Origin of the sequence: Candidatus Terasakiella magnetica (assembly GCF_900093605.1) — a bacterium.
GTDB lineage: Bacteria > Pseudomonadota > Alphaproteobacteria > Rhodospirillales > Terasakiellaceae > Terasakiella > Terasakiella magnetica.
In genome coordinates this window covers 459,252-689,937 of the sequence record NZ_FLYE01000001.1, presented here as the reverse complement: position 1 = coordinate 689,937, position 230,686 = coordinate 459,252, and the positions used below count along the sequence as shown (strand labels likewise).

The following is a 230,686-nucleotide window of genomic DNA, read 5'->3' as shown; positions in this document are numbered from 1 at the left end:
TTTGGTGAGGCCTTGGACTGTAAGTGGCCCATCAACAGGTTGTCCCCCTGTCATGGCAACCGCAGCATTAAAGAGGATTTTATAGGTGATATTAACATTTGCGCCCAAAGCTTGGCGAATGGCAAGAATGCCGGAATGATAATAGGTGCCATCACCAAGGTTTGCAAAAACGTGGTTTTCTTTGGTGAAATGGCTTTGCCCGACCCAAGGCACGCCTTCGCCGCCCATCTGGGTGAAAGTTTGGGTCTGTTCTGCACGCACCCATGTGGCCATATAATGGCACCCAATGCCTGCCAGTGCGCGTGAGCCCTCAGGCAGTTTGGTTGAGGTGTTATGGGGACAGCCAGAACAAAAGGTCGGCATACGGTGTGTGGTGCGCCGTGGTTTTGCCAGTTCTTCTTCTTTGGCATCTAACCAAGCCAGACGTTCTTCAATGGCGTCATCGGTGAAATATTTTTTGATGCGCGCGGCAATCACGCGGGCAATGCGCGCAGGGGAAAGTTCATTGGCACTGGGTAAAATCCAATCGCCGTCTTCATCAAATTTACCAATCACGCGCGGGCGGTCTTTTTCATTCCAGTTATAAAGTTGCTCTTTAAGCTGGTTTTCAATAACCGCGCGTTTTTCTTCCACCACAAGGATTTCATCTAAGCCTTTGGTGAATTCTTTAATGCCTTCAGGTTCTAGCGGCCACGGCATGGCGACTTTATAAAGGCGCACGCCAAGTGTGCTGGCGCGGTCTTGATCAATGCCTAAATCTTCAAGGGCTTGGAGTACATCTTGATAGGATTTACCGGATGTAACAATGCCTAAACGCGCTTTGTCGCTATCGATCATGACTTTATCAAGCTTATTGGCGCGCGCAAAGGCAAGGGCGGCATAGAGCTTATATTTTTGCAGGCGATATTCTTGTTCAAGCGGTTTGTCAGGCCAGCGGATATGAACGCCATCGTTTGGGAAATCAAAATCAGGATAGAGCGTTTGGATACGGTTTGGGTCTATATAGACCGAGGCTGAGGCATCGACGGTTTCTGAGATGGTTTTCATGGCCACCCAGCAGCCGGAAAAGCGCGACATTTCCCAACCCAGAACGCCGTAATCTAAAAATTCCTGCACATTAGACGGGTTGAGCACAGGGATTTGCGCATCCATAAAGGCATATTCGGACTGGCACGGAATGGTGGAGGATTTACAGTTATGGTCATCCCCAGCCAGTGCCAAGACCCCACCATTGGGCGAGGTGCCCGCATAGTTGGCATGTTTAAACACATCACCGGAGCGATCAATGCCCGGTGTTTTGCCATACCACATGCCATAGACACCGTCATAAAGTGCACCTTCAAACAGGCCAACCTGTTGAGAGCCCCAAACAGAGGTGGCGCCCATTTCTTCATTAATGCCGGGCTCGAACTTAATATGTTGGGCGGCAACAAATTCTTTGGCCTTCCAAAGCTCACGATCCAAATTGCCAAGGGGAGAGCCGCGATAGCCAGAGATAAAACAGGCCGTGTTGAGCCCTTTAAGTTCATCGCGTTGTCGTTGCAACATAGGCAGGCGCACAAGGGCTTGGGTGCCTGTCATATAGGCTTGTCCGCATTCTAAGGCGTATTTATCCGACAAAGTTACATCGCGTTGAATATTCATGGCTCGTCCCTGTAATTTCGTTTTCTTATTATGTAAGTATCAGGGGATGAATTACCAGAATTCAATAGGTAAGTTGGCCTGTCCTAAAAATAGCAAGAATTGTTGCAATAGAAGGGATTACAGGTTTTAAAATTTCAGGCTTTTGTCAAAAAGATGCCTTTATGTTGCGCACAATGCTGCGCAGCATTTTGGGTGCATTTGCGAAGAAAAAGCTCAGCCCATATAGTCTTCAACAAATTCAGCCTGAATGGATTTAATCCGCTCGCTATGGCTGATGAGGGAAGTGACACAGTCCGGGTCTAATTGCTTGCCAGCTTGGCTTTGCAAATACTCAAAGGCGTCTTCGTTTGTCCATGCATTTTTGTATGGGCGTCGGCTGGTGAGCGCATCAAAAACATCTGCCACAGTACAAATGCGGGCTTCTATAGGGATTTCTTCACCTTCAAGCCCATAGGGGTAGCCTTTGCCATTAAGGCATTCATGATGATAAGCCACGATATTATAAAGGGTCTCAAAAAAGTTGAGCGAGTTCAGGCCAAACTCGTTGTTCATCATCGTGATGATTTCAACGCCCTTTGTGACATGATCTTTCATATGCTCAAATTCTTCAGGGCTCAGTTTGCCGGGCTTAAGTAAAATATCATCAGGCACAGCGACTTTGCCCACATCGTGAAGGGGGGAGAACTGGAAAACATATTCCACCCAGTCATCTTCTTTATAATGTTTTGGCGCAAGGTCGCGTGCAATCAGGCGGGCGTATCTGGACATGCGCTCTAGGTGATTACCCGTTTCCTCATCGCGAAAGCGGCTGAATTCACGCGCAGTTTGAACCGCACCTTTAAAGGTGTTTAGAGTTTGAAGCTCATTGATCAATAAAAGGGAGATAACACCTGCATAAGCCTTGATGGTGGCATGGCGCAGATCAGAGAAAAAACCTTTTACGGGGGAGTTGAAAAATAAAAACCCATACAGTTTGCCATTAAACTGTATGGGTTGGGTCATGCTGGACAGATAACCGGATTCAAGTAATTTTTGACTGTGGAAATTATCACCGCTTATTTGGCTAAGGTCATCAATAATGCGGGTTTGGCTTGAATTGGCAAGTTCCTGAAGAGATTTGGCTTCACTAAGGCGGGCTTCATAAAAACTAATGGGGGAACTACCATCTGTTGAATGGGCAAATGTTTTTAAATTGTCTCTTTCTTCATCATAAACGGCAATGGCAACCCGGCAGAGTTCAGGATGAAGCTGGCGGATCTCTTCATGGATTTTGCAGAGCCGTTCTGCGAGAGTTAGCTCACTCTTGCTGAGTAATTGTTGTAACATCGCGGTGCCTGTTAATAAAACTTATTGTATATTATTAACGGGAGTATAAACGTAGAAATTTCAAAAAGCGATTATCTGCTTGTAGTCATACTTAAGGACTTAACCGTAAAGCTGGGAGAGTTGATCGCCATATTGCGCCTTGATGATATGACGCCGGATTTTAAGGGTGGGGGTCATCTGTTCATTCTCAATACTAAAGGCCTGATCGGTTAAAATGAATTTGCGCACTTTTTCAATGTTGGAAAGCTCTTCATTAACCCGCGCGACTGCTTGAGCAATGAGGGTTTTGAAGGCGGCATTTTCAATGATAACGCTGAGGTCTTGTGCAACATCGTTCTCGCTTGCCCATTCAAGGGCGAATTCTTCATCCGGTACAATCAGCCCGACAAGATGGGGGCGCTGGTCGCCATAGATCATGGATTGGGCGATTTCTTTTTGCAAGCATAGGAAACCCTCAACCCGTTGCGGGGAAATATTATCCCCACCAGAATTTACAATAATATCTTTCTTGCGATCGGTGATTTGCAGATAGCTATCCTCATCAATAAAGCCAACATCACCTGTATGAAGCCAGCCATCAATAATGGTTTCTTGTGTGGCTGTGGGGTTGCGCCAATAGCCTTTCATTACCAAATCGCCGCGCACCAAAATTTCCCCATCAGGGGCAATTTTAAGGTCGGTGTTTTCAAGGGCAGGGCCAACGCTTTGCATTTTAATTTTATGGGGGGCATTAACACTAATCACGGGGCCGGATTCAGTCTGTCCGTAACCTTGTAAAATGCGTATGCCAAGGGCTTGAAAGAAGATACCTACATCCGGGTTAAGCGGTCCGCCACCTGAGACCATAGCCTTAAGGCGACCGCCAAATTTTTCGCGCACTTTATTGCGCACAAGTTTTTTAAGCGCCATATTCTGGAGGCTGCCTAAAAAACCCAAAGGCTCACCGAGATATTTTGCCCGGCCCAAATCATGGGCTTTCATGAAGATTTGTTGCTTCTTTTCACTTTGCTTTTCCAGCCCGCGCAGGATTTTACCGCGCATCATTTCATAAAGGCGCGGAACTGATGTCATCAGCGTCGGGTGACATTCTGCCATATTGGCAGCAAGGGTATCGGCGCGTTCAGCATAATAGATTTGCGCGCCCAGATAAATCGGCCACATCAATCCGGCGGTATGTTCATAAGAATGTGAGAGCGGCAAGAAAGAAAGGAAAGTTTCATCCTCAAGCCCGATGGATTTTAAAAGCTTGGTCGCACCTTGGCAGTTATGCAGGATGGAGCGGTGCGCAAGCATTACCCCTTTGGGCGTGCCACCTGTGCCTGAGGTATAGATGATACAAGCAGTATCATCCAAGCTAAGCTCGCTTGCCTGTTGGATAATTTCATCATCAAGCCTCGCGCCTGTTTCAACCATCTCTTGCCAGCTATGCAGAGGGTGGGAGAGTTCTTGTTTGAGCTCAAACCCATCCATGGTGATAACGAATTCAAGCTCAGCTGCGCCATGGGTTGCGGGCAAAAGTGTCTCGCTAAGGCGCTGGTTTGAAACAATGGCGGCTTTAGCTTGGGAGTTATTTAAAATATGACGATGATCATTTACCGTATTGGTCGTATAGGCGGGAACCGTGATGGCCCCTGCTGCCATAATCGCCATATCGGCAATGCCCCATTGTGAACGGTTTTCTGAGACCAGAACAATACGATCGCCTTTTTCAATGCCATGTTTTTTTAAGGCACGTGCCAGATTGACCACTTGATTTGCAGCTTCTGACCAGCTTGTGGAAACATATTGATCATCAACTTTTTGCCAGACAAAAGGCTTATCGCCCTTTGCGTTGGCTTGATCAAAAAACATGGTGACCAGATTGGGCCAGAGATAGTTTGTCATAATTGAATGTCTTGTCCGGTTGACATTATGGGGATAAGCGCCAATTCTAGCCGCAAAACCCTCTCTTCATCAAAGTGAAAAAGAACAAATGAAAACAAATTTACCAACTTGGGACCTAACTCACCTGTATTCTTCCATCAAGGCGGTTGAGCTTAAAGATGATTTAAGCACGGCAAAAGAGCTGGCACAAAACTTTGCCAAGGCCTATCAGGGCAAGCTTGCCACGCTGGATGGGAAAGGTTTTGCAGCCTCCCTTGAAGCCTATGAACAAATGGAAGATATCTTGGGGCGCGTGATCAGTTATGCCCAGTTGCAATATTCAAGCGATAATACCGATGCTGCCATCGGTCAGTTTTATCAAAATATGCAGGAAGAAATTACTGACCTTTCCAGCTTGATCTTGTTTTATACTCTAGAGATCAACAAGCTTGAAGATGAGGTGTTGGAGGGTTTCTTTAAAGAAGAAGCCGCTGCAAAATACCGCCCATGGGTGATGGATGTACGGGTGCATCGCCCCTATCAGCTTAGCGAAGAAATGGAACGTCTGCTGCATGAAAAATCGGTCAGTGGTAAACGGGCGTGGAACCGCCTGTTTGATGAGACCATGGCAGGCCTTCGTTTTCCCCTACAAGGCAAAGAAGTTACCATTTCAGATGTGCTTGATAAAATGTCCTCTAAAGAGGGGGCGGAGCGCAAAGAGGCTGCTAAATCATTCGGTGGTGTGTTAGGTGAAAATATCCGTCTTTTCTCTCTCATCACCAATACCCTTGCCAAGGATAAGGCGACGGAAGATCAATGGCGCGGGTTGGAACGTCCCATCTCATCGCGCAATCTGTCTAACCTTGTGGAAGATGAGGTTGTGGATGCGTTGATCGGCTCTGTAAAAGATTCATATGGCGATCTGGCGCACCGTTACTATGGGTTTAAGGCAAAATGGTTTGGTGTTGATAAACTGGATTATTGGGATCGCAATGCCCCCTTGCCTGAAGATGATGATCGCAAGATCGAATGGAGTGAGGCCAAAGACACAGTGCTTACCGCCTATAATGCTTTTGATGGGGAGATGGCCCAAATCGGTCAACGTTTCTTTGATGAAAACTGGATTGATGTACCCCCACGCGCAGGTAAGGACAGTGGTGCCTTTGCCCATCCTGTAACGCCATCAGCGCATCCTTATATTTTGCTGAATTATCATGGCAAGGTGCGTGATGTGATGACATTGGCCCATGAGCTCGGTCATGGTGTACATCAGGTCTTAGCTGCAGACCAAGGCCCCTTGATGGCTGATACACCCCTGACCTTGGCAGAAACAGCCTCTGTCTTTGGGGAGATGCTGACCTTTCGCTCTATGTTGGATAAAGAAAGTGATGAAAAACGCCGTCGCATTATGCTGGCAGGCAAAGTGGAGGACATGCTCAACACCGTTGTGCGGCAAGTGGCTTTTTGTGATTTTGAACGCCAAGTCCATGATGAGCGCAAAAAAGGTGAGTTAACGCCTGATCGCCTTGGTGAGATTTGGATGTCTGTACAAACTGAAAGCTTAGGTCCAGCCTTTAGATATGAAGATGAATATAAGCATTTCTGGGCCTATATTCCCCATTTCATCCATTCGCCTTTTTATGTTTATGCCTATGCCTTTGGCGATTGTCTGGTGAATTCCCTTTATGATGTGTTCCAAAATGGTCATGAGGGTTTCCAAGGTAAATATCGCGATATGTTGGCCGCTGGTGGCTCAAAACGTCATAAAGAGTTGTTAGCACCCTTTGGTCTGGATGCGTCTGATCCAGATTTCTGGAAGCGTGGCCTTAATGTGGTGTCTGGCTTTATTGATGATTTGGAAGATGTGATCTAGGCTATAGTCTGATACGCTCAGGGGTAATGGGGATGGAAACTTTCGTCCCCTTACCTTTGTCACTTTCAATTTTAAAGCCCCAGCCATGCAGGCGAATAAGAGATTGCACAAGAGGCAGGCCAAGGCCTGTGCCTTCATGGCTTCTTGAAAGCTGGCTTTCAACTTGTCCAAAGACTTCAAGGGCTTTTTCAATTTCTTCTTGGGTCATGCCAATGCCACTGTCTGTGACTTCCAGCAAAATATTGCCATTTTGTTGCGCACAAACCGTGACGCTGACCTGACCATTTTCTTCTGTAAATTTAACCGCATTGGACAGCAGGTTGATGCAGATTTGTTTCAAGCGGGTTTTATCGGCAAAAATTAGCGGGAGCCCTTCATCCACTTTAGTTGTGAGCTTTACGCCACTTTGATAGGCGCGATCTTTGACCAAGCGTAAGCTTGCTTCAACGACTTCTTTAAGGTCAACATCTTCTTCTTCAAGGGTGAATTTTCCAGCCTCAATGCGCGAAACATCCAGTACATCATTGATAACATCCAGCAAATGTACCCCGGATATATGGATGCTGTTGATATAGTCATCGTAGTTTTCCGCATCTTTTACCGGGTCGAATATTTTCATTTTGATAGCTTCTGAAAAACCGATAATGGCATTTAAAGGGGTGCGCAATTCATGGGACATATTGGCTAAAAACTCAGATTTTGCACGGCTGGCAAGTTCGGCTGTTTCTTTGGCTTGGCGCATGTCTTCTTGATGTTTGATTAAAATGATATGGGTTTGGTAAATAATGAAAAAGGCAAGGAAGACGCAAATAATTGCCACAGTAATGATGGCGACTTCGCTTTTATTTAACGTGCCGACCAGCTCTATTTGAACCTCTTCGATGTTATTTTCAACCGCAGAGACAGTGCTTTGTGACAGGATGAAAATAAGGTCAGTCAGGCTGCGTTGCTCATTTAAAATAAGCTCAATTTCATGGTCGGTTTCAAGCTCATCCTGCTTTACTGAAAAAAGGTTTTTGTCGCCAAGAATATAGCTGTTGAAACGGGTTTTAAGCTGTTTAATATTTTCTTTTAAAATCGGGTTTCGTTCAGCAAGTGGTCCTTGAAGGAAGGCGTCAATGGCATGGCTGAAGTCACTGAAAGATTGAATGTACTGGTTTTGTAATGCAGGCAGTAGGTGAGCATCTGTGATTTGCGCAGCACCATTTAACAGGCTCACCATTAATGTGGAATTATTTCTGATCGCCATGGCATATTCAATATTATGCAGGGCGTAATCTGTCAGTCCGGTGATTTTCTTTTTTGTATCCTTAAGCTCAGAGTTGTCTTTGGATTTTTGTATCCTTCTTGAAATTTGGTGGGCTGTTCGACTGCCTTGAAGGCGGGTCAGGGAGGTCACCCCATAAATAAGCGGGGTAAGCACATCGGCAAGTTCATTTTGTAGATTGTGCACATCCTTCATAATGGTTTGATGAACCGTGCGCTGGTCAATGCGGCGATGGGTTAATTGGCGGATTTTTAAGGTCAGCCCCCAGATACGTTCACTGTTTTTCTCAAAATGATCAAATTGCTCCGTATCTTGGTCTTGGCCCAACATATTCAGGGATTGGCGCATGTCATTGTAATGTTTAGACAGGCGGGTAATCTCACTGATGACTTGCTTATGAGTTTTAACCAGAGCAATTTTAGGGGCGCCCGCGGCAATGAGGGCTGCTCGTTCTGATAGGCGAATGGTTGCCGCCATGCGGGGCAGGGTTTTTGTGGTGGCATTTTCAACGACGCCCCCAAACATGTCAAAGGCAATTAATGCGACGGTAGAAGCCACAATAACAAGCGCGACAATACTGCTAAAAGCAATAAGGAGCCGTGTCCTGATTATGTTTGCTTCACCCTTATTCATTACTTAAGGCTTGATTAGCTTGTGTTTGAGAAGGATGTCTTTGGCATTTTTGGATGTAATGCGTTGTGTGGGTAAAGTCAGGCGCTTATCAATTTCTTTGCCTTGAAGAAACATCAGGGCTTGGCGGATTGCATCTGCACCAGGTGTTTTATAAAGGAAAGTTGCATCTAGTTTACCTTCATGCACCCACATAACCCCTTCACCGGGGATGGCATCAATCCCAATGAAAGCAATGTCTTTTTCACGTTTTATATCACTTGCAGCCAAATAGGCACCATAGGCCATCGGGTCGTTATGGGCATAGATCACATCAATTCTATCGTGGGCCTCCATAGCATTTGCGGCAATTTCATAGGCTTTATCCTGTTTCCAGTCGCCATCTTCAGCCTTGTTCAGGAGTTTGATGCCTGCTTCTTTTGACACGACTTCCCAAAAACCATTATGGCGATCATGGGCCGGTGTTGATTTCATACCGCCCCAAATCTCAACAATCGTTCCTTTGGCTTTGCCCCTACCGCCCAGAAGCTCAACCGCATAAGCCCCCGCTGTGCGCCCAATCAGTATATTATCACCACCGATAAATTGGGTGTAGTGGTCATTGCTGATATCGCGGTCAAGAACGAAAACCGGAATGCCAGCGTTAAAGGCTTTGTTGACCACTGCTGTTAGGCCATCAGCTTCTTTAGGAGAAATGAGGATAGCATCGACTTTGCGAGCGATGAACTCTTCCATATCAGCGACTTGTTTAGGCACGCTATCTTGCCCGTTTCTGACCAGTAAAGTCACATTTGGATGTTTTGCGGCTTCTGAACGTGCTTCTTGGTTAAACAGCAAACGCCATGGCTCCGTCGTGGTAGCTTGGGAGAAACCAATGATAAATGTATCTTTAGCCAGAGTGCTTTTTGAGCCAAACGTAAGCAATGAGCCTAAGGCAATAAGTACAAAGAGAAGATGGAATGAAGTCTTTATGGAATATTTCATGAATGCACCTTCCTGTTTTATTTCATTGCTTTTATTAAATATGAAGCCCTTAGCCCCTGTCAAAGGATATCCTTAAAAATCACGCGATAAGATTGCATTGAAGCATTAGGTAAGCACGATAGAATGGTTGTATATAATTTTTCATCATATCGTTGTGTGTAATTATCACTTTTGGCTCTCTTTCTTTAAAATTAAGCCTTGTCCTTTTTTAAGTGATTGCGCATGATGATTGGTAAAATAACGATAAAACATGACTAATCTGCCTGAGATAGAGATATTGGATCAGAAAAATAAAGGTGCGGGCATTCTTTCTCAAGTCGTTGAGAGTACACCTGTACCGACATTTGTAATTGATAAAGACCACCGGGTTATTCACTGGAATGCGGCTTGTGAAAAAGTTACTGGTGTGAGTGCTGAGGAAATGCTTGGCACCCAAAAGGCATGGCATCCTTTTTACCCCGAAGAACGCCCCACGATGGCGGACCTTGTTCTTGAGGATCAGGAAAAGGGGATTGAAGAACATTATAAAGGCAAATATCACAAATCTGAAATTATTGACGGTGCATGGGAAGCAGAGGACTTCTTTCCCCATTTTCCAGATGGGGGGAAATGGCTTTCCTTTACAGCGGCGCTTTTAAAGGATGACAATGGCGAGATCATTGGTGCGGTTGAAACATTGCGTGATATCACAAGGGAAAAACGCTCAGAAGCCTCTTTAAAGAAAAACCAGAAAATCCTTTCTGAAGTGGTGGACGGCTGCCCGGTCCCCATGTTTGTGTTGAATGATGAACATGTGGTGACCCACTGGAATAAGGCGTGTGAGTCTATTATTGGAACCAAGGCCGAAGATATCGTGGGGACCAAAGACCAGTGGAAAGCATTTTACGATAAAGAACGCCCCGTGCTGGCTGATTTGGCCATGGAACATAAATATTCAGAACTCAGTGAATATTATAAAGGTATTTGGGCGGCGTCTCCTTTGATTGCGGATGGTTGGGAAGCAACGGATTATTTCCCAAACTTTAAACCCGGTCCAAAATGGCTTTATTTTACCGCAGCACCACTGCATTCAGATGATGGTAGTGTCATTGGCGCGGTGGAGACATTGCAAGATGTGAGCAATCAAAAGCAATATGAAGCCAAGTTAGAATTTCAGGCAAATCATGATGCGCTAACAGGCCTTGCAAACCGTAACCTGCTGACCGATCGTTTAAAACAAGCCATTGCCCATGCGGGGCGTGATAATCGCCTGCTTTCGTTACTCTTTATCGATCTTGATAATTTTAAGACGATTAATGACACCTTGGGCCATAATGTCGGGGATCAACTGATTTGTGAAACGGGGCGTAAAATTTCCAATACGGTACGCAGCGGTGATACGGTTGCCCGATTGGGGGGGGATGAGTTTGTTGTCTTATTGTTTGCACCTGAAAGTGAAGATCATGTCACTGATATCGTACAGCGCTTAACAGAAGAAGTCGCCACAAGCTACTGCCATGAGGGGCAGGACTTACATGTGGGCTGTAGTGTGGGGGTAGCCATGTATCCCCAAGATGGCACGGACGTTGACACGCTGATGAAAAATGCCGACAGCGCTATGTATCTTGCCAAAGCAACGGAAAAAGGCAGTTTCTGCTTTTTCACGCAAGACCTTACAGAGCGAGCCATGCGCCGTTTACAGATTGAAAATGATCTGCATAAAGCGATTGATCGTCAGGAATTTGAGCTGGTCTATCAGCCAATTTTTGAGCTGGCAACGGGAAAGATTATTGCCGCTGAAGCTCTGTTAAGATGGCACCATCCAGAACAGGGGGTGATTAACCCGGTTGATTTTATCCATATTGCTGAAGAAACCAGCATGATTGTGGATATTGGCGAATGGGTGCTTAGAGAAGCTGCTAAAGAAGCCATGCATTGGCATGAAGAAATTGGCAAGACACTTCGTATTTCAATCAATGTATCGGCTCGTCAGTTCAGAAATCATGAAATCCATGAAGCCTTGGCGCGGGTCTATAGCGAGATTGGTCAACCCGGTTTTAATATTGAGTTGGAACTGACGGAAAATCTTGTTATGCGCAACCCTGAAAAAGCCGAAGACAGCCTTGATTTGCTGCGCGATATGGGGGTGCATCTGGCGATGGACGATTTCGGTACTGGCTATTCCAGCCTCGCCTATTTGCGCCGCTTCCCCTTTGATATGATCAAAATTGATAAAGCTTTCGTTGATGATCTTGGTAGGAATAAAGAGGCCGAAGCTATTGTACGCGCTATGCTGGAGCTGGGGCGTGCCCTTGGTTTGCGCATGTTAGCAGAAGGCGTGGAAACCGAACTGCAACGTGCGTTTTTAGCGCGCGAAGGCTGTGATGAAGTGCAAGGCTTCTTATTCTCGCGCCCATGTAGCGTTGAAAAGTTCAGACAGATGTTGATTGAGGATAAGGGTTAACCATCCCAAAGGTTTTCAGCACCGGGCAGGGCACGTCGTGCACTGACAATCAATTGTGGTTCAATTTCAGCTTGTTCACAAAAAACCAGCAAGGCACTTTCATCTGATAAGAGAAAGTCCAAAATGCCAGCCAAGAAGGCAGGGTCGGTGAGGTTGGATTGAAGGTCATCAATCCCGGCCCCTGATTGTGCAAGAAAGCCATGAAGCGCGCGTTCTTCGCTGCTGATAAAAGTGATCGCCTGTAGTGCAATCACCTCTGCCTGTTCCTGTTTCATGGATTAAACAGCTTCTTGGATTGTATCTTGGTGCTCGTCACGGATTTCCAGAACTTGCGGTAAAATCTCAACAAATTTTGGCACAAGGTTCGGGTCAAAATGAGTACCTGCATTTTCATTTAGAAATGCAATGGCTTCATCAACCGTCCATGCTTTTTTGTATGGTCGCCAGGAGGTGAGTGCATCAAAGACATCACAGATTGCAGCAATTCGACCTTCCATTGGAATGTCCTCGCCACTCAATCCATTAGGATAGCCTGTACCATCCCATTTTTCATGGTGTGATAGTGCAATGGTGCGCGCCAGTTGGACTGTTTCAGACTCATTATCGGCTAAAATACCTGCACCCAACTGTGCGTGGGTTTGCATGGTTTTCCATTCTTCAGGGGTGAGTTTGCCCGGCTTCAATAAGATATTATCCGCAATGCCGATCTTGCCCACATCATGCATGGGGCTGGCATAAAGGATCTGTTCGGCATGGCGCTCAGAAAGGCCACAGGCAAGAGCAAGTGCCTGACAGGATTTTGACATGCGAATAACATGTTCACCTGTTTCATTATCGCGATATTCACCTGCACGACCAAGGCAACGAATAATATCCAGCTGGGATTTTCTCAGCTCAGCCGTTGCTTCATGGACTTTTTCTTCCAATGTGTGGCTATATTCTTTTTGCTGCTTATAGAGATGGCGAATTTCAAGCGAGTTATGAATACGTTGCAGCACTTCAGCATGCTGGAAAGGTTTGGTCACAAAATCACGTGCACCCAGATCAAGCGAGCGCAGGCGTGTTTCCATATCGGTTTGTGCGGTGAGAACCAGAACGGGCAGATAGTCATCTTGGGCATGATGTTCTTTGAGCTGTTCCATCACTTCAAACCCGTTCATGCGCGGCATCTGGATATCAAGGAGGATCAGGTCAAAGTCATTTTCTTCATGCAGGCTTCTGACTTGGGTCGGGTCGGTTGTGCTGCTGATATTATGATAGTCTTCTTGCTGCAACAAAGCTTCCAGCAACAAAACGTTGGAAGGATTGTCATCAACAACAAGAATTTTTGAATCTTTAAGGGTCTTTATCTCTACAGCCATCCGGCTCTCCCTGGCGCCGTCGTTTTTTAATACTTGCCTAAGTTTCTAGCACACCTGTCATGGTCTTGCCAAAAGACTTTCTTAATAATAAAGAAAATTTTATTAAATGCTCAGATGTCTTTGATAATAAGGGGAGTATTTTCATCTGAGCAGGGCAGGGAAATCCAGAAACAACTGCCTTTATTTTTTGTTGTTGTATATCCAATTTGCCCACCCATAAGTTGAGTAAGGTGGCGACATATTGTAAGCCCCAGTCCTGTGCCTTCAATCTCTTTTGTATGGATATCAAGGCGGTTAAAGGGTTCAAAAATATCCAGTTGTTCGCTGTTTGAAATGCCAATGCCCGTATCGCTGACTTTGATGCGGATTTTGTCATTATCAGTGCGTTCACATTCTAGGCTGACCTGTCCATCTTTGCGGTTGTATTTAATGCCATTGGAAATAAGGTGCATCAGGATTTGTTGCAGGCGTGCTTGATCGGCAATCACATAGAGTTTTTCTTTAGTCGTGCTTTTAATATTCAAGCGGACGTCGTTCTTTTCAGCGAACTCCAGATTTTGATTGATGCAGAGTTTGAAGACTTCAGTGACTTCAATGGATTGCATTGACAGGCTGACTTTGCCGCTTTCAATGGCGGCAATATCAATGGCTTCGTTGATCAGCTTAAGAAGGTGTTCACCTGCTTTAAACATATGATCAACAAAGGTGAGTTGCTGTCCTGTCAGGTTTTTCTCAGAATTGCCTGAAAGAATTTGTGCAAAACCGAGGATGGCATTTAACGGGGTGCGCAGCTCATGGCTCATGGTTGAGAGAAAGTGCGACTTGGCCTGACTGGTGGCTTCAATATCTTTCATGGCTTGGCGCAAGACTTCTTCTGCGGCAATGCGATCAGAAATATCGTCAAATACAAATACCTTACCGCTGGTGCCTTCTTCATTTTTGATGGGCGAGATGGTGAATTTAACAGGGATTTTGCGATCTGATTTACAGCGAATTTCGCTTTCGGCAATATAGGGATCGTCTATATATTGATCCGGCAAAACCTCTTCATCATCAATCAGATTAAAGAGAGATTTGTTTTTGAGCTCATCCGTGCCATAGCCTAACAGCTGGGCTGCGGCCGGGTTAATAAACTGAATGATATTATGATTATCAACCCCAAGAATACCAGCGCCAGCAGCAGAAAGAATAAGTTTATTCTGTTCACTTAAATGCTGAATGGTTTTTGTGGCTTCGGTAATATCGGAAATATCAATTAGCCAGCTGAAAATTTTCTTGCTGCCATCCAACTCGACAATCTGAGAGGTGAGGACCATGGGGAAGGTGGACCCATCTTTCTTTTTGCCCAAAAAACGAAAAGTGGCTGGCCCTTGATTGGCTTGAAGAGAGGCGAGCAATTCAACGCGGCTATCAGGATTGGCATAGAAATCTAAAACGCTGACATCGTTGATTTCTTCAAGGCTGTAGCCAAACATCTTCATCAAGCGTGTGTTGGCATATTGAATATTACCATTAAGATCAACAAGGGTTGCGCCCACGGGGCTGAGTTCTAGATAACCTCGAAATTGGGCTTCGCGTTTTTCCAGCTCTTTTTTGGCATTATAGGTTTCTGTTACATCTTTATAGGTCGCCACAATTCCCCCATTGGGCAGGGGGGCTGTGGCTATTGACACAACAATGCCATTGGGGCGCATACGTATGATGTTTTCTGTGGTTTTTTCTTTGATATGCTCTAAGCGTTGCTTGAGCAGAAGTTCTTCTTTTGCATGGGGGTGTTTGCTATGCTCAAGGTTATAGCGGATGATTTTTTCAATGGGCATGCCGATTTGAAGGAAATCATCAGGATATTTAAACAGGCTTTGAAAATGTTTGTTAAACAGGCAAAGTTTGAGATCAGCATCAAAAATACTGAAGCCTTGATCCAACTGGTCAAGGGCTTGAACGATCAGCATCGTTTCCGGCGTTAATTCTTTAAAGCCTGTGTAGTCTGACATTTGACCCTGTTTTAAGTCATTTATAAATTATCGTTAAAAATAGAGTAGTGGTCTTTAGCCTTACGGGCAAGTCAGACAGCGCAAAAAGATAAAAAATCTTAAATCGTTCTCTTTACGTGGTCATAAGCCTCTTGTATGGTGCGCGCCGTAAACCTAAGAGCTGCACCCTTAGCTCAGCTGGATAGAGCGTCGCCCTCCGAAGGCGAAGGTCAGAGGTTCGAATCCTCTAGGGTGCGCCATCTGCTTGAAATATTCCCTTACGTTATGAGTTTGAAGTTTTTTCCTTATGATCGTTATTTAGGATTGAGGGGAATGGTTTTTTCTACTATTAGTTTATGTGGGGATTAGTAGGTTTTTTAGGGCGATTAACGTGGTAAATGTAGATCAAAAATCAGCTGCGCATAGAATTTCTCAGCTGTCATTTGATGCTGTGATCACAACAGATGCTTTAGGGCAAATTCAAGATTTTAATAAAGCGGCTGAGACCATGTTTGGTTATGGCAAGGATGAAGTCATTGGCCGACAGGTTGCGATGCTTTTTCCTGATTATGACACCAGCTTTAAGCAATTTTCAAAAGATAAAAGCTTTTCCTCACTCGTATCGCGTATGGATAAAGAACGAGAAACCTTTGCGCTCAATCGTAGTGGCGATACCTTCTTTGTGCTTTTGCGCACCCATGCTCAAACAGATGTCGAGAATGAAGAGATCCTCTTTATTTTTAAAGATTTATCCCATGATAAAGAAAGTGATTCTGAACGGGTTAAACTCCTTTACTTTGATTCTGAAACGGGTTTGCCAAATCGTTCTTTCTTACATAAGCGCTTAAATGAAATGATCTCGAGCCAAACTGTTCATGGCTATTTAGCGATGGTCGATGTGTGGGGCTTAAAAGAACTTATCGGAACCTTTAGCCATAGGGTTATTCGATCTTTCGTTCAGGGCTATGGCCGTCGCTTAATTGAAAAACTCCCGCTTGGTAGTAGTGTCTATTCAACGGGACCCTGGCAATTAAGTGTTCATTATCAAATACCTGCCCATGAAACTGTTGATATCCATCAAGCGGCAGAGGATATATTCAACTGTATTCGCGCACCTTTACCAAGCCCACAGGGTAATATTTACTCAGATGGATTGGTTGGCATAAGTGACCTGCCTGCAAGTGCAAAAACATCATCGGAATTTATTGAGCGTGCGGATATTGCGCTTCACTTAGCAACAGGTAATCCTTCAGACAGTTTTGCTGTTTATGACCCCGCACTTGGGGAGCGTATGCGCTATCGCACGGATATTGGGCAAAGGCTTCATGAAGCCGTGGATGAAATGCCGTTTCGCATGGTGGTGCAGCCTCAGTTTGATATGTCCACAGGGCAAATTATTGGGGCAGAATCCCTCATTCGTTGGCCTACGAAAAAAGGTAACTATATTTCCCCTGCAGAGTTCATTCCCATTGCAGAGGCATTAGGGCTTATTGTTGATCTAACAGATTGGTCGCTTAATCAAGCCTGTCGCACGCTTTCTTATTGGAAAGAAAATGGCGTTGAAGACGTGAAGCTAGCGGTTAATATTTCTGCGGCTTTGCTGACAAAAGATAATTTTTCCGGCTATCTGATTGGTATTTTGCGTCAATATAATGTTGCGGCCAATATGCTGGAGTTGGAAATTACGGAAACGGCACTCATGCAAAATGTAGATGATGCAGCCAAGACACTCGCCGATCTTAATGAGCACGGTTTTACCATCGCGGTTGATGATTTTGGCACGGGGCATTCCTCGTTAAGCTACTTAAAGCTTTTCAAAATTAATAAATTGAAAATTGATCAGTCTTTCGTCAAAAACTGTCTGGAAGATCCAACTGATTTAGCGATTGTAGAAACGGTTATTCGTTTGGGGCATGCATTGAATTTGCGCATTATTGCTGAAGGCATTGAAACAAGTGAGACCGCGGATAAAATTAAGGAACTTGGTTGCAATATTGCCCAAGGCTATTATTACGCAAAACCGTTTCCCGTAGAACAATTTTTAGAGTACCGAGAAAAACATATCGCGGCGCAATAATAATGATAAAGCCGCAAAACTGGAGAAGCTTTAATGGCTCAGGACTTTGACTTTACCCCTTATAAAATAGGCATTCCACTTGTTGATGCTGATCATCTCAGCTTGTTCAATGAGGTATTCAAGCTGCGCACTGCGATTGATGAAAACCAGCCTGCTGAGAATATGACGGAGTCTATTCACTTCTTGTATCAGTATGTGTCTTCGCATTTTGCCCGTGAAGAACAGTTGATGAAAGAAAAGGGCTACCCCAAGTTTGCAGAGCATAAAGCCATTCACCATCACTTGAAAAAGGTGGTTTATGCGGTGCGTAAAATCTTTGAGGAAGACCCTGATAAGATTGACCGTGAAAAGTTGAATGATTTTCTGCAAAACTGGCTTATCGACCATATTATGAATGTTGATAAACATATCGAGCCTTATGTTAATGGCCCCTATGGTCAAGGCATCATGGCACAGCAAGAGACTTTGGATGAGTCCATTAATGATGATGTTGAGCTTGTAGAGGTGAGGGTAATGGTGCCTAAAAGTCAGGCTGAAGTCATTAAGCGTTGTGCTTATATCTTGCAAAACTCAACACCCGAGGCCAATGATCTGGAAGAGTTAGCCATTTCAGCAGCAGGCATGACGAAAGAAGAAGCTGAAGAGCTTGCGGCTTCTGTTTTGGTTGGCGGCTGATTAAAAAAATATCAAGCTTCTCTGTCTATGGCTTTAAGGGGAGGTTCATTGGTATAGGGCAAATCATTAATGTTGATTTCTTTTACGTAAATCCCCTATGCTCAATACCTGTTTTGAACAAGGGGATGTTTAAATGAATAAGTTTTTGAAACTAATGGCTGTTTTTGTTTCTTGTAGTACAATTACAACTGTGTCGTTTGCAAGTGATAAAGTGTATACTTTCTCGGTTGTACCGCAGCAATCTGCAAGCAAGACGGCAGCAATCTGGAAACCTATTTTAAAATATCTCTCAGATAAGACAGGTCAGAAATTTAAGCTTTCAACAGCAAAAAATATTCCAACATTTGAGAAGCGTTTAGAAGAAGAAAAAGCCGATTTCTCTTATATGAACCCGTATCACTATACGGTTTATCATGAACGTTCCGGTTATAACGCCATTGCGCGGGCAAAAGATAAACGTATTAAAGGGGTTGTGGTCGTCCAAAAAGATAGCCCTTTGCAAAAGCTGGAAGAACTTGATGGGCACACACTTGCTTTCCCATCACCTGCAGCTTTTGCGGCAAGTCTTTTACCGCGCGGCTTTATGAAAGCCAACGGCATTAACATTACGCCTAAGTACGTGTCTTCTCATGACTCTGTTTATTTGAATGTGGTGAAAGGGCGTATGGTTGCCGGTGGTGGTATTGTGCGTACCTTTAAAAATACCAAGCAGCACGTGCGCGATAATTTGCGCGTTCTCTGGACAACAGATGGCTATACCCCGCATGCCATTGCCGCCCATAAACGTGTTGATGGCGAGCTTGTAAAAGCTGTGCAGCAGGCATTGGTTGACCTTGGCTCAACAGAGCAGGGGCTTGCCATGGTGGGTAAGATGAAACTCAAAGGCTTTATTGCGGCACAAGATGCCGATTGGAATGATGTGAGAAGCCTGAAATTGAACGAGCTTTAAGCTCGAGTTCAAGGGGTAATATTAATGTCGTTGCGGCTCAAAACAATTATTGGAATTGCCATAATCGAAGGGTTTTTATTACTCGCTTTGATTATGATGAGCCTCAATGTCTTTAGTTCAACCCTTGATAACGAACTTGTTAAATACGGCACCTCTACATCTAATATCTTTGCGGCAACAACGCAGGATGCGGTGATTGAAAGTGACCTTGCAACGCTTGAAAGTTTTGCAGAAACGGTCATGAAAAATCCGGGGATGGTGTATGTCCGTATTTTAGATAGTGAAAAAGATATTCTCGTTGAAATGGGCGACGACAGGGCCCTGTCTGTTACTTTTAAAGCAGACCGTAGTCTTGAGGAAGCCAAGCTTGATGGCGTTTATGATACTTTTTCAGATATTCGCGAAGGGGATTTTTTCTTAGGGCGGGTTGAGATCGGGATTGAGGCAAGCGAGCTTAATCAGGTTCTTGCTGATACACGAAATAAAGCAACCATTATCGCGATTATTGAGATAATCCTTGTTGCCCTGTTTTCCTTTGTTTTAGGTACCTACCTTACACGGCAAATCCTGTCTTTGAAAGCAGCAACAGAGCGTCTGGTTAATGGTGAGCTTGGTCATGAAGTTGAGATCAAATCAAGCGATGAGATTGGTCAGTTGGGCAATAGCTTTAATGTGATGTCTTCTAAATTGAAAGACGCTCATAAGCTTTTGGATGAGCAAAAACTCTATCTGGAAGGGGTGATTTCAAACATTCTAGACGGCATTGTCGTCTTTGATAAAGAGGGTATCATCCATGATGCAAATCCGGCGATCCGCCATATTTTTGGTTATCAAGCTGAAGAGTTGATCGGTGAAAATATTTCCATCTTTTTAAAAGATGGCCTGCATAAAATGAACCATCAAGCCTATATGGAAAATCCAATCCATATGGAACGTGTCATAAAAGCCAAACGTGAATTAAGTGCGGTTAAAAAGGATGGCTCAACAGTCTTTATTGAACTTTCAATTAACCAGATGGATGTGGCTAGTGATGATGTGAAATATGTGACCATCATCAATGATATTACCAGACGAAAACGTGATGAGATTAGGCTGAATGAAGCTTTGGAAAAAGCCAACCTCGCCAGCCGGGCAAAATCAGATTTTCTGGCCACCATGAGCCATGAGATTAGAACCCCGATGAACGGCATTATCGGCACGGCAGATTTGTTGCAGACAACCCCCTTAGATGATGAGCAAAAGACCTATGTCGAAACCATCTGTGGTTCCGGTGATGCGTTGCTGACCATCATCAACGATATCCTTGATTATTCCAAAATTGAAGCCGGTCAGCTTTCTTTAGAGAATGTTCTTTTTGATTTGGACAAACTGGTCCAAGGGGTGGTTAATCTTCTTAAAACGCGTGCCGTCGAAAAAAATATTTCACTGAGTGTGGATATAGAGCGGGAAACCCTCGGGGCTTATCATAGTGACCCGGGTCGCCTTCGTCAGGTCTTGCTCAATCTTGTTGGGAATGCGATTAAATTTACCCATGATGGGGGCGTTAAGATTATTGTCAGCCAGCAAGGCGAAGGCCATCTCATGTTTGTTGTACAAGATAGCGGCATTGGCATTCCGATTGAAAATCAGGATATGGTTTTTGATAGCTTCAGTCAGGCCGATGGCAGTATTACGCGCAAGTATGGCGGAACAGGTCTTGGGCTTGCGATCTGTAAAAAGATTGTTCACTTGATGGGCGGTGAAATTGGCGTTCATAGTATCATTGGTGAAGGAAGCCGTTTCTGGCTGAGCCTGCCATTGGTTAAACAAGAAAAACAATGCGCCCCATCAAGTCAGCGCCCGATTATGCAAAATCGTGTCAACAGTGCTTCAACCAAATCGTTGAAGGTACTGGTTGCAGAAGATAATGATGTCAATAAAGAGATCGTTAGAATGTATCTTGAGAAATTAGGCCACAGGCACGCATTGGTCGAAACCGGCCTTGAAGCGTTAAATCTGGTGCAACAAGAAACATTTGATCTGATTTTGATGGACATGCAGATGCCTGTGATGGACGGGGTCACGGCGACACAGGAAATTAGAAAACTAAGTATGGAAGCAAAGGATATCCCGATTGTAGCATTAACGGCGAATGCGATGCAGGAAGATCGTGATAAATGCCATGATGCTGGTATGGATGGATTTATCCCAAAACCGATTAAGCTGAAAGATTTAGAAGAAGTTTTAAAAGCCTATGTTTGAGCATAGAGGCATTCATTTATCTTTAGATTGAGGATAGGTGAACAATGAATTGCTTCTTTATGGTGATTTACATTAGGTTAATATAGATTAATGACACAGTTTGAAATGACAGCTTAGGTATCTCATGGCACATTCTCGAAATATTATTTTGATGGTTATTCTTTGTTATGCAGCGCTTGTCGGGTTGTATTTTATCGTGACCTCAATGACACAGGATTTGCTAAAACAGTCCGTTACGCAAACGACCCAATCGGCTAATAAAACCGTAACAAAGATTTTTGTGAATGAGATTTTTCCCGAAATCAGTGGCGTTTTAGATATTGATAACCGCAAAGAAGGTGTCGAGGGTGAAGTCTTGAGCCTGATTGATACAAAGATCAGAACTTTCATGTTGGGAACGGACGTTTTGAAAGTAAAGCTTTTCAGTATGGCGGGCTTGACGCTGTTTTCAACAGAACATGCACAAATAAATCAAACTCGAAAAGATAACCCGGCCTTTCAAACGGCCTCTCAAGGTGGAATCGGAAGCCAGATTACCCATAAAGGGAAATTTTCAGCCATTGATCAGATGGTTTTTGATAAAGACTTGGTTTCTTCCTATGTCCCCATTCGTAATAAACGAGGCCAGATTAAAGGTGTCGTTGAAATTTACACGGATCGCACACGTGAGGTGAGAAATACCCAAGCCTTGCTGACAAGTTTGAAGTCGAGTTTGATTATTGGCTTGAGTGGGATTGGCTTATGTATCACACTCTTGATGTGGGTTGGCCTATATCGAAAAAGCCAAGCATAAGCGATTGCGAAAATTAAAAAATAAGAGGCAAGAGAGTGATCAAATTCTTAGGGGGTATTGAGGCAAGGATTGCGGTGACTTTAACGGCAGCCTCGCTCGTTCTTGCATTTGTTATTCTGTTTCTTGCCCATGTCTATACCAAGAATACGGATAATGCTGCGCTGATGATTGCAGCAAAATCTTATTCTCAGGCAATCTCTTCCTTTAGGACGTTTTATACCAACGTCATTTTGGACAATATCCATACTGATGCAATTGAGGTCACGCACGAATATGCGAGTAAGGAAAATGCCATTCCCATTCCGGCGACCTTCTCAATTGACCTCGTGCAATTTCTAAATGGTACAGATACGCGTTTGCATGTTTCCTTAGGCAGTGAATATCCTTTCCCATGGCGCAAAGATCGCCAGATTGGCGCTTTTACAAAAAAAGCCCTGGCGTATTTTTCACAAACGCCTGATGAATCTTTTTATGAGCTACTGGATGAAAATGCAGAACGAAAACTAAAGTTCGCCACTCCGATCATTATGGGCGAAGCCTGTGTGGCCTGTCATAACGCGCATCCCGACACACCGAAGAATGATTGGAAAATTGGTGATGTGCGGGGTGTTCAGGTGGTCACTGTTCCTGAACAAAGTTTGGCAGGGCGCGGTGATATCTGGTTTGCCTATCTGGTGCTTGCCTTTAGTGTTTTCTTGATCATTACATTTTCTGCTGTGGCCTTGCTGCTTAAAAGAAACAAGACGGTATTGGACCATCTTAATGATGAGAAAGAGCGTTTGGCCCAAGCCAATGTTTCTCTAAGTGCGAAAGATAAAGATTTACGCAGTGCCCTAGAACATGCCAATGCAGCCAGTGAGGCAAAGTCAGAATTCCTTGCGACCATGAGCCATGAAATCCGCACACCGATGAATGGCGTGATTGGGATGACAGGCCTACTCCTTGAAAGTGAACTGTCTAAGCAGCAAAAACATTATGCAGAGACGATTAGAGGCTCTGGTGAAGCCCTGCTTCATATCATTAATGACATTCTTGATTATTCAAAAATGGAGGCTGGGCGCTTGAGGCTTGAGATGGAAACAATCAAGCTGAGAACTTTGATTGAAGAAGTGGTTGAGCTTCTGGGACCGCGCGCTTATGAAAAGAATATCGAACTTGCCTATATCGTCACTTCAGAAGTTTTACCTTATTATGAAGGGGATTCAGGGCGTTTGCGTCAAATCCTGCTGAACCTGATTGGTAACTCTATTAAATTTACCGAGCAGGGCGGGGTTTCTCTTGCCGTGGAATTAAGCGATCAAGGATATTTGAAATTTATCATTCGTGATACCGGAATTGGGATTTCTCAAGACCATCAGGAAAAGCTCTTTAGCAGCTTTAGCCAAGTGGACTCCTCAATTGCGCGTCGCTTTGGCGGCACAGGGCTTGGTTTAGCGATTTGTAAGCAACTTGTGGAATTGATGGATGGTCGCATCGGTGTGGATAGTGAGTTAGGCCAAGGAAGTTCTTTCTGGTTTGAAGTTCCGCTACATCAGGCAACACCGCTTGTGGATGCGCCTGTGAAGGATAAGCCCAAACAGTGGGATAAGGCCTTAAATGGTTTAATCGTTGATGATAATCCAATCAATCGTGAAATTTTTGCCCGCCAGCTTGAAAACTGGAACGTGAAGCCTTCTGTCGCACAATCTGTTTTAGATGCACAGTCAGCATTGAAAAATCAGGCCTTTGATTTCTTGTTGTTGGATGTTCAGATGCCTGATCAATCAGGTTTGGAAATGATTGAATTTCTTCAGGCTGATGAGGCTTATAAAGATGTAAAAGTGATCTTTGCCTCATCCATTCACAAAGAGGATGTGGAGCGCGAAAAAGTCATTGAAAGGGCAGACGCCTTTTTAACCAAACCTGTGCATCAATCTAATCTCTATAACACCTTGTTGGGATTATTTGGCACAGGCGGCTCTCAACAGAAAGAAACCTATCAACAGCCTAAGCAAAAAGAGCTGGTTTCTGAAACTTGTTTGCGCATTCTCGTGGCAGAAGACAATTATGTGAACCAAGAAGTGGTTACGGGTTTCTTGCGCAAAATGGGTCACCATAGTGATGTTGTCGGCAATGGACTTGAGGCTGTAGAGGCGGTGAAAACCATCCCTTATGATCTTGTCCTTATGGATGTGCAAATGCCCAATATGGATGGTTATACCGCCACAGGTGAAATTCGAAAACTTGATGCCCCAAAGTGTAATATTCCTATTATTGCCGTGACTGCCAATGCCATGAAAGGTGATGCAGATAAATGCCTTCAGGCTGGGATGAACCAGTATTTGGCAAAACCGATTGATAAGCAGGAACTTTATGATGCCATTGCCCAGACTTTTGGTCTTGAAAGTCAGGATATGAGTGTGCCTCAAACAGCACTGCCTTCTGAGAAGAAAGATGAAGGTTCTTCTGTGGTTGATTGGGACTTCCTTTACGGGCGTGAAGAAGACCTTGATAAAGAAAGTATTGAGATGTTGTTGGGCAGCTTGTTTAACAAAATGCCAGAACGTCTTGAGAAACTTTCAGTCGCTATTAAAGAAGCCGATTCAGCCGCCTTAAAAAAAGAAGCTCATAGTTTAAAAGGCGTGGCCTTAACCATGGGGCTAAAAGCCATCGGTGAACAGGCTGAGGCTTTAGAAGGCGGCATTGAGCTGGGGGAAGGTAATGAGGCTTGGCACATTTTACAGGCCACTGAACAACTGGTTCAAGACAGTAAGACTGAATTAGAAAAACGCTACAGTCTTTAACCCTAGGGTCAGGACCTATTAATTTAATGTGTTTGGTTTATTAAAAATGCCACAAGGCAAGGAAATGACTTGCAGGAAGTACTTGTACTTTCAAAAGTCTTTGACGCTGTATTTGTGGCATTTTTAATAAATCCCGAAGGGACAGGATGAATTTGAAGAAAGCTGTCGTTATACACCCCTTAAAGTACACGTACTTCTGCGGGGAGTATGCCTAATCCTTCTTCAAATTCATCTCTGCCAAACTCAATAAATTAATAGGTCCTGACCCTAAGTGAGAGCTTCTAAGACCCGTCTGGCATAATTAAGTTGATGCCAGACATGTTTTGGACTGATGTTTTTGTCAGTTACGGGTCTTGTGATTACACTGTCACCGTTTAAGTGATGGTGAAGGGCAATTAAATCAGCCAGGATCACGCTGCATGTTCTGTTCACAATGCGTGGCGTGATCATTTCCGGGACGATCTTAGGGGCTGTAACACCGCCTTCTATTTTAAGCTGGTTCTTATCCATATATTTCTTCAGGGAAACGATGAACTTATTGGCTTCTCTATAGGCTTCAAGCGGGAGCTTGGGGGCAAGCATTTCGATCTTGGTTTCTTCAACCTGATCGCAAAGATTATCGCGACATAAACCTTCAACAAACTGTCGGATCATCACGGCCTTTTGATAAACCACATATGGTTTTACTGAGGGGCTGCCCATATTGAGCAAGAAAATTTCAATACGATCCAGAAGGTTGAACAAGTTTCTTCTAATGGCAGGATTGAATTTTAAACCACTATGATTGATTTGTAGCCCAACGGCAGTTGTGACAGCTTCAATTTTATTTTCAATATTATAAAGTAGCTCGACAATATCTTCGAGTTGATAGTCTTTAATGGCAATTTCTTGGGTATATTCGGCCTGAAACCCATGCATTTCAAGGAAGGTGGTCAGGTGATGGTCAATGTCCATTGCCCGTTGGAAAACATGACGGGGCTTCATTCTATGGGCACAGTCTTCACAGTAGGTTGTGATTTGTGAGCCCTGTGTCTTCATAAGTTTCAACACAGAAATAAAATGATGTGTAATTTCCTGTGTTAAGGCGGAAATCTCCTCATTATCTGCCTTCACCTGCAAAGGGAGGTGCAAGCTTATTAAAAAGCAGAATAAAAAAGCGATGCGCTGCATCAGGTTTCCTTATGTCTCAGGCACAAATTCTTAGCTGTTGCCATTTAGAATTATTTTGAGATTTTCAGTTTTAACTAATCTTGTCAACTGCTTCCTAAAGAGAAGATGTAAGATTAAACCTCAGATTGGTCCTAAACGTGATGAGCTTTATTTTAACGTAATAAATACAACGATATATTACATTAAATGAAATTTGCAGTTTAGGCGTTACTTTAGTATGGTCTTACATAATTCGTTTGTTTTTTTGTGTCTGGTCCTATGAAAAAAGATAAAAACCTTGCCTGGCAATTGATGCCGATTCAGTTGCTTGCTGTTGTTGTATTTGCTTGCGCAGCCTTTTTTATCTTTCCTTATTTCACACAAAAAAGTGCAGAAGAACATGCTATAAATACAGCAGGCCAGTTGGCAAAGCAGGTGAAAACTCTACGAAGTTATTACACTGTTAATGTGGTTCGTAAAATAATGGAAGGTGAGAATGATATCACTGTAAGTGCGGATCATATGGGGAAGAAAAATAGAATTCCTTTACCCGCAAGCATGGTGAATGACCTTAGTGATCTTTCAAAAGATGAGAAATTTAATCTAGATTTTTATAGTCCATTTCCATTTAAGAACCGCACGGGCAGAGAGAGCGACCCTTTTGGGCAAAAGGCATGGCAGGCTTTAAATAAGGACGCACAAGCTCCATACGTTGAGCGTGTGGATGAAGGCGGGCGGGTTATCGTGCGTGTTGCTATTGCTGATACGATGGCGAGCGAGGCTTGCGTCAGTTGTCATAACTCTCATCCTGAAAGCCCGAAAACGGATTGGCAACTCCATGATGTGCGCGGCATTGTTGAAGTCTCAAGCGATGTGACGGAAATTATGGGCCAAAGTCAGCTTCAGGGCTTTTATTTTGCTTTGGCAATTGTCTTGGCTTTTGGCAGTATTGTCTTTGTTTCCTTTCGCAAAACGCTTGGCGCTGTGAGCCGTTGGTCTTCTGATATTTCCCTTCGCGAGGAAGATTTGGAAAAGGCGCAGACCATTGCCCAAATCGGCAGCTGGAAATATGATCGCACAGGCCAGAGCGTGTTTTGGTCTGATCAAACCTATCATTTAATTGGGGCGGACCTTGATGCTGCTCAGCCTTCTTATACCACATATAAGTCAGCCATTCACCCCGATGACCTTGAGTTTACCCGCCGTGAATATAAAAAATCACTGACGGGTAACTATAGTTATGATGTGGAATATCGCATTATTCGTCTTGATGATCAGCAGGTCCGTTGGGTCCATGAAAGATGTGAACATATCTTTGGCCCCAAGGGGGAGAACCTTTTCTCAAGCGGGACCATTCAAGATATTACCGAAAGGGTAGAAGCCCGTAAGGCCTTGATAGAAAGTGCCAGACGTTCGCGCACCGTTATTGATACAGCACTTGATGGGATTATCACAGCCAACAGCAATGGGATAATTCTGTCTGCCAATGATGCCGCAGAAGCCCTGTTTGGTTATGCCAGAGGGGAGCTGGTGGGCCAAAACCTGTCCGTCTTTGTGCCTGAGCCAGATAAACACAAGCATGACAGCTATATAGACCAATTCCTTGAAACCGGAGTGGCAAAAGTCATTGGCAAGGCACGTGAAGTACATGCGCAGAAAAAAGACGGCACCCTCTTTCCTGCACGCCTCGCTGTTAGTCAGATGCAAGTGGACAACCAGCTCCATTTCGTGGGCATTATTTCTGACATGACAGCGCTTAAAGCAGCTGAACAAGAAGCACGATCTCTGTTTGCTGATCATGAACTTATTTCTCAAATCCTCTCCCTGTCTCTTTCATCACATGGGTTACATGAGCTCTTGGATCAGGCCCTGCATTTGATCTTACAGCGCGAAAATCTTGAGCTCCTGGGGATGGGGTCTGTCTTTTTATATGATGAAAGTACTGACGAACTGGTCATGGTTGCCGAGCATAAGCTCCATCCTCAGATTAAATCACAATGTGAAAAGCTGTCTTTAGGGACGTGCCTATGTGGGCGTGCGGCTCAAACACGTGAAGTTATTTATAAGACTTGTTTGGATGCGGATCATGAGATTAGTTTTGAGGGTATAAATAATCATGGCCATGCCTGTATTCCACTTTTATATGAAGATAAGCTTTTAGGGGTACTTAATCTTTATTTACCTGCAGGTCATGAAATTTCAGATCATGAACATCAGTTAATTATGAACGTGGCCTCAACCTTGGCTGGTCTAATTCAGCGCAAAAGGATTGAAGAAGAAAATATCATTGCAAAAGATAAGGCCGAAACATCCAATAAGGTGAAATCAGAGTTTTTGGCGTCTATGAGCCATGAGTTGCGCACCCCAATGACAGGCGTGCTGGGTTTTGCTGATTTGCTGCTTGAAGATGAACTGGAAGAAGACAGCCGCGATAAAGTTTATCGCATTAAAAACTCCACACATGCCTTATTGCGTGTGGTGAATGACATTTTGGACATGTCAAAGCTAGAAGCCGGTAAGATGGAAATTGAGCATATCGATTTTCGTCTGAAAGACCTTGTGGAAGAAGTGGTCTCTGTCTTTAATCACCGTCGCAAAACAGATCAGCATATTGAAAAGAAACTCGCGTTTTCTGAAGGTTTCCCTGAAACGGTTTGTTCTGACCCAACACGTATTCGACAGATTTTACTCAACCTGATCGGCAATGCCCATAAATTCACCCATGAAGGTGAAGTGCGGATCAGTGCTGAAATTGTGCAAAGAGATCAGGGCGATGAATTCCTTAAATTTACAGTGGCCGATACAGGCATTGGCATGAGCGAAGACACATTGAATATGCTGTTTTCTGAGTTTACCCAAGCTGATGCTTCCATCTCCAGAAAATATGAAGGCACGGGCCTTGGGCTTGCTATCAGTAAGCGTTTAAGCGAGTTGTTAGGCGGGCGCATTGGTGTGCAAAGTGAGTTGGGTAAAGGCAGTACCTTCTGGTTTGAGGTCCCTTATAAGGTGGCGCAAAGCGAAGTGGCGCCGGAACCACAAAACGCTCAAGCCAATTGTTATAAAGCGCAGCGCCCTCTTAATTTGCTGCTGGCAGAAGACAATCGTGTCAACCAGCTCATCATTCAAAAATTCCTTGGGGCCTATGGTCATGACGTTCAGGTCGCGAGCAATGGGATTGAAGCCTTAGAGATTTATACGGATGAGAAAAATACATTCGATCTCATCTTGATGGATGTGCGTATGCCAGAAATGGATGGGCCAGAAACGACGCGTCAAATTCGCAAAATGCAAAGCGATAAAGGCAATATCCCAATTATTGCCGTCACCGCAGATGCCGTATTAGAACATATTGAAAGTTATTTTGAAGCGGGCGTAAATGCCTATGTCTCCAAACCTCTTAACTGGGTGGATTTGATCAAGACCATTAATGAAGTCTTGAAAGAAGAGGTCCATATTCTAAAAGACTAGGGTAACTTTAAGAAAGGGAAAATCATTCCTTTAATAAGTTCTGACCCCAGAAGGAGAGGCGTTAACTTCAGCTCATATGTACGTATATACTTATCGTTTGAGGTTTGATATAGTCATTTTAGCTTATCTGAATGTATCAACTATGATCGATGGGAGCAGAATGAAGTTATTAAAAGCACTAAGTGTTTTAGCCTTAAGCTTTTCACTTCTCACATCTATTTCTAATGCAAATAATGCACCGGATATTGGGCTTTCCAACGATCCGGCACCAGCAGAAGTATCCGGTAAATTTAAACCCGGTTCTCATGTTAAGCTTTTCATTCCAAACTTGCCTTATCTGGCCGTTTCCCATGCCGTAAATTCTTCTCTCGTCAGGCCTGCTGATAATGATAAAGGTTGGCAATATGATTTGGCGACCTCTCACAAGAGCTTTGATGACAAGGTATGGGAATTTTCATTACGAACAGATGTGACTTTTCAAGATGGTACGCCCTTCAACGCAGATGCAGTCCTGATAAATATGGAGTACTTCCAAAAAGCTCCATTTTCATTTTCCAGACTTTCCGAACTGTTGAACAAAGTCGAGAAAGTTGATGATTTTACGGTGCGTTTTCATTTAAGTGAGCCTTACGGTGTTTTCTTACATGATGCAAACTGGCTCCAGTTTTACACGGTTCCCTATTTAGAAAAATTCGGCTGGAATGGGAAGCCAACTTGTCCAAATCTCGCAGAACCGGGACTATATGGTCTTGGGCCCTATATTCTAACTGAAGGATATGTCGAAGGAGATCGGCGATCTCCAAAAGTTGTTCTAAAAGCCAACCCCAATTATTGGGGGGAACAATCTGCTAAAGTTGAAACAATCACAATTTACAATGATCTCGCAATTCAATCGGCAAAGGAGAAGGCCCTCTTTAGTGAGGGAGAAATTGATATAACGCCTGTTCCCTTTGCTGATCAGGTCGACACAGTTTTATCCCCCTTTGCGAAATTGTCTATTACACCATCATTGAACAATTATGCTATGCATTTCAATATGTTAAATGGCAATTTGGCGATGCAGGACCCTGAGATACGTTTTGTGATCAACAATGCGATCAATCAAGAAGATCTATTGAACTTATCCATGTTGGGTGAGGGAGAGCTTTCTCCAACAATGGTTTCTCCTAATTTTTATAAAGTGTCAGAAGCAATTGACGACTTGTCAGATTATTTTCAGGAATATGACAGGACACATGATAAATCCCAAAAAGCACTCACTGAGATCGTCAAATCATATCAACGCGAAAAGGGTTATGACGAGAGTAAACCTCTCAAAATCAGTTTATTGACCCAAGAGAGTTTTCTCTTTCTTGTAAAAGATATTCAGTACCTTCTCGCCCAAGTTCATATCGAATTAGAGCTCAAAGTCGTGAGCAGTGAAAAGGACGTTTTCTATCAACTTCTCCATACCTACAAAAATGAAAATAATGTCACTTGGGACCTGCTTCTGTGGGGGAATTATGATTGGTTTACTCACCCGTGGGCAGCCTTCTTTGTCTATCGCCCCTTTTACGCTTGGTCCACCATTCCCAAGAATACTGAATTGACAAATTTAACTGATGAACTTCTTAGATTGAATGTGACATCTCAGGACTATCAGCCCTTCCTGTCAAAGTTTATCAAATATATATATGAACGAAATTTAATGGTGTTCTTGCCAACACCGAACAGCGTCTATGCTGTGAACAAAGAAGTTGTTTATACCCCCGGACAGTCAGCCTTTGTCTATTTGCGAGATGTTGAGGTAACGGATCATCACTGGTCGGTACGTGGGGATAAACCACTGCCTTCAATAAGACAGAAGCCCTTAAAAATTCAACGCGTGAACATGAAAGGTGCCGATAAATGAGTACTGAAACCCCAGAAAACGGGGAAGTGAAATCAGCGAAAAAATGGGAACGCTCTCTGTCACTTAGAATTACCTTTCTGTTGGTAATCGCGACACTTCTTCTGATTGGCCAAAGCCTGTACAACCTTTCCAGTATTCAGGATGTTGATGAATCAATTGAGGTTGTCAACAAAGCCGCGTTTAATCTCGATAACCTTTCAAGAAAAATAAAAACACCAATTGCGGATGTGCGCATTTTATCCATGGAGATGGTTTCTGCGCCTAACCGTAAAAGCGTCAACGAAATAAAAGAGCGCTATGACCTGTTGGTGAATGAGCTGGACCAGAAACTCATAAAATGGAAAGCCATTGTTGAAAGTGCGAGTGCTGAAGAAACTGAGCTGCGAGATGCATATCTCAATATTCTCAATTCTTGGGCCACTTACAAAGAGGCTGTTTCTAGAACCTTCTATTATATCAATACAGGTGTGAGAATAGCTGCATTCATCAGTGTGACGGGTCAGGAAAAAGAAAACTATGCCCAGTTACAAAAAGCATTAGACATCTTTGGTCAAATGCTCCTGCAGCGAAGTCGTGATGTCTTTGTTGAGGCTGATGAACAATCAAATTTTGCCTTTTATTCTTTGATTATTACTTCCGTAATCCAAGTTCTTATTTTGACGGTAACTCTCTTCTTTGTATTTCGAATGTTTAAAAACTATATGCGTGCCTCGCAAGCATATGAGAAGAAGATCGAGGCAAAAGAAGCTCAGCTTAGTGCGGCGCTCACAGGTATGTCAGATGGTTTGTATACGGTGGATAAGGACCTCCATTTTACACTTTTCAATGATCGCTTCACCTCAATGACGGGTATAGATAAAAGTAATTTTGAGCTTGGCAAGCCTCTTGAAGAAACCCTGATGGTTGCAGCAAATATTGGAAGCTTGGGCGAAGGTGAAATTCAGGACCTTGTCGAAACTCGTATTCAACGAATTAAAGAAAATGGCTTTAAAGAATGGGAATCTACAACACATCAGGGACGGGTTTTATCCTCACGTAAAAACGATATGCCAGATGGCGGGGCAATTATTGTTGTGAGTGATGTCACAGAACGAAGAAATGCTGAAACAAAATTGAAAGAAGCCTTTCTTAATATTTCCAACAGCATCCTGTATGCCAGTAAGATCCAACAATCCATTTTGCCAAATAGAGAATTCCTTATTGAAGCATTTGAAGATCACTTCATATTTTGGGAGCCAAGAGATGTGGTTGGTGGGGACGTCTATTGGTTCTACGAGTGGGGAGATGGTGTCTTAATGTCTCTTGGCGATTGCACAGGCCATGGCGTACCTGGTGCCTTCATGACTTTAATTTCAACAGGCGCGCTTGAACGCGCTATTTCTGAGGTTGAAATTGGAGATATCTCTTCCCTAATAGGTAAAATGAACCAACTCTTACAGCAATCACTTGGGCAAGATAATGGTGAAGGTCTTGCCGATGATGGGTTAGAATTAGGTGTTTGCTATATAGAACCAAAGAAAAATAAGCTTAGCTTTGTTGGGGCTAAATTTGATCTGCTTATTGTTGAGAATGGGGAAGTCAAAACCATTAAAGGCGGACGACGAGGTCTTGGCTATCGTGAAATACCTGCTGATTACGTTTATGAAAATATAGAAATAAGCGCGTCACCAACGGCACAGTATTATCTGACGACAGACGGGGCATTGGATCAAAAAAGCTCAAAAACAAAAAGACGCCTCGGTAAAAAAGGTTTTCAGGAGCTCCTATTAAAAGTGCATGCTTTACCTATGAAAGATCAGGTGAAAGAAATTCAAGAGGCACTTATGGAGCATCAAGGCGATGCGCTACGTCGTGACGATGTTGCTATCATTGGCTTTAAGATAGGAAGAGCATGATGGAAGATTTCGATAAAATACATGGCATTCAATCTGACTTGAACGAACAGGAAATCTTCTTTTACTATTCGGGCTATGTGACTGAGGACTTGCTGCTCAGCGCCGGAAAAATGGTCAAGAAAAAGCTCGATTTAGTCAAAGTTGATAAAAAAATATCAAGAGCAATTTTTGCTATATTTGTTGAAGAAGTTCAAAATATTATCCGCTATTCAAAAGGTGTTCTTTCGGCAGTTGAGAATGATCTTGAAACCCAACAAGAAGCAGATGAATTGCGCCATGGCTTTGTGTTAATTGGTAAGACGAATGACAGGTACTATGTTTGTTGTGGCAATATTGTTTACAATGAAGATGCCGTTCGAATTGAACGTTCACTAAAAGAAATTCAGAACTTGGACTCTGCAGGTTTGAAATTAAAGTATAAAGAGGCTATTAAGAAACCTGCACCGCAAGGGAGTAAGGGGGCTGGTCTTGGGTTAATAGATATCGCCAGAAGGGCTTCTGGTGGTTTTAGTTTCGAGTTTAAACCTCATGATGATTTACATAAGTATTTCTATTTGAAAGCATACGCGTGAGCTTTGGGAATAAAAACAATGGAAAATATTAAGTTAGCTGGAACAGAGAACTACCCAGCGGTCGATTTCAAGTTTTCAGAAAACACTTTTAAACTTTCAGGTGAGTCCTTTATGGAAGATGTCACCTGTTTTTATGGTGAACTCATAGGAAAACTGGAAGAGCACTTGGCTGAACAAAAATCCAGTGAAATTGTCTTCATTTTTGATCTTGAATATTTCAATAGCAGTTCATCTCGTGTGATCTTCAATTTGTTTGAACTCCTGGACCAAACGACAACAAACGACAATAAAGTCATTATTGAATGGCATTTTGACGATGAAGACCTTGGTGAAGAAGGCGAAATGTTAGCCGAAGATATCAAACATGCTGAGTTCAAGCTTATCGAGAAGGAATAGTTTTTTCTCCAAGAAAAAGAATAACTTTTTTTGGGGTGACGCGAATGTATCTTATTAGATTTTAAGCTTCTGTTCATGACCCACAACAGAAGCACAGCAGCTAATCAATGTTTTCAATAATCGTGGTAACCTGATGAACAAATTGGTTTGAATTTATCGGCTTCAAGATATAACCATTTGCGCCAAGGGATGCGGCCTTTATGCGCCAGATTTCGTTTTTGTTCGCGCTTATCAGAACGATTTTTGTTTGCTGAGAAGATAGGCGGGAACGTAATTCACGCGTGAGTTCAAGGCCGTCTACCCCCGCCATCATTAGATCAGAGATGACACAATCAGGTGTATAATCGTATAGTTCATTCAGTGCTTCAAGGCTGGATACATTCAACCGTACCTCATGGCCGGCCTTTGTTAGGAGTTTGGAGATAAACTCGAGAACCAGTGGGTCATCATCAACAACATAAAACTTATATGATGTAGTCATGGTTATCCTGATCTTGCTTGACCTTAAAACTGATTAAGGCCATATCATCACGACGGATTTCATATCCTTGATAGTCTGCAACAGCTTCTAAAATTCTAAATTTTTGTTCAAATAAAGGAACTCCCCGCAGAGATAACAAGAGGTTTTTAAAGCGTTTTTTGCCAAACATTCTTTTCCTCTCTCCGCCAATTTGATCAATTAACCCATCTGTTGTTAAAAAGAATGATTGAGTGTCATTTAACTCAATGCAATGACTGGGATAGTTTTGATCATAAGGTATCATCCTATATCCAATCCCTTTTTTGGTCCCCTTAATCTCCACCACTTCATCATTTTCAATTTTAAATAATGAGAAACGAGCCCCTGAATAAGTTAGTTCTTTATGGTTCTTCGATAAAAAACAGGCGCCGACTTCAAGCCCATCATCAGAGGTGCCATGTTCTTGATCTTGAGATAATGAGTTTTGAACATTTTGATGTATGTATTGAAGAAGTGCACTTACATTTCCGGGCTCGACTTGATCTAAAGCTCCATCAAGCGCACCTGTAACGATAAGGGTCATAAAGGCACCGGGGACGCCATGCCCTGTACAGTCACCCAATAAAATAAGATCACCATCACCCCATTTTCGGACCCAATACATGTCTCCCCCCACACGGTCACGAGGCTCCCAAAAGACGCAGTAATCTTCAAATATGTCTGCAAACTTATGGATGTTGGGCAAGATAGAACGCTGAATGTTTGCGGCATAATCAATGCTATCTGAAATGATCGAATAGGCTTCACGCAACATTTTTTCATTTTCTTTACGTTCTGAAATATCCGTGTAGGTGCTTACAAACCCACCGCCGGGAATTGGCCCCCCTCTGACTTCAATATATCTGCCATCAGGGCGTTTTCTTTCAAACTCGTGATACTCAAATCGTTTTGAACGTTCAATCAGATCGAGGGTTGAAAGCTCAGGTAATTCATCACCAAATTCGTGGCGTTGACTGTCAAAATCCATCAATACTGAGAACTCAGTCCCAATCTTAACGAGCTCTTCAGGGTAGTCCCTAATTTTTAAAAATTGCTTATTCCAAGCAATCAACTTCAAATCTTTATTAAAGGCAACAATCCCGACTGTCATGGAGGCTAAAACGGTTTGCAAAAGCCCCGTTCTTTCTTCCAGTTCCTGGGTTCTTTCCTCAACAAGGCTTTCAAGGTGTCCTTGGTGCGCATCAAGTTTTGTACTGGTGCGATAGAAAAAGAATACAAAAATAGAAAAGGCTGAAATGACAATGACAGAGAAAATAACAATCTTATTAATCTGTTCTGCAAAAAGCATGACGGGTCTATAGATCGCGATCAGGTTGATCGGAAATGGTGATACGGGCACTGCTAGGTAATTTATCTCCTTGCCTGCCAGACCTTTTTCAGAAGCAATCACATCAGAAAAACCCAGCACTGATTTATTTAAAAGGCTGCTAAGCTCATCCTGCGCTTTTGTTATAGTCTGACCCTTGTGGCCTGATACAAGAACCCGTCCGGCATTATCAACAAGAGAGGAATGAATAATATTTTCTTCATTGGCATTTTTAATAAGTTCTTCTATTTTTGGTGCACTTAATAAGACAACACCAAAAATTTTTCTCTTGTCCTGCACAATGCGTTGCGTCAGAGGCAAGAGTCTTAACTTACTTTGTTTTGTCGAAATTTCTTTTCTGACCTCTAGGCGAGCAGGAAAGATGCTTTTAGGTTTCCCCAGTGAAATAATCAGCTCATCAGGAATATCATTTTCCTGAAATCCCGCCTTTAACAAGATTTGCCCCTTTTCCACTAAAGCAAAACCAAAGAGTTCAGGAACATTGATCAAAAAGGACTCAAAGTTTTTTTGTGCCCAATCATTTGCTTTCTCTGCATTCTCAATGCTTGCTTTTGCTTCAAGGCGGCCAAGAACCTCAGTATATAGGATAAGATTCTTTATATGGTTTTTGAGCACCAGAATGTTTGACGAAACTTGCTGATTATTGCGAGCATTTACGGCTTCAACATCATTTTTCAGTGATTGTGCATAAAGATAAATCAATCCAATCAGAACAAAACCAACCACGAGGGTCACCACATAAAATGTGCGACGATTGCTGTTGGTGCTGATATTGTGCTCTCTATTGATTACTTGCATTAGCTATTAATTCTGTACAATTTCAGCAACAGATAGAATGTCTGGGGATACTTTTAGCCCCAACTCATTCACCACTGACATATTGACCACGACCCCGAATTCCTCCGGTGCATCAATTGATAAGTCTTCGGGTTTTGAACCTGCCAGAATTTTTTCAGCCAGAACGGCGGCCCTTTTCCCTGTTTGTCGATAAGGCACCCCAACACCGATTGCCGCCTTTCCTTCACGCACCGGGTTTTGACCGGAAGAGAAAATCGGCAAGCCCAACTCAACCGCCATAGAGGTAAATTCCTGAGAATAGCTGTTCAATAAAGAGCTTGGCGGGAAATAAATCAACTCCGCACCAGAAGCCTTCAATTTCTTCAATGCTATTTTCAGCGTGCTAAGGGTTTCATCCTTCTCAGTCGTTTTTGCAATAGCCTCAACTAAAATATCAACTCCTGACGCTTTGCCGGCCTGCCTCATGGAATTGATAGAGTTTACGACATTGATTTCATCGCGGTTCTCAATAATGCCCATCTTCTTAAAAGACAAACTTGCAAGCGCGGCTGTAAGTTGCTGTTGTTCGGTCAAGACATATCGAACGCCTGTAACATTGCGTCTGGGGGTGCTGTAATCTTTAACCAGTTTGCTGCGCTGTGGGTTGGTTGGAAACATAAATACAGACGCAATTTCCGTAATATGATTAGAACTATCCGCATTGTCGTAAGTTCCCAAGACACCAACACTGACAGAGGTGCCCCAAGTCACAACCAGATCGGGTTTTGTGGATTTAATATCCTGAACAATGCCCGGCAGTTTGCTTTTGTCTCGTGCAATGTCTTTATGCACCAGCCTATATTTGATGCCACGGGTATCAAGGTATTCCTTGAAACCTTCACACCCCTCTTCAAAGCCACGCCACGTCACCAGATAGATCGTTTTAACCATATCCTCGGCATATAGTTTCCCGACCATGCTCCAACAGACTAAGAAAGCAACAATCATTAAATTGAACTTGCGAGTTATCACTACTTTCTCCTTACTCATTTGTACAAGAAGCATTTCTATTGGACGCTATCACAACCGATAAGTTATTCAAGGTTTAATAGGCAATACAATAAAAGTAACATTTCTTCTAAATTGGATGAGTGAACGACTTTGTCCACTTGGTTTTATTGGAAGCAATCTATGTCAATGGTATTTGGAGCCCGAATGAAAGGTAACTGGGGATGTTAGATGTCAAATTGTGAGCCTAAGTACTAAGCTATTTCAAAGCAGCGAGTTGTTGATTAATGGCATGTTGTGCCCTAGGCGTGTCCCAAAAATGAACAAAGGCCTAGCAGAAAACTGCTAAGCCTTTGAAAATTCTGGTGCCTCCACGCGGACTCGAACTGCGGACCTACTGATTACAAATCAGTTGCTCTACCAACTGAGCTATAGAGGCATATGTGTTGCATCCCTTAGGAAGCGGGCGGAAATTAGCTCAATGGGTTTAAGAGTGCAAGTGCCTTTTTATGCATTTATCGATTTTTTTCATTTTTATGGGTTTGTGCTTTAGCCGCGTTGGCGGGCAATTTCATAGAGGGCAACGGCGGTTGCATTAGATAGGTTCAGGCTTTCAACAGCTTGGGAAATGGGGATTTTTGCCAGAAAGTCACATTTTTCTTTGGTCAGGCGGCGCAGGCCACTGCCTTCTGAGCCCATCACCAGAACCGTTTTGCCTTTCATATCCACCGTAGAGAGCATGGTCTCGGCATAACCATCAAGCCCGACGGACCAGAAGCCTTCTTCTTTTAATTGATCAAGGCTGCGCGACAGGTTGGTGATGCGCAAAAAAGGGATACGTTCAAGCGCACCGCAGGCCGCTTTTGCCATGGCTGGGGTGACTTCAGGGGCATTCTTTTCCGGGATCATCACGCAAGAGGCACCAAAGGCCGCGGCTGAGCGCAAGACTGCGCCAATGTTTTGCGGGTCTGTGGCTTGATCAAGCGCGACCACCAAGGCATTGGGGGTGTCTGCAAGTTCTTCAAGAATATCTTCCAGGTTTTGGCGGGGCAGGGGATCAAGCTGAAGGGCAATGCCTTGATGGACACCGCCGCGACACAAGTCTTCAATTTCACGTCGATCTAAGACTTGCGGGGCAGGGCGATGGCGCTCGGTTGCGTTAAGCGCTTCATCAAGCTCACTGCCATGAGATTTGATAAACTCTTCGCTAACCACAAGCTGATGGCAATTGCGTTTTGGGTTTTGCAAGGCGGCAATCACGGCGTGGCGCCCATAAAGCCACGGCGGGCCTTTGGGCTTGTCGCTATAGTTCTTTTCCGTGGAGTGTTTTGCGATTCCATCATGACGTTTGCCTTGAGGGGCAGCTTTGCGTTTATGTTGGTTTGGACGGCGTTTATTTTGTTTACTCATGGCTTGGAATCTATCGGTTGAAATGGGACAAAACCATAGGCTGAGGCGGCTCAGAAAGAAACAATTATATTTTTTCGCAATATATCTATCTTTTGGCGTTGACAGGGGGGCGTTTTTTCCATATTCCCTCCCGACGCGTCATGTTAATTTGACGGTCCCTTCTCGTGGAGGGATGCCTGAGTGGCTAAAAGGGGCGGACTGTAAATCCGCTGGCTATGCCTACGTTGGTTCGAATCCAACTCCCTCCACCACTTCGGGACTGTTAAATAGCGTGAGGTTACATACTGCAAGAGACCGCGCGGAATAAAGAAAGTAGGCGGGTGTAGCTCAATGGTAGAGCAGCAGCCTTCCAAGCTGAATACGAGGGTTCGATTCCCTTCACCCGCTCCAACTTTTCTTACGTGGTCATTTTTGTGTTTGCTATTTAATTAGATTTCAAGGGCGAAAAATGTCTAAAGAAAAGTTTGACCGTTCAAAACCGCATTGCAACATCGGTACTGTAGGTCACGTTGATCATGGTAAAACAACACTGACTGCTGCGATCACTAAAGTTCTTGCTGAAGTTAGCGGCGGCGAAGCTGTTGATTTTGCAAATATTGATAAAGCACCAGAAGAGCGTGAGCGCGGTATTACAATTTCAACGGCACACGTTGAATATGAAACAGATGCTCGTCACTACGCACACGTAGATTGCCCAGGTCACGCCGATTATGTGAAAAACATGATCACAGGTGCTGCGCAAATGGACGGTGGTATCTTGGTTGTAAACGCAGCTGATGGCCCAATGCCACAGACTCGTGAGCACATCCTACTTGCACGCCAAGTTGGTGTACCTGCTCTTGTTGTTTACATGAACAAAGTTGACCAGGTTGACGACGAAGAGCTTCTTGAGCTCGTTGAAATGGAAATCACTGAGCTTCTCGAAAGCTATGGCTTCGAAGACGTTCCTGTAATTGCTGGTTCTGCATTGGCTGCTCTTGAAGGCCGTGACGATGAAATCGGTAAAGAATCTATTCTTAAGTTGATGGCTGCTGTTGATGAGCATATCCCACAGCCTGAAATGGACACTGCCAAGCCGTTCTTGATGCCGATTGAGGACGTGTTCTCAATTTCTGGTCGCGGTACAGTTGTAACTGGTCGTATTGAGACTGGTATCTCTGTTGTTGGTGACGAAGTTGAGGTTGTTGGTCTGCGCGAAACGCAGAAAACAACAGTTACTGGTATTGAAATGTTCCGCAAGCTTCTTGATGAAGCAAAAGCGGGTGACAATGCTGGTGTTCTTCTTCGTGGTCTGAAACGTGACGACGTTGAGCGTGGTCAGGTTCTGGCTGCTCCGGGTTCTATCAACCCGCACAAGAAATTCACTTGTGAAGTTTACATTCTGACTAAAGAAGAAGGTGGCCGTCACACGCCATTCTTTGCGAACTACCGTCCACAGTTCTACTTCCGTACAACTGACGTAACAGGTTCTATCACTTTGCCTGAAGGCACTGAAATGGTAATGCCGGGCGATAACGTCAAATTGTCTGTTGAACTGCTGGCTGAGATTGCGATGGACGAAGGTCTTCGTTTCGCGATCCGTGAAGGTGGTCGTACAGTAGGCTCTGGTGTGGTTGCATCCATCGAAGAGTAAGCTTCGCAAAGCTTAATAGAAAAGCCTCCTGCCTAAGGGTAGGGGGCTTTTTTGATTCTTGAACGACATGGTGTTTTTACGGGGAAAACAGGCAGAGGAAAAAACTTTGCAAAAAGGTGACATTAGGACTTGCAAGGGGGCGGTGCAGGCGATATAACGAGCCCGCTTTCGCGTTTTAGAGGACGCGGTCGCACTTGAGTTGTCCCTAAAGGGAACACTGTAGGAGTGTAGCTCAGTTGGTAGAGCATCGGTCTCCAAAACCGAGTGCCGGGGGTTCGAGTCCCTCCACTCCTGCCATTTTATTTGACGTATCCGTCACAATTTTAACTTAAGGATTGGATGTCATGGCGAAGTCAGGACCGGCGAAAATTGCCCAAGAGGTTCGTCAAGAAGCAAAGAAGATTACATGGCCAACACGTAAAGAAACGTTTGTTTCTACGGGGATGGTTTTTGTCATGGTTTTCTTGGCCGCGATTTTCTTTTTCCTCATAGATCAGTTGTTATCTACGGCTGTTAAAGCAATCTTTAACTGAGGTAAGACCCATGGCACAAGCACGTTGGTACGTTATCCACGCTTATTCTGGCTTTGAAAACAAGGTTGCTGAATCTATTCTTGAGCAAGCTGAGAAAAAAGGCCTATCAGAATTTTTTGAACAGGTTCTGGTTCCGACTGAAGAAGTCGTTGAAATGCGCCGTGGTAACAAAGTAAACGCAAAACGTAAATTCTTCCCGGGCTATGTTCTGGCAAAGATGCAGTTGACTGACGAAACTTGGAACATGGTGAAGAACACTGCCAAGGTGACTGACTTCTTGGGTGCGCAAGGCAAGCCTGCGCCGATCACAGAAGAAGAAGCCAACCGTATCCTTCATCAGGTTGAAGAAGGTGTGGATCGCCCACGTCCTTCTGTATCCTTCGAAGTTGGCGAAGAAGTTCGCGTTACAGATGGTCCTTTTGCTTCGTTCAACGGCCTTGTCGAAGAAGTCGACGAAGAAAAAGCCCGCCTGAAAGTTTCCGTTTCTATCTTCGGTCGTTCAACGCCGGTAGAGCTGGAATACAACCAGGTTGAAAAATCTTAAAGAATTTCGAGTTTTTGACTCGACAAGAATTCGCTGCGTCTGTATAAGGCGCAGCGTTTTGCTTTTAGGGATAAAAGCGAACATTGCGCGTGGGAGGTAAAGCTAAGCCAGACCACGCACCCAGTAACACTATAAACTGAGGTTTATTATGGCTAAAAAAGTTGCAGGCTACATCAAGCTGCAAATCGCTGCTGGCCAAGCAAACCCGTCCCCACCCGTGGGTCCGGCTTTGGGTCAAGCAGGTCTGAACATTATGGAATTCTGTAAGGCGTTTAACGCTGCGACACAAAAAATGGAACCGGGTACACCGATTCCTGTTGTCATTACAGCTTACCAAGATCGTACGTTCACGTTCGAAACAAAACTTCCACCAGCATCCTTCTACATCAAGAAGAAAATCGGCCTGAAAAAAGGTTCCGGTACAACTGGTCAGGGTTTTGTTGGTAAAATCACCAAAGCTCAACTTGCAGAGATCGCAGAAGAGAAAATTAAAGACATGAATGCCAATACTATTGAGGCAGCTGTCAACTCTTTGGCTGGTTCTGCACGTTCTATGGGCGTTGAGGTAGTGGAGTAGGATCATGGCTAAAGTTGGTAAACGTTTAACTGCCGCTCGCGACGGTTGGGACAAGCTTGCAACATTTGATGCTGCTGCTGCTTCTAAAATCGTGAAAGACGGTGCAAAAGCTAAATTCGACGAAACAATCGAAATCGCTGTAAATCTTGGTGTAGACCCTCGTCACGCTGACCAGATGGTCCGCGGCGTTGTGGCACTGCCACACGGTTCGGGTAAAACCATGCGTGTCGCTGTATTTGCACGTGATGCAAAAGCTGAAGAAGCAACGGCTGCTGGTGCTGACCTCGTTGGTGCTGAAGACCTGATGGAAAAAATTCAGGGCGGCGAGATGGACTTTGACCGTGTGATTGCAACGCCTGACATGATGGCTGTTGTTGGTCGCTTGGGTAAAGTTCTTGGTCCACGTGGCCTGATGCCAAACCCAAAATTGGGTACAGTTACACCAAACGTAACTGAAGCTGTTAAAAACGCAAAAGCTGGTGAAGTTCAGTTCCGCGTTGAAAAAGCTGGTATCGTACACGCTGGTATCGGTAAAGCTTCCTTCTCTGAAGAGCAAATCGCTGAGAACGTTACAGCGTTCATCGGTGCGATTAATAAAGCCAAGCCATCTGGCGCTAAAGGCACATACATGAAGTCTGCAACAGTGTCTTCTACTATGGGCGTTGGCGTTAAGCTTGACATTGCTGCTGTAGTTGGCTAAAAGCCCGCTTCAGAGATTAAGAGATTCTCATGTCCCACTTTGGTGGGGCATGAGTTGATCGAAAGGTGAAAGACCTTTCGTGACTGTCCAAGACTGAAGGTGCAACTTTATAAGTTGTTTAAAATTTGCCTTCACAGACAGAAGTAAAGATTTTGATGCACACTTTCTTGTGGGCCACTCTTAAGTACTTACCTTCTGTGACAATTTGAGACAGTGGAACCGGGCAGGCGAAATGTTTTCGTTTGTTCATTATCCATCGGATATCTGGTTTTTTTAAGCTGGGTATCTAAAGAGTATCGGAGACGACATGAACCGTACCGAGAAAGAAGAACTCGTAGCAGAAATGCGCGACGTGTTCGCAAACAGCTCTACAGTTGTTGTTGCCCACTACAGTGGTTTGACAGTTTCTGAAATGGAAGAGCTGCGTGAGCAAGTCCGTGAAGCTGGTGCAGGTTTCAAGGTTACGAAAAACCGTCTTACAAAACTCGCTCTTGCTGACAGCAAGTTCGAAGGCCTTGGCGAAATGCTATCTGGTCCGACTGCCATTGCGTATTCGGAAGATGCAGTAGCTGCTGCTAAGGCTTCTGTAGCATTTGCTAAGAAAAACGAAAAGCTCGTTATTCTTGGTGGCGCTATGGACGAAACTGCGCTTGACGTCAACGGTGTAAAAGCACTTGCTTCTATGCCTTCTCTTGACGAATTGCGTGGCAAGCTTGTGGGCGTGCTTCAAGCACCTGCTCAGAAACTTGCAGCTGTTTCTCAAGCACCTGCTGGCCAGTTGGCTCGCGTATTTGGTGCTTACGGCAAAAGCGAAGCTTAAGACCGTTTTTAATATTTTATTTCTACAGAAGACTAAAGTTCTAGGAGTTATGAACTATGGCTGATCTAGCTAAATTGGTAGACGAACTATCTACATTGACTGTTATGGAAGCGGCTGAGCTTTCTACTATGCTTGAAGAAAAATGGGGCGTTTCTGCAGCTGCTCCTGTAGCTGTTGCTGCTGTTGCTGGCGCTGCTGGTGGCGAAGCTGCTGAAGAGAAAACTGATTTTGACGTTGTTCTTGAAGCTGCTGGCGACAAGAAAATCAACGTGATTAAAGAAGTTCGCGCTATCACAGGTCTTGGCCTGAAAGAAGCTAAAGAGCTCGTTGAAGGTGCTCCTAAGCCTGTTAAAGAAGGCGTTGCTAAAGACGAAGCTGAAGAACTTAAGAAGAAACTTGAAGAAGCTGGCGCTAAAGTGTCACTCAAGTAATTTCTTTAAGCATTCTTGCTTATCTAAATGCGAAAAAGCGGTTCCCGATTGGGAGCCGCTTTTTTATTGTGAATGAGGAAGCAACCTAATTAATGGCTATTGATGAAGACCTGCTTGTACGCTTCTTGGAATTTCTCAACAAGGGGGAGGGGCGTGTCTTTGCTAAAAGCAATATAGACAGGTTTAGAAACTGCTTCGAGTTTGAGAACTGGAACAAGAGCATCATTGGGCAAGCCAAGTTCTTTGAGGCTTTGTTTGAGGGAATTGATATCAGCCGGGATCATATCAATCCGGTTGGCGAGGATCATTTTCACACCAGCATTTTGCGAGCTGATGGGCCAGAGCTTATAGCCGTTATTAGCAAGGTATTTACCTTTGGCATCTTTTTCCAAAGCACCCGTTCGGTATTTTAGCCCATCCTTGAGTGCTTCAAGTGTAATGTAATTATTTTCCTTTTGGCGAAAGAGGTAAGCCTCCACATTGGCAATTTTGCCAATCCAGTGAAATTTGTCTTCCCGCTCTTTGGTGCGGATCATGGAGAAAATAAGGGTCTTTGGCTTGTTTAAGGCCTGTTTATACGCATTTTTCCATGTGGTCACATGGATACGCGGGCTGAAATCCAGCTGCTTAAATATCTTTTGAGCCTGTGCAACGGAAATACCATGGGGTTTTCCATTTGTCATATAGCTGTAGGGCTTAAAAGAAGAGGTCACGACCGTGATGTCTGTAAAGTCTTCTTGCGCGCTCGTCGCCTCAAAAGGAGTGAAAAGGCATGCAATAAGGGCAATGGCAGCTGTCTTTTTCATTTTTCTTTACCTGCTGGTGGACTACCTAATTTTAGTTTAGCAAGATCAGTTCAAAAACCAAACTGTTCATTTCTATTATCTAATGCATTATTTCCCCTTTACCTTTGGGAAAGCTGTCTATATAAAGCCTTCAACAAATTGCTGGGCTGGGTTGAATCGATGATTCGATCCGGCCCGGCTGTCTTTGTCTGAATTTTGGGGCAAAGGCGACCTCCATCTCTAGCCCGGATAGGCCCCGCCGTGGCCGATAAAGTTAGAGATTTCTTGGAGTTGGCCCTTTTTAGAAGGGCTGTTTTGGACTGATTTTGCATCAAGGGTTCGGCGACCAGCGATGCAATGATTTGTCCAGCCACATTTTATGTACTTGAGGACCCTAATGGCGAATCCGCTAATTAACCGCAAGCGTATCCGTAAGAGCTTCGGTCGTATCCCGACTGTTGCCCCGATGCCGAACCTGATTGAGGTTCAAAAATCCTCCTACGAACATTTCCTACAAGCCAACGTGAAAGCTGACGACCGTATTGATAATGGTCTGCAAGCTGTCTTTAAATCGGTTTTCCCGATTAATGACTTTTCTGAGCGTGGCACGCTGGAATATGTTTCCTATGAATTTGAAGAGCCTAAATACGACGTTGAAGAATGTCAGCAACGTGGCATGACTTATTCTGCCCCGTTGAAAATGACCTTGCGTCTGGTTGTTTGGGACATTGACGAAGATACTGGTGCGCGCTCTGTTCGCGACATTAAAGAACAAGACGTTTACATGGGCGACATGCCGTTCATGACATCTAACGGTACCTTCGTTGTCAATGGTACGGAACGTGTAATCGTTTCTCAAATGCACCGTTCACCTGGTGTCTTCTTTGATCATGATAAAGGGAAAACGCACTCTTCAGGTAAATACCTGTTTGCAGCACGTATCATTCCTTACCGTGGTTCTTGGCTGGACTTTGAATTTGATGCGAAAGACATTCTCTATGTCCGTATTGACCGTCGTCGTAAACTGCCAGTAACAACACTGTTGATGGCCTTGGATAATGCTGAAACAGCTGCCAAGCGCGATGCCGGTGAACATGTGGCTAATGAAGAGCGCGTGGGCATGTCTCCTGAAGACATCCTCGACTTCTTCTATAATACCGTTGAATATACACGCGGCAAAAAAGGCTGGAAAACGGCCTTTGATGCAGAGCGCCTCAAAGGTGTTAAGCTCATGCATGATATGGTCGATGCCAAAACTGGCGAGACCGTTCTAGGCCTTGGTAAAAAAGTGACACCACGTCAAGCTAAGAAGCTGATCGAAGGTGGCCTTGAAGAAATGCTGGTTTCTCAAGAAGAAATGATCGGTAAATTCATTGCATCAGACCTGATCAATGAAAAAACTGGTGAAATCTTCGTTGAAGCTGGTGGTGAATTGACTGCTGAACTTCTGGAAGAACTAGAAGGCGCAGGCATCACTGATCTGCCATTGCTGGCCATTGACCATGTCAATGTCGGCCCGTATATGCGCAACACTTTGTCCGTTGACAAAAACTCAGCACGTGAAGAAGCATTGATCGATATCTATCGTGTCATGCGCCCAGGTGAGCCGCCGACCCTGGATTCTGCTGAAGCTTTGTTTGAAAGCTTGTTCTTTGATCAAGAACGTTACGACCTGTCTGCTGTTGGTCGTGTGAAAATGAACATGCGTCTTGGCTTTGATGATCTGCCAGATACACTTCGCACTTTGCGTCGTGATGACATTCTTGAAGTTCTGCGTATCCTCGTTGAGCTGAAAGACGGTCGTGGCGAGATTGATGATATTGATCACTTGGGCAACCGTCGTGTGCGCTCTGTTGGTGAATTGATGGAAAACCAATACCGTATTGGTCTGCTGCGTATGGAACGTGCGATCAAGGAACGTATGGGTTCTGTTGATATCGATACAGTCATGCCACATGATCTGATCAACGCAAAACCAGCTGCGGCTGCGGTTCGTGAATTCTTCGGCTCTTCGCAGCTGTCACAATTTATGGACCAAACCAACCCGCTTTCTGAAGTGACGCACAAACGTCGCCTTTCAGCGCTTGGACCAGGTGGTTTGACACGTGAGCGTGCTGGCTTTGAAGTACGTGACGTACATACAACTCACTATGGTCGTATCTGTCCGATTGAAACACCTGAAGGCCCGAACATTGGTCTGATCAACTCACTGGCAACTTATGCCCGTGTCAACAAATATGGCTTCATTGAAAGCCCATATCGTAAAGTTGAAGACGGTGTTGTTACTGATGAAGTGATGTATCTTTCTGCCATGCAGGAAGGTCGCTATACAGTGGCTCAAGCCAATGCGAACTTGGATGAGAACAACCGCTTTGTTGATGACCTGATTTCTTGTCGTCAGACAGGTGAATATATCATGGCTCGCCCTGAAGATATTACCCTGATCGACGTTTCACCAAAACAAATGGTATCCGTTGCGGCTGCAATGATCCCGTTCTTGGAAAACGATGACGCCAACCGTGCATTGATGGGTTCCAACATGCAACGTCAGGCCGTTCCCCTTCTTCAAGCTGATGCTCCACTTGTGGGTACTGGCATGGAAGAAATTGTGGCACGTGATTCTGGTGCGGCGATTGTGGCCAAACGTGCGGGTATTATTGATACGGTTGATGCAACACGTATCGTGGTGCGCGCTGAAGGTGATGATGCTTCCACTGTTGGTGTTGACATCTACACCTTGAAGAAATTCAAACGTTCTAACCAAAATACCTGTATCAACCAACGTCCACTCGTAAAAGTTGGCGACCGTGTTGATGTGGGTACAGTTTTGGCAGACGGTCCTTCTACTGACTTGGGTGATCTTGCCTTGGGTCGTAACTGTCTCGTGGCCTTCATGCCATGGAACGGGTATAACTTTGAGGATTCCATCCTTATTTCAGAACGTATCGTACGTGATGACGTCTTTACTTCCATCCACTTGGAAGAATTTGAAGTCATGGCCCGTGATACGAAACTGGGTCAGGAAGAAATCACACGCGATATTCCAAACGTTGGTGAAGAAGCTCTTAAAAACCTCGATGAAGCCGGTATCGTTTACATCGGTGCGGAAGTGAAAGCTTCTGACATTCTGGTTGGTAAAGTCACACCAAAAGGCGAAAGCCCAATGACACCGGAAGAAAAACTTCTGCGTGCCATCTTTGGTGAGAAAGCTTCTGATGTGCGTGATACGTCCCTGCGTATGCCTCCGGGTGCGACAGGTACGGTTGTTGAGGTTCGTGTCTTTAACCGCCGCGGTGTGGAAAAAGACGAGCGTGCCTTGGCGATTGAACGCTCTGAAATCGAACGTCTTGCAAAAGACCGTGATGACGAACGTAAAATCCATGAACGTAACCTTGCAGCGCGTATGAAGTCGACTGTTGTCGGCCAAGTTGCTGTTGCAGGCCCTAACGGCATGGAAACAGGTGTTGCCATCACAGAAGAAATGCTTGATGCCTTTAACCCGGGTCAGTTGATCCATGTTGCGGTTGAAGACGATGGGGTACAAAGTGCTGTTGAATCTTTGAAGAAACACTTCGAAGACGGCATCGCGGCTGTACAAGAGCGTTTTGAAAATAAAGTTGAGAAACTCCAACGTGGTGACGAGCTACCACCGGGCGTGATGAAGATGGTTAAAGTCTTTGTTGCCATTAAGCGTAAGCTGCAACCGGGTGATAAAATGGCCGGTCGTCACGGTAACAAAGGTGTTATCTCACGTATCGTTCCAATCGAAGATATGCCGTACCTTGAAGATGGTACACATGTTGACGTGGTTCTTAACCCATTGGGTGTACCTTCGCGTATGAACGTTGGTCAGATCCTTGAAACTCACTTGGGCTGGGCTGCTGCCGGTCTTGGTCGCCAAATTGGTGAGCAGTTGGATGCGGCTAAACGCTCCGGTGCTTATGATGGTGTTCGTGACAAGCTGAAGTTTGCTTACGGTGATGACATCTATGGTGAATACGTCGAAGAAATGGATGATGGCGAAGTTGATGAACTTGCGGGTAACTTGCGCAAGGGTGTCCCAATGGCCACACCAGTATTTGATGGTGCCACTGAAAAAGAGATCTCCAAACATTTGGAAATGTCTGGTTTCAATACTTCTGGTCAATCCACATTGTATGATGGCCGTACGGGGGATCAATTCCACCGTCAGGTTACAGTGGGTTACATCTACATGCTGAAACTGCACCACTTGGTTGATGACAAACTGCATGCCCGATCAATCGGCCCATACAGCTTGGTTACACAACAGCCTCTGGGTGGTAAAGCCCAGTTCGGTGGGCAGCGCTTCGGTGAGATGGAAGTTTGGGCTCTTGAGGCCTACGGTGCAGCTTACACACTTCAAGAAATGCTCACGGTTAAGTCTGATGACGTTTCTGGTCGTACAAAAGTGTATGAAGCCATCGTTCGCGGTGAAGACTCCTTTGAAGCCGGTATTCCGGAATCCTTCAACGTTCTGGTGAAAGAGCTTCAGGCTCTTGGCCTTAACGTCAACATGAACCAAGGGGATTACTAATATGTCGGAATTGATGAAATTCTTTGGTCAGGTTAGCGGTGCTCAGCAATTCGATAACCTGCAAATCAATATCGCAAGTCCGGAAAAAATCCGTTCTTGGTCTTATGGTGAAATCAAAAAGCCGGAAACGATCAACTATCGTACGTTCAAGCCTGAGCGCGATGGTCTGTTCTGTGCCCGTATTTTTGGTCCGGTAAAAGATTACGAGTGCTTGTGCGGTAAATATAAGCGCATGAAGTACAAAGGCATCGTTTGTGAAAAATGTGGCGTTGAAGTGACATTGACTAAAGTGCGTCGTGAGCGCATGGGTCATATCGAGCTTGCAGCACCTGTTGCTCACATCTGGTTCTTGAAATCTTTGCCATCTCGTATCGGCTTGTTGCTTGATATGACGTTGAAAGATTTGGAACGTGTTCTCTACTTCGAAAACTTCGTTGTTGTTGAACCGGGCCTGACACCGTTGAAGCAGAAAGAACTTCTTTCTGAAGAACAGTATATCAATGCTGTTGAAGAATACGGTCAAGACGCCTTTACAGCCGGCATCGGTGCGGAAGCTATCCGTGACATGCTGTCTGAGATCAATCTTGATGACGAACTTGAAGACTTGCGTGACGAACTTCGTGAAACAAATTCCGAAGCCAAGCGTAAGAAATTTGTTAAACGTCTCAAGTTGGTTGAAGCTTTCTTGGAATCTGGTTCACGTCCAGAGTGGATGATCTTGGAAGTTGTTCCTGTGATCCCACCTGAGCTGCGCCCACTGGTTCCACTTGATGGCGGTCGTTTTGCAACGTCTGATCTGAACGATCTTTATCGTCGTGTGATCAACCGTAACAACCGTTTGAAGCGTTTGATCGAACTGCGCGCACCGGAAATCATCGTACGTAACGAAAAACGTATGTTGCAAGAATCCGTTGATGCGTTGTTTGATAACAGCCGTCGCTCTCGCCCCATTACAGGTGCGAACAAGCGTCCGCTGAAATCACTTTCAGACATGCTTAAAGGTAAGCAAGGTCGTTTCCGTCAAAACCTTCTTGGTAAACGTGTCGATTATTCTGGTCGTTCGGTTATCGTGGTTGGCCCGGAATTGATGCTGCACCAATGTGGTCTGCCAAAGAAAATGGCCTTGGAACTTTTCAAGCCGTTTATCTATGCCAAGCTTGAGCTTTACGGTATGGCAACAACCATTAAGGCTGCCAAGCGTATGGTTGAAAAAGAACGTCCTGAAGTTTGGGATATTCTTGAAGAAGTAATTCGTGAGCATCCGGTTATGTTGAACCGTGCCCCGACACTTCACCGTTTGGGTATCCAAGCGTTTGAACCCACCTTGGTTGAAGGTAAGGCGATCCAGCTTCACCCGCTCGTCTGTACAGCCTTTAACGCTGACTTCGATGGTGACCAGATGGCGGTACACGTACCTCTGTCATTGGAAGCACAGCTTGAAGCACGTGTCTTGATGATGTCTACAAACAACATCTTGCAGCCAGCGAGTGGTAAGCCGATCATCGTGCCGTCTCAGGATATCGTATTGGGTATTTATTACCTCTCTATGGAACTGGACAACGAAAAAGGCGAAGGCATGCAGTTCTCTGGCGTTGGTGAAATTCACCAAGCGCTTGATAACGATGTTGTCAGCCTGCACGCCAAGGTAACTTGTCGTTACCGCACAATCGATGAAAATGGTGATGAAGTTGTTGAACGCGTTGAAACAACACCGGGCCGTATGCTTCTTTCAGAGCTGCTGCCACGCCACATCGAAGTGCCATTCTCTTTGATCAACCGTCTTTTGACGAAGAAAGACGTGTCTAACGTGATCGGTGAAGTTTACCGTCATGTGGGTCAAAAAGAGACTGTGATCTTCTGTGACCGTATCATGGGTCTTGGTTTCAAATGGGCCTGTAAAGCAGGTATCTCGTTTGGTAAAGACGACATGGTTATTCCTGATGCGAAGGCACCATTGGTTGCTGAAACCAAGGAAGCGGTTAAAGAGTTCGAACGTCAGTATATGGACGGTTTGATCACTCAGCGTGAGAAGTACAACAAAGTGGTTGATGCTTGGTCACATTGTAACGATCAGGTGACATCAGAAATGATGACTGAGATCTCTACGATCAAGCCGGGCATTCCTGTTAACTCCGTATACATGATGGCTCACTCTGGTGCGCGTGGTTCTACCGCTCAGATGCGTCAGCTTGGTGGTATGCGTGGTTTGATGGCGAAGCCTTCTGGTGAGATTATCGAACAGCCGATTATTGCGAACTTTAAAGAAGGTTTGAGCGTACTTGAGTACTTCAACTCTTCACACGGTGCGCGTAAAGGTCTTGCCGATACAGCCCTGAAAACAGCGAACTCCGGTTACCTGACACGTCGTCTTGTAGACGTTGCACAAGATTGCATCATCTTTGAAGACGATTGTGGTACGGAAAATGGCCTCACAACCCGCGCCGTAATGGACGGTGGTGATGAGATCGTTTCTCTGTACGAGCGTATCCTTGGTCGTTCTGCTGGTGAAGATATCACACACCCTGATACGGGTGAAGTTCTTCTGCCTGCTGGTTCTTTGATTGAAGAAGTCGAAGCCAAGATGATCGAAGAAGCTGGTGTTGAAACGGTTAAAATCCGCTCAGTACTGACATGTGAAGCTGAAAACGGTGTTTGTGCCACATGTTACGGTCGTGATCTTGCTCGTAACACTAAGGTAAACCGTGGTGAAGCAGTTGGTGTTATCGCTGCCCAATCCATTGGTGAGCCGGGTACACAGCTTACCATGCGTACGTTCCACATTGGTGGTGCGGCGACAGGTGGTGCGGAGCAGAACTCCATTGAAGCAACCCATGACAGTAAAGTGAAACTGGTCAGCTGCCAGACAGTTAAGAACTCCTCTGGTGTGGATACGGTCATGAGCCGTAACACGGAGCTGTTGTTGATTGATAGTGCAGGTAAAGAACGTGCACGTCACCGTATTAACTATGGTACGAAACTATTCGTTACTGAGGCGCAAGCTGTTGAGCGTGGTGCCAAGTTGGCTGAGTGGGATCCGCATACATTGCCGGTTCTTACAGAAGTTAACGGTACGGTTAAGTTCCTTGATCTTGTTGATGGTGTTTCTATTGCCGAACAAACTGATGAAGCCACAGGTATCGCTTCTAAAGTTATCGTTGATTGGAAATCATTGCCTGCAGGTTCTGACCTTGTCCCACGTATCACCATCGTTGATGAAAACGGTGAGTCCCTTCTTATGGCAAACGGTATGGAAGCGACATACTCCATGTCTGTGGACTCCGTTCTTTCCATCCAAGATGGCGACACGGTTCACGCCGGTGACACCTTGGCACGTATTCCTCGTGAATCTGCCAAGACACGTGACATTACCGGTGGTCTGCCACGCGTTGCGGAATTGTTTGAAGCTCGTAAGCCGAAAGATCACGCGATTATCTCTGATATCGATGGTCGTGTTACATTCGGTAAGGACTATAAAAACAAACGTCGTATCGTTGTGACACCTGAAGGTGAAGATGCTGAACCAATGGAATTCTTGGTTCCAAAGGGTAAGCATATTTCCGTTCAGGAAGGTGACTATGTTCGTAAAGGTGACCCATTGATGGATGGTAGCCCGGTTCCACACGATATCCTTCGCGTGAAGGGTGTGGAGGCACTGGCAGAATTCTTGATCGCAGAGATCCAAGAAGTTTACCGTCTGCAAGGGGTTATGATTAACGATAAGCATATCGAAACCATTGCACGCCAAATGCTGCAAAAAATTGAAATCTCCGATCCGGGCGACACAACCTTCTTGGTTGGTGAGCAAGTGGATCGCGTAGAATTCCGTCGTGAAAACAAGAAGGCTGAAGAACGTGGCGATCGTCTCGCTGTGGGCTCTCCGATCCTTCTTGGTATTACGAAGGCCTCTTTGCAGACACAATCCTTCATCTCTGCAGCGTCTTTCCAAGAAACAACTCGCGTCCTTACAGAGGCAGCTGTTTCCGGTAAGAAAGATTACCTGTTGGGTCTGAAAGAAAACGTAATTGTTGGTCGCTTGATCCCTGCGGGTACAGGCGCTTACATGAGCAAAATCCGCCACGTTGCAGCTGAGCGTGATCGTGAAGCAGGTTATGTGCCTGAACACGAACAAGCCGCAGCTGCAGCCGCAGCGGCACAAGCAGAGGCAGAAGCAGCTCACGCAGCCGCACTGCCGGGTGCAGAAGGGGGTGAAGAAGCCTCAGCAGCACCTGCTGAATAAATAAGCTAAACATAGCTTTTAAGACAAAAACCGGATGGGGCTTACTGCTCTGTCCGGTTTTTTTTATGTGTGGGGCGGTAATTTTATTAAAATTAGAAACATCCGAATCTTTCGTTCAGAGGTTGAGCGTTATGTTCTTTCGTATTTATAGGGGGTTATAAAAAAACGCTATAGTAGTATCAGTCACATTTTAGGGTTATTAAATTACAAAAATGAATGTTTTATGGTGCTAAAGTACCTATTTATGTTGAAAAACATTCCACAAAATACGAAAATTTGTATTGTTGGTGATGATCTATTTAAAAGTGCAGGCAAAAACTATTAGAAAATAACATTTTAGTGATTATGTCATAGGGTGAGAAAGACATGATCATAACTTAGAGTGTTTGCTTTTTGCTGATGACTTAAATTAAGAAAAATGAAGAGGGCGGGGGATATATGCAACTCTATGGGAATCCTGAATTAACAGGAAAAGAGCGTTTTTTTGAAAAAGATGAAGTTATCGTGTCTAAGACAGACACAAAAGGCATCATCACTTATGCAAACCGCACCTTTGGTCGATTAGCGGGTATGTCCGCGCAGGCGGCTGTCGGCAAAAACCACAATATTATCCGTCACCCCCATATGCCGCGCTGTGTCTTTAAATTGCTTTGGGATAATATTTCTCAAGGCAATGAGATTTTTGCTTACGTTGTCAATCGTTCGGTAAATGGGGATCATTATTGGGTGCTGGCCCACGTGACACCAAGTTATGGTACTGATGGTCAGATTGTTGGGTATCACAGTAATCGTCGTGTGCCCAATCGCGAGGTTATTGATAGTGCGATCATCCCGCTTTATGACACACTTCTTCAGCTTGAAAAAAGCTATGACTCTCCAAAAGAAGGCATGATGGCAGCTTTAAATAAGGCGGTCGAAGTCATTGGGGGCAGTGGCAAGGAATATAATCACTTCATTATGTCGTTGGGAGAGTAAGATGTTTGGTAATTCTAATCAGATACAAAATGCAATTGCCGAACTCAAGCAAGTGCTTGAAGGTGATTTTGAAGTGCGTGTGACCGATATCCGTGGCGAGACAGGGCTTGATGAATTGCTCTACCTTATTAATGATGTGATTGATCGCAGTGATGCCTTTATGCGGGAATCATCTGCTTGCACCGAACATGTGGCGCACAATAAATATTGGCGCAAGATCGTGACTGACGGGATGCTTGGCGATTATGAAATTGCCAGCCAGAAGGTGAATGCCGCTGTTGATGCTATGTCCCACAAAGTTGATGTTTTTGGTGAGACCTTACTTGAATTTGAAGGTGAAGTTTTGATGGTTGCCGATACGGTGACCGAAACTTCAGAACAGGTAGAAGATGCCGCACGTGGAATGGAACGTGTGGCAGAATGTACGGCAGAGGATTCAACGGCCGTTGCTGCGGCTGCTGAAGAAGCATCTGTTAATGTGCAGACTGTATCGGCAGCCTCTGAAGAACTATCCGCTTCTATTACCGAGATCAGCTCTCAAGTGGGCCATGTCTCACAGATGACATTGGAAGCACAGGATAATAGTCAGGAGATTTCAGGGCAGGTAAAGACCTTGTCTGAAACCTCGAGTGCCATTTCTTCTGTGATTAATCTCATTCGTGATATTTCTGAACAAACCAATATGCTGGCGTTGAACGCAACCATTGAGGCAGCACGTGCTGGTGAAGCCGGCAAAGGCTTTGCTGTTGTGGCAACTGAGGTGAAGAATCTCGCTAAACAGACCTCTGAAGCCACTGATAATATTGAAGAGCAAATCAAGGCCATTCAGTCCGCCACCGTTGTTGCGGTTGATGGGATTGAAAAGATCGTCTCTAAGATTGATTATATTGCACAGGCTAATTCGTCTGTTTCCGCAGCTGTGGAAGAACAATCGGCTGCAACCGCAGAAATTGCCCGCAATATTGAACAGGCAGCTTCAGGCAATAGTGAAGTCAATAGCAAGATTGCGGATGTGGCTGATGGGGCGGCAGAAACCAAAGATGCGGCGCATCTGGTTCAAGGCCAGACCGAAGTTCTCATGAATGAGTCCCGCAAACTCTCAGACGGTATTGACGAGTTTATGACCAAGGCCCGGGCTGTTATATAGTTTCTCTTGACAATTTCGCAAAAATCCATAATATCGCGCGCCTATTGAGTGGTGGAGTCTGTCTTTTTTTTTGTCAGGCTTCACATTGTTGTAACAGGAACGTTATAGCATCCGCGAAATTCAACCGATGTAAGGGGATACCCAAGCATTGGATTTATTGTTTTGAGCGCGCTATAAACGTTGCGAGTGTGTCAAGGAATACACTGCTTATGCCTACTATTAACCAACTGATCCGTAAAAAGCGTAAAGCTAAACCGGTTCGCAACATGGTTCCAGCTATGGAAGCATGTCCTCAAAAACGTGGTGTTTGTACCCGCGTTTATACGACTACCCCTAAGAAGCCTAACTCAGCTTTGCGTAAAGTTGCCCGTGTGCGCTTGACCAATGGCTTTGAAGTTTCTTCTTACATCCCGGGTGAAGGCCACAACTTGCAAGAACACTCTGTCGTGATGATCCGCGGCGGCCGTGTAAAAGATTTGCCTGGTGTTCGCTATCACATCATCCGTGGTGTTCTGGATACACAAGGTCTTCAAGACCGTCGTCAACGTCGTTCGCACTACGGTGCGAAACGTCCTAAGTAAGGGGTTTATATATGTCTCGTAGACGCGCTGCTGAAAAGCGTGTCGTACTTCCTGATGCGAAGTACGGCGATATCGTTCTCACAAAATTCATGAACGGTTTAATGCTTGATGGTCGTAAATCGGCCGCAGAAAAAATTGTTTATACTGCTTTTGATAATATTGAGAAAAAAACAGGTAACGATCCTGTTGCTCAATTCCATGAAGCACTCGAAAATGTTAAGCCTGCTGTAGAAGTTCGCTCTCGCCGTGTTGGTGGTGCGACTTATCAGGTTCCTGTTGAAGTTCGTGCTACTCGCCGTCAGGCGTTGGCTATTCGCTGGATCATTGATGCTACGCGTAACCGCAGTGAAAACACTATGGCTGACCGTTTGACTGGCGAATTGCTGGACGCGGCTCAAAATCGTGGTTCTGCTGTTAAGAAACGCGAAGATACGCACCGTATGGCTGAAGCTAACAAAGCCTTCTCTCACTACCGCTGGTAAGATCGGATCTCCTAAATGGCTGATAAATATCCTTTGGAAAAGTATCGTAACATCGGCATCATGGCACACATTGATGCGGGTAAAACGACAACTACCGAACGTATTCTGTACTACACTGGTAAATCTTATAAGATCGGTGAAGTACACGACGGTAACGCGACTATGGATTGGATGGAGCAAGAGCAAGAGCGTGGTATTACTATTACCTCTGCTGCGACAACTACGTTCTGGCGCGATCACCGTGTAAACATCATTGATACGCCTGGTCACGTTGACTTCACAATTGAAGTTGAACGTTCACTGCGTGTACTTGATGGTGCTGTTTGTGTATTTGACTCCGTAGCCGGTGTTGAACCTCAATCTGAAACTGTATGGCGCCAAGCTGACAAATACGACGTTCCACGTATGTGTTTTGTCAACAAAATGGACCGTATGGGCGCTGACTTCTACCGTTGTGTAGAGATGATCGTTGATCGTCTTGGTGCTGTTCCGCTTGTTACTCAGTTGCCAATCGGCGCTGAAGCTGAATATGCGGGTCACATTGATCTGATCAAAATGAAAGCTGTTGTTTGGGGCGGTGAAGAACTCGGTGCGAAATTCGACTATGTCGATATCCCTGACGACCTTGCTGACAAAGCTGCTGAATATCGTGAGCAACTTATCGAGACTGCTGTTGAGCAAGACGATGCTGCCATGGAAGCTTACCTAGAAGGTAATGAGCCTTCTGAGGAAACTTTGATCGCTTGTATCCGTAAAGGTACAATTGATTTGGCATTCGTTCCTGTTCTTTGTGGTACGGCCTTTAAGAACAAAGGTGTTCAACCACTTCTTGATGCTGTAATCGATTACATGCCAGCTCCGACTGACATTGCTGCGATTAAAGGTGTTGATGCGAAAGACGAGTCGATCGAAATCGAACGTGAAAACTCTGAAGACGCACCATTCTCTGCTCTTGCATTTAAGATCATGAACGATCCGTTCGTTGGCTCTTTGACATTTGCTCGTATTTACTCTGGTAAACTTGATGCCGGTTCTTACGTAACAAACACTGTTAAAGGTAAAAAAGAACGTGTTGGCCGTATGTTGTTGATGCATTCTGCTGAACGTGAAGAAATCAAATCAGCAACTGCTGGTGATATCGTTGCGATCGTTGGTCTTAAAGATACAACAACTGGTGACACGCTTTGTGCTCCTGACTCTCAAGTTATTCTTGAGCGTATGGAATTCCCAGAGCCTGTAATCGAAGTTGCTGTTGAACCTAAGACAAAAGCTGACCAAGAGAAAATGGGTATTGCCCTTGCTCGTTTGGCGGCTGAGGATCCTTCCTTCCGCGTTAAAACTGACCACGAAACGGCTCAGACAATTATCGCTGGTATGGGTGAGCTTCACCTGGACATTCTCGTTGACCGTATGAAACGTGAATTTAAAGTTGAAGCAAACGTTGGTGCACCTCAGGTAGCTTACCGTGAAGCATTCGGTAAAGAAGTTGAAATTGACTACACTCACAAGAAACAATCTGGTGGTTCTGGTCAATACGCTCGCGTACAACTTCGTTTCGGTCCGCTTCCAGAAGATGCTGAATCACAGTTTGAATTCAAAAGCAAAATTGTGGGTGGTAACGTTCCTAAGGAATACATCCCAGGTGTTGAAAAAGGTCTGAAGACTTCTATGGACACTGGTTGTATTGCTGGCTTCCCGGTTGTGGGTCTTAAAGCTGAGTTGTTCGATGGTGCATACCACGATGTTGACTCCAGCGTTCTTGCCTTCGAAATCGCAGCCCGTGCTGCATTCCGTGAAGGTATGAGAGAATCCTCGCCTAAACTTCTTGAGCCTATGATGAAGGTTGAAGTTGTGACGCCTGAAGAATATATGGGTGACATCATTGGTGACTTGAACTCACGTCGTGGTCAAGTTAACTCAATGGATCAACGCGGTATCGCTCGTGTTGTTGACGCTCACGTACCATTGGCAAACATGTTTGGCTATGTGAACAACCTGCGTTCCCTGTCACAGGGTCGTGCACAGTTCACTATGCAGTTCGATCACTACTCAGAAGTGCCGAACAACGTTGCTGAAGAAATTAAAGAAAAGTTGGCTGGTTAATCCAGTCAACTCCTGACTTATTTAAAATTGGAGTTACTTAGTAATGTCTAAAGAAAAGTTTGACCGTTCAAAACCGCATTGCAACATCGGTACTGTAGGTCACGTTGATCATGGTAAAACAACACTGACTGCTGCGATCACTAAAGTTCTTGCTGAAGTTAGCGGCGGCGAAGCTGTTGATTTTGCAAACATCGATAAAGCACCAGAAGAGCGTGAGCGCGGTATTACAATTTCAACGGCACACGTTGAATATGAAACTGAAGCTCGTCACTACGCACACGTAGATTGCCCAGGTCACGCCGATTATGTGAAAAACATGATTACAGGTGCTGCGCAAATGGACGGTGGTATCCTGGTTGTAAACGCAGCTGATGGCCCCATGCCACAGACGCGTGAGCACATCCTGCTTGCACGCCAAGTTGGTGTACCTGCTCTTGTTGTTTACATGAACAAAGTTGACCAAGTTGACGACGAAGAGCTTCTCGAGCTCGTTGAAATGGAAATCACAGAACTTCTCGAAAGCTATGGCTTCGAAGACGTTCCTGTAATTGCTGGTTCTGCATTGGCTGCTCTTGAAGGCCGTGACGACGAAATCGGTAAAGAATCTATTCTTAAGCTGATGGCTGCTGTTGATGAGCATATCCCACAGCCTGAAATGGACACAGCCAAGCCATTCTTGATGCCGATTGAGGACGTGTTCTCAATTTCTGGTCGCGGTACAGTTGTAACGGGTCGTATTGAGACTGGTATCTCTGTTGTTGGTGATGAAGTTGAAGTTGTTGGTCTGCGCGAAACACAGAAAACGACTGTTACTGGTATTGAAATGTTCCGTAAGCTTCTTGATGAAGCAAAAGCGGGTGACAATGCTGGTGTTCTTCTTCGTGGTCTGAAACGTGACGACGTTGAGCGTGGTCAGGTTCTGGCTGCTCCGGGTTCTATCAACCCGCACAAGAAATTCACTTGTGAAGTTTACATTCTGACAAAAGAAGAAGGTGGCCGTCACACGCCATTCTTTGCGAACTACCGTCCACAGTTCTACTTCCGTACAACTGACGTAACTGGTTCTATCACTTTGCCTGAAGGCACTGAAATGGTAATGCCGGGCGATAACGTCAAATTGTCTGTTGAACTGCTGGCTGAGATTGCGATGGACGAAGGTCTTCGTTTCGCGATCCGTGAAGGTGGTCGTACAGTAGGCTCTGGTGTGGTTGCATCCATCGAAGAGTAATTGACCTATAGGTTTTTCGTGTTTTATACGCAAAACCAAAGTCTTTAAAGAAGGCTCCTGCCCATAGGGTAGGGGCCTTTTTTACGTTTGGGCTATCTATTTGAAAAAGAATCAAAAAAAGAGTCACTTTCTCCTTGCATCAAGGGGAGGCTTCCCATATAAACCCTCCATTCGCTCTTTCACCCCATTTAAGGGGTTGAGTACTTCGGGGTTTCCGCAGGTCCATTACGGATTGGGAACGTCGAGGTTTTTTTGTTGTCTGTTTTAGGTAATAAACTCCTATGGAACACCAAAATATCCGCATTCGTCTGAAGGCATTCGATCACCGCGTACTGGATCAGTCCGCTAAAGAGATCGTAAACACTGCTAAACGGACTGGTGCACAGGTAAAGGGTCCAATTCCTCTACCTACTCGTATCGAGCGTTTCACAATTCTGCGTTCTCCTCACGTAAACAAGAAATCACGTGAGCAGTTCGAAACGCGTACCCACAAGCGTCTTTTAGACATTGTGGACCCTACGCCGCAGACTGTGGATGCGCTTATGAAGCTGGACCTTGCGTCCGGCGTTGATGTTGAAATTAAGCTTTAAAGGATTAGCTCAGATGCGATCTGGTCTCATCGCGCAAAAATTGGGTATGACCCGTCTTTTTGCTGAAAACGGCAACCATGTTGGCGTGACAGTATTGAAGGTGGATACTCAAGTAGTAGCGCAGCGTACCGAAGACAAGGATGGCTACACTGCTGTGCAGCTCGGATTTGGTAGCGCCAAGGTCAAGAACGTGAGCAAGCCCATGCGCGGGCACTTCGCCGCTAACAAGGTGGAGCCGAAAGCCAAACTGGCAGAATTCCGCGTGGAACCTGAAGGCCTTATTGAAGTGGGTGCAGAACTTTCTGCTGAACACTTCGTGGTTGGACAATTCGTCGATGTGGCGGGTACTTCAATCGGTAAAGGTTTTGCAGGGGCTATGAAGCGCCACAACTTTGGTGGTCTTCGTGCTTCTCACGGTGTATCAATCTCTCACCGTTCACATGGTTCCACAGGTCAATGTCAGGACCCTGGCCGCGTCTTCAAAGGAAAGAAGATGGCAGGTCATATGGGTGCTAAGCGTGTGACTGTTCAGAACCTCGAAATCGTCGCCACTGATGGCGAGCGTGGTCTTATCATGGTTAAGGGCGGTCTGCCCGGTGCCAAGGGTGGGTACGTTTTGGTGAAGGACGCTGTTAAGCGTGATGCACCAGAAGGTCTTCCATTCCCGGCTGCTGTGAAAACTGCGCCTGTTGCAGAAGCTGCTCCGGCAGAAGCTGCTCCAGAGACGACTGAGGAATAAGTGGCATGAAGTGCGACGTAATTAGTCTTGAAAACAAGAAAGTCGGCGATATCGAGTTGGACGATGCTATCTTTGGCATTGCTCCTCGCGCTGACATTCTACACCGTGTGGTTAACTGGCAGTTGGCACGTCGCCAATCCGGTACACACAAAGTAAAAACACGTGGCGAATTGGCCATCGTTAAAACAAAACCGTTCAAGCAAAAGGGTACCGGTAACGCTCGTCAGGGCTTTAAAGGTGTTACTCAAATGCGCGGCGGTGCGACTGTTCATGGTCCGGTTGTTCGTTCTTACGCACATAACCTGAACAAGAAAGTTCGCAAACTCGGTCTAAAATGCGCTCTGTCTGCAAAAGCTGCTGACGGTGCATTGATCGTTGTTGACGATGCAAAATTCGGGTCCCCGAAAACAAAAGAAGCTGCAGCGACAATGAAAATATTGGAACTGACTTCTGCTTTGTTTATCGACGGTACTGACGTTGACGCCAACTTCCAAAATGCAATTGCTAACCTTCCGGGTATCAATGCATTGCCGAGCCAAGGTGCTAACGTTTACGATATCCTGCGCGCTGACAAATTGGTCTTGACCAAGGGTGCAGTCGAAAAATTGGTGGAGCGCTTGTCATGACAAAATATCTAGCAAGCAAAGTAACCGTTTCTAAAGAACGTGAGTTTGAATTACTGCGTTCGCCGGTTATCACCGAGAAAGCGACTTTGCTGTCAGAGCACAACCAAGTAACTTTCCGCGTTCCTATGGATGCGAACAAAATTGAAGTTCGTAAAGCGGTTGAAAGTGTATTTGGTGTGAAGGTAACTGCGGTTAATACTCTTATCACTAAGGGTAAAGCCAAACGTTTCCGTGGCCGCATGGGACGTCGTTCCGATGTCAAAAAAGCAATCATTACACTCGCCGAAGGTGAGTCTATTGATGTGACGACGGGGGTCTAAACCATGGCTTTGAAAAACTTCAAACCAACGACTCCGGGCCAGCGTAGCTTGGTTCTGGTTGATCGTTCCGATCTTTACAAAGGCAAACCAGTCAAAGCTTTGACTGAAGGCTTGCGTAAGAGCGGTGGCCGTAACAACACAGGTCGTATTACATCCCGCCGTATTGGTGGTGGTCATAAGCGTCGTTATCGCTTCATCGACTTTAAACGTAATGCGAAATTTGATGTTCCGGCAACAGTAGAGCGTCTTGAGTACGATCCAAACCGTACGGCCTTTATTGCTCTTATCCGCTACGAAGACGGGGAACTGTCTTACATTCTCGCTCCGCAACGCCTGCAAGTTGGCGACACTGTTGTGTCTGGTCAGCGCGTTGACGTAAAACCGGGTAACGCGATGCCTATCGCGAACATTCCGGTTGGTACCATCATTCACAACGTTGAGATGAAGCCTGGTAAAGGTGGTCAGATCGCACGTTCTGCTGGTACATACGTTCAGCTCGTTGGTAAAGACCAAGGGTACGCTCAGCTTCGTCTCGGTTCTGGTGAAGTTCGCCTGATCCGCGGTGAGTGCATGGCAACTATCGGCGCTGTATCCAACTCGGATCATCAGAACGTGAAACTTGGTAAGGCCGGTCGTAACCGCTGGCTTGGCAAGCGTCCATCTGTCCGTGGTGTAGCAATGAACCCTGTCGATCACCCACATGGTGGTGGTGAGGGTCGTACTTCAGGTGGTCGTCATCCGGTGACTCCTTGGGGTAAGCCTACTAAGGGTAAGCGCACTCGTAGCAACAAGAAGACGGACGCGCTGATTATGCGCAGCCGTCATAAGAAATAGGAGGCCGGCTCGTGGCTCGTTCCGTATGGAAAGGACCGTTTGTTGACGGCTACCTTCTCACAAAAGCTGAGAAGGCACGTGAGTCCGGTCGCAATGATGTCATTAAGACATGGTCGCGTCGTTCCACTATTCTGCCGCAATTTGTAGGCCTGACATTTGGTGTCTACAACGGTAATAAATTCATCCCTGTATTGGTGACAGAAGACATGATTGGTCACAAGTTCGGTGAGTTCTCACCAACTCGTACTTATTATGGTCATGCTGCCGACAAGAAAGCCAAAAGGAAATAAGTTATGGGTAAGAAAAAGACAGATCGTCGCCTTGCCGATAACGAGGCTATGGCTCGCGCCAAAATGATCCGTATCAGCCCTCAAAAGCTGAATCTGGTCGCTGCTTCAATCCGTGGCAAAAGCGCTTCTGCAGCGGTTGCTGAACTCGCATTTTCTAAACGCCGCGTCGCTAAAGACGTTAAAGCGATCTTGGAATCTGCTATCGCCAACGCAGAAAACAATCACCAGCTTGACGTTGACAACTTGTTTGTCGCTGAAGCTTCTGTAGGTCGCGCTATGGTAATGAAACGCTGGAAAGCACGTGCCCGTGGCCGTGTTGGAAAGATTTTGAAGCCATGGAGCAACATGCGCATCATTCTTCGTGAACGTGAGGAGACAGCATAATGGGTCAGAAGGTAAACCCGATTGGTCTGCGCCTCGGGATCAACCGTACTTGGGAATCCCGTTGGTACGCTGATAAAGGCGATTATGCTGGCAAACTTCACCAAGACCTTGAACTGCGTGAGTTAATTAAGAAAGAACTCGCACAGGCAGGTGTTGCTAAGGTTGTCATCGAACGCCCAGCTAAACGCGCTCGTATTACAATTCACACGGCTCGTCCGGGTGTTGTAATCGGCAAAAAAGGCCAAGACATTGAGAAGTTGCGTCAGCGCCTCTCAAAAATGACTGGCAATGACGTTCGTTTGAACATCGTTGAAATTCGCAAGCCGGAATTGGACGCACAACTTGTTGCTGACTCTATTGCTCAGCAATTGGAACGTCGTGTTTCTTTCCGTCGTGCAATGAAGCGTTCTGTTCAATCTGCCATGCGCCTTGGCGCACTCGGTATTCGTATCAACTGTGCCGGCCGTTTGGGTGGTGCTGAGATCGCGCGTACTGAATGGTATCGTGAAGGCCGTGTTCCGCTGCACACACTACGTGCAAATGTTGATTACGGGACTTCTACAGGTCACACCACTTATGGTGCGTGTGGCGTGAAAGTCTGGATCTTCAAAGGCGAGATCATGGAACACGATCCTATGGCAGTCGAAAATCTTGCTGCTGATGCGCAGCCTGCGGCTCGCTAAGGGAGAGGTTAATCATGTTATTGCCAAAACGTACAAAGTTCCGCAAGCAGCATAAAGGCCGTATTAAAGGCAATGCTAAAGGCGGTAGTACTTTGAACTTCGGGACTTACGGCTTGAAAGCCTTAACTCCTGAGCGTGTAACGTCTCGTCAAATCGAAGCAGCGCGTCGTGCTATGACTCGTCACATGAAACGTGCCGGTCGTGTATGGATCCGCATCTTCCCTGATGTTCCAGTTTCTAAGAAACCTGCCGAAGTCCGTATGGGTAAAGGTAAGGGTTCTCCAGAATTCTGGGCATGTAAAGTGAAGCCGGGCCGTATCATGTTTGAAATCGAAGGTGTTCCTGCTGATGTTGCTAAGCGTGCCATGGAATTGGCCGCCGCAAAATTGCCGGTTCGCACTCGCTTCGTAACCCGTTTGGGTGAAGGAGAATAAGTATGAAGGCTGCAGAAATCCGTTCCAAAAGCTCTGACGAGCTGAAGGATGAACTGTTGAAATTGCGTAAAGAGGCGTTTAACTTGCGCTTCCAGCAAGCCAGCGGTCAATTGGAAAACACAGCTCGTGTCCGTCAGGTGCGTCGCGATATCGCGCGTATCAAGACGGTCATCGGCGAAAAAGCCTAAGGAGCACAGTGATGCCTAAACGTATCCTCCAAGGCGTTGTTGTTAGCGACAAACAAGAAAAGACTGTTGTGGTGAAAGTAGAGCGCCGTTTTAAACACCCGCTCTATAAAAAATTCATCAAGCGCTCTAAAAAGTATGCCGCGCACGACGAGAACAATCAGTTCAAAATTGGTGACTTGGTGAAAATCCAGGAAACCAAACCAATTTCCAAGAATAAAACTTGGGAAGTACTTACCGAGGAAGCTTAAGTCTTTAAGCTTTCTCGACTACTCGGCAGCAAGAAATTTCTTGATAAGTCTTGACTGTTGGTGCCTAAGCGATTAGGTATCGCACCTCATGACATCAAGTGACCTCTTGTATGTCTTAAATAGAGGAAGTCTAAATCATTAGACTTCCTCAATTTCGTGACCAGGATCTAGAAAAAGGAATATTCTATGATTCAGATGCAAACCAACTTGGAAGTAGCGGATAACTCCGGTGCACGCCGAGTGCAGTGCATCAAGGTTCTCGGTGGTTCTAAGCGCCGTTGGGCTTCTGTGGGCGACGTTATCGTCGTTTCTGTTAAAGAAGCTATCCCGCGCGGTCGTGTGAAAAAAGGTGACGTACATCGTGCCGTTATCGTTCGCACTGCCAAGGACATCCGTCGCCCTGATGGCTCTGTAATTCGTTTCGATAAGAACGCTGCTGTTTTGATTAACAAACAGGGTGAACCTATCGGTACTCGTATCTTTGGCCCAGTTACACGCGAACTTCGCGGTCGTAACTACATGAAGATTGTCTCCCTTGCACCGGAGGTACTCTAATATGGCTGCTAAGATCAAAAAAGGCGATAACGTTATCGTTCTGACCGGTAAAGACAAGGGCAAGCAAGGCGAAGTTCTCAGCATTAAAGTTGCTGATGCAAAAGCTGTTGTTCAAGGTATCAACATGGTGAAACGCCATACGAAACCGACCCAGTTTCAAGCCGGTGGTATCGTCGAAAAAGAAGCCGCAATTGCACTTTCTAACATCGCAATTGTTGACCCTAAAGAAGGCAAAGCAACACGCGTTGGCTTCAAAACTCTCGAAGACGGCAAGAAAGTACGCGTTGCGAAACTTTCTGGCGAAGTCATCGACAGCTAAGGGATTGGATAATGGCTCGTCTTAAAGAAGTATATAACTCTACCATCCGTTCTGCGATGAAAGAAGAGTTCGGTTATGCAAATGAAATGCAAATCCCGAAACTCGAAAAAATCGTTGTAAATATGGGTGTTGGTGAAGCTGCTGCTGATAAGAAAAAAATCAACGCAGCTATTTCTGAACTTGAAGCAATTACAGGTCAGAAAGCCGTTAAAACCAAAGCTACTAAATCTATCGCGGGCTTCAAGCTTCGTGAAGGTCAAGTAGTTGGTGCTAAAGTTACGCTTCGTCGTAACCAGATGTTCGAATTCATGGATCGCTTGGTAAACATCGCTTTGCCACGTGTTCGTGACTTTCGTGGTCTGAATGGCAAATCTTTCGATGGTCGTGGCAACTATGCCATGGGTATCAAAGAACAAATCGTATTCCCGGAAATCGACTACGATCAAGTAGACGCTATCCGTGGTATGGACATCGTAATCTGCACAACGGCCGATAATGATGACGAAGCTCGCGCTTTGTTGTCTAAATTCGACATGCCGTTCGCGAAGTAATCGATAGAAGGAAATTTAGTTATGGCTAAAGCAAGTGCTGTCGAAAAGAATAAAAGTCGCGAACGCAAAGTGGCCAAGTACGCTAAAAAACGCGCAGAACTAAAAGCGACCATCATGAACCGTGATCTGTCAGGCGAAGAACGCATGGCTGCTCAGTTCAAGTTGAACGCTATGCCGCGCGATGCGTCTAAAAGCCGTGTTCGTCTACGTTGTGAAGTCACTGGTCGCCCACGTGGTAACTACCGTAAGTTCAAGATGTGTCGTATTAAGTTCCGCGATCTTGCTTCAATTGGTAGCCTGCCTGGCGTTGTTAAGTCCAGCTGGTAAGGAGATACGATAATGTCTATGTCAGATCCCCTAGGGGATATGCTGACCCGTATCCGTAACGGTCAACAAGCTAGCAAAAGCGCTGTAAATGCGCCTGCGTCTAAGCTTCGTGCGAACGTTTTGGATGTTTTAAAACGGGAAGGTTACATTCGTGGTTTCGAAAAAGTTACTGGCGCTGCCGGTTTTGACGAACTACGTATTGAGCTGAAATACTATGATGGCAAACCTGTCATCTCTCAAATCAAACGTGTGTCTACACCGGGTCGCCGTGTGTATTCTGGCGTAAGCGATTTGCCAAAAGTCTTCAACGGCTTGGGTATTTCTATTTTGACTACACCTCGTGGTGTTATGTCTGATGCAGAAGCGCGCGAAGCCAATGTTGGCGGCGAAGTTCTCTGCACAGTATTCTAAGGGAGCATACTATGTCACGTATTGGTAAGCACCCTGTAGAAGTGCCATCTGGTGTTACAGTTACTGTAAACGGTCAAGATGTTGCCGCTAAAGGTAAACTCGGTGAGTTGACGTTCTCTGTAATGGAAGAAATTGTTGTGTCTATGGATGACAACAAAGTAACCGTTGCGCCGAAGAATGACACTCGTCGCGCTCGTCAAATGTGGGCAACAGCCCGCACACGTATTAACAATCTGGTCATTGGTGTGAACGAAGGTTTCTCCAAGGAACTTGAAATCCAAGGCGTTGGTTATCGTGCCGCCGTTAAGGGTTCAAACCTTGAGCTTCAACTTGGTTTCTCCCATGACGTAATCGTGCCGATTCCGTCTGACCTGAAGATTGCTTGCCCATCTCAAACAGAGATCACGATCTCTGGCGCGGATAAACAGAAGGTCGGTCAGATCGCTGCAGAAATCCGTGGCTACCGTCCACCAGAGCCTTACAAAGGCAAAGGTGTACGTTACAAGGGTGAGTACATCCTTCGTAAGGAAGGGAAGAAGAAGTAATGTTAAATTCAAAACAACTTCAGGAACGTCGCAAGTCACGCGTACGTTTCCAAATCCGCAAACGTGCTACTGGTCGTCCACGTTTGTCGGTTTTCCGTTCCAGCAAGCACATTTATGCACAAGTCATTGATGACGCTAATGGCGTTACTCTGGTTGCTGCATCTTCCATTGAGAAAGATCTCAAAGGTAGCTTGAAAACTGGTGCTGACACTGATGCTGCTACCAAAGTTGGTGCTTTGGTTGCTGAGCGTGCAGTTAAAGCCGGTATCAAGGATGTTGTCTTCGATCGTGGTGGCTACCGCTATCATGGGCGTGTGAAAGCTTTGGCTGACGCTGCTCGTGAAGCTGGTCTGTCGTTCTAAAGGAAGAATGAGATATGGCACGTAATCCTAAAGAAAACTCTCGCGGTAAAGGCCGAGGCAAAGATAAGGCTCAGGAAGCAGATTCTGACCTAATCGATAAGCTCGTCGGTATTAACCGTGTCGCTAAGGTGGTCAAAGGTGGCCGTCGTTTCTCATTTGCTGCTATGGTCGTCGTTGGTGACGGTCGTGGTCGTGTCGGTTTCGGCACGGGTAAAGCACGTGAGGTTCCGGAAGCTATCCGTAAGGCAACTGATCAAGCAAAACGTAACATGATCCGCGTTCCGCTTCGCGAAGGTCGTACACTTCACCATGATGTGAAGGGTCACTTCGGCGCAGGTAAAGTTATCCTGCGTGCTGCACCATCTGGTACTGGTATTATCGCCGGTGGCCCAATGCGTGCAGTTTTCGAAACAATGGGCGTACAAGACGTTGTTGCGAAGTCTATGGGTACTCAGAACCCGAACAACATGATTAAAGCTACTTTTGATGCGCTGCAGAATTCATTCTCTCCGCGTTCCATCGCTTCCAAGCGTGGTAAGAAAGTCGGTGAGATCGTGGCGCGTCGGGACTCAGGTGCGGCTGCACAAGCTGCTGCAAAGGAGTAATGAGACATGGCTAAGAAAACCGTTAAAGTGCAACAGGTCGGTAGCCCGATCGGTCGCAAAAAAGATCAACGTGCAACGTTGGTTGGCCTTGGTTTGAACAAAATTAATCGTGTTTCTGAGCTTGAAGATACTCCTTCAGTTCGCGGCATGATTGCTAAAGTTCAGCATCTCGTGGAAATCGTTGAGTAAGGTGTCTTGCACACCTTCCTCTTTTGATAACTTACGAGAAACTTTAAAGGATTTGAAACATGAAACTCAATGAGCTTCGTGACAATGATGGCGCTAGAAAGATTCGCATGCGTGTGGGCCGTGGTCTCGGTTCAGGCAAAGGCAAGACTTCTGGTCGTGGTCAAAAAGGTCAAAAAGCCCGCAACACAGTTGCTGTAGGCTTTGAAGGCGGCCAAATGCCGCTGTATCGTCGCTTGCCGAAGCGTGGCTTTACCAACATGTTCCGCAAGGAATTCGCTGTTGTTAACGTCGGTCGCATTCAAAAAGCGGTTGATGCTGGTAAAATCAAAGCAGGTGATACTGTAAATCTTGAGGTTCTTAAGGCTGCTGGTCTTGTGAACCGTGTTAAGGACGGCGTTCGTCTTCTTAACAAAGGTGAAATCACTGCTAAAGTTACGGTTGAAGTCAATAGTGCTTCTGCTTCTGCAATCGCTGCTGTTGAAAAAGCAGGCGGTTCAGTAACAGTTGACGCTGCTGAGTAAACCTACTTCGATTTTCGGACCAAGTATCTAAGTCCAGGGGACCGTTATGGCATCTGCCGCAGAACAATTAGCTTCTAATATGAACTTCGGTTCTATTGCGAAAGCAGAAGAACTTAAAAAACGTATATGGTTTACGTTAGGGGCTTTGATCGTTTATCGCATTGGCGCTTATATTCCAATTCCGGGGATCGACCCTGTCATTCTGCGTGATATTTTCACGCAGAATGCAGGCGGCATTCTGGGAATGTTTGATATGTTTGCCGGTGGTGCGTTGGGTCGTATGACCATTTTCGCACTAAACATCATGCCGTACATTTCGGCTTCGATCATCATGCAACTGGGGACGGCGGTTTCGCCTAGCCTTGAAGCGATGAAGAAAGAAGGTGAAAGTGGACGCAAGAAAATCACGCAATATACCCGTTATCTAACGGTGGTTATTGCTTCACTTCAAGCTTACGGTATTGCCGTTGGTCTTGAGGGGATGACCTCTAGCGGGGGCACAGCTGTTATTGATCCGGGGTATTTCTTCCGGGCTGCGACTGTTATCACGCTTGTGGGTGGTACCATTTTCTTGATGTGGCTTGGCGAGCAAATCACAGCGCGTGGTATCGGTAACGGTATTTCACTCATTATCTTTGCAGGGATCGTGGCAAACTTGCCAAGTGCACTTGCAGGGACACTGGAACTCGGTCGTACAGGCGCATTGTCTGTTCTCTTGATCGTCTTCCTGTTGGCAATGAGTGTTGGTGTTATCATGTTCATCGTTTACGTTGAACGTGCACAACGCCGCGTCGTTATCCAATATCCAAAACGTCAACGTGGCAATAAAGTATATGGGGGCGAATCTTCCCATATGCCTTTGAAAATCAACACCGCTGGTGTGATCCCGCCAATTTTTGCAAGCTCACTGCTTCTTTTGCCGACAACTGTCATCTCTATGACGGCTGGGCAGGGGCCAGAGTGGTTGCAAAGCGTCGCTGCATGGTTGGGTCGCGGACAGCCTCTGTACATTGGTTTGTACCTTGGTTTGATCGTATTCTTCGCATTCTTCTATACGTCGGTTGTTTTCAACCCGACAGAGACTGCAGAGAACTTACGTAAAAACGGTGGTTATGTACCGGGCATCCGTCCGGGTAAGAATACGGCTCAATATCTTGATAAGATTACAAGTCGTCTGACAGTCATCGGTGCAGCTTATCTGTCTGCTGTCTGTCTATTGCCTGAAATTCTGATTGCGAAATGGCAAGTGCCTTTCTACTTCGGTGGAACCAGCTTGTTGATCGTAGTTACGGTAACATTGGATACGGTGGGTCAAGTGCATTCGCATCTTCTGGCACACCAGTATGAAGGTCTGATTAAGAAGTCTAAACTTAGGGGAAAACGAGGATGAAACTGATTCTGTTAGGTGCTCCGGGTGCTGGTAAAGGTACTCAAGCAAAACGTCTCGAAGAAGCTTATGGTGTTGTACAATTGTCTACAGGTGACATGCTGCGTGCAGAAGTTGCCAGTGGTAGTGAAATTGGTAAAGAACTGAAAGCTGTTATGGAAGCGGGTAACCTCGTGACCGATGAGCTGATCATTTCTATGATTTCAAGCCGTGTAGAACAAGACGACTGTGCCAAGGGCTATATCCTTGACGGTTTCCCACGCACAACAGCGCAGGCTGAAGCTTTGGATGCCATGTTGGCTGATAAAGGTCAGAAGCTGGATAGCGTCATCGAAATGAAAGTTGACGAAGAAGCGCTTGTTGGTCGTATCACTGGTCGTTATACCTGTGCTAAATGTGGCCAAGGGTATCACGACGAGTTCCAAAAGCCTGTTAAAGAAGGCGTTTGTGACAAGTGTGGCGCAACTGAATTTTCGCGTCGTGCCGATGATAATGAAGAAACCGTACGTTCCCGTTTGGAATCTTATCGCGAACAAACAGCTCCAATCGCATCTCATTATGATGCGAAGGGAATGTTAAAAACTGTCGATGGCATGGCTGACATCGATGAAGTTACTGCTCAGCTCAAGGCAATCTTGGGTTAAGTATCGTTTTGAAATTAAGGGGTTGACAGGAAGTTATTTCTTTCTATAGTCACGCCCCTCGGTTTCCGGTAAGTAATTTACTTACCTTTTTTATATTTGGTGTGAGGAGAACCGCTTTGGCGCGTATTGCAGGTGTAAACATCCCAACTCAGAAACGAGTTGTGATTGCACTTACATATATTCACGGAATCGGCCCAACGAAATCACAAGAAATTTGTGAGAAAGTAGGCATTCCGTCTGAGAAGCGTGTAAACGAATTATCTGACGACGACGTCGTTAAAATTCGTGAAACGATTGATGCAGACTACACGGTAGAAGGTGACCTTCGTCGTGAAGTAGCAATGAACATTAAACGTCTGTTAGACTTGAAGTCTTACCGTGGCTTACGTCACCGTAAAGGGCTTCCAGTACGTGGTCAACGTACGAAGTGTAACGCGCGTACTCGCAAAGGGCCTGCGCGTCCTATTGCGGGTAAGAAAAAATAATTCAAGTAGGATAATTGAATTATGGCAAAAGCTAGCAGACAATCTACACGTCGTCGTGAACGCAAGAATATCGTTTCCGGTATTGCACACGTTAACGCAACGTTTAACAACACAATCATCACCATTGCCGATGCTCAAGGTAATGCAATTTCTTGGTCTTCAGCAGGTGCACAAGGATTTAAAGGCTCTCGTAAGTCTACTCCTTATGCGGCTCAGATGGCTGCAGAAGATGCAGGCAAAAAGGCGATGGAACACGGCATGAAGACTCTTGAAGTTCTGGTCAAAGGCCCGGGCTCAGGTCGTGAATCCGCACTGCGCGCATTGAACGCAGTCGGTTTTACAATTACGTCCATTAAAGACGTAACGCCTATTCCGCACAACGGTTGCCGTCCGCGCAAACGTCGTCGCGTTTAAGTCGCCTGTTCAATCAGGTTATTCTTACGCCAGCAACCGGTACCGCTTCAGGTATCGGTTTTCTGGCTTGAATAGCCCCATGATTGGATTCGCAATATTTTTTATACTTGTGTGAGGTCAGGGTTGTGATTCAAAAGAATTGGCAAGAACTCATTAAACCATCCAAGCTTGAAGTGAAATCCGGTGAAGATGATGGCCGTACGGCTGTAATCGTTGCTGAACCACTTGAGCGTGGATTCGGTCTGACTCTTGGTAACGCCATTCGTCGTGTGTTGCTGTCGTCGCTGCAGGGTGCAGCTGTTACTGCAATTCAAATTGATGGTGTTTTGCACGAGTTTTCGTCTGTCGCGGGTGTTCGTGAAGACGTAACTGATATCGTTCTTAACGTTAAAAACATCGCACTTCGTTGCGAGAGTGAAGGCGTTAAGAAAATGCATCTTGAAGCAACTGGTCCTGGTCCTGTGACCGCCGGTATGATCGAGTGCCCTGGTGACATGGAAGTCATGGACCCGGATCTCGTAATCTGCCACTTGGATTCAGATGCGAAAGTAAGCATTGAATTTACTGTTGATACAGGTAAAGGCTACGTGCCTGCTGTTCAAAACCGTCCGGAAGATTCTCCGATCGGTTTGATCCCTGTAGATGCGATCTTCTCACCTGTGAAGAAAGTATCTTACAAGGTGGACAACACACGTGTTGGCCGTGTAACCGATTATGACAAACTGTCTTTGACAGTGACGACTGACGGTTCGGTAACACCTGAAGATGCGGTTGCGCTTGCGGGTCGTATCCTGCAAGACCAGCTGCAGCTCTTCATCAACTTTGACGAGCCAGAAGTGGCTCTGCCAGAGAAGAAAGAAGACGATCTTCCATTCAACAAAAATCTTCTGCGCAAAGTGGACGAACTGGAACTTTCTGTTCGTTCTGCAAACTGCCTGAAAAACGACAACATCATCTACATCGGCGATCTGGTACAGAAAACCGAAGCAGAGATGCTGCGTACGCCTAACTTCGGTCGTAAGTCCCTCAACGAGATCAAAGAAGTTCTCGGTGGTATGGAACTTTCACTGGGTATGGACGTTGATGGCTGGCCGCCGGAGAATATCGAAGATTTGGCAAAACGTCTCGAAGATCCATTTTGATCTGAAAGACAGTTTGTCTAACGGCTACTTTGGATCGCGTTGATCCATCCTTTTCGATCTCGCCCTTATCTTTTTAAAGTTAAGGGCGTGGCGAAAAGTTTTACTTATCGTTCTTGCCTTGCAAGACGAGCTCTATAGGAGATACCGCTATGCGTCACCGTATGTCTGGTCGCAAATTAAACCGTACTAAATCACACCGCCGCGCTTTGTTTGCGAACTTGGCGGTTGCTCTGCTGACACACGAGCAAATCAAAACGACTTTGCCAAAAGCGAAAGATCTACGTTCTGTTGCAGACAAAATGATCACTTTGGGCAAACGTGGCGATCTGCACGCACGTCGTCAGGCTCTTGCTACACTTCGTGATGAAGCTGCAGTACAGAAACTGTTTGACGTACTTGGCCCACGTTACAAAGAACGTAACGGTGGTTATACACGTGTTCTTAAAGCTGGTTTCCGTTTCGGCGATGCTGCTCCGATGGCTTTCATCGAGCTGGTTGATCGTGATGCTGATGCTAAAGGTGCTGCTGATAAAGCGCGCGTAGAAGCAGAACAGGAAGCTGAAGAAGCTGAAGGCGTCGCTGTATAAGCGAGTGTCACACCACATTAAAAGGCGGCTGCCCTATGGTAGCCGCCTTTTTTGTGTGTTAGGGCTTGCGTGGAGGCTTAAATCCGCGCAAATATACCCCACTGACTGCGTCCTTCTGGCGTAGGCTAGATGCCAGACTGAAGTAAGTCTATGGATACTGGATCAAGTCCAGCATGACGGGATTGGAATATGTTTTTTAGAGCTTTCATTATATGTTTGTTTCTCAGCTCATTTGCCCAAGCTGAGATAAAAAAGGTTCCAAGCTCGCGCTATGAGGCGCAGCTTTCTTATGCGCCGCTTGTTAAGTCAGCAGCGCCTGCTGTGGTGAACATCTATACCTCAAAAACGGTGCGCACGCGTTCAACCTCACCTTTGTTTAATGATCCGTTCTTTCGTCGTTTCTTTGGCGATGCTTTTCGCGGTGTCCCCCAAGGCGGTGGGCGCAAGAAAAAGGTGCAAAACTCCCTTGGCTCGGGTGTAATCGTTGAAGCCAATGGCGTGGTGATTACTAATCATCATGTGATTGAAGGTGCAGACGATATCAAAGTCGTGCTTAATGACCGTCGTGAATTTGAAGCCAAGCTTGTTGGCTCAGACAAACGCACTGACCTTGCCATCCTTCAGGTCAATACCGAAGGGGCTCTCTTGCCAACATTGCCACTTGGCAACTCCGATGGGCTTGAGGTCGGTGATCTGGTCCTTGCGATTGGCAACCCCTTTGGGGTGGGTCAAACTGTGACCAGTGGAATTGTCTCAGCCCTTGCGCGCACACAAGTGGGCATTACGGATTATAGCTTTTTCATCCAGACCGATGCGGCTATTAACCCGGGCAACTCCGGTGGGGCGCTTGTGGATATGAATGGGCGACTTATTGGCGTGAACTCTGCAATTTATTCTAAAGGTGGGGGCTCAAACGGGATTGGTTTTGCCATTCCGGTCAACATGGTGCGCTCGGTCCTATCAGGGGTTAGTGAAACAGGTAAAGTCGTGCGCCCCTGGCTTGGCGCAACGGGCCAGCCTATGACGCAAGATTTGGCTTCGTCTTTTAATCTTGCGCGCCCAACAGGGGTGTTGATTGATGAGGTTTATCCGCGTGGTCCTGCTGATGAAGCTGGTCTAAAGCGCGGTGATATCATTTTAAAAATTGATGACCATGTGGTTGATGAGCCCCAAGCTTTACGCTTTAGGCTGGCAACATTGTCCCTTGGTGAGACGGCGAAATTTGAAATTCTGCGCCGTGGGGAGCGCAAAACTTTAACGTTTGAAGCCCTTCCCGCACCAGAAACACCCAAGCGTGATAAATCACGTCTTAAAGGTCATCATCCTTTTGACGGGGCGGTCGTGGTCAATATGTCACCGGCCCTTAATGACGAGATCGGTTGGGATACTATGCAAAGTGGCGTGGCGATTTTAAAGATGGTGCGCGGGAGTACGGTTAATCGTCTTGGCTTTAAACTAGGCGATCGCATTACCGGGATTAATGGGATTGAGGTCAAAACCGTAAAAGACCTGAAATGGGTTTTAAAACGTTTTGATGGTCGCAAAGGGGATTGGCTCATCGGCATTATCCGCAAAGGCAAACGCAGAGAGTTGAAGTTTCGCGGATGAGTTCCTTATTCGAAGATCAGGCCCCAAGGCCGCTCGCTGATAGTTTGCGCCCGACCTGCCTTGAAGAGGTGATCGGGCAGGATCATCTTTTAGCAGAAGAGGGCCCCATTGGGCGTATGGTCTATAACGGGGGGCGTTTGACTTCTATGGTCTTATGGGGGCCGCCGGGCTGTGGTAAGACGACTGTCGCGCGTTTATTAGCTGATAAGACCGATCTCTATTTCGAGCCGCTTTCAGCGATCTTTTCCGGTGTGGCTGATTTAAAAAAAGTTTTTAAAGAAGCCAAGGCCAGACGCGAAGGCGGGCAGGGCACGCTTTTATTTATTGATGAGATTCACCGTTTTAACCGTGCCCAACAAGATGGCTTTTTACCCTATGTGGAAGATGGCACGGTTATTTTAGTTGGAGCAACAACGGAAAATCCCTCTTTTGAACTTAATGCCGCCTTGATGTCGCGCTGTCGAGTGATGGTGCTGAACCGTTTATCTGATGAGGCTTTAGAAGGGCTTTTGCAGCGTGCAGAGGCGGAAAAGAAACGCAGCCTTTCCATGGATATTGAGGCGCGCAGCAGCCTGCGTGCCATGGCAGATGGAGATGGGCGATATCTGCTTAATATGGTTGAAGCAGTTTATGAGCTCCCGGCTGAGACCATGCTAGATATGGCTGGTCTTTCCCAAGTCGTGCAAAAACGCATGCCGATTTATGATAAATCCCAAGAAGGTCATTACAACCTGATCTCGGCTTTGCATAAATCCTTGCGCGGCTCCGATACGGATGCGGCACTATATTGGTTTTCGCGCATGTTAGATGGCGGGGAAGACCCGAAATATATCGCCCGTCGCATGTTGCGCTTTGCCGTGGAAGATATTGGTCTGGCAGACCCCAATGCCATGACACAAGCCTTACAGGCATGGGAAACCTACGAGCGTTTGGGCAGCCCTGAAGGGGAACTTGCCTTGGCACAAGCGCTGATCTATTTGGGTACGGCCCCTAAATCCAATGCGGCCTATACGGCCTATAAACAGGCACGGGCTGCGGCTAAAAAGACTGGCTCACTCATGCCGCCCAAACATATCCTGAACGCGCCAACCAAGATGATGAAAGAGATCGGATACGGCAAAGGCTATCAATATGACCATGATGCAGAGGGTGGTTTTTCCGGTCAGGATTATTTCCCCGATGGGCTTTCGCGCATGGAGTTTTATCAGCCCAAAGATAAAGGGTTTGAGCGCGAACTTTCCAAGCGTCAAGCCTATTGGAATAAGATGAGAAAAGAAAAGAGCTAAGCGTAACTTATTTGTTTTTCAGCAACTCTTTTAGCTCCCCAATCTCACCGCGTAAACCTGCAATTTCCTCTCTGAGGCTTTGAGTGTCTTCATGCACGGTTTCTTCAATTTCTTTGGCTTCAGCCTGATGTTGGCCTTGCATGGCATCCACGATCACACCAATGAACAGGTTGATGACGGCAAAGCTGGTCACCAGAATAAAGGGTACAAAGAACATCCAGGCTTCAGGGTGTACATCCATGATGGGGCGCACAATGCCCATGGACCAGCTTTCAAGCGTCATCACCTGAAATAGGGTATACATGGAAGCGCCAATATCACCAAACCACTCATTAAAGGTCGCAGCATAGAAATTAGTGCTCAGGACAGCTGAGACATAAAAGATCAGGGTGATGAGACCAATGATGGAAAACATCCCCGGAATGGCGGTGATGAGCGCCTGAATAACCGAGCGCATTTGCGGCACCATGGACATAAGGCGCAAGACACGCAAAATACGAAATGAGCGCAAGACAGCCAGCGGGCCGGAAGCCGGAATAATGGCAATGGCAACAACGATGAAATCAAACAGGTTCCAGCCATCTTTAAAAAAGCCAAAGCCACGGCCATAGAGTTTAAGCAGGATTTCAATAACGAAAATGCTCAAGGCCACTTTATCAAGCAGATGGAGGAAACCACCCATTTGCTCCATGACAGCAGGTGATGTTTCCATACCCAAGGTGATGGCATTTATGATAATCACGCCAGTAATGAAGAATTGAATGTTGCGGCTTTCAATCCAGTTTGCGATACGCGTGCGGTTATCCATTTTCAAATCCTGTAAAAAGGTTGTTCTTGCGATGCACAAAATAATCTGCATTGGGCTTTCAATCAAGGTGTTGATTGGGGTACACTCAGGCAAATTGAAGTTAAGGGTCAAAGGGCGTTTCGAAAAATGTCGGTTACAACAGTTCTTTATGTTGCTTTAGGTGGCGCAATTGGCGCTGTTGGGCGTTTTGCTGTTGTTTCCATGGTGGGCCATTGGGCGCATGGGGCGGGCTCGAACTTTCCTTATGGGACCATGGTGGTTAATATCCTTGGCTCCTTTATCCTTGGCGCGTTAATTGAGCTTTCAGCCCTTGCCTGGTCGCCTAGTCCTGAAATTCGCGCCATGCTGGTGGTTGGGATGCTGGGGGCCTTTACCACATTTTCTACATTCTCCTTAGATGTTGTTACCATGGCAACGCGCGGGGCATGGGGCCATGTGGCGCTTTATATGGGGTTATCTGTTGCATTGTCGGTTCTAGCACTCTATATGGGCATGCAAACGCTCAAAGCTCTTCTGCATTAAGATTGGATCAAGCCTATGTCAGGTGTTAAGCAAGTCACCGTTTCTGCCGATGATGACGATATTCGTCTGGACCGTTGGTTTAAGCGCCATTATCCCGAACTGTCTTATGGACGTTTGGAAAAACTGTTGCGCAAAGGCCAGATCCGTCTTGATGGTAAACGGGCAAAATCCAAGCAACGCATTACCAAAGGCCAAGTCGTGCGCGTCCCGCCATTTGGGGATGAGGGGGGCTTGCGCCCGATTGAGAAAAAGGAAGATGTGCATTTAAGTGAGCAGGAAATTGATGAAATTCGCTCATGGGTGCTTTATCGCGATGACGATGTGATTGTCATTAACAAACCAGCAGGCTTGCCGACCCAAGGCGGCACGGGCATTAAGCGCCATCTTGATGGGCTTCTCCACGCCCTTAAATATGAGCGTGCGGATAAGCCGCGCCTGTGCCACCGTCTTGATAAAGATACATCCGGTGTGTTGGTGCTCGCGCGTTCTGCCAATGTGGCGGCTCAATTAACCAAATCCTTTAAGACCAAAGATGCGCGCAAACTTTATTGGGCGCTTACGGTTAAGGTGCCTAATCCGCGTGATGGTAAAGTCTTTCAACCTATTGCGAAATATCACAGCCACCATGGTGAGCGTATGGTGATTGATGCCGATGAGGGTAAAGATGCCCGCACCATGTATCGCACCATTGAAAGTACCGGTAATGTGGCGGCATGGGTGGCGCTTGAGCCTTTAACCGGACGCACACATCAGCTGCGTGTGCATTGTGCTTATTTGAAAACACCTATTCAAGGTGATGGTAAATATGGTGGGCAGGATGCGTATCTGACTGGCGACGGTGTGAGTAAGAAAATGCACTTACATGCACGTCGCATTCAAATCCCGTCCCCTGATGGTGTTGGGGTGATTGATGTGACAGCACCACTGCCTGAACATATGATCCGCTCGTGGGATTTCTTTGATTTTGATACGGGTATGGAAGAAGCAGACGAGCTGTTTGATCTATCCAAAAAAGTGACCGCGACTTACAAGAACCACGATTAAGCAAAGACGTTTAAACGCCCCTTGCTCATCAGATCAGTGACATAATTAAGGGTGGCGTCTGTTGCATCATTTTCTTTGAGCAGGCTTTGGATTGCACCAAGTGAGCTTGTCTCGCTTGGCTCTGTCTTGGTTTTATCCTTGGAGGCATCATAGGTGACTGTTGTGGTCTCTGTATCATCGCTGTAAGTGGTTGTTTTGGTCGTCCAGCCGCTCTCTGTTGTAGATGTTTCCACATCGACGACTTCTGTGCTGGAGCTTGAGCTTTCGCCACCGCCTGCGCCGCCACCGCTACTGCCTTTGCTCGCACCGCCTGAGGGTGGAGGAGGGGGAGGAGCTGATTGAGCTTGCTCTTCCAGCTCATCTAATGAGGCTGTAATAATATCTGCTTCTTCTTGAGTAAGCTCACCACTTGCCACATCAGAAGCAATTTCTGCATTGATAGACTCGCGCACAGCAATAGGTGATTGGCCTTGAGAACTTTCGACAATTGAGCCGATTTCAGAAGCCGTGTTTTTAGCCTGCTCACTTGAAAGGCCATTGTCTTGAAGCTCGCTAATGAGATAGCTTTGCGGCGAGGGTGGGGCAATGGATGAAATAGACATCATAGGCTCCTTTAAGGAGAGGAAAAATGACTGCGAAAAAGGCGGCTCATTAATTACACGTATGAAGTCCTGAAAACCTTACGAAAAAAATCAATTTTTTTACAGAGTGGGTTCTTGCCTAAAGCCAGCAGGGGCCTCTTCATCTGTATCTGTGATGATTATATTGTCAACGCGCGCCGCTTTTGGGCCGGACCAGCATTTTTCAATCAGTTGGGCAACCAAGTCTTGTTCTCCACTCACAAGGGCTTCAACAGACCTATCAGAGCGGTTTCTTACCCAGCCATTCAGGTTGAGTTCCAAGGCGGTTTCGCGGGTCCATGCGCGATACCACACGCCTTGGACTTTGCCTTTAATGGAAAGGTGAACGGTTTTAATCGCCATATCAGTTTGATCCTGCATTTTGGTATTTTTCTTCAAGAGCTGCATAAGCAGGGGAGAGTTTAAAGCGGGCAATTTCATCCCAGAAACTTTCTGCAAAGTCAGGGTATTGGCGATAGAACTCTTGACTGAAAATCAGGTAATAGGGTTTGGTTTTAATAGGGGGCTCAATCTTTTCAACCTGTTGGCGGTGATGTGGGGTTTGGGCCAGATATTGATCAACCATGCCTTCTAAGTCCGCATAGGATGTAAGGCGCTCGACAATAAGCTTGGTGATGTTTTTTTCTGAATTGCTGGCCTCTTCAACCAAAGCCCCTAATTTTTTAAGATCGCTGCCAATAGAATAGCCTGTTTTAATGCCGATTGTTTTAAGCGAAGATTTAAAGCGCAAGCTTTTACCATCCCAATCAAAGAGCTGCTGGCCTTTTTTGATATAGAGCATATAGCGCTGCACCATGAGGGCGCGAGTTGGGTCAGGTAGGCCTTTTATGCTCAGCGGGTAATGGGAAAAGGCGGCGCGTTCTTTTTTATAGCTTGCATCAAACAGGCCGTTAAGACGGTTGTTTTGCAAATTGAGCAAGCCCCGTTTCCAAGGCATACGTTTAAAATGAACGGGAGTGTTCAGGCGTTTGGCTGTTTGTTGCAGCAACTCAATGGTTAAGCCGGGGTTATCTTGGGGGATCGTTTGCCCCGTTCCCAGATAATAAGGAGGGTTTTCAATATCTTCATAACCGAAAAACAGTACATCAGGCTTTTCATTGGCAGCAATAGCACTGGTGGTTTGCCAGATGCAACACATGATAAAGATAATAAACGCACTGAGGTAGGGCATGTTGTCTTTCTCTCCTTGGAGCGCAACCTTATCACGAAGTATGATGAATGCACAAAAAAAGAGCGGGCAAAATACCCGCTCTTCTTTAATCGGCCCTGTTAAAGCTTGCCTTAATCGTCGCTTTCAAATTCGATGATTTTCTCATCAACAGAAAGAGACCCGCCAGCAGAAGCGTGAATTTTCTTAATGATCACGTCTTTCTCGGCGCGCATGATGTTTTCCATTTTCATGGCTTCAATCACACAAAGTTCTTCACCGGCTTTCACTTCCTGACCTTCTTCAACTGCAACAGAAAGCAGTAGACCCGGCATTGGTGAGAGCAAGAATGCAGACATGTCTGGCGGTGCTTTATACGGCATCAAGTCGTTGAGCTCAGCCTGACGTTTTGTCAGTACCTTAACAGTTGCTTGTGCACCTGCATGGAACAGGCTGTAACCCACAGGCAATGCATCAATCTGAACACAGATTTCTGTGCCATTGATATCTGCAAAGAACAGAGGCTCACCAAATGTCCATTCAGAACGGATGTGAAGCATTGTACCAGAGATATCAACGTCATAGCCATCTGTTGGGTTTGGTGTGACTGTTGCTTCGAACTTCTCGTCATTATATTGAACAACCCATTCGTCGTTCAATTGACGGCCGTAGCCACCTTCCATTTGACCGGAAATCATGACTTCGCGTTCTGCTTCCATACGCTTCATGAAGCAGGCAACAGCCACGAGGTTTTTCGGGTCTTTTTGCGGTACCATGGAGGCATCAAAGCCATCAGGATATTCTTCCGCAATGAAGTTGGTTGTCATTGTACCGTCGATGAAACGTTGTTTAGACATAACAGCGTTTAGGAAGCTGATGTTATGACCAACGCCACGGATGTAATATTCATCCAAGGCGCGTTTCATATTTTCAGTACATTCTGCACGGTCTTTACCCCATGTGATCAATTTAGCGATCATCGGGTCATAGAACATGGAGATTTCGCCACCTTCATACACACCAGTGTCAACGCGAACAGTATCGCTTTCAACAGGTGGGCGGTATTTGATCAGACGACCAGTTGATGGCAAGAAGCCACGGAAGGGGTCTTCTGCATATACACGCGATTCCATAGACCAACCGTTGATACCGATGTCATCTTGCTTGATGGATAGTTCTTGACCATCAGCAACCTTGATCATTTCTTCAACAAGGTCAATACCAGTGATAAGTTCAGTTACCGGGTGTTCTACTTGCAGACGAGTGTTCATCTCAAGGAAATAGAAGTTTTGGTCTTTATCAACGATAAATTCCACAGTACCAGCAGAACGATAGTTAACCGCTTTTGCCAAAGCAACGGCTTCTTCACCCATATTCTTACGTGTTTCAGGCGTAAGGAATGGAGATGGCGCTTCCTCAATTACCTTTTGGTGACGACGCTGAATTGAACATTCACGCTCGTTCAGGTAAAGGGTGTTGCCATGTGTATCGGCCAAAATCTGGATTTCAATGTGACGTGGTTCTTCAATGAATTTCTCAATGAAAACACGGTCATCACCAAATGAAGATACAGCTTCAGAAGTTGCACGTTCAAAGCCATCACGACATTCTGCTTCGTCATAGGCAACGCGCATCCCTTTACCACCACCACCGGCAGAGGCTTTAAGCATGACGGGGTAGCCAATCTTACCAGCGATTTCAACCGCATGGTCCGTATCTTTGATGACTTCAGTGTAACCTGGAACCGTACTTACACCAGCTTTTTGAGCAAGCAGTTTAGACTCGATCTTGTCACCCATTGCTTTAATCGCAAGAGTTTCAGGACCGATGAATTCCACACCGATTTCAGCGAGCGCATCAAAGAAGGCAGGGTTTTCTGAAAGGAAACCATAACCCGGGTGAACCGCTTGGGCGCCCGTGTCTTTGATGGCCTTGATGATGTTTTCCATAACCAGATAAGACTGGTTAGAAGCAGCTGGGCCAATGCAAACAGCTTCGTCAGCCATTTCCACGTGCAGTGCTTCTTTATCCGCTTCGGAATAAACCGCAACGGTCTTGATACCCATTTTACGGGCTGATTTGATTACGCGACATGCAATCTCGCCGCGGTTTGCAATCAGGATTTTATCGAACATGTGTCCGTTTCCTTATACTACTATCTGTTAAAACAAAAAATCGAAGCGAGAGCTTAAAGCGGGATGTTACCGTGCTTACGCTCTGGGTTCTTCAGGTCTTTGTTTTTCAGCATTGCGAGAGATTGACAGATACGACGACGTGTACCGTGAGGCATGATCACATCATCGATAAAGCCACGACCACCAGCCTTGAACGGGTTGGCGAAGTTACGTGCATATTCGTCAGTACGTTCTTGGATCTTATCAGCGTCGCCAATATCTTGACGGAAGATAATTTCCACAGCACCTTTGGCACCCATCACGGCGATTTCCGCAGAAGGCCATGCAAGGTTAACGTCACCGCGCAAGTGCTTGGAGCTCATTACGTCATAAGCGCCACCATAGGCCTTACGTGTAATAATCGTCACTTTTGGTACTGTTGCTTCAGCAAAAGCGTACAGCAGTTTCGCACCATGGGTGATGATACCGTTATATTCTTGGTCTGTACCCGGCATAAAGCCTGGTACGTCAACAAATGTAACCAGTGGAATGTTGAACGCATCACAGAAACGAACAAAACGTGCTGCTTTGATGGAGCTGTCGATGTCGAGACAACCGGCAAGAACCATAGGCTGGTTGGCAACAAAACCAACAGTCTGGCCATTCATGCGACCAAAGCCGATGAGGATGTTCTTGGCATACTCTGGCATGATTTCAAAGAAGTCACCTTCGTCGGTTACTTTCTTGATGAGCTCAAGCATGTCGTATGGCTTGTTGGCATTATCCGGGATCAATGTATCCAAGGATGAATCGTCGCGGTCAGCCGGGTCCGTTGTTGGGCGAACAGGAGGCTGTTCTTTGTTGTTGCTTGGCAAGAAGTCAACGAAGTCGCGCAGCTGCAAGAGCGCATCAACATCATTTTCAAAGGCCAAGTGAGCCACACCGGATTTTGTTGTATGCGTGATCGCACCACCAAGTTCTTCCTGTGTTACTTCTTCGTGCGTAACGGTCTTAACAACGTCAGGACCAGTTACAAACATGAAGGAGCTGTCTTTTACCATAAAGATAAAGTCAGTCATGGCAGGGGAGTAAACCGCACCACCCGCACATGGGCCCATGATCATAGAAATCTGCGGGATCACACCAGAAGCTTCAACATTGCGTTGGAAAACGTCTGCATAACCACCCAAGGAAGCGATACCTTCCTGAATACGTGCGCCACCTGAATCGTTCAAGCCGATACATGGTGCGCCAACTTTCATGGCTTGATCCATGATTTTACAGATTTTCTCAGCGTGTGTTTCAGAAAGTGAACCACCGTAAACTGTGAAATCCTGTGAGAATACGAAAATAAGACGACCGTTTACAGTACCGTAACCAGTTACAACACCGTCACCCGGTGTGTGGTCTTGTTCCATACCGAAGTCTGTGCAACGGTGTTCAACGAACATGTCCCACTCTTCGAAGCTGCCTTCGTCCAAGAAAAGGTCGATTCTTTCACGGGCAGTCAGTTTGCCCTTCTTATGCTGTGAGTCGATACGCTTTTGACCGCCACCAAGACGGGCTTTTGCGCGTTTCTCGTCAAGCATCTGGATAATATCGTGCATCTAAATATGTCCCCTCAGCCCTATTTGGGCATAGATATATTTGGAAGAATGATGACTTCCTGACATATTGAATACCATAATCGAAAAGCCCATGCCAGAAAAAATACGCACTCTAATACCGAATTACCGATTTATTTTAGAGGGTGTATGAAAAGGTATTATTTTTCAACGTGTTGTGTTTTGATTTGTTGGTGAACCATCACGTTTAAGAAGATAATCATTCCTATTGTAAGGATCACATATTCATAAAATGTCACTTGAGAGACGAATGTGCGTGAGAACAGGCCCACACGGTCATGGTCGACAAGGTTGAGAATGCCCTTGCAAAAAGAAAATGCAGCATGGAATCCATATAAATACATAAAGCCTGTCTCAGCAAAATTTCTGTTTTTTGAAAAATTGCGAAAGAAAAGCGTAATGCCAAGGCTGAAGGTACCTGCCACAAACGCAACAACCGCCAAGCGGGCGTTGAGGAAATTATCTTCTACACTCAACAGGGTCATTAAGCCTAAATGCAGTACAAGGAAAATAACCATGACCCAATGGTCTTTAAAGTCATGCCCAAGATAGCGCAAAGCCCCTAGACCAAGCAGGTAATAGCCGACGAACTGGAAGAAATGACCAAATAAGACAGAGGCTAAATAGGCATCATTAAGACGCAGGTAAAGCGAAGAAAGGCTTAGTGAAAAGGAGATAAAACACAGAATCCATTCACGTTGACCCAAAGCCTTGTTAAAGCCTCGCCCTGTAACTACAAGAGATAGGGCACCCAAAAGGCACAATCCCAAGCATATATTTATCAGCAGCAGCATTTTAGCCCGCATCCTTTGTAAAGTGCGAAGACGAGCTTATAGGAAACTCAAAACAGGTCAAGATTGTGTTTTTTATTTGATGTATTAAGAACGCACCAAGGCGAGCCAGTTAACAACGGCCTGTAAGTCTCGTTGAATGACTTCACGGCGGTCCTTGGCTTCCCAATCTTCACCCCAAAGCTCAATCTGATAGGTTTCATCAACTTGAGAATCCTCAAAAGCCTGCTTGGCATTGATGTGGCCTTCAGCAAGGGCAAGGGCGAGAATAAGTGAACCTGTGGAATGGGTCGCACTTGAAAGGCCGGACAGTTCCCAATCATCAAAGGCATGAACAGCAGTTGTGAGCGCTTTTAGGGAGCTTTCAGGCTGTTCAATATGAAGAATGCCTGTTTGTGTTGTTAGCTCAGCATCATATTTTTCTTTGGCCCATTTAATGTAAGGGGTCCAAGCTTTGGCCTGACGCTTTGCCAAATCTTCAGGATCATCCGTCCAATAACAGATCAAATCTGTTTCGCCATATTTGGCAATCTGTTCAATCACCCCGTCGCGCAATTGACCAATGCGGTCCACAGCTGTTGAAGCCAGTGCCATCATGGGCATGGTCAGGGGCTGGATATGTTCTTCTTGAGCATCCCATTCTTTTGCCAACTCATCTGCAAGGGCTTTTGTCGGCAATAAGAAAGACCGTTTAGCCGGGCTTTTAAGCTGGCGTCCATCCAATGTAACGCGATAGCCATCACCATCTTGTTCAACGCCAACAGTTTTATAGAAGCGTTTCAGTGCAGCAGAGGAGTCCATAATGAATAGTCCTAATCAAGGTGGTCCCCCTCTTTATCGTTGTGGCCTATGGCTGAGGACAAAGAGGGGGAGACAAATAAATTTGCCCCTTAATTACCGCTTCCAAACATTTTGAGCAAGCCCCCAACTGGATTTGCTGGTGCTTGTTGTTTTTCTTGTGGGGCGGATTTGCTTGTTGTGGCTGGTTTAGCGGTGGATTTTTTACCCAAGGCCGTTGCACAAGGATCACTATCAGACATGGCTTTATCCGTCAGTCCACTGACTAGTAAAGATAACCCACCTGTTGCCACGGCAGCACCAATGCCCATGGCCGCTTTGGCTGCACCAACCGCATCAACACCAACACCGGGTGAAGAAAGCGGCCCTGTAAGGCGCACCATGCCAGCTAAACCACCGGCATTAATGCCAAGATCGGCGGTATCACCGCGTGGTTCAGGTTTTACCCCTACATCCAATGTTTCTTTTGCCAGATTGACCTGACCGGAGCTGGTGATATTCATCACGTTGGTTTGAACGGCAATTGTGCGCTCAAACTTGGTAACGCCCTTGTTGAAATCAAGATTGACCACCATGCAGGTAAAGGGTGTGAATTCACCAGAGTTGGCGCTTGGCATAAGTTTTTCAAGAACACCTGTAACCAGATCACCGCCCAAGAAATTCACTTTATCGGATTTGATCTTACCATCGCCCACATTAACCAGTGTTTTCCCCTTCAGGCTTGCCATCAGGCCTGCAACAGACTTACCGGATGCCGATAGGTTCAGTTTAACTTGCGTCGCGCCACCATGGATCAGGTCGGTAACGCCTGTTTCTTTTAAGCTGTTCCCAAGGCCCAAGTCTTTACCTGTGAGATTGATTTTAAGCGAAGCAGGCAGTTTGCGCCCATCAAGGTCAACACTGCCGCCAAAGCTACCCCCACCCATGTTAAAGCCGGGTTTCACATTGAGCTTACCGCCATTGAGCTTAATGAGTTTTGAAACATTGTTCAGCGCAAAATCCGCAACTACAAGCTTTTTCGCTTTGTAAGAAATATCGGCATTTACAGCTTTCAGCCCGTCAAGTGCCAGTGGATCAGATGGGAAAATCTTGGCTGGTTTTCCACCTTCTTTTTTAACCGCAGCCGCTGGCGTTTTCGCAGCCGCCTTTTCTTCAGAAGCAGGTGTGACGTCTTTAACGTTTAACAGGTTGGAAGACAGGTCCACATTGATATGCGGTGTCTTGTTGGCAAGATTAACAACCACATCACCAGAAATATCACTTGAACCGATCTTCAGGTTTAGTCCACCCAGCTTATAGCTTTTATCCCCATCAGAAAGGGTCGCTGCCATTTCAAACGGGCCGACTTTACCGACTTTTGCCCCTGCAATTTCTGCAAGGCGGGCAATGTTGTCACTTTTGGCGGATAGGGCAAGGTTGAGACCTTTACCTTTTGCAGGTTCTGCCACCTTACCAGAAATGTTAAAGGTCGCGCCTGCCGCTTTAAGCGCGAGGTTGATATCCAGTGGTTCACCTTCCATCAGGTCTTCAGGGGAACCTAGCTGGCCTGTCAGCTCAATCACATGATTGTTAAAGGAGCCTTTGAATAACAGGTTCAGCGGATCATCAAGGTCTTTAGCAGTGGCTTGCATAGTATCGATAACAATGGAAGTTTCTTCACCTTTTACACCGTCTTTATAGGTGAAACGTGCCTTTTCAATGCGTACTGAATTAACTGCGGGCAGGGGGGCTGAGCCACCCTCGCTGGATTCTTCTTCTGACTTTTCAGCTTCTTTGGCTGTGCCCATCACCCAGTTGCCTTGGCCCTTTTTATCGGTTTCAAGCAGGATGTCAGGTTCAATCAGGGCAAGTTCAACAATGTGAATATCCCCAAACAGCAAGGGGAGGAGCTTCATTTCAGCAGCGAAGCTTTTCAGCTTGACCATTTCAGCGCGCGACCCCCACGAGGCATTTGACAGGCTGACCCCATCAACACGAACTTTAGGCGAGAGCGAGATATCAAGCTGAAGATCACCTGCAATAATTAAATCACGCCCGGTTGCAGCTTTGGCCTGTTTGGTGATCTCTCCTTTATATTGGTTGAAATCAGTGGATTTCAAAATGGCAACCCCGGCGATGATTACGCCAACGAATAGGACGACCACGCCCCCGATGATTAGTTTTAAACGTCCCATGGTTTAACTCTCCATTACCTTGTTGATTGCCTGTTTTAGTTCGCTGTAGTCATGTATGATACAAGCGGCCCCTGCATCCATTAGTTCTTCGGCGTCATGATACCCCCATGAAACGCCAATGGATTTAACATTTGCATTGCCTGCCATATGAATATCGTAAGTCGTATCGCCAATAACAACCGCATTTTTTGCCTCAACCCCTGTTTCGCTGAGCGCTTTTTCCACCATTTCAGGATGTGGCTTGCCCATGGCGCGACAAGCGGTTTGCAAAGTGGCGAACTTATTTTGCAGGTCGTGTGTCTCTAATGTGGGGATAAGCCCGCGCATGGCCTTGCCTGTTGCAACACCCAAAAGCCAGCCATCTGCCTCTAAGTCATCTAATGCTTTTATTGTGCCGTCAAAGAGTGGTTCTTCCACATCACCTGCAAGGCGCATGTCGCGAAAGTGGCTGCGATAGGTTTCTGCCATCTCGTGATGCATGGATTGTGTTTGGTCTTCAAACAGTTGTTCCATAGCAATTTCAAGGGGTAAACCAACGACTCTGCGCACGGAGTCGCGCGATATTTTATCGAATCCATAGGTCGAACAGGTCAGGTCCATGGCATTGATAATCGAATGCTGACTATCCACAAGGGTACCGTCACAGTCGAAAATCGCCAGTTGCAAAGGGCTATTGCTCACTCAACGGGGCTCCTTCATTAAAAAATATTCATTTATTTCAATATTTAGCTTGCACTAAAAGCATTAGGACACAATCATTTTATTAATCCTAATGTTCAATGTCTTCTACAAATGTAGCAAAATGAGGAACATTATGGCAGGGTTTCAAAATGGGAGCTTACCTTCAAAGGTGCGTTCTTTGAGAATGATCAATGAAGAGTAAATGTAAAAGTCTAGGAGGCGAATTTATGAAATTTCTAAAAACAGCTACTGCATTGTGTGCATTGCCATTATTGGCTGCTTGTGCGTCTAACTGGGACGTCGATGGTGCTAAAATGGCCGCAAACGATGGTTCTGCATTCCAAAAAGAACTGCAAAGTGAATATTCTCGCCTTGCTGGTCTTGAGCGTGATGAAGGCGACTGGGCTGATGCAAAACTGTTTGTTGGCAAAGCATTGGCTGCAACAACAGGCGATGTAGAACCACAAATGGTTGCTGATCGTAATATCCCGGCAGACAAAGTTGAAGAACTGGCAGCGGCACGCAACAAACTGACTATGGCTTATGCCATGGGTGGTAAGGTGAAAGCACCAAATGCAGCGGCGCGTGCACAAGCAGGTTATGACTGCTGGATGCAAGAACAAGAAGAAAACTTCCAGCCAGACGATATTGAAGCATGTAAAAAATACTTCATGGCTGGCCTAAACGATATGAGCGGTGAAAAAGCGAAAGCTTCTGATGACATCATCGTTTATTTCGATTTCAACAGCTCTATGCTGACTGATGAGTCTAAAGGCTTGTTGGTTAAGGCCTCTATGATGGGCCGTGGTGCAAATGCTGTAATGGTAACTGGTCATACAGATACCAAAGGTAATGCAGCTTACAACGAGTCATTGGCTTTGACACGTGCACAAGCGGTTTCTGATTTCCTTAAAGCGCATGGCATCATGGGTAAATCTATCCGTGTTGGTGCAAGCGGCGAAAGCATGAACGCTGTGACAACTGGTGATGAAATTGAAGAAGCTCGCAACCGTCGTGTTGTTGTTTCCTTCAAATAAGGTTTCATCCCTTATTGTAAAATAAAAAAGGCGCTGACCGATTATGGTGAGCGCCTTTTTTAATGTCTAGTCTTCCTCAACACCTTCTTCAAAAACCGCATCAAAGCAAGTCATCAGCAGGCTATCGACTTCCTGCATGGTGATCCATGTGCCAAGGTCTTGAAGGGACGTCACGCCATGTTCAGAAATGCCACAAGGGACGATTCCGTTAAAATGGGAAAGGTCTGGTTCCACATTGAGTGAAATCCCGTGGAAGGTGACCCATTTGCGCACGCGCACACCAATGGCACCGATTTTATCTTCTTTGCCCATGCCACGATCAACCCAGATGCCCACACGGCCATCGCGGCGCTCACCTGTGATGTTGAAGGTCGCAAGTGTCTGGATGACCCATTCTTCAAGCTTATGAACGAATTTGCGAATATCGCGCCCGCGTTTGGTTAAATCCAGCATGACATAAGCAATGCGTTGACCGGGGCCATGATAGGTATATTGCCCACCACGTCCAGCGTCATAAACCGGGAAACGCTCAGGATCAATCAAGTCACTTGGGTTGGCGCTGGTCCCCGCGGTATAAAGGGGAGGGTGTTCTAGAAGCCAGATACATTCTGGTGCCTTGCCTTCATTGATTTCTGCAACGCGATTTTCCATGAAAGAAAGAGCTTCTTCATAAGGGACTTCGTCGTCACTAAAACGCCACTCAATGCCATTTCTCATCATTGTTGAAATTTTTTTATTATTCATGCTTGATCTATCTGATTCATTTGTTTATACCCACGTCCACACAAGGTGGTTAACGGTTTTTACCTCAATACACTGTTAACAAATCTTTTGCTACATTTTTGCGCTCGTGGCGGAATTGGTAGACGCGCATCGTTGAGGTCGATGTTCTTAACCGAGTGGAAGTTCGAGTCTTCTCGAGCGCACCAAAATCTTGGGTAAACCGAGGTCAACCTATTGATTATCCCGTGTTTTATTTATGAGACATAGGGGAGGGTTGACCAGATGGTAGACCATAAAAAAATCCCCTTCGCCTTTACCAAGCGAGGGGTTTTTTATTACTCAAGGCGTATACCCAAAGATTTATTGGGTCATCCTTGATGATGGTTCCACATGATGCCCTGCACGTTGATACTGGCTGTTGATCTTGTGGATGGCATGTTGCACCCATCTGTCGTTTTCGTTGTCTAAGAGCCACAAGAGTGCTGCCTGACGATAAGGTTTGATCTGTTTCGCTGAGAAGCTGCCTTGATAAGGTGAGCCATGAGTACTCTTGTCGTCATATCTCATACTCAACCTAGCTTTCTAACCGACTCTAAAACTTGAATGATTATAAAAAATATGTAATTATACCTATGTGCAAGACTGTTTTGAAATTGTCAGGCTTTTCTGTGGGAAGGGTATTTACGTTTGAACTCAGAGTCCCTTTTATGCGGACAGCTGAGGGATTGAAAATGAATAGACTTTAGCTTTCACAGGGTGTTTGACATAGACAATGGTGAGGTTGTCTATGCCGACCTATATGATCAGTCGTGAACAGTGGCAAAAAGAGACTATTGATCATGCCGCTGTTGAAAAAGTGTTAGGGGAAGGCTCCAGTGCCTCTTCTTCTGTAAACTCGTCTACAGACATTGAAGTCGACCTCAATCAGGCAATCTCTTCTACAAATAACCCATTAGAAATAGCTCAAAACACACCTGTTAATACGCGCGTTGGCGAGCCAATTGGAACTGTTGAAAGTATTTCTGGCACTGTATCGGTAACCCATGCCGATGGCAGTTCTGACGTCTTACAAGTCGGCGCTAAAATTTACCAAGGTGACACGATTGAAACCGATGCAACTGGCGGGGTTGGTATAACGCTTGCCGATACCAGTAGTTTCTCCTTGGGAGAAAACTCTGAAATGGTCATGGACGAAATGGTTTATGACCCAGGTAACCAAGACGGACAGGCTGTTTTATCTTTATTAGAAGGCACGGCCAGTTATGTCAGCGGACATATCGCAAAACTTAATCCTGATGCTGTATCTATTAACACACCGGTTGCGACAATTGGTATTCGCGGGACCAAGGTTTTTCTGGAATATGTTGAGGGTCGTTTTCGCGCCATCAACCTTCTGGAAACAACTCTTCAAGGCGAAACCGCAGGTGAGATTGTCATCACCACGCCACAAGGGCGTGTCCTTGGTACCACCAATGAAGCCAATATCGGATGGAGCGTTGCAAGTGGGGATAATACCCTCATTAGCCGCTTCAGCTTGTCGCCCCGTCAGGTTGAAAAACTAACTGAGAAGGTTTTTGAAAACTTACCCCCAAGTCTTGCAGAAAGAGCGATTGAAGCCAAAGCGCTTGAAGATGCAATAAAAGAAGCCGCTGATATTGCAGAACAAGAAGCGCTTGAAGCTGAAAAGGCAGCCTTAGAGGCTGAAACCCAAGCCCAAGAGTTGGAAGAAAAGGCAACTTTGTCTTTAGAAGAAGCAGAAAAGCTTCTGGCTGAACAGCTAGCTGCTGAAGCACAGCTTGAAGCGCTCCAGTTAGAAATACAGCTTCTTATTGAGCAAGGTGCCGATCAGCAACAAATCTTTTTGATGCAACTTGATATTAACAGCTTAAAAAGCACATTGCTCAGGCTGCAAGAAAATGCATCCATAGCACAAAGCTCGGCACAAAGAGCTGAGGAAAGAGCGTTAGATGCCGTGTCGCGCATGTTGGCATTGAAAGAAGAAGCTACCCAAGCTCACACAACAGCTGAAATTACAAAAAATGCTGCGCGCGATGCTTATGAAGTTACAAGAAGCAGCTATGAGCAAGCCGAGCAATATGTCGGTTATCAAGTCAATATCAAGAAAGAGGAAGACGAAACTGAAAATGTTTCAGCCATAGAAAACCCGCCGCCTATTCAGACTGAGGAAATCGTTTCAGCTTTTCGGCCTCATGATGATTTTGAGGTAGAGTTCAACGGTGCTTCTTCCTCAGCAACCACATACCAAAATATCAATATTGTCAGTACGACAACCACCACAACCTCTTTTGCAGATGAAACCATTGAGCTTCAAGAAGACAATGAAGAAGAGACGTCAACAAACCAAAATGATGCCGAAACATCAGCTCCTGCTGTAACATTTAGTGGCATAGGTGTTGATGGGTATCTCAGCGGCGCAACTGTTTTTGTCGATCTTGATAAAGATGGTATTCAAGATGCGAATGAAACCGAAGAAGCCACAACTGATGCGTCCGGTAATTATACATTGACGACATCGGCAACGGATTATGTGATTTCTATGACGGGCGGGACAGACATCGCGACCGGGAAATCATTTTATGGGGTCTTGCAAGCTCCAAGTGGGTCAACCGTTGTCACTCCCTTAACCTCATTGCTGGCAAGTGGCGTTAGTGAAAGCGATTTAAAGACAGCATTTGGGATTGATAGTTCCATTGACCTGACTTCTGTTGACCCGGTCGCAGGGGCAAGTAATGCAGCGATTGCGAAAGTGGCTGCCATTGGGGTTCAGGTTCAAAATACGATTATGCAGGCAGCCTCGGTGCTGGAAGGCGCATCTTCATCCGGCTTGACTGAAAGCGGTGCCTCCGGTGCAATGTTTGATGCGATTGCAAGTTCCATTTCAGGTGACCCTTCCGGGTTTGATATTTCAAACAGCACAAAGCTTCAATCCGTTATTTCAACGGCTGCATCCAGTGTTCTGAGCAGCAGCGATATCACCACAGCAACAAATGCGGCTGCGAATACGGCAAGTATTATCAGCGCCTCCAATACTCAGATTGATACTTACATCAGTCTGGGCGGCTCAGGAAACTCATTACTGACCAGTCTTGCCCAAGTTGCCATTGTGGCTGATGAAGCAGCTGGGAATTTGAAAACAAATGCAGATGATTTAACCGTCTTGGCTAATTTGGCAACGACCTATGGATCGGATAATATTGCCAGCAAGATCGAAGCTGTAACCACAATTGGTAATGTGGATGGCAATGGTTTTAGCACCATTAATAATGCCCCGCAAATTGCCGGTGCTGTTGCTTTATCAACCAATGAAGATACGGCTTTAAACATCACCTCAACCCAACTTTTGGGCCAAGCAAGCGATACCGATACCATGTCAGTGGTGAATTTAACCACCAGCAGCGGCACCTTAACCCAAAATAGCGATGGCAGCTGGACCCTCACACCAGCTGAGAACGCGACAAATGCGATAACACTGAATTATCAAGTCTCAGATGGTTATAAGGGGACTGCTGCAACTGCCAATATCACTGTGAATGCCGTCAATGATACGCCCGTTGCAAATGACGGGGCTGTTGCTTTGGATGAAGGGGCATCCACTTACAGCGCAACTGTTAGCGCAAGTGATGTGGAAGATAGCTCTCTAACCTATAGCCTGACCAGTGTCTCACCAGATGGGCTAAGCTTTAATGCCGATGGTACCTACACATTTAACCCCTCCCACGCCACCTACAATAGTCTCGCCAAAGACGCGACCCAGACAGTGAGCTTCACCTACCAAGCCACGGATGATGACAGTGCAAGTGACACAGGCACTGTCACGATTACGCTCAGCGGGACAAATGATACACCGACGGTTTCCTCCAACGTATCTCTGGATGATGTCGCTTATAAGGAAGATACTGCCTTTAGCCTCACCAAAGCGCAGCTTCTGGCAAATACAAGCGATGCAGATGGGGATACGTTGGATGTGCTGAATGTGTCAGTCACCTCTGGGGGCACCATTGTGGATAATGGTGATGCAACCTGGACAATTACGCCAACGCTGAATTCAACAGCGGATGTGGTCTTGTCTTATACGGTCAGCGATACCAAGGGCGGCACAGTTACCCATGGGGCCGTAATTGATATTGATCCGGTTAATGATGCACCAGTGTTATCATCAATTACCTTGTCCAGTGGGACGGAAGATATTGCATATACCTTAAATGAGAGTGCTTTTCTTGCTTCAAGCGTGGTTTCCGATGTGGAAAATGATAGCCTGAGCGTGAGCAATGTTACGGTCAATCAAGGCAGCGCGGTTGATAATGGCGATAACTGGACCATTACCCCCCCACAAGATTATGAAGGTACAATCGAAGTCACTTACACGATTTCCGATGGCAGCAATTCTGTATCCAATACAACCGACCTGTTGTTTTTAGCAGCCAACGATGCACCGACTGTATCAGATACGCCAGTGGCATTAAGCGGGACAGAAGATACCGCCATAACCATTACCCAGTCACAGCTTCTAACCAGCTATGCCAGTGATGTGGATAACGATACTTTAAGCGTACAAAACCTTGCCACATCTGATGGCGGTACATTGCAGGACAACGGCAATAGCACTTGGACTTACACACCGCTGGACAATGTAAATGGTGCGATTAATTTTACCTTTAAGGTTTCTGATGGCACAACCACAACGGATGGTGCAGCCACATTGACATTGGCTAGCGTGGATGATGCCCCAATAACCAGTGGGACTGCGGTTTTAAGCGCGACGAATGGGCAAAGCCTGTCGATCTCAATTGCTGATTTATTGAATTATGCCAGTGATGTTGAAAACCAGACCCTATCAGTAACCAACTTAAGTGCATCTGCGGGTACGCTTGATGAAGTACGCGATGAGAGCAACAATCTGACAGGATGGACCTATACACCAGCCAGTAGCGGCACAGTCACTTTCAGTTATGGTATTTTCGATGGAACAAATACCACAACGACCACGGCAACGGTAAATGTGGCGCAAGCAGAAAGCAGCAATCAGTCACCCGTAAAAACTAATACGGTAAGCCTTAGTGGTGAAGAAGACGCAGGAAGTGCAGACTATATCACCATCACCAAGACGCAATTACTGGCCAATGCTTCAGACCCCGATGGTGATACACTCTATATTACTGATTTAAGTGCCTCTAGTGGAAGTTTGAGCTTCGATAGCGCCAGCGCAGATTGGCATTTTGTCCCCACAGCCAATAGCACGGCCGATGTTACTTTTACCTATAAAATTAGTGATGGCGCCCTTAGCATAGATCAAACGGCAACATTAAGCTTGTCTGCCCTCAATGATGTACCGACTGTCAGTGATAGCGTTATTCTAAGTGGTGGGCAGGAAGATACGGTTTTGGCCATTACGGCTAATCAACTTCTTGGGAATGCATCTGATGTGGATAGCGGGGATACCCTGTCTATTCAGTCAGATAGCCTGAGCGCGTCAACAGGAAACTTAGTATCCACTGAGGATGGTTGGAACTTTACCCCAACACAAGATAGTACAGATGATGTGACCTTTTCCTATGTGGTAACAGACGGAAATGGGGGAACTGTTAACGCATCGGCAATTGCCTCTTTCTCAGCTGTTAATGATGCACCCTCAGTCAGTGGTGATGTATCTCTAAGCGCAACAGAGGACACAAACCTGACCATCACCAAAACCCAACTTTTATCCAATACGACAGATGTGGATGGCGACACATTGTTGGTTCAAAGTCTGTCCCACAATGGTAATGGGGTTCTGACCTACAATGACGATGATACCTGGACTTATGCCCCAGAAAGCAATTCCACCTCAGGCGTGACGTTCTCCTATAACGTTTATGATGGCACAACAACCACAGCAGCACAGGCCGTTGCCAGTTTTGCCTCAGATGGCACAACGGAAGGGACAAGCGGTATTGATACGTTAAGCGGCACGTCCAGTGCAGATACCCTTGACGGTCTGGCTGGCAATGACACGTTAAATGGCGGGCTGGGCGATGATTATCTCAATGGTGGGGAAGGAGATGACTTTGCCGTTTATTCCGGCAATATGGCAGATTATGAATTTGCCCCGAATTCAGATGGGCTGATGACCATCCGGGATCTAAATACGGGTGATGGTGATGATGGAACGGATGTTCTGGTCTCTATTGAAAATTACATCTTTGCCGACCAAACCTTAACAGGTACCCCTGGTGAAGTGACCGGAACTGATAGCAGCGATAACCTATCTGGCGGTGGCGGCGTTGACCTTGTAAATGCGGGCGATGGTGATGATGTAATCTTCACCCATAATGGTAATGATATTATCAATGCAGGCGGCGGTGCAGATACGGTTTGGGCAGGTAACGGACAAGATACCATTACCGGTGGAGAAGGTGCAGATGTGCTCTATGGTGAGAATGGTAAAGACGTTATTGTTCTAAGTAATGGAGATGTCACCATTGACGGGGGCACCAGTTCGGATACCATTCGCTTGCTGAATGGTGATGATTTTGACCTATCCACAGGCAGTGTCTCCATATCATCAATCGAAACCTTTGATTTATCGACTGATACGGCTGAAAATATTTTAACTTTAAGCTCAACCAATGTTGCCAGCTTCAATACAGCAAAAAGTATCGTCATTGATGGAACCGACAGCGATAAGGTTATTACAAGCGATACAGGCTGGACCCAAGGAGCTACGTCTAATGGGTATACAACATACGATCACACAGCATCCGGAGCGAGCATGCAAATCGGCGAGAATATCGCCGTGACATCGTCTTAGGCTCAGATAACTTGTTTCGATACCCCGTACAGACATATTGAATGCCACTATTTAAATGATGGATAAGCCTTTTGGGCAGGTTGTAATTTGGAATACATTGGTCAGGATGTTGAAGAGGCTGGTGAGCTGTTGGTAAATTACCATCTTGATGTTGTCATTGCTTTGAACTGGCAGTCACACAGCTTCAGCCTATCCATCTTCATACACTTCAACAGCAACACAGAGAAAACTGACCTCCATCTGATTTATAGAGATTATTACTTTCCCTATTAGAGCCTTCATCACCCCATTAATTTGAACCATGGGATAAGACCAAAGGGTAGATTACGGTGAACCTCAGGTCAGCTAAAGTGTTGATATTGCTGGATATCAGTAGTTGATTGACGCCTGTGGTAAGCAACGAGCCTCTGTAGATGGTTCTCGAGCGCACCAAAATCTCACTGCTGAAGAAATTCAGCGGGGATTTTTTTATGCAGGTTCTTTTAGGACGTGGATTTCTTCATCAAGCTGGTGATTGATCTCAGTGATGAGTTCCACCCAGTTGAGAGGCTTGATCACCACGCTGTTCATCCCGGCTTGCAGGTAAGTCTCAACATTGTCTTTCATGGCGTCCGCTGTCACAGCAAGGATGCAGATATCGTTTTTAGGTGCGGGCATTTGACGAATGATTTGGGTTGCCTCAATGCCATCCATTTCAGGCATGCGCACATCCATCAATATAATATCGAATTCCTCTTGCTCATAAGCCTCAACCGCCTTGGCGCCATTATCGGCGACAGACACCTCATGACCGTAGGCGGCTAAAAAGTTTTTAATGAGCAGCTGGTTGACACGATTGTCTTCTGCCAGAAGAATCTTTAAGGACTTTTGAGCCTTATAATCCTTGGCCGTAGCATTTGCCTTTTGTTCCGGTAGCGCTGTCTCTTTGGCTTTTTCATAGGGCAGGGTGAAGGTAAAGGTGCTTCCCTTTCCCAATTGGCTATGGGCCGTAATTTCACCGCCCAGAAGCTCAATAAGATGCTTGCTGATGGCAAGACCAAGGCCTGTGCCTTCAAACTTTCTGGAAATTGAGGCATCGGCTTGGGTAAACTCATTAAACAGGCAGTCTAATGTTTCCTCATTCATCCCAATGCCGCTATCTGTAATGGTAAACTTCACATAGGGCTTGTTGTTATCAGGGCTGATATTTTCACAGGCAATACTGACTTTACCTTCTCTCGTGAATTTATAAGCATTGCCAAGCAGGTTGGTTAGAATTTGTTTTAACTTTGTCGGATCAGATGTGATCGCCTTTGGGATTGCCTTATCAAAGGTGAGTTCACTATCCAGTGGGGTGTCGGTTGATCTGGTCTTTTCAAACATTCCGACGATATCACCAACAAGTTGGTGCAGGTTGAAATCAATTTGTTCAACCTCCATCTTACCAGCTTCAAGCTTGGACATATCGAGAATATCATTGAGCAAATTGAGCAAAGAGGAACCAGAGGACCTGATCTTTATAATCTTGTCTTTGGCTTCATCAGGGATATCGTCTTTCAAGATCAATTCTGCAAAGCCAAGGATACCTGTCATGGGGGTGCGTAATTCATGGCTCATAGAGGCAAGGAACTCAGACTTTGCTTTATTGGCGACTTCGGCATTGGATTTCGCTTTGGCAAGGTTGTTGGTATAGCCCCTGATGTCACTTTGTGCGCGGCCCAAGATGACAAAGTAAATGATAAAGACAACTGCACCGCCCAATAGGCTGGCAATTGTCGTCTGTTTTATAGACTCTGAAAACTCTGCCGTTTCTGCAGTGATATCTTGCATGACAAACAGCTGACCTACTTTATTTTGCCCATAGTCCTTTAAAGGCAGGACCTGCATTAAAAGCTCGCTGTTTTGTCCTGTGAAGTGTCGCGCTTGTGAGGTTTGAACGTTAGAGTGAGTGGTGCGAATAAACTCTTTAACAGGCCTGTTCAGCTCTACATTTTGTTTACCAACGATCACAAGGTCGTCAAAATCATCCCAACTGACGGTATAATCAACAAAGTTCTGACCGACTTGCCAATCAAACTTATTGAGGATTTCTTTTTTGATGGTGGCAATCAGGCCAAGGTCATAACGCTGGGCAATGTCGCGCGTGATATGATCAATTTCTTCACCAATTTCAACATAGCCGATGAGGGTGCCATTTTGATACCACGGCATAACGGCGCGCAAGGTAAAGGTGCCGAACTTCCCAAGCTCCAGACCATGGGAAAAACCACCTGTTTTTTCGCTATTGAGCAAAGTGAGGCGATCAATCGTATCGCTATGACGGTCTTTTTGGTGAACGCGGAGGAAGGTTTTGCGATCGGGTGTAATGAAATAGAAATGGGTGATCTGGTGGTTTTTTCTCAGCCGTTTAAAAATAGGTTGGCTTAATTGAAAGAGGGTTTGGAAGTCCTTTTCAACAAAACGGGCACGTATATCGTTATTTTCTAAAATGCTATGGAGAGCCACGTGCATTAAATGCACATCACTTTCAATACTTTGTTTATATTGGCTTTCTACTTGTTTTAGGGTGGTCTCAAACGAGCTTGTAAGCAGCTTTTCCTCACGGATATAGCTTGAGCCAATGAACAGGCCGACGACGACTAACAAGATCAAGGTGAAAGGCGCGAGAATCGCAAGCCTTAAACGCCGTGTCGTGAAAAAAAACATTATGCCCCTCAACATACTCTTTTGATAAAGTCCATATTACATATGAGGGCATTAATAAAAAAGCCTAAAAGCTCGGCTGCGGTTATTACTTAGCGGGCGGGGAGCCTGCGTCGTTTTTTTATTGTGTTTTTTTATAATAAATCTATTGTTGGCACATAGACCCGAAAAAAAACGGGCAGCAAAGAAACGTCCTTCTTGCAAATCAACACCTTATAGATCAAAACAAAAGGGTGGTTTGTGGGAATCTTCATGCTCTTGTAGGAGAGGAAAGCATGAAGACTTAAAATATATATATAATTCGAATCGCTGTCGAAATTTGGCCGATCTAAAGGCCATAGCCAACACAAAGGGGACGAGTGCATGGCAGAAGAAGAAATGAAAGATACTGAAGCTAAATTCCGTGAAGGGGCGTTGGAATATCACCGCAACCCGGTTCCCGGTAAGATCAGTGTCACCGCAACAAAACCATTGGCAAACCAACGCGACCTTGCACTGGCCTATTCGCCCGGTGTGGCTTTTGCCTGTGAAGAAATTGTGCGCGATGAAAATGAAGCCGCCAATATGACTGCCCGTGGCAATCTGGTTGGTGTTATTTCAAATGGTACAGCCGTACTTGGCCTTGGTGCTATTGGCCCGCTTGCCTCTAAACCCGTGATGGAAGGTAAGGGCGTTCTCTTTAAAAAGTTTGCCGGTATTGATGTGTTTGATATCGAAATTGAAGAACGCGACCCGCATAAACTGGTTGAGATTATTAAATCGCTTGAGCCCACATTTGGCGGCATTAACCTTGAAGATATCAAGGCACCGGAATGTTTTACGGTTGAGCGTGAACTTAAAGAACAATGCAACATCCCTGTTTTTCATGATGATCAACATGGTACTGCTATCATCGTGGGCGCTGCGATTAAAAACGCCCTGCGTGTGGTTGGAAAAGACATTAAAAACGTCAAGCTCGTGGCATCTGGCGCGGGGGCTGCGGCTCTGTCTTGCTTGAATGTTTTAAAACATATGGGCTTGCCTTCTGAAAATATCATTGTGACGGATATTGTTGGTGTTGTGTATAAAGGCCGCACCGAAGAAATGGATGAGTTCAAGGAAATCTTTGCACAGGAAACAGACCTGCGCACCTTGGATGACGCCATTGATGGCGCGGATATCTTCCTTGGTCTTTCTGCACCGCGTGTGTTGAAACAGGATATGGTCAAGAAAATGGGTGATCAACCGATCATCTTTGCCTTGGCAAACCCAGAGCCTGAAATTCGCCCAGAGCTTGCCAAAGAAGTTCGCCCTGATTGCATTATGGCAACGGGCCGTTCTGATTATCCAAACCAGGTGAACAACGTTCTTTGTTTCCCATATATTTTCCGTGGTGCGCTGGATGTGGGTGCAACAACCATTAATGCGGAAATGAAAATGGCCTGTGTGGAAGCCTTGGCAGAACTTGCCATGGCAGAAGCTGATGAGCGTGTTACAAAGGCTTATGGGGAAGAAAACCTCCGTTTTGGCCCAGAATATCTCATTCCTAAACCGTTTGATCCGCGCCTGATTTTGAATGTGACTTTGGCGGTTGCCAAGGCGGCGATGGATAGCGGCGTTGCCACACGTCCAATTCATGATTTTAATGCCTATCGTGAAAAACTGTCCCAGTTTGTCTATCGCTCAGGCATGACCATGAAGCCTGTGTTTGAGCAGGCCAAACGTAATCCGAAAAAGATTGTCTATGTTGAAGGCGAAGACGAACGTGTGTTGCGTGCGGTGCAGATTGTGGTGGATGATGGCATTGCCAAGCCGATCTTGATCGGTCGTCGCGAGGCGATTGAAAATAAGATTGAGACCCTTGGTCTGCGCTTAAAAGTCGATCAGGATGTGGAAGTGGTCGAGATCATGCGTGATCCACGTTACCATAATTATGCTGATTATTATCACCGCCTGATGGGCCGCAGCGGGGTGTCGCCAAAAGCTGCCCTTGGCTTGGTGCGTTCACGCCCGACAATTGTGGGCTCACTGATGCTGCGCCGGGGTGAAGTTGATGCCATGGTTTGTGGCACGACAGGGCGTTATTTCAAACATTTACAGGAAGTGACCAATCTTATTGGTCTGCGCAAAGGCCAGTCTGTTTTGGCTGCTATGAACCTGTTGATTACTGATAATGACACGTTGTTCCTGTGTGATACATATGTGAACTATAACCCATCAGCAGAAGAACTGGCTGAGATTACCCTCATGGCGGCTGAAGAGGTTCGCCGTTTCGGGATCACGCCAAAAGTGGCGCTGGTGTCTCATTCAAACTTCGGTAACCGTGATTCTGAATCCTCTATCAAAATGCGCCGCGTGCGTGAATTAGTGTTGGAGCAGGACCCAGAGCTCGAGATTGAAGGCGAGATGCATACGGATGCGGCGTTGTCTGAACAGCTTCGTAACAATATCTTCCCTAATTCGCGCTTGCGTGGATCAGCGAACCTGTTGATTATGCCAAACTTGGATGCGGCGAACATTTCCTTTAACCTGATGAAAATGACGGCTGACGGCCTGCCTGTTGGTCCGATCTTGTTGGGTGCGGATAAACCTGCTCATATCCTGTCTCCATCTGCTACGGTTCGCGCTGTGGTGAATGTAAGTGCGGTTGCGGTTGTGGATGCCCAAATCCACGCTGGTGAAGCGGAGTAAGTTTCGCGTGAGTGATTTGCCTGAACAGCAAGTGGTTGAAGAACCCGAAGCCCAGACTCAAGTTGATATTGAGCAAGGGGATGCTTTTGGTTTTGGTGACGAGCATGTCAACCAAGTCCGAGACCACTTGCGTTCAGACAATAAAGAAGCGATCAAAGGGCTTTTTGAGGACCTGCATTATGCCGATGTGGCAGATGTGGTGCAGCAACTTAAGCCCGATGATCGAAGCAATGTTCTCAAGATTGTTGGTCAAGAACTGGAACCAGAAGTCTGGTCCGAGCTTGATGAAGATATTCTTGAAGAAGTCGTTGATGAAATCGGTGCTGATACGGTCGCACGTGCCATCGTTGAGATGGAAGATGATGACGCGCTTGCGGTTATTGAAGAACTTGATGAAGATGACCAGAAGGAAGTTCTAGAAGCACTACCCCATGGGGAACGTAGTGTTATCCTAGAAGGTCTGTCGTTTCCTGAGGATTCCGCAGGGCGTATGATGCAGCGCGACCTTGTCACCGTACCGGCCTTTTGGTCGGTGGGGGAGACACTGGATTATCTGCGCAGCGACATTGATCTACCAGAAAACTTTTATGAAATTTTTGTTGTTGATCCTAAACAGCAACCCTTGGGCACAGTGCCTTTAAACCAGTTGTTGCGCAACAAACGCCCGGTGCGTGTTGCCAAGCTTATGGAAGAACAATTAACCACCATCCCTGTTGAAACAGACCAAGAAGAAGTCGCTTTTATCTTCCGTGATCGTGATTTGGTATCCGCCCCCGTTGTGGATGCAAATTCGCGCTTGTTGGGTGTCATTCATGTTGATGACGTGGTTGATGTTATTGATGAAGAACATGAAGAAGATATCATGCGCATGGGGGGTGTAAAGCAGGATGAGTTTTACAGTTCTGCCCTTGATGCCGCAAAATCGCGCGTCGTCTGGTTGGTGGTGAATTTGGGAACGGCGATTTTAGCCTCCCTTGTTATTGGGCTGTTTAGCTCAACCATTGAACAACTCGTGGCCTTAGCAGTTTTGATGCCGATTGTTGCCTCCATGGGGGGAAATGCAGGGACCCAAACCCTGACCATTGCCGTGCGCGCCATTGCCATGAAAGAGCTCACCCCCGCAAATACTTTACGCGTGGTGGGAAAAGAAGTCGCGGTTGGCGGGGTGAATGGGGTGATCTTTGCCGTGTTGGTTGGGATTTGTACATGGCTTTGGTTTGGGGATACGGCCTTAGCTGGCGTGATTGCCGCAGCCATGGTGGTTAATATGGTGGTTGCAGGTCTTGCAGGTGCCTTGATCCCGGTTGCGCTTGATCGCTTTGGCGCGGACCCTGCGATTTCGTCCTCGGTCTTTTTAACAACTGTGACTGATGTGATTGGCTTTTTTGCTTTCCTTGGCTTGGCGGCTATTTTTCTGCTATAGACAAGAAAGTTGACGTAGGGGAAAGAAAAGACTTTACGTTTACGTAAAGGTCAATTATTGTCGATTTGTTATGAGTGAAGAAAAATCAAGAACATATACAATTACGGAACTGTCAAAGGAATTTGACGTTACCACACGCACGATCCGTTTTTATGAGGATAAGGGTCTCATCTCGCCTCAGCGTGAAGGTCAGCGCCGTATCTATTCTCCCCGTGATCGTGTGCGCCTTCGCCTGATTATGCGTGGGAAACGTATCGGTTTTGCCCTGTCTGAAATTCAGGAACTGATCGATCTCTATGATACAGATCGCTCTGCTGTAACTCAGCTTGAAGTTCTCATTGATCGCATCCAGCAACGCCGCGATGCGCTTGTGCGTCAACAGCAAGACATTAATGCCATGTTGAATGAGCTGGAAGTCCTTGAAGATCAATGCGCCTCCCTTCTTAAGGACAAGAAGGCTTAAGCCTTAAAATACCTTTTTCTATGGCAGATAAACAGGAAGTAAGCTGGCTTCCTGTAATAAAAGCTGCCTAATTTATCTATAAAAATAGACTCTTTATAAGTTTACGCCCTACTATATTAAAAGTTGAGTTTAGGGGTGTAGCTTAAATAGAGGTGTCCACAATGGCGCAGGATGATTCTGATAAGGGACTTTTGCAAGAAGTGTCGCAATTGGACCTGTTTTCGCAGATCATACAAGACTCTCCAGTCCCCACCTTTGTGATTGATCAAAACCATACGGTGACACACTGGAACCGTGCGTGTGAAATCGTTTCTAATTTTGCAGCAGACGATATCGTTGGCACGAAAGATAGCTGGCGCCCGTTCTATCCCTCTATGCGCCCAACCATGGCTGATTTGGTTTTAGATAATAAGCCGGAAGACCTCGAGAAGTATTATCATGGAAAATATGCTGAATCGCCTCTCTTTAAAGGGGTGATTGAGGCAAAAGACTTTTTTCCCCATTTCAATAATGGCGGGCGTTGGCTTGCTTTTAGTGCGCGTTCTATCACCAATGAAAATGGGGAAGTGATCGGCGTTGTTGAGACCTTGCGCGATATTACGGATGAGCAAAAAGCCTCTATTGAGCTACATAAACATCGTGACCAGCTTGAAGAACTCGTAAAAAGCAAAAGCTCCATGATGAGTGCCATTGTCGGTGCTGCTGCCAGTGCGATTATTGCGATTGATGAAAAGGGGATCATACTGCTTTTTAACCCGGCTGCTGAAAAGCTCTTTGGTTGGACAAGCGATGAAATGCTGGGGCAAAATGTGTCTATGCTGATGGAGGAACCTTATGCCTCCATGCATGATGATTTCTTAAAACGCTTTATTGAAAGCGCTCAAAGCAAGATCATTGGGACAGAGCGTGAAGTACGCGCCTTGCGAAAAAATAAAACGGGTTTTCCTGCTTCCTTGTCATTGGGGCATACCCGCATGGAAGATAATAGCCATTTCTTTGTTGGGTTCCTTTTGGACATTTCGTCACAGAAAGAACATGAAAGTGAATTGAAAAAGGCAAAAATTGCGGCAGAAACCGCTGCGCAAGCCAAAGCCACTTTCGTTGCCAATATGAGCCACGAAATCCGCACACCAATGAACTCTATTATCGGCTTTTCTGAAATTGTTCAAAAGTCACCGGATATTGATGAAACAACACGGGCCTATGTGCGTACCATTCACAGTTCTGCGCGCGGCTTGCTTGGGATCATTAATGATATTTTGGATGTTTCAAAACTGGAAAGTGGGCAATTCACCCTTGAAACAGTCAATTTTAACCTGCGCAACGTTATTGTCGATACGATGCGGGCTTTAGAACATAGTGCGGGTGAAAAGAATGTTGAATTACTGATCGATTATGAAAAACGTTTACCGCTACGTTACGTTGGGGACCCAACACGTTTGCGTCAGGTTTTATTAAATCTGGTGGGTAATGCCATTAAATTTACCGAAGAAGGGCAGATCACCGTTCAGGTAAAACAAGGTGCTGAGGATACGGAGCTGTATTTCTTGGTACGCGACACGGGCATTGGCATGACAGCTCAACAGGTCTGTGTCATCTTTGACTCTTTCTCTCAAGCTGATGCCAGCACCACCCGAAATTATGGGGGCACAGGCCTTGGCACCACCATTTCGAAACAGATTGTGGAGAATATGGGCGGGAAAATCTGGGTTGATAGTCTTTTGGGCAAAGGCTCCACTTTTCATTTTACCGTTAAAATGCCAACTGCGCCTGAGGGGGCAGCTTGTCTTTATGATGATATGGATGTGGTTGAAGAAGAATATGTGTCACCGCGATGTTTCAAAATTTTGCTGGCTGAAGATATTGCAGAGAATGCCCAGCTCGCGATGATCCGCCTAGAAGCTCTTGGTCATATGATCGATTGGGCTAAAAATGGTAGAGAAGCCATCAAGGCCTATAAAAAGAATGACTATGATATTGTCTTGATGGACATCTGGATGCCAGAAATGGATGGGCTGGAAGCTAGTGAAGAAATCCGTATGTATGAATGTGACGTCGATAAAAATACGCCGATTTTAGCCCTTACAGCCAGCCTTATGCAGGAAGACCATAATAAATGTTATAATGCCGGGATGAATGGGGTTGAGGCAAAACCCATTGATTTTAACAGGCTTTTGCGAGAGATGGAACGGCTTGTCCCTACAGGGCAAGGCACCTCAAATACAACGGGTGTGGCTCAGCAAAAGAGCTGGAGTGATGATAATTTACCCTATGAGATGAATGTCTTGCAGGATTGTGTTGATTATAGAAAAGGCTTGGCTGTTTGGCATGATTGCGAAAGCTATGTGAAGGCGCTGAAATCCTTTGCAGATGAACGACATGACGATGCAAGAAATATTGCCAATAGTATTACCGGAAAAGAAGGGCGAGTTGAAAAAGCACGAGAAATCGCCCATGCCCTTAAAGGGGTTGCAGCCAATCTATCGGTCTTTGATGTGGCGGCTTTGGCAACTGAAATTGATGGCTATTTAAAGCAAAAAGAAATTGTTTTAGCGCAAAACAAATTGCCCATGTTAGAGGATGCTTTGGCCCGATCTGTTAAATCTATTTCTAAAATTAAGAAAAACGCAGCCACAGGTGATGCCCAGTTGAAATCATTTGATCCAATTGCAGTTGCGCTCTTGATCAAACAGCTTGAGCACTCGCTGGAAAAGCTAAATCCTGATGCGACGGAGCCTATCGTTGAAAAAATGCGTGAATATTTATCTCATGATGATATTCTACCTATTCAAGAGGCAATTGATGTGTTTGATTTTGACCAAGCCGCAGAAGAAGCAATTGTTTTAAAAGAAAAACTAAACCTAGACGGGACAGCTGGTGATTAAAAAATGAAAAATATTCTAGCCGTTGATGATGAACCAAATAACCTGCAATTGCTTCGTCAAATTCTTAAGGACCGTTATAATCTGCATTTTGCGACCAATGGCACCAAGGCTTTGGAAGCTGCAGAAAAACATATGCCGGATTTGATTTTGCTCGACATTATGATGCCTGAGATGAACGGCTATGAAGTCTGCAAAAAGTTAAAAGAATCTCCTAAAATGCGCTCCATCCCAGTGATTTTTGTGACAGCGATGAGTGAGATTGAGGATGAGGCACAAGGTTTTGATGTGGGGGCTGTTGATTATCTGCAAAAACCGCTTTCAGGACCGATTGTGCGCCGGCGTGTTGAAACGCATCTGTCTTTGGTGCGTGTGCAACAATTGGAGCAAAGCCGCTATGAAGCAATCGGGATGCTCAGCCGTGCCGGGCATTATAATGATACTGATACAGGGCAACATATCTGGCGCATGGCCGCTTATGCTCGCGCTTTGGCTGAAGCAATCGGCTGGTCAACTGAGCAGGCAGAATTGTTAGAGCTCGCCGCCCCAATGCATGATACGGGCAAGATCGGCATCCCTGACTCAATCTTAAAAGCCCCGCGCGCGTTAAGTACTGATGAGTGGGTCGTTATGAAAACCCATACGCAAATTGGCTATGAGATTTTGCAAGAATCATCGGCCCCACTCTTTGAAATGGCTGCAGAAATTGCACTGCATCATCATGAGAAATGGGATGGCTCAGGCTATCCATCGGGCTTAAGTGGTGAGGATATTCCCCTCGTGGCGCAGATTGTTGCCATTGCCGATGTGTTTGATGCCTTAACCATGAAGCGCCCCTATAAAGAAGCTTGGAAAAGCGAAGAAGCTTTGGCTGAAATTTTGCGCAATAAGGGAACGCATTTTAATCCAAAACTGGTGGATGTATTTGAAGAAAATTATCCCAAAATTGTGCAGCTCAAACGTAAATGGAACCAGTTTTCTTCACCGCTGAGTGATAAAGATCGCTTTGGGGGATGATATATAATTCATCGATTTTGGTGACAGGGCCTCACCTTACAAGATAGGCAGCCCCTCTATAAAAACTTGAGGTAAATAATAAATTGACGTTTACGTAAACGTTAAGTAATCTTTCTTGCCTCAATAGATTAAACGAGTAAGAAAATGACGCAGCAAAACAAAGCCATTTTGACACATCGCAGCACGGTCCAGCAGTGGGAGTGTGACCATATGGGCCATCTTAATGTGCGTAATTATATGGCAAAGTTTGATGATGCCGCTTGGAGTTTTCTTGCTGTTTTAGGGATCAATAAAGCCTATTTTTCTGAGCGCAATGGCGGTGTGGCGGCTGTGGATCACCATGTGACCTATCAACAAGAATTACTGCCCGGTGATTGTGTGGAAATTCATTCACGCCTTGCCTTATTTGAAGGTAAGAAATTTAAGATGGTCCATGTGATGAGCAATGCGGTTACGGGCGCTAAGGTTTCACAATGTGAGCTTTTTGGCGTTCATATGGATCAAAAAGAACGGCGTGCGGTGAATTTTCCCGATGATATTCTTGCAAATGCACAGCCTTATCTTACAAGCGCACAAGACGTTGCTGCACAGTAAATAAAGGGCAGGGCGATGGATTTTAAACCACGTTGTGAAAACTATATCGAGCTTGTTCAAAAAGCTTTTGATGAACAGGGCTTTATGAAACATCTGGGCACAGAGATCGTTGATATTCGCCCAGGCTATTGTGAACTTCATATCCCGTTTAAGAAGGAGCTCGACCAACATCATGGCTATTTCCATGGCGGTGTAATTGGCTCTTTAGCTGATGTTTCGGGTGGCTTTGCTGGTTTTACCTTGGTGGAAGAAGGCCAAGCGATGCTGACGGTGGAATATAAGCTCAACATCATTGCACCGGGGGCAGGGGACTATCTTAAAGGGATAGGGCGCGTTGTAAAATCAGGGCGCACATTGACGGTCACACATATTGATGTTTATGGGGTCAAGGATGGCGTAGAAACCCAATGTGCGACCGCTATTCAAACTTTAATGGCTGTTTCAGCCTAGGCAAATAGCCTCAACCTGTTTGAGAAGATTATCTGTATCAAAGGGTTTTAAGATAAAACCATGAGCACCAGCTTCTTTGGCTTTTTCTTTCCACTCATCGCCTTGATTAGCTGTGATAACGATATATTTGGTATTGGCCATTATATCATTTTTGCGCAACTCTTTAATTAGGGAGAGCCCATCCATGCCAGCCATGTTGATATCGGTTATGACGCAATCGGGTTGTTCTTCAATGATATCAATGATTGCGGTGGAGGCACTGTGAAAAGGGCTATAGGTAAGATCGCCTTCTTCAAAAAGTGCGCCAAGGATTTTTAGCATTGTCTTGTCATCGTCAATCAATGCAAATGTTAAGTCTTTAAGTGACATCTGTCCCGCCCCATGAGAGTTGTAAGTTTAAATTATCAAGTTGGGCCATTTAAAGCAATCAATGCTTCATAATATATAAATTTACCTTAATCTAATTTAGTTCTTGCAAATATGTATATCTCCTTAGTAAATTAGTGAAAACTAATTATATGGAGAAGTTATATGCTTTCATGGAAGAAAGGCGGGCTCTTGCTGGGCTTTGTTTTCCTCATGGCAGTTGTGTTGGTCAAGCCCATCGGGGTTTCAACGCAGTTTGTTATTTTTGATGGTATCTTGTGGGATGCGGTTGATTCAAATGTAGTTGTTGAGTCAACTGAGAGTAAAAGCGGTTATGCCAGTGAAAATGCTTACTTAAATAAAAGCGGCGGCAAATATGCCAAGAATGTTTCCAATCCGATGAACTATAGCTTCGTTTTTGTGATTGCCATGATCATTGGTGCCGGGGCTTCGGCGCTTTTGCGTGGCGGTATTAAACGTGAGCAAAAATGCATGCCAGAGGTTTGGCGTGCTAATTTCGGTGACTCACCGATTAAAAGGTATGTGATGGCTTTTGTTGCGGGTTTCCTTGTGCTTTACGGGGCGCGTTTGGCAGGGGGCTGTACCAGCGGTCATATGATGAGTGGCATGATGCAGACAGCCATGTCCGGTTATATCTTCGCCCTTGGGGCATTTGTTGCAGGCATTCCGCTGGCGATCATGATGTTTAAAAAGCAGGAGAATGCATAATGGAAAAGGTTCTTCTTGCCATTGTTATTGGCGGCGCTTTTGGTTTTGTGCTGGATCGTATTGGGGCAACAAACCCTAACGTCATTATCCATATGCTGCGTTTAAGTAAGCTTCACTTGATGAAAACAATCTTGCTTGCCATTGGTTTTTCATCAGTGCTGATGTTCACAGGTTTCTTAGTTGGCATTATTGATGTGGGCCATATGTCGGTGAAAACCGCCTATATCGGTGTGTTTGTCGGTGGTGTTTTACTCGGTCTTGGCTTTGCTGCTGCAGGCTATTGCCCGGGTACAGGTTTGGCTGCGGCTGCTACGGGGCGCAAGGATGCGTTATTCTTTGTTCTTGGTGGTCTTGTTGGGGCAGGGGCCTATATGGCGACTTATTCCCAAGTTAAGGCAACTGGGCTTTTAGATAAGGTTTTGGGCGGCAAAGTCACACTTGGCGCAGTTGATGGCGCGAAATACTCAAGTGTGTTTGAAACTATGCCCGGTGAGGTTATCGGTATTATTTTAGGGGTTGCCTTTATGGTGATTGCTTTTGTTCTACCAGATAGTTTTCGCAAAGAAGCGTAAGTAACCTCAGTGGATTCTAGCTTTTTGTAGAATGACACAGAATTTATTGTGTCGTTTTTCAAAAGCTAAAGACTTAAAAAATGCGGTGTTTCCAACGGTTAGGGAGTATCGCATTTTTTTATAAATATTAAGTTGACGTTTACGTAAACGTTAATTACGCTTTATGTAGAAATTGAAACAGGAAAATCTGTTCGTTCATTGGGAGGGAAATATCGACAGTGTCTGTCATTCCAGCATCCTTACAATGGCGAAGAGGTTTCTTTTAACCTTTTGGGAAATGGAAAAAGAGATATGAGCTTCGTTGAATATCCAGCTTTAAACTTTAATCTTGGCGAAACAGCGGACATGATCCGTGATACGGTGAGTTCCTTTGCTCAGGAAGAAATTGCCCCGATCGCAGAAAAAACCGATCTGGATAACGCCTTCCCAAATGAAATGTGGACCAAATTTGGTGAGCTTGGCTTGCTTGGTATTACTGTTTCTGAAGAATACGGCGGGGCTGGCCTTGGTTATCTGGAACATATCATCGCTGTTGAAGAAATTAGCCGCGCTTCTGCCTCTATCGGCCTGTCATACGGTGCGCACTCTAACCTGTGTGTAAACCAGATTTACCGCAACGGTAGTGAAGAGCAGAAAAAGAAATACCTGCCAAAACTGATTTCCGGTGAGCATATCGGTTCTCTTGCCATGTCTGAGCCCGGTGCCGGTTCTGACGTTGTTTCTATGAAGCTCAAGGCTGAGAAAAAAGGTGATAAGTATATCCTCAATGGTAACAAGATGTGGATCACCAACGGCCCGGATGCTGACACTTTGGTTGTTTATGCGAAAACCGATCCGGATGCAGGCCCAAAAGGCATCACAGCTTTCATCATTGAAAAAGATTTTGTTGGCTTTTCAACAGCGCAAAAGCTCGACAAGCTCGGCATGCGTGGTTCCAACACATGTGAGTTGGTGTTCCAAGACTGTGAAGTGCCAGAAGAAAACATCCTTGGCGGCTTGAACAAAGGTGTACGCGTTCTTATGTCCGGTCTGGATTATGAGCGTGCGGTTCTTGCTGGTGGCCCAACGGGCATCATGATGGCTTGTATGGATGTTGTTGTCCCCTACATTCATGAGCGTCAGCAGTTTGGTCAATCCATTGGTGAGTTTCAGCTGATCCAAGGTAAAATCGCCGATATGTATTCTACAATGAATGCTTGTCGCGCTTATGTTTATGCGGTTGGTGCGGCATGTTCGCGCGGTGAAACAACCCGTAAAGATGCGGCTGGTGTGATCTTGTACTCTGCTGAAAAAGCCACACAAATGGCCTTGGATGCGATCCAAATTCTGGGTGGTAATGGCTACATTAATGAGTATCCAACAGGTCGCTTGTTGCGCGATGCAAAACTTTACGAGATCGGTGCTGGCACATCAGAAATCCGCCGTATGCTGATCGGTCGTGAACTGTTTAACGAAACCAAGTAATTTTCGGAGAATTTATAGATATGTCTAATAACGATCCTATTGTCATTGTTGGTTCTGCACGCACGCCCATGGGCGGTATGCAAGGCGAATTCTCTGATTTAACGGCCTCTCAGCTTGGCGGTGAGGCTATTAAAGCCGCTGTTGAGCGCAGCGGTGTAAAGCCTGAAGATGTGGGCGAAGTCGTTTTTGGTAACGTGTTGGGTGCTGGTCAAGGCCAAGCCCCTGCACGCCAAGCTGCCCTTGGTGGTGGTTTGCCATTGGCTGCGGGCTGTTCAACGGTCAACAAAATGTGTGGTTCTGGTATGCAGGCCACCATGTTTGCCCATGATATGATCAAGGCAGGTGTGCGTGAGGTAATGGTTTCTGGTGGTATGGAAAGCATGACCAATGCACCGTATCTTTTGGAAAAAGCACGCAGCGGCATGCGTTTGGGACATGGTCAGGTGAAAGACCATATGTTCCTTGATGGTCTGGAAGATGCCTATGATAAAGGTCGCCTCATGGGGACTTTTGCTGAAGAATGCGCACAATCTTACCAGTTCACCCGTGAAGAACAGGACAATTTCGCCATTCGTTCACTCTCTCGTGCAAATGCAGCGATTGAAGATGGCACTTTTAAAAACGAGATCGCGCCTGTGACTATCAAGTCACGCAAAGGCGAGCGTGTGGTTGAGATTGATGAGCAGCCCGGCAATGCCCGTCCTGACAAAATCCCATCACTGCGTCCGGCCTTTTCAAAAGACGGTACAGTAACGGCGGCGAACTCTTCATCCATTTCTGATGGGGCAGCTGCCCTTGTTTTGATGCGCGAAAGCGAAGCTGAAAAACGTGGCTTGAAGCCTCTGGCACGTATCCTTGGTCACACAACCCATGCCCAAGAACCAAATCTATTCACCACAGCGCCTGTTTTCGCCATGAAAGCCTTGCTTGAGCAAGTGGGCTGGAGCAAGGACGATGTGGACCTTTGGGAAATTAATGAAGCCTTTGCTGTTGTAACTATGGCAGCCATGCGCGACCTTGAACTGGATGAAGATAAAGTCAACGTCCATGGCGGGGCTTGTGCCTTGGGTCATCCCATCGGTGCATCCGGTGCACGTATCATTGTAACGCTGCTTAATGCGTTGGAAAAATACGGCAAGAAAAACGGTGTTGCGTCATTGTGTATTGGTGGTGGTGAAGCCACAGCCATGGCCTTTGAACGCGTTGCTTAATCGTCAGTACTGACAATAGGGAAATAGAGTCAATCAAATGATTCTGAATGAAGAACAAACATTGATCCGCGACATGGTGCGTAATTTCGCCCGTGATCGCATTACGCCTAATGCTCGTGAGTGGGAGGCTAATGAGGCCTTCCCAAAAGAGATTTTTGCTGAAATGGCAGAGCTTGGTCTCATGGGTATGGTGGCGCCCTCTGAGTATGGTGGCTCCGAAATTGGCTATGTCGGTCTGGCGTTGGCACTTGAAGAAATTGCAGCTGGAGACGGTGGTTTAAGTACGGTTCTTTCTGTACATAATTCAGTGGGTTACGGGCCAATCCTAAAGTTTGGTAATGAGGCGCAAAAAGAGAAATATCTTGCGCCAATGGCCTGTGGGGACAAGCTTGGATGTTTTGCTTTAACTGAGCCTCATACGGGTTCAGATGCCTCTGCACTTAAGTGTCGTGCCAAGCGTGATGGTGATCATTATGTGCTCAATGGAACCAAGCAATTTATCACTTCTGGTAAAATTGGCGATACGCTCATTGCATTTGCTGTAACTGATCCTGAAAAAGGTGGAAAAGGTATTTCAGCCTTTATCGTACCCACAGATACGCCGGGTTACATCGTTTCAAGCCTGGAACATAAGATGGGTCAAAAGGCATCTGATACTGCGCAAATTGTTTTTGAAGATATGCGTATTCCGGCTGAGAATTTACTTGGCGAAGAAGGCATGGGCTATAAAATTGCCCTGTCCAATCTGGAATCAGGTCGTATCGGGATTGCGTCGCAATGTGTTGGTATGGCACGTGGTGCATTGGATGAGGCAGTGGAATATGCCAAAGAACGTGAAGCTTTTGGCAAACCAATCTGCGAACATCAGGCCATTGCCTTTAAATTAGCCGATATGGCGACCCAAATGCACGCAGCGCGCCAGATGGTGCATCACGCTGCAGCCCTGAGAGATGCTGGGATGCCATGCCTTAAAGAGGCCTCCATGGCGAAAGTCTTTGCCTCTGAAATGGCAGAGCGCGTTTGTTCTGAGGCAATCCAGATCTTTGGTGGGTATGGCTATTCTTCAGAATTTCCTGTGGAAAAATATTACCGCGATGTTCGCATCTGTCAAATCTATGAAGGTACAAGCGAGGTGCAGAAAATTGTCATCTCCCGTGCCGTGTTAAATGGTTAATTTGACCATCTACTAGGTCTATAAGCCTTTGTGAAGTAAGGGAAAAATATTTAACATTTCTTTACTTCATAAAAGGCTGATCTGGGTGTTTACTATGATGAATAATGCAGTTTCTACAGGCGTAGTTGGGAGGCAATGATGGCAAATCCGATAGAGTTCTATTTTGAGTTCGGCAGCCCCTATGGGTATTTTGCCGCACAGGAAATTGATGCGATTGGGCAGGAATTTGACCGCGAGGTCATCTGGAAACCCTTCATGCTTGGCTCTGCCTTTAAGGCGACACAATCCATGCCGCTGATGAATGTCCCCTTAAAAGGGCCTTATTGTGTTCATGATTGGGAACGTATGTCTAAATACACAGGTACGCCCTGGCAAATGCCTGAAAAGTTTCCAACAGCCATCTTGGCGGCACCGCGTGGTTTTTATTGGTTAAAAGATCAAGGTAAAACCACAACGGCAATCACTTTTGCAAAAGCGGCATATAAAGCCTATTTCGCAGATAAGCGCCCTATGTGGGAAGCAGAAGAAACGGCAGATGTCGCAGCAGAATGTGGCATTGATAGAGAAGAGTTTTTACAGGCGGTGCAAACCCCTGAAGTCAAAGCAAGATTAATTCAAGAAGGTCAGGCTGCTATTGATGCAGGCGTTTTCGGCTCCCCCTTTATCCGTGTAGACGGTGAAGATTTCTGGGGTTGGGATCGTTTGCCAATGGTCCGCGACTGGCTCAAAAATGGGAAGTGGGGATAATTTATGTCTGTCCTTAAAAGTTCAATCAATACCCGTTCGGATGATTTTAAAACCAATGCTGAAGCAATGCAAAAGCAGGTTGATGATCTTCGTGACGTCGTTAAAACAGTTAAACAAGGTGGCGGGACCACGGCGAATGAGCGCCATATCCGCCGCGGTAAATTGCTGGCACGCGAACGTATTCGCCGCTTGCTTGATGTGGGCTCCCCTTTTCTGGAACTCTCACAGCTTGCTGGCTGGGATATGTATCCAGAAGACGGCACAATTGCCGCAGGTGGTGTGATCACAGGTATTGGCCGCATTGAAGGCCAAGAATGTATGATTGTTGCCAATGATCCAACCGTAAAAGGTGGCTCATACTATCCAATCACAGTGAAAAAGCATTTACGCGCCCAAGAAATTGCCAAGAAAAACAATCTGCCTTGTGTGTATCTGGTTGAATCCGGTGGGGCGAATCTGCCGCGCCAAGATGAAGTTTTCCCTGATCGTGACCATTTTGGTCGCATCTTTTATAACCAAGCCACAATGTCTGGCATGAATATCCCGCAAGTCGCGGTTGTTCATGGCTCTTGTACAGCGGGTGGAGCATATGTGCCTGCCATGTCTGATGAGAGTATCATTGTGAAAGAACAAGGCACCATCTTCTTGGGTGGCCCACCTTTGGTAAAAGCTGCCACAGGTGAAGTCGTTTCTGCTGAAGACCTTGGCGGTGCAGACGTTCACTGTAAAACATCTGGTGTGGCAGATCACTACGCCCAAGATGATGGTCATGCCCTTGCCCAAGCCCGTCAGGTTGTGCGCAACCTCAACCGCGTGAAAAACCCGAACCTTGATATTCGTGAGCCAGAAGAGCCGCTTTATGATGCCAAGGAACTTTACGGTATTATTCCGGCAGATACGAAAAAGCCTTTTGATATCCGCGAAGTGATTGCCCGTATCGTTGATGGTTCGCGCTTTGATGAATTTAAAGCCCTGTACGGCACAACGCTTGTTTGTGGTTTTGCCCACCTTTATGGCTATCCGGTTGGTATTGTTGCCAACAACGGTATCTTATTCTCAGAAAGTGCCCAAAAAGGCGCGCACTTTATTGAGCTTTGCGCCCAACGTGGCATTCCACTTCTGTACTTGCAAAATATCACTGGCTTTATGGTCGGTCGCAAGTATGAAGCTGAAGGGATTGCCAAGCATGGTGCCAAAATGGTGACCGCAACAGCATGTGCGAACGTTCCAAAAATCACCTGTGTGATTGCGGGCTCCTTTGGGGCGGGTAACTATGCTATGTGTGGTCGTGGTTATGATCCAAACTTCATGTTCATGTGGCCAAACTCACGTATCTCTGTGATGGGTGGGGAACAAGCCGCAGGCGTACTTGCCACCATTAAACGCGATGGTATGGAGCGCAAAGGTGAAGAATGGTCACAAGAGGCCGAAGCAGAATTTAAAAAGCCGATCCTTGATAAATATGAAGTCGAAGGTCACCCATATTATGCTTCTGCACGTTTGTGGGATGATGGCATTTTTGATCCGGTTAATACCCGCATGATGCTTGGTCTTTCGCTTTCTGCCTCCCTTAATAAACCGATTGAGCCGACAAATTTCGGCGTCTTTCGTATGTAAGGGTGGATCATGTCTGAGACTTCAAAAATTGATATTGATGATCGTGGCGTTGCAACCCTGACCATGACACGTGGTGAAATGCACAATGCATTTGACGATGTGATGATTGCGGATTTAACCGTAAAACTGAAAGAGCTGGAAGCCAATGAGGCCGTGCGCGTTGTTGTGCTGGCTGCTGAGGGGAAAAGCTTTTCAGCAGGCGCAGACCTAAACTGGATGAAGCGCATGGCAGCCTACAGCTTTGAAGAAAACTTCGAAGACGCCATGGGGCTTGGTGGTTTGCTGGAAACACTCAATTTCCTTAAAAAACCAACCATTGCCAAAGTCCAAGGCGCAGCCTTTGGCGGCGGTGTTGGCTTGGTGGCGGCCTGTGATATGGCGGTGGGGTCAAAATATGCCAGCTTCTGCCTTTCTGAGGTCAAGCTAGGTCTTATTCCAGCGGTGATTTCACCTTATGTGGTCAACGCCATGGGCCAACGTGCCTCTCGTCGCTATATGCTGACAGCGGAGCGTTTCAAGGCTGATGAAGCTTTGCGCTTTGGTTTGCTGCATGAGGTCGTTGGTGTTGATGAGCTGGACGGCGCGGTTGAAAGCCTGATTGAAGCCATGATGGGCAATGGTCCGGCGTCGGTTGCGGCCTGTAAAGATTTGATCTTTGCGGTCTATAACCGTCCGGTCGATGAAACCGTCATTAAAGATACAGCCAAGCGCATTGCAACACAGCGTGCATCCGATGAAGGAAAAGAAGGCCTTGGCGCCTTTTTAGAAAAAAGAAAACCAGCTTGGGTTAAGGGGTAATAAGAATGTTTACGAAAATCCTGATTGCCAACCGTGGCGAAATTGCTTGTCGTGTCATTAAGACAGCGCGCCGTATGGGCGTTAAAACGGTTGCCGTTTATTCTGATGCCGATGCTGGGGCCATGCATGTGGCGATGGCTGATGAGGCGTATCATATTGGTGGCTCTGCTGCGGCAGATAGCTATCTTGTTTATGAAAAAATCATTGATGTCTGCAAAAAGTCTGGCGCACAGGCTGTGCATCCGGGCTATGGTTTCCTATCTGAAAACGCAGCCTTTTGTAAGGCGTTGGCAGAAAATGACATTACCTTTATCGGCCCACCTGTTGGTGCGATTGAGGCAATGGGGTCAAAATCTGAAGCCAAGAAAATCATGGAACAAGCCGACGTGCCGTTAGTGCCGGGCTATCATGGTGAGGAACAGTCTGTTGAGTTGATGCGCGAGCATGCTAACAAAATGGGCTATCCGGTCATCTTGAAAGCGGCTGCTGGTGGTGGCGGTAAAGGTATGCGTATCGTCTGGAAAGAGTCCGAGATTGAAGATGCATGGGATAGTGCGCGCCGTGAAGCCATGAAAGGCTTTGGCGATGACCATATGTTGGTGGAAAAATACCTGACCAAACCACGCCATGTGGAAATTCAGGTCTTTGCCGACAGCCATGATGAATGTGTGTATCTGTTTGAACGTGATTGTTCAGTACAGCGTCGTCACCAAAAAGTGGTTGAAGAAGCCCCTGCGCCAAACATGACACAGGACTTGCGCCATAAAATGGGTGTGGCTGCCTGTAATGCCGCGCGTGCCATTGGTTATGTAGGTGCCGGTACGGTTGAATTTTTGCTGGATGAAGACGGTTCATTCTACTTTATGGAAATGAACACACGCTTGCAGGTAGAACACCCTGTAACAGAAATGATCACGGGCGAAGATTTGGTTGAATGGCAGCTTCGTGTGGCTGCGGGTCAAGCCATCCCGGTGAAGCAAGATGATCTGTCCATGAGTGGTCATTCCATGGAAGTCCGTATCTATGCGGAAGATCCAAATAATGATTTCTTGCCTGCAACGGGTGAGTTGAAACACCTTCGTACACCAAAAGAAAGTGCGCATGTGCGTATTGATACAGGTGTGCGCGAAGGTGATGAAGTCTCGATTTATTATGATCCGATGATCTCAAAATTGATCGTTTGGGCTGATACCCGCGAGGGCGCTTTGCGTCATATGCGCAAAGCATTGGCTGATTATCAAGTTGTTGGCTTAACAACCAATATTGAGTTTTTGGCGACTTTGGTCTCGCATCCTGCCTTTGTTAATTTTGATGTGGATACGGGCTTTATTGAACGTCATGAAAATGACCTTTTCCCGGCGCGTGACCATATCACCGATGATGCGTTGGCACTGGCCTGTCTGGATGTCTTTATTACGCGTGATGAAGAAGCCCAAGCCCAAGCGGACTGGTCTGGTGACCCGTTCAGCCCGTGGCATTCCACAAGTGGTTTTCGCATGAATGATGATAATCATCATGAACTTTATTTCGGTGAAGGTGATGATATCATCACGGTAACATGCCATTACCGCGATGATGGCTTCCTTATGGAATTACCCGGTGGGGATGTGCATGTGCGTGGTGAGCGCGATGCTAATGGTGACCTGATGGCCGACCTTGGTGGTCGTCGCATGAAGGCAACGGTTGTGCGCCATGGGGATAACCTTGAAATTCTGGTTCATGGCCTGGCCCATGCCTTAAAACTGTTTGACCCAATGGCGGCATCTGAAAACATGGATGAAGTCAGTGGCTCGCTTACCTCGCCTATGCCGGGTAAGGTGGTTTCTGTTCTGGTTGAAAAAGGCCAAGAGGTGAGTGAAGGCGATAGTCTGATGATCCTTGAAGCTATGAAGATGGAACATACAATCTTTGCCCCAATGGAAGGCGTGGTTGAAGACATTTTCTTCAATGCTGGCGATCAGCTTGAAGAAGGTGTAGAGTTGCTGAAAATTCATACTGAGTAGGGTTAAGGAAGAGAGCCTCTGTTTTTCTAATGGAGGCTCTTTGACAGGGAAGTTTAAGAATGCCGTTTCCAAAAAAAGTAAAAATCGTTGAAGTCGGGCCACGTGATGGTTTGCAAAATGAAAAGCAAATCGTCCCGCTGGCAACCAAGGTTGAACTGGTTGATCGCCTGTCAAAAGCAGGTCTTTCAGTTGTTGAAGCCGGAAGTTTTGTGTCGCCTAAATGGGTGCCGCAGATGGCTGATAGCGATAAGGTGATGCAGCAAATTCACCGCCTTGAGGATGTGTCCTATCCTGTTCTCACCCCCAACATGAAGGGCTTTGAAGCCGCCATGGCGATAGGGGCGAAAGAGGTTGCGATTTTTGGTGCGGCATCTGAAAGCTTTTCTCAGAAAAATATCAACTGTTCCATTGAAGAAAGTCTGGCCCGCTTTGAGCCGATTATGGAAGCTGCCAAGGAAAATAACGTGCGTGTGCGCGGCTATGTTTCCTGTGTGGTTGGGTGCCCTTATGAAGGCGCAATTGATCCTGAAAAAGTGGCTGAAGTTGCAGCAAGACTTTATAATATGGGCTGTTATGAAATCTCCCTTGGCGACACGGTCGGGGTGGGCACACCTGAAAAAGTCAAAGATATGATCACAGCTGTCGTGCAAGATGTGCCTGTTGGGAAACTGGCGGGGCATTTCCATGATACCTATGGTCAGGCTTTGGCAAATATCTATGCCGCCCTTGAACTTGGCGTACATGTGATTGACTCATCTGTTGCGGGTCTGGGCGGTTGTCCCTATGCAAAAGGGGCGTCAGGCAATGTGGCAACGGAAGATGTTGTTTACATGCTGAATGGATTGGGTATTGAAACTGGCGTGGATTTGGTTAAATTGTGCGAAGCGGGTCGTTTCATCAGCCAGTCTTTGGGCCGTGTACCTGCCTCTAAAGTATCTTTGGCGTTAAGCGCACAGTAAATTGTTTCATGTGCGCATCTGATTTAAGGGATTGCACATGAACAAGTCTGCCCTCACGAACCTTATTGCTCTTGCTTTATGTGTCGTTGGTTTCTTATTGCCTGCACATGGTGATGCGCTGTTCACAATTGGCCTTTTTGCCTTATCCGGTGGTTTGACCAACTGGTTGGCTGTGCATATGCTGTTTGAAAAAGTGCCATTGCTGTATGGTTCTGGCGTGATCCCAAATCGTTTTGACGAATTTAAAGCCGGGATTAAGAAACTCATCATTGAAGAGTTTTTCTCACACGAACATATTGAACGTTTCTTTGAACAAAACGGCTCCGGTATCGGCAGCTCCATTGTGGATAAAGTCGATTTCGACCGTGTGTTTAACGGGCTGACTGAAGCCATTGAAAGCTCCAGCCTTGGCGGTATGCTGTCTATGGTTGGTGGGAAGAAGGCGCTTGAGCCCCTTCGTGAACCCGTAAACAAAAAGCTGGAAGATATCATCTCAGAACTTGCCAATGGTGAGTTTGGCGACGGCATGAGCCAAGATATGACCAGCAGCCTTGTGGGCAAAGTTGAAGAAATCATCGATAACCGCTTAAATGATCTCACCCCACAAAATGTTAAAGACATCGTACAGGATATGATCCGCAAACACCTCGGCTGGCTCGTGGTTTGGGGTGGTGTGTTTGGTGGTTTGATCGGGCTTCTTATTTCTTTGGTTGGCTAATAGGGCTTATTGTGTTCTCATGATCTGATTGACCCATTAGGTACGAAAGAGAGCGACCATGTTAAGAAAAACAATTAAAGCCATTAGTTTTGGCGCAGCACTTGTCCTCTCATCACAAGCCATGGCAGTAGAGGCACGTATTGCCACGGGCGGCACCAGCGGTGTTTATTTTGCAATCGGAAACTCGATCTGCCAACTGATGGGGCAGGGGGGCAAATGTTCTGCGCTTGAGAGCGAAGGCTCGGTTGAAAATGTCAAAGGGCTTGATAAACGGGCATTTGAATTTGGTATTGTGCAATCTGATATCCAAATGCAGGCTTTAAACGGGGTGAAGCTCTTTCGGGATTCATCACCGCAGATTTATTTGCGCAGCTTGTTTTCACTTCATGCAGAACCACTTCATTTGATGGTTTCAAAAAACAGTGCCATTAAATCTTTCACTGAGCTAAAGGGCAAGGCTGTGAATATTGGGCAAGCAGGTTCGGGCTCGCGCGGTTTGGCAGAACTTGCCATGAAAGAAATTGGCTGGAAGAAAGATGTCTTTTCTTCCGTCCATGAACTCTCTTCACATGATCAGATTGAGGCCCTCTGCCAAGGTAAGATTGAGGCGTCTTTCTGGGTTGCGGGCCTGCCTAATGAGGCAATGAAAAAAGCCGCAAGCGAATGTGGCGTGCGCCTTTTATCCTTAAAAGGGGAATGGATGCGCATTCTTATTTTGGATAACCCGCAATATAGCAGCGTGACAATCCCTAAAAATACATACCCTCATGTGACGGGTGCTATTAAAACATTTGGTCCAAAAGCAAGTTTGTTGACCAATGCTGATATGGATGAAGAAACCGTCTATCAACTGGTAAAATCGGTTTTTGATAATTTGGATAAATTTAAAAAAATGCATCCGGCCTTAAATATTTTAAAGCGCACTGACATGCTTGAAGATGGGGTGATTGCCCCCTTTCACCCCGGTGCGTTGCGTTATTATAAAGAAAAAGGCTGGATGTAAAAGAAACGGACTGTCCATAGGGTAAAAACCATATTATATGTGCGCGAACGTTTATTTTGATTTTGATAAAGCCTACGATGACCATTAACCTAAAAAAACTTGCCGCCCGTGTTGAAGACATTGAAGAGCTTGAAGCTATCCAAGAACGTAAATTACAAGATTACGGTTCGCTCTTTACCTACACACGCAACACCCCTAAACGCAAAAAAGAGTTGTTAGAGGGTGGCTCACTTTATTGGGTGATTAAAGGGCATTTTCGGGTGCGCCAAGAGATTATCGGTTTTGAAGAAGAAATGGATGATGAAGGGCGTAAATATTGCCTCATTATTTTAAAACCGGGATTGATTAAAACAGAATTGAAACAGCAAAAAGCTTTTCAAGGCTGGCGCTATTTTGAAGAAAAAGACGTGCCTGCTGATTTGGGTGACCGAGAGATTATCGGTGAAGATTTACCCGAAGAAATGTCGGCAGAATTGCGCGAGCTTGGCCTGATTTAATCAAGATCATCCGTTTGATACAGTGCTACGCGAATACCGCCATGGGAAAAGGACAGGGGCTTGGGCTTAAAGGGCAGCTCACATGTTTTTGCCAAGCCTTCTGTGTTGGTGATCAGACCAACGCGCCAGCCTTTAAACTGTTCTTTTAGTGTTTTGCCAAGGGCGGCATATAACGGGTAGAGCTTTTTCTTTTCACCAATACGTACCCCATAAGGCGGGTTGATAATGACAAGGCCTTTGGGGCCAACAGGCGTGATGAGTTTGCTCACGGCCTGTTTATCAAAGAGGCAGATATCTTGCAGGCCTGCGCGGGTTGCATTTTCTTGGGAGCGCGTAATGGCGCCTGCATCGCGATCAAAGCCATAAAATTTGGCCTCAGGTTGTTTTACCAGTGTGGTTTCTTTTAACTTTTCCCAAATTACACGGTCAAACGTGACAAGATGTTCAAAGGCAAAATTGCGGCTGCGCCCGGGGTTAAGCCCTGTTGCCATTTCAGCAGCCTCAATCACAAAGGTGCCGGACCCGCACATGGGGTCAAGCACAGGCTCATTGCCTTTATAGCCACAGGCCATGAGGGAGAGGGCGGCAAGGGTTTCGCGCATTGGGGCTTTGTTTAAAGCTTCTTTATGACCGCGTTTGTGTAATCCTTCCCCTGAGCTATCAATACTGATGGTGCAGAGGTCTTCATAAATACGCACCTTTAGGCAAAGCTCAGCCTCGCTTGAGATTTCACAGCCGAGTTCTTCAGTTAAGGCACGCTCAATACGTTGGGCGGCGGCTTTATTGTGATAGATGCGCGACTTTTTACAGGTCACATCAATGCGCACAGGCACATCAGCGCGCAGGAAATCAGCCCATGGAAATTTGCGTGCGCGTTTATCAAGCTGGGCAAGGTGCATGGCGCGAAAGGCCCCAAGGCGTACAAGCACTTTGCTTGCCCCGCGCACAAGCAGGTTTGCACGCCAGACGTCTTCCCAACGTCCTTTCAGGGTGACCCCGCCTTTATCGATCTTTGGTTTTTTAAAACCTTTTTCGCGCAGCTCAGCACAAAGGGTGCCTTCAAAACCGGGCACACAAACGAGGAAGATTTCTAGGTCAGTCTTTTTTTCCATAGACGCTTACTTAGCCTGTAATGGAGCCAAGGTCGACAGGTTATTTTTTGTATTGATCCTGAACGGAATGAATAATCTCATCAGCAAAGGGTGCAGCAGCCTTAACCGATTTAAAGGTGGCTGAAATAGCAGCAGAGAGTTCCGGTAAAAGTTCCAGATCTTTCTGTTTAGGAAGTGTGCCGCTTTTCCATAAGGATTCTGCTACGGTTTCTAGGGTGGAGACAAGGCCGGAAAGATGATCAAAATCACTGTCTTCAAGACGCTTGGCAATGTCTTTAGAAACATCAACAAGGCGTGCGCATTGGCCCATGCTTTCTTTGTTGAATTGCTGGTCTTGATAGGCTGGAACAATGCGATCCACCAGATAGGCAATTTGATAAGCTTGGCGTTCAATCTTTTGGGCATTAATCTCCCAGACCGATTTTTCAATATGATCGCGAAATTCACGCTCATTAAAGTTGCCTGTGGCTTTGCCTTGAATGCTGTTGGGGACTTCAACGGTGGAAATCTCCATAGTGCCCGGCCTGTGGCCTGTGCGCCTGTCTGGCCCGATATAGTCGGTTGTGACCACAAAGGGTTTTCTTTTTTCAACAAGATATTCCACGCGAGCAAGGATTTTTTTGGCAACAATGGGCTTGATCTGTAAATCATCCAGTCCAGCTTTTGATGCACGCGCGACCACATCCTGTGTAGGTTCATCAATAAAGAGAATGACAGAGCAAAACGGGTTAAAGCCACATTGGTTATGGCGCAATTTACCGATGGTTTCACACACATCCCCACCGGGCAGCCTGATGTCACATAAAAGCAGGTCCGGTGATTTGGACATAAGGGCATTTTCAAGCTGTTCATGGTTAGAGACATCTTGAATAGAGCGAAAACCAGCCTGATGAAGAATACCTTTCAGGCCACCACGAAGCTGGATGTTTTGATCCGCAATCAGGATATCAATTTCGTGATAGTTGTATTTTTTCATGCCTATTATTCCATTTGTTTGGATATAGGCTACGATGATCCTATGTTTTTGAAAAGAGTAATTTATCAAAAACTGATTGCGGCAGGCGGTTTAGCAGGTGACTTAGGATAAAAATCACTAAAAATGCGAAGATAAACCGCGCAATCAGGATACCGCTGAGATCAGCGCCAAGGGCGAAAATCAGTAATGTATCTTCTAGGGCACTATGAAACAGGGACATAAAGCTCAGCGATAGGAAAATATCCTTTGGTGACATGTTCCCCTCACGGGCTTCGCGCAAAATCAAGGCCCCGCCATAGCTCAAGCCCAACATCACGCCGATCATAGTGACGGGAATCGCGCTTGAACTGATCCCCATCAGCCCAAGTACAGGGGAGAGTGCTTTTGAAATAAAATCCGTGACTTTAAGGGCCTCAAGGGCTTTTAAGATCAGCACAAGAAGCAGGATGATCCAGAAAATGGAAAATAAGGAAATTGCGCTATCAATGGCCCATTCTTGCCAGCTGGCATTGGCAGCGGTTGCAGGCAGCCATGCGATCTCAGCCATTTCAGTGAGCAGCTCTAGAGAGCCGTAAATACTGTTTAAGATTGCGCCAAGCACCATGGCGCTGATGATGCGCAACAAAGTGGTGGCAATGAAGCTAGGGCCAGCTTTTTGTACGATGCGTTGTTCAATGGGTAAGCTATGGGCAAGCAGGATCATGGTCCCCAAAACGGTAATTTGCGCAATCGTCATGGGGGCTTCGGGCAACAGGGTAACTAAGGCGACCATGGCGGCGTAGATATTCACCAGCATTGCCGTGGTCCAGATGATCCCGGCTTCAGGGGGCAGGCCAACCAAATCCATAAAAGGGGTGAAAACTTGGGAAACGGTTTCGATCATGCCAAATTCAACACCCAAACGTACAAGCACCATAATCGGCACCATGACTTTGAGAAGTTCCCAAAACAGGGTGATACTGTCGCTAACGGGTTTCTTAAACCAGTGGAGGAGTGTTGGCATGATGTCTTTCTCCCACCTCTTCATTGATGATGTCCAAGAAGATAATACAAAGCCAAACGAATGTGTGGTCAAATATTGCGTTTTTATGCAATAATATTGCATGGATAAAATTGATCGAAATATTTTGGCTTATCTTGAGCGTGATGCGGACATTACAAATGCAGCCTTGGCTGAAAAGGTCAACCTATCGCCCAGCAGCTGTTTGCGCCGTGTTCAGCGCCTTAAGAAAGACGGTGTGATACAAAAAACGGTTTGTATTATCGATGACAGAATGTTGGGCAGGAAATTAAAAGCCATTGTCGAGGTTGATCTGGAAAGGCATGGCACGCACGCCCAAGGCGCCTTTATAGAAAAGGTCAGGCAAGAAACGGCTGTTGCGCAAGCTTACGCCATCACGGGTGAAAGTGATGTTTTGATGATCATGAATTTGGAGGATATGGAAGAATATCAGAAAATTTGTGATCGCTTATTTAACCATGACAAAAATGTTATACGTTTTCGCACTTCCTTTGCCATGGAAGTGATCAAGGAATAGGTTTAGTACCTATTCTCCCTGACCTGCTGCGCCATAAATGGCCAGATTATATAAAAAGTCATTTAATCTGTTTTGATCATCATAAAAACGCAAGCCGCAGTTATGACCATTTGACCAGATGACAAGGGCTGCCAGTTCATTTAGGAAAGGAAGATCAATCTTAACTTCGCTTTCTTGCTCAAGGTTTGAGGCAGCTAGTACAACTTTGGCGCCACCTGTGGAAATGTCCAAAACTTTTGCCGGATGAGATTCGTCATCACAGACAAGGTTTGCCATAATATTAATGGAATGCCTTCTGTTCTGGCGATGGTCCATATTGATTTCTTTATTCATGATACCCTCACATGTCCTCCCGAATATACGTAGTATACCTTAATATATGGTATTTATGAACAAAATTTAAACTCTATAGAGAATTAGTGTTTTTCTAATGTGCGTCTAGGGTGTTTTATTGCGCAGCTTCAGCCGTTGTTGGTTCTTTAAAAAGTTCTTCAGCCATATGGTCTGCGATTAAGGACGTTGGTAAATTGCGTTTTTGGGAGCGTTGGAAAATTTCAAGCAAGGTGGTGTAGATATTATCGATTTTATCTTTCACCACGCCTAAGTCATAGTCATCGGTTTCATGGGCCACATTGATCAGCCCGCCTGCATTGATCACATAGTCCGGTGCATACAGAATACCTTTGTCCAACAAGGCTTGACCATGGCGGTCTTCAGCCAGTTGATTGTTGGCAGAACCGGCAATGATGCTTGTGTTAAATTGATCAATCGTTTGGTCATTTACCGTGGCCCCAAGGGCGCAAGGGGCATAAACATCAACTTCTTGGCTGTAGATCTCTTCAAGGCTAACCCTTTGGGCGCTAAATTCTTCTTCAACGCGCTTTAAGGCTTTTTCATTAATGTCGCTGACAATCAGCTTGGCACCTGCTTCATGTAAATATTGGCACAAATAGTAACCGACATTTCCCACGCCTTGAACGCTGATGCGCAAGCCAGTGAGCTCATCTGTTTTTAAGTGATGTTTAACAGCCGCTTTGATACCTAAAAAAGTCCCCAAGGCGGTTAAGGGGGAGGGGTTGCCTGAACCTGTGGATTTACCCCGCACATGACGGGTGACTTCACGGATATGGTCCATATCTTCAACCGTTGTGCCCACATCTTCAGCAGTAATATATTTACCGTTTAGGCTTTCAATGACCCGTCCAAATGCGCGCATCAGGTCCGGGGTTTTAATTTTTTTTGCATCCCCAATAATGACAGACTTTCCACCGCCAAGGTCCAATCCCGCCACAGCGGCCTTATAGGTCATGCCTTTGGAGAGGCGCAAAACATCGGTGATGGCATCTTGTTCATTTTCATAATTCCAAAAACGCGAACCGCCCAAGGCGGGGCCGCGCTTGGTATTATGGATGGCGATGATGCATTTTAAGCCTGTGGCTTCATCACAGCCGAAAACAACATTCTCGTGATGGTCAAAATCTGCTGCTCCAAAGACTGGCATGATTGCGCTCCTGTCGTATGTGTGAACCAATCCTTATTTTATGTATGTATTGAGGTTATAAATTCAAGAGGAAAAATGAGCTAAATTGTTGTTTTTTAAGGTAATTTTTGGCAATGCAGCAATTGAAATGAACTTGCGCTTTATAGCGTTTTTTCATAATTTTCTTAGCTTAAAGAAGCGGGGCTGAAATTTTGTTTCTTTTTTGGCTTTATCGATCTTGAGTGCACTGTTTACTCATGCTACCCATTGCGTCAAATAGAGTTCATCTATAATAAAATTACGCGGAGAATGGGCCTTGGCAGTCTTCCATGGTGGCAACTTAGCAGCCGCAGCACAGAGATTTTCTGTGCCTCAAGAAAAATGGGTCGATTTATCCACGGGTATTAACCCGCATCCTTATCCGATTCCACCGCTTGAACAGGACCATTGGGGCCGCCTTCCTGATCAAAAATTATTGCAAGATCTTAAAGAGGCGGCAGCCTTTTATTATGGTGTTGATGATCCTGAAAAAGTGATCCCGGTTTCTGGTACCCAGACTTTATTGCAGATTTTACCTCACTTGTTTGAAAAGCCTAAAAAGGTCCGCATCATTGGGCCAACTTATAAAGAACATGCCTATTGCTGGTCTTTAGCCGGGCATGATGTGATGGAAGTAGAGGATGTTTATGATGCCGCTGATGAGGCTGATATCCTGATTATTGTAAACCCGAATAACCCGACAGGCGATGTGTATGAGCCTGACTTTTTATTAGAACTCGCAGCAAAGCAGCATGCAAAAGGCGGCTACCTGATTGTGGATGGGGCTTTTTTAGATTGCAGACCAAGTCTTGATATCTCAAGCCATGCGGGCACAGATGGGTTGATTATCTTGCGCTCATTTGGCAAATTTTTTGGCCTTGCTGGTATCCGCCTTGGCTTTGTCTTAGCCGGTGGAAAACTGGCCGATCGCCTGAGGGATGGTATTGGGCCATGGGCTGTAAACGGGCCTGCAATGGAAATTGGTAAACGAGCTTTTCGCGATGTGGCATGGATCAAACAGACCCGTGCAGACCTTATAAAAGCAACCCAGCGTTTGGATGAAATTTTAGGTTCAGCGTCAATTGATGTTGTGGGGGGGACATCTTTGTTTCGTTATTGTCATCACCCTAAAGCTCCCCATATATTTGAAGGGCTTGGCAAACAAGGGGTGTTGGTTCGCCCGTTTGAAGACCGGGCACAATATTTACGCATTGGCCTTCCCGGTCCAGAAAAGCACTGGGCGATCTTGCAAGAAAGCTTAAAAGAACTTGACTTGTGAGCCAGATCACAGATTATCTGTTTTGATAAAATTATAATGTCTTTAAAGATAAAATTTCTAAGGTGCGAGAACGATGGCTTTATTTGAAGTAGCGATTTATAACGAGCTTGTTAAACGAGCCATGCAAAGTGGTGAACCCGCAGCCTATAGTGATGACTGGGCAGATACGCGCTATATTGAAGTCAGTGCACGTGATGAAATGGATGCGCGTCGTAAAGTTTTAGCCAAATACCCTAAAGACAAGGGCTTTGTTATTCGTGGCATTGGCCCTGCTTAAATAAAACTTAACAAATTGGTCTTACCATTATTCTTATCTTACGAATGAATAGATAGGAGGGTGGGACCATGTTCTCAGTCACGAGCGGAAATCAGAAAAACTTTGAAATCGGCATCTATAACCAAGAGGTGCGCGAATGTGTAAAAGAAAACAATCGTCATCTTGATTTTGGTGATGAGTGGGCCGATGTGCATTATCAAAGTGTTGTTGCCGAAACAAAAGACGAAGCCTTGGGCGTGATTAAAAATCGCTATCCTGCACAAAAGGGTTTTGTCATCGCCTCTTGTGCAGAAGCACGTTACGACTGTAAATTCTAAGCCTGTTTTGCGACTTCGTTTTCACGCAGTACATTGCGTTTGATTTTGCCTGTTGCTGTCATCGGCAGCGATGCGCAAAACTCAATATGGCGCGGATACTCATGTGGTGAAAGCCTGTCTTTGACAAAGTCGCGCAATGAGCTTTCAAGTGTTTCATCTTCTGAATAGCCATCTTTTAAAACGATAAAGGCTTTGATGGCTTCTGTGCGGATGGGATCGGGGATACCGACAACTGCACAGATTGAAACGGCTTCATGTTTGGTGAGGCAATCTTCGATCTCTGAGGGGCCGATGCGATAGCCTGCAGACGTGATCAGGTCATCATCACGCCCAACAAAGAAGATATAACCCTCTTCATCCCTATAGCCTTGATCGCCCATAATCAGCCAGCCGTTGCGATATTTTTTTTCTGTGGCCTCAGGGTTATCCCAATATTGCAGCAACATGACCGGATCATTTTTGCGAACGGCAATATCACCAACCTGCCCGTGAGGAACCTCTTGGCCTTGTCCATCAATGATAGCTACATCATGACCGGGAACGGGGCGTCCCATAGAGCCCGCTTTTGCCTCCATGAGGGCAGAGCAGTTTGAAACGACAAGATTGCATTCTGTCTGACCGTAATATTCATTTAAGCTCAGGCCGAATTCACGTTTGCCCCAATCCAGTAATTCTTCCCCCATGGGCTCACCCGCCACCGTGATGGTGCGCAGGCTCAGTTTATATGTCTCTTTGATGTTTTTAACATTGCGCATCAATTTTAAGGCCGTGGGCGGCATGAAGATATTGCGCACCTTGTGGCGTTCCATCAAGGATAAGGCAGCCTCTGGTTCAAACTTTTTAGCGCGATAGGCTAAAACTGGAATGCCATGATACCAAGCCCCCATCAAGATATTCATCAAACCACCAATCCATGCCCAATCCGCAGGTGTCCAAAAAAGGTCCTTTTCCTGTGGGGGGAATTCTTGGGGCATTTGCACACCCGGTATATGACCAAGCAACACGCGATGAGCATGAAGCGCGCCTTTTGGGTTTCCTGTTGTGCCTGAGGTATAAATGATCAGGGCTGGGTCTTCTGCTTTGGTTTTTACAGGGGTGAAGTGATCGCTTACACTGTTTAGGCAGTCGTATAGGTCATGGGCATCCTCAGCGCTTCCATCCACAAGAAAGACATATTCAAGGGCAGGGAGCTGATCGCGCAAAGGGATGATCTTTTGATAATTTTCCTGATCCGTGATCAGGACGCGTGCTTGTGAATTAGAGAGACGAAACTGCAAGGCCTCTTCTTGAAATAAGGTAAACAGCGGGATGGAAATAAAGCCCGCTTTCCATGCTCCAACATGGGTGCAGGCTGTCTCAATAGATTGGGAGAGCAAGACCGCAATCCGATCGCCTTTGTTGATGCCATATTGGCAAAAAAGATTGGCGAGCTGGTTGGAGAGGCTTTTAATTTCAGCAAAGCTATGATGTTGAACCTGTCCATTTTCCTCTTCAACAATCAGGGCTGTTTTTTCAGGGCTCGCATCTGCATGTACATCACAGACCGCAACACCCATGTTGAAGCTTTCAGGGATGTCCCAAGAAAAATGGTCGCAAAGGTCTTGATAGCTGCTTTTTTGTTTAAGCATTTTACTCTCCCCAAATTTTTAACAATTGTAGGGGAGGGGAACAGTTTTACAATCCCAATTACTACTTAGAAAAGCTTATTCAGGGTTCTCAAACAGCTCGTGTGCATAGATCCCGTCCAGCACGATCCCGTCATAGCCTTCTTTCATAATGCCATAAAGGAAGGACATGTTGTTGCCGTAAAGCACCTGATGCCAGCTTGGGTGCCAGTATTGCACGAGATATTTATCTGAGCTTGAAGGCGCGAGGTCTAAAACCCATGAGGGATTACCCATGCGCCAGTTTTCTTTCCAGTAATAGGCCCCAACGTCTGCTGCGCCAATATCGATATAGGCAAGAACAGGACGACGCGCGCCAAGCTTCTTAAATTGCATCTTGCGAACATTATGACGCCCAAGGGTTTGTGAGCGATGATGAAAAACAGGTGTGATCACCATATCATAATTCGTATTATGAATTTTCATGGCATATTCAGAAGCCGTCCCAAAGCGTGAAGAATCATCAATCAGCACATAGTTTTTAATGGATTGTGCATTGGTGATGGTATGGGCATTTTCTTTATAGGGGCGTTTAGGCCAGTTTGGCAGTTTGTTATTGCGCATGCCCATGCCCGGTGCAACGTAAGGAATAAACTTGTTCTTAGTAGCAAAACGAATGGCCTTATCCACATCCTTGGGCTTGGAGGCAAAATCAAGGGTGAAGACATTTAGCCCGGTATCTTTGGCAACCTGAAGGTCTTGTAAAATTTCACCTTGTTCTTTCTCGGTGAGGGCTTCACCAAAACCATCAAGCCCATAAGAAAGATTAGGCTGAATAACCCCATCAATGGTTTGCAGGTAAACAGAACTTGGTGAAGTGATCAGCTGGTCGACATCAATCACTTTGGTCAAGAGGCCACGCCCGCCTTTGGTCAGGACAATGAAATCACGTTTGAATTTGCGACCATATTTGGCAATATTTTGAACCAGCCTGCGCATCTCGTGGGAGTAATCAATATTTGGCCCGGTGTAGATCGCTTTTGAATCTTCTTCACCGTCGGTGAGAATTTTACCTTGTGAGATCACTTGGGCCGATGCTGTTGAAGAAAGCATTGTGAAAGCGACAAGCGCTGTTGTGCAAAATTTCAATACGGATCGTTTCATAGGACTCACGTTTAATTCAATTCCAACTTGTTGATGACTTCTTTGGCTATAGCTAGGCTAGAGGTCAATCCCGGTGATTCTATCCCAAATAAGTTTATAAAACCTAAAATACCATGATCCTTAGGCCCTTGAATAAGAAAATCTTTTGCCTCTCCATCCGGGCTTTGGATTTTGGGCCTGACACCTGAATAATCGGCCTGTAGGTCACCGTCTTTTAAAGCGGGCCAATAGTTTCTGATCGCCTCATAAAATTTATCGCCTCTGTGCGGGGCAACCTCATAGTTTATATGGTCCCCCTCATCTAACCATTCAACATCGGGGCCAAAACGTGCCTGTCCGCCCATATCAAGGGTGAGATGGACGCCCAATCCAGCTTTTTCCGGCACCGGATAAATCAGATGGGAAAAAGGTGCTTTAGTGGCAAGGGAGAAATAATTGCCCTTACAGTAATAGTCTTGCGGGATATGACTTTGAGGAAAACCTTCAATGAGGCGGGCCAGCTTAATAGCGTTTAGGCCAGCAGAATTAATTACGATATCAGCAGTGATTGACATGGGCGCATCACCGCCTGTGTGCAGGCTAATCACACCATCTTTAATCTGCCCACCTGTTATGGGGCTGTTAAGGGCAAGTATGGCACCGTGGTCTTCAGCCTCACCTTGTAGGGCCAGCATATAGGCATGGGTATCAATAATCCCTGTGGAAGGCGAGAGCAGGGCCGCCTCGGCTTTAAGGGCAGGTTCTTTTTGTAAGACTTCTTCTTTATCCAGCCAGATGAGGTCATCAACACCATTATCAGATGCTTTTCTCTTAATGGCTTTTAGGGCCTCAACTTGTTCAGCGCTTGAGGCCACAATCAGCTTGCCGAGTTTTTTATAAGGCACGCCATGACTATCACAAAACTCATAGAGCATATGTTTGCCTTCAACGCAGAGGCGGGCTTTCAGGCTGTCTTTGGGGTAATAAATGCCCGCATGGATGACTTCACTATTGCGTGAACTGGTGCCCATTCCGATGGCTTTATCAGCCTCAATAATGATAACCTCTTTACTAGTAAGTGCCAGTGCACGTGCGCATGCCAGCCCGACAACACCGGCACCGATGACCACGGCATCAACATGTTCACTCATTTGTTTTGTCCTTTATTTATATGCTGGCGAACTATAGGAGAATATCGTGTTTAGTCTAAAGAAAATTTTATGGCTTTTGTTCTTCTTTTTAAATGTCGCACCCGTTTCAGCGGACCCAAATTTTTGGAAATATGAGTGGCCCAAGACGGATTTTTCCAAATCATCTGTTGAGTTTATTGAAATCCTCTCAGGTGGCCCGCCCAAAGACGGTATCCCTGCCATTGATCATCCCCAGTTTATTGAGATGAACAAACTGTCAGGCTTAAATGAGCGCGAAGGGGTGATCACGGTTGAATGGGCAGGTGAGGTTCGGGTGTATCCTTTGCGTATTTTAATGTGGCATGAGATCGTGAATGACACTATTGGGGGCGTGCCTGTCTCAGTAACCTATTGCCCATTATGTAATAGCGCAATTGTGTTTGAACGCAAGTTGCTTGATGGACGTGTGTTAGATTTTGGCACCACAGGTAAGTTGAGGAATTCTGACCTTGTTATGTATGACCGCCAGACAGAAACATGGTGGCAACAATTTACCGGACAAGCCATTGTCGGGGAGCTCTTGGGCACAGCATTGTCGATCATTCCCTCACGTCTTGAAAGCTGGGCGGCATTTAAGGAACGCCATCAATCCGCATTGGTATTGATCCCGAGCGACCCAAAGGCACGACAATATGGGCGCAACCCTTATGTGGGGTATGCCAAATCGGCTCGTCCATTTTTATATGGGGGAGAGATGCCCAAAGGCATTGCGCCCATGGCCCCCGTGCTTGTTGTGGGAAATAAGGCGTGGGCGATTGAGTATGTGAAAGCGCAGAAAACCATTCAAGCTGATGGCCTCACCATTACATGGAAAAGCGGCCAAGCTTCAGCCCTAGAAGGTAAAACGGTTTTTCAGGGCAGTGACCTTGGCAATGTTACAGTGCAAAAAAACGGCCATGACGTGGCTTATCATTTGAGCTTTGCCTTTGCTTATCACGCTTTTTATCCCAATGGTGAAATCATCAAATAAGATCAAAAATGTTTGAGGTGTTCTTCAGCAGGGAGTTGATTGATGCTCATGAAATCTTTGAAGCGGGCAATGTTTAAAAGTCGCTCTACATGATCATGGGCGTTTCTGACATGAAGCTCAATTTCATGTTGTTTAAAGCTCTCATGGGCATGCATGAAAAAGCCAAGACCTGCAGAATCTAATTGGGTACAGTCGAATAAATCAAGAATGCAGGTTTTTGCTTTTGACGAGGCCATGTTCTCAATCATTTCTTTAAATAGGTCATGATCAAGAAAGCTGATTTTTCCTGAAATATAGACGATACATTCATCGCCTTGTTCTCTTACGCTGATATCCATTTTCTATCACTTTCGCCATTAAATGACCCTGTCCATAAAAGATATATGGGGTGATAAAATATGATGTTAATGCGGAAGGTTACTTAAGTGGTTTTTCTAGGCCTTGCTCTTTAATCACGCGTTCTGCTTTTTCAGTCGCGGTTTCTTTTTTATTGCTTTCAAGGTCTTTCATATATTCAATCACGCTCATGGCAACGGCGTTATATTGTGCAGGTTTTTTTTCTTCCAGCGCTAAGGTATAGATGCCGCTACAGTTTTTCTGGGCGAGCTCGTTTTCTTTTTCCCATTTCTTTTCAACCAGTTTGATAAAACGGGTCAGATAACCCGGCTGTGTTGCCTCAATGCCTTCACGCGCAGAAAAATGATGAACGAGGTTGAGCATGGTTTCCACCTTGTCACCACGATCTAGTTTTTTGAAAACACTGGTGCATCCAATGGCACTGTAAAGAAAGCCTTCTTCTTTGCTGGCATGTTCACTTTGCCATAAAATAAAAGCGGAAATGCCGCCAAAAAATACAAAAAATGCAAGGACAAACAGGATGGATTTTTTCATTGGAAGGGCCATTTGGTAAATTAGATTGGGCAGACCCTACTGTGTTCCTTGCCAAAACACAAGCTGTCACACTACATTAGGGCGTAAATATATAGATGAAAAAAGATCGGTCTGAACATGTGTTCTGAAATTGTCAAATCTGTCTGCCCCCATGATTGTCCAAGTGTCTGCCCTTTAGAGGTGGAGCGTTTAGGCCCAAAGCGTATTGGCAAAGTCAAAGGGAGCCCGGCTAACGCCTTTACGGCAGGGATTATTTGCGGAAAAGTCGCGCGCTATAGCGAACGAATACATCATGGTCAGCGCCTGCTTTATCCTATGAAACGAGTCGGTAAAAAAGGCTCAGATAATTTTAAACGTATTACGTGGGATGAGGCACTGGAAACAGTTGCTAAAAACCTGCTGCGTGTAGAGCGCGAACATGGGGCAGAAGCGGTTTGGCCGTTTTATTATGCAGGTACCATGGGCCATGTGATGCGCGATGGCATTAACCGTCTGCGCCACGTTAAAGGCTATAGCGGTATGCAAGGCACCTATTGTACGGCATTGAGCGGACCGGGTTGGGAGGCCGGATGTGGCACAAAACGCGGCAGTGATGTTCTGGAAATGGAAAAGTCCGACCTGATTGTCATTTGGGGCTTAAATGCGGTTTCCAGCCAGATCCATCTGATGACCCATGTGATTAAGGGTATTCGCAATGGGGCAAAGCTGGTTGTTGTTGACCCTTATCAAAATAAAACAGCTGATAAAGCGCATCTTCATTTGCCTCTTCGCCCGGGAACGGATGGGGCGCTGGCCTGTGCGGTCATGCATGTTTTGTTTGAAGAAGGCTACGCCGATAAGGCCTATCTGGAAAAATACACTGATCTTCCCAAAGAGTTTGAAGAACATTTAAAAACAAAAACACCTGAATGGGCCTCTGAAATAACCGGATTGGCAGCCCATACCATTGAAGCCTTTGCCCGTCTTTATGGCAGCTCAAAAAAGACTTTTTTGCGTGTGGGACATGGGATGACGCGCTCGCGCAATGGTGCGCATAATATGCATGCGGTTTCTTGCCTGCCTGCAGTGACAGGGGCATGGCAGTATGAAGGCGGTGGTGCACTTTATGGACAAGGTGATTTAGCGCAGCTTGATACAACCTTGATTGAAGGAAAAGATGTTAAAAACCCGGATGTGCGCATGTTGGATCAATCGCGCATTGGCGAGATTTTAACAGGTCATGAAGGTGCGCTTAAAGGCGGGCCTGAGGTTAAGGCTCTTTTCATTCAAAATACCAATCCTGTTGCCGTTGCTCCAGACAGCTCAGCTGTGCGCAAAGGCTTTATGCGTGATGATTTGTTTGTCTGTGTACATGAACAATTTATGACCGAAACGGCAAAGATGGCTGATATCGTCTTACCGGCAACCATGTTCTTAGAACATGATGATATCTATACGGCGAGTGCGCATTGTACATTGCAGGTCGCAAAATCTGTCATCAGTCCAGCGGGGGCGTGTAAGTCGAACCATCAGGTGATTTGTGAGCTGGCGAAAAAGCTTGGCGCACAACATAAGGGGTTTGATCTCAGTGCGCTTGCCATTGTTGAAGAGACATTGAAGAAGTCTGGCTATCCCAATGTGGCCGACATTATTGCGACAACAGGGCATGATCTGAGCTTACCGTTTGAAGAGGCGCATTTTCTTAATGGCTTTGCCCATCCTGATGGAAAATTCCGTTTTAAACCGGATTGGTCTTCATTAGGGCCAAGGGGGGAGACGATGCCAGAATTTCCCGATCATTGGGATGTGATTGACGAAGTGGATAAAGAAAAACAGTTTCGCTTAATCACACCACCATCACAAAACTTCCTTAATTCATCCTTTAGTGAGACCAAGACATCGCGCATTAAAGAGCGTTGCCCTGAAGCATTGATTAATCAGCGTGTTATGCGTAAATTAGGACTTGTTGAAGGAGACTTGGTGCGTGTCGGTAATGAGCTGGGCAGTGTTTTGTTAAATGCGGTATCGGCAAAGAACCAACATGAAGACACGGTTGTGGTTGAAGGGATTTGGCCCAATTCATCCTTTTTGGAAGGGCGTGGCATTAACACACTGGTTTCGTCCGAACCGGGCTATCCAAACAATGGCGCGGTTTTTCATGATACGGCTGTATGGTTGAGGGCACATAAGTAATGGCAGCGCATGTCATCGTTTTAGGTAATGAAAAAGGTGGTACGGGTAAATCAACGGCTGCCATGCATATTATCGTCGCTTTGTTAGACCAAGGCCTTAAGGTCGGCAGTATGGACCTGGACCTGCGCCAAGGTACCTTATCGCGCTATCTTGAAAACCGTATTCATAATGAGCGCACCTTGCTCATCCCCAATCATATCCGTATTGAAAAAGATGATGGGACTTTTCGCGGCTCGTTCCAGCAACTTTATGACACACAAGATGTGATGGTGATTGATACGCCTGGGCATGATACACCCTTGGGGGCAGAGGTGCATTCTTATGCCGATACGCTAATCACGCCTTTAAATGACAGTTTTATCGATCTTGATGTTTTAGCGCAGGTTGATGGGCAAACGATGAAAATCAAACGTCCAAGCCATTATGCTGAAACGGTATGGAAACACCGCCAGATGAAAGCCATGAGTCAAAATGGAGCCCATGTGGACTGGATTGTTATGCGCAATCGCTTGAGCCACTTAGATGCACGCAACAAGCGGGATATGGAAGTCTTGATTGGTGAATTTGCCAAACGTATGGGCTGTCGTGTGGTTTCCGGTTTTGGGGAGCGGGTGATTTATCGTGAGTTGTTCTTGAAAGGGTTGACCATGATGGACATGTCAGGGGATGAGCTCTCTATGTCTCATATCGCTGCGCGCCAAGAAGTGAGAAACCTTCTTGAAGCCATGCAACTTCCCTGTTTGCAAAGTTAAGGAAGAAAGAACGCCCATGTTCCATTTGCTCTTTATCTTGCTGATACTGGCCTTCTTTTATGTGCTGGTGAAATGGTATGTTCAGGCCCGTCCGCGCGATGTGCTCACTGTTGCCAAATGGATTGGCATCATCTTTGTTTCCTTATTGATCATTCGCTTGCTCTTTAGTGGAAAGTTCTGGCTTGCAATGGCGGCCTTGCCAGCTTTGTTTGTCTGGTTTGAACGTTTTAGAACTTTGTTTCATATCGGCAAAACAGTACGCGGTTGGTATAAAGGCGAAGCGCCTTCCCAACAACAAGCACCACCTCCACCCCCGCAACAAGAGGGACGCTCTTTTATGAGCCGGGAAGAGGCGCTGGATCTGTTTGGCCTTGAAGAAGATGCAACAGCCCCAGAAATAAAAGCGGCCTATCATCGCCTTATTGCACAGGTGCATCCTGATAAGGGAGGCTCTGATTATCTGGCAGCAAAGATTAATCAGGCAAAGGATATTCTTTTGAATGGCTAGGTTGCTGTTGTTGCTCTGTCTATCCCTTCTTCCTTTAAAGGCTCATGCGACAGACTTTTGCGATATGGATACCATGCTGGCTTCTTATAAAGCGGCCTTTAATCGCCAAAAATTAGGCGATTTGGAAAGTGCACATAACAGCTTTAAGAAACTGGCAAAAGCAGCGGTTGCGCCTGCCCAACGCCATGTGGCGCAATATTTTTTAGAAGAGTCCCGCGCGGATATGGCACTGGAAAATGCCATCATGTGGGCGCAGTTGGCTGCATGGGGCGGGGATGAAAAAGCCAAAACTATTTTAAAGCAAGCCGTTGAGTCTGCACGCCATAGTGTGAGTGAGGCAGGTCTAAGATGGGCTGCGCAATGGCGCCCTGAAGATACCAGCTGTTTTGTCGGTGAAGCTGCAAAAATTGATGACGATGATTTTCAAATTGTCGGGCGCTTTCCTGTGGTTCGCCATGAAAATGTCGATGAAGAAGTCTTTGCCGCCATGGTGACGCGCCTTTCTCAGGCCTTGGAAAATGTCACTAAAGTTGCTGTTTATTTTACTCCATTGATTGATTTGATCCCAGCTTTTGAAGTGATTGAAGGCGAGGGCACAGATCGTTTTATCCAGTGGGATGCAGATAATGACTGGATAAAAGTTTCCAGCGGTTTTTTACAAGATAGTTCGCCAAGGCAATTGGCCTACAGTCTGGTGTTAACCGTGCAACGCAGGTTGTTTAGCCTGATCAAGGATGCGAGTTTTGCCGATCAGGTGGGAACTCATTATGGTAAAATAAAAATTTATGGATCGCTTTATGGGGATGTGCGCACAAAACGGTTTTTAAAACTGTTTAAAGAGGCCATTAAAGAGGTGCGCAAGCTGCCGGTCGTCTTGCGCGATAAGGTGAATTACCTTGATGAAATTCACTATATGCCGCCCTCGCGCTATCATGCGATCCGCCTTGCCAGTACAAAGCGTTTTGCCCTTTATGATCATGTGCGCAGTGGGCCAGAAAAGCGCATGATGATTGTTGCACAAAAAATGGCCTTTGAAGAAGTTGACCAGATTATTTTAGAGCTCGTACGTGTGGGCCATCAAGCACAACAACATACCTATATTGAAGGTATGCGTGGACAAGTTGATGGTAAAAAGCGTGAAAATGCCATCCTCAAAGCCCTTGAAGGTGATATGCAAGGTGTAGCAGAAGCCTTCACCAAAACAACAGCCAAGAAAAAGAAAGAAGTAGCACATTGGGATAAGGCTGGGCCGGATGGAATTGCAAAGCTTTATTGTGAGAGCGTCAATGCCCAAGTAAAAGCTGCTATTGCCCTGAAAATACATGAAAATCGTTTCAGCCGGACGGTGGATTTAAAAAACTGCAAGAAGGCGAGAGCGGCGTGGCGAACCTATAGAAGTACTGAAACAAAAAAATAGTATCATTTTTGGCATGGGTTTACTTGCTTTAAGCAGGGGGTTGTGGCACAAAACCGTGTTTAAAAAGTTTGATGTCTAGGGGAAAACTATGACCAAGCCTGTCAGGAAAGCTATATTCCCGGTTGGAGGACTAGGTACGCGCTTCCTTCCTGCAACCAAAGCAATGCCAAAAGAGATGTTGCCTGTTGTGGATAAGCCTTTGATTCAATACGCTGTTGAAGAAGCGATTGAAGCGGGTATTGAACAATTTATTTTTGTTACGGGCCGTGGCAAAACAGCGCTTGAAGATCATTTTGATCATTCCCACGAACTAGAAGATACGCTTCTTGGCAAAGGTAAAACCGAAATCCATAAAACGGTTCTGGATATTTTACCAAAGCCGGGCTCTGTTTTTTATACCCGCCAGATGAAGCCAAATGGCCTTGGTCATGCGGTTTGGTGCGCTAAAGAACTCATCGGGGATGAGCCTTTTGCGGTTTTATTAGCTGATGATTTGGTCTTGGCGCAGGATAAATGCTGCCTGAGCCAAATGATTGATGTTTATAACGAGACGGGTGGCAATGTGGTTGCCATTGAAGAAGTGCCTCGTGAGGAAACCAATAAATATGGTGTGCTGGATGTGACTGAAGATGACGGTCGTATCGCACAGGCACAGGGGCTGGTTGAAAAGCCTGCACCAGAAGATGCCCCTTCAAACCTTTCAATTATTGGTCGCTACATTTTGCAGCCTGAAGTGTTTGCCCAACTGGACAAACAAGAACGTGGCGCAGGTAATGAAATTCAGTTAACTGATGCCATGGCGAAAACCATTCCTGATGTGGACTTTAGAGGTTTGCGTTTTGAAGGGCGTCGTTTTGATTGTGGCTCAAAACTTGGTTTTATTGAAGCCAATCTTGCTTTTGCCCTTGATCGTGATGATCTGCGCGATGGTGTGCAGAAAATCATTTCCGATTTGAATACATAATTTTTGACTATAACGCGTTAAGGAAATCCCATGCGTATTGCTATGATCGGTACCGGATATGTTGGACTCGTCTCCGGTGCATGTTTTTCAGAATTTGGTACGAACGTTGTCTGCGTTGATAAAGACGAGACAAAAATCAACAAACTGCATGAGAACATCATGCCGATCTTCGAGCCGGGTCTTGATAAGCTGGTCGAAAATAACGTTTCTGGTGGTCGCCTAGAGTTTACCACTGATTTGAAAGAAGCCGTTCAAAGCGCTGATGCGGTCTTTATTGCGGTGGGGACACCAACACGCCGTGGTGATGGCCATGCTGACCTGTCATACGTTTATGGTGCGGCTAAAGAAATTGCTGAAGCCATGGACGGCTATACAGTGGTTGTGACAAAATCAACCGTTCCTGTGGGCACGGGTGATGAGGTTGAGCGTATCATTCGTGAAACACGCCCAGATGCGGATTTTGATGTGGTGTCAAACCCAGAATTCTTGCGTGAAGGGTCTGCTATTGAAGATTTCATGCGTCCTGATCGTGTGGTTATCGGTACAGAAAGTGAGCGCGCACAAGAAGTGATGCGTCAACTTTATCGTCCATTATTTTTAATTGAAACACCGATCCTCTTTACACAGCGCCGCACATCAGAGCTGATTAAATATGCAGCTAATACTTTCCTTGCTGCTAAAATCACTTTCATCAATGAAATTGCTGATTTGTGTGAAGAAGTGGGGGCCGATGTACAGGCCGTTTCTAAAGGGATTGGCCTTGATGGTCGTATCGGTAAGAAATTCTTGCACGCAGGGCCGGGTTATGGCGGTTCTTGCTTCCCAAAAGACACATTGGCTTTGGTGAAAACAGCCCAGCAATATGGTCGCCCGTTGAAGATTATCGAAACGGTTGTTGATGTGAATGAACAGCGCAAAAAGCAAATGGCTGAAAAAGTCATTAAAGCCTGTGGTGGCTCAGTTGATGGCAAGAAAATCGCAGTTCTTGGTGTGGCATTTAAGCCAAACACAGATGATATGCGCGATTCACCAAGCTTGGATATCATTCCAGCCCTTCAAGAAGCAGGTGCTTCTGTTGCGGCCTTTGACCCAGAAGCCATGGGTGAAGCCAAAGAAATGCTTTCTGGCGTGGACTGGAAAGAAAATTCCTATGACACAATGGATAATGCCGATGCGTTGGTCTTGATCACAGAGTGGAATGAATTTCGTATGCTTGATCTGGATCGTGTGAAAGGCTTGTTGAACGCACCGGTCATGGTTGACCTGCGCAACGTTTATAACCGTCAGGAAATGAAGGATGCAGGTTTTGATTATACCTGTATTGGTCGTCCTAAACTGGAAGACTAATCATTTCTCAAGTCATTTGTGCCCCTGTGAAAGCAGGGGCCTTTTTTTTAAGTACTTCCTGCGATGTTGCGCAGGATAAAATATCGAGGCTATTGTCATGACACAAATTAACCCAAATATTCTGCGTGAATATGATATCCGCGGCATTGTTGGTGATAATTTCACTGAAGAGGTTGTTGAAACTTTGGGCCGTGCCTTTGGTACGCGCATCAAGCGTGCAGGTGGAAAGTCGGTTTGTGTCGGCTATGATGGTCGTTTAAGCTCCCCCGGTCTTGCCGCCGCCGCTGTAAGAGGCATGATGGCCTGTGGTTTAACCGTATATGAAGTCGGGCGTGGTCCAACGCCGATGCTATATTATTCCACCTATGCCTTAGAAGCTGATGCGGGCCTGATGATCACAGGCTCACATAACCCACCGGATTATAACGGCATTAAGATGATGCTTTCTGGCCTGTCTTTCTTTGGTGCTGATATTCAGGACTTGGGCAAAATCGCGGCTGAAGGTGATTTTGAAACAGGGCAGGGCAGCTCAGAGCAACGCCCCATGCTTAATGACTATGTTGAACGCATCACATCTGATTTTAAAGCAGGGCGTGAGCTGAAAATCGCATGGGATGCAGGTAATGGTGTGGCAGGTGAGGCCATGACCATGATGTGTGATAAGCTGCCCGGTGAGCATCATTTGATGTATGCCGATATTGATGGCAACTTCCCCAACCACCACCCAGACCCAACCGTTGAGAAAAACCTTGCTGACCTTAAAGAAATGGTCATTGCAAAGGGCTGTGACCTCGGTATCGCCTTTGATGGGGATGGCGACCGTATCGGTGTGGTCGATAGTCAAGGCCGCGTGTTGTGGGGCGATCAGTTGATGGTCATTTGGGCCAAAGAAATCCTGTCGCGCAAACCCGGCTCAACCATCATTGCCGATGTGAAAGCCTCCCAAGTTCTCTTTGATGAAGTCGCCCGCATGGGTGGCGAGCCACAAATGTGGAAAACGGGTCATTCCCTGATTAAATCAAAAATGAAAGAGCTTGAGTCACCCTTTGCAGGTGAGATGAGTGGTCATATCTTCTTTAAAGATGGATTTTATGGCTTTGATGATGCGCTTTATGCCGCTATTCGTTTGCTCTCCATCCTGACTCAAACGGATGAAAAACTGGATGATATGCTGGATGCCATGCCTAAGATGGTCAATACACCAGAAATTCGTTTTGATTGCCCAGAAGAGCGTAAATTCGATGTGGCAGATGAAGTGAAAGAACGCCTTAACGGGGCAAGCGATGTGCAGGTGATTGATGTAGACGGCGTTCGCGTTGTCTCTGATGATGGCTGGTGGCTGTTGCGCGCCTCTAACACTCAGCCCGTGCTTGTGGCACGTTGTGAGGCAAAAGATGAGGCCGGGCTCGCTAAGTTAAAAGCAGAATTGGTCAAGCAGCTTGAAACCAGCGGAATTGACGCCCCTGACTTTTAAATCCTTGAAGATAGGTCATGCTGGCAAAGGCCAGTAGCAAAACAAGAAAAAAGGCCCTCAAATATGGGGCCTTTTTTTATGCTTTAGCGGCTGGCAACTTGTGTGCCTTTGGCTCTGAATACCATGCAGGGATGGCGCATTTTCTTGAGTGCGCGACATGCCCGATAGGCTTCGCGTTTTTCAACCCCAACAACGCGGGCGCGATAGACTTTCTTACTGCCATTTTTTAAGGGAACAACTTTTGTTTTGGCACCTGTTAAATAACTTGGGGCGCGTTTGATCGCGGCTTTGGCCTGAACGCGGGCTTTCTTGATGGTATTAAAAGCACCAACTTGCACACCCCAGGCGGTTGAGCGACGTTTGGACGCAATTTCATAAGCACGCTTTTGTTGCTTGGCTTTTTTCTTCTGCTTATAAGCCGCCATCATCTTAGGGTCGAGTTTGGTAAAGCCCTTATCAAGGATTTTTGCCATATGGGTATTGCGGCGATTAGCGGTTTTGCCCCCAAAGACCACACCGATGAGGCGGTGACCACCACGCTTTACAGATGTGACCAGGTTAAAGCCAGAAGCACGGATATAGCCGGTTTTAATACCATCCATCCCGTCATATTTTTTCATCAGCTTATTGTGGTTACCGTATGTGCGCCCTTTATAGGACCATTTGGTCGTCTTGAAGTATTTGTAATATTGTGGGTAACGTTTCCAAAGTTCATTGCCCAATGTGGCCATATCGCGCGCTGTACTGAGCTGGCGGCGATTTGGCAGGCCAGAGGCATTGCGAAAGTTTGTGCTTTTCATGCCGATTTGGCGCGCACGTTTTGTCATTAACTTGGCAAATTCCCATTCCGTACCACCAAGGGCTTCCCCAACAACAGTGGCAACGTCGTTTGCCGACTTGGTGACAAGGGCATAGATCGCATCTTCAACACGAATGTGGCTGCCTGCTTTTAGGCCAAGGCGAGATGGCGGCTGCCATGTTGCTTTTCTGGAAACACGCAGTTTGGTGTTTAAGGTGACTTTCTTTTGCTCAAGCGCTTCAAACAACATGAACAGGGTCATCATTTTTGTCAGCGAAGCTGGATAATTACGTGTATCAGCATTGACAGAATGAAGCACACGCCCCGTATCCGCATCCATCACGAAAGAGGCGTATTTGGCATGTGAGTGGGACGATAGCAAGACTCCCACAGTTAAAAGAGCCAGAAGCCCTAGCTTTGTGAGGCACTTTTTCGCCGATGTGTGCGCTTTATTTTTTGATGTTATCATCATTGTTAGGAAGCCTATGTCATTCCGCAAAAGACGTCGAGTCATTAAACCTTGATAGCCAGTTTGCCCATAGTTTGATAAACAAAGGGTAAACGTGGTGAGAAGGAGTAGAAAAAATGTCCATGTTAAGGTTCTTTTTTGCCTGTCTGTTGGTCATTTTTGCCGCCTCCTGTACCTATCAAGGTAAAGGAAGTGACCCGATTACAAAGAAATTCACATGGTTTAGCTATGTGAACGGGGATGACATACGCAAGGCCTGTGCCAATTTGGGTGCTGATCGTTACCGTTTTGTCTATAACGGAGTCTATCAACATCAAACGCGTACCTATGACGTGTTTTTTCATGCAAAAAAGATTGTGATGCATGTTGCAGGTGCTGCAAATGTTAAAAAACTGGATTTACATGACCTGCTTGCGCCATGGCGCGGCGTGCGTGAAGAACTTGTCGTTGGGGATAAGGAACTCTCACAGATTAAAAGGGCTTTGGGTGCAAGTGCTGCACTGCAACCAACAAAGACAGGTCTGAGGCTGTATTCTGATAAGTTTTACTGGACCGTTGCTGCCTGTGTAGAAGGTAAAATGCATTTTAATGCTTATGCTTGGCCCTCAACTGAATGGGAGACAATGCAGTTTGATGATGTGCTTCTCGCCCTGGATGTAACCTCTGTACCCGTTGAAGAACCTAGAGTTCTAACCGATATTGATATTTGGGGGAGCTCACAAGAGGCTGATCCCTTTTTGATTGAGCTGGGTGATAATGGCCTTGTCGGGTTTGAAGGGGGCTCTGTTAAATAAAATTTTTGCTGCAGTGCAAAATTTTCTATTGACCTTGTGATTTAGTGTGGTATTGTTAGATTAATGCTGCAATGCAAAACGCGTTCAGCGAGTGTTTTTCTAAAGACAATGCGTTTTCGCTGATGAGGTTGACAATGACTACAACGGATAACAAAGCTCCTGCTGCTAAGAAGCCAGCTGCACCTGCTAAACCTGCTGCTAAAAAGGCACCTGCTGCAAAGCCAGCCGCCGCCCCTAAAGCAACAGCTCCTAAAGCTGAGTCAAAACCAGCTGCCAAGCCTGCGCCTAAAGCGCCTGCTGCTAAAAAAGTTGAAGCAGAACCTGTTTCTAAGGCTCCTGCTGCTGCGCCTGCAAAGGCTGCGTCCAAGCCTGCCCCTAAAGCTGCTGAAAAAGTAGAAGCACCTGCTTTTGAAGCTCAAGTAGAACAAATCTCCACACAAATTCAAGAAGGTTACAACGAAATGTTTGAATTCGGTAAAGAACAAATGGAAAAATTCTTTAAATTTGACGGCGCTGAAGCGTTTAAAAATGTAGACACATTCAAGTCTGTTGAAGATGCAATGGCTTTCTCTAAAGAGAACGTGGACGCTTTTGTTAAGTCTTCTTCTATCGCTGCTAAAGGCGTTCAGGATGTTGCTTCTTTGGTTGCTGAAATTACAAAATCTTCTATCGAAGGTAACGTTGAAGCTTCTAAGAAAGTTTTCGAATGTAAAACTCCACAAGAAGTTGCTGAGTTGCAAGCTGAGCTGATGAAAGCTGGCTACGAAAAAATGGTTGCTGATGCGACACGCATTTCTGAAGCTTCTACTAAGATTGCTGAAGAAGCTGCGAAGCCTTTGCAGGCTCGTATCGAAGCTGGCGTTGAAAAAATCAACGAAAAAGCTGCTTAATTCAGCTTTAAGCTTTACGCTTTTTAATAAAGATGCCCGATTGGTTTGACCGATCGGGCATTTTTTGTGATCAAAGGGGTTTCATCCTTGGCAAAACAGACTAATATTATAGACAAGAAATAATGATTGACCCTTCGCGGCTAGGAATAATGAGTAACAAAGATCATAAATATGATGACGACGGTGATGTTGGAGTTGCGGTTAAGACGCGTTCCAAAACCAAAAAACCGTCTATGTATAAAGTGTTGTTGTTGAATGACGACTACACACCGATGGAATTCGTCGTTCATGTGTTGGAAAAATTCTTCCGCAAAAATCAGGAAGAAGCCACACAGATTATGCTGCATGTCCATACCAAAGGGGTGGGGATTTGTGGTGTCTTCACTTACGAAGTGGCTGAGACCAAAGCCTCTCAGGTGATGGATCTCGCACGACAACATCAACATCCGCTGCAATGTTCAATCGAAAAAGACTAGTCAATAATAAGAATTGAAGGGAACGCCAAGATGCTATCAAGAAACTTAGAACAGACCCTTCATCGCGCTTTGGCACAGGCAAGTGACCATCGCCATGAAATGGCAACGCTAGAACATTTGCTTTTGGCCTTGATTGATGACCCCGATGCGGTGGCTGTCATGCGTGCTTGTGATGTTTCCATTAATCAATTGCGCGAAGATATCGGCATTTTTTTAGAAGAAGAGCTTAACGATTTGCGCAGTGAGACGCCTGTTGAGCCCTCACCAACAGCAGGTTTTCAACGTGTTGTGCAGCGTGCAGCCATTCATGTGCAATCTTCTGGTCGCGAAGAAGTGACGGGCGCAAACGTTCTTGTTGCGCTGTTTTCTGAGCGCGAATCCCATGCGGTTTATTTCCTTTCAGTCCAAGAAATGACGCGCCTTGATTGTGTAAACTATATTTCTCATGGCATTGCAAAAGTGCCGGGCCTTTCTGAAGATCGTGCGGTTCATGGTGCGGATGAGGATGATGAAGAAGATGAGAACAGCAATGAGGATGGTGCAAAGGCACTGGATACCTATTGCGTAAATCTCAATGAAAAGGCCCTTGAAGGGAAAATAGACCCATTAATTGGGCGCAGTGCAGAGTTAGATCGCACCGTTCAAGTCTTATGTCGGCGCAGTAAAAATAACCCGCTTTATGTGGGGGACCCCGGTGTGGGTAAAACAGCCATTGCAGAAGGCTTGGCTTTAAAAATTACCAAAAAGCAGGTGCCCGAAGTGCTGGATGAAGCCATCATCTATGCGCTTGATATGGGATCATTATTGGCGGGGACACGTTATCGCGGTGATTTTGAAGAACGCCTTAAAGCGGTTGTGAAAGAGCTGGAAGAGCGCCCCCATGCGGTTCTCTTTATTGATGAAATCCATACGGTGATTGGGGCAGGGGCCACAAGTGGTGGGGCTATGGATGCCTCAAACCTTCTCAAACCTTCTCTTGCCAGTGGCTCGTTGCGCTGCATCGGTTCAACCACTTATAAAGAATATCGCAGCCATTTTGAAAAAGACCGTGCGCTTGTGCGGCGTTTTCAAAAAATTGATGTGGTGGAACCTTCCATTGATGATGCGGTGAAAATCCTGCGCGGTTTAAAACCTTATTATGAAGAACATCATAAAGTGCGTTATACCAACGATGCGCTGAGCGCGGCGGTGGAGCTTTCTGCACGTTATATTGGGGATCGAAAGCTTCCTGATAAAGCCATTGATGTAATCGATGAGGTCGGTGCCTCGCGCATGTTATTGCCTGAAAGCAAACGTCGTAAAACCGTGACGGTTAAGGATGTGGAAGATACGGTCGCGAAAATTGCCCGCATCCCGCCAAAGTCGGTTTCCAGTGATGATAAAGAGACATTGCGCTCCCTTGAAACAGATTTAAAACGCATGGTCTTTGGCCAAAATGAAGCGATTGATCGCCTTTCAACAGCTATTAAACTATCGCGCGCGGGTTTGCGTGAACCAGATAAGCCGATCGGCAGTTACCTGTTTTCTGGCCCAACGGGCGTAGGTAAAACCGAAGTGGCGCGCCAGCTTTCCATGACATTGGGTGTGGAGCTCAAACGTTTTGATATGTCTGAATATATGGAACGTCATTCCGTCTCACGCCTGATCGGTGCCCCACCGGGATATGTGGGCTATGATCAAGGTGGCTTGCTTACAGATGGTGTGGATCAACATCCCCATTGCATTGTTTTGCTTGATGAAATTGAAAAGGCTCACCCAGACCTGTTTAATATTCTATTGCAGGTGATGGATCACGGTAAGCTGACCGATAATAACGGTAAAACCATTGATTTTAGAAATGTCATTTTGATCATGACGACAAATGCGGGCGCAGCTGATCTGGCGAAAAATGCCATTGGTTTTGGTCGTGAAAGCCGTGAAGGTGAAGATAAAGAAGCCATTGAAAAGCTCTTCACACCAGAATTTAGAAACCGTCTTGATGCCATCGTTCCTTTTGCCAATCTGGCACCGGAAGTGGTCGGCAAGGTGGTTGATAAATTCATTATGGAGCTAGAAGGCCAGTTGGCGGATCGCGGTGTTGAATTCCAACTCACACCAGCTGCGCGTAAGTGGTTGAGCAAGAAGGGCTATGATAAGCTTTATGGGGCACGTCCTTTAAGCCGGGTTATTCAGGAACATATCAAAAAGCCACTGGCAGAAGAACTGCTCTTTGGTAAGCTGGTCACAGGTGGTCTTGTGAAGGTCAAAATTGACGATAATAAAATCGCCTTTGACTTCCCTCAAGATGAGCTGGAAAAAAAGCCTAAGCGCAAGACCAAAGGCAAAGTTCCTGTCGTTGCAAAATAAAATGTTTGCTTTGCGAACAATAATATGAGTAGATATATCTAAAGTGTCATCCTCGCTTAAGGCGGGGATGATCTGTTTTATAGGTAACAGAAGGCGCTCATAATGTTCGATAATTGCTTAGATGATATTCTTGTTCTAGACCTTTCCCAATATATTCCGGGCCCTTTCGCGACAATGACCCTTGGTGATCTGGGGGCCGAGGTGATCAAGATTGAGCCGCCCTTTGGTGACCCCATGCGCGACGCTTTTATGCAAGGCGAAGATGGGATATCTCCACTTTATAAGCAATTAAACGCGGGTAAGAAGGTTGTGAAAATCGATCTTAAATCCGATGGCGGTAAAGAGGCCTTGCGCGCCTTGGTTAAAAAAGCTGATGTGCTGCTGGAATCTTTTCGCCCCGGTGTGATGGGGCGGCTTGGTTTTGATCCAAAAGCTTTGAAAGAGCTTAATCCGAAACTCATCCATTGCGCGCTTTCCGGTTATGGCCAAACTGGGCCTTATGCGCAAACCGCAGGTCATGATATGACCTATGTTGCCCTTACTGGTGCGCTTTCACAAACCGGTCATCCCGATGTTGGGCCTGTGCCCATTTTCCCGCCACTTGCAGACCATAGTGGCGCTATGCAAGCGGTCAGTTCGATCCTTGCGGCTTTATTTCGCCGTGAAAGAACAGGCAAGGGGGCTTTTATTGATGTTAGCTTGTTTGAAGCGGCCTTAAGCTGGAATTATCTCAGTCTCACCCCTGCGGGGCATGGTCTTGAGGTTGATGCTTGTGGGCAAGGTGAGCTCACAGGTGGGGCGGCGGCTTGGTATGGCATTTATGAAACAAAAGATAATCGCTTTTTTGCCTTTGCCCCGATTGAGCCCAAGTTCTGGCAGAATTTCTGCAAAGCGGTGGGGCGTGATGATCTTTTGGCGCGCCATATGGAAGCCCAACCCCAAACCGATTTGATCAAGACTTTGCGTGATTTCTTTAAAACCAAAACTTTGGCACAATGGTCTGAGGTTTTATTGCCTGCTGATTGCTGCATGGAACCAATTCATACCCCTGATGAGGTTTTAAACCACCCCCATGTGAAAGAGCGACAAATTGCTTTTGGCAATGAAATTAGATATCCGGCATGGGTGGACCATCAACCACCCAAAACACGTGTGCCGATGATTGAATGTGATATTTCCGATCTATTGTAAAACGGCTTAACAATCATCTGTGCAACAAGCACATTTTTGGTCAGAGTCAAAAATATGCTCTTTTGCCCAGCGGCGGAGCTTAAAAACAGCTGTGTTTTCGGGCATTGTTTCAGCATATTTAGTGAGCACATGGTTCAAATCTTGTAAACGTTCGAGCGCTTCAAGGGGGAGATGCTTGGCAGGACAATCAGATTTGTCCTGACAGGAGGATTTGCTGTCTATATAGCTGCTGACTTGTTGGATGAGTTGTTCCATCAGGTGTAGAATTTGGGGGATTTTCTTATCGCTTAAAAGCTCGTCACAGATCGTGTTGACATAGGCCGCAATGATCGGATGGCTGCTATCAATAAAGCTACGTCCTGTCGGCGTGGATGTATCTACCGCAATTGGCATAAGTTTCTCTCCCATTCCCATATATATTTTATGGATTTTAAGTACAGGTTGAATATTCTGCATCACCAATATGGGTGGGAAGGGTTGATTTTTTTACTTTATCCACACTTATAAGGCGATAGTTTTGCCAATTCCTGCATTTCATGACTATTAATACGCATATCATGGTCAAGAAAATCCTGTACGGCTTTTTCAAAGGCCGGGTCTGCAATCCAATGCGCGCTATATGTTTCAACTGGAAGATATCCGCGTTGAATTTTATGTTGGCCTTGGGCACCTGCTTCAACGCGCTTTAAATTATGGGCAATGGCATAGTCAATCGCCTGATAATAACAGGTCTCAAAATGAAGGAATTTATAATCCTCAACACAGCCCCAATAGCGCCCATAAAGGGTCTCGCTACCTTTTAAATTGAGCGCGCCTGCCACAATGCCTTCATCTTTCAGGACAAGGACCAGCACAACAGATGAGCCAAGACGTTGATTTAAGAGGCTGAAAAAGTCACGATTGAGGTAGGGGTGGCCCCATTTGCGAGCGGATGTATCCATATAAAATTGGTAAAACGCATCCCAGTGATGTTCTTTAATTTCATCACCGCTTAAGGTGATGATCGCAACCCCACTTTCTTGAACGGCCCTTCTTTCCTTGCGCAGTGTTTTTCGTTTGCGCGAGGATAATTGAGCAAGAAAATCATCAAAGTTTTGATAGTTTTGGTTTTCCCAATGATATTGATGACCCGTGCGTGCAAGCAGCCCTTGTTGTTGCATCAGTTGCCATTCGCTTTTTTCAGCAAAGGTAATATGAAGCGAGGATATATTTAAGTCTTGCGCGCGCTCAATCATGGCAGATAAAAGACTGGCTTTATCTTCATTTGTGGCATTCGGACTTGCCATAATGCGCTGTCCGCTCACCGGGGTGAAGGGGATGGCGCATTGTAATTTGGGGTAATATCGCCCACCGGCGCGCTCATAGGCTTCTGCCCATGACCAGTCAAAAACATATTCCCCATAAGAATGGTTTTTAAGGTAAAGCGGGCAGCAGGCTTTGATTTGGTCTTTGTCTCTGAGCACCAAATGTTGTGGCATCCATCCTTTTTGGGGATGGACGCATTGGCTGTCTTCTAAGCTTGAGAGAAATTCATGGCGAGCAAAAGGCTCATCAGCACCAACACATGAATTCCACTCATCAGCGCTAATCTCAGATATTTTCTCAAGCTGTTCGATTTTACTCAAATTCGAAGATGCCATCAATTTCAACGGAAATACCTAAGGGCAAGGAAGCAACGCCAACGGCGGCGCGGGCATGGCGCCCAACATCGCCAAAGACTTCAACCATTAAGTCTGAAGCGCCATTAATGACTTGAGGCTGGTCGGTAAATTCAGGAGTACCATTAACAAACCCGCCCAGTTTAACCACACGGGTGACACGATCAAGATCACCGCCCAAGGCTTCTTTAACTTGTGTGATGAGATTTAATCCACATAGGCGGGCTGCGGCCATACCATCTTCTACGCCTAGGTTTTCCCCAAGGCGACCGATATATTTCAGCTCCCCATTAAGCATGGTGATTTGGCCTGAAACATGGATCAAATTACCCGTGATCACATATGGGACGTAATTGGCGACAGCTTTGTTGGCGGTGGGAAGGGTAATGCCAAGCTCGTTAAGACGTGCGTCGATTTTGCCAGCCATGAAAGGGGCTCCTAACTCAAAAAATACTTACCTTTCTAACTTAAGAGAAGTCTTTGAAAGAACAAGTGGGATTTATGAAAAAATAAAGGGGAAGCAACCTAATGGTTATCTTCCCCTTTATTCGTCTTCGCTTTACGCGTCTTAAATATTATGAGCAACCAGATGTGGACCCACAGGTTACACATTTCAGGCAAGTGCCGTTACGCACCAGTGTGAAATTACCACATTCAGGACAGGCATCACCTTCATACCCTTTCATGCGGGCTTCACGGATTTGCTCAAGCTTTTGGTCGGTCTCTTCAAAGATGTCCGGCTCACCATCAATGCTGGCAGCTGCGGCAAGATCAGCCGTCGCACTTGAAGCTGCTCCACTGACAGCACCACCTGTTGGCGTGCCTTCAGAACCTTCGCTTTGGTTGCCTTTAAAGACGAGGAAGCGACCACGCATATACCCTTGTGAGGCCACGCGTTCAATCATCTGATTGGCTTTGTCTTTATCTTCTTGTGGAAGTTCAGACTGGGCTTCGCCGCCACCAACAGTGTCATGTTGCAGGTCATCCGGCTTGATATGGGCCAGATCAGAACGATCCATGTAAGATACAGCCAATTCACGGAAGATATAATCCAGAACCGAAGACGCCATCTTGATGGTATCGTTACCTTCCACCATGCCGCTTGGCTCAAAGCGTGTGAAAGTAAAGGCTTCTACAAACTCATCTAGGGGCACGCCATATTGTAGGCCCAAAGAAATGGCAATGGCAAAGTTGTTCATCAAAGAGCGAAAGGCAGCACCCTCTTTATGCATATCGATGAAGAGTTCACCAAGTTGACCATCTTCATATTCACCAGTGCGCAGGTAAACTTTATGGCCACCAACGCTTGCTTTTTGCGTATAGCCTTTACGGCGATTTGGCAATTTCTTGCGTTGTGCAACAACACGTTCAATGATTTTTTCAGCAACGATTTCAGCTTTTTTCGCTGCTGGCTGATCTGCAATGGCTTCTGCCAGTGTTTCTTCAGCTTCATCATCATCAAGCACTTGGGCTTGAAGTGGCTGGGAGAGTTTAGAGCCATCACGATAAAGTGCATTGGCTTTCAGGCCCAGTTTCCAAGACAGGATATAAGCTTCCTTACAATCTTGAACCGTGGCGTTATTGGCCATGTTGATTGTTTTGGAAATGGCACCTGAGATAAAGGATTGAGACGCCGCCATCATGCGGATGTGACTTTCAACCGAGAGGAAACGCTTACCTTTGCGACCACATGGTGTAGCACAATCAAAGACAGGAAGGTGCTCATCCTTCAGGTGTGGTGCACCTTCAAGGGTCATGGAGCCACAAACATATGTATTGGCATTATCAATAGCTGCTTTAGAGAAACCAAGTTCAGCCAGCATATCAAAGTCTGGAGAGTCTAGTTTTGCAGCATCAAAGCCAAGCTTCTTGATGCAGAACTCTTCACCCAAAGACCATTTGTTGAAAGCAAACTTGATATCAAAGGCATCTTGAAGGGCTTTTTCCAAAGCCTCAATAGCTGCATCATCAAAGCCTTTTTCACGTAGCTGCTCATGGGTGATATGGGCCGTGCCTTTTAACGTGCCGTGACCAACTGCATAGCGGATCATGTCGTTGGCTTGCTGCTCACTATAGCCCAGTTTGATTAGGGCTTGTGGTACAATACGGTTGATGATTTTGAAATAACCGCCACCGGCCAACTTCTTGAATTTCACCAAGGCAAAGTCAGGCTCAATACCTGTTGTATCACAATCCATCACAAGACCAATGGTGCCTGTTGGGGCAACAACGGAGACTTGAGCGTTGCGGAAACCATGTTCTGAACCAAGCTCAAGCGCGCGATCCCATGATTTACGTGCAGCTTCTACAAGCTCACCTTCTGGGCAGTTTGCCGCATCAAGGGGAACGGGCAGAACAGACAGACCTTCATAATCGTCTTTGAGGCCTTGGGCTGCGCGACGGTGGTTGCGAATAACGCGCAACATATGATCAGCGTTATTTTTATAACCCGGGAAAGCGCCAAGATGTTCAGCCATTTCTGCAGATGTCGCGTAAGCCTCACCTGTCATCAATGCTGTGATCGAGCCACAAATCGCGCGACCCTCAGCACTGTCATAAGGCAGGCCTGAGGCCATCAACAGGCCACCGATATTGGCAAAACCAAGACCAAGCGTGCGATAGTCATAAGACAGTTTGGCAATTTCTTTAGATGGGAACTGGGCCATCAGCACGGCAATTTCCAGTGTCACAGTCCAGATACGAACCGCGTGAGAGAAACCTTCAACATCAAAGGTGCCATTGTCACGGGTAAATTGCAGCAGGTTCAGGGACGCAAGGTTACAAGCCGTATCATCCAGAAACATATATTCCGAACAAGGGTTGGATGCATTGATGCGACCATCAGCCGGGCATGTGTGCCATTCGTTAATGGTGCTGTCATACTGGATACCCGGATCAGCACAAGCCCATGCGGCATAACCGATATTTTCCCAAAGCTCTTTAGCCTTGATACGTTTTGCAACAGAGCCGTCTTTACGGTTGATCAGTTCCCACTCGCCGTCATCCAGAACTTTATTAAGGAAGTCATTGGAAACACGAACCGAGTTGTTGGAGTTTTGACCCGCAACCGTCATGTAAGCTTCTGAATCCCAGTCTGTATTGTAAGCCGGGAATTCAATGTCAGTGTAGCCTTGCTTGGCAAATTCGATCACACGCTGAATGTAGTTTTCAGGGATCAAGACTTTGCGCGAGGCAATGATGGCTTTTTTCAGCGGCTTGTTTTTCTTTGGATCAAACGCGCCTTCATCATCGCCAGCTTCAACACAAGCCGTCATCACCTCACCAAGGTGCTTTTGTGCAAGTTTAGAGCCTGCAACGAGGGCAGCGACTTTTTGTTCTTCTTTAACTTTCCAGCTAACGAAATCTTCTACATCTGGGTGATCAACATCAACCACAACCATTTTGGCAGCGCGGCGTGTTGTGCCACCGGACTTAATCGCACCTGCAGCACGATCACCGATTTTAAGGAAGCTCATCAGGCCAGAGGATTTACCACCACCGGAAAGGGGCTCACCTTCACCACGCAAGTTGGAGAAGTTAGACCCTGTGCCTGAGCCATATTTAAACAAACGTGCTTCACGGACCCAAAGGTCCATGATGCCGCCTTCATTCACCAAGTCATCCTGAATGGACTGGATGAAACAGGCGTGAGGCTGTGGGTGTTCGTAAGAGGATTTAGAACGGGTCAGTTTGCCCGTTTTGAAATCTACATAATGGTGGCCTTGTGCCGGACCATCAATGCCATAGGCCCAATGCAGGCCCGTGTTAAACCACTGTGGGGAGTTTGGCGCACCCATCTGGGCACAAAGCTGGTAGCGCATTTCGTCATAATAAGCACGCGCGTCAGAATCGCTATCAAAATAGCCGCCTTTCCAGCCCCAATAGGTCCATGTGCCTGCAAGGCGGTCAAACACCTGTTTCGCAGACGTTTCGCCTGTGAAATGTTCGTCTTTTGGCACAGATTTAAGGGCATCTTGGTCTGGCTCTGAGCGCCATAACCACTGAGGGATATCTTTTTCTTTTACTGCTTTGAGCTTGGCAGGAACGCCCGCTTTGCGGAAGTATTTTTGCGCCAAAACATCACAGGCAACCTGTGACCAGTTTTCCGGTACATCCAGATCTTTAGCTTGGAAAACCACAGACCCATCCGGATTACGGATTTCGCTGCTTGCTTTACGAAATGGAATGCCGTCGTACGGCGACTTATCTTCGTGCGTGAAATGACGATTAATACGCATTATACCCCTGTATGCCTCTTACCTTATGTTAATGAGCGGCGAAAAAGAACGACGATTTTTATTATTATGGTGCCTCCCTTGAGCGCGACATACATCTATATTCGGCGTGTCTGTCTGCGCTTCGGGCACAAGATGTAGAACATTTTCTCAAAGGCATTTCAAGATACTACGAAAGTATAGTTATGTATCGTTACGAATATGTAATGAGGGGAATGGCAAGAGCTGTGCCGATTCCCAATCAATTCTTCTTATGTAAAAAAAATAATAAAAAAAAGGGGTTGATATGGTCTAAATATAGCAAATTTGCCGCAAGCCCTTGTGTTTATTGGAACTGCACCCTACTAGCTATGGTGTGAATGTGCGTTTGCACACAAAATATAGGGAAACCCTGAGGAGAATCGAAAAAGCCATAAATGACTGTCTGCAAAACTGGTACTAAATGGTGAAAAAAAGTTATGAGAATCGAATATTGTTTAAAGATGGGCTTTAACACTTTTGAATAATTTTAATTCACTTGGATTAATCGATATAGAGCTAGACCCAGAGCGCTTAATTGAATAAAAAATAAAGAAAAATAGTCGAGGGCCATCTTTAAAGCTGTGTTAATATCACATGGGCACACCATGAAGGTGGGAAGAAGTTGAACAAGAATAAACAAGATATAGTGTCAGGGCAGGGAGATGCCGATCTGCAAATGCAGGTCGAGGGGCTCAAGAAAGCTTTAGAGCATAGTGAAAACCGTCTGGGCGAGATGATGGGAAATTTACCTGTCACTCTTTTTCGTCTTCGCATGGATAAGAGTGGGGATATTTCCTTTCCCTATATAAGTGCTGGCTCTGCTGCTTTAATGGGGGCAGATAGTGAGGCTTTGTTAAAAGAGCCTAAAAACTTCCTGACAATTCTGGATGCTAAAGATCGTTATAAGTTGTTGCGCAGGCTGGTGCAGTCAGCCCATCGCAAAACGCCCTTTGACGAAGAGGTCTGCCTGCATGTCAGCGCCCTTAATAAGGTGTGGGTGCGTGTTTTTGCCAATATTCATGACAGCAATGCTGATGAAACCATCTGGGATGGCGCAGCAATTGATATAACAGGCCAGCATCTTTTGGATGAGCGTCTGCGTTACCTTGCTTATCATGAAGAAACAACTCAATTGCCCAATCGTCTGGCAATGGAGGAGCATCTCAATGAGTTGTTTGACAGTGTTGATGAAACTCCTTTTGCCATTTTAGCCCTTGCCATTGACCGTCTTGATCTGGTGAATGATACATTGGGGCTGGAAACAGCTAATCGACTGGTCACCACAGTTGCAGAGCATTTACAAAAATCTTTACCCCATGGCACATTTCTTTCTCATCCGCGTGCTGAAAGCTTCTGCATTGTCTGGCAGGACTTTTGTGATGATAAAGATGTTGCTGCTGTTGCCGATAAGCTCTTACAAACAATGAAAATTCCTTTTCAGGTGGGCACAAGGCGGCTGGATATCAGCGTAAGTATGGGGATTAGCCTTGCTTATAAGGACGCTGAGGATGCAGAAAATCTTATGATGAATGCGGATACGGCCTTGCGTCGTGCGCATCTCACCTCACCGGGGGGCTATCGTTTCTATGTGGAAGAGATGAACACCCGGGCTTTGCGTGTGCTGGCCTATGAAAACCGTCTTAGAAAAGCGATTAATTCAGAAGAGTTTGTTCCCTTCTTCCAGCCCTTGGTCGATGTAAAGACGGGCCAGATTGCCTCTATGGAAGCTTTGGCTAGATGGAAGCACCCTCGTTTGGGCCTGATTGGTCCGGGGGAGTTTGTCCCTGTGGCAGAGGAAGCTGGCCTTATTGGTGAGATTTGTCACCAGATTTTGCATTCAACCTGTGCAACGGCCAAAAAATGGCTGGATGAGGGGCATAAACCCTTGCCCTTGGCGGTTAACATCTCTTGGCGCCAGTTTGCCCAGCCTGAGCGCCTTTTGCTGTTGATGAGCCGCGTTCTGGACGAAACGGGAATGCCTGCTGAACTTATTGAGCTGGAACTGACGGAAAGCTCGGTCATGGAAGAGCCCGATTCTGCCATTCGAACGCTTAATGACTTGCGTGAATTTGGTGTACAGGCCTCAATTGATGATTTTGGTACGGGCTATTCCTCACTGTCTTATTTAAAGCGCTTGCCGATTTCAAAACTGAAAATTGATCGTGCTTTTATTAACGAGGTAAATCATAACGAACGTGATGCCGCGATTGTTGAAGCCATCATCCAACTGGCACGTGCCTTGGGTTTGAAGACTGTTGCTGAGGGAATTGAAACGCAAGAGCAGTTTGAGTTCTTGCGTGAAAAAGGCTGTGATTTGGCTCAAGGGTTTTACTTTAGTAAACCGGTTCCGGCACATGAGATGGAGAAAATGCTCATAAAGGGTGGATTTTCCCTGCCGTGAGACTTGAAGAAGTAAGCACAATCGACTAAACAGTTATCTATATAAAGTTTCGCATTTAAGAATGCATTTTTTGTAATGGTCCCCTTTGGGACTTCGGAGTTGATTTGATATGACAATCGGAACCCGTATTCACACTTGGCTGAACGGTACCTTGGTTGGTACTGACGAATTTGGTAACAAATATTACCGCAACAAAAAGAAGTTGCAGGGTCGTGAGCGTCGTTGGGTTCTGTATAAAGGGATCACCGAAGGCTCTAAAGTGCCCGCTGAATGGCATGCATGGTTGCACCATACTGTTGAAGACCCTTTAACAGAAGAAGCGACACAGGCCAAAAAATGGCAGCGCGAGCATTTGCCAAACCTGACAGGTACAGAAAACGCCTATTATCCAAAGGGTGATGCGCGTCATGGCGGTGAGCGCCAAAGTGCCACAGGTGATTATCAAGCTTGGCAGCCAGAATAAGTATTTGAATTTCTAGAGGTTCGCCTCTAAGATTTGCGGGCGCTATTTCAGCGCCCGTTTTTATGAGTAGGAGGGAATGTGTGACGTATTCTTCGCGCAGAGAAAAAATTGTAGGTGGGCTGACATTTCTTGCCCTTGTGATTGCAGTTTTTACTTCTTACGGTAAAGCTGACAGTACGGTGGATGAAACCATCTATAAAGTGAGCGCCACATTTGGGCGCATTGACGGTCTTGCTGATGAAGCTGAAGTCCGCATGGGTGGCGTACAAATCGGTCAGGTTGTTCATGCAGAGCTGGATAAAAACTACCGCGCCGTTGTGACAATGGCGATTGAGAAGGGGGTTTTGCTCCCGCTTGATAGTTCAGCTGCTATTCACACGGATGGTTTATTTGGCTCAAAATTTATTGAATTGGAACCGGGCGGGGAAGAAGACATGCTGGTCGATGGGGACGCTATCGATATGGCACAAAGCTCGGTCGTTGTTGAAGAGCTTCTCGAATTAATCATCGCAGAAGGCAAATCCAAACGCGCACAACAAGAAAAACAATAAGCAGGGATAGGGTATTATATCATGATGGGTAAGAATATCGTTGAAACAGTTATGGGCGGTGTTGTTTTGCTGGTTGCAGCAGGCTTCCTGTTTATCGCACTGAATACGGCGCAAGTTAAATCGGTTGAAGGCTACACCGTTGAAGCTGCCTTTTTAAAAATTGGTGGTTTGCAAAAAGGTAGTGATGTGCGCATGAACGGTATCAAAATCGGCTCTGTACAAGAAAGCCTGCTTGATCCTGAAACCTATGATGCGGTGATTTCCATGACCATTCGCCCTGATTTGAAATTACCTGCAGATACGGTTGCATCTGTGGTCAGCGGTGGATTGATCGGTGGTAAATATGTCCGTCTAGAGCCCGGTGCAGATCGTGAGAACTTTATTGCAGCAGGTGGTCGCCTTGAAAACACTAAAGACTTTAAGTCTCTGGAAGATCAAGTTGGTGAAATTATCTTCCTTGCCACTGGTGGTGAGGGTGAGCAGTGATGTTAAAACGCTGCGTCCTTTCATTAGGGCTTTTTCTTGGCCTGTCTGGGGTGGCGCAGGCAGAAACGTTTGACACTGTTGTGTTGCAGGGCTTGGATAAAGTGACCGCACGGGTTTCTCGCCTTGAAGCACCCGTTGGGCATTTTATCAAATTTGGTAATCTGGAAATTGTTGCACGTACCTGTGATAAAAAACCACCAACAGAAACACCGGAAAGTGCCGCATTTCTTGATATTTCAGAAGTCAAACCGGGGGAGCCCGCAACAGAAGTGTTTCGCGGATGGATGTTTGCCTCAAGCCCGGCACTAAACCCCATGGAACATCCCGTTTATGATGTTTGGGTTCTTGATTGTAAGAACATGGATTCCAATTCAGAAAACAGTTCTTCTTCTGTCGGTTCACAATAAAAAGACAAGATGGGAATTTGCAGGGCCTCGTCCAGCATAAGATGATAGGCCCGTCGTGGCACTTCAATGGCGCCAAGAGATTGTAGATGATCCGTAATAAACTGTGTATCCAGTAAAATATAACCGGATAGGCGCAAGCGTGCGACCAGATGCATCAAGGCGACTTTGGAGGCATTTGTTTTTCTGGAAAACATACTTTCCCCAAAGAAGCCAGCGCCCAGTGACACCCCATAAAGCCCACCAACCAATTCGTCATTTTGCCAGCATTCTACAGAATGGGCGCAGCCCATATGGAAAAGCTCGTTATACAGGCGAAAGACATCTTCATTCATCCATGTATCTGGGCGCATTTCAGTGCTTTCAGCACATTTTTCCATAACGCCAAGAAAGTCCGTGTCGCAGCGCACTTCAAACTTTTGCTGGCGAAGGGTTTTATAGAGGCTTTTTGAGATTTTCATCCCATCAAGGGGGAAGATGCCGCGCATTTCCGGGTCCACCCAAAACAGGTCTTTTGACTCCCGGGTTTCTGCCATAGGGAAAACACCTGCTGAGTAAGCACGCAGCAAGGTTTCTGCTGTAATGACGTATCTTTCGCTTCTATCCATGAGGTAAATATATGAGATGATTGAGCAATTACAAGAAATAAGCCCAAAAAAACAATAACCCCGCAACGGTGTGCGGGGTGCAATAAGATGCGGGGTTATTGTGTTTTAAAGACTAGTCTTCAAGGCCGACAAATTTTTCCAGCCATTTGATGTCGTAATCCCCATTGATGAAATCTTGGTTTTCCAAGAGTTTCTGGTGTAGAGGAATAGAGCTTTTGATCCCGCCGATGACATATTCACCAAGGGCGCGACGCAAACGCATGAGACATTCATTACGGTTGGCACCATGAACGATCAGCTTGGCAATCATGCTGTCGTAATGAGGCGGCACTTTGTAACCTGTATACAGGGCAGAATCGACACGAACACTTAAGCCACCAGGGGCGTGATAATCGGTGATTTGGCCCGGGCAAGGCATGAAGTTTTCTGGGTCTTCTGCATTGATACGACATTCAATAGAATGACCATTGAATTTAATATCATCTTGGGTCATGCCCAATGGTGCACCTGAGGCTACGCGAATTTGTTCACGCGCTAGATCAAGACCGGAGATCATTTCACTGATGGGGTGTTCCACCTGCAAACGGGTGTTCATCTCAATAAAGAAGAACTCACCGTTTTCATAGAGGAACTCAACCGTACCCACACCGCGATATTTCATTTTACGCATGGCATCGGCAACTGTCTCACCGATCTTGTTGCGCTGCGCTTCATTAAGTGCAGGTGAGGGGGCTTCTTCCAAAACCTTCTGGTTGCGACGCTGAAGCGAACAATCACGCTCACCAACATGAACAGCATTACCATGGGTATCACACAGAACCTGAATTTCAATATGACGGGGGTGAGTTAGGAATTTTTCAATGTAAACATCGGCATTACCAAAAGCCGCAAGGGCCTCTGTGCGCGCCATCTTCCAATTGACTTCCATATCCTCGGCTGTGCGTACAAGCTGCATGCCTTTACCGCCGCCACCAGCTGTTGCTTTCACAATAACCGGATAGCCAAAATGTTCTCCAATTTTAAGGGCTTCTTCAACCGTATCAACTGATCCTTCAGACCCCGGGACAATCGGCATGCCGGTTTCTTCAGCAATGCGTTTGGCCGTGATTTTATCGCCCATTTGACGGATATGTTCCGGTGTTGGGCCGATAAATGTAAAGCCGTGTTCTTCAACCATTTCGGCAAAGTTGGCGTTTTCTGAGAGGAAACCATAGCCCGGGTGAATGGCATCCGCCCCGGTAATGGTTGCTGCTGACAAAATAGCCTGAATGTTCAGGTAACTGTCTTTTGAGGCAGGTGGGCCAATACAAACGGCTTCATCCGCAAGACGCACATGCATGGCATCGGCATCAGCTGTGGAATGAACCGCCACAGTCGATATACCCATTTCTTTACATGCGCGATGGATGCGAAGGGCAATCTCACCACGGTTAGCAATCAGGACTTTTTCAAACATGGACAAATCCGATTATTCAATAATGAACAGAGTGTCACCAAACTCAACAGGTGAACCAGCAGTGACCAGAACGCGTGAAACTTTACCTGCTTTTGGTGCATGAATTGGGTTGAAAACCTTCATTGCTTCAATAAGGCACAATGTTTGACCTTCAGTCACGCTATCACCGACATTTACAAAGTTAGGTGAATCTGGGTCTGGTGAAAGATAAGCCACACCAACCATTGGAGAGCTCACCGCACCCGGGTGGTTTGACATATCAGCATTTTCATCTGCTGGTGCAGCACCAGCCGGGGCCGCGGCAACTGCAACAGGGGCAGCAGCGCTTACAGTAACGTTTTTGGCAACGCGAACATGCCAGTCATCCTGACCATATTCGATTTCAGTAAGACCAGTATCGTTAAGCAGTTCAGCCAGTTCGCGAACCAGTTCGTTATTGAATTTATCCTTAGCCATTATAATTGATTCTCTTCATCAGCGACTTGAAAGGAGACGTGAGAGTGCTTGTAATGCCAGATCATAGCCCTGTGTGCCCAACCCGCAGATAACGCCGTTGGCCGTTTTAGAGACATATGAAGTATGGCGGAACTCTTCACGCTTGTGAATGTTTGATAAATGTACTTCGATGACAGGCTTTTCAGCAGCTTGCAGTGCATCTAGGATGGCAACTGAAGTGTGCGTATAGGCCGCCGGATTAATAATGATCCCGTCAAAAGACTCTCGTGCTTCTTGAATCCAGTCAACGAGGGTACCCTCATGGTTGGATTGACGAAAAGCAACTTCCATATCAAGGCCTTGTGCGACTTTTAAGCACATGTCCTCAACGTCTTTTAGGGTTTCATGACCATAAATTTCAGGTTCACGTTTACCTAAGAGATTGAGGTTAGGACCGTTTAATATGAGTATCTTATGTGACATCTGTATCATTAGAAATATTGCGAAGCAGTAATGTCGTTATACCATGCCTTTCAAACCATGCAATCTTTCTTTAATCCCCCTCTTGCGAAAGCTCTTTTCCTCGTCCATACTCGGCGCGAATTCCAAGCTTTGAGAGACTAAAATGAACGTCATTGTGAATGGTGAAGAAAGAACTCTAGAAAATGCCAAAAGCGTTGAAGAGTTTCTAACGGATATCGGTTTAGACCCTAAAAAGGTTGCGGTTGAGCGCAATCTGGTGATTGTCCCGAAATCTGAATTTTCCACACATATGCTTGACGATGGCGATAAGCTGGAAATTGTACATTTTATTGGCGGAGGGGCCTAAGACGTGAGCGACACATTTGAAATTGCCGGACAGAGCTTTAATTCCCGACTACTTGTTGGTACTGGCAAATATAAAGATTTCGAAGAAACCAAAGTGGCGATTGAAGCCAGTGGTGCTGAAATCGTGACTGTGGCGGTGCGTCGTGTCAATGTAAGTGACCCAAGCCAGCCCATGTTGGTCGATTATGTCGATCCTAAAAAATACACTTACCTACCTAATACGGCGGGCTGTTTTACCTGTGACGATGCGGTGCGCACCCTTCGTTTGGCGCGCGAAGCTGGCGGCTGGGATTTGGTGAAGTTGGAAGTGCTTGGCGATCAGGCAACGCTTTACCCTAATATGCCAGAAACCCTAAAAGCTGCTGAGCTGTTGATTAAAGAAGGCTTCAAGGTGATGGTCTATTGTTCAGACGATCCAATTGCAGCCAAAACGCTTGAAGATATGGGCTGTGTTGCCATCATGCCGTTGGGGTCCTTGATTGGCTCCGGTCTTGGTATTTTAAATCCGGTTAATATCCAGATCATTAAGCAAAATGCAAACGTACCTGTCTTGGTTGATGCGGGTGTGGGCACGGCTTCTGATGCGGCTTATGCCATGGAGCTGGGCTGTGACGGTGTATTGATGAATACAGCAATTGCGGCAGCCAAAGACCCTATTGCCATGGCAAAAGCCATGAAGTTGGCTGTTGAGTCCGGTCGCTTGGCTTTTCATGCTGGACGCATGCCTAAAAAACAATATGCAGACCCAAGTTCCCCAACCTCAGGCTTGATTGAGACAAAATAGGCTTTTTTAGGCACGAGTGCTTGGCGCGATGTTCTTTTATTTATCAAAAATATTTTGGTGGTTTGCTGAGCCGGGAAACATTTTATTCTTTCTCTTATTAATAGGGATAGGTTTCTTGTGGGCGAAACGTGTACGCCTTGGCACCTTTTTTTGTAGCTCTGCACTCGTCTTTTATATTGTCTTTGGCATGCTTCCCATTGGGGGAGGCCTTTTAACAACCTTGGAAAACCGTTTCTCAAAGCCCGTCCAAATGCCAAAGCAGGTTGATGGGCTTGTTGTTCTGGGTGGTTTTCTAAATGTGTTTATAACTGATGCGCGCCAAGATTATTCCTTTAACGGGAATATCGAGCGCGCAACATCGCTTTTGCATCTGTCAAAACAATATAAAGGCTCTCCCGTTTTATTTACGGGTGGGGCGGGGCTTATTGGTCATCCTGAGCTTAATGAAGCTCAAATGTTAAAAAGCTTTTTGCCAGATGTGGTAAGCGCAGATACGCAGCTTATTTTTGAAAACGCATCGCGCAATACTTTCGAAAATGCCCTTTTTTCTAAAGAGCTGATTGAGAAAAAGGGTGGGGGCAAGTGGTTGCTGATTACATCGGCACGTCACATGCCACGTGCAGTTGGGGCTTTTCGCAAGCAAAATATCGATGTGATCCCTTATCCTGTGGATTATATCACCAGCGGTGAGCTGAGCAATGAAGTGAGTTTTTTTCCGCGTAACGGTTTAGGCACTTTTGGGGTTGCTCTTCACGAATGGTTAGGGCTTTTGGCTTATTATCTCACTGATAAAACGTCGGAGCTGTTTCCGGCCCCCTAAGTGATGAGGAACAAATGACTGATAAAAAAAGATTTTTGAAAGCAGGCGCACTGGCTGGTGCTTTACTCTTAAACTCGACATTACCTGCACATTCTCAAATCGATTATCAGTCTTGGTTGGAAAACTTCCGCCAGAAGGCCGCGCAATCTGGTATCTCCAAGAAAACACTGGATGGTACTTTAACGGGCTTAACGCCGAATAAACGTGTTTTGGAACTGGACCGCCGCCAGCCGGAATTCTCCCTAACATTTTGGAAATATTTAAATAACAGCATTAGCGACAAGCGTATTAAACGCGGTCGTGAGCTTTTGAAAAAACATGCAGGCCTGTTTAAAAAGGTCCATGAAAAATACGGTGTGCAGCCGCGTTTCCTTGTGGCTTTTTGGGGCTTAGAGACTAACTTTGGCGATTATACAGGTGTGTTCCCGCTAATTCAGTCCCTAACCACGCTGGCCCATGATGAGCGCCGCCGTGAGTTTTTTACAAAACAGTTGATCACCGCACTTGAGGTGATGGACCGTGGCGATATCCCTTATGATGTAAAAGCATCTTGGGCCGGGGCCATGGGCTATTGCCAGTTTATGCCAACCACTTATAAAGCCTATGCGGTTGATGGGGATGGCGATAATAAGCGCGATATGTGGAACAGCTTGCCCGATGTATTTTATTCGGCGGCAAACTTCCTGTCTCAGTCTGGCTGGCAGCCCGGTGAAACATGGGGACGTGAAGTTAAAATCCCAAAAAACCTAAATCTTGACCTCACAGGGTTGGGGACGAAAAAGCAAATTGGTGATTGGGCCAAACTGGGTATTTTAAACATTGATGGTAAGGCTTTGCCAAAGGCCGATATTAAAGCATCTCTTATACTTCCATCGGGGTATAAGGGGCCTGCATTCTTGGTTTATGAGAATTTCCGCACCATCTTGGATTGGAATCGGTCAAACTTTTATGCCATCGCAGTGGGTCATCTAGCCGACCGTCTGGTATGGAAAGGCCCATTACAAAGCCCGCAGCGCAAAGAAACACCTTTAAGCCGTGCGCAGACACTTAAAATTCAGGCGCGCCTGAACGCATTGGGCTATGACGTTGGAAAACCTGATGGAATTGCAGGTTCGCGCACGCGAAAAGGCATTAAAGCCTTCCAGAAAAAGAACAATATACCCGCAGACGGCTACCCGAATGCGGAACTTTTAGGCCTTTTAAAATAAGGCAGGCTTGAAGCAATGATATTTGGACAGTATGGTAAGCCAACATTTGAAACTAAGGTTCCTGTTATGAAGAAATTGATGCGTCCACGCACTGCTGTCTTTGCCATGATGGCTGCTGTCTTGTTGAGCGGCTGTTCTGAAACACGTTTTCTGGCGAGTTCTGCCAAAAAAGTTAGTGGCGCGCCCGCAATTAGTGGGCACTATAAAGTCGGCAATCCTTATCAAATTCAAGGTGTGTGGTATTATCCATCCGAAGATTTTGATTATGTGGAAACAGGCATTGCTTCTTGGTATGGGCCTAAGTTTCATGGCAAGCCCACAGCCAATGGTGAAGTGTTTGACATGAACCAGGTCAATGCAGCACACCGCACACTGCCTTTGCCTTCCCTTGTTCGCGTGACAAACCTTGAAAATGGCCGCTCCCTTGTGGTGCGTGTAAATGATCGTGGGCCGTTTGCCCATGGGCGTATTTTGGATATGTCTAAACGCGGTGCGCAATTGCTGGGATATGAAAAGCAAGGCACGGCCCGTGTGAAAGTCGAAATATTAAAAGAACAAAGCCTTGCGCTGAAGAATTCACTGGTTAATCAGGTTGCAGGCAAAAATGCACCGATTAAGTCTGGTGGTATGCAAAAACCAATGGTTAGTGCACAGAACCTGTCTGCGCCCAATGGGGCGCAAGCCGCTCCTCAGGCCGCGCCAACCCAAACGGCAATGGCACCGCAACAGCAATCGTCTTGGAGCAATCCACAAGCACCAAAACAAGATACATCCATTAAGACTTACGCTGTTGCACCCACGCGTATGTATATTCAGGCAGGGGCCTTTTCACGCTTTGAAAATGCCAACCGTGTGAAAGCAAAACTGTCTGGCGTTGGTGATGTGGAAGTTTCACAAGTGTTGGTTAATGGTCGTGACTTCTTTCGTGTGCGGGTTGGCCCACTACAGAATGTGAATGCGGCTGATCAAATTTTAAATGACGTCATCAATGCAGGTTATCCATCTGCTAAAATTATCGTAGAAAAAGGAAAAGGCTAAAATGGGTTTGCGCTCAACCTTTCTGACAACAGCATTTGCTGCTTCGCTTATGGCTTCCACGTCCTTTGCGATTGATACAACGGCACGTGAAGCCTTTATGGTGGATGTTAAAACAGGTCATGTCCTGTTGGAAAAAGATGCTGATGTGTCCATGCCACCGGCTTCTATGAGTAAGCTGATGACGCTCTATCTTGTTTTTGAACGCCTAAAAGACGGTCGTTTGACACTGGATGATAAATTCACGGTTTCTGAACGCGCATGGCGCAAAGGCGGGGCAGCCTCGGGCAGTTCCACCATGTTTTTGGAACCGCGCCAAAAAGTACGTGTGGAAGACCTTATTAGAGGGATTATCATTCAATCAGGTAATGATGCCTGTATCGTTGTTGCAGAAGCGCTTGCCGGTTCTGAAAATAACTTTGCCATTGAAATGACGGAAAAAGCCGCCGAGCTGGGCATGGAGAATTCCACTTTTGCCAATGCAACGGGCTGGCCTGATCCGGGCCAACGCATGACAGCACGCGATCTTTCCATTCTGGCAAAATCCTTAATTGAAGAATATCCTGAATATTATAAATTCTTTGCCCAAAAGAACTTCAAATATAACGGTATTCGTCAAAGCAACCGCAACCCGCTTCTTTATAAGACAATGGGTGCGGATGGTTTGAAAACAGGCCATACTTCAGAAGCTGGCTATGGCTTGACCTCTTCAGCAGAGCGCAAAGGGCGTCGCCTGATCCTTGTGGTCAATGGCCTTAACAGCGTGCGTGCGCGCTCTGGTGAGTCTGAACGTTTAATGGAATGGGGCTTTCGCGAGTTTAACAACTATGCCCTTTTCCAAAAAGGTGAAGAGGTTACCCGCGCAGAATTGTGGCTTTCTGATAAGCAATCTGTTGGCTTAGTTATTGATCAGGATGTGGAAGTCACCTTGCCGCGCAAAAGCCGCCGCAAGATGAAAGTCTCTGTAAAATATGAGGGCCCAATTCCGGCACCTGTTAAACAAGGTCAGCAATTGGCAAAAGTTGTCATCAGCGCACCGGATGTAAAAGACATTGAAATTCCGCTTTATGCTGCTGAAGATGCAGGGCGTCTTGGTTTTGTCGGGCGTTTAGGGGCAGCGTTGAAATCCATTATCTGGGGTGTAACCGGTTAATGGATAAAGGGCGTTTCATTACCCTTGAAGGCGGCGAAGGTGCAGGGAAAAGCACACAGGTTCGCCTTTTAAAAGCAGCTTTGGAAGACCATGGAATTGAGGTCGTCATGACCCGTGAGCCTGGTGGCAGCAAAGGTGCAGAAGAAATTCGCGAATTACTGGTGACGGGCGAGCCCGGTCGCTGGGATGGGATGACTGAGGCACTGTTAAATTTTGCCGCACGTCGTGACCATCTTGTTAAAACCATCTGGCCCGCGCTTGAACGTGGTGCTTGGGTGATCTCTGATCGTTATGCAGATTCAACTATTGCCTATCAGGGTTATGGTCATGGGTTAGATTTACCCGCCCTTTATAAACTGTGGGATATTGGCGTTGATGGGTTTCGCCCTGATCTGACATTTGTCTTGGACTTGCCTGTTGAAACGGGTATTGCACGTGCCTTGGGCCGTGGTGACGGTGAAGACCGTTATGAAAAAATGGCAACAGAATTCCACCATAAACTGCGCGCAGGCTTTCTTGAAATTGCTTCAAATGAGCCTGATCGCTGCTGTGTTATTGATGCATCAGGCAGCATTGAGGAAATTCAGCGTGACATGCGGGCGGGTGTGAGCAAGCGCTTTGGGGTGGCATTGCCATGAGTGAAGAAGGCAAACTGACACCGAGGAATTCGGCGAATTTGCTTGGACATTTTGAAGCCGAAAAGACTCTTCTTGAAAGTTATAATTCCGGTCGTATGCATCATGCATGGCTGATTACGGGGCCACGTGGCATCGGTAAAGCCACGCTTGCCTATCGATTTGCACGTTTTTTGTTGAAACACGGTCAATCCGGTGGGGCTGATGAGGTGGATAGCTTGTTTGGCGATGCGCTGCCCACAGTTGAGCCTGATAGTTTGACTATTGATCCAGATGACCCGGTTTTTCGACGTATTTCTGCTAGTGCACATGCAGATTTGATGACCATTGAGCGTGAGTTTGATGAAAAGAAAAATCGTTTTAAAGGTGTGATCGGTGTGGATCGCGTGCGCGGGGTAGGGGCTTTTCTTGGTAAAACCTCGGCTGAAGGCGGCTGGCGCGTTGTGATTATTGATGCCGCTGACGAAATGAACCGAAATTCAGCCAATGCGGTGTTAAAAGTATTGGAAGAACCGCCTGCACAAGCTGTTTTATTATTACTAGCCCATAATCCGGGGCGATTACTGCCAACTATTCGTTCGCGCTGTCGCACCCTCACGCTGAATACATTGGATGATGACACCCTTGTAAAACTGATGGCTGATCATGCACCCGATTCGTCACCTGAAGAGGCCTTAGGCCTGTCAAAATTAGCAGAAGGCAGCTTTGGTCGGACATTATCGCTTTATGAAGAAGGTGGTCTGGACCTTTATAATGAGCTTACCAGATTGCTTTCAACCTTGCCGCAATTAGACGTGGAAGCCTTGCATAAGCTGGGGGATAAGATGTCGCGTGCAGGTGCTGATGAGGCCTTTCGCACCCTTGGTGATTTGCTGTGCTGGTGGTTAGGACGCTTGATCTCACAAGGGGCACGGGGTAAGACCTCAGGGCTTGGCTTAAACGAAAGTGATGATGCCTTGATGTTGCGCATCTCGCAAAATGCAGATGTGAACAAACTGATGGATGTTTGGTCAAAAGCAGGTTCCCTGTTTGATCAGGCCATTAGTGGCAATCTGGATCGCAAACAAGCCGTATTGAATTCTTTTCTTGCCCTTGAAGGGGCATTAAAAAGATAACCGACGAATAAACCGTTTGAATTTTATTGGAGAGACCCACCATGGGTGCGACACCTTTTTACATCACCACGCCTATCTATTATGTGAATGATAAACCACATATCGGTCATGCCTATACCTCTTTGGCCTGTGATGTAATGGCCCGTTTCAAACGTTTGGACGGTTATGATGTTAAGTTTTTAACAGGTACGGATGAGCACGGACAAAAGGTTGAAAAATCAGCCACTGCAAAAGGCGTGGACCCACAGACTTTTACCGATGGCGTGTCGCAAAATTTCCGCGATCTGGCAGAATTTATGGGGTTCACCAATAATGACTTTATCCGCACAACGGAAGAGCGTCATAAAAAAGCCTGTCAGGCCCTTTGGAACACATTGATAGAGAAGGGTGATATCTATCTTGGTGGGTATGAAGGTTGGTATGCGGTGCGCGATGAAGCCTTTTATACCGAAGATGAGCTTGAGAAAAAGCCAGATGGCACACGCATTGCCAAAGCATCCGGTGCAGAAGTTGAATGGGTGGAAGAACCAAGCTATTTCTTCAAGCTGTCAGCTTATGAAGATAAGCTTCTGGCCTATTATGAAGAAAATGCTGATTTCATTTTGCCGAAATCACGCCGCAATGAGGTGATCAGTTTTGTAAAAGGCGGTTTGCAAGACCTTTCCGTCTCCAGAACGACCTTTAAATGGGGCATTCCGGTGCCAAATGATGATGATCATATTATGTATGTATGGATGGATGCGCTGACAAACTATATGACGGCGGCTGGCTATCCAGATGTGGAGTGTGACGAATATAAAAAATACTGGCCTGCGGACGTACATATGGTGGGTAAAGATATTTTACGCTTCCATGCGGTTTACTGGCCGGCCTTTTTGATGGCGGCTGATTTACCTTTGCCAAAACGTGTGTTTGCCCATGGCTGGTGGACAAATGAAGGCGAGAAGATTTCCAAATCCTTAGGCAACGTGATTGACCCGATCGATCTGGTGAATAAATACGGGCTTGATCAGGTGCGTTATTTCATGCTGCGTGAAGTCCCCTTTGGTAATGATGGGGATTTTGCCCATTCATCCATGATTGCACGGATGAATGGCGAGCTGGCAAATGATCTGGGTAACCTGTCCCAACGTGTGTTGTCCATGGTTGTGAAAAACTGTGACGGTGCGGTGCCAACGCCGGGTGAATTTACAGCTGAAGATAAACAAATGCTGGATCAGGCCTATGGCTTGCTTGCAAATGTGCGCGAACAGATTGACGTACAATCTTTTAACGATGCCATTGAAACGATCTGGCTGGCAATCCGCGCGGCAAACGCCTATGTGGACCATCAGGCCCCATGGAAGTTGAAAAAAGAAGACCCTGATCGTATGGCAACCGTACTTTATGTATTGGCTGAAACCATCCGTAACGTGGCCTTGTTGTTGCAGCCTTTGATGCCAACAAGCATGGATAAGATGCTTAGCCTTCTTGAAATTAGCGAAAATGATCGCACATTTGCCTCATGTGGTGAAGCAGGTGCGCTTAAGGCTGGCACAGCCCTTGAAAAGCCAGAAGGGGTTTTCCCCCGCTTTATCGACCATGAAGAGTTGGAAAACTCTTATGAAGGTAAAGACGGCAAGTTCTTTATTAAACGCGGCCTGCGCCAGAACCCGAAAAATAAAGAAACCGTTTTCGAAATCATTTTTGAAGATGGCAAAACCGAAGAATTAAACTCTGAAGATTTGGCCAAAGCGGTGAAGAAGGGGACCTTGACGAAAGTCTAGGTCCGTTAAAACGTCATGTTAGTTGATACCCATTGCCATTTGGATTTTCCTGATTTTGAGGAAGATTTTGATCAAGTGCTTGCCAACGCCAAAGAGGCAGGCGTAGATACAATGGTGACAATCTGCACCTATGTGACACGTTTTGAACAAGTGCTCAACATTGCCAAAGCGCATGATCATATCTATTGCACCGTGGGTATTCATCCCCATAACGCAGCAAGTGAGCCAGAAGTCAGCGTAAAAGACTTATGCGCAATGGCAGCAGATGACAAGGTCATTGGTTTTGGTGAAACCGGGCTTGATTATTTTTATGAACATAGCCCGCGCGACATTCAACAACGCCAGTTTCGCACCCACATTCAGGCTGCTCGTGAGCTTGATCTACCCGTGATTATTCACACCCGTGAGGCTGAAGAGGATACTTTAGCCCTTATTGAAGAAGAAATGGCGCATGAGCCTTTTACAGGGTTGATCCATTGTTTTTCTGCGTCAAAAGCTTTTGCTGATCGTGTGGTGGAGCTGGGGCTTTATATTTCCATCTCCGGCATTGTGACCTTTAAAAAAGCTGATGAGTTGCGCGAGGCCATTTCAGATGTGCCGCTAGATCGTCTTTTAGTGGAGACAGACGCGCCTTATCTTTCACCCATACCAAAGCGGGGCAAACGTAACGAGCCTGCTTATACGGCCTTTACAGCGGCAAAAGTAGCCGAGGTAAAAGGGGTGAGCGAAGAAGAGTTTGCCAAAGCCTCTACCGACAACTTCTATCGTCTTTTTTCCAAGACGAAACGGGGCTGATATGAAAATAACGATCTTGGGATGCGGACCCTCAGGCGGTGTACCCGGGATTGGCCCTTATTGGGGTGCTTGTGATCCTGAAAACCCCAAAAACCGCCGTTTACGGCCATCTATCTTGGTTCAGGATGATACCCTGTCTCTACTAGTGGACACCTCTCCAGACCTCAGGCAGCAGCTTTTAAGCGTTGATTATGGGCATTTGGACGCGGTTCTCTATACACATGGTCATGCAGATCATCTTCATGGCATTGATGATTTGCGTAGTATCAACAGGCAGCAAAATGAAGCCTTGGACATCTATTTAAACCAGGAAACGCTGGATGATATCTCGCAGCGCTTTGGCTATGTGCTGGACCCCTTGGCAGAAGGCGCAGATGTTTTTTACAAGCCCGTACTTGTGCCGCATGTGGTGCAAACAGGTCAGGTGTTTTCTGTAAATGAAACAGAAGTGATGCCCATTGTGCAGGATCATGGATATTGTGAGACCATTGGTTTTCGCATTGGTGATTTTGCATATTCCACAGACGTCGTAAATATGCCTGAGGAGAGCTTTGAGCTTTTAAAAGGGATCAAGGTCTGGGTGATTGGAACGCTTATTGATACGCCACACACGACCCACGCAGATGTGGATAAGGCACTGAGGTGGATTGAACGTATTGCGCCACAGCGTGCGTTTTTGACGCATTTAGGCAGTGGTTTGGACTATAACGCGCTCACAGCGAAATTACCTGATCATGTACGCCCATGTTATGACGGGCTGGAAATTACGCTCTAGAATCAAATTTGTGACTCTGATTTCACTAGAATCAATTAAGTGATTCTATTTAGGCTCCTTGGTGAAGAAGGGGCCTTTTTTGTTGTTTTTCATTTTCAGCAAGCGCTCAAATAAATGAATCAATTTACCTAAGTATTCTGTGTTCACTCTAAGAAAAGCGACGTAGCATTTGAGCTATAGGCATGGGCTCAGAGCTCCGTGTTTTAAGTCCGCAGAATCGCAAGGGTAGAAAACTTAAACCATTTTTTACGCTCAAAAACACAAAGAATTCCCATAACAATGAAACACTTTAAGAATGCCTGATATGACGACTAATACCAACTAAGCCATTGATTAATATTATGTATTTAAATGATGCATAATATATATTATGCGACAAAAGATATGGTGGGAAAGATGAGGTTTCAGGTTGCTCTAGGTTTCGCCCTCTTTGTGAATTTACTTTAACTTTGCCCTTCGCCTCGCAGTTGAGGTGCAAATAAAGTCATTGAAAAATGCTTAAGCTTATTTTGTCTTAGGCAAAGGTTGCTGGGTTTGTGCCTGTGAATTTTCCATTTCAGGCTTTCTTGAGAGGAAATTCTCAGGCATGGTGCGCATCAATAATTTTTCAGTTTTGAACCTGTGGAGCCTTAAACGTGACGAAATTTGATAGTGGTTCTTTTGACAGTGAAATCTCTCGCCTTTTGGTGATCATGGCGAAATTACGTGATCCTGAAAATGGCTGCCCTTGGGATATTGAACAGACTTTTGCAACAATTGCGCCTCATACGATTGAGGAAGCTTATGAGGTTGCTGATGCGATTGAACATGCTGATTGGCCTCACCTTCAAGAAGAACTTGGTGATCTTTTGTTGCAAGTCGTCTTTCATGCACAAATGGCAAAAGATGAAAATCTATTTGAATTCAATGATGTAGCTAAATCTATTGCGGATAAGATGCTTAGTCGCCATCCACATGTTTTTGGGGATGAGTTGATCGAAACAGCCGATCAGCAAACAGTTCATTGGGAAAAGCTAAAAGAGCAGGAACGCAAGGAAAAGGCGGCCCAAAAAGGTGATAGTCCCCCTTCTGCACTGGACGGTGTTTCAACGGGTTTGCCCTCTATGACACGTGCGATGAAACTTCAAAAACGTGCTGTTCGTGTTGGTTTTGATTGGCCGGATGTAAATGGTGTTTTGGATAAGATTAGAGAGGAATTAGCCGAGGTCGAAGAAGAGGTTCGCGAGGTTAATTTATCTCAGGATCGCATTAAGGATGAGATTGGTGATCTGCTCTTTACCGTGGTGAATTTAGCTCGCTGGGCAGATGTTGATCCAGACAGTGCTTTGCGCTCTTGTAATGCAAAGTTTGAGCGGCGCTTTAAGGCGATGGAAACAGGTGTTTGCTCTACGGGAAAAGAGATGCCACAAGCGACGCTTGAGGAGATGGAAAGCTTCTGGCAGGCGGCTAAAAAAGATGAGAAATGAATTTAACTTTAACTTTTAAATTATTGATTAATGTAAATAAATTTAAGTTGTTAAAGTGAATTTGAGGCCCCCGCTTTCGCGGGGGAACTATTTCGTTCAGGCTCGGAGTTAATCGCGCAAAAGCTTGATTAAAGAAGACGTATCCCAGCGCCCTCCCCCCATGCGTTGAACCTCTTTATAATATTGATCAATGAGCCCTGTGACAGGTAAATCCGACCCGTTTTTACGTGCTTCATCAAGGGCAAACCCGAGGTCTTTTCTGACCCAATCCACGGCAAATCCGAAGTCGAATTTATCATCCACCATGGTGTGACCGCGGTTAGAAAGTTGCCATGATCCGGCAGCGCCTTTTGAAATCACATCAACAACTTTTTTGGCATCTAGTCCGGCATTTTCTGCAAAGGCCAATCCTTCTGAGATTGCCTGCACAGCACCGACAAATGTGATCTGGTTGACCATCTTGGTCAATTGGCCTGCCCCAACATCCCCCATGAGGGTCACAGCTTGGGCATAACATTGTTGAACGGGTTCTGTTTTTGCAAAGTCTTCTTGTGTGCCACCACACATGATGGTGAGGATGCCGTTTTCAGCCCCTGCTTGCCCACCTGATACAGGCGCATCCATGAAGGATAGTCCCATCTCAAGGGCTGTGGCGCTGAGCTCGCGGGCTACTTCAGCAGAGGTTGTGGTATGATCGACAAAGATAGAACCCTTTGTCATAGAGCTAAAAGCGCCATTATCACCCGTACAGACGTCTCTTAGGTCGTTATCGTTACCAACGCAGGCAAAAACGATTTGTGCGCCCTCAGCGGCCTCTTTTGGCGTTTTTGCAAATGAGCCACCAAATTCCCTTGCCCATTTTTCAGCTTTTGCCGTGGTGCGATTGTAAACGGTGACGTCATGTCCGCCTTTTTGCAGGTGACCTGCCATGGGGTATCCCATAACGCCAAGACCAAGAAATGCGACTTTCATCTGGATAAACCTTCCTGTCATTTTTAAATTTGAAGGAAGTATAATCTAAAGATCATCAGACGCAATGCGCGATACTGGGTAGTCAGGCTTATTCGAAGTTGCTGATAACGTCGATAAAAGTGGCGCCGTAGCGCTCAAGCTTGGTTTGCCCAACCCCTGAAAGGTCAAGGAAGCTATCGCTGTTTAGCGGGCGCTTTTTTGCCATTTCAATCAGGGTTGCATCAGCAAAAATCACATAAGGCGGCACGCCTTGTTCTTCTGCAAGGCTGCGACGGGTGGTGCGCAAGGCTTCAAATAGGGCTTTGTCGTCTTCGCGCTCCAGCACGATTGAGGATTTTGCAGCACGTTTTGCTTTAGAAGCTCCGCGCCCATCCGGGTCTTTGCGCATCAAAACGGTTTGCTCCCCACGCAAAACGCCGCGCACCTCGCTGCCCAGTTTCAAGCCGCCATAGCCTTCGATATCCATACGCACAAGGCCCAAGGCCACAAGTTGGCGAATGATGGAGCGCCATGTATCGCGCTTAAGCTCTTTACCGATGCCATAGGTGCTGATTTGATCATGGCGAAAACGTGTGATCTTGTCATTTTCTTCGCCAAGCAAGACATCAATGACATGGCCTGCACCAAAAGTTTCACCCGTGCGATAAATGCAGGAAAGGACTTTTTGGGCCGGCACTGTGCCATCAAATGTTTCCACTGGATTAAGGCAGGTATCGCAATTGCCACAAGGTTCAGCCATGGTCTCGCCGAAATATTCCAAAAGGACTTGGCGGCGACAGCGATGGGTTTCGCAATAAGATAGCAAGGCATCAAGTTTTTGACGCTCGATATGTTTTTGACGCTCTGGCAGCCCGGAACTTTCGGTAAACTGGCGCAACTTGGTCACATCTTGCAGGCCATAGGCCATCCAGACTTGGGAGGGTAAACCATCACGCCCGGCGCGCCCGGTTTCCTGATAATAGGCTTCAAGGCTTTTAGGCGCATCCATATGGGCGACAAAACGTACATCGGGTTTATCAATCCCCATGCCAAAGGCAACGGTTGCCACCATGACCATACCTTCTTCACGCACAAACTTATCTTGGTTGAGGCTGCGGATGTTTTTATCCATTCCGGCATGATAAGACAGTGCATCATAGCCTTGGTCGCGCAACCAGCTTGCCGTGTCATCGACTTTTTTACGGCTCATGCAGTAAATGATGCCGCTGTCTTTTTCGTCATACTCTTTGAGGAATTTTAACAGCTGTGTTTTGGCATTTTTTTTCGGTACGATATTGTAACGAATGTTCGGGCGATCAAATCCGGTGATGAAAACTTCACCATTGCCCAAATTCAACCGTTCAATAATATCGTTTCGGGTTGGGCCATCGGCTGTTGCGGTCAAGGCAATGCGCGGCACATGAGGGAAATGATCATGTAGCGTGACCAGCTGGCGATATTCCGGCCTGAAATCATGGCCCCATTGGGAAACGCAATGGGCTTCATCAATGGCAAAGAGCGAAATATTACAATGGCTGAGCAGATTAAAGAAACGATCTGTCTGCAAACGTTCCGGTGCCACATAGACAAGATCAAGCTCACCTGCGCGCATGGCACGTTCAATTTCTTGGGCTTGATCCAGTGGCACAGTTGAATTTAAGGTCGCTGCCTTCACCCCAACTTGGCACAGACTTGTGACCTGATCCTGCATCAAGGCAATCAGGGGGGAAATAACAATGGCGCAGCCGTTGCGACATACAGCAGGGATTTGATAACAGAGTGATTTCCCGCCGCCTGTAGGCATAAGGACAAGTGAGTCACCGCCTTCAATCGTGCGCTCAATGACTTCTTGTTGAACACCGCGAAAGGCATCAAAGCCAAAAACCTGTTTAAGAACATCTTGGGGGGATTTAGACATGATAGCTGTCTGAACCCGGGTTTAAATAACGTCGTGCTTCTTCCCAGACTTCTTCATTTGGGGTGAGCAACAGGCAGTCTTCTTTATATATTTTCGGCTCATAGGGGCTTTGGGAACCGATCATTTTATCAAAACCGCCCGCCTCGCGATGGAGCAACACACCGGGCGCATGGTCCCAGGCATGAAGGCGGCGATATTGCGCGCAGTGAAATTCACCAGCGGCTAATGAAATATAATCATGGGCAACCGCACCATAACGAATAGCCATGCGCGGGAGCGGTCCATGGTCTTCTGTTGCGCGTTCTTTTAGCCATTTTTGATGGTTTTCATTTAAGGAAACCGTCATATTTTCAAGGGATGTGAATTTATGTACGCATAGGGGCTTGCCTGCCAAAGTCGCGCCTGAGCCCAGTTCGGCAATGGCGGTGCGTTTGCGTGCAGGGTCATGAATCCAGCTTGCCAAAATTTCCCCACGCTTAACAAGTGCGACCATAGAGCCAAAAACACTATCGCCCTTGGCAAAATTGCGCGTGCCATCCACAGGATCGATAATCCAGATGGGATCATCACTGTTTAATGTGTTGAGAACTGACGGGTCTTTAGAGACGGCTTCTTCACCAACAACTTGTGAGCCGGGTAAAATATCTTTTAAGCGGGCGGTTAGTTTTATTTCGGCTTCGATATCAGCTTTGGTGACCAGATCACCGGGAGATTTTTCCATAATGTCGCCCTCAGCCAGCTTTTGCCAGCGCGGCATAATCTCTTCTTGCGCCACGTCGCAGATGATTTTGGTGATATGGTCAATCTCAAATTTCATGAGCCTCTTTTAGCAAGTCGGGCTATGAGAGTCATGGGGAAAGTGGAAAATAATGCCTGACAGTTCTGTGAATAGACGTATGCTGTTAATTGATAACTTAAAAAGAAGAGATGGATAGGATCATGCGAGATTACACGCGCTTAGATAATTTTTTAAATGAACGACTAAAGGATATTTATCCAGAACCCTTTGGCGAGCCTGCCATCTCAATCATGACCCAAACGGTTCCAAAGCTTATGCAGGATTATAATATTCCAAGTGGTGCAAAAATCTTGGATGTGGGGTGTGGTCATGGGTTTGCTCTAAACCTATTTAAAGAAGCTGGGCTAAACCCAGTCGGGATCGGCTTTGGCGAAGAAGCAGAGAAATGTCGTCAAAATGGTTTTGAGATTATTGAAACCGATATGTCTTTTACAGATGTGCCTGATGAAAGTTTCGATGTGATCTGGTGTCGCCATGTATTGGAACATAGCCTTTTTCCTTTTTTCACCTTAAGTGAGATGCATCGGCTTTTAAAAGTAGGTGGGGTTTTCTATATGGAGGTCCCTGCCCCGGAAACGGCATGTGCCCATGAGACCAACCAAAATCATTATAGTGTCTTAACTAAAAACGGGTGGCTCAGCCTGTTACATCGCACAGGTTTTGTTGATGTGAAAATGTATGACATCAATTTTTCAGTTCCCGCAGGCGATGATACCTATCACGCTTATTCAACAATTCGCCCGGCGTAATTCTAAGGCCTATAAATGTCGCGATCGCGTTTATAGGCCGTTTCCAGCAAGTCCATAATGCGTTTGGCCTCGGGGTTATATTCGGCCTGTTGTTTCATGGCTTTGGTAATGAAGGTGGCAAAGGTGACAGCCTCGGCCTTGCCCTTAAGGTCAAAGTCTTTGGCCATTTCTTCCAAATCTTCATGGATGAGGCGCTTTGCCATGACGTTGAGCTGCTTTTTCACCAGTTGGTGTTTTGAGCGCCAGCGTGCCTGAGCTTGTTTTGTCGCCATGTGTCTTGCCCTCTTCTTGTCATGATGGACCTGTTTTGACAGGAGAAGTATATTTAGGTCGGAGACCAACCAGAAGGACTTTTCTCTTCAATTTCTTCTTCGGGCTCAAAAAACTGTGGGTATTTTTGTTTAAAGCGCGAGGCGTTCATGTCGTTCATTTTTACAGAAATGCTGAAATCTTCTTCACCCTCAATACGGTCGGTGACTTCACCATGTTCATAAAGCCAGCTCAAAAGCTGTCCGTCACTATAAGGAACTTTGAGTTCGAAGGTTTGAAAACGTGAACTCAGTAGTGTGTTGATATCTTCAAGAAGCTGTTCACACCCCTGCCCTGTGATGGCAGAGACGGTGCTGACGCGACCGTTAGAGCGCGTTACACGGTTTTCAAGTATGCTGAGCGTTTCATCATCGATCAGGTCTGCCTTGTTGTAGACCTCAATCAGGCATTCTTCGAGTTTTTCTTCCACACCCAATGTTTTAAGAACGTCCAGTACATCTAATCGCTGGGCTTCCGTATCAGGGTGGGAGGCATCGCGCACATGCAAGATCACATCGGCTTCATGGACCTCTTCCAAGGTGGCATGAAAAGCTGCAACCAGCTCGTGGGGAAGTTGGGAGATAAAGCCAACCGTATCAGACATAATCACATCGCGACCCGAGGGCAGCTCAATAGAGCGCATGGTCGGATCAAGCGTTGCAAAAAGTAAATCTTCAGCAAAGACTGTTGCTTGGGTCAAGCGGTTAAACAGGGTGGATTTTCCCGCGTTTGTATAACCAACCAAGGCGACAATAGGATAAGGCGTGTTGCGTCTTGCCTTGCGGTGGAGCTCACGTGTGCGTTTTACATCTTGTAAGTCTTTTTTAAGACGCACGATGCGTTCATCAATGAGACGGCGATCAAGCTCGATCTGTGACTCACCGGGACCACCGATAAAACCAAGGCCACCGCGTTGGCGCTCTAGGTGGGTCCATGAACGTACCAAGCGGGAGCGTTGATAGGTCAGGGCCGCAAGTTCAACCTGAAGGGAGCCCTCAGAGGTGCGCGCGCGTTCACCAAAAATTTCAAGAATAAGGCCTGTGCGGTCAATGACCTTACAGTTCCATTCTTTTTCAAGGTTGCGTTGTTGGATGGGGGTTAGTGCCGCATCCACAATGGCAAGATCAATGGTGTTTTCAGGCCATTCGTGTTTTTCAAGGCCTGCGCGCCCAATGGTGGTGGCAATTAATTCAACAACCCCTTTACCAAACAAGGTTGCTGGTTTGGGTTTGGAGACATTAACCACTTCACTATGGACCACATCCACATGAATAGCTTGGGCAAGCCCGACACATTCTTCCAGACGGGCTTGAGGCGAGCGCAAATTTCCGCGCTCGCTTTTAAGATGCGGGTGAACGACCAGACAAGGTGTACGGTCGTTATTTTCGCTCCAGCCCATTTTGGGTTGGTCTTTGGGCGGGAGGTTACTGTTTGACACTCTTATTCTTCGTCTTCGCCAGACGGATCAAACAGTTGCACAGGTGAAGAAGGCATGATTGTTGAAATTGCATGCTTATACACCAGTTGTGTGTGGCCGTCTCTGCGAAGCAAAACAGAGAAGTTATCGAACCAAGTTACGATCCCTTGTAGTTTCACACCGTTTACCAAGAAGATGGTGACGGAATTTTTTTGTTTACGAATGTGGTTTAGAAATACGTCTTGCACATTCTGGGACTTTTCAGCAGCCATGGGTCTATATCCCCTAATTTATCTTTATTGTTGGCATTTATGGTTTAGTTTTTTACAGAGTTCTCTTCGGCTTGATCAGTCTCCCAAACGTCTCAAATTAAAGAGCCGCAGCTAACTCCATGCACTTATTGAAATACCAAGAAGGAGGGAACTCGTCAAACTCTCCATTTGTAGGAGGTGTGTCGCGAACCAATACTCCTATGCATCCAGAGTTGTGCGCACACTCCAAATCTACGTCCGTATCGCCCACGAACCAAACCTCTGAACCCCTAGGGATTCCGCTACCTTCAAGGGCAAGGTCTACGGGTGCGGGGTTGGGCTTATCCAGTTGAGCATCCCCTGCCCCCAGTATCTTATTGAAATATTTACTCCATCCCAGATGGTTCGCCTCTTCACGCAGGTACTTTCCGGTCTTATTTGAGACCACAGCTAGGTAATATCCCTTGGTATGTAAGGCTTTCAGCATGTTTTCGGCCCCCTCATGGGGGGCAAGCTGTGAAATATGCGATTCTTCGAATCGGGCATAAAAGATTTTAGCCGCTTCTTCCCAGCGATCGCCAAATAAAACAGGGAAACTATCACGCATGGATTTGCGAACCCTCTCAAGGGTTTCTTCAAAGGTCCAAGGTTCATGGCCCATGGCGACGAGGGTATGATTATTGGCATCATGAATGGCAGGCCATGTATTGACCAACGTGTTGTCCCAATCAAAAAGGATGGCCTTGGGTTTTGCTTGATTTTGCATTTTCTTATCCTTCAAGGAAGTCGGCGTAGAGTTGGGCAATCTCGCTAGATATCAGCCCAACCTCACCATTACCCACGGTTTGGTCATTAATTTGCGTAACAGGCTTAAGGCACGCACTCGCACTGGTGACAAAGGCTTCTTTGGCGTTAAGGGCTTCTTCAATGGTGAAAGCCTCTTCACTAATCTCCATGCCTTTGTTTTTGGCAAGGCGGATAATGCATTGGCGCGTGATGCCGTTTAAAATGTCATGGTCGGCTTTGCGGGTTTTTAGTTTGCCCTCTTTGGTCACGATCCATGCATTGTTGGACGTACCTTCTGTAACAAAGCCTTCTTGATCAACCATCCATGCATCATCAAAACCGTCATCCAATGCAATTTGTTTAGAAAAAGCAGCGGCCAGTAATTGAGTCGTTTTGATATCGCAACGCCCCCAGCGGATATCCTCTACACTTTTGACTTTAATCGCTTTTAAGGCTTTTTTCGGGTCAAAGACAGGCATGCGCCGCGCCGTCATCACCACTGTGGGGCGATAGGTTTTGGGAAAAGGAAAGTCACGTGTTGAAGACCCGCGCGTGACTTGAATATAGACCAGCCCCGTTTTTAAACGGTTCTTTCGCACCATTTCTTGAATGATGAGTTTCATGGCAGCGCGCGACATGGGCATTTCCATACCAATCTCGCCTAAGGAGCGTTCCATACGGTCTAGATGCGGGTCTTGATCAATCAGGCGGCCTTTATGGAGGTAAACAACCTCATAGATACTATCGCCAAACTGAAAGCCGCGATCTTCAATATGGACGGAGGCCTCTTCATGATGAATGTAAGAGCCATTAACATAGGCATAGCGTGACATGGTCTAGAAAAACTCCAACCGGACGGAGAACATTTTTTCAACTTTACGAACAGAGTCTGAGGCTGCAAACAGCACGATCCTGTCTTTGGGTCGAACGATGGTGCCACCGCGTGGGCTGATCACCTGACCATCGCGCACAATTGCCCCCAGCAGAACACCTGCGGGCATTTTAACATCACGCAACGGTTCCCCCACCAGTGGAGAGGTTTCTAAAGCTTCGGCTTCAATCAACTCACCAAAGCCTTCACGCAAGGAGTGAACGGAGTGAATACGACCACGACGTACCTGTTGTAGAATTTGTGAAACCGTGATGTTGCGCGGGTTGACCACCACATCAATGCCAAGGTTATTGAGCAGCGGCTCATACAAGGCCTTGTTAATGAGCGTTACAGCACGTTGAGAGCCCATACGCTTGGCCAGTAAGGCGCCAAGGATGTTTGTCTCGTCATCATCGGTGACTGATACGATCGTTTCTGCTGATGTTACGTTTGCTTCCATTAGCAATTCTTGATCACGAACATCCCCGCAAAGCACGGTTGTTTTGGTCAGTTGGGAGGCAATATGGCGGGCACGTGTTTCATCTTTTTCAATGATTTTGGCATTTACCCAAGGGTATTCCCGCTCTAACTGTTGGGCGAGGAATAAGCCGATGTTCCCGCCACCAAAGATCAATAAGCGGCGTGCTTCTGTTTCATCATGGCCAAAGGCGGTGAGCGCGCGGCCCATATGTTCTTCATCCACCACAAAGAAGGCTTCATCACCGGGCAGGAATTGATCATCCGCACTTGGGATGAGGGATTTACCGTCACGCACCATACCGACCACAACGATGTTGAGATCAGGAAAGAGCTGGGCCAGTTGGCGAAGCGGGGTGTGAACCAAGGGACAATCTTCTTCACAACGCACGCCCACAAGGCGAACCTTGCCCCCACACAGCGGGATCATATCAGTTGCACCGGGTACCGTCAGGCGGCGCATAACGGCGCGTGCAACCTCAATCTCCGGTGAGATGATCACATCGATGGGCAGGTTTTCACGGGTGTAGAGATTTTGCCATTCCGGTGCGAGATAGCTTTGCGAGCGGATCCGGGCAATTTTTGTCGGCACATTAAAGAGCGAATGGGCCACTTGAGCAGCAACCATGTTAATCTCATCGGTATAAGTTACTGCGATTAACATATCGGCATCTTCTGCCCCGGCTTCTTTAAGCACATCAGGGTGGCTGGCATGGCCTGCAACACCACGACAATCAAGTGTATCGGTGAGTTTGCCGATCAAGGTCGGAGATTGGTCCACAACGGTTACATCGTTGTCTTCCATCGCCAGATAGTGGGCAATGTTGGAGCCAACTTGCCCTGCCCCACAAATAATGACCTTCATGTGTCTGTAATTCCTTTTAAGCTTTTGCTTTTTCTTCTGTCGTGAGGCTCAGGGATTTGAGCTTACGATGAAGGGCTGAACGTTCCATACCGACAAAACTAGCCGTTTTTGAGATATTGCCACCAAATCGATTAATCTGGGTGCTGAGATATTCACGCTCGAAAATCTCACGGGCATCGCGCAATGGCAGACCCATGATTTCACTGGCTTGATCCCATTTCAAGGATTCAGAATCCTGTGTGGTGACTTCGCGAGGTAACATTTCTGCACTAATGGGCTGGCTTGCATCCCCCGGTGCCATAATCAATACCCGCTCAACAACATTTCGCAGTTCACGCACATTACCGGGCCAGTCATAGGCTTGCATAGCAGCCAGCGCATCATCATTAAAGGTTCGCGGTGCATGACCAAGAGCTTCGGCTGTTTTTGTCATGAAATATTGCGCCAGTTGGGCAATATCTTCACGGTGTTCATTTAAGGCGGGGATATCAATGGGGACAACACTTAGACGGTAAAATAAATCTTCGCGAAAGCGCCCTTCTGCCATTTCAAGGCTTAAGTCTTTTGAACTGGCTGCCACAACGCGCACGTCAACTTCGACCGGAACATTACCTCCAACACGTTGAAAGCGTTGTTCTTGCAAGACGCGAACGATTTTTCCTTGGGTGTCTTGGGGCATATCGCTGACTTCATCGAGCAATAAGGTGCCGTTATGGGCTTGTTCAAAAAAGCCGACTTTACCGGGCTTGCCATCAGCTTCAATGCCAAAGAGCTCGCTCTCCACAACGTCTGCTTCCATGGTTGCGCAATTTAACACAACAAAGGGGCCCTTGGCGCGTTTAGACTGAAGGTGCATGTGACGTGCTGCAACTTCTTTACCGCTACCCGCAGGCCCATTAATCAGCACACGACTATTAGATGTCGCAACTTTTTCAACAGCTTGGCGCAATTGGTTAAGGCGTGATGAGGTGCCAACCAGTTGACTTTCTACTGCACCGCGTGATCTCAGCTCGGCATTTTCACGGCGCAGATCTGCTGTTTCTAAAGCACGCTCAACAGACATTAAAAGGCGGTCTGTTTTGAACGGCTTTTCAATAAAATCATAAGCGCCATCGTGGAGCGCTTTGACAGCAGTTTCAATCGTGCCGTGACCACTCATCATCACAACGGGCAGATCGGGATGGTCTTTTTTTAACGCCTTTAAGATGCCTAGCCCATCAAGGCGGCTGCCTTGAAGCCAGATATCGAGCAAAACAAGACTGGGGCGTCGTGTTTTTACGCTTTCAAGGGCTTGGATATCACCACCGGCTTCGCGGGTTTCATAGCCTTCATCTTCAAGAATGCCTGCAGTGAGCATTCTGATATCGGCTTCATCATCGACAATTAAGATATCATGCGCCATCTGTCACCAGCCTTACTGTCATTTTCATAGGATCTTCTTCTTTATTATCTTCTTGGGCGGGTTGCCCATATTCTTCTAGTTCTGGGAAGCGAAGCTCGACAATAGCACCGCCACCTTCTCGGTCTTTCAAGGCCAGTTGGCCTTGGTGTTCTTCCATAATCTTTTTCACAATGGCAAGGCCAAGGCCTGTGCCTTTCGTGCGCGTTGTTACATAAGGGTCAGTTAGGCGTTCACGCTCATCTTGGGGGAAGCCAACGCCATTATCTGCAATCGTAATAACAATCTCGCCTTCTGCTTCAAACAGCTTGAGAGACACCGTGCCAATGGGGCTTTCCATACCTTCAGGGATTGGGCTTTCCCCATCCAAATTGAACTTTGTAAAAATACCTTCTGCGGCATTTTTAACCAGATTGGTCAATAGGCGGGAAACCTGTTGGCGATCACATAATAAGGCGATATCCGTATCTGGCAGGTCTAACTCATAGTTAATGGCTTCGGTGCGGTTCTTTTCCAAGAAGATGGTTTCACCGCACAGCTCATTAATGCTGATCATTTTTAAGACGGGACGCGGCATTCTGGCAAAGGAAGAAAACTCATCCACCATATTGCGCATATCATCGACTTGGCGAATGATGGTCTCTGTACACATTGAAAATGTTTCTGGGTCATTTTTAATGTCTTTAAGATATTTCCGCTTCAAACGCTCTGCTGAGAGCTGAATAGGTGTGAGCGGGTTTTTAATCTCATGGGCAATGCGTCTTGCCACATTGGCCCAAGCTGCACGGCGCTGGGCACTTTGCAGTTCGGTAATATCATCAAAGGTCAGTACATAACCAATCAGGTCATCATCAACCCATTCTGCGGCAATATTGGCATTGATAATACGTACCTGCCCATCACGTAACAGTTTGACTTCTTCTTGGGCCGGGCGATTGGGTTTAAGAGAGGCTTGAGAAAGAAGTTCTTCCAGCTCAGGCACAATTTCGCGCAAGGGCTTGCCGATGAGATCATTAATCTCGGTCTTTAAGAACAGGCTGGCAAAACGGTTAGGCAGATGGATAAAGCCTTCAGGGTCAATCCCGATAACCCCTGCTGTAACCCCATCAAGAACAGTTTCGGTAAAACGGTGACGCTCAGCCAGTTCACGGTTGGCCTCAACAAGGCTTTCGCGCTGGGCCTCAAGCTGTTCGGTCATGCGGTTAAAGGCGCGCCCTAAAAGGCCGATTTCATCTGCACTATGTTCTTTGTCTACACGCACAGCCAAATCACCTTTACGGATACGCTCACTGGCCTCAATCAGGTCTGTAAGCGGGCGCACCATCTGGTTGGCAAACATCATCCCCAGCCATGCAGCAGCCAGTAAAAGCATCAAGGCAATGATCATGAAGATCATGATAAAGCTGATGTGAATGCCTTCACGGCGTTTTTCCAGCTCTGAATATTGTTTATAGGCGGTCTCAACCCGATTGATCGAGCCACTGATTTCAGGCGGGATAAAGCGCCCGATAAAGAGATAGGTATCAATATAGCGCTCAAGCTTTACAACGGCGCGCGCACGGTCATTTTTAGCCTCATAACTACTGACCACATCATTTTGATTGGCTTTTTCAAATGTCTCTTTTGAAATTTTATCAAAGGCAAGGCTTAGGGTTAAGGCTGTCTGGGCGATAACACGCCCCTGCCCGTCTAAGAGTGCCGCTTCAACAAGGTTTTTTTCCAAGGCCAGCCGGTTTAATTCGCGCTCAAGCGCATAACGTGAGCGTGAAAGTTGTGGGGCTTTTCTATTTAGGCTGTTGGCAAGGCCAAGGGCGTCGATTTGAATGGAGCGCACATGTTCTGCACGATACGCTTTTGCAACCGTTTTGGAGGAGCTGAGTGCAGTTGAGACCCGTTCACTAAACCACGATTGCATACCCAAATTTAAATAAAGCCCGGCAAAAATCGCCACCAGAATGGCAGGCGTCACAGCCAACAAGCTGAAGAACAAGACCAGACGTGTATGGAGTTTTGATCCCGCTGCCCCGCGTGAATGTTGGCTTTTTAAATTAACCAGACGGCGCACAATCATGGCCCCAAGAAGGAGCATGAGAATAGCATCAAGATATAGCAGATTGAGGATAAGCGCCGGGTCTGAGCCTTCAGGACCGGAACTGGTCATGGCGATGAATGTCGCAAGACCTGAAAAAATTGTCGAAACAACCAGTAAAAAAGACGCTTTTCGCGCTAGTCCCGTACGACGAAACCACGTGAGCATCTTGGTTATTTGATCAGCACTAGATTTAGGTAATGACACAGACATGTGTTCCCCAAAAAGGGTCTCCCACCACACTTGCTTATGCAAGATGATGGGAGTTTAGACATAGTTGTTGCAAAAATGCAACGCCTGTTGCGTATTTACAAAAAATTATTTTGCAGTGTTCTTGGTGATGGGGATATTAAGCTCGCGAATTTTCTTTCGAAGCGTGTTTCGATTAAGCCCCAAGACCTGAGAAGACTTGATCTGATTGCCGTTTGTAGCCTCTAAGATCATTGAAATTAAAGGTCTTTCAATTTCTTTGAGAATACGGTCATACAAACCCGGTGGCGGTAGGCTTTCGCCATGGGCATCAAAGTAAGAACGTAAATGAAATTCAACAGCCGCTGACAGGTTATCAGGGTCATTATCGCTTCCACCTGAGGCACTTTGCGCACTGATTTCTGCGAGTTCCTGTTGGATGACTTCCAGTGTGATGGTTTCTTGTGAATAAAGGGCGGCTAAGCGGCGCACGATATTTTCAAGTTCACGCACATTGCCGGGCCAGTTATGTTGTTTTAGGCGCTCAAGCGCTGGGCCTTCAATGGTTTTCCAGGGCAATCCCTCTTCAGCCACAAGGCTTAAGAAGTGATTGGCAAGTTCTGGAATGTCTTCTGTGCGTTCGCGCAATGGGGGCAAGCGAATGGGCACAACATTGAGGCGATAATATAAATCTTCGCGAAACAGTCCTTGGCGGATTAAGCTGCGCAAATCACGGTGTGTGGCTGCCACAATGCGGACATTGGCTTTAATGGGCGTGCTGCCGCCAACTGTTGTGAATTCGCCTTCTTGAAGCACACGAAGCAAACGGGTTTGGGCTTCAGAAGGCATGTCACCAATTTCATCAAGAAAGAGGGTTCCGCCTTCGGCCTGTTCAAAACGACCTGATTTACGGTTTGTGGCCCCTGTAAAAGAGCCTTTTTCATGACCGAATAATTCACTTTCGATCAGCTCTTTGGGGATGGCTGCCATATTAAGGGCGACAAAGCTTCCATTGCGGCGTTTACCATAATCATGAAGGGCGCGTGCAACGAGCTCTTTACCTGTGCCAGACTCCCCTGTGATCATCACAGAAAGATCGGTTCCCATCAGGCGGGCAAGTGTGCGGTAGATATCCTGCATGGCGGCAGAGCGCCCGATCAGGGGAAGGTCTTCTTCCATATCTTCATCGTTAACGGCGGCAGGCTTGCAGGGTTGTGGTGTTTCCAGTGCCCGTTTAATAACGGAGAGTAACTCATTGAGATCAAATGGTTTTGGCAGATATTCAAACGCACCGCGCTCGGTTGCGCGCACGGCAGTCATGAGAGTGTTTTGCGCACTCATGACAATGCAGCGCATTTCAGGACGGATTTTTTTGATGCGCGGGATGAGGTCAAGACCGTTTTCATCGGGCATAACCACATCGGTGATGACGAGATCGCCCTCGCCTTCACTTACCCAGCGCCACAATGTGGAGGCATTGCCAGTAACGCGGACCTCATAGCCAGCGCGACCAAGGGCTTGGTTAAGGACGGTGCGAATTGCAGCATCATCATCTGCAACAAGGATGGTAGCGGTCATGACTGTTTTTCCTTTTGGGCGTCAAGGGGGCCGTGAATTTTTTCTGAATACATGGGGAGCATAATGCGAAAGATGGTTTTCTTGGGCTCACTCTCACATTCAATCAAGCCGCCATGATCACCAATCATCTTGGCAACCAAGGCAAGCCCAAGGCCACTGCCTTTGGCTTTGGTGGTGACGAAGGGCTCAAAAAGCTGAGAGCGTAAATCTTCTGGAATGCCGGGGCCATTGTCTTGAATGGAAACCATCAGCGGTAAGTGAACACGGGTGTTAGAACCGGGCACAGCAAGGCGCACCCCATGTTGATAGGCTGTGGTTATGGTGATTTCGGCATTTTCTTGTTGGGCGGCCTCACAGGCATTTTTAATCAGGTTCAGGACAATTTGAATGAGAGTGTCCTTATTGCCAAAGACTGGTGGAAGCGAGGGATCATATTGTTCAAGAAAGCGTACATGCTTACCAAAGCCGTTTTGGGCCAGATGGCGAACGTGTTCAAGCACTTGGTGGATGTTGATGGCTTCGCGTTTAATGGGGCGTCCATCAGAAAAGCTTTCCATGCGATCAACGAGTGCGCAAATCCGGTCTGTCTCATCGGTGATCAGGCGGGTTAGTGCTTTATCATCTTCTGGTGCAGTGGTTTCAAGCAACTGTGCGGCCCCGCGAATGCCTGAGAGCGGGTTTTTAATCTCATGGGCAAGCATGGCGGACATGGCGGTAATGGTGCGAGCGGCTGATCTATGTTTAAGCTGGCGTGCAATTTGGTCAGCTAAGGAGCGCTTGGTCAGTGTTAAGATGATCATGCTTGGGTCTTCAATCAAGGGGGAAGCATGGGCATTGACCAATTGCTTGCCAAGACGAGGAGATTCTAGGTTTACACCATTTTCAGACACATTAGCCTGATCAAGGCGTGCTTGTTGGATAAGCGCAAGAATGGGGCTGTCACCGGGGATAAATTCATCTAATGAACGCCCTGTAAGATAAGGTGCGCTGGCTTGGAGAAGTTGCTCCCCACTTGTATTTACAAAGCGCATGACCCCGTCTTCATCCACCACAAAGACACAGGAGGAAACGGAATTGAGAATGACCTCGCCGTCAAAGGAAACCGATGAAGCGGACATGGGTTAAGCCACCTTTCTTTCGATATTTGCAGTATAAAAATCACGAATATGGGTTTTGACTTCATCAGGAGAAGCCATTTTCATAATTTCATTTCTAAAGTTTGTGGCCCCGTTAAGGCCTTTGCAGTACCAGCCGATATGTTTGCGCGCATGGCGCACGCCCACATGCTCACCGTAATGCTCCAGCATGGCTTGATAATGCTCTAGAACGATCTCGCATTGTTCAGCAAGGCTGGGGGGCTCTGTCTGTTCACCTGTTTTTAAATAATCCATGACTTGTCTTAAAAACCACGGGCGACCATATGCACCGCGCCCAACCATCACCCCGTCAACACCGGATTGTTCAATCATCTTGTCCACATCTTCCAATGTGTTGAGATCGCCATTGCCAATAACGGGAATGTTGACAGCTTGTTTGATCGGCGCGATGGCTTCCCAATTGGCGTGGCCACCATACATCTGATTGCGGGTGCGCCCATGGATGGTAATGGCGCTTAGGCCAATATCTTCAGCCATTTTGGCAAGGGTTGCGCCATTGAGGCTTTCTTCATCCCAGCCCAAGCGCATTTTAACGGTGACGGGGATATTTACGGCTGCCTTTACCGCTTGCATGATCTCGCCTGCAAGCTTTTCATTGCGCATGAGGGCGGAGCCTGCAAAGGATTTAACGATCTTTTTCACCGGGCAGCCCATATTGATATCAATGATATCGGCGCCTCTGGCTTCATTCATGATTGCGGCTTGGGCCATGATTTCGGGATCCGTGCCTGCCAATTGCACGGCAATGGGGCTTTCATCTTCGCAAGGGGTTGCCATTTTCTGTGTTTTGGTGGAAGCGCGCAGCATTTCCTGGCTGGCAATCATTTCAGATACAACAAGACCTGCGCCAAACTGTTTAACCAGTTTGCGAAATGGCATGTCGGTAACGCCTGACATGGGGGCAAGCACAACGGGGCTTTCCAGCTCAATTGTGCTAATCTTAAGTGCCTTATTTTTAATCATATTTCCTCTGTGCCCAAAGTATAGGCAGTTAGGCATGGTAAATCAATCTGAAAAATACGGATTCAGCCTAAGAAATTGAAATTTTAATCAGGAAGGAAAAAGGTGAATAAAAGTGGCGTTTAAGCCATCATCACATCAGTAACAAATTTAACACCGAGGAAGCCAAGACTTAGCAGCAGGTAAGCCACAAGCACGATGCGGGCTGCTTTGCGCCCACGAATACCGCTTTGATGATGGGCAAACAGCAAGACAGCAATTGCAATAAAAGCACCAATGGAAAAGAGCGTTTTATGATCCGCTGTTAAGAGCTGTCCATTTTCCATCATGGAAACCCCCATGCCAGACAGCAGGCCCAATGCTAAAATAACTTCTGATGCCAGCAGTAAGCGCACCAAAAGGCTCTCACTATCAATGACAGAAGGCAACATACGGCTCAGCTTGGTTGGGCGTTTTTGTTTTAGCGCGCGCTCAACAAGAAAGGCACTGAGTGCAGCAACGGCGGCAATGGTTGCCAAGGCATAGGTAAAGACGGAAATGGCAATATGGAACATGATCCAATTGCTCACAGGGCCTTCATTTTCAATGGGCTGGCCGGGAAAGGTCGACCAGATGATCGCCCAGATACCCATAGCCGCAAGATAGGGCATAAGCAAAGGCGTTAAGCGCCAGGCAAGGCGGTTTAGCGCACAGACAATGGTGAAGCTGATAACGCTTGCACATACCGTTACCCAGACTGCCAGTGAGAGGGATGTGCGCCATTCACCGGAAAGTTGGGCCAATGTCCAGCTGATGGAACCCGCCAAGGCAACAGCCATGAGAGACCAGAAGGTTCCCCCCTGCTCTTTGGGCTCCTTTAAAAAATAGAGTGCGGGCACGGCAATTGCGAGAACGGCACTTATGCTGAAAATCATTGTCTGTAACATATCAGGTGTATCTAGCCTTATGTCAGGCCTTGATGCAATAGCTATTGTTTCAAAGAGCTTCTCTCGCTATGAAAGACGGATGAAAAAGATTTATGCCATCATCGTTGCCGCCGGGCGTGGAAGACGCTTTGGTGCAGACTTACCCAAGCAATATTGTGAACTTGCAGGCAAGAGCGTGCTGTATCACACCGCACATGTTTTTTTGACCCACCCCAAGATATCAGGCGTGCGTGTGATCATTCATCCTGATGATCAAGAACTTTACGATTCGGCGATTGAGGGTTTGGAGCTTTTGCCCCCTGTATATGGTGGTGAAACACGCCAAGCCTCTGTTTGTAACGGTCTGGACAGTTTTAAAGATAATGAGGCCCATATGGTCTTGATCCATGATGCGGCGCGCCCCTTTGTTACCCACGGGGTGATTGATCGGGTCATTGATAAGGTCAGTGAGGGTCAAGGTGTTATTCCTGCCTTGCCTGTCTCAGATACGATTAAGCGTGAAGTTGATGGGCTCTGTGCAGGTACGGTTGATCGCACTGAGTTATGGCGCGCCCAAACCCCACAAGGGTTTTTGTTTGATGATATCTACCCTGCCCACCTTACCCAGCAAGGCCATGAGCTCACCGATGACGCCGCTGTTATGGAAGCTGTGGGCAAGCAGATTGTGTTTGTTTTAGGCCATGAAGATAATTTGAAGATTACAACACCGGATGATTTAGGCCGTGCACAAAGGATGATGAAGATGGATGTGGAGTTTCGTACAGGCACAGGCTTTGATGTGCATCGCTTTGATAAAGGGGATTTTGTAACCCTATGTGGTGTTGAGGTCCCCCACAGTCACGGTCTTTCAGGCCATTCAGATGCAGATGTAGCCTTACATGCTTTAACCGATGCGGTTTTAGGGGCCATTGGCGCTGGTGATATTGGTAGCCATTTCCCGCCAACAGATATGCAGTGGAAAGGCGTTTCTTCTGATCGTTTTTTACGCAAATCCTGTGATTTGGTGGCAGAAAAGAACGGACAAATCAGCAATCTTGACCTGACCATTATTTGTGAGCGCCCCAAAATTGGCCCGCACCGCGAAGAAATGCGCAAAAAAATTGCTGAGATTGCTAAAATTGATCTTGATCGTGTAAGCGTTAAAGGCACCACAACAGAAAAACTTGGTTTTACAGGTCGCTCTGAAGGCATTGCCGCGCAAGCTGTAGCCACTGTTAAATTAGGCTAGAAAAATATAACGTATGCGAAATGGTGTTGGCGATTTTGCTTATGAATAATGCTAGTTTTTGGTCTGCTCAACAATCCAGTCAAGGAAGGCTGGATTGCCTTTTTCAATAGGTAAAGCGACCACGCAGGGGCAATCATAACTGTGTAACTCCCCTATCCTTTTAATGATTTGATCGACCTTATCTTCAGTGGTTTTTGCAAAAAAAGCCGTTTCCGAATCATCTTGGATTTCATCATTCCACCAATATAAGGATTGGATGGCGGGCAAAATATTGATGCAGGCCACCAACCTTTCTGTGAGCAATTGCTTGCCAATAGCTCGGGCCTCGGTCTCATCAGAGCAGGTGATATATAGGGTTACAGCTTTCATAGAGGCCTCCTCAATCGCAAGCAATCAGCCCTCCGTTACAAGGGCGTTATGTATAAGTCTTGGACAATTTCCAAATTCACATTACCATTTAGGCTCCTTGACGTTTGCAAAATGAGATTGCCATGAGTAAGGAAGAAATGGAAACAGGTTGTGACCATGATGGACAAGAACCATCACAGACACAACGTAAATGGTTGGTACGCGGGCTGGAACAAGCCGGTGGTAAGCTCCCCCTCTTTGATGAGTATGGTCAACAGGTCAATCCTCAGACTGTGAGAAGCTGTATCCGAAATGGTTGGGCTGAGCCATGGTTTACCAATCCGCTAAAACCAGACTGGTTAGTCTGTCGAATTACTGAGCTTGGGCGTGAAGTTCTTGGGGAATAAATTTAGTCTGAATTGACACACGTAAAGTAAAATGCGAGACCTCTGTGCTATGGTTATGAGGTGGCATTAGTTCGAATTCGATTCATTCTTTTTCATGACCAGTGCCTGCTACTGCAATTGAAGTTTTTTTGATAAAATTTGTAGGATTTATGAAGCCTCAATTCTCATCTGAGTATAAAAAATAACTGCATTTGTAGATTTTAAGTAAAAAGAGCCGTGTGAGACTGCCATGAATGACATTAAGACACAGAAAAAACTCTATGTTTGTACGAATATGCGTGTGGGGGGCTCGCGTGGGTCTTGTGCCTTGCGGGGTAGTAAAAAGACCCTACCCTTGCTGCGCGAAGAATTGAGAAAGCGCTCTGTTGATATCAATGTTGAAGAGATTATCTGCCTTGGTCAGTGCGAGCGTGGCCCCGCTATCCGGATTGCACCGGGGGGAAGTTTTTATTTGGAAGCTGGGCCTGATAAAATATCAGAAATTGCCGACTGGCTTGAAAAAGAGTTAGAAGAATAAAACGGCTTATTCTTCTTTTGTGGGCAGGAAGTGTTTTTCAAAATCATCAGCAGGTTCGGGCCTCGCCAAAAGATAGCCTTGGATGATGGAACAGCCGCCTTCATGAAGGAAATCTGCTTGAGGCTGGCTTTCTACGCCTTCTGCAATGCTTTGCATGCCTAAATTATCACTCATGGACAGTATGGTTTTAATCAGTTGGCGGTTGCCATCCTCACTAAACATGCCGCGAATAAAGCTTTGATCGATCTTAAGGTGATCAATAGGAAGTTTTCGCAAGTAACTTAGGTTTGAATAACCCGTGCCGAAATCATCAATAGCAATGCGCGCGCCAATTTGTTTTAGGGCATAGAGGTTTGTTTTTACCTTATCAGGGCTATCAATAAAGGAGCCTTCCGTGATTTCAATCTCAAGCTGGTTGCCACTGATGTCATATTCTTCAAGAAGGTCTTGAACAAGCTTGGGGAACTCTGCATTGGTGATTTGTTCAGGCGCAATATTAACAGCCACTGTAATCGGTGGATGGCCTTTGTTCTGCCAGGCTTTGATTTGTTGACAGACCTGTTTGAGAACCCATTCGCCGATTTGTGAAATGATCCCGATTTCTTCTGCAATGGGGATAAACTCAGCCGGGCCGATTTTACCGATCTCATCATTATGCCAGCGCAAAAGGGCTTCTGCCGCAATTACCACACCATTTTGGGCCTTGGCTTGAGGCTGGTAATAAACTTCAAACTCATCCTTATCAATCGCACCACGCAAGGCTGTTTCGATTTGCAGTTGTCGCATGCCCTGTTCGGTAAAAGACGGGTTAAACAGGTTAAAGGTACTGCGCCCTTGGGCTTTTGAGCGATACATAGCCGCATCAGCATTTTTAATAATGGTTTCAACATCCCCGCCATCATCGGGAAAGACACTAATGCCTAAGCTGGCGGTGACAAATAGTTTGTGGCCCATGAGGTGGAAAGGCTGTGAAAAAGCCTCAATCACGCGCTGGGCAACTTTGGTGACTTCTTCAACCGCTTCGATTTCAGGGAAAAGCAGGATAAATTCATCCCCGCCCATGCGTGCAACGGTATCTTCACCACGTGTGCAATGTTTTAAGCGCTCAGCAGCCTCTTCTAACAAGGCATCGCCAATGCTATGGCCCAATGTATCGTTGATCTTTTTAAAATGATCCAGATCAACAAACATAATGGCAAGGCGGTCGTCATGGCGTTTGGCGCGTTCCACCGCCATATTGAGGCGATCTGAGAAAAGCCTGCGGTTGGGCAGTTTTGTCAGCTCATCAAAATAGGCCAATCGGCGGATTTGTTTTTCCTGATTTTTACGCTCTGTAATGTCACAGAAAATACCGGCATATTGGAAAATCTCACCAGCATCGTTTTTAATGGCGGTGATGGTCAGCCATTCTGGATAAAGCTCACCATTTTTGCGACGGTTCCAAATCTCACCTTGCCAATAGCCTTCGTTTTGGAGCTGTTCCCACATTTTTTGATAATAATCTTCATCGTGACGACCAGATTTTAGCAAAGCAGGCGTTTGCCCAATGGCCTCTTCAGCGCTATAGCCTGTCACATGGGTGAAGGTTGGGTTAACATAGGCGATCTTACCTTCAGAATTGGCAATGATAACGCCATCAAGAGACGCCTCAATAATTTTATGGGCGAGATGAAGGTTATTTTGTGAGGTCTTAAGCGCTTGGGAACGTTCTTCAAGGATCGTATTAATGCGCCGTACATATTCAAACTGAAGGCTGGAGAGGATACCAGAAAAGCTGATTAGCCCGATAATATTGCCGTTATCATCATGCACACCAAGATGGCGAAAACCTGTTTTAACCAGTTGATTTCGAGTTTCCAGCAGGTTTGAGTCTTTTGAAATGGTTTTTAGGGGGCGCGATGCCGCCTCACCCGCAGTTGAGGGGAATTTTCGCTGAGACAGAAAACGCGTAACGTCTTTTTCTGTAATAATCCCGTATGTGCCATCACTAAACTGTACGCAGACCGCAGCTTGTGGAGAATTGCTGATGATCCTGAGCGTATCATGCAGGCTAAGTTCCTCATGTGCCATAGGGGCGGCTTGGGTGAGGGTTTGCTCAACACTTTTGACGGTTAGGTAATATTCTTCACCATGTTTTAAGATGACATCGGTTTGGGTGATAATACCGCTTGGGTGATTTTCATCATCAACGACCAAAAGGTGGCGGACTTTTTCCTCTTTAAAACGAACGGCTGCTGCCCCGATTGTGACGTCATCACGGATGCTTTTAACCGGAAAATTCATAAAGTCCCGAACGGGCTTATCAAACACAGCCAAGCTTGAGACATCCATTCTCAAGCTGTCTTTTTCCGTCCAGATGCCAATGGGAAGGCCATTTTCTTCAACCAGAATGGAACTACACCCATTAGCCTGCATCAGATTTGCGCATTTAGCGACCGTATCTTGGGGTTTGCAGGTCAGCAGATTGTGATTAACAATCGTTTTTATGGGGTTGTTTATCGGGTTCATTTTGCCATTCATATCATTGTTTACCTTGAACTTATCACAAACAACCAAGGTATGACAGTTACCTATACGTATAAGTCCTTAGGTTTGATTAAAGAATGGCGCATACCTCATCAAAGGCAGGGCGTGGACCGCGATCATAAAGGCCAGCCTTATCGCCATAGCCTATATTACAGAGGAAGTTGGACTTAAAGCTTGAGTCATTAAAAAAAGTTTCATCCAGTTTTTCATTATCAAAGCCAGACATAGGGCCGCAATCTAGTCCTAAAGTACGGCACGCCATGATAAAATACGCCCCTTGTAATATAGTGTTACGTTGTGCTGTTTCTTCGCTAAGCTCTGGTGATTGTTCAAACATATCTGCCGCACCGGGAAAGCTTGGAAACAGTCGGGGCATATTGACGTAAAATTTTGTATCCACGGCAATAATCGCGGTTGCTGGCGCAGCCATGGTTTTTTCGATATTGCCTTCTGAGAGGCAGCTTTTAAGTTTTTCTTTAGCCTCAGCACTTTTTACAAAATGGATACGTGCCGGGCAGCAGTTCATGCTTGTTGGTGCCCATCTGGTCATATCCCAAGCTTGGGTAAGCAGCTCGTCAGAAACCGCTTTATCTTGCCACAGGTTATGGGTGCGTGCGTCAAGGAAAAGTTGGTTGATGGCTTCATCACTAAGGGGCTGGGACATATTTATCTTCCTGAAAAAATTACCTTTTCAAGCAAGATAATGGAGCTTGGCGCTTAATTCAATCTTTTAGCCAATCAGTGCTGTTCATATCGTCTCAGCTCAGTTTGTCATTGTATTATTAGGAAAATGCAATTTAAATGGATGCTCATGTTGTTTAGGAGGTTCTTTGATGAAGCGTTTGGGCATTGTTGTTTTGAGTTTGATCTTTTCTTTTCAGGCCAGTGCGGATGAGCGAGAAGTCATCACCATCCCTTCTGAAATTAAAGCTTTGTTTTTAGGCGAAATGCGAACCCACCTTGATAATCTCAATGAGATTACCTTGGCTGTGGCCTCAGGTGATTTTAAGTCAGCAGCATTTGTTGCCAAAAATAAAATGGGCTTTGGTCATTCCGTGCGTGAAATCATGACCGTGCAAGGCAAAAGCGAAGAAGAGATTGAAGAAAAACTCGCCCAACTGCGCAAAAAACATGGCACAAGCGATCATCCCGGGCGTGGCATGGGGCGTTATATGCCAGAAGAAGTTCGCGAGCTAGGCCGCGCTTTTCACAAGGCGGCTGAGCATTTTGCCAATGTTGCTGATACTGTAAAAAATCCGCCGACAGTTGCGGATTATCAACGCGTTTTTACAGCCCTTAGTGAAACAATAGATGTTTGTAGTGCCTGTCATTCATCTTACCGTGTGGAATAAAATTGATGTTAAAAAAGAAAAATGCTGACGTCTTAAAAGAAACCCTACCCCTTGCGGGAAAAAATGTACTGGATGTGGGCAGTGGTGAAGGTCACTTAAGCCGCATGATGGCAAAACAGGGCGCTCATGTGGTTGGGCTTGAATGTTCCCCTCGCCAGCTTGAAAAAGCCCATTCTTATGACTGTGTGTCTGATGAAGTTTTTATGGATGGTGTAGGCCAAGACTTGGCCTTTGCTGATGCAAGTCAAGATATCGTCGTGTTTTTCAACAGCCTGCATCACATTCCTTTGGATGAACAATTTAACGCCTTAAAAGAAGCGGTGCGTGTGTTGAAAACTGGCGGTTATATTTATATTTCTGAGCCCATAGCCCAAGGCCCGCATTTTGAATTGCTCCAGCCCATTGATGATGAAACCCACGTGCGCGCCGTGGCGTATGACAATATCAAGCGATTTGCAGAGTTGGGTTTAAGCTGGGATCAGGAGCTGATTTATAATCATCCGCTGCGCCGTAAAAGCTTTGAAGAATTGCGCGATAAGCTGATCGGGCCAAACCCTGAGCGTGAAAAGATTTTTGAAGAACGTGATGAGGTGCTGCGTGCTGCTTATGACCGCTTGGGCGAACATAAAGGTGATGGGTTCACTTATTTCGATCAGCCAACGCGTATGAACTTATTGCGAAAACCTGCCTGACCTTCACTTCATAAAAGAAAAAGGCCATCGCGTTCGTTCAACACGGTGGCCTTTTATTATTTGTCATGCAGAAAAAGTCTTAACGGAAGCTGTTGTTAATACCTTCAAGCGCATGGTTACCCGGACATAAAGACTTCTCATCCAGTGTATTAAGCGGTGTATCCGTTGTGCCAAGGAAGTCATGCATATCGCGCAAGGTTGGGTCACAATAAAGAAGACCTGTGAGGATTTCACCTTTTTCGCGATGTTGCTCAATGGCGTTGATGGCGGCGAAACGATCACGTGGATCATAGCCGTCTTTACCTTTGTGCAAACGCAGGATGGAACCATCATGCAAGCAGATATCCTTGCTTTCGCCTTCTGGATATTCAGTCGTGATTTCTTCTTTTGAGGGAACGAAATCCGTGATGTTACCTTCTTGAACATGCTCACGCACATAGTCATAGCTACGTGTGGATGTGGCGTGGTTGTTGAAGGTTACACAAGGCGACATGATATCAATAAAGGCAAAACCTTCATGGCAGATAGCAGCCTTTAGCAAAGGTACAAGCTGCTCTTTATCACCAGAGAAACTACGTGCAACAAAGGTTGCGCCCAATTGCAAAGCCATGGTGGGCAGATCAATCCCGCCCCACATGATCTCTTCACCTTTTTTGGTGCGAGAACCTTTATCGGCTGTGGCAGCTGTTTGACCTTTGGTTAGGCCATAAACACCGTTGTTGGCAACAACATATGTCATGTTGAGGCGGCGGCGTACCACATGGGCAAACTGGCCCATACCGATGGAAGCCGTATCGCCATCACCAGACATACCGATGTATTTCAGGTCACGGTTTGCCATAGAGGCACCTGTTGTGACCGAGGGCATACGACCATGGACCGTGTTAAAACCATGGGACTTACCAAGGAAGTAAGTCGGCGCTTTTGAGGAACAACCGATACCGGAAAGTTTGGCAACTTTATGGGGCTCGATAGAAAGCTCAAAACAGGCCTGAACAAGAGCTGCACCCACCGCATCATGGCCACAACCGGCACATAATGTGGAAAGTGAACCTTCATAATCACGATAGGTTAGACCCAACTCGTTGCGGGCAAGGTTTGGGTGGTGAAATTTGGACTTTAAGTAACTCATTATTCTTACCCTCGCTTTGCTTTTTTCGCCGGTTTAATGACGATTTTATCGAGAATGGATGTGGAGATGAAATCAGCCGTAATGGGCATCCCGTCATAATGGGTGACTTTCACCATTTTCGCCGGATCAACTTCAAGCTCGTTAATCAGCAAAGAGCGCATCTGCCCATCACGGTTTTGTTCAACAACAAAGACCTGATCATGGGATGAAACAAACTCTTCAACAGCCTTGCCAAAGGGGAATGCTCTGATGCGCATGGCATCAACGCTGTAACCTTTAGAGCCAAGGATATCGAGTGTTTCTGTCATGGCACAATCGGTTGTACCGTAATAGATCACACCGACTTTACTGCCAGAGTTATACTCATGCATTTGTGGCTGTGGAATGATCTCGGCTGCTGTGCGGAATTTCTTTTCAAGACGTTCCATATTGCGCACGTAAGCATCCCCTTTTTCTGTATAGGCAGCATATTCATCGCGTGATGTCCCACGGGTGAAGAAGATGCCTTTTTCAGGGTGTGTGCCCGGATAGGTGCGATAACAGATGCCATCATCATCCACATCAAGGTAGCGACCAAACTCTTCAACTTCTTCAAGCTGTTGAGCGTTGAGCACTTTACCGCGATCATAGGTGCGATCATCATCCCAAGAAAGTTCTTCAGTAAGATGGTCGTTCATGCCCAGATCAAGATCACTCATCACCATGATCGGTGTTTGCAAACGTTCTGCCAGATCAAAACTATCCGCAGACATGTTGAAACATTCGTTTGGTGTAGAGGGGAACAAGAGAACCTGTTTCGTATCACCATGGGAGGCATAGGCACAGGCGGTGATATCAGATTGCTGTGTACGTGTTGGCATACCTGTTGAAGGGCCTGCGCGCTGTACGTTCATCAAAACAACCGGAATTTCAGCAAAATAGGCCAGACCTAGGAATTCTGTCATTAAGGACACACCTGGGCCGGATGTGGCTGTAAAGGAACGTGCCCCATTCCAGCCACCGCCAATGGCGATACCAATAGCAGCTAGTTCATCTTCTGCCTGCATGACGGCAAAGTTCTTTTTGCCAGTTGCAGGATCAATGCGAAGACGCTCACAGTATTTTTCGTAATTCTCAACAACCGATGTGGATGGTGTGATTGGATACCAACCCGCAACCGTTGCCCCACCATAAACAGCCCCAAGGCCAGCAGCCGTGTTGCCATCAATCAGGATTCTTGAGCCCACTTGATCAGAAGACTTAAGCGTGATGCTTAAAGGGCAGTTAAAGCGTGTTGTGGCTTGTTGATAACCCAACTCCAAAGCATGGACGTTTGGCGCAATGAGTTTTTCTTTCCCGCGGAACTGATCAGAGATCAGACCTTTAAGAATGTCAAAGTCCATATCCAGTAAAGCCGCCAAGGCCCCAACGTAGATCACGTTTTTAAACAGCTGGCGTTGACGCGGGTCTGTATATTCGCGCAGGCAAATCTCAGAGATTGGCATACCAAGGAAGGTGATATCCTTGCGCATCAAGGATGGGTCAATTTCCTTTGTGGAGTCATAAAGGAAATAACCACCGGGCAGTACATGTTCAACATCAGCGACCATGGACTGGGAATTCATGGCAACCACGATATCAGAACCACCTTCACGGCGCGCAAGATAACCTTTATCAGACACACGCACGTCAAACCATGTGGGCATGCCTTGAATGTTAGATGGGAAAACGTTGCGCGGGCTTACCGGAATGCCCATGCGGAAAACAGCTTTAGCAAACATATTGTTGGCACTGGCAGAACCTGTACCATTGGTGTTGGCAAAGCGAATAACGAATTCGTTTACACTATTAATAGATTTCATCGTTAAGCCACCTCTACCTGTGTCGCTTTAAATAGGAATTTCTGCATGTCCCATGCCCCTGTTGGGCAACGTTCAGCACAAAGGCCACAGTGCAGACACACATCTTCGTCTTTTACCATAACCTGCTTGCTTTTCAGCTCGCCTGAAACATAAAGATCACGTGGGTTATCTGGTGCAGGAACGCGCAGACGGGTGCGAAGATCATCTTCATCCCCGTTGTCGGTGAAGTTGATACAATCCATCGGACAGATATCTTCACAAGCCACACATTCAATACAGCGCTCAGCCGTAAAGACGGTTTGCACATCACAGCTTAGGCAACGCGCAGCTTCTTTTAGGGCCAGCTTTTCATCAAAACCAAGCTCGACTTCTTTGCTCAGGTCTTGCAGGGCTTCTTCCAAGTTCATAACCGGCACAGTGTTGCGCGGATCATTTGAAACAGAGCTTTGATAAGACCATTCATGAATACCCATTTTCTGGGAGGTCATGTCATACTCACCAAATGGAACGTCGCTTAGCTCTTTATCATCACTGAGCATGCGATCAATGGAGGCTGCTGCAATATGACCATGGGCAACTGCGGTGATGATGTTTTCCGGACCAAAGGCCGCATCACCTGCAAAGAAGACTTTTTCGTTGGTGGATTGCAGCGTGTCTTTATTAAGAACAGGCATGCCCCAATCATCAAAATCAATACCAAGCTTACCTTCAATCCATGGGAAGCTTGCATCTTGACCAATGGCAACCAGAACAAGGTCACATTCAACCAAGACAGGGTCTTCACCTGTGGAGATCAGCTTACGCTTGCCTTTTTCCCAATGTGTTTCCACACGGTCAAATTCAACACCGATGAATTTACCATCTTCAACCACATAACGCAGTGGCGTATGGTTTGGCAGAATTTCAACATTCTCAGCCATGGCATCTTCGCGTTCCCACTCAGATGATTTCATTTCATCATAAGAAGAACGCACGATGGCTTTCACATCATGTGCACCAAGGCGGCGGGCCGTACGCGTACAGTCCATAGCCGTGTTACCCCCACCAAGAACGACAACGCGTTTAGGGGCTTCTTTCACATGTTCAAAAGTAACACCAGCCAGCCAGTTGATGCCGATTTGAACGTGATCACCAGCTTCTTCAAGGCCATCCATTTGCAGGGGGCGACCACTTGGTGCGCCTGTACCAACAACAACGGCATCAAAATCTTCATCCAAAATAGCTTGCATGGATGTGAGCTCTTGGCCAAAGCGTGTTTCAACACCAAAATCAAGAACCGTGTCAACTTCGCTGTTTAAGGTATCCAGCGGCAGACGGAAAGACGGGATTTGTGTGCGCATCATGCCACCACCAAGACCGTCACGATCAAAGATCGTACAGTCATAGCCAAGGGGCATCAGGTCGCGTGCAACGGTGAGTGAAGCAGGCCCCGCACCAAGAAGTGCGATTTTCTTGCCGTTTTTCTGCTCAGGGATAAGAGGAAGGCGCTCTTTGATATCTTCCTTATTATCTGCGGCAACACGTTTGAGGCGACAGATCGCGACAGGTTTTTCTTCCACACGTTGGCGGCGACATGCCGGTTCACACGGGCGGTCACATACACGGCCTAAAACACCGGGAAAAACGTTAGCTTCCCAGTTGACCATATAAGAGTCCGTATAACGGCGCGCAAGGATCAAGCGAATATATTCAGGAACCGGCGTGTGTGCCGGACAGGCATATTGGCAATCTACCACTTTATGAAAGTGGGTAGGATCAGAAGTGTTGGTTGGTTTCACGGGTCAAACCTATCTCACAAACTGTCAAAAAAAATTAATATGGGCAAAGTTTGTAAGGTTATTTGGCGCAACCTGCAAGTCCGACTTTTGGATATATCGGTGATTTTTTGAATTTAAGCTGCTATAGTAGAAAAGCCTTATATTAAAAGGCTTTGCGGTACTGTCTGGTCATACCAATTTAATATTTTAATGAGTTTTAAAATAGGCGTTCAAGATTGCATCATATGTATTGTTTTCTTTCATCATCTTAAGGCCATTATTTAGTTTTTCAATGATGTCTTCACCCTTTGGGTTTTTTCTAGAAACCATGAAAAAAATGGGATGTTTTTCAATGGTGATCACACTTACGGAATTTGGGTTTCCATTTGACATAAGAGACGGTTCAAGAATGTCTTTAAAACCCAGTACCCCATCAATGCGCCCCCGGTCAATCAAGTCGTAAAGGCGATAGCTAAAAGCAATCGTTTTATAGGGGATACCTCTGCCGCTCAGCTCATGTTCAAGGTTATCGCCTTGAATAACTGCGATATCAAGTTGCCCTAAATCGGCATAGGTTTTGATATCAAGATGGGCATAGCTATTGTTGAGAACAAGGATGACATCCCTGTGGATAATTGCATCACTGATGATGAATTTTTCTTTGTGCCAGCCAATGTCTTGGCTTGTAAAAGCGCCAGCTAGGTTACCTGTTTCTACTTCAAAGATAGACCTTTTCCACGGCAAAGATTGGAAGCTTACAGCCATGTTCTGGCTTTTAAAAGCAGTCCTGATAATTTTTGATATGAGACCATCTTCTTCATATGATGCATTTTTTTTATAGAAAAAATCAAGTTTAGGGGTGCCAATCAGGATTGAATGGTTCGCCTCGCCTTGGGCTTGCGTTGAAACAAGCCCAAGCAGGCATATAAAGAAAATTTGCCTTATTATATGTTTCCCAAAGAAAAACATACTCTTCCCCTATTTATAGACACCAACCATCACGATATAGTGGCCTACCTCAATTGAAAAAGTTGTTTTTTCGGCTAGTTTCCCCGTATGGGGGTCTTGAAAAATATAATCTGTCCAAGCCTGTCCATCTTTTTGGGTCGCGTGGACAATATCTTGGCAGGCAAATCGCCCGTTTGGGTTTTTCAGGTTCCAGATGTTTTTGCCAACCAGTTTGGGATTAAGCCCATGGGCAAAGAAATTACATTTGAAATCTTGCACAAAGACATAAAGGTCTTTTTTGCGAAAGATGCCCTCTGGGTTTTGAAATTCTGAAAAAGCCTTCTCTTCGCCCATTTTTGATAGGAAGGAAGCCGCTTCAAGCGCGAGTTGTTTGGCTTCTTCTCGGGTGCCTCTATCTTCAGCCCAGCCTGTTGAGATAAAGCTGAATAATGAAAATGCAATGGTTATGAGTTTTAGATATTTCATCGGCTCTACACCTCTATTTTGATATGATGGTGTTTTATTAGCTTAGCATAATTAACCAGTATGTTCGATCATTTTGTAAGTAATAAACGATATACGTGTGATGTAGGGTCAGGGCCCTAAGAGAGGTAAAAAAAATATTGTAGTTTGTATTGTTGCCACCTATATGCAGTATTGAGCGACCTAAAACTTGGCAGTTTTACAAATCGAAAAGAGGTTCCCTTATGGAAAAGCATCTTAAGATTGGCGTGTCTGCTTGTTTACTCGGTGAGAAAGTTCGTTTTAATGGCGGTCATTGTCATGACCGTTTTCTCACACAATCCTTATCTCCTTTTGCAGAATTTATCCCGAGCTGTCCTGAAGCGGCAATTGGTATGGGTATTCCGCGCGAAGCTGTACGGTTGGAGCGTTTTAAAGATGGCTCAACCCATCTGATTGCACCAAAGTCAAAAGAGGATTTTACAAAGGATATGGAGGCTTATGCGAGCGTGAGGGCGCATCAATTGGAAGCGCTGGATCTTGATGGTTATATCTTTAAAAAGAATTCGCCAAGTTGTGGTGTTTTTCGTGTGAAAACTTATGTGAACGATCAGCCTGCTGAGCGAAACAATGCCGGCCTTTTTGCAAAAGCTCTTATGGAAAAATTTCCAAAACTACCCGTTGAAGAAGATGGGCGTTTAAATGACCCCATGCTTCGGGAAAACTTTCTGGAAAGGGTTTTTGCTTTTCGCCGTGTGAAAGATTTGTTCAAAAACGGCTGGACACGCCGTGAGGTAGTTGCTTTTCAAGGGGCTGAAAAAATGTTGCTCTTGGCTCATAGCCCGCTTTTGTCAAAAGAGCTTGGACAGCTTGTCGGACAGATTAAATCATATAAGCGAGAAGAGTTTAAACAACTCTATATCCAAAAGTTCATGCAATGTTTAGCGATTAAGCCCTCTAAAGGGAAACAGGCCAATGCGCTTATGCATATGGCTGGGCATTTAAAACAGAAACTCAGTGCAAATGGGCGTTTAGAGCTTAACAAGACGATTAAGGATTATCAAAATGGGGTCATTCCATTTTGTGTACCGATTGCCCTTCTCTCTCATATGATCAGGCGTTGTAATATCATCTATCTGTCAAGCCAAAGCTATCTATCGCCCTGCCCTCATGAACTCGGTTTGAGGAATTATATCAGGGGCTAGAAATGCCAGATGTTCAACGCCAGCCAAACACAGCCAGCTGCAAGACCAAGGCAGAGGGCGGCAAGGTAGAGTGGACGTTTTTCTAAGGATTGGCTTATGGGGACTGTGTGACTTTGTTTTCTGCCTGTGATCATGGCACGAATAAGGTTTTCTTTTTTGAACAAAAGATAGAAGAAAGCAGCGCTGACATGCAGCCCCACAAAGCCAAGGATGACCCAGAACCCAACACGGTGCAATGTACCTGCAAGGGAGACCCAGTCATCACTGGCAATAAATACCAGTGGACCTTCAACGATGATTTCATCACTGGTAAAAAGCCCCATGGTGCCTTGGCCCAACAAAAGCATGAGTAAGGCAATGACCATTAATCCACCAACGGGGTTATGGCCCAAGTGTTTTTCTGAAGGAGGTCTGATTAAGGAGGTGAGATAGCTCAAAACAGCTTTAGGCCCTTTAATGAAATTGCTAAAGCGCGCTGTGTTTGACCCAATAATACCCCAAAAAAGGCGATATAGACACAGGGTCAAAATCGCATAACCATTCCACATATGATACGTCATATTCACATCGCCAAATTCAAATGTGAGATAGGCATTGATGAATAACCCGACCAAGGCCCAATGGAAAAGGCGTGTGGGAAGGTCCCATGTTGCGATTGTTGATTTAGGTCTCATATGACGTACTTGTATTTTGATGAATGATAATCACGACAGGGCATGAGCGCTCTATGCCCTGTCGCAATAGCAAGATTATTTTTTGCGGAATTCTTTATGGCAGGCCTTACAAGCGCCGCCCAGTGTTTTAAAGGCCTCCACTTGTGCAGCTTGATCGCCACTTTTTGCAGCTTCAACTAAGCTTAATGTGGCGCCATAAGCGGCTTTGCCTTTTTCCATATAGGCATCCATATTTGTCCAGATTTCTGGTTTGGCACGTGTTTCGCCAACATCAGAGCCTTTTGGATAAGCTTTGCCCATATGGTCCCATGCGGCTTTGATTGATTCTGCATGATAAACCGTATCGCCTTTTCCGCCGAGGAACAGGATCGATTTTAAAGAGCCCATGTGACCACCAACAACCTTATAGGTGCTTTGACGGTGAACAATAGCCGGATTGTTTTCTGCAGCGAAAGCTTCATAAGCAACGCCGATAAAGGCTGTGGCACATACGCAAGCTGCGAGAATGATTTTTTTCATTGGATCCTCATTAAATAATACATAAGAACTTTAGATTGTTCGAATGTGCCTATCATATGTTGCTCTGCACTATATATAAATAGATAATTTGTAACAGAGTGTAACATTTGCTGTTTTTTTCTAGGTTTTTTCGCAAATATAATTTGCAGTTATTTTTCTGTTATCAAAACTGCTTCATTCGTGTATGACTTACCTCAATTATGCAACCTCATTCGGAGAAATCAAAATGCGTTTTATCTTGTCGGCAGCAGCAGCCTTAACATTTGCCACAACCGCAATGGCAGGCAATATCCCGACTAACCCTAGTTTTTCTAAAGATGTTATGCCTATTTTAGAGAAAAACTGTGCACGTTGTCACACTGGTGACGGCGAAGGTAAAATGGCATCAGGCTTCTCTATGGAAAACTATGAAGATATCCTTAAAGGCACAAAGCATGGTGCGGTTATTGTTAAGGGTGATGCTTCTTTGAGTAACCTTGTGCGTATGATCGAAGGTCAGACTGACGCAGCGTTGAAAATGCCACATAACACACGTCGTCTTGAAAAAGATGATCGCAATGTGATCCGTCGCTGGATCAACCAAGGTGCAAAAAATAACTAAGTTTAAAAGTTAGTTTCTTTTTAAAACGGTCCAATCATGCAGATTGGGCCGTTTTTTTATGGTTGAGTACCTGTTACCAAATGGGAATATTATTTTTATTTAATTTAGAGATATTATAAGGAAGTCTAAAATACAGGTGGTTACTCATTGTAAAATGGGTAAGACAAAAATATGCCAAATCGGGCCAGAACCCTTGAAATCATGAATTGCTACACAATAGCGGTGAACGAAAAAAGCGTGGGCCTGCTTGAAAGTCTCTTTAGCGAGGATGTGGTCTGTTCAAAACAGGATCAAGTTGGCGTGAGTATTGGGACGAATGCCATTACAAAACGCCTGAAAAAAATATGGGATGAGTATCAGGATCGCGAAGCTAAATTTACAGCTGTCTGCGGCTTGATTGATATTGCCGATAAATATGCTTTTCCCTGCGTTGCCTTGTTGGAAAATGACAAACCGTTTTCTGTTATCGTCTGTGAAGCCGAAAAAGATAAACAGGCCCACTTACATACAGAGTTAACAGATATGGCTTTGGTCTCAAGCGTGCGCCTATGTTGTTCTCACAAAAACATGAAATACGCCGAAGAAAAATCCTGCCCTGCTGGCTGCGCCCATAAAGCAGCCCATGTAAATGCCAATCTCGCGTAAAATGTCTAAGGGAATGTTCTCGGTGACATCGCTATAGCTTCATATTTTCAATATGAAATGCTGAATTGATAAAATAAAAAATCTTTTAATTATTTAGGAGATATGTGAATATCGCGTCTCAATTTTTGAGTGATGCCTGAGGATGGAAAATGAATAGAGCTAAGCGCCGTAGCCAGCATAAAGCTGGGGCCAAACCAGCCGGACAAAACACAATTACCGGTCCTAAGGCTATGCAAATTCAACAGACCCTGAATTTAGCTGTTCAACATCATACTGCAGGTCGACTGTCTCAAGCTAAAGGCCTTTATGAACAAGTTCTATCGCTTCAGTCGGATCAACCTAATGCTCTTCACCTTTTAGGTGTTGTGGCCCATCAAATGGGAAAAAATGACATTGCTCTTAATCTGATTTCTCAAGCTTTGAAAATTATGCCGCGTTTTGCGGAGGCGTATAACGATCTTGGGGTTGTTTTTCAATCCTTGGGCGACTACCGAAAGGCAGAAGAGGCACAACGAAAAGCAATTAAACTCAAGCCTGAATATCCTGATGCGCACAATAGCCTTGCCGTTTCATTGAAAGAACAAGGTAAGCTCAAACAAGCAGTTACTTCATTTAAGAAAGCAATCTCTTTAAATGCCAACTTTGTAAATGCAATGGGCAATCTTGCAATGGCATATCAGGGGCTTGGAGAATTTGATAAAGCAATTAAACAAATCAATAATGGACTTTCCATTGCACCAAGCGACCCTGTTTTGTACGTAATATTGGGAAGCATTTACCAGTCAACGCAGAAGCCTGACCTAGCTGCTACAAACTATGAAAAAGCTATTTCATTAAACCCGAATTTTGCCTGGGCTTATAATAACCTTGGCAATACCCTATTGGAAATTGGGGATTTTGATGCAGCTGTTCAAAAATTACAAAAAGCCGTTGAACTTGCCGCAAACAATCCGCTTTACCTGACTAATCTTGGTGTTGCAGTTAAGGAAAAAGGTCGATTTGAGGAAGCTGAGAAGTATTATCGCCAGGCTTTAACTGTGAGCCCTAATTATGGCGCAGCATACAATAACCTTGGTAACCTTTATAAAGAACAAGGTCTGCAAGATGAGGCCATTAGTTTTTATAAAAAATCATTGGAAATTAATCCCAAAGACCTGATTGTACTGAATAACCTAGGTAACAGTTATCAAAAACAAGGTTCATCGCTGCAAGCTGTTGAAGCATATTCACGGGCTCTCTCAATTAAACCGACTTATTCTGATGCTCTGGTCTCTAAAGTCTATGAACAAGCTAAAATGTGTGATTGGAGCGAATATGACAGAAATAAAAAACTTATTTTAAGTTTAGGTCAAAAAGACAGCGTTGTTCCACCTTTCTCTCTTCTTTGTGAAGAAGACAACCCTGAGCGACAGTTTATGCGTGCGCAGAATTATGCTTCTATGAAGTTCCCGGTTTCTCAGAGAGACAAAAAGGAGACAACTCAGGACAAGGCATCAAAAATCAAAATTGGTTATTTTTCTACAGATTTCCGCAATCACCCAGTCATGCACCTTATGGCTGGTGTTTATGAAAAACACAATAAAGACTTGTTTGAAATATATGCCTTTTCTCTTGTGGCAGATAAAAATGATGAATACACAGAGAAAGCCAAAGCAGCAGTGGATCAATTTATTGAGATTGCTGAAAAAACAGATACTGAAGTAGCTGATTTATGCCATGAGTTAGGCTTACATATTGCGATTGATTTGAACGGATATACAGAAGGGAGCCGACCAACCCTTTTTGCACAACGCATCGCACCTGTACAAATCAACTTTCTTGGCTATCCCTGTACAACCGGTACAGACTTTATGGATTACATTATTGCAGATGCAACGGTTATTCCAGAAGAGACTGCACAATATTATTCTGAAAAGGTTATTTATCTACCCAATAGCTTTCAACCGAATGATGATCAGAGGGAAATCTCCGATAAAAAGATGTCACGATCTGATTTTGGACTACCGGAAGAGGCATTTGTCTTCTGTTGTTTCAACAATAACTATAAGATTAAGAGAGAAGAGTTTGAAATCTGGATGCGTCTACTTAATAAAGTTGAAGGCAGCGTTCTCTGGCTTTCACGAGCGACTGAACAAGTTAAGACCAACTTGAGAAAAGAAGCTGAAATAAGAGGTGTCAAACCAACACGATTAATTTTTGCTGAACGTGTTGAAAGTTTGGCTGATCATTTGGCACGCCAAAGGCTTGGGGACTTGTTTTTGGACACATTTAACTATAACGCTCATACAACCGCTAGCGATGCCCTATGGTCAGGCCTACCGCTTCTTACAAAAGAAGGTAAGCAATATACTGCACGGGTGGCAAGCAGCATATTAAAAAGCTTGGATTTACCAGAACTCATCACTTATTCAACTTCAGAATATGAAAAAACAGCATTAGAGCTAGCCAAAAATCCAAAGAATCTTCAGAAATTGAGAAGAAAAATCAGAGGAAATATTAAAACATCTTCTCTTTTCGATACTGAACGTTACACATGCCATCTAGAGAAAGCATTTGAGCAGGCATATTCAAGGTTTTTAAATAATGAATCTCCAGCTTCATTTAGTGTTAAGGGCTGAAAGTGGTAAACCTTTAATTAAGCCCCTCACCTTTCCCGAAAAGACTTCTCTTTCAATTTTCAATTCTTTGAATTGGCCCCAAAAACATACATCGTGACAGATGTTAACGGGTGATTTCATTTTTTTTCCACACAAGCTTGTTCCAACTGTAGATAGCGATGGACTTATTTGATTTCCAATACTACTCTTTTGTATATGCGCACATAGACAAATGAGGAATGAAATGAAAAAGTATCTCTCCCTTCTCGCTTTTATACTTTTTTCGTTTAATGCTCAGGCAAATTCGTCCTTGATGATTATGACGGAAGAATTTGCACCTTATCAGTTCTATGAAGAAAATGATGGCACCCGACAATTTAAAGGTATTTCCCTTGAGGTTGTTCAGGCCTTGCAAAAAGAAGTGGGCAATCAAGACCCGATCAAGGTTCTCCCGTGGAACCGTGCTTTAAAACTATTGGCAAAAAAGAAAAACGCGTTGCTCTTTTCCACAGCGCGTACACCGGAGCGAGAAAATAAATATAAATGGGTTGGGCCCCTTGCCTCGCTAGAAATGGTGTTTTTCAAACGAAGCGATAGTGATATCAGCCTTAACTCATTAGATGAGGCAAGAACACTCAATAAAATAGGTGTCACAAAAAATGTCGCCACCCATGAAATCCTCCGCAATATGGGTTTTACTAATCTAGATGTCATGGAAAGTGGCGCTGATGAGAAAAACCTTAAGCGCCTGATTAAGAAAAGAGTCGATGTTTGGCCAACGGTTTATTACGCAGGCACCTATAGCGCCAAGAAAATGGGTGTGCTTGAGAAAATTCAAGCCATTCCGAATGTTAAGATCATGTCCGGCCATCTTTATATCGCCTTTAATAAAGCTGTTGATGACAAAATTATTCATCAATGGCAGCTCGCTTTGGATAGCTTACGTACCAAAGGGGTTATTGACCAGATCGTAATGAAATATGAAAAATAAGTAATTGATCAGGTTCTTTAGGGGCACACCGATGAAATTCCAAAAGTTCAATCACTCTCTTGCTGCGATTATTATCGTTCTTGCAGGCTTGGTGTTTGCCCCTGTTACTTACGCAAGTGATGGGCAAAAAGTTGTTGATAGCGTTGCCTCTTTCACTTCACGCGGTATCTACAATCTGGATCGTGACCAGCTTTTTGCGGTTTTGGAAAACTTTTTAAGTGAAAGCCCTAAAATTAAGGGGCTGGTGATTGAAGAAAGTATCGATAAAGAAAGCCTCATTCAATATTACTACCAAGACAACAAGCCCGTTTATGGTGAAGAAATACCCGAGGATATAAAGTTACTGCCCCAGTTTAGCGCCAAGTCCCTCTATGAAGGTGAACATATTGGCGATATTACCATCTATTTTAAAGACGGCCTGCCTTTAACTGTAAAAGAACGTGCATGGTTAAAAGAACATCCCGTTATTCGTCTTGGTGTAGACAGGGCTTGGCCACCATTTGACTTTATAGAAGATCAACAACATCAAGGCTTAGCCTCTGAATATCTTGAAGCCCTGTCCAAACGGCTGAACATAAAATTTGAACTGGTGCCTGATTTAAGCTGGTCTGAGGTTCAAGAACAGGCGAATAAGCGAAAACTTGATATCGTCTCTTTGTCGCAAGAAACGCCTGAGAGAAATAAATATCTGAAATATACCAAACCCGTCATCAGCACCCAGTGGGTTGTGGTCACCCAATCAGGTCACCGTGACATTCAAGGCCTTGGTGATGTTAGCGGTGAGCGGGTCGGCATTGTTAAAGGCTATGCCATTACGGAGATTATCCGCAAACAATATCCAGATATGAATATCACGGAAATTCCCAGTACTCTTGAAGGCCTTAGAATGGCCTCTACAGGACAGATTGATGCGGTCATCGATACGTTGGGGGTTGTGGGCTATTTAATTGCTGAAAACAGTCTGGTGAATTTGAAAATTGCCGGTCCAACGAAGTTAAAAAGTACCCCTTTAGGTTTTGGGGTTCGCTCTGATTGGGGCATTTTGGTCGAAATTATGGAAAAAGCACTGAAGAATATTCCAGTGGAAGAAGTCCGTAAAATTCGCCAAAAATGGATGGCTGTTACGCATAAGTCTGATAAGGCTAATGCCTCTAAAAACAGTACCCTGAACTTATTATCAGAGGAAGAACGCGCCTTTTTAGCCAAGCATCCAAAAATGCGGGTCATGGCGGGATCATGGGCCCCTTTCCATTTCATTGAGAATGGCAAGCCTGTCGGGATGGCACTTGATCATCTCACATGGATGTTTGACCAAATTGGTATCGAGCCTGAATTTGTCCCCATCAGTTGGAATGATGCGCTGGATAATATTCAAAAGCTTCAGAAAGTCGATATCCTGCCCACTATTGGCTACAGCCGGGAGCGGGAAAAATATGTTCTGTTTACGCAAGACTATTTTTCTTATCCCATGGTGGTTTTTGCCAGGCAGAATTCACCTTTTGCCGCTATGGAAGAATTGATCGGCAAGACGGTTGCGGTTGAACGCAACTTCATTACCCATAAGCTGCTTGAACAAGATTTTCCAAGCATCAAATTGAAGGTTGTTGAGACCTCTAAAGAAGCACTGGAAGCGGTCTCTTTTGGCGAGGCAGACGCTTATATCTCCAACATGGCTGTTGGGACATACTTAATTGAACAATTGGGTCTGTCTAACATGAAAGTGTCTGGGCGCACCCCTTATAAACATGACCTGCAACATATCGGGGTGCGAAAAGACTGGCCTGAACTGGTCTCCATCCTCAATAAGACCCTTTACGCCATGCCAGAACAGAAAAAACGTGAACTGCGCAAAAAGTGGCTGGGGGCTGGTGAGCTTTCGGCGCGCTCAAATGTAAAGCGTTTAAAACTGAGTCAGGAAGAACAAGATTGGGTGAACCGCAATCCAGTTTTAAGAGTTCATAATGAAATGGGCTGGGCCCCGTTTAATTTTAACAATGACGGTAAGCCCAAAGGTTTCTCAATCGATTACATGAATTTATTGACCGAGAAACTAGGCCTGAATGTTGAGTATATTTCCGGGCCGAGATGGGCAGAGTTTTTAGAGATGATCCAGAATAAAGAACTGGATGTCATGCTCAATATCGTAAAAACGCCTGAGCGTGATCAATATATTCGCTTTACGGAACCTTATGTGGACAACCCCCCGATGGTCGTCACCCAAGACGGCGCAAATATTGAATCATTTGAAGACCTTTCTGGCAGGCTTGTTTGTGTGCCTGAAGGCTTTTTCTATCAAGAAATTTTAGAACGCGATTATCCCCATATTTCACTTCTTCTGGCACAAAACCAAGGCCAATGCCTAAAGCTTGTTTCCTCTGGTCGTGCTGATGCCACATTGGGCGGGCTTGCGGTTCAGGATAATTTGATCAAAAAGCTCTTTCTCACCAACCTGAGAATTGTTGCCAGTGTGAATGATCCCATTTTCTCAAATAATTTACGCATTGGGGTGCGCGATGATTGGCCCATGCTTCATAAGCTTTTACAAAAAGCAATTGATAACGTCACGGAAGAAGAAATCGCCCCCATTCGCGCACGCTGGATTGTAAAAGCGCCACAAGCCATTACAAATGCAGAGAATAAAACCGATACTTTCACGCTGGTACTGACCATTACCAGCACGGCCTTTGGGCTGATCGTGTTGCTTTGGATCATTCGCTTTATCATTGCGCGCGCAGCAAAACGTGATGTCTCACAAATTTATGAATCACGCGAAGTTAAGGGAACGGGCATTGTCGGTGTGGCAGTGTTGTTGGCTGTCGTTATTCTTGCAGCGTGGATTACGGCTGAAAGGGCGGAGCAACAAACGCGCAATAGTGTGGGTGCCCAGCTTCAAACCGTCCTAAAAACCACTCATCAAGCATTACGTTCCTGGCTAGATGCTGAAACCCGCTATATTGAGCGTATCGCAAATGACCCTGAATTGCTTGGACATGTAAAAGCCCTTCTTCTTGTCGATCCAAAAGCAAGCAAGCTTTCAAGGAGCGAGCCGCTTAGTTCCATTCGAGATTGGTTTGTCCGTCACTCTAAAGGGCGCGAAGTTCAGGGCTTCTTTATTGTTTCACCAGATAAACTCAGCATTGGCTCCAAACGCGATACAAACCTTGGCACGCTAAATTTGATCAGCAAATATCGTGACCGCAGGCTGGAGCTGGCTTTTCAGGGTGAAACACAATTCATCCCGCCGATTGCCTCTGACGTACGTATCAAAGGTGCTGCTGGGCTTGAACTTACGCAAGAACCAACCATGTTTCTTGCCGCACCGATCATTGATGAAAACCAAAAAGTCATTGCGGTTCTGACTTTAAGGTATGATCCGGTAGAAGATTTCACCCGTATTGCACAGTTGGGACAAAGCGGTGTAAGTGGCGAAACATATGTCTTTGATAAAAAAGCCATTATGGTGACGGATAGTCGCTATGATTTTCAACTTCAAAAGCTGGGACTCTTAGAAGCGGGCACCAATGCTATTTTGAATTTGCGCCTTGGTGATCCCGGCGGCAATCTCATAGAAGGCGCACCCGTTCCTGAAAATATTGCAGAGCTCCCCTTAACCCAAATGGCACGTAGCGCAATTGTTGGTGATACAGGTGTCAATGTTCAGGGCTATAGTGATTATCGCGGTGTTCAGGTGCTGGGGGCTTGGCTTTGGGACACTAAACTTGATGTGGGTTTTGCAACTGAGGTTGATGAAGATGAAGCCATGTCCACCTTCTGGACATTGCGCATCACCATGGCCTTGATCCTTGGTATTACGGTGATCGTTGCCTTGACCCTGACGGGCCTGTCGGTTTGGATTGGACAAAGTGCGAACCGTTCTTTGCGCAAAGCACGCGATAACCTTGAAAAAGAAGTTGAAGATCGCACCCGTGAGCTGAACTTCCAGAAATTTGCACTGGACCGCCACGCCATTGTGAGCGCCACCGATGTGGATGGAAACATCACTTATGTAAATGACTTCTTCTGTGAGATTACGGGCTATAGCCGTGAAGAGATGATGGGTAAAAACCACCGTTTCTTAAAATCGGGTCACCATGACCGTAGCTTCTACGAAAATATGTGGAACAACATTATGTCGGGTGAGGTTTGGCACGGTGAACTCTGCAACCGCAATAGAGACGGCGGCGCCATCTGGCTGGCGGCATCTATCATTCCGTTTATGGGTGAAGACGGCAAGCCAGAGCGCTTTATCTCCATTCGCACGGATATTACTGAGCGTAAAAAAGCGGAACAGAAAATTCGTGACCGCGAAGGCCGTATGCGCGCGATTATCGACAATGCGGTTGATGGCATTGTCGTGATTAATGCAATAGGTACCATGCAGAGCTTCAGTCCGGCTGCGGAGCGGATCTTTGGGTATAGTGAAGAAGAAGTTGTGGGCAATAATGTCAAAATGCTCATGCCGACCTACACGGCTGTCCATCATGATGATTTTCTTTCAGATTACCTAAATGGGCACAGCCGAAATGTTGTGGGCAACAACCGCGAAGTCGTGGGTATGAGAAAAGATGGCAGCGAGTTTCCAATGGATTTAGCCGTTGGTGAGTCTGTTATTGAAGGGGAACATATTTTCACCGGGATTATCCGCGATATTTCCAGCCGTAAAGAAGCCGAAGAAGAAATCCGCAACAGCAGAATTCAGCTTCAGGATATTCTCTCAAACGTCCTTCAGGCTGTGGTTATGTTTGATGAAAACCAAGAGCTTGTTGCCTGGAATAAACATTACCCGGGCACCATTGGGCTTGATGAAGAGCTTTTAGTCCCCGGCATGAAACTCTTTGATATTGCACTTATTTTGGCAGTGCGTGGGCAGTATGGAGAAAATGATAAAGACCCAACGGTAGTGGCACAGGAGCGTGTTGACTTCCTCTGGTCCGGAGAAAACCGTCTGGATGTCTCTTATGGAGATGACCAGATTTATGATGCCCATAGTGTACGCACGCCAGATGGTCGTTTGGTTATTACCTACACGAATATTACCCAGCGCAAAAAGAACGAAGCCATCATCGAAAAATCGATGAAGCTGATCCAAGAAAGTATTTCTTATGCCAGTCGCATTCAACGCTCTGTTCTGCCAACACCAAAAGAGCTGAATGAACTGTTTGAAGATCATTTCCTCATTTGGGAACCCAAAGACATTGTGGGCGGCGATATTTGTTTGCTGCGTGAATGTGCAGGTGGCACATTATTAACCTTGGTTGATTGTACCGGCCATGGTGTGCCCGGTGCCTTTATGACCATGGTTGTCACAGGTGCATTAGATCAGGCCTTAATTGAGCTGCCTGATGCAGACCCATCCATTTTGTTAACCCGCATGAACCAGTTGGTGAAAACAGTCCTTAGCCAAGTGGATGGACAAGGTAATTCAGATGATGGATTTGAATGCGGCATGTGTTTGATCAACACCAGCATGAATGTCATGCTGTTTGCCGGTGCACGTTTTGAGCTTTGGGCTTGTGATCAAAATGGGCTGGAGGTCACTAAAGGTGATAAGACTGGCATTGGGTATCGCACAACGAAATTTGATCAATCCTTCAAGCTGCACACACTTGAGCTTTCCCATGATAAATCTTACTACATGAGCTCTGATGGTATGATTGATCAAATCGGTGGTGAGCGCAAACGCGGCTTTGGTAAAAAACGCTTAAAACAAGCAATCCTTGATCACATTGATTTACCTATGAACGATCAGCAAGAACAGATTTATAAAATTTTCCACACCTATGAAGCAGGCCAAGAACGCCGAGATGACCTTTCTTGTATTGGCTTTAAAGCTGGACTTAATCAGTAAGTCGAAACCATTGCCCACTGGCTTGTATATTTCTGTCGTTTTGCTATGGTAAGTTCTATGTTTAATAAATATCCAAAATTAGAGTTCTACGTCTTTGGCGTATTAGGCGGGGGCTTGTTGGCATATGGTATATCCATATTGTTTGGTTGGGCCTTGTCACTGTTAGGGTACGGCGAGGCATTCTCTGAATGGTTCTTCGCTCTTAGCCCAACGGCCCAGTTTGTTCTGGTTGGAGGGTTAGTCGCAGCCTCGAGCGTCTATTCAATCCTTGAGCTGATTGAGCGAAAACTGAGTAAGGAAACATGAGTGTGTTTCACCAGACAGTAGATATTCTTTTTTATGGCGATGTTGTGGTCGAAATACTCTTTATTTCGCACTGAATTCTTTGGGTATATAGAGGCGAAAGACTGCTTGTGTCTTTGTCGGTTGGTATTCTATATCAATCCCGAGCAAGCCGGAGAACCCTTTCACAAGATACAATCCAAGACCGGAGCCTGTAACACGATGGGCATAGCGGTCACGATGATACTTATCAAATAACCTGTCAGGGTCAGGCCAATTATCATTTCGCACATCATTTGCCACTGATAAGATTACTGTATCTCGTTCCTCAGTATCAGAGAGTTCAATTTCGATAGGTTTGTCCCCTGCCCCATATTTGGCTGCATTTTCGATCAAGTTGGACAAAATAATATTTAAAAGTATCAGGTCTGAGTTAATTGTAGGTGATGTGTGGGGAGATAATTTTACACTCCCTTGGAGATGATGCTTTTCAGTTAAACTCTCCAGCATGTCATTAAGATCACATTGTGTAATATTAACTTGAACAGTATCAGATTCAACTTTTTCGGCCATTTGGCTTGTTGAAACTACATCATCAATTTCGCTGATTGATTTATTCGCCATCTCAATCATGGCAGGCGTTATTTTTTTATTGGCTAAGAGTGCTCGTATAACAGCCAAAGGTGTTTTTAGCTCATGTCCCAGCATGGAAAGAAAGCGTGATGTTTCTTCGCGTTTGTTTTTTTCATTTTCCGCCAGTTGATTAAGACGTTGGTTTAAGCGTCTCATTTTTACATTGAGGATAGAAAAGACAATGAAGATTAGGCTACTCACACCAAGGATGAAGAGAACAAGGCCGTAATCCGTCTTTTATTCAACCGTGATGGCACTCCATTTCTGTAATACCCGGTCTTTCTCATCACTAGAAATTACATCAAGAGATTTTTGTAAAATCAAATGCAAGGTCTTCTGGTCTTTTTGAATGGCAACCCGCATATCAACGGGCTCAAAAATACGCCCTGCAATCTTGAGGTTTCTATCAGCAATATTTTCCATATAAAGACTTAGTCTGGGTAAATATTCAATAAAACCATAGAGTTCACCCTCCTCAATGCGTTTTAGGCCATCGTCTATTGTTTGAACTTCAACGGGGCTAAAGTTGGGGTATTTCTTTTTAAAGCTTTCAATAAGAGCAGAGCCTTTCAACACAGCTATTTTCTTATCCAAAAATTCGCTCATTCCTTTTGTAACAAAGGAAGATCCAAGTTTATTAACCATCACGCTTGGCAGGCTGGTATATGGTGTTGTGTGTAATAAAGAGGTTTTGTTTGCCCCCATTGGCGTTGTCACAAAAGCCATGTCACAACGTTTCTCTTGCAGGAATTGGGTTTTTTCTTCCCTTGAAGCTGTTTTTATAACCTTAAAATCGATAGCTAGATTTGTGCGCAAAAAATCAAGATAATCGCGTGTCATTCCAGCATGCTGGCCTTCATCATCAAGATATTCAATAGGTTTCCAATTCGGGCTCACACAGTAAGTAATGTTCTGCTTTGCATTGAGAAATTGTTTTTCTGACTGTGTTAATCTGAGTGGAGAGCTTTCAGCATTTGCACTTGCGCCACCAAACCATTTTGTTTGTAGTTTTTGAGTTTTTTGAGGTGAAACCGCATTAATAGCCTTTTGAATGATGCCTGCAAGAATAGGGTCGGATTTAGGCGTTCCAATGAATATATCCGTTTGCACTCCCCCTTCCTGTTTCCAGAAACCCTGAACTTTTAAATTTACATAGCCATTTTTCAGGATCAAATAACGCAGTGAGTTCCCATAGTTGACCGTAAAATCAGCTACTCCCAGATTTACGGCTTCTACAGCTTGATCAAAGGTGTCGTATTCAAGCAGTTTAAATTGACCGGGGTGTTTTTTGTAGGATTCATTTTGTTCCCAGCCTTTCACACTTGAAACCGTGGTGCCATAGACATCTTCAACTCTATTAATATTGCGAAATTCTTTTCGGGTCAGATATTGAACCGTATCTGTGGCAAATCTAGTGGAAATATTGGCACATTTTCTTATTTTTTCTGATCGATCTATGGAATGGAAAATCTGTATTTCCCCATTGCAGAACCTCTCAATCAATTCATCCCAAGTCCCACTGATATGTTCTAGCTTTATACTTAATTTACCTGCGACGATTTCCATATAATCGATTGAATAGCCAACAGGCTTTGAGCGAAGAGAAAAATCATATGGCGGCCAGTCGATTTGATTACTGGTCGTAAAAACAGAATGCTTTCGAAGATAGTCTCTTTCCTCTGCTGTCAGTTGAATATCCTCTGCGGCCACTAAGGCGGAAAATAAAAACAAGGAAATAAAAACGAATACAGCTGTGAACCGTATTTTATAGTTTCTGGAAATATGTGAAAGCATTTTGTCTGAAATAGTAGTCTCTCGTTAGCAGGATACTTTTATATAATCGCTTGTGACACAAAGGTCCATCAAGCTCTCTTTGATCAAATCCTTTATTCTGGTTTTGGTTGAGGCTGTTGAAAAACTCTTTGCCCTAAAGCGGAAATACAGACTTAAAACTTAAAGCCAATCATCGATATGTCATCGCGGCGTTTTTCATCACCTTGATAGGTTTTCAATGTGTCTTGTAAAGACTGTTTTTGCTCCTCCATTGCAAGGTGCTTGTTTTCATGCAGAACTTTAAACAAATGTTTCTTGCCCATCATTCTTCTGCGATGACCGCCAACTTGGTCTATTAGACCGTCAGAAGTCATATAGAATTGTTGGTTTTCTTTCAGTTCTATGATTTCTTCCTGATATTCCTGAATGTAGGGAACATTGCGATAGCCCATACCCGCCTTTGTGCCCTTGATAACAGTATTGTTTTCATCCTCAACGATCAGAAGATTGAAACGGGCACCGACAAACTTCATTTGCGGTTCTTCAGGAATGAAATAGCATGCTCCCAACTCGATACCGTCATCAGATTGGCCGCCATCGTAATGTTGACCCAGCATGGTTTGGATATACTGGTGCGTCCTTGAAATCAGTTTATCCAGGTCACCACCTTCCACTTCAGAGACAGCCCGTTCAATGGCCGCAATCGAAATCAAGGTCATGAAGGCACCGGGAACGCCATGTCCGGTACAATCGCCTAAAATGATAAGGCAACCGTCACCCCATGCACCAAGCCAGTACAGGTCGCCACCGACCACATCACGCGGTTCCCACCAGATGAAATAGTCAGAGACAAGGGAGCTTAGCAGTCTGTGATCCGGCAATGCTGACTCTTGAATTCTGCTGGCATATTCAATGCTGCTTGAAATGATATTATAGGCATCTTGAAGCTCTTTTTCAGCTTGCTTTCTCGCCGTAATGTCAATTTCAACTCCGCCATACGAGGTAATATTACCCAATTCATCAAGGACCGGAAACATAATCCCATGGTATGTCGTTTCACCATCTTCATTTACAACGGTATGTTCCTGTTCACTGCGTCCGCCTTTGCTCAAGACATCTTGATCAAATGAGGTCAAACTATCAGCCAAATCATGATCAAGAAAATCGTATAATTTCTTGCCTACAACCCACTCCCTATCGACCCCATAGGCCTCCTGATATCCTTTATTGACCTTGAGGAAAGTGCCATTCAGTTTTTTCAGGAAAACAATTGCAGGCATACTGTCCAAAATAGCCGTTAAGGTGGCTTCATTTTCTTTTTGAAGTCGTTCAGCTTCCACACGGGCACTGATATCGCGGATAATACCCGTGAAAATCACCTCCTCACCAATGACCGTCTTTCCGACAGCCAAATCCATGGGGAATTCACTGCCGTCTTTTCTTCGGCCGCGAACCTCACGGTTTTGCCCGATAACTTTTTTAACACCATCTCTAAAATAGTTGGATAAATAGCCATCATGTTCAGATTGGTACGGTTCAGGCATGAGCATTTTGATGTTTTGACCAACGACTTCATCTGCGCCATAGCCAAATATATCTTCTGCTGCCGGGCTGAAGCTTTGTACGGTACCTTGCGGATTGATGACAATGATCCCATCTGCCGCATTATCAATAATCGAGCGGGTCCGTTTTTCACTATATTCAAGCTCTTTTGTACGTTCAACCACACGGTCTTCAAGTTCGTCGCGGGCTTTACTTAAAGAGCGATAAGAACGTTGCCCGACGATCAATGTAAATAGCGTTGCACCCACAGCCATAGTGGTGGCGATGATTGAGATGACCAGAAGATTGAAACGGAAAGTATGGTGGCTGGTCATGGCTTCATCAAAATCCATTTCAGTCACAAGCCCAAGGTCTAGTTCTTTTAGCCATCTCCCAACGCCAACGACACTTATACCTCTGTAATCAGGATAACCTTCTTTAACATTTACGATTAAGTCAGATTGATTATTTTCACGTTTTTCCAGTGACTTATTCACTATTTTCGTAAATTTATCCTGTCCTTTATCGAATTGTCTTTTATTTAAATTATGACCCTTAGGGGCTTTAAGGATAATTTCTACATTCTCATAGCCTTTTTCGGGTAATAAGCCTGTTTCAATAAGTTGGTTTTGAAAACGGCTTTCACTTACCATTCTCCCTTCAAAATTAAAGGCATATGTCTCCCCAGATAACCCAATGCGGCCATGGTGAAGAATTCTAGAAAGGGGGCCGCTTGGACGAATGCGTTCTGTCATGACAGCCAGGACTTCACCGTCTTTGTCAGTGATTGGTGCTGCAAAGAACATGGTAAGAGGCTTTTGTTTCTCATCCTTGGTTAATTGAACATCAGAACGAATAGGCGGAATAAAGACAGCTTCTCCTTTAAACGCTCTTTCAATCAGGTCAGGACGGACATCTGCAATGAAATTCCTTGTGCCAATATTTGTATCACGTCTTGATCCAATGCTTACTTTATCAGGCGATATAATAAAAAAGCCTGCAGCGCCAAATTGTTTATTGGCCGCAAAATATTGTCGAGCATTTTCTAGAGCTTCAGATGGGGCCAAAGCCTCTTTTGAGGGGGTAACATTCAGCAATTCTTTTGTGATTTGTACTAAAACAGGGTCACGGCCCAATTGTGTAATGAAATTCTTATGTTCATCTACCCAACTGTTTAATCGCTCGATTGAACTGCTTAAGACAAGTTGGAGTTCTTGCTCCAATGTCGCTAATGTGCGTTTATGACTATCCTTAATAGCAACCCAGTTCATAAGAGCAACGCCAACGACCAGAACACTCAACGCAATTAGAATGCTGACCCTGAAACTTGCCGCACCAAAGAAGGTCGAAAGGTCTCTATCTGATTTCAACTTGCTAAGAATAAAGACGATAACAGCGAAAATAATAAGAAGACCTATCCCCATTGCCGCAATCACGGGTGCAGATAAAAGGGCTTTTTCATTTGCAGAATTACTCTCGTTTTGTCCTGCGCTATCCTGAATGTTATTTGAAGAAACCCATTTATTAATAATGGACCTTCTTTCTTCCTCACTAATACTATCCAATGCTTTTTTCAAAATGGATTGTAGAATTGGTTTCTCTTTATGGGAGAAGAAATAAAGCTTTGATGCTTCAAACTCTGTTTGGATAATAGCCCTGATCCCAGTCATAAGTTCTTTACGGATAAGATCTTCCATGACGATTTGAGATTCAAAAGTCGCATCGGCAACACCATTTAAAACAGCATATAAAGAATCAAGTTGGCTTTTTGTTTCTACTATTTCAATTTCAGGAAACTTGGCCTTAACCTTTGGAATAGTCCCAAAATCTTCAGGGATCGCGAGTTTTTTACCGCGTAGGTCTTCAAAGGATTTAATCTCAGTGTTGTCATCTCGAATATAAAGGAATTCTTTGCCCGAAAAATATGGATTGCTATAGAGCCCATATGTTGCACGTTCATCCGTGTAATATGTTGCTGGCAGAAGGTCAATTTGACCTTTCTCAAAATTTGAGAGCAACGTTGACCATTGGTCACTAATGACTTTTATCTTTAATCCCGTTTTTTCCAGGACCAGATTAATGAAGTCGCCTGCAATGCCACCGGGTAAACCATTTTCTTCAGTTCGAATAAAAGGATACCATTCTTCAACGCCAACAGAGATGGTTGGATTGGCTTTAAGCCATTGTTTCTCTTCTTGGTTCAAAGCAAGGTTTTGGGCCGTATCTGATGCAGATGATATAGCGTATTTGGATTTAATCTCCAGCCTTTTCCCTATAGGGATACTCGCAAGTGCTTTATTGAGGATGCTTACAAATTCGGGCATGTCATTACGGGTGGAGAAAACCATTTCAAGTGGTTCGCCCAAGGTAAAGGCAGGCGTAATGAAGCCAACACCTTTTTCTACGATTGCATAGTGCGTGACTTCGCTTCCAACAAAACCATCAATTTCATTTGATAAAAGGGCATCAAACATTTCGGAATTATCAGACATTTCAACAGGAATAGCCTCTGGGTAGGTCCCAAGTAATTTTTGAATAAATAAATTACCTTTATGGAACGCAATTTTTTTACCTGCTAAATCTTTAGGCGTTGATATCCTTCTCTTATCACCAGTTTTCACAAATAGCATTTTATGATGACTGGTGTAGGGAGTTGAAAAATCAGCAAAGCTCTTTCTTTCTGCATGTACTGCAGAAGACGAAAGTCCATCGATTTCACGATTTTTAAATTTCTGAACCATGTCTGACCAACGACCAACTTCGAAGGTCATATTTGTTCCCAACATGTCATTAACTAATTTGATAATATCGCCATCAAAGCCACTGTATGAGCCATCTTGGTTTTTAATAATCCAGGGTTTCCATGTCTCATCAACACCGAAAACAATGTTTTTATTTTCGCTCAACCACTGCAGTTCTTCTGGCGTTAGGCCCAAGGTATTGGGCGGTTCATAATAGACGATGACTTTGCCAATATTTTCCTGCTCAAAAGTCGAAGGCGCTTCATATCGCTCTAGTTCTGTGACCCCAGTTGGCAAGGTTTCTCCATATAAAACCTTGTTATTTTTATCGCGGTAAAATTGAAGGATTACCTCATTTTCAATCGACTCAATAACCCGTAGACCTTTAATGTTTTTATCTACTTCTAAATAAGGGTCTAAAACAGCTCTTAACTGGTCTTCATCAAGATTGTAGATTGCTTTGGCAGCAAAACGAGCTATGGCATTGGCATGTTCTTGCCCCTCCTTCACAGTATCAGCAGCTATCAACGTATGGGAATACGCAAAGCTTATACATAAGAAGAAAAGCAATGTTCCAACAGATATTTTGAGCCGTTTTAGTGACATGTTATTTTACCAAATCTTATCGATCGTATTTTGCAATAATTTTGTCGATAGCACCTTGTGCTTTTAATAAATCCAATGCCGCCTGCCATTGATTAATAACCTTGCCATCAGTCTCTTTATGGAAGGCAATATAGAGATGGCCTGATAACAGGTTTACACCTTTTACGGCTTCTATCATATCTCGTTTACCAGCTTTTTTTGCACTGTAGGTTCCTGCGTAATAAGCTGTCGGCCAGACATCAATACGGCCCTTTAAAAGACGTGTCAGGTTTTTTTCGTCTGCGCCACTTTTCATGATGTCGAGGTTTTGAAAACCCAAATCACTCAAGATTTCTTGTGTCGCTACATTTTTAGTGACGCCTATTTTTCCTACTTTTTTTGCTTCTTCAACTGATGAAAAAGTTACGTCACTCCCTTTCTTGCGAAAGAATACAATTTCTAATGATGCAAGAGGGCCGACCCATTTGAATTTATCTTCTCGCTCAGGTGTTCTGGCTGTTGAAAAAAGTGCGGTATTTTTCTTATTCTTAACTAACTTCAAAGCTCGATTCCAAGGCATGGCCTTGATTTTGTCATTATTGCCGATTTCATTTTGAATGGCTTTGACAATTTCAATGGAAATGCCTGTAAGTTTCTTGTCCTCCCCTTCTCCTTCATAAAACTGATAGGGCGCAAACTCTTCAGTCATAAGGGATAGAGCAGAACCTGCCAGAGCTACGCTACTAAAAAATACCGACAAAGAGAAAACCGAAATAACAAATAG

Annotated in this window: 201 protein-coding genes, 6 tRNA genes and 1 pseudogene (2 of these 208 only partly in view); 132 read left to right on the top strand and 76 right to left on the bottom strand. The window is 45.7% G+C overall.

Annotation, left to right across the window (positions count from 1 at the left end):
* The 3 genes from MTBPR1_RS02960 to MTBPR1_RS02950 all read right to left on the bottom strand — a co-directional run.
* Window positions 1-1,644: the start of an indolepyruvate ferredoxin oxidoreductase family protein gene (locus tag MTBPR1_RS02960; RefSeq protein WP_069186027.1), read on the bottom strand. The gene continues 1,827 nt to the left of window position 1, outside the view; the window shows 1,644 of its 3,471 coding nt (coding positions 1-1,644); it begins with the start codon at window positions 1,642-1,644; its stop codon lies beyond the left edge, outside the window.
* A gap of 213 nt (window positions 1,645-1,857) precedes the next feature.
* Window positions 1,858-2,970: an HD domain-containing phosphohydrolase gene (locus MTBPR1_RS02955; protein ID WP_069186026.1), complete on the bottom strand. Its 1,113-nt coding sequence runs from the start codon at window positions 2,968-2,970 to the stop codon at window positions 1,858-1,860.
* 99 nt (window positions 2,971-3,069) lie between these two features.
* Complete coding sequence (locus MTBPR1_RS02950) at window positions 3,070-4,854, bottom strand: AMP-dependent synthetase/ligase (protein ID WP_069186025.1); 1,785 nt, start codon at window positions 4,852-4,854, stop codon at window positions 3,070-3,072.
* 88 nt (window positions 4,855-4,942) lie between these two features.
* On the opposite strand from MTBPR1_RS02950, the gene MTBPR1_RS02945 reads away from it, so the two are divergent.
* Complete coding sequence (locus tag MTBPR1_RS02945; RefSeq protein WP_069186024.1) at window positions 4,943-6,706, top strand: M3 family oligoendopeptidase; 1,764 nt, start codon at window positions 4,943-4,945, stop codon at window positions 6,704-6,706.
* A 1-nt stretch (window position 6,707) separates the two neighbouring features.
* Here MTBPR1_RS02945 and MTBPR1_RS02940 read toward each other — a convergent pair whose 3' ends face one another.
* Window positions 6,708-8,606, bottom strand: a complete 1,899-nt coding sequence (locus MTBPR1_RS02940; protein ID WP_069186023.1) for a sensor histidine kinase — start codon at window positions 8,604-8,606, stop codon at window positions 6,708-6,710.
* Between the two features lie 3 nt (window positions 8,607-8,609).
* Window positions 8,610-9,587 (bottom strand): substrate-binding domain-containing protein, encoded by a 978-nt coding sequence (locus MTBPR1_RS02935; protein ID WP_069186022.1) that lies wholly within the window; start codon window positions 9,585-9,587, stop codon window positions 8,610-8,612.
* Between the two features lie 250 nt (window positions 9,588-9,837).
* Between MTBPR1_RS02935 and MTBPR1_RS02930 the strand changes: the two genes are divergently transcribed.
* Window positions 9,838-12,030, top strand: coding sequence for a sensor domain-containing protein (locus MTBPR1_RS02930; protein WP_069186021.1), 2,193 nt, complete (start codon window positions 9,838-9,840; stop codon window positions 12,028-12,030).
* On the opposite strand, the gene MTBPR1_RS02925 is transcribed toward MTBPR1_RS02930, so the two are convergent.
* The 3 genes from MTBPR1_RS02925 to MTBPR1_RS02915 all read right to left on the bottom strand — a co-directional run bounded on the left by MTBPR1_RS02925 (window position 12,027) and on the right by MTBPR1_RS02915 (window position 15,385).
* Complete coding sequence (locus MTBPR1_RS02925) at window positions 12,027-12,305, bottom strand: DUF3572 domain-containing protein (RefSeq protein ID WP_069186020.1); 279 nt, start codon at window positions 12,303-12,305, stop codon at window positions 12,027-12,029. The genes MTBPR1_RS02930 and MTBPR1_RS02925 overlap by 4 nt on opposite strands.
* Before the next feature lie 3 nt (window positions 12,306-12,308).
* Window positions 12,309-13,391 carry an HD domain-containing phosphohydrolase gene (locus MTBPR1_RS02920; protein WP_069186019.1) on the bottom strand — a complete coding sequence of 361 codons (1,083 nt, stop codon included), beginning with the start codon at window positions 13,389-13,391 and terminating at the stop codon, window positions 12,309-12,311.
* Window positions 13,392-13,501: 110 nt separating this feature from the next.
* Complete coding sequence (locus tag MTBPR1_RS02915) at window positions 13,502-15,385, bottom strand: PAS-domain containing protein (RefSeq protein ID WP_069186018.1); 1,884 nt, start codon at window positions 15,383-15,385, stop codon at window positions 13,502-13,504.
* 162 nt (window positions 15,386-15,547) lie between these two features.
* On the opposite strand from MTBPR1_RS02915, the gene MTBPR1_RS02910 reads away from it, so the two are divergent.
* The 7 genes from MTBPR1_RS02910 to MTBPR1_RS02880 all read left to right on the top strand — a co-directional run bounded on the left by MTBPR1_RS02910 (window position 15,548) and on the right by MTBPR1_RS02880 (window position 24,882).
* Window positions 15,548-15,624, top strand: a tRNA-Arg gene (locus MTBPR1_RS02910).
* 131 nt (window positions 15,625-15,755) lie between these two features.
* Window positions 15,756-17,441 (top strand): putative bifunctional diguanylate cyclase/phosphodiesterase, encoded by a 1,686-nt coding sequence (locus MTBPR1_RS02905; RefSeq protein ID WP_069186017.1) that lies wholly within the window; start codon window positions 15,756-15,758, stop codon window positions 17,439-17,441.
* 33 nt (window positions 17,442-17,474) lie between these two features.
* Window positions 17,475-18,116 (top strand): bacteriohemerythrin, encoded by a 642-nt coding sequence (locus MTBPR1_RS02900; RefSeq protein WP_069186016.1) that lies wholly within the window; start codon window positions 17,475-17,477, stop codon window positions 18,114-18,116.
* A gap of 133 nt (window positions 18,117-18,249) precedes the next feature.
* Window positions 18,250-19,065, top strand: a complete 816-nt coding sequence (locus tag MTBPR1_RS02895; protein ID WP_069186015.1) for a phosphate/phosphite/phosphonate ABC transporter substrate-binding protein — start codon at window positions 18,250-18,252, stop codon at window positions 19,063-19,065.
* Between the two features lie 24 nt (window positions 19,066-19,089).
* Window positions 19,090-21,306 (top strand): hybrid sensor histidine kinase/response regulator, encoded by a 2,217-nt coding sequence (locus MTBPR1_RS02890; protein WP_069186014.1) that lies wholly within the window; start codon window positions 19,090-19,092, stop codon window positions 21,304-21,306.
* Between the two features lie 124 nt (window positions 21,307-21,430).
* Entirely contained in the window at window positions 21,431-22,099 is a 669-nt protein-coding gene (locus MTBPR1_RS02885; RefSeq protein ID WP_069186013.1) for a hypothetical protein, read from the top strand.
* A gap of 35 nt (window positions 22,100-22,134) precedes the next feature.
* Window positions 22,135-24,882 (top strand): response regulator, encoded by a 2,748-nt coding sequence (locus tag MTBPR1_RS02880; RefSeq protein ID WP_069186012.1) that lies wholly within the window; start codon window positions 22,135-22,137, stop codon window positions 24,880-24,882.
* A gap of 267 nt (window positions 24,883-25,149) precedes the next feature.
* On the opposite strand, the gene MTBPR1_RS02875 is transcribed toward MTBPR1_RS02880, so the two are convergent.
* Entirely contained in the window at window positions 25,150-25,866 is a 717-nt protein-coding gene (locus MTBPR1_RS02875; RefSeq protein WP_126464965.1) for a hypothetical protein, read from the bottom strand.
* Window positions 25,867-26,310: 444 nt separating this feature from the next.
* Between MTBPR1_RS02875 and MTBPR1_RS02870 the strand changes: the two genes are divergently transcribed.
* The 5 genes from MTBPR1_RS02870 to MTBPR1_RS02850 all read left to right on the top strand — a co-directional run bounded on the left by MTBPR1_RS02870 (window position 26,311) and on the right by MTBPR1_RS02850 (window position 34,253).
* The gene (locus tag MTBPR1_RS02870) at window positions 26,311-29,499 is read left to right on the top strand and encodes a PAS domain S-box protein (RefSeq protein WP_069186010.1); all 3,189 of its coding nucleotides are present in this window, start codon (window positions 26,311-26,313) and stop codon (window positions 29,497-29,499) included.
* A 160-nt stretch (window positions 29,500-29,659) separates the two neighbouring features.
* Entirely contained in the window at window positions 29,660-31,390 is a 1,731-nt protein-coding gene (locus tag MTBPR1_RS02865; protein WP_069186087.1) for an ABC transporter substrate-binding protein, read from the top strand.
* Between the two features lie 26 nt (window positions 31,391-31,416).
* A complete protein-coding gene (locus MTBPR1_RS02860; protein ID WP_165602601.1) occupies window positions 31,417-33,285 on the top strand; it encodes a PAS-domain containing protein in 1,869 nt (622 codons plus the stop codon).
* Window positions 33,282-33,857, top strand: a complete 576-nt coding sequence (locus MTBPR1_RS02855) for a SiaB family protein kinase (RefSeq protein ID WP_126464963.1) — start codon at window positions 33,282-33,284, stop codon at window positions 33,855-33,857. Before MTBPR1_RS02860 ends, MTBPR1_RS02855 begins: the two co-directional genes overlap by 4 nt.
* An 18-nt stretch (window positions 33,858-33,875) precedes the next feature.
* Window positions 33,876-34,253 carry a DUF1987 domain-containing protein gene (locus tag MTBPR1_RS02850; RefSeq protein WP_069186007.1) on the top strand — a complete coding sequence of 126 codons (378 nt, stop codon included), beginning with the start codon at window positions 33,876-33,878 and terminating at the stop codon, window positions 34,251-34,253.
* Window positions 34,254-34,353: 100 nt separating this feature from the next.
* On the opposite strand, the gene MTBPR1_RS02845 is transcribed toward MTBPR1_RS02850, so the two are convergent.
* The 5 genes from MTBPR1_RS02845 to rlmB form a co-directional block, all read right to left on the bottom strand.
* Complete coding sequence (locus MTBPR1_RS02845; protein ID WP_069186006.1) at window positions 34,354-34,734, bottom strand: response regulator; 381 nt, start codon at window positions 34,732-34,734, stop codon at window positions 34,354-34,356.
* On the bottom strand, window positions 34,718-36,826 hold the full coding sequence (locus MTBPR1_RS02840) for a PAS-domain containing protein (protein ID WP_165602600.1): 2,109 nt from the start codon (window positions 36,824-36,826) through the stop codon (window positions 34,718-34,720). The genes MTBPR1_RS02845 and MTBPR1_RS02840 overlap by 17 nt, the downstream gene beginning before the upstream one ends.
* 78 nt (window positions 36,827-36,904) lie before the next feature.
* A complete protein-coding gene (locus MTBPR1_RS02835) occupies window positions 36,905-37,855 on the bottom strand; it encodes an ABC transporter substrate-binding protein (RefSeq protein ID WP_165602599.1) in 951 nt (316 codons plus the stop codon).
* A gap of 393 nt (window positions 37,856-38,248) precedes the next feature.
* A tRNA-Thr gene (locus MTBPR1_RS02830) sits at window positions 38,249-38,324 on the bottom strand.
* 110 nt (window positions 38,325-38,434) lie between these two features.
* On the bottom strand, window positions 38,435-39,295 hold the full coding sequence (gene rlmB / locus MTBPR1_RS02825; RefSeq protein WP_069186003.1) for a 23S rRNA (guanosine(2251)-2'-O)-methyltransferase RlmB: 861 nt from the start codon (window positions 39,293-39,295) through the stop codon (window positions 38,435-38,437).
* Window positions 39,296-39,461: 166 nt separating this feature from the next.
* Between rlmB and MTBPR1_RS02820 the strand changes: the two genes are divergently transcribed.
* The 10 genes from MTBPR1_RS02820 (at window position 39,462) to rplL (ending at window position 44,533) form a co-directional block, all read left to right on the top strand.
* Window positions 39,462-39,546: transfer RNA gene (locus MTBPR1_RS02820), tRNA-Tyr, on the top strand.
* A gap of 65 nt (window positions 39,547-39,611) precedes the next feature.
* A tRNA-Gly gene (locus tag MTBPR1_RS02815) sits at window positions 39,612-39,685 on the top strand.
* Window positions 39,686-39,743: 58 nt separating this feature from the next.
* On the top strand, window positions 39,744-40,928 hold the full coding sequence (gene tuf, locus MTBPR1_RS02810; RefSeq protein ID WP_069186002.1) for an elongation factor Tu: 1,185 nt from the start codon (window positions 39,744-39,746) through the stop codon (window positions 40,926-40,928).
* Window positions 40,929-41,149: 221 nt separating this feature from the next.
* Window positions 41,150-41,225 (top strand) — tRNA-Trp (locus tag MTBPR1_RS02805).
* 47 nt (window positions 41,226-41,272) lie between these two features.
* Window positions 41,273-41,461, top strand: a complete 189-nt coding sequence (gene secE / locus MTBPR1_RS02800) for a preprotein translocase subunit SecE (RefSeq protein WP_069186001.1) — start codon at window positions 41,273-41,275, stop codon at window positions 41,459-41,461.
* A gap of 10 nt (window positions 41,462-41,471) precedes the next feature.
* Entirely contained in the window at window positions 41,472-42,005 is a 534-nt protein-coding gene (nusG, locus tag MTBPR1_RS02795) for a transcription termination/antitermination protein NusG (protein WP_069186000.1), read from the top strand.
* A gap of 148 nt (window positions 42,006-42,153) precedes the next feature.
* The gene (rplK, locus tag MTBPR1_RS02790; RefSeq protein ID WP_069185999.1) at window positions 42,154-42,582 is read left to right on the top strand and encodes a 50S ribosomal protein L11; all 429 of its coding nucleotides are present in this window, start codon (window positions 42,154-42,156) and stop codon (window positions 42,580-42,582) included.
* Between the two features lie 4 nt (window positions 42,583-42,586).
* Window positions 42,587-43,282, top strand: coding sequence for a 50S ribosomal protein L1 (gene rplA / locus MTBPR1_RS02785; RefSeq protein WP_069185998.1), 696 nt, complete (start codon window positions 42,587-42,589; stop codon window positions 43,280-43,282).
* A 307-nt stretch (window positions 43,283-43,589) separates the two neighbouring features.
* On the top strand, window positions 43,590-44,102 hold the full coding sequence (gene rplJ, locus MTBPR1_RS02780; protein ID WP_069185997.1) for a 50S ribosomal protein L10: 513 nt from the start codon (window positions 43,590-43,592) through the stop codon (window positions 44,100-44,102).
* 56 nt (window positions 44,103-44,158) lie between these two features.
* Complete coding sequence (gene rplL / locus MTBPR1_RS02775) at window positions 44,159-44,533, top strand: 50S ribosomal protein L7/L12 (protein ID WP_069185996.1); 375 nt, start codon at window positions 44,159-44,161, stop codon at window positions 44,531-44,533.
* Window positions 44,534-44,622: 89 nt separating this feature from the next.
* On the opposite strand, the gene MTBPR1_RS02770 is transcribed toward rplL, so the two are convergent.
* Window positions 44,623-45,339 carry a substrate-binding periplasmic protein gene (locus MTBPR1_RS02770; protein ID WP_069185995.1) on the bottom strand — a complete coding sequence of 239 codons (717 nt, stop codon included), beginning with the start codon at window positions 45,337-45,339 and terminating at the stop codon, window positions 44,623-44,625.
* A gap of 376 nt (window positions 45,340-45,715) precedes the next feature.
* Here MTBPR1_RS02770 and rpoB point away from each other — a divergent pair, with 376 nt between their 5' ends.
* From rpoB to MTBPR1_RS02580, 37 genes are all read left to right on the top strand, one after another.
* Window positions 45,716-49,873 (top strand): DNA-directed RNA polymerase subunit beta, encoded by a 4,158-nt coding sequence (gene rpoB, locus MTBPR1_RS02760; RefSeq protein WP_069185993.1) that lies wholly within the window; start codon window positions 45,716-45,718, stop codon window positions 49,871-49,873.
* A 1-nt stretch (window position 49,874) separates the two neighbouring features.
* The gene (gene rpoC, locus MTBPR1_RS02755) at window positions 49,875-54,110 is read left to right on the top strand and encodes a DNA-directed RNA polymerase subunit beta' (RefSeq protein WP_083222840.1); all 4,236 of its coding nucleotides are present in this window, start codon (window positions 49,875-49,877) and stop codon (window positions 54,108-54,110) included.
* Window positions 54,111-54,548: 438 nt separating this feature from the next.
* Complete coding sequence (locus tag MTBPR1_RS02750) at window positions 54,549-55,085, top strand: PAS domain-containing protein (RefSeq protein ID WP_069185992.1); 537 nt, start codon at window positions 54,549-54,551, stop codon at window positions 55,083-55,085.
* Window position 55,086: 1 nt separating this feature from the next.
* Window positions 55,087-56,232: a methyl-accepting chemotaxis protein gene (locus tag MTBPR1_RS02745; protein ID WP_069185991.1), complete on the top strand. Its 1,146-nt coding sequence runs from the start codon at window positions 55,087-55,089 to the stop codon at window positions 56,230-56,232.
* A 209-nt stretch (window positions 56,233-56,441) separates the two neighbouring features.
* The gene (rpsL, locus tag MTBPR1_RS02740) at window positions 56,442-56,813 is read left to right on the top strand and encodes a 30S ribosomal protein S12 (RefSeq protein ID WP_069185990.1); all 372 of its coding nucleotides are present in this window, start codon (window positions 56,442-56,444) and stop codon (window positions 56,811-56,813) included.
* Window positions 56,814-56,824: 11 nt separating this feature from the next.
* Entirely contained in the window at window positions 56,825-57,295 is a 471-nt protein-coding gene (gene rpsG / locus MTBPR1_RS02735; RefSeq protein ID WP_069185989.1) for a 30S ribosomal protein S7, read from the top strand.
* Window positions 57,296-57,310: 15 nt separating this feature from the next.
* Window positions 57,311-59,398, top strand: a complete 2,088-nt coding sequence (fusA, locus tag MTBPR1_RS02730; protein WP_069185988.1) for an elongation factor G — start codon at window positions 57,311-57,313, stop codon at window positions 59,396-59,398.
* 43 nt (window positions 59,399-59,441) lie between these two features.
* Window positions 59,442-60,626 carry an elongation factor Tu gene (gene tuf / locus MTBPR1_RS02725; RefSeq protein WP_069185987.1) on the top strand — a complete coding sequence of 395 codons (1,185 nt, stop codon included), beginning with the start codon at window positions 59,442-59,444 and terminating at the stop codon, window positions 60,624-60,626.
* A 281-nt stretch (window positions 60,627-60,907) separates the two neighbouring features.
* Window positions 60,908-61,216, top strand: coding sequence for a 30S ribosomal protein S10 (rpsJ, locus tag MTBPR1_RS02720; protein WP_028878479.1), 309 nt, complete (start codon window positions 60,908-60,910; stop codon window positions 61,214-61,216).
* A 13-nt stretch (window positions 61,217-61,229) separates the two neighbouring features.
* Window positions 61,230-61,955, top strand: a complete 726-nt coding sequence (gene rplC, locus MTBPR1_RS02715) for a 50S ribosomal protein L3 (RefSeq protein ID WP_069185986.1) — start codon at window positions 61,230-61,232, stop codon at window positions 61,953-61,955.
* Window positions 61,956-61,960: 5 nt separating this feature from the next.
* Window positions 61,961-62,581: a 50S ribosomal protein L4 gene (gene rplD / locus MTBPR1_RS02710; RefSeq protein WP_069185985.1), complete on the top strand. Its 621-nt coding sequence runs from the start codon at window positions 61,961-61,963 to the stop codon at window positions 62,579-62,581.
* Window positions 62,578-62,901 carry a 50S ribosomal protein L23 gene (locus MTBPR1_RS02705; protein ID WP_069185984.1) on the top strand — a complete coding sequence of 108 codons (324 nt, stop codon included), beginning with the start codon at window positions 62,578-62,580 and terminating at the stop codon, window positions 62,899-62,901. The genes rplD and MTBPR1_RS02705 overlap by 4 nt, the downstream gene beginning before the upstream one ends.
* A 3-nt stretch (window positions 62,902-62,904) precedes the next feature.
* Entirely contained in the window at window positions 62,905-63,735 is an 831-nt protein-coding gene (gene rplB / locus MTBPR1_RS02700; RefSeq protein WP_069185983.1) for a 50S ribosomal protein L2, read from the top strand.
* Between the two features lie 11 nt (window positions 63,736-63,746).
* Window positions 63,747-64,025: a 30S ribosomal protein S19 gene (gene rpsS, locus MTBPR1_RS02695; protein ID WP_069185982.1), complete on the top strand. Its 279-nt coding sequence runs from the start codon at window positions 63,747-63,749 to the stop codon at window positions 64,023-64,025.
* 3 nt (window positions 64,026-64,028) lie between these two features.
* Window positions 64,029-64,409, top strand: a complete 381-nt coding sequence (rplV, locus tag MTBPR1_RS02690) for a 50S ribosomal protein L22 (RefSeq protein WP_069185981.1) — start codon at window positions 64,029-64,031, stop codon at window positions 64,407-64,409.
* Window positions 64,409-65,092 carry a 30S ribosomal protein S3 gene (gene rpsC / locus MTBPR1_RS02685; protein WP_069185980.1) on the top strand — a complete coding sequence of 228 codons (684 nt, stop codon included), beginning with the start codon at window positions 64,409-64,411 and terminating at the stop codon, window positions 65,090-65,092. Before rplV ends, rpsC begins: the two co-directional genes overlap by 1 nt.
* 14 nt (window positions 65,093-65,106) lie before the next feature.
* Window positions 65,107-65,526 (top strand): 50S ribosomal protein L16, encoded by a 420-nt coding sequence (gene rplP / locus MTBPR1_RS02680; RefSeq protein WP_069185979.1) that lies wholly within the window; start codon window positions 65,107-65,109, stop codon window positions 65,524-65,526.
* Window positions 65,527-65,528: 2 nt separating this feature from the next.
* Window positions 65,529-65,714: a 50S ribosomal protein L29 gene (rpmC, locus tag MTBPR1_RS02675; RefSeq protein WP_069185978.1), complete on the top strand. Its 186-nt coding sequence runs from the start codon at window positions 65,529-65,531 to the stop codon at window positions 65,712-65,714.
* Between the two features lie 11 nt (window positions 65,715-65,725).
* Window positions 65,726-65,962, top strand: coding sequence for a 30S ribosomal protein S17 (gene rpsQ / locus MTBPR1_RS02670; protein ID WP_069185977.1), 237 nt, complete (start codon window positions 65,726-65,728; stop codon window positions 65,960-65,962).
* Window positions 65,963-66,148: 186 nt separating this feature from the next.
* Window positions 66,149-66,517 (top strand): 50S ribosomal protein L14, encoded by a 369-nt coding sequence (gene rplN, locus MTBPR1_RS02665; RefSeq protein WP_069185976.1) that lies wholly within the window; start codon window positions 66,149-66,151, stop codon window positions 66,515-66,517.
* Between the two features lies 1 nt (window position 66,518).
* The gene (gene rplX / locus MTBPR1_RS02660) at window positions 66,519-66,836 is read left to right on the top strand and encodes a 50S ribosomal protein L24 (protein ID WP_069185975.1); all 318 of its coding nucleotides are present in this window, start codon (window positions 66,519-66,521) and stop codon (window positions 66,834-66,836) included.
* Window positions 66,837-66,847: 11 nt separating this feature from the next.
* Window positions 66,848-67,387, top strand: coding sequence for a 50S ribosomal protein L5 (gene rplE, locus MTBPR1_RS02655; protein ID WP_069185974.1), 540 nt, complete (start codon window positions 66,848-66,850; stop codon window positions 67,385-67,387).
* A gap of 21 nt (window positions 67,388-67,408) precedes the next feature.
* Window positions 67,409-67,714, top strand: a complete 306-nt coding sequence (rpsN, locus tag MTBPR1_RS02650) for a 30S ribosomal protein S14 (RefSeq protein WP_069185973.1) — start codon at window positions 67,409-67,411, stop codon at window positions 67,712-67,714.
* A 12-nt stretch (window positions 67,715-67,726) separates the two neighbouring features.
* Window positions 67,727-68,125 carry a 30S ribosomal protein S8 gene (gene rpsH / locus MTBPR1_RS02645; protein ID WP_069185972.1) on the top strand — a complete coding sequence of 133 codons (399 nt, stop codon included), beginning with the start codon at window positions 67,727-67,729 and terminating at the stop codon, window positions 68,123-68,125.
* An 11-nt stretch (window positions 68,126-68,136) separates the two neighbouring features.
* A complete protein-coding gene (gene rplF, locus MTBPR1_RS02640) occupies window positions 68,137-68,670 on the top strand; it encodes a 50S ribosomal protein L6 (protein WP_069185971.1) in 534 nt (177 codons plus the stop codon).
* Complete coding sequence (gene rplR, locus MTBPR1_RS02635) at window positions 68,670-69,032, top strand: 50S ribosomal protein L18 (RefSeq protein WP_069185970.1); 363 nt, start codon at window positions 68,670-68,672, stop codon at window positions 69,030-69,032. The genes rplF and rplR overlap by 1 nt, the downstream gene beginning before the upstream one ends.
* A gap of 14 nt (window positions 69,033-69,046) precedes the next feature.
* Entirely contained in the window at window positions 69,047-69,637 is a 591-nt protein-coding gene (rpsE, locus tag MTBPR1_RS02630) for a 30S ribosomal protein S5 (RefSeq protein WP_069185969.1), read from the top strand.
* 6 nt (window positions 69,638-69,643) lie between these two features.
* The gene (rpmD, locus tag MTBPR1_RS02625; protein ID WP_069185968.1) at window positions 69,644-69,826 is read left to right on the top strand and encodes a 50S ribosomal protein L30; all 183 of its coding nucleotides are present in this window, start codon (window positions 69,644-69,646) and stop codon (window positions 69,824-69,826) included.
* Between the two features lie 59 nt (window positions 69,827-69,885).
* Entirely contained in the window at window positions 69,886-70,347 is a 462-nt protein-coding gene (gene rplO, locus MTBPR1_RS02620) for a 50S ribosomal protein L15 (RefSeq protein ID WP_069185967.1), read from the top strand.
* A gap of 46 nt (window positions 70,348-70,393) precedes the next feature.
* Window positions 70,394-71,737, top strand: a complete 1,344-nt coding sequence (gene secY / locus MTBPR1_RS02615; RefSeq protein ID WP_069185966.1) for a preprotein translocase subunit SecY — start codon at window positions 70,394-70,396, stop codon at window positions 71,735-71,737.
* On the top strand, window positions 71,734-72,378 hold the full coding sequence (locus MTBPR1_RS02610; protein WP_069185965.1) for an adenylate kinase: 645 nt from the start codon (window positions 71,734-71,736) through the stop codon (window positions 72,376-72,378). Before secY ends, MTBPR1_RS02610 begins: the two co-directional genes overlap by 4 nt.
* Window positions 72,379-72,494: 116 nt before the next feature.
* Complete coding sequence (gene rpsM / locus MTBPR1_RS02605) at window positions 72,495-72,863, top strand: 30S ribosomal protein S13 (protein ID WP_069185964.1); 369 nt, start codon at window positions 72,495-72,497, stop codon at window positions 72,861-72,863.
* 21 nt (window positions 72,864-72,884) lie between these two features.
* Window positions 72,885-73,277, top strand: a complete 393-nt coding sequence (gene rpsK, locus MTBPR1_RS02600) for a 30S ribosomal protein S11 (protein WP_069185963.1) — start codon at window positions 72,885-72,887, stop codon at window positions 73,275-73,277.
* Between the two features lie 125 nt (window positions 73,278-73,402).
* Window positions 73,403-74,419 (top strand): DNA-directed RNA polymerase subunit alpha, encoded by a 1,017-nt coding sequence (locus MTBPR1_RS02595; RefSeq protein WP_069185962.1) that lies wholly within the window; start codon window positions 73,403-73,405, stop codon window positions 74,417-74,419.
* Window positions 74,420-74,568: 149 nt separating this feature from the next.
* Entirely contained in the window at window positions 74,569-75,006 is a 438-nt protein-coding gene (gene rplQ, locus MTBPR1_RS02590; protein ID WP_069185961.1) for a 50S ribosomal protein L17, read from the top strand.
* A gap of 189 nt (window positions 75,007-75,195) precedes the next feature.
* The gene (locus MTBPR1_RS02585; protein WP_069185960.1) at window positions 75,196-76,614 is read left to right on the top strand and encodes a DegQ family serine endoprotease; all 1,419 of its coding nucleotides are present in this window, start codon (window positions 75,196-75,198) and stop codon (window positions 76,612-76,614) included.
* Window positions 76,611-77,900, top strand: a complete 1,290-nt coding sequence (locus tag MTBPR1_RS02580) for a replication-associated recombination protein A (protein WP_069185959.1) — start codon at window positions 76,611-76,613, stop codon at window positions 77,898-77,900. Before MTBPR1_RS02585 ends, MTBPR1_RS02580 begins: the two co-directional genes overlap by 4 nt.
* Before the next feature lie 7 nt (window positions 77,901-77,907).
* Here MTBPR1_RS02580 and MTBPR1_RS02575 read toward each other — a convergent pair whose 3' ends face one another.
* A complete protein-coding gene (locus MTBPR1_RS02575; RefSeq protein WP_069185958.1) occupies window positions 77,908-78,708 on the bottom strand; it encodes an ion transporter in 801 nt (266 codons plus the stop codon).
* Window positions 78,709-78,834: 126 nt separating this feature from the next.
* On the opposite strand from MTBPR1_RS02575, the gene crcB reads away from it, so the two are divergent.
* Window positions 78,835-79,230: a fluoride efflux transporter CrcB gene (crcB, locus tag MTBPR1_RS02570; protein ID WP_069185957.1), complete on the top strand. Its 396-nt coding sequence runs from the start codon at window positions 78,835-78,837 to the stop codon at window positions 79,228-79,230.
* 15 nt (window positions 79,231-79,245) lie between these two features.
* Window positions 79,246-80,274, top strand: coding sequence for an RluA family pseudouridine synthase (locus tag MTBPR1_RS02565; protein WP_069185956.1), 1,029 nt, complete (start codon window positions 79,246-79,248; stop codon window positions 80,272-80,274).
* Here the strand turns inward: MTBPR1_RS02565 and MTBPR1_RS02560 are convergent.
* The 9 genes from MTBPR1_RS02560 to MTBPR1_RS02520 form a co-directional block, all read right to left on the bottom strand.
* The gene (locus MTBPR1_RS02560) at window positions 80,271-80,879 is read right to left on the bottom strand and encodes a hypothetical protein (RefSeq protein ID WP_165602598.1); all 609 of its coding nucleotides are present in this window, start codon (window positions 80,877-80,879) and stop codon (window positions 80,271-80,273) included. The two genes, MTBPR1_RS02565 and MTBPR1_RS02560, sit on opposite strands and share 4 nt — an antisense overlap.
* A gap of 96 nt (window positions 80,880-80,975) precedes the next feature.
* On the bottom strand, window positions 80,976-81,251 hold the full coding sequence (locus tag MTBPR1_RS02555; RefSeq protein ID WP_069186086.1) for an acylphosphatase: 276 nt from the start codon (window positions 81,249-81,251) through the stop codon (window positions 80,976-80,978).
* Window positions 81,252-81,258: 7 nt separating this feature from the next.
* Window positions 81,259-82,086: a type 2 periplasmic-binding domain-containing protein gene (locus MTBPR1_RS02550; RefSeq protein WP_069185954.1), complete on the bottom strand. Its 828-nt coding sequence runs from the start codon at window positions 82,084-82,086 to the stop codon at window positions 81,259-81,261.
* Between the two features lie 110 nt (window positions 82,087-82,196).
* Window positions 82,197-84,197 (bottom strand): acetyl-CoA carboxylase biotin carboxylase subunit, encoded by a 2,001-nt coding sequence (locus MTBPR1_RS02545; RefSeq protein ID WP_069185953.1) that lies wholly within the window; start codon window positions 84,195-84,197, stop codon window positions 82,197-82,199.
* A 53-nt stretch (window positions 84,198-84,250) separates the two neighbouring features.
* Window positions 84,251-85,783 carry an acyl-CoA carboxylase subunit beta gene (locus MTBPR1_RS02540; protein WP_069185952.1) on the bottom strand — a complete coding sequence of 511 codons (1,533 nt, stop codon included), beginning with the start codon at window positions 85,781-85,783 and terminating at the stop codon, window positions 84,251-84,253.
* A gap of 158 nt (window positions 85,784-85,941) precedes the next feature.
* The gene (locus tag MTBPR1_RS02535) at window positions 85,942-86,556 is read right to left on the bottom strand and encodes a hypothetical protein (RefSeq protein WP_126464959.1); all 615 of its coding nucleotides are present in this window, start codon (window positions 86,554-86,556) and stop codon (window positions 85,942-85,944) included.
* 123 nt (window positions 86,557-86,679) lie between these two features.
* Window positions 86,680-87,393 carry an ATP12 family chaperone protein gene (locus MTBPR1_RS02530; protein WP_126464957.1) on the bottom strand — a complete coding sequence of 238 codons (714 nt, stop codon included), beginning with the start codon at window positions 87,391-87,393 and terminating at the stop codon, window positions 86,680-86,682.
* An 89-nt stretch (window positions 87,394-87,482) separates the two neighbouring features.
* On the bottom strand, window positions 87,483-89,564 hold the full coding sequence (locus tag MTBPR1_RS02525) for an AsmA family protein (protein WP_069185950.1): 2,082 nt from the start codon (window positions 89,562-89,564) through the stop codon (window positions 87,483-87,485).
* A 3-nt stretch (window positions 89,565-89,567) separates the two neighbouring features.
* Complete coding sequence (locus MTBPR1_RS02520; protein WP_069185949.1) at window positions 89,568-90,245, bottom strand: HAD-IA family hydrolase; 678 nt, start codon at window positions 90,243-90,245, stop codon at window positions 89,568-89,570.
* 227 nt (window positions 90,246-90,472) lie between these two features.
* Between MTBPR1_RS02520 and MTBPR1_RS02515 the strand changes: the two genes are divergently transcribed.
* Window positions 90,473-91,282 (top strand): OmpA family protein, encoded by an 810-nt coding sequence (locus tag MTBPR1_RS02515; protein WP_069185948.1) that lies wholly within the window; start codon window positions 90,473-90,475, stop codon window positions 91,280-91,282.
* Between the two features lie 66 nt (window positions 91,283-91,348).
* Here MTBPR1_RS02515 and lipB read toward each other — a convergent pair whose 3' ends face one another.
* Window positions 91,349-91,987: a lipoyl(octanoyl) transferase LipB gene (gene lipB, locus MTBPR1_RS02510; RefSeq protein WP_069186084.1), complete on the bottom strand. Its 639-nt coding sequence runs from the start codon at window positions 91,985-91,987 to the stop codon at window positions 91,349-91,351.
* 139 nt (window positions 91,988-92,126) lie between these two features.
* Here lipB and MTBPR1_RS02505 point away from each other — a divergent pair.
* Window positions 92,127-92,211 (top strand) — tRNA-Leu (locus tag MTBPR1_RS02505).
* 581 nt (window positions 92,212-92,792) lie between these two features.
* Window positions 92,793-98,813, top strand: a complete 6,021-nt coding sequence (locus tag MTBPR1_RS02500; protein ID WP_069185947.1) for a cadherin-like domain-containing protein — start codon at window positions 92,793-92,795, stop codon at window positions 98,811-98,813.
* 468 nt (window positions 98,814-99,281) lie between these two features.
* Here MTBPR1_RS02500 and MTBPR1_RS02495 read toward each other — a convergent pair whose 3' ends face one another.
* A complete protein-coding gene (locus MTBPR1_RS02495; protein ID WP_069185946.1) occupies window positions 99,282-101,498 on the bottom strand; it encodes an ATP-binding protein in 2,217 nt (738 codons plus the stop codon).
* A gap of 360 nt (window positions 101,499-101,858) precedes the next feature.
* Between MTBPR1_RS02495 and MTBPR1_RS02490 the strand changes: the two genes are divergently transcribed.
* The 7 genes from MTBPR1_RS02490 to MTBPR1_RS02460 all read left to right on the top strand — a co-directional run bounded on the left by MTBPR1_RS02490 (window position 101,859) and on the right by MTBPR1_RS02460 (window position 110,994).
* Window positions 101,859-104,165 (top strand): NADP-dependent malic enzyme, encoded by a 2,307-nt coding sequence (locus MTBPR1_RS02490; protein ID WP_276204526.1) that lies wholly within the window; start codon window positions 101,859-101,861, stop codon window positions 104,163-104,165.
* A gap of 7 nt (window positions 104,166-104,172) precedes the next feature.
* Window positions 104,173-105,588 (top strand): magnesium transporter, encoded by a 1,416-nt coding sequence (mgtE, locus tag MTBPR1_RS02485; RefSeq protein ID WP_069185945.1) that lies wholly within the window; start codon window positions 104,173-104,175, stop codon window positions 105,586-105,588.
* Window positions 105,589-105,658: 70 nt separating this feature from the next.
* Window positions 105,659-106,051 (top strand): MerR family transcriptional regulator, encoded by a 393-nt coding sequence (locus tag MTBPR1_RS02480; RefSeq protein ID WP_069185944.1) that lies wholly within the window; start codon window positions 105,659-105,661, stop codon window positions 106,049-106,051.
* Window positions 106,052-106,212: 161 nt separating this feature from the next.
* Complete coding sequence (locus MTBPR1_RS02475) at window positions 106,213-108,936, top strand: hybrid sensor histidine kinase/response regulator (protein WP_069185943.1); 2,724 nt, start codon at window positions 106,213-106,215, stop codon at window positions 108,934-108,936.
* Window positions 108,937-108,939: 3 nt separating this feature from the next.
* Complete coding sequence (locus MTBPR1_RS02470; protein WP_069185942.1) at window positions 108,940-109,950, top strand: response regulator; 1,011 nt, start codon at window positions 108,940-108,942, stop codon at window positions 109,948-109,950.
* Window positions 109,951-110,094: 144 nt separating this feature from the next.
* Window positions 110,095-110,544 (top strand): acyl-CoA thioesterase, encoded by a 450-nt coding sequence (locus tag MTBPR1_RS02465; RefSeq protein ID WP_069185941.1) that lies wholly within the window; start codon window positions 110,095-110,097, stop codon window positions 110,542-110,544.
* A 15-nt stretch (window positions 110,545-110,559) separates the two neighbouring features.
* On the top strand, window positions 110,560-110,994 hold the full coding sequence (locus MTBPR1_RS02460) for a PaaI family thioesterase (RefSeq protein ID WP_083222836.1): 435 nt from the start codon (window positions 110,560-110,562) through the stop codon (window positions 110,992-110,994).
* On the opposite strand, the gene MTBPR1_RS02455 is transcribed toward MTBPR1_RS02460, so the two are convergent.
* Window positions 110,986-111,363 carry a response regulator gene (locus tag MTBPR1_RS02455; protein ID WP_069185939.1) on the bottom strand — a complete coding sequence of 126 codons (378 nt, stop codon included), beginning with the start codon at window positions 111,361-111,363 and terminating at the stop codon, window positions 110,986-110,988. The two genes, MTBPR1_RS02460 and MTBPR1_RS02455, sit on opposite strands and share 9 nt — an antisense overlap.
* 162 nt (window positions 111,364-111,525) lie before the next feature.
* On the opposite strand from MTBPR1_RS02455, the gene MTBPR1_RS02450 reads away from it, so the two are divergent.
* The 13 genes from MTBPR1_RS02450 to MTBPR1_RS02390 all read left to right on the top strand — a co-directional run bounded on the left by MTBPR1_RS02450 (window position 111,526) and on the right by MTBPR1_RS02390 (window position 124,852).
* On the top strand, window positions 111,526-112,089 hold the full coding sequence (locus tag MTBPR1_RS02450; protein ID WP_069185938.1) for a YeeE/YedE thiosulfate transporter family protein: 564 nt from the start codon (window positions 111,526-111,528) through the stop codon (window positions 112,087-112,089).
* A complete protein-coding gene (locus MTBPR1_RS02445) occupies window positions 112,089-112,661 on the top strand; it encodes a YeeE/YedE thiosulfate transporter family protein (RefSeq protein ID WP_069185937.1) in 573 nt (190 codons plus the stop codon). The genes MTBPR1_RS02450 and MTBPR1_RS02445 overlap by 1 nt, the downstream gene beginning before the upstream one ends.
* A gap of 291 nt (window positions 112,662-112,952) precedes the next feature.
* A complete protein-coding gene (locus MTBPR1_RS02440) occupies window positions 112,953-114,125 on the top strand; it encodes an isovaleryl-CoA dehydrogenase (RefSeq protein WP_069185936.1) in 1,173 nt (390 codons plus the stop codon).
* A 20-nt stretch (window positions 114,126-114,145) separates the two neighbouring features.
* The gene (locus MTBPR1_RS02435) at window positions 114,146-115,336 is read left to right on the top strand and encodes an acetyl-CoA C-acyltransferase (RefSeq protein ID WP_069185935.1); all 1,191 of its coding nucleotides are present in this window, start codon (window positions 114,146-114,148) and stop codon (window positions 115,334-115,336) included.
* A gap of 37 nt (window positions 115,337-115,373) precedes the next feature.
* The gene (locus MTBPR1_RS02430; RefSeq protein WP_069185934.1) at window positions 115,374-116,510 is read left to right on the top strand and encodes an acyl-CoA dehydrogenase; all 1,137 of its coding nucleotides are present in this window, start codon (window positions 115,374-115,376) and stop codon (window positions 116,508-116,510) included.
* A gap of 138 nt (window positions 116,511-116,648) precedes the next feature.
* Window positions 116,649-117,257: a 2-hydroxychromene-2-carboxylate isomerase gene (locus MTBPR1_RS02425; RefSeq protein ID WP_069185933.1), complete on the top strand. Its 609-nt coding sequence runs from the start codon at window positions 116,649-116,651 to the stop codon at window positions 117,255-117,257.
* Window positions 117,258-117,260: 3 nt separating this feature from the next.
* Window positions 117,261-118,874: a carboxyl transferase domain-containing protein gene (locus tag MTBPR1_RS02420; RefSeq protein ID WP_069185932.1), complete on the top strand. Its 1,614-nt coding sequence runs from the start codon at window positions 117,261-117,263 to the stop codon at window positions 118,872-118,874.
* A 9-nt stretch (window positions 118,875-118,883) separates the two neighbouring features.
* A complete protein-coding gene (locus tag MTBPR1_RS02415; RefSeq protein ID WP_069185931.1) occupies window positions 118,884-119,672 on the top strand; it encodes an enoyl-CoA hydratase/isomerase family protein in 789 nt (262 codons plus the stop codon).
* Between the two features lie 5 nt (window positions 119,673-119,677).
* Entirely contained in the window at window positions 119,678-121,675 is a 1,998-nt protein-coding gene (locus tag MTBPR1_RS02410; RefSeq protein WP_069185930.1) for an acetyl/propionyl/methylcrotonyl-CoA carboxylase subunit alpha, read from the top strand.
* Window positions 121,676-121,734: 59 nt separating this feature from the next.
* Complete coding sequence (locus MTBPR1_RS02405; RefSeq protein ID WP_069185929.1) at window positions 121,735-122,634, top strand: hydroxymethylglutaryl-CoA lyase; 900 nt, start codon at window positions 121,735-121,737, stop codon at window positions 122,632-122,634.
* A 37-nt stretch (window positions 122,635-122,671) separates the two neighbouring features.
* Window positions 122,672-123,352, top strand: coding sequence for a DUF445 domain-containing protein (locus MTBPR1_RS02400; protein ID WP_069185928.1), 681 nt, complete (start codon window positions 122,672-122,674; stop codon window positions 123,350-123,352).
* A gap of 58 nt (window positions 123,353-123,410) precedes the next feature.
* Window positions 123,411-124,355, top strand: a complete 945-nt coding sequence (locus tag MTBPR1_RS02395; protein ID WP_069185927.1) for a TAXI family TRAP transporter solute-binding subunit — start codon at window positions 123,411-123,413, stop codon at window positions 124,353-124,355.
* 77 nt (window positions 124,356-124,432) lie between these two features.
* Window positions 124,433-124,852: a DUF1489 family protein gene (locus MTBPR1_RS02390; protein WP_069185926.1), complete on the top strand. Its 420-nt coding sequence runs from the start codon at window positions 124,433-124,435 to the stop codon at window positions 124,850-124,852.
* On the opposite strand, the gene MTBPR1_RS02385 is transcribed toward MTBPR1_RS02390, so the two are convergent.
* From MTBPR1_RS02385 to MTBPR1_RS02375, 3 genes are read right to left on the bottom strand one after another with little or no spacing between them, the layout of a single operon-like run.
* Window positions 124,849-125,964: a THUMP domain-containing class I SAM-dependent RNA methyltransferase gene (locus tag MTBPR1_RS02385; protein ID WP_069185925.1), complete on the bottom strand. Its 1,116-nt coding sequence runs from the start codon at window positions 125,962-125,964 to the stop codon at window positions 124,849-124,851. The genes MTBPR1_RS02390 and MTBPR1_RS02385 overlap by 4 nt on opposite strands.
* Window positions 125,965-126,004: 40 nt before the next feature.
* Window positions 126,005-126,940, bottom strand: coding sequence for a response regulator (locus MTBPR1_RS02380; RefSeq protein WP_069185924.1), 936 nt, complete (start codon window positions 126,938-126,940; stop codon window positions 126,005-126,007).
* A gap of 40 nt (window positions 126,941-126,980) precedes the next feature.
* The gene (locus MTBPR1_RS02375) at window positions 126,981-127,943 is read right to left on the bottom strand and encodes a hypothetical protein (RefSeq protein ID WP_069185923.1); all 963 of its coding nucleotides are present in this window, start codon (window positions 127,941-127,943) and stop codon (window positions 126,981-126,983) included.
* 100 nt (window positions 127,944-128,043) lie between these two features.
* Here MTBPR1_RS02375 and MTBPR1_RS02370 point away from each other — a divergent pair, with 100 nt between their 5' ends.
* Window positions 128,044-128,478 carry an Lrp/AsnC family transcriptional regulator gene (locus tag MTBPR1_RS02370; protein ID WP_069185922.1) on the top strand — a complete coding sequence of 145 codons (435 nt, stop codon included), beginning with the start codon at window positions 128,044-128,046 and terminating at the stop codon, window positions 128,476-128,478.
* A gap of 9 nt (window positions 128,479-128,487) precedes the next feature.
* Here MTBPR1_RS02370 and MTBPR1_RS02365 read toward each other — a convergent pair whose 3' ends face one another.
* Together MTBPR1_RS02365 and MTBPR1_RS02360 are read right to left on the bottom strand one after the other, a co-directional pair.
* Window positions 128,488-128,811, bottom strand: coding sequence for a PilZ domain-containing protein (locus tag MTBPR1_RS02365; protein WP_069185921.1), 324 nt, complete (start codon window positions 128,809-128,811; stop codon window positions 128,488-128,490).
* A 115-nt stretch (window positions 128,812-128,926) separates the two neighbouring features.
* The gene (locus tag MTBPR1_RS02360) at window positions 128,927-129,979 is read right to left on the bottom strand and encodes a Leu/Phe/Val dehydrogenase (RefSeq protein WP_069185920.1); all 1,053 of its coding nucleotides are present in this window, start codon (window positions 129,977-129,979) and stop codon (window positions 128,927-128,929) included.
* A gap of 295 nt (window positions 129,980-130,274) precedes the next feature.
* Between MTBPR1_RS02360 and cobD the strand changes: the two genes are divergently transcribed.
* The 3 genes from cobD (at window position 130,275) to MTBPR1_RS02345 (ending at window position 131,870) form a co-directional block, all read left to right on the top strand.
* Entirely contained in the window at window positions 130,275-131,276 is a 1,002-nt protein-coding gene (cobD, locus tag MTBPR1_RS02355) for a threonine-phosphate decarboxylase CobD (RefSeq protein ID WP_165602597.1), read from the top strand.
* A gap of 73 nt (window positions 131,277-131,349) precedes the next feature.
* A complete protein-coding gene (locus tag MTBPR1_RS02350; RefSeq protein WP_069185918.1) occupies window positions 131,350-131,553 on the top strand; it encodes a hypothetical protein in 204 nt (67 codons plus the stop codon).
* 68 nt (window positions 131,554-131,621) lie between these two features.
* Window positions 131,622-131,870: a hypothetical protein gene (locus MTBPR1_RS02345; protein WP_069185917.1), complete on the top strand. Its 249-nt coding sequence runs from the start codon at window positions 131,622-131,624 to the stop codon at window positions 131,868-131,870.
* Here the strand turns inward: MTBPR1_RS02345 and MTBPR1_RS02340 are convergent.
* The 3 genes from MTBPR1_RS02340 to MTBPR1_RS02330 form a co-directional block, all read right to left on the bottom strand.
* Window positions 131,867-133,498, bottom strand: coding sequence for an acyl-CoA synthetase (locus MTBPR1_RS02340; protein ID WP_069185916.1), 1,632 nt, complete (start codon window positions 133,496-133,498; stop codon window positions 131,867-131,869). The two genes, MTBPR1_RS02345 and MTBPR1_RS02340, sit on opposite strands and share 4 nt — an antisense overlap.
* Before the next feature lie 75 nt (window positions 133,499-133,573).
* Window positions 133,574-134,638 (bottom strand): hypothetical protein, encoded by a 1,065-nt coding sequence (locus MTBPR1_RS02335; RefSeq protein ID WP_069185915.1) that lies wholly within the window; start codon window positions 134,636-134,638, stop codon window positions 133,574-133,576.
* A gap of 11 nt (window positions 134,639-134,649) precedes the next feature.
* A complete protein-coding gene (locus MTBPR1_RS02330) occupies window positions 134,650-135,768 on the bottom strand; it encodes an NAD(P)/FAD-dependent oxidoreductase (protein ID WP_069185914.1) in 1,119 nt (372 codons plus the stop codon).
* Window positions 135,769-135,814: 46 nt separating this feature from the next.
* On the opposite strand from MTBPR1_RS02330, the gene MTBPR1_RS02325 reads away from it, so the two are divergent.
* Window positions 135,815-136,777 (top strand): DUF3179 domain-containing protein, encoded by a 963-nt coding sequence (locus MTBPR1_RS02325; RefSeq protein WP_240492847.1) that lies wholly within the window; start codon window positions 135,815-135,817, stop codon window positions 136,775-136,777.
* Between the two features lie 2 nt (window positions 136,778-136,779).
* Here MTBPR1_RS02325 and MTBPR1_RS02320 read toward each other — a convergent pair whose 3' ends face one another.
* Both MTBPR1_RS02320 and MTBPR1_RS02315 read right to left on the bottom strand, forming a co-directional pair.
* Window positions 136,780-137,115 (bottom strand): STAS domain-containing protein, encoded by a 336-nt coding sequence (locus MTBPR1_RS02320; RefSeq protein ID WP_069185913.1) that lies wholly within the window; start codon window positions 137,113-137,115, stop codon window positions 136,780-136,782.
* Between the two features lie 79 nt (window positions 137,116-137,194).
* Window positions 137,195-137,668, bottom strand: coding sequence for a hypothetical protein (locus MTBPR1_RS02315; protein WP_069185912.1), 474 nt, complete (start codon window positions 137,666-137,668; stop codon window positions 137,195-137,197).
* A 117-nt stretch (window positions 137,669-137,785) separates the two neighbouring features.
* Between MTBPR1_RS02315 and MTBPR1_RS02310 the strand changes: the two genes are divergently transcribed.
* The 7 genes from MTBPR1_RS02310 (at window position 137,786) to pgmG (ending at window position 146,302) form a co-directional block, all read left to right on the top strand.
* A complete protein-coding gene (locus tag MTBPR1_RS02310) occupies window positions 137,786-139,840 on the top strand; it encodes a molybdopterin-dependent oxidoreductase (protein WP_069185911.1) in 2,055 nt (684 codons plus the stop codon).
* Window positions 139,840-140,592 (top strand): division plane positioning ATPase MipZ, encoded by a 753-nt coding sequence (locus MTBPR1_RS02305; protein WP_069185910.1) that lies wholly within the window; start codon window positions 139,840-139,842, stop codon window positions 140,590-140,592. The genes MTBPR1_RS02310 and MTBPR1_RS02305 overlap by 1 nt, the downstream gene beginning before the upstream one ends.
* Window positions 140,593-140,608: 16 nt before the next feature.
* Complete coding sequence (locus tag MTBPR1_RS02300) at window positions 140,609-141,100, top strand: J domain-containing protein (RefSeq protein ID WP_069185909.1); 492 nt, start codon at window positions 140,609-140,611, stop codon at window positions 141,098-141,100.
* The gene (locus tag MTBPR1_RS02295; protein WP_126464951.1) at window positions 141,093-142,517 is read left to right on the top strand and encodes a hypothetical protein; all 1,425 of its coding nucleotides are present in this window, start codon (window positions 141,093-141,095) and stop codon (window positions 142,515-142,517) included. The genes MTBPR1_RS02300 and MTBPR1_RS02295 overlap by 8 nt, the downstream gene beginning before the upstream one ends.
* An 88-nt stretch (window positions 142,518-142,605) precedes the next feature.
* A complete protein-coding gene (gene galU, locus MTBPR1_RS02290; RefSeq protein ID WP_069185907.1) occupies window positions 142,606-143,481 on the top strand; it encodes a UTP--glucose-1-phosphate uridylyltransferase GalU in 876 nt (291 codons plus the stop codon).
* A 30-nt stretch (window positions 143,482-143,511) separates the two neighbouring features.
* Window positions 143,512-144,828 (top strand): UDP-glucose dehydrogenase family protein, encoded by a 1,317-nt coding sequence (locus MTBPR1_RS02285; protein WP_069185906.1) that lies wholly within the window; start codon window positions 143,512-143,514, stop codon window positions 144,826-144,828.
* 97 nt (window positions 144,829-144,925) lie between these two features.
* Window positions 144,926-146,302, top strand: coding sequence for a phosphoglucomutase/phosphomannomutase PgmG (pgmG, locus tag MTBPR1_RS02280; RefSeq protein ID WP_069185905.1), 1,377 nt, complete (start codon window positions 144,926-144,928; stop codon window positions 146,300-146,302).
* A gap of 83 nt (window positions 146,303-146,385) precedes the next feature.
* Here pgmG and MTBPR1_RS02275 read toward each other — a convergent pair whose 3' ends face one another.
* Window positions 146,386-147,492, bottom strand: coding sequence for a D-alanyl-D-alanine carboxypeptidase (locus MTBPR1_RS02275; protein ID WP_240492849.1), 1,107 nt, complete (start codon window positions 147,490-147,492; stop codon window positions 146,386-146,388).
* A gap of 194 nt (window positions 147,493-147,686) precedes the next feature.
* Here MTBPR1_RS02275 and MTBPR1_RS02270 point away from each other — a divergent pair, with 194 nt between their 5' ends.
* The 5 genes from MTBPR1_RS02270 (at window position 147,687) to MTBPR1_RS02250 (ending at window position 153,267) form a co-directional block, all read left to right on the top strand.
* Window positions 147,687-148,364: a hypothetical protein gene (locus tag MTBPR1_RS02270; protein ID WP_069185904.1), complete on the top strand. Its 678-nt coding sequence runs from the start codon at window positions 147,687-147,689 to the stop codon at window positions 148,362-148,364.
* A 71-nt stretch (window positions 148,365-148,435) separates the two neighbouring features.
* Complete coding sequence (locus MTBPR1_RS18045) at window positions 148,436-149,254, top strand: phasin family protein (RefSeq protein WP_165602596.1); 819 nt, start codon at window positions 148,436-148,438, stop codon at window positions 149,252-149,254.
* Between the two features lie 149 nt (window positions 149,255-149,403).
* Window positions 149,404-149,730 (top strand): ATP-dependent Clp protease adapter ClpS, encoded by a 327-nt coding sequence (clpS, locus tag MTBPR1_RS02260; RefSeq protein ID WP_069185902.1) that lies wholly within the window; start codon window positions 149,404-149,406, stop codon window positions 149,728-149,730.
* 30 nt (window positions 149,731-149,760) lie between these two features.
* The gene (gene clpA, locus MTBPR1_RS02255) at window positions 149,761-152,076 is read left to right on the top strand and encodes an ATP-dependent Clp protease ATP-binding subunit ClpA (protein ID WP_069185901.1); all 2,316 of its coding nucleotides are present in this window, start codon (window positions 149,761-149,763) and stop codon (window positions 152,074-152,076) included.
* A 102-nt stretch (window positions 152,077-152,178) separates the two neighbouring features.
* Window positions 152,179-153,267 carry a CaiB/BaiF CoA transferase family protein gene (locus MTBPR1_RS02250; protein WP_069185900.1) on the top strand — a complete coding sequence of 363 codons (1,089 nt, stop codon included), beginning with the start codon at window positions 152,179-152,181 and terminating at the stop codon, window positions 153,265-153,267.
* A gap of 6 nt (window positions 153,268-153,273) precedes the next feature.
* Here MTBPR1_RS02250 and MTBPR1_RS02245 read toward each other — a convergent pair whose 3' ends face one another.
* From MTBPR1_RS02245 to MTBPR1_RS02230, 4 genes are all read right to left on the bottom strand, one after another.
* On the bottom strand, window positions 153,274-153,660 hold the full coding sequence (locus MTBPR1_RS02245) for a hypothetical protein (RefSeq protein ID WP_069185899.1): 387 nt from the start codon (window positions 153,658-153,660) through the stop codon (window positions 153,274-153,276).
* A 98-nt stretch (window positions 153,661-153,758) separates the two neighbouring features.
* Window positions 153,759-154,892, bottom strand: a complete 1,134-nt coding sequence (locus tag MTBPR1_RS02240) for a GNAT family N-acetyltransferase (protein WP_240492846.1) — start codon at window positions 154,890-154,892, stop codon at window positions 153,759-153,761.
* Window positions 154,885-155,352, bottom strand: a complete 468-nt coding sequence (locus tag MTBPR1_RS02235; RefSeq protein WP_069185897.1) for a RidA family protein — start codon at window positions 155,350-155,352, stop codon at window positions 154,885-154,887. Before MTBPR1_RS02235 ends, MTBPR1_RS02240 begins: the two co-directional genes overlap by 8 nt.
* A gap of 148 nt (window positions 155,353-155,500) precedes the next feature.
* Entirely contained in the window at window positions 155,501-159,163 is a 3,663-nt protein-coding gene (locus tag MTBPR1_RS02230) for a vitamin B12-dependent ribonucleotide reductase (protein WP_069185896.1), read from the bottom strand.
* A 640-nt stretch (window positions 159,164-159,803) separates the two neighbouring features.
* Between MTBPR1_RS02230 and MTBPR1_RS02225 the strand changes: the two genes are divergently transcribed.
* The 5 genes from MTBPR1_RS02225 (at window position 159,804) to MTBPR1_RS17705 (ending at window position 163,489) form a co-directional block, all read left to right on the top strand.
* Window positions 159,804-161,582, top strand: coding sequence for a putative bifunctional diguanylate cyclase/phosphodiesterase (locus MTBPR1_RS02225; RefSeq protein WP_126464949.1), 1,779 nt, complete (start codon window positions 159,804-159,806; stop codon window positions 161,580-161,582).
* A 109-nt stretch (window positions 161,583-161,691) separates the two neighbouring features.
* Complete coding sequence (locus MTBPR1_RS02220) at window positions 161,692-162,045, top strand: NADH:ubiquinone oxidoreductase subunit NDUFA12 (RefSeq protein WP_069185894.1); 354 nt, start codon at window positions 161,692-161,694, stop codon at window positions 162,043-162,045.
* Window positions 162,046-162,125: 80 nt separating this feature from the next.
* Window positions 162,126-162,596: an outer membrane lipid asymmetry maintenance protein MlaD gene (mlaD, locus tag MTBPR1_RS02215; protein ID WP_165602595.1), complete on the top strand. Its 471-nt coding sequence runs from the start codon at window positions 162,126-162,128 to the stop codon at window positions 162,594-162,596.
* A gap of 21 nt (window positions 162,597-162,617) precedes the next feature.
* Window positions 162,618-163,082: an outer membrane lipid asymmetry maintenance protein MlaD gene (mlaD, locus tag MTBPR1_RS02210; protein ID WP_338031270.1), complete on the top strand. Its 465-nt coding sequence runs from the start codon at window positions 162,618-162,620 to the stop codon at window positions 163,080-163,082.
* Window positions 163,082-163,489 carry a DUF2155 domain-containing protein gene (locus tag MTBPR1_RS17705; protein WP_083222832.1) on the top strand — a complete coding sequence of 136 codons (408 nt, stop codon included), beginning with the start codon at window positions 163,082-163,084 and terminating at the stop codon, window positions 163,487-163,489. Before mlaD (MTBPR1_RS02210) ends, MTBPR1_RS17705 begins: the two co-directional genes overlap by 1 nt.
* On the opposite strand, the gene aat is transcribed toward MTBPR1_RS17705, so the two are convergent.
* The 4 genes from aat to aroQ form a co-directional block, all read right to left on the bottom strand.
* Window positions 163,411-164,094: a leucyl/phenylalanyl-tRNA--protein transferase gene (gene aat / locus MTBPR1_RS02205; protein ID WP_069185892.1), complete on the bottom strand. Its 684-nt coding sequence runs from the start codon at window positions 164,092-164,094 to the stop codon at window positions 163,411-163,413. The two genes, MTBPR1_RS17705 and aat, sit on opposite strands and share 79 nt — an antisense overlap.
* 112 nt (window positions 164,095-164,206) lie before the next feature.
* Complete coding sequence (accC, locus tag MTBPR1_RS02200) at window positions 164,207-165,550, bottom strand: acetyl-CoA carboxylase biotin carboxylase subunit (protein WP_069185891.1); 1,344 nt, start codon at window positions 165,548-165,550, stop codon at window positions 164,207-164,209.
* Window positions 165,551-165,562: 12 nt separating this feature from the next.
* The gene (locus tag MTBPR1_RS02195) at window positions 165,563-166,006 is read right to left on the bottom strand and encodes an acetyl-CoA carboxylase biotin carboxyl carrier protein (protein ID WP_069185890.1); all 444 of its coding nucleotides are present in this window, start codon (window positions 166,004-166,006) and stop codon (window positions 165,563-165,565) included.
* An 18-nt stretch (window positions 166,007-166,024) separates the two neighbouring features.
* Complete coding sequence (aroQ, locus tag MTBPR1_RS02190; protein ID WP_069185889.1) at window positions 166,025-166,468, bottom strand: type II 3-dehydroquinate dehydratase; 444 nt, start codon at window positions 166,466-166,468, stop codon at window positions 166,025-166,027.
* A 142-nt stretch (window positions 166,469-166,610) separates the two neighbouring features.
* Between aroQ and thiS the strand changes: the two are divergent.
* The 11 genes and pseudogenes from thiS (at window position 166,611) to mazG (ending at window position 178,365) form a co-directional block, all read left to right on the top strand.
* Window positions 166,611-167,597: pseudogene (gene thiS / locus MTBPR1_RS02180) on the top strand (sulfur carrier protein ThiS).
* 115 nt (window positions 167,598-167,712) lie between these two features.
* Complete coding sequence (locus MTBPR1_RS02175; RefSeq protein ID WP_165602594.1) at window positions 167,713-168,417, top strand: YdcF family protein; 705 nt, start codon at window positions 167,713-167,715, stop codon at window positions 168,415-168,417.
* Between the two features lie 14 nt (window positions 168,418-168,431).
* A complete protein-coding gene (locus tag MTBPR1_RS02170; RefSeq protein ID WP_069185885.1) occupies window positions 168,432-169,625 on the top strand; it encodes a lytic murein transglycosylase in 1,194 nt (397 codons plus the stop codon).
* A gap of 66 nt (window positions 169,626-169,691) precedes the next feature.
* On the top strand, window positions 169,692-170,663 hold the full coding sequence (locus MTBPR1_RS02165; RefSeq protein WP_165602593.1) for a septal ring lytic transglycosylase RlpA family protein: 972 nt from the start codon (window positions 169,692-169,694) through the stop codon (window positions 170,661-170,663).
* 1 nt (window position 170,664) lies between these two features.
* The gene (locus MTBPR1_RS02160) at window positions 170,665-171,813 is read left to right on the top strand and encodes a D-alanyl-D-alanine carboxypeptidase family protein (protein WP_069185884.1); all 1,149 of its coding nucleotides are present in this window, start codon (window positions 170,665-170,667) and stop codon (window positions 171,811-171,813) included.
* Window positions 171,813-172,451 carry a dTMP kinase gene (gene tmk, locus MTBPR1_RS02155; protein WP_069185883.1) on the top strand — a complete coding sequence of 213 codons (639 nt, stop codon included), beginning with the start codon at window positions 171,813-171,815 and terminating at the stop codon, window positions 172,449-172,451. Before MTBPR1_RS02160 ends, tmk begins: the two co-directional genes overlap by 1 nt.
* Window positions 172,448-173,563, top strand: coding sequence for a DNA polymerase III subunit delta' (locus MTBPR1_RS02150; RefSeq protein WP_069185882.1), 1,116 nt, complete (start codon window positions 172,448-172,450; stop codon window positions 173,561-173,563). Before tmk ends, MTBPR1_RS02150 begins: the two co-directional genes overlap by 4 nt.
* 41 nt (window positions 173,564-173,604) lie before the next feature.
* On the top strand, window positions 173,605-175,329 hold the full coding sequence (gene metG, locus MTBPR1_RS02145; protein ID WP_083222830.1) for a methionine--tRNA ligase: 1,725 nt from the start codon (window positions 173,605-173,607) through the stop codon (window positions 175,327-175,329).
* Between the two features lie 15 nt (window positions 175,330-175,344).
* Entirely contained in the window at window positions 175,345-176,124 is a 780-nt protein-coding gene (locus tag MTBPR1_RS02140; protein WP_069185881.1) for a TatD family hydrolase, read from the top strand.
* 1 nt (window position 176,125) lies between these two features.
* On the top strand, window positions 176,126-176,899 hold the full coding sequence (locus MTBPR1_RS02135) for an MBL fold metallo-hydrolase (RefSeq protein ID WP_069185880.1): 774 nt from the start codon (window positions 176,126-176,128) through the stop codon (window positions 176,897-176,899).
* Between the two features lie 635 nt (window positions 176,900-177,534).
* A complete protein-coding gene (gene mazG, locus MTBPR1_RS02130; protein WP_276204525.1) occupies window positions 177,535-178,365 on the top strand; it encodes a nucleoside triphosphate pyrophosphohydrolase in 831 nt (276 codons plus the stop codon).
* A 108-nt stretch (window positions 178,366-178,473) separates the two neighbouring features.
* Here the strand turns inward: mazG and MTBPR1_RS02125 are convergent, their stop codons facing one another.
* The 3 genes from MTBPR1_RS02125 to MTBPR1_RS02115 all read right to left on the bottom strand — a co-directional run bounded on the left by MTBPR1_RS02125 (window position 178,474) and on the right by MTBPR1_RS02115 (window position 182,051).
* Window positions 178,474-179,358, bottom strand: coding sequence for an NAD(P)-dependent oxidoreductase (locus MTBPR1_RS02125; RefSeq protein ID WP_069185879.1), 885 nt, complete (start codon window positions 179,356-179,358; stop codon window positions 178,474-178,476).
* A 67-nt stretch (window positions 179,359-179,425) separates the two neighbouring features.
* Entirely contained in the window at window positions 179,426-181,234 is a 1,809-nt protein-coding gene (gene recQ, locus MTBPR1_RS02120; protein WP_069185878.1) for a DNA helicase RecQ, read from the bottom strand.
* A complete protein-coding gene (locus MTBPR1_RS02115) occupies window positions 181,227-182,051 on the bottom strand; it encodes an inositol monophosphatase family protein (RefSeq protein ID WP_069185877.1) in 825 nt (274 codons plus the stop codon). The genes recQ and MTBPR1_RS02115 overlap by 8 nt, the downstream gene beginning before the upstream one ends.
* 122 nt (window positions 182,052-182,173) lie before the next feature.
* Here MTBPR1_RS02115 and MTBPR1_RS02110 point away from each other — a divergent pair, with 122 nt between their 5' ends.
* Window positions 182,174-182,782: a class I SAM-dependent methyltransferase gene (locus MTBPR1_RS02110; RefSeq protein WP_165602592.1), complete on the top strand. Its 609-nt coding sequence runs from the start codon at window positions 182,174-182,176 to the stop codon at window positions 182,780-182,782.
* Between the two features lie 2 nt (window positions 182,783-182,784).
* Here the strand turns inward: MTBPR1_RS02110 and MTBPR1_RS02105 are convergent, their stop codons facing one another.
* The 12 genes from MTBPR1_RS02105 to MTBPR1_RS02050 all read right to left on the bottom strand — a co-directional run bounded on the left by MTBPR1_RS02105 (window position 182,785) and on the right by MTBPR1_RS02050 (window position 196,056).
* Window positions 182,785-183,054: a hypothetical protein gene (locus MTBPR1_RS02105; protein ID WP_069185875.1), complete on the bottom strand. Its 270-nt coding sequence runs from the start codon at window positions 183,052-183,054 to the stop codon at window positions 182,785-182,787.
* Window positions 183,055-183,107: 53 nt separating this feature from the next.
* Window positions 183,108-184,490, bottom strand: a complete 1,383-nt coding sequence (hflX, locus tag MTBPR1_RS02100; RefSeq protein ID WP_069186077.1) for a GTPase HflX — start codon at window positions 184,488-184,490, stop codon at window positions 183,108-183,110.
* A gap of 41 nt (window positions 184,491-184,531) precedes the next feature.
* Window positions 184,532-184,780: an RNA chaperone Hfq gene (hfq, locus tag MTBPR1_RS02095; protein WP_069185874.1), complete on the bottom strand. Its 249-nt coding sequence runs from the start codon at window positions 184,778-184,780 to the stop codon at window positions 184,532-184,534.
* Between the two features lie 97 nt (window positions 184,781-184,877).
* Entirely contained in the window at window positions 184,878-185,525 is a 648-nt protein-coding gene (locus tag MTBPR1_RS02090; protein WP_069185873.1) for an HAD family hydrolase, read from the bottom strand.
* Window positions 185,526-185,529: 4 nt separating this feature from the next.
* Complete coding sequence (locus MTBPR1_RS02085; protein WP_069185872.1) at window positions 185,530-186,378, bottom strand: D-amino-acid transaminase; 849 nt, start codon at window positions 186,376-186,378, stop codon at window positions 185,530-185,532.
* Window positions 186,379-186,381: 3 nt separating this feature from the next.
* The gene (trkA, locus tag MTBPR1_RS02080; RefSeq protein WP_069185871.1) at window positions 186,382-187,758 is read right to left on the bottom strand and encodes a Trk system potassium transporter TrkA; all 1,377 of its coding nucleotides are present in this window, start codon (window positions 187,756-187,758) and stop codon (window positions 186,382-186,384) included.
* Between the two features lie 16 nt (window positions 187,759-187,774).
* Complete coding sequence (ntrX, locus tag MTBPR1_RS02075) at window positions 187,775-189,160, bottom strand: nitrogen assimilation response regulator NtrX (RefSeq protein ID WP_069185870.1); 1,386 nt, start codon at window positions 189,158-189,160, stop codon at window positions 187,775-187,777.
* Window positions 189,150-191,459 (bottom strand): sensor histidine kinase NtrY-like, encoded by a 2,310-nt coding sequence (locus MTBPR1_RS02070; protein WP_069185869.1) that lies wholly within the window; start codon window positions 191,457-191,459, stop codon window positions 189,150-189,152. The genes ntrX and MTBPR1_RS02070 overlap by 11 nt, the downstream gene beginning before the upstream one ends.
* Before the next feature lie 105 nt (window positions 191,460-191,564).
* Window positions 191,565-193,013: a nitrogen regulation protein NR(I) gene (gene ntrC, locus MTBPR1_RS02065; RefSeq protein WP_069185868.1), complete on the bottom strand. Its 1,449-nt coding sequence runs from the start codon at window positions 193,011-193,013 to the stop codon at window positions 191,565-191,567.
* A complete protein-coding gene (locus MTBPR1_RS02060) occupies window positions 193,010-194,131 on the bottom strand; it encodes a two-component system sensor histidine kinase NtrB (protein WP_069185867.1) in 1,122 nt (373 codons plus the stop codon). The genes ntrC and MTBPR1_RS02060 overlap by 4 nt, the downstream gene beginning before the upstream one ends.
* A gap of 3 nt (window positions 194,132-194,134) precedes the next feature.
* Window positions 194,135-195,133 (bottom strand): tRNA dihydrouridine synthase DusB, encoded by a 999-nt coding sequence (gene dusB, locus MTBPR1_RS02055; protein ID WP_069185866.1) that lies wholly within the window; start codon window positions 195,131-195,133, stop codon window positions 194,135-194,137.
* Between the two features lie 119 nt (window positions 195,134-195,252).
* Complete coding sequence (locus MTBPR1_RS02050) at window positions 195,253-196,056, bottom strand: cytochrome C assembly family protein (RefSeq protein WP_069185865.1); 804 nt, start codon at window positions 196,054-196,056, stop codon at window positions 195,253-195,255.
* A gap of 79 nt (window positions 196,057-196,135) precedes the next feature.
* Between MTBPR1_RS02050 and MTBPR1_RS02045 the strand changes: the two genes are divergently transcribed.
* The gene (locus MTBPR1_RS02045) at window positions 196,136-197,284 is read left to right on the top strand and encodes a bifunctional 2-C-methyl-D-erythritol 4-phosphate cytidylyltransferase/2-C-methyl-D-erythritol 2,4-cyclodiphosphate synthase (RefSeq protein ID WP_069186076.1); all 1,149 of its coding nucleotides are present in this window, start codon (window positions 196,136-196,138) and stop codon (window positions 197,282-197,284) included.
* A 51-nt stretch (window positions 197,285-197,335) separates the two neighbouring features.
* On the opposite strand, the gene cutA is transcribed toward MTBPR1_RS02045, so the two are convergent.
* Complete coding sequence (gene cutA, locus MTBPR1_RS02040; RefSeq protein WP_069185864.1) at window positions 197,336-197,653, bottom strand: divalent-cation tolerance protein CutA; 318 nt, start codon at window positions 197,651-197,653, stop codon at window positions 197,336-197,338.
* A 122-nt stretch (window positions 197,654-197,775) separates the two neighbouring features.
* On the opposite strand from cutA, the gene MTBPR1_RS02035 reads away from it, so the two are divergent.
* Window positions 197,776-198,039 carry a hypothetical protein gene (locus tag MTBPR1_RS02035; RefSeq protein WP_338031269.1) on the top strand — a complete coding sequence of 88 codons (264 nt, stop codon included), beginning with the start codon at window positions 197,776-197,778 and terminating at the stop codon, window positions 198,037-198,039.
* Between the two features lie 229 nt (window positions 198,040-198,268).
* The gene (locus MTBPR1_RS02030) at window positions 198,269-198,556 is read left to right on the top strand and encodes a (2Fe-2S) ferredoxin domain-containing protein (protein ID WP_069185863.1); all 288 of its coding nucleotides are present in this window, start codon (window positions 198,269-198,271) and stop codon (window positions 198,554-198,556) included.
* A gap of 6 nt (window positions 198,557-198,562) precedes the next feature.
* On the opposite strand, the gene MTBPR1_RS02025 is transcribed toward MTBPR1_RS02030, so the two are convergent.
* Together MTBPR1_RS02025 and MTBPR1_RS02020 are read right to left on the bottom strand one after the other, a co-directional pair.
* Window positions 198,563-201,064 carry an EAL domain-containing protein gene (locus MTBPR1_RS02025; RefSeq protein WP_165602591.1) on the bottom strand — a complete coding sequence of 834 codons (2,502 nt, stop codon included), beginning with the start codon at window positions 201,062-201,064 and terminating at the stop codon, window positions 198,563-198,565.
* A gap of 88 nt (window positions 201,065-201,152) precedes the next feature.
* Window positions 201,153-201,746: a malonic semialdehyde reductase gene (locus MTBPR1_RS02020; protein ID WP_069185861.1), complete on the bottom strand. Its 594-nt coding sequence runs from the start codon at window positions 201,744-201,746 to the stop codon at window positions 201,153-201,155.
* A gap of 169 nt (window positions 201,747-201,915) precedes the next feature.
* Between MTBPR1_RS02020 and MTBPR1_RS02015 the strand changes: the two genes are divergently transcribed.
* Window positions 201,916-202,434: a hypothetical protein gene (locus MTBPR1_RS02015; RefSeq protein ID WP_069185860.1), complete on the top strand. Its 519-nt coding sequence runs from the start codon at window positions 201,916-201,918 to the stop codon at window positions 202,432-202,434.
* A gap of 5 nt (window positions 202,435-202,439) precedes the next feature.
* Entirely contained in the window at window positions 202,440-203,126 is a 687-nt protein-coding gene (locus tag MTBPR1_RS02010) for a class I SAM-dependent methyltransferase (RefSeq protein ID WP_069185859.1), read from the top strand.
* Window positions 203,127-203,205: 79 nt separating this feature from the next.
* On the opposite strand, the gene MTBPR1_RS02005 is transcribed toward MTBPR1_RS02010, so the two are convergent.
* The 5 genes from MTBPR1_RS02005 to MTBPR1_RS01985 all read right to left on the bottom strand — a co-directional run bounded on the left by MTBPR1_RS02005 (window position 203,206) and on the right by MTBPR1_RS01985 (window position 209,290).
* Window positions 203,206-204,258: a 2-oxoacid:ferredoxin oxidoreductase subunit beta gene (locus MTBPR1_RS02005; protein WP_069185858.1), complete on the bottom strand. Its 1,053-nt coding sequence runs from the start codon at window positions 204,256-204,258 to the stop codon at window positions 203,206-203,208.
* Window positions 204,259-204,263: 5 nt separating this feature from the next.
* On the bottom strand, window positions 204,264-206,099 hold the full coding sequence (locus MTBPR1_RS02000) for a 2-oxoacid:acceptor oxidoreductase subunit alpha (RefSeq protein ID WP_069185857.1): 1,836 nt from the start codon (window positions 206,097-206,099) through the stop codon (window positions 204,264-204,266).
* A 2-nt stretch (window positions 206,100-206,101) separates the two neighbouring features.
* On the bottom strand, window positions 206,102-207,877 hold the full coding sequence (locus MTBPR1_RS01995; RefSeq protein ID WP_069185856.1) for an FAD-dependent oxidoreductase: 1,776 nt from the start codon (window positions 207,875-207,877) through the stop codon (window positions 206,102-206,104).
* 186 nt (window positions 207,878-208,063) lie between these two features.
* On the bottom strand, window positions 208,064-208,825 hold the full coding sequence (locus MTBPR1_RS01990) for a substrate-binding periplasmic protein (RefSeq protein ID WP_069185855.1): 762 nt from the start codon (window positions 208,823-208,825) through the stop codon (window positions 208,064-208,066).
* A 9-nt stretch (window positions 208,826-208,834) separates the two neighbouring features.
* Window positions 208,835-209,290 carry a cache domain-containing protein gene (locus MTBPR1_RS01985; protein WP_069185854.1) on the bottom strand — a complete coding sequence of 152 codons (456 nt, stop codon included), beginning with the start codon at window positions 209,288-209,290 and terminating at the stop codon, window positions 208,835-208,837.
* 221 nt (window positions 209,291-209,511) lie between these two features.
* Between MTBPR1_RS01985 and MTBPR1_RS01980 the strand changes: the two genes are divergently transcribed.
* On the top strand, window positions 209,512-210,471 hold the full coding sequence (locus MTBPR1_RS01980; protein ID WP_069185853.1) for a YbgA family protein: 960 nt from the start codon (window positions 209,512-209,514) through the stop codon (window positions 210,469-210,471).
* Here the strand turns inward: MTBPR1_RS01980 and MTBPR1_RS01975 are convergent.
* Window positions 210,468-211,145 carry a cytochrome b/b6 domain-containing protein gene (locus MTBPR1_RS01975; protein ID WP_069185852.1) on the bottom strand — a complete coding sequence of 226 codons (678 nt, stop codon included), beginning with the start codon at window positions 211,143-211,145 and terminating at the stop codon, window positions 210,468-210,470. The two genes, MTBPR1_RS01980 and MTBPR1_RS01975, sit on opposite strands and share 4 nt — an antisense overlap.
* Before the next feature lie 75 nt (window positions 211,146-211,220).
* Entirely contained in the window at window positions 211,221-211,664 is a 444-nt protein-coding gene (locus tag MTBPR1_RS01970) for a c-type cytochrome (RefSeq protein ID WP_069185851.1), read from the bottom strand.
* Window positions 211,665-211,890: 226 nt separating this feature from the next.
* Between MTBPR1_RS01970 and MTBPR1_RS01965 the strand changes: the two genes are divergently transcribed.
* The 6 genes from MTBPR1_RS01965 to MTBPR1_RS01940 all read left to right on the top strand — a co-directional run bounded on the left by MTBPR1_RS01965 (window position 211,891) and on the right by MTBPR1_RS01940 (window position 222,652).
* Window positions 211,891-212,265: a c-type cytochrome domain-containing protein gene (locus MTBPR1_RS01965; protein ID WP_069186074.1), complete on the top strand. Its 375-nt coding sequence runs from the start codon at window positions 211,891-211,893 to the stop codon at window positions 212,263-212,265.
* Window positions 212,266-212,436: 171 nt separating this feature from the next.
* Window positions 212,437-212,910 carry a hypothetical protein gene (locus tag MTBPR1_RS01960; protein ID WP_069185850.1) on the top strand — a complete coding sequence of 158 codons (474 nt, stop codon included), beginning with the start codon at window positions 212,437-212,439 and terminating at the stop codon, window positions 212,908-212,910.
* A 149-nt stretch (window positions 212,911-213,059) separates the two neighbouring features.
* The gene (locus tag MTBPR1_RS01955; protein WP_069185849.1) at window positions 213,060-215,528 is read left to right on the top strand and encodes a tetratricopeptide repeat protein; all 2,469 of its coding nucleotides are present in this window, start codon (window positions 213,060-213,062) and stop codon (window positions 215,526-215,528) included.
* Between the two features lie 223 nt (window positions 215,529-215,751).
* On the top strand, window positions 215,752-216,498 hold the full coding sequence (locus MTBPR1_RS01950) for a substrate-binding periplasmic protein (RefSeq protein WP_165602590.1): 747 nt from the start codon (window positions 215,752-215,754) through the stop codon (window positions 216,496-216,498).
* A gap of 31 nt (window positions 216,499-216,529) precedes the next feature.
* Entirely contained in the window at window positions 216,530-222,346 is a 5,817-nt protein-coding gene (locus tag MTBPR1_RS01945; protein ID WP_069185847.1) for a transporter substrate-binding domain-containing protein, read from the top strand.
* Between the two features lie 117 nt (window positions 222,347-222,463).
* Window positions 222,464-222,652 carry a hypothetical protein gene (locus tag MTBPR1_RS01940; protein ID WP_126464947.1) on the top strand — a complete coding sequence of 63 codons (189 nt, stop codon included), beginning with the start codon at window positions 222,464-222,466 and terminating at the stop codon, window positions 222,650-222,652.
* A 60-nt stretch (window positions 222,653-222,712) separates the two neighbouring features.
* On the opposite strand, the gene MTBPR1_RS01935 is transcribed toward MTBPR1_RS01940, so the two are convergent.
* From MTBPR1_RS01935 to MTBPR1_RS01920, 4 genes are all read right to left on the bottom strand, one after another.
* Window positions 222,713-223,417 (bottom strand): sensor histidine kinase, encoded by a 705-nt coding sequence (locus MTBPR1_RS01935; protein WP_126464945.1) that lies wholly within the window; start codon window positions 223,415-223,417, stop codon window positions 222,713-222,715.
* Between the two features lie 81 nt (window positions 223,418-223,498).
* A complete protein-coding gene (locus tag MTBPR1_RS01930; RefSeq protein ID WP_069185844.1) occupies window positions 223,499-225,055 on the bottom strand; it encodes a transporter substrate-binding domain-containing protein in 1,557 nt (518 codons plus the stop codon).
* A gap of 152 nt (window positions 225,056-225,207) precedes the next feature.
* The gene (locus MTBPR1_RS01925; protein WP_083222827.1) at window positions 225,208-229,923 is read right to left on the bottom strand and encodes a PAS domain S-box protein; all 4,716 of its coding nucleotides are present in this window, start codon (window positions 229,921-229,923) and stop codon (window positions 225,208-225,210) included.
* 16 nt (window positions 229,924-229,939) lie between these two features.
* Window positions 229,940-230,686: the 3' portion of a substrate-binding periplasmic protein gene (locus MTBPR1_RS01920; protein WP_069185842.1), read on the bottom strand. The gene runs 21 nt beyond the window's last position; 747 of the gene's 768 nt are visible here — the last part of the coding sequence; its start codon lies beyond the right edge, outside the window; its stop codon occupies window positions 229,940-229,942.

Excerpts from the sequence above, each read along its gene's own strand:
- MTBPR1_RS02955 (WP_069186026.1), bottom strand. The coding sequence starts at position 2,970 with ATGTTACAACAATTACTCAGCAAGAGTGAGCTAACTCTCGCAGAACGG.
- MTBPR1_RS02950 (WP_069186025.1), bottom strand. The coding sequence starts at position 4,854 with ATGACAAACTATCTCTGGCCCAATCTGGTCACCATGTTTTTTGATCAA.
- MTBPR1_RS02945 (WP_069186024.1), top strand. The coding sequence starts at position 4,943 with ATGAAAACAAATTTACCAACTTGGGACCTAACTCACCTGTATTCTTCC.
- MTBPR1_RS02940 (WP_069186023.1), bottom strand. The coding sequence starts at position 8,606 with ATGAATAAGGGTGAAGCAAACATAATCAGGACACGGCTCCTTATTGCT.
- MTBPR1_RS02935 (WP_069186022.1), bottom strand. The coding sequence starts at position 9,587 with ATGAAATATTCCATAAAGACTTCATTCCATCTTCTCTTTGTACTTATT.
- MTBPR1_RS02930 (WP_069186021.1), top strand. The coding sequence starts at position 9,838 with ATGACTAATCTGCCTGAGATAGAGATATTGGATCAGAAAAATAAAGGT.
- MTBPR1_RS02925 (WP_069186020.1), bottom strand. The coding sequence starts at position 12,305 with ATGAAACAGGAACAGGCAGAGGTGATTGCACTACAGGCGATCACTTTT.
- MTBPR1_RS02920 (WP_069186019.1), bottom strand. The coding sequence starts at position 13,391 with ATGGCTGTAGAGATAAAGACCCTTAAAGATTCAAAAATTCTTGTTGTT.
- MTBPR1_RS02915 (WP_069186018.1), bottom strand. The coding sequence starts at position 15,385 with ATGTCAGACTACACAGGCTTTAAAGAATTAACGCCGGAAACGATGCTG.
- MTBPR1_RS02900 (WP_069186016.1), top strand. The coding sequence starts at position 17,475 with ATGGCTCAGGACTTTGACTTTACCCCTTATAAAATAGGCATTCCACTT.
- MTBPR1_RS02895 (WP_069186015.1), top strand. The coding sequence starts at position 18,250 with ATGAATAAGTTTTTGAAACTAATGGCTGTTTTTGTTTCTTGTAGTACA.
- MTBPR1_RS02890 (WP_069186014.1), top strand. The coding sequence starts at position 19,090 with ATGTCGTTGCGGCTCAAAACAATTATTGGAATTGCCATAATCGAAGGG.
- MTBPR1_RS02885 (WP_069186013.1), top strand. The coding sequence starts at position 21,431 with ATGGCACATTCTCGAAATATTATTTTGATGGTTATTCTTTGTTATGCA.
- MTBPR1_RS02875 (WP_126464965.1), bottom strand. The coding sequence starts at position 25,866 with ATGAAGCCCCGTCATGTTTTCCAACGGGCAATGGACATTGACCATCAC.
- MTBPR1_RS02870 (WP_069186010.1), top strand. The coding sequence starts at position 26,311 with ATGAAAAAAGATAAAAACCTTGCCTGGCAATTGATGCCGATTCAGTTG.
- MTBPR1_RS02865 (WP_069186087.1), top strand. The coding sequence starts at position 29,660 with ATGAAGTTATTAAAAGCACTAAGTGTTTTAGCCTTAAGCTTTTCACTT.
- MTBPR1_RS02855 (WP_126464963.1), top strand. The coding sequence starts at position 33,282 with ATGATGGAAGATTTCGATAAAATACATGGCATTCAATCTGACTTGAAC.
- MTBPR1_RS02850 (WP_069186007.1), top strand. The coding sequence starts at position 33,876 with ATGGAAAATATTAAGTTAGCTGGAACAGAGAACTACCCAGCGGTCGAT.
- MTBPR1_RS02845 (WP_069186006.1), bottom strand. The coding sequence starts at position 34,734 with ATGACTACATCATATAAGTTTTATGTTGTTGATGATGACCCACTGGTT.
- MTBPR1_RS02835 (WP_165602599.1), bottom strand. The coding sequence starts at position 37,855 with ATGGTCGGGAAACTATATGCCGAGGATATGGTTAAAACGATCTATCTG.
- rlmB (WP_069186003.1), bottom strand. The coding sequence starts at position 39,295 with ATGAGTAAACAAAATAAACGCCGTCCAAACCAACATAAACGCAAAGCT.
- tuf (WP_069186002.1), top strand. The coding sequence starts at position 39,744 with ATGTCTAAAGAAAAGTTTGACCGTTCAAAACCGCATTGCAACATCGGT.
- secE (WP_069186001.1), top strand. The coding sequence starts at position 41,273 with ATGGCGAAGTCAGGACCGGCGAAAATTGCCCAAGAGGTTCGTCAAGAA.
- nusG (WP_069186000.1), top strand. The coding sequence starts at position 41,472 with ATGGCACAAGCACGTTGGTACGTTATCCACGCTTATTCTGGCTTTGAA.
- rplK (WP_069185999.1), top strand. The coding sequence starts at position 42,154 with ATGGCTAAAAAAGTTGCAGGCTACATCAAGCTGCAAATCGCTGCTGGC.
- rplA (WP_069185998.1), top strand. The coding sequence starts at position 42,587 with ATGGCTAAAGTTGGTAAACGTTTAACTGCCGCTCGCGACGGTTGGGAC.
- rplJ (WP_069185997.1), top strand. The coding sequence starts at position 43,590 with ATGAACCGTACCGAGAAAGAAGAACTCGTAGCAGAAATGCGCGACGTG.
- rplL (WP_069185996.1), top strand. The coding sequence starts at position 44,159 with ATGGCTGATCTAGCTAAATTGGTAGACGAACTATCTACATTGACTGTT.
- MTBPR1_RS02770 (WP_069185995.1), bottom strand. The coding sequence starts at position 45,339 with ATGAAAAAGACAGCTGCCATTGCCCTTATTGCATGCCTTTTCACTCCT.
- rpoB (WP_069185993.1), top strand. The coding sequence starts at position 45,716 with ATGGCGAATCCGCTAATTAACCGCAAGCGTATCCGTAAGAGCTTCGGT.
- rpoC (WP_083222840.1), top strand. The coding sequence starts at position 49,875 with ATGTCGGAATTGATGAAATTCTTTGGTCAGGTTAGCGGTGCTCAGCAA.
- MTBPR1_RS02750 (WP_069185992.1), top strand. The coding sequence starts at position 54,549 with ATGCAACTCTATGGGAATCCTGAATTAACAGGAAAAGAGCGTTTTTTT.
- MTBPR1_RS02745 (WP_069185991.1), top strand. The coding sequence starts at position 55,087 with ATGTTTGGTAATTCTAATCAGATACAAAATGCAATTGCCGAACTCAAG.
- rpsL (WP_069185990.1), top strand. The coding sequence starts at position 56,442 with ATGCCTACTATTAACCAACTGATCCGTAAAAAGCGTAAAGCTAAACCG.
- rpsG (WP_069185989.1), top strand. The coding sequence starts at position 56,825 with ATGTCTCGTAGACGCGCTGCTGAAAAGCGTGTCGTACTTCCTGATGCG.
- fusA (WP_069185988.1), top strand. The coding sequence starts at position 57,311 with ATGGCTGATAAATATCCTTTGGAAAAGTATCGTAACATCGGCATCATG.
- tuf (WP_069185987.1), top strand. The coding sequence starts at position 59,442 with ATGTCTAAAGAAAAGTTTGACCGTTCAAAACCGCATTGCAACATCGGT.
- rpsJ (WP_028878479.1), top strand. The coding sequence starts at position 60,908 with ATGGAACACCAAAATATCCGCATTCGTCTGAAGGCATTCGATCACCGC.
- rplC (WP_069185986.1), top strand. The coding sequence starts at position 61,230 with ATGCGATCTGGTCTCATCGCGCAAAAATTGGGTATGACCCGTCTTTTT.
- rplD (WP_069185985.1), top strand. The coding sequence starts at position 61,961 with ATGAAGTGCGACGTAATTAGTCTTGAAAACAAGAAAGTCGGCGATATC.
- MTBPR1_RS02705 (WP_069185984.1), top strand. The coding sequence starts at position 62,578 with ATGACAAAATATCTAGCAAGCAAAGTAACCGTTTCTAAAGAACGTGAG.
- rplB (WP_069185983.1), top strand. The coding sequence starts at position 62,905 with ATGGCTTTGAAAAACTTCAAACCAACGACTCCGGGCCAGCGTAGCTTG.
- rplV (WP_069185981.1), top strand. The coding sequence starts at position 64,029 with ATGGGTAAGAAAAAGACAGATCGTCGCCTTGCCGATAACGAGGCTATG.
- rpsC (WP_069185980.1), top strand. The coding sequence starts at position 64,409 with ATGGGTCAGAAGGTAAACCCGATTGGTCTGCGCCTCGGGATCAACCGT.
- rplP (WP_069185979.1), top strand. The coding sequence starts at position 65,107 with ATGTTATTGCCAAAACGTACAAAGTTCCGCAAGCAGCATAAAGGCCGT.
- rpmC (WP_069185978.1), top strand. The coding sequence starts at position 65,529 with ATGAAGGCTGCAGAAATCCGTTCCAAAAGCTCTGACGAGCTGAAGGAT.
- rpsQ (WP_069185977.1), top strand. The coding sequence starts at position 65,726 with ATGCCTAAACGTATCCTCCAAGGCGTTGTTGTTAGCGACAAACAAGAA.
- rplN (WP_069185976.1), top strand. The coding sequence starts at position 66,149 with ATGATTCAGATGCAAACCAACTTGGAAGTAGCGGATAACTCCGGTGCA.
- rplX (WP_069185975.1), top strand. The coding sequence starts at position 66,519 with ATGGCTGCTAAGATCAAAAAAGGCGATAACGTTATCGTTCTGACCGGT.
- rplE (WP_069185974.1), top strand. The coding sequence starts at position 66,848 with ATGGCTCGTCTTAAAGAAGTATATAACTCTACCATCCGTTCTGCGATG.
- rpsN (WP_069185973.1), top strand. The coding sequence starts at position 67,409 with ATGGCTAAAGCAAGTGCTGTCGAAAAGAATAAAAGTCGCGAACGCAAA.
- rpsH (WP_069185972.1), top strand. The coding sequence starts at position 67,727 with ATGTCTATGTCAGATCCCCTAGGGGATATGCTGACCCGTATCCGTAAC.
- rplF (WP_069185971.1), top strand. The coding sequence starts at position 68,137 with ATGTCACGTATTGGTAAGCACCCTGTAGAAGTGCCATCTGGTGTTACA.
- rplR (WP_069185970.1), top strand. The coding sequence starts at position 68,670 with ATGTTAAATTCAAAACAACTTCAGGAACGTCGCAAGTCACGCGTACGT.
- rpsE (WP_069185969.1), top strand. The coding sequence starts at position 69,047 with ATGGCACGTAATCCTAAAGAAAACTCTCGCGGTAAAGGCCGAGGCAAA.
- rpmD (WP_069185968.1), top strand. The coding sequence starts at position 69,644 with ATGGCTAAGAAAACCGTTAAAGTGCAACAGGTCGGTAGCCCGATCGGT.
- rplO (WP_069185967.1), top strand. The coding sequence starts at position 69,886 with ATGAAACTCAATGAGCTTCGTGACAATGATGGCGCTAGAAAGATTCGC.
- secY (WP_069185966.1), top strand. The coding sequence starts at position 70,394 with ATGGCATCTGCCGCAGAACAATTAGCTTCTAATATGAACTTCGGTTCT.
- MTBPR1_RS02610 (WP_069185965.1), top strand. The coding sequence starts at position 71,734 with ATGAAACTGATTCTGTTAGGTGCTCCGGGTGCTGGTAAAGGTACTCAA.
- rpsK (WP_069185963.1), top strand. The coding sequence starts at position 72,885 with ATGGCAAAAGCTAGCAGACAATCTACACGTCGTCGTGAACGCAAGAAT.
- rplQ (WP_069185961.1), top strand. The coding sequence starts at position 74,569 with ATGCGTCACCGTATGTCTGGTCGCAAATTAAACCGTACTAAATCACAC.
- MTBPR1_RS02585 (WP_069185960.1), top strand. The coding sequence starts at position 75,196 with ATGTTTTTTAGAGCTTTCATTATATGTTTGTTTCTCAGCTCATTTGCC.
- MTBPR1_RS02580 (WP_069185959.1), top strand. The coding sequence starts at position 76,611 with ATGAGTTCCTTATTCGAAGATCAGGCCCCAAGGCCGCTCGCTGATAGT.
- MTBPR1_RS02575 (WP_069185958.1), bottom strand. The coding sequence starts at position 78,708 with ATGGATAACCGCACGCGTATCGCAAACTGGATTGAAAGCCGCAACATT.
- crcB (WP_069185957.1), top strand. The coding sequence starts at position 78,835 with ATGTCGGTTACAACAGTTCTTTATGTTGCTTTAGGTGGCGCAATTGGC.
- MTBPR1_RS02565 (WP_069185956.1), top strand. The coding sequence starts at position 79,246 with ATGTCAGGTGTTAAGCAAGTCACCGTTTCTGCCGATGATGACGATATT.
- MTBPR1_RS02560 (WP_165602598.1), bottom strand. The coding sequence starts at position 80,879 with ATGATGTCTATTTCATCCATTGCCCCACCCTCGCCGCAAAGCTATCTC.
- MTBPR1_RS02550 (WP_069185954.1), bottom strand. The coding sequence starts at position 82,086 with ATGCCCTACCTCAGTGCGTTTATTATCTTTATCATGTGTTGCATCTGG.
- MTBPR1_RS02545 (WP_069185953.1), bottom strand. The coding sequence starts at position 84,197 with ATGTTCGATAAAATCCTGATTGCAAACCGCGGCGAGATTGCATGTCGC.
- MTBPR1_RS02540 (WP_069185952.1), bottom strand. The coding sequence starts at position 85,783 with ATGCACGATATTATCCAGATGCTTGACGAGAAACGCGCAAAAGCCCGT.
- MTBPR1_RS02530 (WP_126464957.1), bottom strand. The coding sequence starts at position 87,393 with ATGGACTCCTCTGCTGCACTGAAACGCTTCTATAAAACTGTTGGCGTT.
- MTBPR1_RS02525 (WP_069185950.1), bottom strand. The coding sequence starts at position 89,564 with ATGGGACGTTTAAAACTAATCATCGGGGGCGTGGTCGTCCTATTCGTT.
- MTBPR1_RS02515 (WP_069185948.1), top strand. The coding sequence starts at position 90,473 with ATGAAATTTCTAAAAACAGCTACTGCATTGTGTGCATTGCCATTATTG.
- MTBPR1_RS02500 (WP_069185947.1), top strand. The coding sequence starts at position 92,793 with ATGCCGACCTATATGATCAGTCGTGAACAGTGGCAAAAAGAGACTATT.
- MTBPR1_RS02495 (WP_069185946.1), bottom strand. The coding sequence starts at position 101,498 with ATGTTTTTTTTCACGACACGGCGTTTAAGGCTTGCGATTCTCGCGCCT.
- MTBPR1_RS02490 (WP_276204526.1), top strand. The coding sequence starts at position 101,859 with ATGGCAGAAGAAGAAATGAAAGATACTGAAGCTAAATTCCGTGAAGGG.
- MTBPR1_RS02480 (WP_069185944.1), top strand. The coding sequence starts at position 105,659 with ATGAGTGAAGAAAAATCAAGAACATATACAATTACGGAACTGTCAAAG.
- MTBPR1_RS02475 (WP_069185943.1), top strand. The coding sequence starts at position 106,213 with ATGGCGCAGGATGATTCTGATAAGGGACTTTTGCAAGAAGTGTCGCAA.
- MTBPR1_RS02470 (WP_069185942.1), top strand. The coding sequence starts at position 108,940 with ATGAAAAATATTCTAGCCGTTGATGATGAACCAAATAACCTGCAATTG.
- MTBPR1_RS02465 (WP_069185941.1), top strand. The coding sequence starts at position 110,095 with ATGACGCAGCAAAACAAAGCCATTTTGACACATCGCAGCACGGTCCAG.
- MTBPR1_RS02460 (WP_083222836.1), top strand. The coding sequence starts at position 110,560 with ATGGATTTTAAACCACGTTGTGAAAACTATATCGAGCTTGTTCAAAAA.
- MTBPR1_RS02455 (WP_069185939.1), bottom strand. The coding sequence starts at position 111,363 with ATGTCACTTAAAGACTTAACATTTGCATTGATTGACGATGACAAGACA.
- MTBPR1_RS02450 (WP_069185938.1), top strand. The coding sequence starts at position 111,526 with ATGCTTTCATGGAAGAAAGGCGGGCTCTTGCTGGGCTTTGTTTTCCTC.
- MTBPR1_RS02445 (WP_069185937.1), top strand. The coding sequence starts at position 112,089 with ATGGAAAAGGTTCTTCTTGCCATTGTTATTGGCGGCGCTTTTGGTTTT.
- MTBPR1_RS02440 (WP_069185936.1), top strand. The coding sequence starts at position 112,953 with ATGAGCTTCGTTGAATATCCAGCTTTAAACTTTAATCTTGGCGAAACA.
- MTBPR1_RS02435 (WP_069185935.1), top strand. The coding sequence starts at position 114,146 with ATGTCTAATAACGATCCTATTGTCATTGTTGGTTCTGCACGCACGCCC.
- MTBPR1_RS02430 (WP_069185934.1), top strand. The coding sequence starts at position 115,374 with ATGATTCTGAATGAAGAACAAACATTGATCCGCGACATGGTGCGTAAT.
- MTBPR1_RS02425 (WP_069185933.1), top strand. The coding sequence starts at position 116,649 with ATGGCAAATCCGATAGAGTTCTATTTTGAGTTCGGCAGCCCCTATGGG.
- MTBPR1_RS02420 (WP_069185932.1), top strand. The coding sequence starts at position 117,261 with ATGTCTGTCCTTAAAAGTTCAATCAATACCCGTTCGGATGATTTTAAA.
- MTBPR1_RS02415 (WP_069185931.1), top strand. The coding sequence starts at position 118,884 with ATGTCTGAGACTTCAAAAATTGATATTGATGATCGTGGCGTTGCAACC.
- MTBPR1_RS02410 (WP_069185930.1), top strand. The coding sequence starts at position 119,678 with ATGTTTACGAAAATCCTGATTGCCAACCGTGGCGAAATTGCTTGTCGT.
- MTBPR1_RS02405 (WP_069185929.1), top strand. The coding sequence starts at position 121,735 with ATGCCGTTTCCAAAAAAAGTAAAAATCGTTGAAGTCGGGCCACGTGAT.
- MTBPR1_RS02400 (WP_069185928.1), top strand. The coding sequence starts at position 122,672 with ATGAACAAGTCTGCCCTCACGAACCTTATTGCTCTTGCTTTATGTGTC.
- MTBPR1_RS02395 (WP_069185927.1), top strand. The coding sequence starts at position 123,411 with ATGTTAAGAAAAACAATTAAAGCCATTAGTTTTGGCGCAGCACTTGTC.
- MTBPR1_RS02390 (WP_069185926.1), top strand. The coding sequence starts at position 124,433 with ATGACCATTAACCTAAAAAAACTTGCCGCCCGTGTTGAAGACATTGAA.
- MTBPR1_RS02385 (WP_069185925.1), bottom strand. The coding sequence starts at position 125,964 with ATGGAAAAAAAGACTGACCTAGAAATCTTCCTCGTTTGTGTGCCCGGT.
- MTBPR1_RS02380 (WP_069185924.1), bottom strand. The coding sequence starts at position 126,940 with ATGAAAAAATACAACTATCACGAAATTGATATCCTGATTGCGGATCAA.
- MTBPR1_RS02375 (WP_069185923.1), bottom strand. The coding sequence starts at position 127,943 with ATGCCAACACTCCTCCACTGGTTTAAGAAACCCGTTAGCGACAGTATC.
- MTBPR1_RS02370 (WP_069185922.1), top strand. The coding sequence starts at position 128,044 with ATGGATAAAATTGATCGAAATATTTTGGCTTATCTTGAGCGTGATGCG.
- MTBPR1_RS02365 (WP_069185921.1), bottom strand. The coding sequence starts at position 128,811 with ATGAATAAAGAAATCAATATGGACCATCGCCAGAACAGAAGGCATTCC.
- MTBPR1_RS02360 (WP_069185920.1), bottom strand. The coding sequence starts at position 129,979 with ATGCCAGTCTTTGGAGCAGCAGATTTTGACCATCACGAGAATGTTGTT.
- MTBPR1_RS02350 (WP_069185918.1), top strand. The coding sequence starts at position 131,350 with ATGGCTTTATTTGAAGTAGCGATTTATAACGAGCTTGTTAAACGAGCC.
- MTBPR1_RS02345 (WP_069185917.1), top strand. The coding sequence starts at position 131,622 with ATGTTCTCAGTCACGAGCGGAAATCAGAAAAACTTTGAAATCGGCATC.
- MTBPR1_RS02340 (WP_069185916.1), bottom strand. The coding sequence starts at position 133,498 with ATGCTTAAACAAAAAAGCAGCTATCAAGACCTTTGCGACCATTTTTCT.
- MTBPR1_RS02335 (WP_069185915.1), bottom strand. The coding sequence starts at position 134,638 with ATGAAACGATCCGTATTGAAATTTTGCACAACAGCGCTTGTCGCTTTC.
- MTBPR1_RS02330 (WP_069185914.1), bottom strand. The coding sequence starts at position 135,768 with ATGAGTGAACATGTTGATGCCGTGGTCATCGGTGCCGGTGTTGTCGGG.
- MTBPR1_RS02320 (WP_069185913.1), bottom strand. The coding sequence starts at position 137,115 with ATGGATATCAGCGTAAGAGAACAAGGCGATGAATGTATCGTCTATATT.
- MTBPR1_RS02315 (WP_069185912.1), bottom strand. The coding sequence starts at position 137,668 with ATGAAAAAATCCATCCTGTTTGTCCTTGCATTTTTTGTATTTTTTGGC.
- MTBPR1_RS02310 (WP_069185911.1), top strand. The coding sequence starts at position 137,786 with ATGTGTTCTGAAATTGTCAAATCTGTCTGCCCCCATGATTGTCCAAGT.
- MTBPR1_RS02305 (WP_069185910.1), top strand. The coding sequence starts at position 139,840 with ATGGCAGCGCATGTCATCGTTTTAGGTAATGAAAAAGGTGGTACGGGT.
- MTBPR1_RS02300 (WP_069185909.1), top strand. The coding sequence starts at position 140,609 with ATGTTCCATTTGCTCTTTATCTTGCTGATACTGGCCTTCTTTTATGTG.
- MTBPR1_RS02295 (WP_126464951.1), top strand. The coding sequence starts at position 141,093 with ATGGCTAGGTTGCTGTTGTTGCTCTGTCTATCCCTTCTTCCTTTAAAG.
- galU (WP_069185907.1), top strand. The coding sequence starts at position 142,606 with ATGACCAAGCCTGTCAGGAAAGCTATATTCCCGGTTGGAGGACTAGGT.
- MTBPR1_RS02285 (WP_069185906.1), top strand. The coding sequence starts at position 143,512 with ATGCGTATTGCTATGATCGGTACCGGATATGTTGGACTCGTCTCCGGT.
- pgmG (WP_069185905.1), top strand. The coding sequence starts at position 144,926 with ATGACACAAATTAACCCAAATATTCTGCGTGAATATGATATCCGCGGC.
- MTBPR1_RS02270 (WP_069185904.1), top strand. The coding sequence starts at position 147,687 with ATGTCCATGTTAAGGTTCTTTTTTGCCTGTCTGTTGGTCATTTTTGCC.
- MTBPR1_RS18045 (WP_165602596.1), top strand. The coding sequence starts at position 148,436 with ATGCAAAACGCGTTCAGCGAGTGTTTTTCTAAAGACAATGCGTTTTCG.
- clpS (WP_069185902.1), top strand. The coding sequence starts at position 149,404 with ATGAGTAACAAAGATCATAAATATGATGACGACGGTGATGTTGGAGTT.
- clpA (WP_069185901.1), top strand. The coding sequence starts at position 149,761 with ATGCTATCAAGAAACTTAGAACAGACCCTTCATCGCGCTTTGGCACAG.
- MTBPR1_RS02250 (WP_069185900.1), top strand. The coding sequence starts at position 152,179 with ATGTTCGATAATTGCTTAGATGATATTCTTGTTCTAGACCTTTCCCAA.
- MTBPR1_RS02245 (WP_069185899.1), bottom strand. The coding sequence starts at position 153,660 with ATGCCAATTGCGGTAGATACATCCACGCCGACAGGACGTAGCTTTATT.
- MTBPR1_RS02235 (WP_069185897.1), bottom strand. The coding sequence starts at position 155,352 with ATGGCTGGCAAAATCGACGCACGTCTTAACGAGCTTGGCATTACCCTT.
- MTBPR1_RS02230 (WP_069185896.1), bottom strand. The coding sequence starts at position 159,163 with ATGCGTATTAATCGTCATTTCACGCACGAAGATAAGTCGCCGTACGAC.
- MTBPR1_RS02220 (WP_069185894.1), top strand. The coding sequence starts at position 161,692 with ATGACAATCGGAACCCGTATTCACACTTGGCTGAACGGTACCTTGGTT.
- mlaD (WP_338031270.1), top strand. The coding sequence starts at position 162,618 with ATGATGGGTAAGAATATCGTTGAAACAGTTATGGGCGGTGTTGTTTTG.
- MTBPR1_RS17705 (WP_083222832.1), top strand. The coding sequence starts at position 163,082 with ATGTTAAAACGCTGCGTCCTTTCATTAGGGCTTTTTCTTGGCCTGTCT.
- aat (WP_069185892.1), bottom strand. The coding sequence starts at position 164,094 with ATGGATAGAAGCGAAAGATACGTCATTACAGCAGAAACCTTGCTGCGT.
- accC (WP_069185891.1), bottom strand. The coding sequence starts at position 165,550 with ATGTTTGAAAAAGTCCTGATTGCTAACCGTGGTGAGATTGCCCTTCGC.
- MTBPR1_RS02195 (WP_069185890.1), bottom strand. The coding sequence starts at position 166,006 with ATGGCTAAGGATAAATTCAATAACGAACTGGTTCGCGAACTGGCTGAA.
- aroQ (WP_069185889.1), bottom strand. The coding sequence starts at position 166,468 with ATGTCACATAAGATACTCATATTAAACGGTCCTAACCTCAATCTCTTA.
- MTBPR1_RS02170 (WP_069185885.1), top strand. The coding sequence starts at position 168,432 with ATGACTGATAAAAAAAGATTTTTGAAAGCAGGCGCACTGGCTGGTGCT.
- MTBPR1_RS02165 (WP_165602593.1), top strand. The coding sequence starts at position 169,692 with ATGAAGAAATTGATGCGTCCACGCACTGCTGTCTTTGCCATGATGGCT.
- MTBPR1_RS02160 (WP_069185884.1), top strand. The coding sequence starts at position 170,665 with ATGGGTTTGCGCTCAACCTTTCTGACAACAGCATTTGCTGCTTCGCTT.
- tmk (WP_069185883.1), top strand. The coding sequence starts at position 171,813 with ATGGATAAAGGGCGTTTCATTACCCTTGAAGGCGGCGAAGGTGCAGGG.
- MTBPR1_RS02150 (WP_069185882.1), top strand. The coding sequence starts at position 172,448 with ATGAGTGAAGAAGGCAAACTGACACCGAGGAATTCGGCGAATTTGCTT.
- metG (WP_083222830.1), top strand. The coding sequence starts at position 173,605 with ATGGGTGCGACACCTTTTTACATCACCACGCCTATCTATTATGTGAAT.
- MTBPR1_RS02140 (WP_069185881.1), top strand. The coding sequence starts at position 175,345 with ATGTTAGTTGATACCCATTGCCATTTGGATTTTCCTGATTTTGAGGAA.
- MTBPR1_RS02135 (WP_069185880.1), top strand. The coding sequence starts at position 176,126 with ATGAAAATAACGATCTTGGGATGCGGACCCTCAGGCGGTGTACCCGGG.
- MTBPR1_RS02125 (WP_069185879.1), bottom strand. The coding sequence starts at position 179,358 with ATGACAGGAAGGTTTATCCAGATGAAAGTCGCATTTCTTGGTCTTGGC.
- recQ (WP_069185878.1), bottom strand. The coding sequence starts at position 181,234 with ATGTCTAAATCCCCCCAAGATGTTCTTAAACAGGTTTTTGGCTTTGAT.
- MTBPR1_RS02115 (WP_069185877.1), bottom strand. The coding sequence starts at position 182,051 with ATGAAATTTGAGATTGACCATATCACCAAAATCATCTGCGACGTGGCG.
- MTBPR1_RS02110 (WP_165602592.1), top strand. The coding sequence starts at position 182,174 with ATGCGAGATTACACGCGCTTAGATAATTTTTTAAATGAACGACTAAAG.
- MTBPR1_RS02105 (WP_069185875.1), bottom strand. The coding sequence starts at position 183,054 with ATGGCGACAAAACAAGCTCAGGCACGCTGGCGCTCAAAACACCAACTG.
- hflX (WP_069186077.1), bottom strand. The coding sequence starts at position 184,490 with ATGGGCTGGAGCGAAAATAACGACCGTACACCTTGTCTGGTCGTTCAC.
- hfq (WP_069185874.1), bottom strand. The coding sequence starts at position 184,780 with ATGGCTGCTGAAAAGTCCCAGAATGTGCAAGACGTATTTCTAAACCAC.
- MTBPR1_RS02090 (WP_069185873.1), bottom strand. The coding sequence starts at position 185,525 with ATGCAAAATCAAGCAAAACCCAAGGCCATCCTTTTTGATTGGGACAAC.
- MTBPR1_RS02085 (WP_069185872.1), bottom strand. The coding sequence starts at position 186,378 with ATGTCACGCTATGCCTATGTTAATGGCTCTTACATTCATCATGAAGAG.
- trkA (WP_069185871.1), bottom strand. The coding sequence starts at position 187,758 with ATGAAGGTCATTATTTGTGGGGCAGGGCAAGTTGGCTCCAACATTGCC.
- ntrX (WP_069185870.1), bottom strand. The coding sequence starts at position 189,160 with ATGGCGCATGATATCTTAATTGTCGATGATGAAGCCGATATCAGAATG.
- MTBPR1_RS02070 (WP_069185869.1), bottom strand. The coding sequence starts at position 191,459 with ATGTCTGTGTCATTACCTAAATCTAGTGCTGATCAAATAACCAAGATG.
- ntrC (WP_069185868.1), bottom strand. The coding sequence starts at position 193,013 with ATGACCGCTACCATCCTTGTTGCAGATGATGATGCTGCAATTCGCACC.
- MTBPR1_RS02060 (WP_069185867.1), bottom strand. The coding sequence starts at position 194,131 with ATGTCCGCTTCATCGGTTTCCTTTGACGGCGAGGTCATTCTCAATTCC.
- dusB (WP_069185866.1), bottom strand. The coding sequence starts at position 195,133 with ATGATTAAAAATAAGGCACTTAAGATTAGCACAATTGAGCTGGAAAGC.
- MTBPR1_RS02050 (WP_069185865.1), bottom strand. The coding sequence starts at position 196,056 with ATGTTACAGACAATGATTTTCAGCATAAGTGCCGTTCTCGCAATTGCC.
- MTBPR1_RS02045 (WP_069186076.1), top strand. The coding sequence starts at position 196,136 with ATGAAAAAGATTTATGCCATCATCGTTGCCGCCGGGCGTGGAAGACGC.
- cutA (WP_069185864.1), bottom strand. The coding sequence starts at position 197,653 with ATGAAAGCTGTAACCCTATATATCACCTGCTCTGATGAGACCGAGGCC.
- MTBPR1_RS02035 (WP_338031269.1), top strand. The coding sequence starts at position 197,776 with ATGAGTAAGGAAGAAATGGAAACAGGTTGTGACCATGATGGACAAGAA.
- MTBPR1_RS02030 (WP_069185863.1), top strand. The coding sequence starts at position 198,269 with ATGAATGACATTAAGACACAGAAAAAACTCTATGTTTGTACGAATATG.
- MTBPR1_RS02025 (WP_165602591.1), bottom strand. The coding sequence starts at position 201,064 with ATGAACCCGATAAACAACCCCATAAAAACGATTGTTAATCACAATCTG.
- MTBPR1_RS02020 (WP_069185861.1), bottom strand. The coding sequence starts at position 201,746 with ATGTCCCAGCCCCTTAGTGATGAAGCCATCAACCAACTTTTCCTTGAC.
- MTBPR1_RS02015 (WP_069185860.1), top strand. The coding sequence starts at position 201,916 with ATGAAGCGTTTGGGCATTGTTGTTTTGAGTTTGATCTTTTCTTTTCAG.
- MTBPR1_RS02010 (WP_069185859.1), top strand. The coding sequence starts at position 202,440 with ATGTTAAAAAAGAAAAATGCTGACGTCTTAAAAGAAACCCTACCCCTT.
- MTBPR1_RS02005 (WP_069185858.1), bottom strand. The coding sequence starts at position 204,258 with ATGAGTTACTTAAAGTCCAAATTTCACCACCCAAACCTTGCCCGCAAC.
- MTBPR1_RS02000 (WP_069185857.1), bottom strand. The coding sequence starts at position 206,099 with ATGAAATCTATTAATAGTGTAAACGAATTCGTTATTCGCTTTGCCAAC.
- MTBPR1_RS01990 (WP_069185855.1), bottom strand. The coding sequence starts at position 208,825 with ATGTTTTTCTTTGGGAAACATATAATAAGGCAAATTTTCTTTATATGC.
- MTBPR1_RS01985 (WP_069185854.1), bottom strand. The coding sequence starts at position 209,290 with ATGAAATATCTAAAACTCATAACCATTGCATTTTCATTATTCAGCTTT.
- MTBPR1_RS01980 (WP_069185853.1), top strand. The coding sequence starts at position 209,512 with ATGGAAAAGCATCTTAAGATTGGCGTGTCTGCTTGTTTACTCGGTGAG.
- MTBPR1_RS01975 (WP_069185852.1), bottom strand. The coding sequence starts at position 211,145 with ATGAGACCTAAATCAACAATCGCAACATGGGACCTTCCCACACGCCTT.
- MTBPR1_RS01970 (WP_069185851.1), bottom strand. The coding sequence starts at position 211,664 with ATGAAAAAAATCATTCTCGCAGCTTGCGTATGTGCCACAGCCTTTATC.
- MTBPR1_RS01965 (WP_069186074.1), top strand. The coding sequence starts at position 211,891 with ATGCGTTTTATCTTGTCGGCAGCAGCAGCCTTAACATTTGCCACAACC.
- MTBPR1_RS01960 (WP_069185850.1), top strand. The coding sequence starts at position 212,437 with ATGCCAAATCGGGCCAGAACCCTTGAAATCATGAATTGCTACACAATA.
- MTBPR1_RS01955 (WP_069185849.1), top strand. The coding sequence starts at position 213,060 with ATGAATAGAGCTAAGCGCCGTAGCCAGCATAAAGCTGGGGCCAAACCA.
- MTBPR1_RS01950 (WP_165602590.1), top strand. The coding sequence starts at position 215,752 with ATGAAAAAGTATCTCTCCCTTCTCGCTTTTATACTTTTTTCGTTTAAT.
- MTBPR1_RS01945 (WP_069185847.1), top strand. The coding sequence starts at position 216,530 with ATGAAATTCCAAAAGTTCAATCACTCTCTTGCTGCGATTATTATCGTT.
- MTBPR1_RS01935 (WP_126464945.1), bottom strand. The coding sequence starts at position 223,417 with ATGAGACGCTTAAACCAACGTCTTAATCAACTGGCGGAAAATGAAAAA.
- MTBPR1_RS01930 (WP_069185844.1), bottom strand. The coding sequence starts at position 225,055 with ATGCTTTCACATATTTCCAGAAACTATAAAATACGGTTCACAGCTGTA.
- MTBPR1_RS01925 (WP_083222827.1), bottom strand. The coding sequence starts at position 229,923 with ATGTCACTAAAACGGCTCAAAATATCTGTTGGAACATTGCTTTTCTTC.